Raw genomic sequence first — 184,529 nt, forward strand, 5'->3', positions numbered from 1 at the left:
GTGCCTTGGCCACTATGCATGATGTCGGCAGCGAGATGTTCCCAAAATCGGGCGATAAGACGCCAGCTTTTGGGCTAACCGCGCTAGCCATGCACAGTTTTGTGGCGTTAATGACCTAGTTCGTTCTCGGCAACGGCTTTTTGCCCGCGATTCGTATGTCGATGAGGCTGCGGCATGCCGGCTGAGAATGGCGACCCCGGCGTGATTCGAACACGCGACCATTCGCTTAGAAGGCGAATGCTCTATCCAACTGAGCTACGGGGCCCGCCGGCTCCTTTAACGGCGATTGCGCGGCGAAGGAACCGCGATAGGGTGTTTTTCGCGCGGGCAGCCTGGCTCGCGCGCCGAGCGGACGGGGTGAAGGGATGGAAGCGGATCGTCCGGTCGCGGTCGAGGCCGATACGCTGCAGGGCCGGCAGCTGCGCTATTTCGATTTCGTGATGGTCGCGTTCGTCGTCATCCTGCTGCTGTCCAACGTGCTCGGCGCCGGCAAGCGCGCGGTGGTCGATCTGCCGCTGGTCGGGCCGTGGCCGTTCGGGGCGGGACTGCTGTTCTTCCCGGTCAGCTATGTCATCGGCGATGTGATGACCGAGGTCTATGGCTATGCCCGGGCGCGCCGCTGCATCTGGGTGGGCACGGCGGCGCTGCTGTTCATGGTGGTGATGTCGTGGGTCGTGGTGGCGCTGCCGCCCGATGCCGGCTGGAGCGGGCAGGCCGCCTATGAGGCGGTATTCGGGCAGGTGCCCCGCATCGTGCTCGCCAGCATCTGTGCCTTCTGGGCGGGCGAGTTCGCCAACTCCTTCGTGCTCGCCCGGATGAAGCTGTGGACAAAGGGCCGCCTGCTGTGGACGCGCACGATCGGCAGCACCATCGTCGGCGAAGGGGTCGACAGCCTGATCTTCTATCCGATGGCCTTTTACGGCGCGCCGGATTGGCCGGTGCGTTCGATGCTGGCGGTGATGGTGAGCCAGTTCGTGCTGAAAGTGTCGTGGGAGGTGGTGCTGACACCCGCCACTTACGCCGCCGTCGGCTTCCTCAAGCGGCGGGAAGGCGTGGACGTCTATGACGCCCACACCGATTTCTCGCCGTTCCGGGTGAAAGCGTAAGCCCCCGAGCCGGTCGCGCGGGGGGCTGGATCAGGCGGCGACCCGCTCGAGCAGCGCTTCGAACATGCGGCGGCCGTCGGTGCCGCCATGGGCGGCTTCGATGCGGCGTTCCGGATGGGGCATCATGCCCAGCACATTGCCTGCCTCATTGACGATGCCGGCAATGGCGCGGGCCGAGCCGTTGATCGGGGCGGCATAGCGCAGCGCCACGCGGCCCTCGCCCTCCAGCCGGTCGAGCGTGTCCTCATCGGCGGCGTAGTTGCCGTCATGATGGGCGACCGGCAGCAGGATCGACTCGCCCTGGTCGTAGCGGCTGGTGAACAGGGTCTGCGCATTGTCGATGGTCAGCGGCACGTCGCGGCACACGAAGTTCAGCCCGGCATTACGCATCAGTGCGCCCGGCAGCAGCCCGGCCTCGGTGAGGATCTGGAAGCCATTGCACACGCCGAGCACCGGCACGCCGCGATCCGCCGCCTCGATCACCGCGCGCATCACCGGCGAGCGCGCCGCCATCGCGCCGGAGCGCAGATAATCGCCATAGGAGAAGCCGCCCGGCACCGCGATCAGGTCGAGCCCGTCCGGCAGCGTGGAGTCGCCGTGCCAGACCATGGCGGGCCTGGTACCGCCGACCTGCTCGATCGCCACGGCAAGATCGCGGTCGCAGTTGGAACCGGGGAAGACGAGGACGGCGGCCTTCATGCCCGCGCTCCCTTACAGCTTCTCGATGCGGTAATTCTCGATCACCGTATTGGCCAGCAGCCGCCGGCACATGGCGTCGAGGTCCGCATCGCTGGTGTCGTCGGCCAGGTCCAGCTCGATGAGCTTGCCGGCGCGCACGTCGTTGACGCCGCCGAAGCCGAGTCCCTCCAGCGCATGATGGATCGCCTTGCCCTGCGGATCGAGCACGCCGGGCTTCAGGGTGACATGGATGCGGGTCTTCATGGCCGCTCCTATGGCGCGGGCGGGCGGGCGGGGCAAGCCCGTCCCCACCCCGCCCCGCCGCTTACTTGCCGCGCTTCTTGCGGTGGGTTTCCATGTCGAGCACGGCGTTCTCCGCGCCTTCGGGCAGCAGGCCGAGCCGGCGGGCGATCTCCTGATACGCCTCGACCTCGCCGCCGAGATCCTGGCGGAAACGATCCTTGTCCAGCTTCTCGCCGGTGGTCATGTCCCACAGGCGGCAGCCGTCGGGGCTGATCTCGTCGGCGAGGATGATGCGGCTATAGTCATTGTCCCAGATGCGGCCGAACTCGAGCTTGAAGTCGACCAGACGGATGCCGATCCCTGCGAACAGGCCGGTGAGGAAGTCGTTCACCCGGATCGCCATGTCGGCGATGTCGTGCATCTCCTCCTGGCTCGCCCAGCCGAAGCAGGCGATATGCTCGTCGGCGACCATCGGATCGCCGAGCGCATCGTCCTTGTAATAATATTCGATGATCGTGCGGGGCAGCTGCGTGCCCTCCTCGATGCCGAGCCGCTTGGTCAGGCTGCCGGCCGCGACGTTGCGCACCACCACCTCGATCGGCACGATCTCGACCTGGCGGATGAGCTGCTCGCGCATGTTCAGGCGGCGGATGAAGTGAGTCGGCACGCCGATCGCCCCGAGCAGCGTGAAGACATGCTCGGAGATACGATTATTGAGCACGCCCTTGCCGTTGATCGTGCCCTTTTTCTGGGCATTGAAGGCGGTCGCGTCGTCCTTGAAATACTGGATCAGCGTGCCCGGCTCGGGGCCCTCGTAGAGGATCTTTGCCTTGCCTTCGTAGATCTGGCGGCGGCGGGCCATGACGGCGGCTCCTGCATGCGTTCAAAAAGCGTTTCGCCCCGGACGCGGCGTTCCCAAAAACGCGCGGGCGGGGCGGACAAAATCCCGATAGCCGAAAGCAGGGCGGCGCGCAATTGAGCGCGGGGCCGGCGGGAGCCGGCGCCCCACCCCGGGCGTTATGGGGGCTCGTCCCCCCCAGAAGCAGGAGCCACGGCGATGTTCGAGAAAGACCAGATTCGGGAGCATATGGAGGTGATCGGCGCCGACGGCACGCACCTCGGCACGGTCGATCATGTCGATGGCGACCGCATCAAGCTGACCCGGCAGGATTCGGGTGACGGCCGGCATCACTATATCTCGACCGGGCTCGTCGCCGAGATCGAGGGCGACACCGTGCGCCTGTCCGCGACGGGCGCCAACGCCGTGCTCCTCGAGGAAGAGGAAGAAGGATAAGCGAGGCGCGGGCGCGGCGGGAGCCGCGCCCGGCTCAGCCGATGCAGCCGGTGGCGCGGCCCGCGGTCTCGAACATGGTGAGGATCTCCCCGACCTGTTCGTCGCTGTGCGCCGCGCACAATGAGCAGCGCAGCAGAAACATGCCGGCCGGCGTCGCCGGCGGACGTGCCATGTTGACGTAAAGCCCCTGCTCCAGCAGCCCCTGCCACATCGCCACCGCCGTCTCCATGTCCGGCAGGATGATGGCGATGATCGCCGACTGGGCGGTCTGCGTGCCGAGCGTGAAACCCAGCTCCTTGAGGCCGGCATGCAGGCGGCGGCTGTTCTTCCAGAGATGGGCGCGCTTGTCGCCGGCATGCATCAGCTTGCGGATCGAGGTGGCGGCGGTCGCCACCACCGAAGGCGGCAGCGAGGCGGTGAACACATAGGGCCGGCAGACGAGACGCAGCACCTCGAACTTCGGATGGTTCGACACGCAGAAGCCGCCGACCGTGCCGACCGACTTGGAGAAGGTGCCGACGACGAAATCGACGTCGTCGGCGACTCCGGCTTCCTCGAACACGCCGCGGCCATGCTCGCCGAAAAAGCCCATGCCATGCGCCTCATCGACGAGGATCATCGCGCCATGCTTCCTGGCGACGGCGACCATTTCCTTGAGAGGAGCGATGTCGCCGAGCATCGAATAGACGCCCTCGAGGATGACGAGCTTGCCGGCCTCGGCAGGCAGCCGGCCGAGCCGCTTGTCGAGATCCTCGACCGAATTGTGGCGGAAACGCACGATCTCGGCATCGCCCAGCCAGCAGCCGTCATAGATGGAGGCGTGGCTGTCGGCGTCGAGGATGATGTAGTCGCCCTTGCCGGCAAGGGTCGAGATCATCCCCAGATTGGCCTGGTAGCCGGTGGAGAAGACCATGGCATGCTCGGTGCCGTAAAAGTCCTTCAGCGCCTCCTCGACTTCCTTGTGGCCCTGATAGGTGCCGTTGAGGACGCGGCTGCCGGTGGTGCCCGAGCCGAACTCGTCGAGCGCCTGCTTGCCGGCGGCGATGACGTCCGGATCGAACGTCATGCCCATGTAATTGTAGGTGCCGAGAAGGATGGTGCGCTTGCCGCGGATCACCGCCTCGGTCGGCGACAGCACCTGATCCATGACGATCGCGAACGGATCGCGCACGCCGGTGTCGAGCAGCGCCTCGCGCTCGGCGATCAGCGCATCGAACTTGGACAGCAGATCCTTGCGGCCGCTATTGTGGCCGAGGCGGACGTCTTCGGACGTGGCGCCGTCCTGCTTCATCGGGGCGTCGCTCATTTCGCAAGCTTGCCCACGGCGTCGACGAGCTGGCCGACCGTCTCGATCTCGGCCTGCATGTTCATGGTGATGAGGATGTCGAACTCATCCTCGATCGCCGCCACGAAATCCATCACGGTCAGGCTGTCCCATTCGAGATCGCCGGCGAAGGTGGTGGAGTCGGAAAGTGCCGCACCCTTCTTGTTGAAGGGCTCGATCAGTTCCGCCACCCGGGCGAAGATTGCGTCGCGATTGCTCATGGGGCCATGTCCCTAGTGGATTGGCGGCGGCTCTGCCAAGCGATTGCGGCGCAAGCTTGGCAAGGAGTGGGCGGGAAGCGGCTTCGCCAATCTCCACAGGCCGTGAGGCGGAACGGGTTTCAGGGTCCCGTCCTGCCCTGAGCTTGCCCAGGCGTCCGGCATGACGGCGGTTAAAGCCAGCCGGCCGCCTGGTACCAGTCGGCGGTGGCGCGCAGGCCGACCGGGGTCGGCGTGGCCGGGTGCCAGACGGACATTGGCGGGTGATGATCCGCGCGCGCCACCCAGTCGGGGTGACAGAAATAGCGGACGCGATCGGCGGTCAGCTTGGCGCCGTCGCGACGCAGCAGCCGGTCGATCCGGGCGCCGGCCTTGAGCAGCCCCGATGAAAGGCTGAGCGCGCGCACCCGCCGGCCAAACGCGGCGCCCAGCGCCTGGGCGAACTCCCGGTGGCTCCACCCGCCCGGCTGGCCGTCATCGGGCTCATAGGTCTCGCCGATCGTGCGCGGCGCGTCGATCAGGGCGAGAAGCAGGCGGCAGAGATCGCCGGCAGCGATCACCGACAGCCGCCCGCCCGGCGGCAGCGGCACCAACCCGCGCCGTGCCATGCGGAACAGCTCCAGCATCTCGCGATCACCGGGTCCGTAAACGGCGGGCGGGCGGACGATTGTCCAGTCCAGCCCGGAGGCAGCGACGACCCGCTCCGACCGGCGCTTGGAGCGGCCATAGTCGGACAAGTCCGGCTCGCGCGCGGCAAGCGAGGAGACGTGGATGAAGCGGCGGACCTGCTCGGCCCGCGCGGCGCGGATCATCGCCATCGTGCCGCGGACATTGCCGGCCTCGAAGCCGGCGCGATCCGTCGCGTTGATCGTGCCGGCGACGTGGATCACCGCATCGGCGCCGCGGCAGAGGCGTGCCAGCGCATCCGGATCGTCGAGCGAGCCCGGTATCCAGACGACGCCATCGCGCGGCACCTGCGGCCGGCGGGTCAAGGCGCGCACGGCGAAGCCCTTGCCGACCGCCAGCGGAATGAGGTTGCCGCCGACGAAGCCGGTACCGCCGGTGAGCGCGAGCGTCCTCACAGCAGCACGAGGTGGTCGCGATGGACGAGGCAGGCGCGCGGCGGCTGCCCCAGCACGTCGGCCAGCGCCGCGGTGCGCAGGCCGATGATCCGGGTGGCATCGTCCGCGTCATATTCGGCGAGGCCGCGCGCGACGAGCGCCCCGTCCGGCCCGGCAATGTCGATCACGTCGCCGCGCAGGAACCGGCCCTCGACGGCGGTAGCGCCGGCCGGCAGCAGGCTCTTGCCCTGGCCGAGCGCGGCGACAGCGCCGGCGTCGACGGCGATCCGCCCGCGCGCGGTGAGGCGGCCGGCGAGCCACGCCTTGCGCGCCCGCGCCGGACCGGCGGCGCGGAACACCGTGCCGTGGCCCGACTCGATGAAGCGCGCCAGCGGATGCGGCACGCGGCCCGAGGCGATGGCGAGGTGGGCGCCGGCCGACAGCGCGATGCGCGCCGCCTCCAGCTTCGACACCATGCCCCCCGATCCCATGCCCGACGCCGAGCCGCTGTCGGCCATGGCGCGAATGCGCGCGTCGAGCCGCGTCACTTCCGGGATCAGCGTAGCGTTGGGGTCGGTGCCCGGATTGGCGGTGTAGAGCCCGTCGACGTCGGAAAGCAGCAGCACCCCCTGCGCCCCCGCGGCCTGGCCGATGCGCGCGGCGAGGCGATCATTGTCGCCGAAGCGGATCTCGGCGGTGGCGACCGAATCATTCTCGTTGACCACCGGCACCACGCCCAGCGCCAGCAGCCGGTCCAGGGTCGCCGCGGCGTTCAGATAGCGGCGCCGGTCCTCGAGATCATCGAGCGTCACCAGCATCTGCGCGGCGGTGAGACCATGGCCGTGGAGCAGCTCCGCCCAGCAGCCGCTGAGGGCGATCTGGCCGGTCGCGGCGGCGGCCTGCGCATCCTCCAGGCTGGCGCGCCCGCCCGCCGGCAGCTTCAGCCGCCGCGCGCCCAGCGCGATGGCGCCGGAGGAGACGATGACGATGCGCTGGCCGGCCGCGATCGCGTCGGCGATGTCGGCGACGAGGCTGGCCAGCCATTCGCGGCGCACGTCGCCCGCCGGATCGACGAGCAGCGCGGAGCCGACCTTGACGACGAGGCGCGGGCAGGCGCCGGGGGAGAAGGGATGGGTCACGGAGGCTGTAATCGGTCCTGTTCCCACTGCTCCTCCGTTCGCCCTGAGAAATTTCGGGCCAGCCGAAATGCCTGTCCGGGGCGAACGGGTGATGCGATCTGTAAGAGGCGGGCTCTTAAAACAGGATCAGAGCGGGGACCATTCCCCTTCGCCGCTCTCGTGCGTCGCTTCGACGTTGGTCGCCGCCGGGCCGATGGCGGCGAGCAGCGCGTCGAGCACCGCGTCGAGCCCCTCGCCGGTTGCGCCGGATAGCGGCAGCACTGTCGCCCCCGATGCCTTTTCCAGCTTCCTGGTCAGGCTTTTCAGCGTCTTGGCGTCGATCGCGTCGACCTTGTTCAGCGCCAGTATCTCGGTCTTCTCGGTAAGGCCCGCGCCATAGGCGTCGAGCTCCTCGCGGACGATCTGATAGGCATCGAGCGGATCGTCGCCCGTCGCGTCGACGAGGTGCAGCAGCACGCGGCAACGCTCGATATGGCCGAGGAAGCGGTCGCCGATGCCGGCGCCGTCCGCCGCGCCTTCGATCAGGCCGGGGATATCGGCGACGACGAACTCACGCTGGTGATGGGTGACGACGCCGAGCTGGGGGCGCGTGGTGGTGAAGGGATAGTCGCCGACCTTGGCCTTGGCGTTGGAGACGGCGTTGATGAAGGTCGACTTGCCGGCATTGGGCAGACCGACCAGCCCGGCATCGGCGAGCAGCTTCAGGCGCAGCCACACCCACGCCTCATCGCCCGGCCAGCCCTGTCCGTGCTGGCGCGGCGCGCGGTTGGTCGAGGTCTTGTAGCTGAGGTTGCCGCGGCCGCCGTCACCGCCGCGCAGGAAGACGATGCGCTGGCCGGGGACGGTGAAGTCCGCCAGCACATGCTCCTTGTCCTCGGAAAGGATCTGGGTGCCGACCGGCACTTTGATGACGAGGTCGTTGCCGCCGGCCCCGGTCATGTTGCTGCCGGCGCCGCCCTTGCCGCGCGGCGCCTTGAAATGCTGGGTATAGCGGAAGTCGATCAGCGTGTTGAGGCCGGGCACGGCCTCGAACACGATGTCGCCGCCCTTGCCGCCATTGCCGCCGTCGGGACCGCCATATTCGATGAACTTCTCACGCCGGAAGGAGACGGCCCCGGGGCCGCCCGCGCCCGAGCGGACGAAGATTTTTGCCTGATCAAGAAAATGCATGGGCGCTGGCCCTTAGCGGAAACGCGGCGATCCGTCGAGGCGGCGCTGAAAAGACATGGCCCCGCCGGCGACGATGCGCCGGCGGGGCCGTTTCCCTCCCCGGCGGGGAGAAGCTCAGAAGGCGGCGGCGGCAGTCGGCCGGCGGCGGCGATTGCGCACGAGAAGGCCGACCAGGCCGAAGCCGAGCAGCATCGTCGCCCAGGTCGCTGGCTCCGGCACCGCGCCCGCTCCGCCGCCGGCGTCGGGGCGGCCGGCGGTGACGTTGGTGAACACGAAGGTCAGGTCGTTATAGTTGAGATCGCCGCCGCCGTTGAGGTCCTCGAAGCCGAGGAAGGTCCCGCCGGGCACGCCGATCCACGGCTCGCCGGCATAGGCCGAGGCGAAGATATGGTTGATGCCGTCGCCGTTCAGCGCGGCGTTGCTCGAAAAGATGTCGCCGGTGCTGGTGACGTTGACGAGGAACTCCAGCACGTCCCCGGCGCGGACATTGCCGAAATCGAGGCGCGTGAAGTTCGGCGTATTGTGGTTCTGGAAGACGCCGTCGGCGACGAGCTGGCCATTGACCTTCAGGCTCAGCGTCTCGTCATAGGACGCGGTCGAGCCCAGATAATAGCCGCTGAGCAGACCGTCGCTGGTCGCCGTGAAGCGATAAAGGTCGGCGTTCTGCGTCCCGGCCTTGCCGAGATCCGGATAGCGATAGACGACATCCGTCGCCGCGGCGGGCGCGGCATACAGGGCAAGGGCCGCCACGCAGGTGGCGAACAGGGCAGGCGTGCGCATGTGGCGTTGATCCAGCAAGGGGCCGTCGGATCAGGCCGGCGGCGACCGATTTCTATGCCAGATGCGCTACGCCCGCCCCCGTAAAGGGCGCAAGAAGTTTATTGGTTAACAATAGCTTGTTAACCCTGTAACCGCGGCGCAGAGCCATCTTCGTCACCTATCGGCAACAGATTTTCGACTTCACGCCGCAAGTCTTACGCACGGATTGTCTTCCTCCGACAAGTCCAGCGTAAATTCCGCACACTCCATCGGTCCGCCGCGACCGAGGCTGTGGCGCGGAACGACGCCGCCGGTCGGGCGGAAGCCGAGCTTGCGCAGCACGTTCCCCGACGCCGGATTGTCCAGCGCGTGGCTCGCGACCAGCCGCGGCAGGCGCAGCGAGCGGCGCGCCATGTCGATCACGGCGCGGCCGGCCTCGGTGGCGAAACCCAGCCCCCAGAAGCTGCGCGCCACCCAGTAGCCCAGCTCCGGCTCTCCTGCCTCGTCACGGTGCAGGCCGACGCCGCCGATCAGGCGCGGGGCCCCGGCGGTGCGCTGGAACATCAGCAGGCGCGGCAAATCGTCGGCCGGCTGGCTGAGGAAGGCGTCCGCCTCCTCCAGGCCATAGGGCCACGGCGCGCGCGCCAGGTTACGGATGACAGCTTCGTCGGCAATGGCCCGCGCCAGGGCGGGCGCATCCTCGCGCCAGCCGGGCCGCAGCAACAGCCGCTCAGTACGTGCGAACATCGTTATTAGCCTCTCCCTCGCGACGCGAGAACGCCCGTGACCGATGAAGGTTACCGGGGTGCGACAGTTTTTTTGAGGGAGATAGCAAGAAGGGAGGCGGGGGCGACCCGTCTCCCTCACGCCCCGCCGAAGCGGGGCCTCGGGTCGCCCACCGGACGACCCGAAATCAGGTTCGTCCGTTATTCGGCCGCGATCGCCATAATCGCGTCTACCGATACATATTTGCGGCCGAGACGGCCCTCGTGGAACACGACGCGGCCAGCCGCGGTCGCGAACAGGGTATGATCCTTGCCGATGCCGACATTGCGGCCCGGATAGACCTTCGTCCCGCGCTGGCGGATGATGATGTTGCCGCCGACCACTTCCTGGCCGCCGAACTTCTTCACGCCGAGGCGACGGCCTGCCGAATCGCGACCGTTGCGCGAGGAGCCGCCTGCTTTCTTATGTGCCATTTCCGTCTACTCCTTCGCGTACCCGTCAGGCTTCGGCGGCGGCCGGCGCTTCCGCCTTGGCAGCCTTCTTCGAAGCCTTCTGCTCGCCGCCGATCGACACGATCTTGAGGATCGTGTGCTGCTGGCGGTGGCCGTTGCGGCGCCGATAATTGTGACGGCGACGCTTCTTGAACACGATCACCTTCTCGCCCTTGGCCTGGGCGACGATCTCCGCGGCGACAGTCAGACCCTCGGTCGACTTCACGTCCCCGCCCTCACCGGCGAACAGCACGTCGGAAAGCGTCACGGACGCACCGGCCTCGCCGTCCAGCTTCTCGACGACGATCTTGTCTCCGGCGGCGACGCGATACTGCTTGCCGCCCGTGCGCACGATAGCGAACATGGCTCTCTTTCCAATCCGAATTCTGACCCGCACATGGAATCGGCCACGGCCGGCCCCCGCGCGGGAATGGGCCGCCTAGTTGATGGTCATTGAAGAGTCAATGTCGATCCGCCGGCGCCGTGGCGATGCCGGCCGGCCAATTGGCGAAGCCCAAGCCGACCCTAGTGCCGATGCTCGCGCCGCAAGCGGTAACGGCTGCCGTCGAAGCCGTCGAAGATGCCGGCGATGGCCGGATGGTCGACCGGCTCCAGCGTCTCGTCATGCTCGAGATTCTGCTGGCTGACATAGGCGACGTAGTTGCTCTCCGCATTCTCGGCGAGCAGGTGGTAGAAGGGCTGGTCCTTGCGGGGGCGGACTTCCTCCGGGATGGCCTGATACCATTCCTCGCTGTTGGCGAAGACGGGGTCGACGTCGAACACCACGCCGCGGAACGGAAACAGCCGGTGCCGCACCACGTCGCCGATGGCGAAACGGGCGTGCGCCACCGCCGGCGCGCCGAGGGCGTCCGCAGGGTCGACAGGGTGAGAGATACGGTCAGGAACCATAATTCACTATTTAGAACGCGGCTGTGGGTTGGCAAGCAAGATTGGACAGGTTAGGAGCGCCCTCCGACCGGCCCGGCGCATGCCGACGCGGCTTGAGCGCATCTTCTGGAGAGGTGGCAGAGAGGTCGAATGCGCCGCACTCGAAATGCGGTTTACGGGCAACCGTAACGTGGGTTCGAATCCCACCCTCTCCGCCAGCGCGCCGGCCATCAGATTAGCGTCGAACATCGCACCCTCCCGGCACAGTCTGTTTCATGACTTATAGATGAAAATCGCGCGACTGGTGTTGCCCGGTCAGGCAAGCGCGGCCAATTCGATCAGCGCCGCGACGACCGCCGGGATCAGCGCCACGCCGAGCCAGCGTCGCTCCCGCAGATCGCCGGCTGCGACCGCCAGCGCCATCATCGCGCCGAGCATCGTCCAGAAATTATAACGCATGTCCGGCGCGACGCTGGCAACGGCATAGGCGAGGCCGTAGAGCAGCACCGAGGCGCTGACCGCCGTCACGAAGCCGCGCGCGCCGCCGAGCCGGCCGGAAATCGCCAGCAGGCCGAGCGCCACCGCCATCCACGTCGCCGGGCGGCCGAGCGGGGTCGGCGCGACCATCCGGGCGGCGCGCAGCACGCCCCGCGTCACCGCATTGGCGCGGAAGTCGAGGCCGTAAGGGTTGGGCGTCGACATCATGTAGATGGCGTCGTCCGGCACGCCGGGCACCGCGAAGCGCAGGTTGCGATTGAGATGGGCCAGCCGATGCCGGAGATAGGGCAAGGGCGCGCGGGCGACGGCCTCCAGCCAGATCGACACCGCCGAGCGGCGATGCGCATGGGCATAATCCCGCAGCGCGCCCTCGACATCGTCGCAATCGGTGCGATCGGCCGGATTATAGAGCGAGGGCGTGTAGCAGAGCGCCGTCATCCGCGTCTCGGTGGCCTGATCGAGATTGGGATAGACATGCCGGCCGCCATGCGCGGCGATGCCGCCCAGGTCGAAATTGACCAGCGAATAGATCGGCTCGGAATTCTGCGGGTGCAGCGCCACCGCGTCGATCGCCCAGCCGCCGAGGCCGAGAAGCGCCGCCGACCCGGCAAGCGTCGCCAGCAGCCGCGCCGGCCCGCTCAGCCAGCGCCGCGGCGCCCAGCCGGCGAGCAGGGGCGCGGTGGCGGCGACCGCGTTGAAGCGGGTGGCGCTGGCGAACAGCAGCAGCGCCAGCGCGACGGCGAAGGCGAGCGGACGCAGGCTGTGCCGGCGGGAAGCGAGCAGCAGGCCGCTCGCCACCAGACAGCAGGCGCACAGCAGCGGATCCTTGAGGATCGCCCCCATCTGCCCGAACGGGATCGGCGACGCCGCGCACAGCAGGGCAAGGCCGGCCGCCCAGCGCTGGCGCTCGCGCCACAGCGTTGCGGCGATCAGCCACACCCCCGTCCAGTAGAGCGCGATGTCGAAGATCAGGATCGGGGCGGTACCCGGGCCGAGCCGGCTCAGCTGCCGCCACGCCCAGGTCGTGGCCGGCGGGTGCCAATTGTCGTAGCGGCCCGACACCACCTGGCTCCACTGGAAGATAGTGTCGGGGGTGATCACGCCCCAATGGAAAGCGTAGAGTTGCGCGCCCGCCAGCGCCGCAAGCAGCGCCAGCAGCCATCCTGCCTCCTTGCCGCGCGACGCGCGCCCTCCCCGCTTCATCCCGCGGCCATAGCCGGCCGATCAGCCCCCGTCATGCTGAACTTGGCTCGGCGCCATGGCCGTTGCCAACAGTCGGTTCGCACCCCGCCGGCAGAAGGATCGGCGGGGTGCGAGGCGGGAAGATATCAGTCCGGCTTGTAGGTTGCGGCGCTGCCCGCAACGCCTGCGAGGCGCCGCTCCGAGGCCCCGGCGAGCACCCGGGCGCGCTCGCCGGCGATCGCGGATCGCTGCGCGGCATGGCAGCGCCGGGCGGCCATTCTGGTTTCCGGCGCCGTGCTCGCCATGTCCGGGCAGACGCGGTCGATGGCGCCGGCGAGGCGCCGGTTCAGACGGTGGATATCGGACGGACGGGCGAGATTGAGGTCGCCATAGGGCACGCGTACGCGGGGCGCCGCCGCCGGCTCGGCCTGTGCCGGCGCGGAGAGGCCGAGGCACAGCGCGGCCATCAGCAGAAGCTGCTTCGACATGATTGAATCTCCGATGTTTTGAACCGCGCTCCTTGTCGCCCGGCATGGCCACGATGACCAACAAAGCGTTGCGGCGTGATCACAAGTCTGGCTTATATGAGCGATGCATCGCATCCCGCCGCTTGCCGCGATCCGCGTGTTTGAGGCGGCCGCCCGGCATGAGAATTTCAGCCGCGCCGCCGAGGAGCTGGCGATGACCCAGGCGGCGGTCAGCTACCAGATGAAGTTGCTCGAGGAGCGGCTCGGCGCGCCGCTGTTCGTGCGGCGCGGGCGGGGCATGGCGCTCACCGATCTCGGTCGCCGCGTCGCGCCGATGTGCACCGAGGCCTTCGCCACGCTCGGCAAGGCCTTTGCCGATGCCCGCGCCGAAAGCGACAGCGTGCTCGCCATCACCGCGCCACGCACCTTCGCCACCAACTGGCTGGCGGCGCGGCTCGGCGATTTCAACCTCGCCCATCCCGGCCTCGCCGTGCGGCTCGACGTCACCGACACGCTGGTCGATCTCGCGGCGAGCGAATTCGACGTCGGCATCCGCGGCATTCCCGGGCCGCAGCCGGACATGATCTGCCATTTCCTGATGCGCATGCCGGTGACGCCGCTGGCGAGCCCCGCCTTCCTCGCCCGCCACGCGCTGAACACGCCGGCCGACCTGCTCACCGCGCCGCGCCTTTCGCCGGACGACGACTGGTGGGATTTGTGGTTCGACTCGCTGGAGGATCTGAACTGCGACGGACGGCTGCACAGCGGCATCCGTTTCGAATCGCAGGTGCTCGACGGACATGCCGCGATCGCCGGCCATGGCGTCGCCATCCTCAGCCCGCCGATGTTCCAGCAGCAGATCGAGGCGGGGCTGCTCGTCCAGCCCTTCCGCCATTTCGCGACCTACCGGAACGGCTATTGGCTGGTCTACCCGGAGCGCAAGCGCAACCTGCCCAAGGTCCGCGCGCTGCGCGACTGGCTGCTCGACGCGGTGACGCGCGCCGCCGGGGACGATCCGTTCGGAATCCTCACCCCGCCCTAGGCCAGCGCCCTGAGCGCCGCGCGGAGGGAATCGAAATCGAGAGCGGCGTGTTCGCGCTCGATCTCCGCATGGGTCTGGCGCCACGCCGGCAGCGCCGCGAGCAGCGCCGCGTGCCCCTCGGCGGTGAGGCGCAGGCGGCGGCCACGGCGGTCCCGCGGATCGGGCTCGATGGCGAGGAGGCCGCGGCGCTCCAGCGGCTTCACGGCGGCGGTCAGCGTGGTGCGGTCGATGGCCAGCAGCTGGGCAACCGGCGCCATGGTCGGCGGCTCCGGGCGGTTGAGCGCCATCAGCAGCGAGAATTGCTGGTTGGTCAACCCGTGCGGCCTCAGCGCTACATCGAAACGCCGCGCCAGAGCGCGGGCGGCGCGCTGGGCATGCAGGCACAGGCAATGATCGCGGACCTCGAGGGTGGTGGCGAAAGGAACGGCATCGGGCATCGCGCCTCTGTGTTGATATCAACTGTTTGCGTCAAGCAGGCGTTGATGCGCGCGCCACCCGATCTATAGTCGCGGCATGGCCGAGAGAAGCAATGCGCCCGCGATCGGGCCGCGCCTTCAGCAACTGCGCAAGGAACGCGGCCTGACGCTGGACGAGCTGGCGGCGGCGTCGAGTGTGTCGCGGTCGATGCTCTCGCAGATCGAGCGCGGACAGGCCAATCCGACATTGGCCATCGTCTGGCATCTGTCGCAGGCGCTCGGCGTGGAGCTGTCGGAGTTTGTCGGCGGGCGACGGATCGAGCGGCGCGGCCGCATCGAAGTGACTGCCGCTTCCTTCGTTCCCGAGATCCGCACCGAGGACGGCAATTGCGTGATGCGCATCCTCAGCCCGGCGCAGGAGGTGGGCAAGACCGAGCTCTATCACCTCACCGTGGCGCCCGGCGGCGAGCTGGTCTCGGACGCGCATGCGCGCGGCAGCACCGAGCATCTCTCCGTGCTGGCGGGGGAACTGATCGTGACAAGCGGCGACACCAACGCCGCGGTCGGTACCGGCGCGATCGCGCGTTATCCGGTCGACGTGCCACATGCCATCCGCAATCATGGCGTCCTGCCGGCGCAGGCGTTGCTGGTGGTGATGTCCTGACACGCCCCCCCCCTGAGGAATCTGCCTGCGACAGGCAGGCAAATTCCTATTGACGGACCATCGCGTTGGTTTCGGTGAAATCGATGCGGATGCGCACCCACGCGCCGACCATCGGGCGGCCGCCGACGCGCGGCGGGCGCACCCGGAATTGCCACGCCGCCTGACGGACGGCGCGCGCGAGGCCCGAGCCCGGGGACTGGCCGAGCTCCTGACAATTATCGACGTGGAAGTCGGGGAAGGTCTGGCAGGCGATCATCCCCCAGCCGCTGCGCACGCCATTCTTGGGCAGGTAGAAGGCGAGCTCGGCATGGGTCGGCTCGCGATACCAGTCGGCGGCATAGAGCTTCTCGCCATTCGGCCCGGTCGCTCCATCGCTGTCGGCGTCGCCGTTGCCGGCGTTGTCGGCAAGGTCCGGGCCGGCGCGCGGGCCAGGCGCGCGGGAGGGCAGGCGTGAAATGTCGCCAGCCGCCATCTGGTCGCTGGTCAGCGGGATCAGCGCCAGCGGGGTGTTGTCCGGAACCGGGACCGGCGGCGGCGGCGGGGACGGCGCGGGCGCGGGCTCCGGCGCCGGCGTGCGCTTGCCCGAAGCGCCACCGGCCCGCTTGCTGCGCGCGCGCCGGGCGGGCTCGGGGGTGGCGGGCTGATCGGGCAGCAGGTCGACGGTGAGCGCCTTGCGGCCCATGTCGAGGAATTCCATCGCCGGCGTCAGGCTCAGCAGCATCAGCAGCATGAGCAGATGGACGACGACGACCAGGATGAGGGCCGCGGTGCGGCGCGGAAACAGGTCCGACGAAGGCAGGCGGATCGCCGAACGCATGGCGCGCCGGCCCTAGCGCCGCGCGCCCCCGCCCGCAACCTCGCCGGCGCGTGTTCGGCCGATCATTACGAGGATTTCATCCGGGGGCGGCGGTGGGCCCCCGCCGGATCAGGCCGGCTGCGCCTGGGTGACGGCGACGCGGCGCACCACACCCTTGCCGAGGGCTTCGTTGGCCGCATCCATGACGATGGAGCGGAACAGCTCGAGATCGGGCACCATGCCGTCCGGCCCGACCGCCATCGGCGAGCGATAGGTGCGCATGTTGATGGCATTGAGCAGCAGCGGCATGCGCTGGGTGACCTGGTCGACACGGGTCGCCGCCACCTGCAGCTGCACCTCGAACTGGGCGTAGCCGGACAGCTTGCCGTCTTCAGCCACCAGCGGCGCGAGAATAGTGCTGGTCGGCACGAACACCGGCTCGGGCTCGGCCGGCTTGTGCAGCGGCTTGCCGCCGAGCAGCTTGCTGGTGCCGAACGCGGCGCCGCCGCCAAGGCCGGTGCCGAGCAGCAGGGCCGCGATCGCGAGAAGGATCTTCTTCATCGTGGCCGCTCCATCAGAACTGGAAGCTGGCATCCTGCGGCAGCACCGCGGGATCCCCCTTGATGACGAGCGTGATGCGGCGGTTCTCCGGCCGCTCCGGCTGATCGGGATAGATGGGCTGGGTGCCGGCCTTGGCCACCACCTCGGAGAAATGATCGGGCGTCAGACCGGCGGCGACCATTGCCGAGCGCGCCGACAGTGCGCGCTCGCCCGACAGGCGCCAATTGGCGTCGCTCTGGCCGCCGGTGGCGTCGGTATGGCCTTCGATGGCGATCTGGGCACCGGTCTTGACCAGCTTCTGGGCGATGCGGGTAAGAAGCTCGCGCGCATAATCGTTGAGCTGCGCGGTCGGCCCGCGGAACATGGTGCGGTTGGCGGTGTCCATCAGGCTGACATGCACGCCGTCACGATCGGGCTCGATCTTGACGGATTGCTGGCCGTTGGAATCCGGCGACGTCTCCAGCGTGACGCGCATCTCGTTGGCGAGCTGGCGCAGCGCCGCCTCGGGGATGTCGGCGGTGCCGCCGCGCGCATTGCCCTTGCGGGCCGCCTCGGTGGTCGGCTCGCCGCGCGGCGTGGCGCTGTCCGCCTGGGCGCGGCGGCGATGGCCGCCCATGCCGGGCTCGTTGCCGGGCTCGTTGGTCATGGTCGCGGGCGTGCCCAGCGCGGGCGATGGCGAGAAATAGTCGGCGAGCCCCTTCAACTGGGCCTTGTCCGGGTTGGACAGCAGCCACAGCAGCATGAAGAACGCCATCATCGCCGTCACGAAGTCGGCATAGGCCACCTTCCACGCGCCGCCGTGATGGCCGTGCTTCTTGTGCTTGCGGACCTTGCGGATGACCACAGAGGGCGGGGCATTGTCGAACTGCGCCATGACCTAATTCCTCATGGCAGCCGGCGGCCGCCTTCCATGAACTGCCTTCACGCGGCCCACCCCGCGCATCCATGCCGGTGCGGATGCGCGCATGGCCTCAGGTGAGCTCGCCGAACACGCGCTCGATTTTTTCCTTCAGCGCGGCGGGCGCGAAGGGCTTCACGACGTAATTGTTGACGCCGAGCGCGGCCGCCTTCTGGACGATCTCCTTGTCCGACGAGCCGGTGAGCATGATGAACACCGTCTTGCCGATCACCGGATCGCCGCGCACCGCCTCCAGGAACTGCAGCCCGTCCATGTCGGGCATGTTGAAGTCCGAGATGACGAGATGGACGCGATCCTGGCGGATCGCCGACAGCGCCTCTACGGCGCCGGGCTTGTCCCGCACATCCTTGAAACCGAAATCCTGCAAGGCGCGACGGATCATCGCGCGCATGCTCGTCTGGTCGTCCACGACCATAACCTTGATTGCTGCTGCTGCCGGCATGACAGGTTCCCGCTTTCCTAACGCTTGCGCCACGCCGGGAATGCTGGCCCCGGCATAACAATTTGATTCGATGTCAGTCCCCCCATGCGCCACCTTGCAACCGCAAGGCCGGCATGCGCCCCACCCCCAAGCACAATATAGACGGCGGCGCGGCCGAACGGCGCGCCGCGGCAATTGCGATGTGTTGCCCGGACGCTCATGCCGCCATCCCCGTATCCGGGTGGCGCGCGCGCGCGTCGGCGACCATCGCCTCGATATCCAGGATCAGCGCGATCGCGTCGCCGTCGAGCACGGTGACGCCGGCCAGGCCGCGCACCGGGTGGAGATTCTCCTCCAGCGGTCGCAGCAGCACATCGCAGCGATTCTCGATCGTGTCGGCCATCAGCCCGAACAGGCCGGCGTGGTTCGTCTCCACGATGATGATGACGGATTCCTCGGCGGGCCGCATCGCGCCGGTGTCGATGCCGAGCAGGTCGGCGATGCGGCACACCGGCAGGTAACGGCCGCGCAGCTCGATCATGCCGGCGGCATCGGACAGCGGCCGGATCTGGTCCCGCTCGGGGCGCACGGTCTCGACCACGCTCGCCAGCGGCAGCACATAGCGCTGCGCCCCCAGGCGGACGATCATGCCGTCGACGGGCTCGTTCACGCGCAAGTCGGGCACAGGGCGAGCTCCTCAGGCGCGTCGACGAGACGCGCAATGTCGATGCGGGAATCGGGGGCGACGAAATCGAAACAGTCGCGGATCGCGGCGCCGTCGGTCGCTGCGGGCAGGACGATCGTCCACACGCAATAGCCATTTTCAGGGTCGAGATCGCGCAAGCCGGGCATCGCCGCAAAATCGGCCGCGATCACCCGTCCCCCCATATCCTCCAGCTCGCGGATGACGAGCAGCGGCTCGCCGCCATTGGCGAGAGCCGCGCGCGAGGGCGCGAACACCACCTGCCACGCTCCGGTCGCGTCGAGATCGAGGTCAAGCTCGGCGCCGACGGGCACGAAGCCGAACTCGTCGGCTTCGCCTGCCGACGCCGATGGCGACGCGGATGCCGGCACCGGCGCGGCACCGAGCACGGCGTTCAGCCCTGCCAGCACCGCCGCATCGGCGGGAAGAGCGCTTTGCCCGCGCGCCGCGGCGACATGATCGGCGAGCATTTCGAAAGCCTGACGCAGGATCCCCGTCACCGCCGCGTCCGGTTCGACGCGCCCGGAACGGATTTCGTCCAGCACCGCCTCGAAACGGTGGGCAAAGCCGCTCAGCGGCGCATGGCCGAACGCGCCGGCTCCGCCCTTGATCGAGTGGACGGCGCGGAACACCCCGCCGACGACCTCGGGGTTGGCGTCCCCGCCGGCCATCGCCGACAGGCCCCGTTCCGCGACGGACAGGCCTTCGGCGCATTCCTCGAAGAAGATCGCCTGGATCTCGTCCAGCGCGGCCGTGTCGGTCACGGGCATACGCGGCGGATCGCCGCGCCGAGCTTTTCGGGGTCGAACGGCTTGGTGATCCAGCCGGTGGCACCGGCGGCGCGCGCGCGGCCCTTCTTCTCGTCGGAGAATTCGGTCGAGAGGACGAGAATCGGCGTGCCGCGGAATTCCTCGATGCCGCGCACCGCCTCGATCAGCTGGAAACCGTCCATGTTCGGCATGTTGATATCGGTGATGAGCAGGTCCGGCTTCAGCGCCTGCATGCGGGCAAGGCCGTCGAGGCCGTCTTCGGCGCTCTCCACCGCGAACCCCTGCGCCGACAGCGCCGAGTTGAGCAGCGCGCGCATGCTGGGAGAATCATCGACCGTCAGGATCATCTTGCTCATGCTGCCTGCTCCAATCCCAGGGCGCCGCCGAGCCGGCAGCCGGCCACGCGATTCAGAAAGGCCGGGCTTGCCTTCACGAAGCGGAGCGTGCGCCCGGCGGATGCCGCCTCGGCGCGCGCCGCGACGAGCAGCTGCAACACGGCCTGGCCGACGCTGGCGACCTCGGCCGCGTCGACGAGCACATCGCCCGGCGGCCCGTCGATCTCGGCGACGAGGCGGCGGCGCAGGTCTGCCGCGGTGACGGTGGAGGCGTTGGCGGCGAGGCGCACGGCCCCGCCCTCGCCCGGGCCGGCCTCAGGCAGGCTTGGCATTGAGACGCTCCTTGGCCTCGTCGAGCGAGGTTTCGAGTTCGCTGAACGTCGGCGCATAGGCCGACGGCGTCATGCGGCGCGCCAGCTCCACGGCGACCTGCGTGGGCAGGCCCTGCGCGTAGGCGACGACCGCCGTCTTGACGAGCTGGAAGGGCTTGGAGTCGGCATCGACGATCTGCTGCAGCTTCGAGGCGATCGGCCCGACGAAGCAATAAGCGAGAAGCACGCCGAGGAAGGTGCCGACGAGGGCGCCGCCGATCATCGCGCCGAGGATTTCGGTCGGCTGATCGATCGAGGCCATCGTCTTGATGACGCCGAGCACGGCGGCGACGATGCCGAGCGCCGGCAGGCCGTCGGCCATCGTCTGGAGCGCCAGCTGCGGGGCGAGCTCCTCCTCGTGGTGGCGCTCGATATCGCCTTCCATCGCCTCGGCGAGCTGATGCGGATCCTCGAAGTTCACCGTCATCATGCGCAGATAGTCGCAGATGAAGTGAACCAGGTGATGATCCTTGAGCAGCCGCGGATAGGCGCTGAAGAAGGTGCTGGTCTCGGGCGATTCGATGTGCGGCTCGATCGCGGTCGCGCCGCCCTTGCGGAACGTTGCCAGCAGCGAGAAGAGCAGCGAGAGGAGATCGCGATAATCGCTCTCCTTCCAGTGCGGCCCCTTGAACACGCGCATGAAGCCGCCGCCGGCCTTCTTCACCGTGCCCATATTGTTGCTGAAGATGAATGCGCCGACCGCCGCGCCACCGATCGCCATCATCTCATGCGGAAGCGCATGGAAGATGACGGTGAGGTTGCCCCCCGACAGGATGAAGCTGCCGAAGACGCAGACGAGGATGACGACGACGCCGATTCCGTTGAGCATGACAGACCCGATAATCTGGAAGGCCAACAGGCCGGTTACTCTGATTATAGGAAGGATTCAGAGCAGCCGGCCCGCTGGAGACGCTTTTGCGCCGTGCAGCATTAAGATATCGGAAAAATCGCGCGATAATGCCGCTGGCCCTCCGCTTCATTCTAAAATGCTGGGAAATAGCCCAAGGAGCTGCAATGTCCGTCGATGCCTATCGGCGCGCACGCGCAATCATCGAATCCCCGCGAGGCACGGAATACCGGCTGATCAGCAACGTCACCGGCGAGATGATCCAGGCCCGCGACGCCGGCCTCGCCGGGACGGCGCTGATGCCGGCGCTGCACCGCAACCGTGCCGTCTGGGGGACGTTCTCGTCGATGTGCGCGGCGCCCGGCAACCAGCTTTCCGACGAGCTGCGCGCGGGAATCATCTCGCTCGCGCTGTGGGTCGATCGTCACACCACATTGGTGGTGCGCGGCCAGGACACGATCGACGAGCTGATCAGCGTCAACCGTACGCTGATGGACGGGCTGCAGCAGGAGAATTTCTCTCCGGAGGCGTGAGGGGGGCGGGCGTGCGCCCGCCCTGCCCTGTTCCGGTTCACCGCCAGTCGCCGCCGAGCCTTTCGTAGCGGCATGTCGAATGTCGCGCCGCTGCCGACACGGGCCTTCGACTTTCCTCATCCCCTGCCCAGTACGCCCGGGCGGATCGCTGCATCAAAAAAGCCCGCCCCCCAATCGCTGGGGAGCGGGCCTTTGATTGACGAGTGGAGGAAGCGAGCCTCAGTGGCTCATCGTCGACGGAGCCTCGAGCAGGCGCAGCTCGTTGGCCGGCACTTCGACCATCGTCGCCCAGGAGGCGATGTCGGCGGTCCAGGACGGCATCTCGGCGAGCGCGTGGCCCTCGACGAGGCGCTTGGTGACGGAGGGGACGGTGTGGAGCTGCTTCGGCGTCTCGACGACGCGCGGCTTGCGGGCACGCGGGGCGGCCATGCGGCGCTCACCGGCCATCAGCGCGAACCGGGGATCGCTCTCGGCAAGCTCGGCGATCGCCTTGGCGGCACGCTTGGTGATCTGGCGGACACGCTCCTTGGTGATGCCGGCGTCGTCGATCACCACTTCGGCAGTGGCGATGTCGAACAGGCGGCTCTCGACGATCTCGCGGTTGCGCTTGAGACGCTGGTCGAGCTTCTCCAGCTCCTCCGGATCGATGCCGTGGGTGGCGAAGCGCAGACGGGCGGCCATGGCGCCGTCCTCGCACGGCTGGACCGGCTTGCGGACGCGGGGGCGCTGCTTCTTCAGGCGGTTGATCGCGGTGGTGCGCAGGTGGCCGATATAGCTGTCGACCAGCGACTGCATCGCCGAATTGGCGAGGTAGCCCGAGGCGCCGGCCTCGGTCAGCGCCAGCGCGTCCTCGTCCTCGATCAGTGCGTCGAGGCTGGTCTCCTCGCCGTCCGGACCGTGGGTGACAGCGTTAAGGGACACGGTGGTCGCCTCGACCTTCTTGGCGGACGGCCGCTGGTCGGTCATCACGCGGAAGCGCAGGCTCTGCAGCTCGCCGCGGATCTGCCAGTTAACAAACGTGGTAAACTGCGCTTTCTCGGGCTCGTAAGCCTGGATCGCCCGATGAACGGCGATCGCGCAGACCTGCTCGGCATCGTCCCAATAATCAATGAGACCATATTGGCGGGTGAAATGACGAATGCGCGGCGCGATCAGCTTAAGAATTTGCGCAAAGGCACGATCGACTTCGGCGCGCTGACGAACGGTTTGCTTCGAGCCATCCTTAGGCGTGTTCTCGATTACTTTTGAGACCGCGGCTTCGAGCGCGAGCGTCGTCTTCGACATTTAGGTTCCTCCACTTCGGCTCGCGGCACTCATCGCGCCGTTCACCCTCCACGAGGCGGAGTTATCCCCATCGCCAGTTAATTAAGGGTTATTTCTCTCATGCAGAAACTGATGGGCGCGGGAAAACACTAGGCCGATCGGGCACTTACAGGATTTACCATCATCGCGAATCGCTCTGGTCGAACATTGCGGTCGATGTAACCGAGCAGCCAGGCACGGTGGGCGGCGCTGGCATCGCCATAGGCGGCGATCTTCCGATTCGCGGCTTCATGCCCGATCTGGGCATCGAGAAGGTGGCGGGCGCGGCCGGAGGCGATGCCGTCCTTGAGGAAGCGAATCGCGTCGCCGAGCCCGAGATGATGGCCGAGATAGGCGGCGCGCGCGGTGGTCTCGGCATTGCCATCCACCGCTACGCCGGCGGCGCGCAGCCGGTCGAGATTGTCGCGGGCGTAATCGGCGATGCCGTTGATCGCGGCCTGAGGATCATAGCGCAGCTCAAGCAGCGCCGAGCGCGAGCGACCGCGGACATGGCCGTGTTCGTTCAGCCAGCCATTCGCCTCGGCAAGCTGGTTGAGCCAGGTGCCGGGGCGCTCGGCCAGCGTCTCCCAGCTGCCGCTGAGGAACTGGCCGAGGCCGGCGGCGCTGGAGCGCGGATTGCGCGAGAAGATGCGCCAACGCCCATCGGCATCCTTGGCCGCCTCGGCATCGACGATCGAGGCGAGCACGGCGGAAGGGATGCCGGTGCGCTCGGCGGCGGCGGTGAGATGACGCGCGAGATCGACATTGGCGCCAAGTCCGTCGCGGCTGACTTCGCCGCCCGGCAGCCCCTCGGCAGGCGCGGGCGCCGCATCGGCCCGCTCGGCGGCCTTGGCCAGTTCGCGCGGGCGCGCCGCCTCGTCGGCCTGGCTGGTGAGCATCGCCAGCAGCGAATCCAGCGACATGCCCTGGACATTGCGTCCGCCCTGGGCACCGGCAGCGGTCGCCGCGCCACGGTCCACGCCCAGCGCCGCCTGCCACAGGCTGTTCGACAGATCGGCGCGCGCGGTGGCGAGGATCAGGTCGGCCTTCTGCGCGGCGGCGAGCTGGGTGGCATCGTAGCGGGCAATCACGATCAGGCGCTCCGCCGGAACAGGCTGGTCGCGGCGATGTCGTCGAGCATGGTCTGCTCGGCATTGGCGAGGATGCGCTCGGCCTCATGCCGATAATCGGCAGCGGCCGTCTCGATTGCCCGCAGCGCGCCATAAGCCTCGGCGGTCTGGTCGCGCAGCTGGGCGAGGCGGGCCTCGATCACCGGCTTCTCGGCGACGAGGCGCGCGCGCTCGGCGCGAAGCAGGTCCATATAGGCCTGGGCGGTGAGCGCGGGATCGTCGGCGGCCAGGCGCGCCTCGCGCACCAGCGCGGCGGCGATCGTCTCCAGCCTCTTGTCGATCTGGGCGAGGCGACCGCGCTCGGCGTCGATCAGCTTGCGCAGATCGTCGATCTCGCGCTGGCGGACGCGCGCGGCGGCGTCATAGGGCGTCTTCATGCGGCCTCCGCTTCGGCGACGTCGCCGTTCATCAATCGGTCGATCGCGGCAAAGGTCGCCACGGCGCTGCCGCGATCGTCCTTGCGCTGGTTGATCGCGTCCTCGATTCGCGGCGCCAGCGCCACGGCGCGGTCCACTTCCTCGCTCGATCCGGCCTTGTAAGCGCCGAGCCGCACCATCTCCTCCATGTCCCCATAGGTCGACAGCAGGCGGCGCGCGGCGAGGCGGGTGTCGTTCTGCGCTTCGCTGTGCGCTTGCGGCAAGGTGCGCGACACGGATTTGAGCACGTCGATCGCCGGATAGCGGCCGCGCTCGGCGATCTTGCGGGTGATGACGACGTGGCCGTCCAGGATGCCGCGCACGGCGTCGGCGACCGGTTCGTTATGATCGTCGCCATCCACCAGCACGGTGAACAGCCCGGTGATCGAGCCCTGCCCGGGCAGGCCGGGCCCGGCGCGCTCGAGAAGGCGGGGCAGCTCGGCGAAGACGGTCGGCGTATAGCCCTTGGTGGCCGGCGGCTCTCCGCTCGCCAGCCCGATCTCGCGCTGCGCCATGGCGAAACGCGTCACCGAATCCATCAGGCAGAGGACGTGCAGCCCCTGATCGCGAAAATGCTCGGCGACGGCGAGCGTGGTCCACGCCGCCTGCCGCCGCATCAGCGCCGGCTCGTCGGAGGTGGCAACGACGACGACGCTTCGTGCCAGGCCTTCCGGGCCGAGATCGTCCTCGACGAATTCCTGAACCTCGCGGCCACGCTCGCCGACCAGACCGATGACCGCGATGTCGCAATCCGTCCACCGGGCCAGCATCGACAGCAAGGTCGACTTGCCGACGCCGGAACCGGCGAACAGGCCGAGGCGCTGGCCAACGCAGAGCGGCGCGAACACGTCGAGCGCGCGCACCCCCGTCTCGATCTTGTGGCCGACGCGGGCGCGGCTCGAGGCCTGCGGCGGGCTCGCCTTGATCGGGCGCGGGACGGCGCCGGCGATCAGCGGTCCCTTGCCGTCCACCGGCCGGCCGAGGCCGTCGACGAGGCGGCCGAGCCAGCTTTCCGACGGGCGAATCGAGAATTGCCCGGCGGTCAGCTCCGCCTTGGCGCCGGAGGCGATGCCCTGCGGATCGCTGAACGGCAGGCAATGGGCGATGTGGCGGTCGAGCCCGGTCACCTCGGCATCGACCACGCCGGAAGGCGATGCGATGCGCAGGCGCGATCCGATCTGGGCGGCGCCGGCAAGCCCCTCCACCTCGATCAGGGCGCCGCGGACCGCGACGACCCGGCCGAAGCGCAGATCGGGCTCGAGGGCGCGCAAGCCCGATGCAGCTGAGGCCAGCGACAGCACGATAAGCGTCCTTTACTCTTACTCTGCGGCAGCCGGGATTCTTGCCATCGCCTCAGCTTCATAGGCGATCAGCCACCGGCAATCGGTAAGCGCGCCATAAAAATCGAGCAGCGCCGCCTTCTGGGCGAAGGCGATGCACACCCGCTTGGCCTCGGGCGATTCCAGCGCGCCCATCAGATCGCCGATGCGCGACACGATCGCGTCGCGATGGCGGGCGGCATTGTCCGGATCGATATAGGCCATCATGCACGCGAAATAGAGCAGCCGCGCCGGCGTGTTCGCCTCCTCGGCGGTCATCACGTCACGGCCGCGCAGGATGGTGGCGGTGTTTTCGACGCACAGGTTCACCCGGCCCGTCGCGCGCACCACGGCGCCGTTGACGACCATGCGCTCGCCATCGCGAAGGGAGATGCGGAGAGTCATGACAATTCCTCGGGGATCATAATCTGTTGTTCCCATTATAGGTGGCCGCGCCGTGCCGCGGACGCGCCGGCGATGCGGAAAATTTTGCCTATGTTTGGCGGCCATTCGCCGCCTCCTACAATGATCGTGGGAACCCGGCTGGCGCCACGCGCCCGTCGAACCACTATGCATGGAGACAGACGTGAGCCTCTATTCCGCGATGTACGCCGGCGTTTCGGGCCTGAATTCGGAAGCGGCCGCGATGGCGACGGTCGCCGACAACATCACCAACGTCAACACCATCGGCTACAAGTCCGCGCAGGCGAACTTCAGCACGATGGTGGCGGGCGGAACCACCAGCTCGACCTATGTCGCCGGCGGCGTGAAAGTGTCGCCGCAGTCGCTCATCTCCAAGGCCGGGTCGTTCCAGGCCGGCACGTCGAACACCGACATGGCGATCGACGGCAACGGCTTCTTCATCGTGCGCTCCGGCACCGCCGCCGACAGCCAGGTCGCCTATACCCGCGCCGGCAACTTCTCGCGCGACCAGGAAGGCAATCTCAAGAACGCGGCCGGCTACTACCTCCAGGGCTGGCCGCTCGATGACAGCGGCAATTTCGCCAATAATGGCGACCTCAACGCGCTGCAGCCGGTCAACCCGTACAAGGTGTCGGGCGCGGCCCAGCCGACGACGAAGTTCAACGTCAGCCTCAACCTCGAGTCCGACGCCGATGTCTCTCCGGGCGCCGCCGGCTATGCCGCCGGCGACATGGCGACCAACACGGTCCCGCCGCAATTCTCGCGCCCGTTCACCCTCTATGACGCGCAGGGCAACGCGCATCAGGTGACGATGGGCTTCATCAAGAGCGACGTGAACACCTGGAAGGTCGAGGTCTATGCCAATCCGGCGACCGACGTCACCCAGGCGAACGGCCTGCTCGCCAGCGGCGAAGTGAAGTTCAACGGCGACGGCACGCTCAACGCCAGCACGATGCCGGCGACGGCGACGCCGAGCTGGACCAACGGCGCCGGCTCGCAGCCGATCAGCCTCGGCCTCGGCACGCCGGGCAACCGCGACGGCCTGACCACCAGCTCCGAGCCGTCCAACCTGCGCAGCTCCACCGTGGACGGCGGCAGCCCGTCTGCCGTCGCCTCGGTGTCGATCTCCGACGACGGCGTGGTCAGCGCCGTGTTCGAGGACGGCACCATGCGCGCCGTCTATCAGCTGCCGATCGCCACCTTCAACAATCCGGACGGGCTCAAGGCGATGGGCGGCAATGCCTATCAGGTGTCGGCCAATTCCGGCACCGCGATCATCAACGCCGCCGCCACCCAGGGCTCGGGCAAGATCGCGGCCGGCCAGCTCGAGGGCTCGACCGCCGACCTCGGCAAGGAATTCACCAACATGATCCTCTTCCAGCGCGCCTACAGCGCGTCCTCGAAGATCATCACCACGGTGGACGACATGCTCCAGGAACTCAGCAACATGAAGCGCTGATCCCGGCCGCGCTGCCGCCCTTCCCTGACCCGCCCCGCAAAGGACCGGACCCGTGTCGCTCAACGATATTTTCCACACCGCCATCAGCGGGCTTTCCGCGTCCCAGTCCGGGCTGGGGACGGTGTCCAACAATATCGCGAACGCGAATGTGCCGGGCTATGCCCGCACCCGTGTCTCGGTCAGCACGGCAGCCTCGCAGGGGCAGGTTCAGGGCGTGGTCGTCGGCCAGCCGGAGCGGGTGGCGGATTCGTTCCTGGAAAACGCCGTCTATCGCAACGGCGGCGCGATGGGGCAGTCGGAGGTCACCTCTTCCTATCTCGACCGCCTGCAGGCGCTGCTCGGCGCGCCCGGCTCGGCCGGCGGCCTCGCCGAGCGGCTGAACGCCATCGCCAGCGCCGCCGGGGCGATGACCGGCGTGCAGGGTTCGCCGCAGACGGTGGGGGCGTTCACCGGCAACATCCAGGACGCGATCAACGCCATGGGCCAGGTCAGCGGCGACGTCGATGACCTGCGCCGCGATGTCGAGACCGAGGTCGGCCAGACGGTCAGCCGCGTCAACGTGCTGTTGAAGCAGATCCATAGCCTGAACGACGTCATCGCCCGCTCCAACCCGGTCGGCGGCGCCCCCGGCGCCGAGAGCAGCCGCGCGGCCGCGCTCGAGGAGCTGAGCGGGCTGATGCAGGTCAATGTCCGCAACCAGACCGACGGCCGCGTCGTCATCGAGACGTCGAGCGGGCAGACCCTGCTCGACAAGCGGCTGCGCCAGCTGAGCTATCCGGCCTCCGTGGACGCGGACGCTCAGGCGACCTACCCGCCGATCGACATCCGCTTCACCGACGACAAGGGCAATATTGCCGCATCGACCGGCGAGAGCATCGACTCCTCCTCGGTCGGCGGCAAGCTGGGCGGCCTGCTCGATCTGCGCGACCGTGCGCTGCCGCAGTTCAAGGAGCAGCTCGGCCAGCTCTTCTCCGGCATGGCGGATTCGCTCAACAAGGTCAGCAACGAGGGCACCACCCTGCCCCCGCCACCGGACCTCACCGGCCGCCCCAACGGGCTGGTCGGCGCTGACCGGCTCGGCTTCACCGGCAAGGCGACCTTCGCCGTGCTCGGCCAGGACGGCACGCTCGTCTCCAAGACGACGGTCGATTTCGACGCGCTCGGCCCGACTGCGACGATCGACGACGCCGTCGCTGCGATCAACGCCGGCCTCGGCAGCACCGCGACCGCCGCGATCGATGCGAAGGGCGTGCTCTCCATCACCGCCAACACCGCCGGCAACGGCATCGCCATCGCCCAGGACGCGACCGCGCCGAGCGATCGTGCCGGCATGGGCTTCTCCCAATTCTTCGGCATGAACGATGTCGTGCGCAGCGACAGCAGCGCGCTGGTGCCTTCGGGCCTCCAGGCCGGCGACCCGCACGGCTTCGCCGCCGGCCAGACCGCCGAGGTGGCGCTGCGCGATTCGAGCGGGCGGCTGGTCGCCAGCTACACGCTGTCGCCGGCCGCCGGCGGCAGCGTCGGCGACATGGTCAACAGCCTCAACGGCAGCGATGTCGGCAATTACGGCGTGTTCTCGCTGGATGGCGAGGGCCGCATCCGTTTCGCGCCCAACTCCAACTCGGCGGGCGCGACGATCACCGTGCCCGTCGATTCGACCAGCCGCGCCGGCACCGGCGTCACCTTCTCGTCGATGTTCGGGATGTCCGGCAACGCCAGCGGGCTCAACAGCGCGGCGGTGCGCGAGGACATCCTCAACAATCCGGGCCGCCTGCCGCTCGCCCGGCTCCAGCTCGACGTGCCGGTCGGCCAGAAGGCCGTCGGCCCCGGCGACATGCGCGGCGCCAACGCCTTTGTCGACCAGCTCCAGTCCGCCGCCGATTTCGGCAAGGACGGCATGACGACGATCGACGCCTTCTCCGCGCAGCTGCTCGGCCGGGCCGGCTCCGACGCGGCGATCGCGCAGACCAATTATGAGGATGCATCCAGCCGCCGCCTCGATGCGCAGACGCGGCGGGACAATTTCGGCGGGGTGAATATAGACGAGGAGCTGTCGCAGATGGTCATCTTGCAGAACAGCTACACCGCCGCTGCGCGTGTGGTTACCACCGCCAGCGAGATGTACCGCACCCTCGTCGAGATGGTGTAAAGGGAGTATAGACAATGAACCGCGTTGCCACCCTTCCTATTCAGTACACGATGTCGAACTCGATCCAGAACACGCAGGCGAAGCTTGCGAATAGCCTGGATCAGATGAACACGCAGAAGAAGGCGAACAGCTACGCCGAGCTCGGCCTCGACACCACGCGCGTGCTGTCGGCCCGCAACATGCTGGCCCGGCAGGCGGCACAGGACACGGTGACGTCGCAGGTCGGCACCACGCTCGACTATTACAACACCTCGCTCACCGCGGTCGACGGCGACATGTCCGACCTGCGCAAGGCGATGCTGGATGTGGTCGGCTCGGGCGACACCTACGGCCTGCAGACGACGATCGAGCAGACCTTCGCCAGCGTGCGCACCGCGCTCAACACCACCGTCGCCGGCCAGCCGATCTTCGCGGGCTCGATGACCGGGTCCACCCCGGTCAAGCCTGCGACGTTGCAGGACACGATCGGCCTGGATCCGAACGACGCCTTCAACAATGACCAGGTGAAGCTGTCCGCCCAGGTCTCCAACGACAACACGATGCAATATGGCGTCGTCGCCAGCGATGTCGGCAAGAATATCATCGCTGCGTTCCGCACCCTCGCCGAGGCCGGGCCGTTCGGCGAAAAGGCCACCGACGCGCAGATGGACGCGGTGAAGACCGCGATGAAGCAGATCGAGGACGGGCTTGCCGACGTCCGCACGGCCAATGCCAATAATGGCCGCCTCCAGGCCGAGGTCGACACCGTCACCGCGCGCGGCGAGGATCGCACCAAGATGCTGAAGACCGTCATCGGCAAGGCCGAGGACGCCGATCTCGGCCAGGTGGCGCTGGACATCACCAACGGCCAGACGATGCTGTCGGCGAGCTATTCGGTGTTCGCCAAGATCGCCAATCTGTCGCTGGCGAACTATCTGTAAACGCTGAGGGGCGGGCGGGCAGACCGCTCGCCTCGCGCGTTCCTTGCCGTTGGCGCACGAGCGACGGCGCTCGCGCAGGCATCGCCGGCGGCCGCGCGGCCCCGTCATGCTGGACTTGCTCCAGCATCCACTCTTCCACCTCCTCCGGAGCCCCGGTGGACCCCGAACCACGCGGTCAAGCTGTCGAAGGGTACGGGGGTGATCGCGAATTGCGGGCGGCCGGGCGCCAACCCGGTGCCGTCATGCCGGACCTGATCCGGCATCCACTCATCCACAAACGCGGCAGCCTGTCCCCGCCGGACCCTCGACCCAATCCAGCGCGACAAAAAAAGGGCGCTCCGGTCGATCCGGAGCGCCCTTTCCTTGTCACGCCTTCTTCTTGGTAACCGGCAGCGGCTGCGCGTCGATGAGCGCGGCGAGCTCGCCGACCGGGCTCGCCGTCGGCATCGCCGCCATGGCGCGGGCGAGCTTGTCGGGATCGACGGTGCCGATCGAGGTTGTCAGCATGTCGAACACCGGGCCGGTGGGCAGCTTGGCGAAGGCGATCGAATAGCGCTCGCGCAGATGGACGAGGCCGTCATCACGGCCGATCATCGCATAGGCGATGGCGTGACGCAGCACGATCGCCTGATCGACATCACTGAGCGCGGCGGCATTGGCCGGCAGCGCCGCGGTCTCGGCGGCGAGCCCCTGCCAGTCATGCCGTTTCCACAGGATCTCCGCCTTGAGCGAGCCGGCGTCGGGCAGGTCCTGGATCACCGCGAAGGCTTCCTGCACCTTGCCGAGCTGGCTCAGCGCCACGGCCTCGACACGCGCGCGCGACCGCAGCATGTCCGGCGTATAATCCTGCTGCGCCGAGCGGCGCAGCGCGATCACCGCGCGATCCGGCTGGCCGGCAAGGATGCGCAGCGAAGCGACCCGCACCGACAGCGGCCCACGCGACAGGTCGCGGGCGCGGTTGAACAACTGGTGCTCGAACAGGTCGGCGGCACGCCCGTAAAGGCCCGCCGTCTGCAGGCGATCGGCAAGCTTGGCGAGCAGCGCATCGCCCTCGGCGCCGCTCGGCGTCAGATCGCGATAATCCCAGAACAGCCCGGCCGCCTGATCGAGCGGCAGGCCATTGGCGGCATCGAGCGAGGCGAGCAGCTTTTCCTGCAGCCCCATGACGAAATCCGGCCCCTGGCGGGTCGGATCGTAGAAGCGGAACAGCGTCGCGCCGGCGGACAGCGCCTCGCGCAGGTCGCGGGTGTCGGAGGCGAGCTTGTAGCTCAGCCGCAGCGCCCGCTCCTCGATCGCGTCGCCACGCCACGCAAAGCGCAGTGCGTCGAGCTGACGCAGTGCCGCCGCGGGCTTCAGCGAACCCTCGGCGACGCTCGCCTCGATCTGGCTGAGCGCGGCCTCGGTGCTTTCCTGGCGGGTGCCGCTGCGCACGACGCGGGCGAAGCGCAGCCGCGCCTCCGCGGTCTTGCCGAGCGCGACATAGGCCTGGCCGCGACCGAGGTTGGCGGCGGCATCGCGATCCGGCAGCTGGGCGAGCAGGCGCAGGGCGACGTCGGGCTTGCCGGCCGCCACCGCGGCATGAGCGGCGTCGAGCAGGAACGGCGTGCCGCTCGCCAGCGGCCGCTTGACCAGCGCTTCCCGTGCGCAACGCAGCTCGCCGAGCGCCTGGGCGGCGAAGCCCTGCTGGGAAAGCGCACGCATCCGCCAGGCGCAGGCCTCGGGATTGGCGGCGAGGCCGGGGCGGCTGAGCGTCGCCAGCGCGTCCGGCAGGCGGTTCATCTGCACGAGGGTGACGGCGCGGGCGAGCTGGAAGCTGTCGACCATGGCGAGGTCGGGATCGTCCTGCTGCATGACGTCGAGCACGCCGATCGCCTCGGCGCCGCGATTGCGACCGATCAGGCTGCGCGCATAGGCCCAGCGCGCTTCCTGCCGGGCCTCGCCATGGGCGCGGGCCAGCACCTTCCACGAATCCTCGTCGGCGACCACCAGCCAGTCCGCCGGCCCGGCGATCGACGGGCGCTGGGCGAGATCGGCGGCGAAACCGGGGATACGCGCCTGGGCCGAAACCTGCGGCGACGGATCGGCGAACGCCACCGGCGTGGGCGCGGCGACCGGCGCGGCCGGCGCAGCGGGCAGCGGCGCCTGCCGGACGGCGGGGGTAGCGGCCAGAGCAGCCGAAGCGAGCAGCAGGGCGGTCTTCATGGGATCGGCATCTCGACAAGATTGAGGGCGACGCTCAGCGCGCCGCCACCGGCGGCGCCGAGCACGAAGAGGATGATCAGCAACAGGCTGCTCATCGATCCGGAGCCGCCCTCCTGCCCCTTGTAGCCGGCATCGGTGCGCCGGCGCTGCGGTGTCGAGCCGGCCGACGCGGGCGCGGCGCCGTCGCCCGCGGGAGCGGGCGCGGCGGCAGACCGGCTGCTGTCGGAATAGACCCGGACCTTGGCCGGCCTGCGGTCGCTCATATTTTGTTTACCTGTCGTTCAAGCTTTTACCCCATTATAGGACGTGATCGCTGCTGGACGCTTATCGGCGCCAGGATATTCGGTGGTGATCGAGTGCATGTTTACCCCCGGAGATTATCGATGCGTCTGCCTGTTCTGTTTGCCGCGCTGCTGGGCGGCGCCGTCACCAGCGGCAGCGTCGCGGCGTCCGGAGACCCGCTCGATTCGCCGGCGCCGGGCTTCATGCCGATCGCCGAGATCACCACCCCGATCGTCGACGCCAGCCGGCTCGACGGCGCGGTGAAGGTGCTGGCGACGATCGAGACGGCCGACCCGGCAACGATGGACCAGGTGCGTGCAGACATGCCCATGGTCCGCGCCGAAATGTACGCGGCGACGCTGGAATTCTCCCGCCTCTACGCCTCGGGCCTGCGCGCGGTGGACGCCAAACGCCTTGGCGAGCATCTTTCCGCTGCCGTGCGCAAGTCGCACCCGCAGGTGTCGCGCGTGCTGATCCTCAGGCTCCAGGCACAGCCCGCCTGACACATCTCCGCGCACCGGGCAGCCGTCTTCCTACGCCGTCAGACTGAGTTCGGTTCAGCATCCCCTCGGCCGCAGATGCCGGGGTTCCGCCCGGGCGGACCCGAAGTCCGGGGTGACGATGCCTGGACTGTTGCCGGGCGCCAGTTCCGCACCCCCCGTCATGCTGAACTGGGTTCAGCATCCACCCCGCCGCAAGCGCCCGGATCGGGGCTGCGCCGATCCTGGAACAGGTCAGGTGACGATGCGCCGGGGCGAGACGGGGCAGGCCCCGTGCCTGTCCCCGTCTCGCCCCGGCGCTCTTCCTTATGCCTTTGGCGGCGGCGGGGTGATCTCTTCCTTGGGCGCGCCGGCGCCCGCCTGCTTCGGCGCAGCGGCGCGCGTCAGCGGCGGGCGGGCCGCGGCGGTCTTGCCGCGCGGCTGGGCACGCTCGGGCTGGGCAACGGGCGCCGGCGCAGGCGCAGGCGCGGCGACCGGCTGCGGCGCGGCCTCCGGCGCCGGACCGATCGGCTTGCCAGCGAGCGCCATGCTGAGGCGCACCGCCGCCTGCGGGCTCATGCTCGACAGGATCATCGCGGTGTTGCGCTCGCGCATCCGCTTGGCGACCTGCATCTGAACATCGAGGTCGAGCCGCTCGAACACCGGCGCGGCGCGGGCGGGCTTCATCGTCTGATAAATGCGCGCGAGATCGTCATAGGGCTGGTCGACCGCGTCCGGCGTGCCGCTCTGGCCACCATTGGCGCCGCCGCCACGCGCGCCACCCGCCTGCGGCGCGGGCGCCTGACGCGCGGCAAGCTCTGCCTTCAGCCGTTGCTCGGCGGCGCGGGTCGCCTGCTCGCGCAGGTCAAGCGCGCGGCGCTGGCTGGCCATCACCTGATCATGGTCGGCGGCGCTCTGCGCAATCTGCACGCCGAGCCGCGTCGGGATCGGCGCGGCATCGGGCGCGGCCACCGCCGCCACCGCATTGGCGACCGCAGCGACGCCGGCGACGCCGATCATCGCGGTCAGCGGCGAGGGCCGGCGACGCATCACCCGCTCGAGCATGGGCACCGGCTTCGTCGTCCGGGCGGGCAACCCGGCGCCGCCCTTCTTCTGTGCGGCCATCTCAATATTTCTCCGCGGACATGGTCACCTTGTCATGCGCCGTGGCCAGCGCTTCCAGCTCGGCCATGAGGCCGATTGCGGGCTTGAACTCCTCCTCGTCGCCGGTGGCGCGCTTCGGCTGCAACCGGCCGCCGGCGGCGCGGCGGGCGCGCATCTGCTGCGACGGGCGGCCACGCTTCGCCGGGGCGGGAGCGGCCTCGGCCACCTCTTCCTTGGCGCGCTCGGCGCTGGACGCCTCGACGATGCGCTCGGCGATGGAATTGCCGATGCCGATCATCACCGACAGCTCCTCGCGCAGATCCTCGGCGGACTGGATGGTGCGGATGCTCGCCGCGCCATCGGTCGCGAGCATTTCCTTCAGCTCGCCGAGCACCTGCCGGGCCTGGCCGGTGGCGCGATCGAGCGACTTGACCATCTCGCCCAGATCACCCTTTTTGAGCGCGTTGAAGCGGCGGATCATCCGCACCGTCTGCACGATCACGGCGATGCACAGCACGCTGAGCAGCAGGTTGCTGAGGGCCACGAAGCTCATCGGGAAAAGCCTTTCGAAATGTCCGTCACCATGCGGATGGCGATGTTGCTGCAGCGCTGGCCGATATGGGCGCGGCCCAGCGGCACGCCGCCGCAATGCACTTCCAGCGCATCGTCGGGCCCGCGATTGACGCCGATCGTCTGGCCGACAGCCAGGTTCATGACGTCGTTGAGGCGCATCACCTTCTCGCCGAGCACCACGTCCATGATGATCTCGGTCTGCCACAGCTCGTTGGCCATGTGGGCTTCCCAGATGCGATCGCGGCCGAGCTTCTCGCCCATGAAGCGCTGCAACAGCTTGCCGCGCACGGGCTCGATGGTGGCGTGCGGCAGGACGACGGAGAATTTGCCGCCGCGCCCTTCCATGTCGACGCGGAAGGTGGCGACCGCGGCGATGTTGGAGGGGCCGGCGATCGCCGCGAAGCGGGGGCTCGTCTCGACGCGCTCCAGCTCGATGCCGATCGGCTCGATCGCCTCGAAGGAGGCGGCGAAATCGTTGAGCGCCAGCTGCACCATCCGCGACACCAGCGAGGTTTCGATGGTGGTGAAGGCGCGGCCGTCGATGCGCACCGGCTCATTGCCCTTGCGCCCGCCGAGCAGCGCATCGACGACGGCGTAGATCAGGCCGGAATCGACGGTGACGACGCCGTAATTCTCCCACTCGCGCACCTTGAACACGCCGAGCATGGCGGGCAGCGCGACGCGGTTCATGAACTCGCCGAAGCGCGTCGAGGTGACTTCCTCCAGATGGACGTCGATCGCGTCCGAAGTGAGGTTGCGCATGCTGGTGGCGAAGGTGCGCACCATCCGCTCGCACACCACCTCCAGCATCGGCAGGCGCTCATGGCTGATGACGTCGGACTCGATGACCGCCTTGAGGCCGCTCTTCTGCGCGGTCGGCGTGACCAGGTCGAAGCCGAACAGCGCGTCGATGCCGGCCTGATCGAAGGTCTCGCCGACCTCTGACGAGACCTTCGGCGGCTCCGGCAGCTCGAAATCGTCGAAATCGTCGCTCATTGCTGCACCAGATCCTGGATCAGAATGTCACGCACCATGCCCGGCCCGAGCGCCTCGGTGGCACGCACCATCATCTCTTCCTTGACGCGGAAGAGCGCGGCGGAGCCGTTGAGATCCTCGGGGCGAAGCTCGCGCAGGAAAGGCTGCAGCGCGTCGAGCACCGCCGGCAGCTTGGCCTTGAGGTCGGCGGCCTTCTTCGCATCGGTCGCGACGACGATGAAGCGCATCTTCAGGAAGCGCGCCTCCCCGTCCGCCGTGCGCAGGTTGACCAGCATCGTCGGCGCCTCGACATAGGCGTCCGCCGAGGCGCCCTCCTTGCCGTGGCCGCCCTCGGCCGCCGGCGCCTCCGCCCCATGCTCGGTATCGGCCTTCTTGCCGCCCAGCATCACATAGGCGCCGGCACCCGCCGCGATCAGCACCGCCACCACCGCGAGCGCGATGATGATCAGCTTCTTCTTCTTCGGCTGCGTGGCCTGCGCAGGAGCTTCGTCCTCCGCGGCCACATTGATGATCACGTCGCTCGACATTTTATCTCCACCGAGATCAGGAAAACACGGTCGCTTTCGTGTTCGGCTGCGACCCGTCCCGCCGTTTCTCTCCTATTATAGGATGGACACTGGGCAATATTTGCCTGGGCGTGAATTTTCCGAGGTGCTTCGAATGAGCGACGTCTCATCCTATGTGCTGCTGAGCCACGAGCAGGCGCTCCGGCGCCAGATGGACGTGACCGCCAACAACATGGCGAACAGCAGCACGGTCGGATACAAGCGCGAGCAGCCGCTGTTCCACGAATATGTGGAGCGGGTGAACGAAGCGCCGGTCAACGACGCCAGGAAGACATCGTTCGTGCTCGATTACGGCGCCGTGCACGATACCGCGCAGGGCTCCTTCCAGGCGACCGGCAACCCGCTCGACGTGATGATCGAGGGTCCCGGCTATCTCAATGTCGAGGCTCCGGGCGGCGGCGTCGCCTATACGCGCGCAGGGTTCATCAAGGTTCTGGAATCCGGCGACCTCGCCACCGCCGGCGGCCAGCGCCTGCTCGACACCAACGGCCGGCCGATCAACGTGCCGCCCGACCAGGCCAGCCGCATCTCCATCCAGTCGGACGGGTCGGTGATCGGCCCCGACGGCGGCCAGCTCGGCCGCATCGCCGTCACCGGCTTTCCCGACGAGATGGCGGTGAAGGTGCGCGGCGACGGGCTGCTCGATGGCAGCAACGGCCGCATCTACACGCAGCGCGAGGCGCGGCTGCGCTCCGGCGGGGTCGAGGCTTCCAACGTGGAGCCGATCGTCGAGACCACCCGCATGGTCGAGATCCTGCGCGCCTACCAGACCAGCATGTCCATGTCCCAGGACCTGGACAATATGCGCAAGAGCGCGATCAGCCGCCTCGGCGGCACCAACCACTGATCTTTGATGTAATCCGAAAGGACCGGACCCATGCGTTCCCTCTCGATCGCCGCCACCGGCATGCTTGCCCAGCAGACCAATGTCGACGTGATCTCAAACAACATCGCCAACATGAACACCACCGCGTTCAAGCGGCAGCGCGCCGAATTCCAGGACCTGCTGTACCAGCAGGTTTCGCGTCCGGGCACCGCAACGAGCCAGGATGGCACCAAGGTGCCGTCCGGCATCCAGATCGGCGCCGGTGTGCGCACCGGCGGCGTCTATCGCATCAACGAGGCGGGCGCGCTGACCAAGACCGACGGCCGCTATGACATGGCGATCGACGGCGAGGGCTTTTTCCAGGTGACGCTGCCGACCGGCGAGACGGGCTATACCCGCGCCGGCTCCTTCCAGGTGTCCGACCAGGGCGAGCTCGTCACCAGCGACGGCTATCGCGTCGAGCCGGCGATCACCGTGCCGCAGGGCGCGGTCGACGTGATGGTCTCGAAGACCGGCGAGGTCCAGATCAAGATGCAGGACCAGACCCAGATCCAGACGATCGGCCAGATCGAGCTTGCCACCTTCGTCAACCAGTCCGGCCTCGAGGCGATGGGCTCCAACCTGTTCCTGGAGACCGACGCGTCCGGCCAGCCGACCGTCTCGACGCCCGGCCAGCCGGGTTTCGGCACCATCAACCAGGGCTTCCTCGAAGCGTCCAACGTCAACCCGGTGTCCGAGATCACCTCGCTGATCACGGCGCAGCGCGCCTATGAGATGAACAGCCGGGTGGTGAAGACCGCCGACGAGATGCTGGCCACCTCCTCGCAGATGCACTGAGCCCGATGCGCGCGCTTCTCATCGCGACGCTGCTGCTGCCCGGCGCGGCGGCGGCGCAGCCTTCCTCTCCGCTCGCCGACACGCCGGTGCTGGCGCGCACCGTCGAGAAGGGCGAGCGGGTCACCGCCGGCGACTTCACCGTCGATCGCCGCCCGGCCAGCGTGGCGCGCGTCGCGCTCAAGCCGGCCGATGCCGATGGCATGGAGGCCGCCCGGCGGCTGATGGCCGGGGCGCCGCTGCGCGCCAGCGACCTCGTCCATGCCCAGCTCGTGCGGCGCGGCGAATCCGTGGTGATCACGGTGCGCGCCGGCACGCTGTCCATCTCGACGCCGGGCAAGGCGCTGACCGGCGGCGGCGCGGGCGAGGCGGTGCGCGTGCTGAGCATCAGCACCAACCGCACGCTCGATGCCGTCGTCGAATCCGGCGGCCATGTCCGCGTGACGACGCTTTAGGAGTGATTGTGATGAAGCGTATGGTTTCCGTTGTAGCGCTGGCCTGCCTGCTGTCCGGCTGCGGCGCGGTCGGGCGTCTGCAAGGCGTCGGCAAGGCGCCGAAGATGACGGCGATGGACGATCCCGTCGCGCCGGAGATCGAGCCCTCGCTCGGCCTGCAGGGTGCGGCCCATCGCAACGGCGCGACGGCGGCGCCTGCGCCCTCCGCCTCGCTGTTCCGCACCGGCGCGGGCGGCTTCCTGCGCGATCAGCGCGCCTCGAAGGTGGGCGATATCCTCACCATCCGCATCAACATCGCCGACAAGGCGTCGGTGGACAACACCACGTCGCGCACGCGCGCCGGCGGCGAGACGGGCGGCATCGCCGGCCTGCTCGGCCTGGAGACGCAGCTGCCCAAGATCCTGCCGGGCAAGCCGGATCCGTCGAAGCTGGTCGATTTCAATTCCAACTCGACCGCGACCGGCGCCGGCAACACGACCCGCAGCGAGCAGATCAACCTGACCATGGCGGCGATCGTCACCGGCGTGCTGCCCAACGGCAATCTGGTGATCCGCGGCCGGCAGGAGGTGCGCGTCAATTTCGAGCTGCGCGAGCTGATCGTCACCGGCATCGTCCGGCCCGAGGATATCGCCCGCGACAATACCATTGCCCACAGCCAGATCGCGGAAGCGCGCATCAGCTATGGCGGCCGCGGCCAGCTCACCGACGCGCAGCAGGCGCGCTGGGGCCAGCAGATCTACGACGCGCTGTTTCCGTTCTGACCGAACGCCGGGCGCCGCACTGGCTGCGCCCGGCCCGCCTCCGATCACCGGCCACGGCCGGGCGGGACGCGCGCCGTCCTGCCCGGCCGTTTCGCCGTTTGGCGTCGCTTCGCGGCGGGGAGCCCGGCCGGTCCAAATAAAAGCGGAGGCCCGGCGCGATCGCCGGACCTCCGCAGATTGTCCGTCAGGACGTGCCTGCCGGCGATCAGCCGGCGAGGAACGGGCGATAGGGGTTGAAGGCGAGCAGGCTGTCGATCGCGTCGGCATTGCGCGCGAAGATGCCGAGCTCGCGCACCCGGCCCGTGCCGATCGTCATGCGCAGCCGTCGATAGGCGCCGAAGCCGGTGTGCCTGTTCATGAAGTCGATCTCGCGGGCAATGTCCGATCCGGACTCCCAGAACAGGAAGTCGGACACATGATTGTCGATCTTCTTGGCGATCTTCACCGCCGTGTCGCCTCGGTCGAGGAAGTGATAGAGAACGGTCAGCACGATCGCCATGTCGAACACCTGACTCCCGAGGTCGACGGACTCGGCGGTATCCTGCCGGAAATCGCACTGCGTGTTGAACAGCTCGTTGAGGATCGAGGCGGTGGTGAAATGGGAATCCTGCGGCTCGACGCCGACCACTTGCGCGCCCAGGCGGCTGAAGTGACGCGAGAAATAGCCCGCGTTGCAGCCGATATCGAGCACGCTCGCCGGCCGGATATAGCCGAGCGTGTCGGCGATGCAGCCGAGCCGGTTAGGGAAGAAATTGTCACGATGGGCGAAGGGGATATGGAATTGCGGATGCTCGATCGGCGAATAGGGCTCCTTATAGCCGATCTGCTCGACATGCCGGCGTACGCGCGCGCCGATCGACGGCTCGAACAGCGACCCGAATGAGCGGGGCGACATGCGCACATTGGCCCAGCGCTGGCGCCGGCCGATCAGATAGCTGGCGCGGTGATGGCCGTCGCGCAGGATGAAGCGGCCGGTGGCCGCATCATATTCGCCGTCGAGCAGGAAGGCGTCGTCGTCTACGCCATTCTCGGCATAGCGGGCGTTGAGATGGTTGAAATAATCATAGCGCTCGAAGATCTGACGGGCGGCATCACGCGGCGGGGCGACGCCCATCGTGCGGTGGGTGGCATTCCACCAATTCTCATAATAGCCAACGTCCAGGCGCGAGGGATCGAAGAAACCCTCGAACAGCCGCACATGCGAGCGCAGGCTCAGGATCGACAGGCCGTCGGTGATGCCGTGCTGCTGATGCCAGAGCGGCGGCCGATCGGGATATTTCCCCGGGCCATGGATGAAATCATTGCTTTCGCAAAACAGCATCTCCACCGGAACCCGGCAGATATAGGTGTCACCAACGACCTTGAACGAGGTCTTCATTCCTCATCATCCCCTGAATGACTATCGACACCCGGCAGTCGCCGGTTTATTTCCGGTCGAACGCGAGGAACGTGATGCGGCTGTCCTTGCCGACATTCCAGGGCGCGCGATTATAGTGGGAATATTCGTGCTTCGCGTAGTCGGCGAGGCGGAAGCCAAGCTCGTTCATCAGATAGATGTAGAGTTCGGGATCGCGATTGAACACCGGCGGATTGCCGTCACGGCGCCACCGCTGGTCCATCAACTCGGCGATGACGACGCGCTGACGCCCCTTCACCGCCTCAACGAGCAGCGGCAGGATCGCCTCGTCGGCGACGTGCAGCAGAACGGTGTAGAAAAGCAGCGCCGGGGCCTCCGGATATTGATAGCCGTGATCATGGATGCGGAAGCTATGGCCCGGCAGATATTCGCGCGCCTGGCGCAGCGAATTCGGATTCACGTCGACGCCGGTATAGCCCTCCGGTGTGAACAGGGAGGCGATCCGGCCGATGCCGCAGCCGATCTCCAGTACCGGGAAAGTGCCGCCGAGCGCGCGACCGAGCGCGGCGCCGACATCGAACCCTTCGGGGAATTCATAGCCCTTGCCGGGGATGATGTGGTCGACGCCTTCCTGGATCCAGAACGCCTCCTCCGGCGTCCGCCACAGGCGGTTGTCGCGCCGGTCGCGCGCGCCCTGCTCGGTAATGCGGGCGGATTCATGCTCGACCTTGGCGCCAGTGGCCCTGGCGGCGCGCGACGCCTGCCAGTGGCGGATCACTGCCGGCTCGGCCCCGGGCGCACCGTCGATGTGGAGATAGGAGCGCGGCAGCCAGCTCGTCTTCAGCGGCTTGACGCTGCTGACGTCGCACCAGGCGGAGCTGAGATGGACCTGATCCCAGGTCAGCGGGTCGGCCTTGCAGCGCAGCACCCATTGTTTCAGCAGATCGCGCGCCAGCTCGGTCTTGCCGAAATAGAGCGTGCCGGAACAAAATTCCCAGCCACGGTCATGCTCGGCATGGTTCCACGTCCATTTGTGAAGCGCGACATCGGCCGCGAGCGCGGAGAACAGCTCCGGCAGTGCCTCGACGGTGGCATCGGCGTCGATCCACACGATCGGATGATCGGAAGCTTCCCACTGGGCGAGGATGAATTCGGCCTTGTAGGCGCAGACATGTTCCCAGCGCGCCGTCGCGTCGATCGGATGCAGCACATAGTCGAGGCCGAATTGATCGAGCGTCGCGCGCAGGCGCGCGGCATGCTCGGCATATTCGTTGTTGGCGGTGTAGAAAGACACGATCTTGAAGGGATGGGCGCCGGCTGCGACGACATCGCGCACCTCGCGCGGCTCGACCTTGCGCGCAAGATCACGACCGACAAAGCCCTTCACCTCATAGGCGCGGGTATTGCTCTCGCCAAAGACCGGAGCCGGAGCCAGCGCGGCGGCACTCTGAAAATTCATCACGATCATCCCATCGGCTAGGCCGCCGCTTCTTGAGATCTGGTCCATCAAGCGGTGACACGATCGCAACGGCGACGGGCGCCATTGCTCCTGTTCATTATAGGGCGGGATGCCGTCCGAGCGTGGCGGCGGCCGATGATTGTTTGCCTATTTCAGCTCTTGGCGAGCTGATCGAATTTCTGAAGCCTGGCCAGCAAGGCCGGCATGTCGGCGAGGCGGACCATGTTCGGCCCGTCGCTCGGCGCGCGCTCCGGCTGCTCATGGGTTTCCATGAAGATAGCCGCGACGCCGATCGCCAGCGCCGCACGCGCCAGCACCGGCACGAACTCGCGCTCGCCGCCGGAACTCGTCCCCTGCCCGCCCGGCTGCTGCACCGAATGGGTGGCGTCGAACACCACCGGGAAGCCGGTGCGCGCCATGATCGGCAGCGAACGCATGTCCGTCACCAGCGTGTTGTAGCCGAAGCTGGCGCCGCGCTCGCACAGCAGCACCTGATCATTGCCGGCGGAGACCAGCTTGGCGGCGACATTGCGCATGTCCCACGGCGCGAGGAACTGGCCCTTCTTGACGTTGACCGGCTTGCCCGTCTTCGCCGCGGCGACGAGCAGGTCGGTCTGGCGGCAGAGGAATGCGGGGATCTGCAACAGGTCGACCGCTTCTGCGACCGGCGCGCACTGTCCGGCGTCATGAACGTCGGTGACGACCGGGCAGCCATAAGTCTCGCGCACTTCGGCGAACACCTCCAGCGCCTTGTCGATGCCGATGCCGCGCGGTGCGTCGATCGAGGTGCGATTGCCCTTGTCGAATGAGGATTTGTAGATCAGCGGGATGCCGAGCTGCCCACATATCTCGGTAAGCGCGGCCGCCATTTCCAGCGCATGGGCGCGGCTTTCCATCGCGCACGGGCCGGCGATCAGGGTGAACGGCCGGTCATTGGCGATGGCGTGCGGTCCGACATGGACGGTGCGCGGGCTGTCGGGAGCGTCGGTCATCGAGGAACAGAGCCTTTCTCAAATCTCACGGGCGAAGCAGGTCGTAGCTCTGGATCATACCGCATAGCCGCCCGCCGTCATCCACCACCGGCACCACCGACAATGGCCGGCCGACCTGCTGGAGCAGCATCAGCACGTCGGCAACCACCGCGCTCTCGCGCACTGTAATCGGCTGGGCGCACATGATGTCGGCAGTGCGCTTCGAATAAATGTCGTGGCGGGATTCGATGAGGCGGCGGACATCCCCGTCCACCACCAGCCCGAGCAGGCGCGCGGCATGATCAACCACGCACACCGCACCCATGCGCTGGGCGGAGATCACGGTGATCATGTCGGCAACGCTGGCGTCCGGCCCGATCGTCGGCAGATCGGCCCCCTTGCGCATGAGATCGCGGATCGGGATCATGTGGCGGCCGAGCAGGCCGGCCGGGTGATGGCGCAGGAAATCGTCGCGGGTGAAGCCCCGCGCGCGGCTGACGGCGACCGCCAGCGCATCGCCGATCGCCATCTGCAGCGTGGTGCTGCAGGTCGGCGCCATGCCGATATGATCGGCCTCGCCGCGCACATTCATCAGCACGCAATGCTCGACGACCTGGGCAAGTGGCGATTCCGCCCTGCCGATGATTCCGATCAGGCGGCAGCGGCGCGCCTTGAGGATCGGCAGGATGCGCATGATCTCTTCGGTGGTACCGCTGTTTGAGAAGAGCAGCACGACATTCTCGGTCTGCACCGCGCCGAGATCGCCATGGGCCGCCTCGGCGGCGTTGAGGAAGAAGGCGGAGGTGCCGAGGCTCGAGAAGGTTGCCGCCACCTTGGCCGCGACCAGCCCCGACTTGCCGATGCCCAGGCACACGATCGGCCGCTCCTGCGCGGCGACCAGCGCGACGATCGCGGGAATGGCGTCATGCTCGGCGCCGAGGAATTGATCCAGTGCGTCGCGCTCGGCGGCGAGCACGTCGCGGAACCACAACCGGCTGAGCTCGTCGCCAGTGTCGGAAGCCTCAAGCGGCAGAAACGCATTGGCATTGTAGTTCAGCATTCGACAGCTCCAACCCCGCAGTGATCCTGCTCGTTTTTTCAGACCGTGCATGACGCGCTCCGCCTGGTGACGGAGCCCTGCCGGCGATCCCTTTCCTCACCTTATAGAGGGCTAATCGGGGCCTGCGATCACGCCGCCTGGCGCAGCCGCGTGTTGAGGCGCTGGGTCTCGCGCTGCAAGTCGCGCAGCCACGAACCCAGGCCGAAGCGACGCATGTCGATCTGGCGCCAGAACAGCCCCGGATCGCGGGCATAGAGGTCGATATGGGCGAGCGCGTTGGCGCATTGCGAGCCCATGTCGATCACCTCGGCCAGCTCGACCAGATAGAATGGCAGCGGCCGCTCCGTGTTGCCGAGCTGCTCGGCATGCGCTGCGGAAGCGGCGCGAAGCGACACGTCCATGCCGTGGCGGAAATAGGCGGTTGCCGCCTCGATATCGCCATTGGCGAGATGCAGCCGCGCCCCGAAAAAGGCGCCGCCCACCGCCTTGGTCGCCAGGATCGGCGAGAATTCCTGCCAATTGCCTTCAGCGGCCATGCGGAACCAGCTGATCGCCGCGGCGCGATCGCCGATCATCTCGCACAGCCGACCGGCGAGGAAGGACAGCGAGATCGTCCAGCGGCGGACATGCGGCGGCGCGTCCGTCCCCTCGACCGTCTGGAGATAATCGATGATGTTGCCGATCAGCGTCGCCACGCGCTGCCCGGCGCGCAACTCCAGCGCGCGATAGCCCAGCACGGTGAGCGCGGCGCCGCGATCGGCGGAATCCGGGCGCGACGTGGCGATGACCTGGCCGGCGAGCTGGGCCAGCTTGCCCTCGTCGCCCAGCCGCTCGCCCATCTGCACCATGCTGCGATAGAGCCAGGGATTGTCATAGGCGGCGCCGAAATCGGCGGCCACCGGATTGCCGGACGGCTCGAAGCCGGGATGCGAATAGAGATCGCGATGGGCGGCGCCCTGCAACGGGTCGACGATCGCCGAGACGATCATCCATTCCAGCGACAGCTGATTGTCGAGATCGACCTTGATGAGGGTGCGCGGCCCCTGCGGGTCGGGCGTGGTCGGCACCTGCGCATGGCGCTGCTCGGTGATGAATCGGCGGGCGACTTCGTCATGGAAGGCCTGCCAGCTGGTCGGGCGGGCATTGTCGCCCGGCGAGCCTTCGCGCAGGGCGAGGATCAGCCGGCCGTCGAACTTCAGCACGCGGGCATAATCGTCGAGCCGCGCCGAAAGGCCTTGCGGCATCGCCGGCTCGACGGCGACGATCATGTCGAGCGAATGGTCGGCAATGTCGCGCAGCGAGCCCTCGACGCCGTCCGCGCCTTCCGCGTCCGCCACGCGGCGGAAGCGGCTGCCGCGGCACGACGCGCCGAGGATGCGCACGCCATCGGCGGAGTCCGCCCCGTCAACCAGCACCGTGTCGCCGGCGCGCACCCGGGTGGCGGCGAAGGCGTAGCGCGCGATGATCGCGTCGGCCGCGACACCGCCGCGGGAGAGCGCGCCGCCGCGCCCATGCTCCGGCAGGCGCTGATAATAGGTGACGATGGGCAGCGTCTGCCCGCTCCAGTCCGAATAGTCGTTGGCGAACATGCCGGCAGGATGACGGCTGAGACCGGCCGCGAACAGGGTCGCTTCGATCGCCGCGCGATGGGCGCCGCGCGTCATGAGCACCAGCGTGTCGAGATGGATGAAGGGGCGGATCACCTCGGCCAGCGACTGGCTGCCGTCCTGGCGCGGCCATTCGACGAAGCCGACCCTCGGTCCGCTGCCGTCGGCGAGCGGGCCGTCCGGTGTGCCATAGACGTCGCAGCCCATAAGCGACAATTCATGCGCCAGTGCGACGTGATCGGACAGGTTCAGCGCGATGCGGCACGGGCCCAGGCGCGAGACGATTTTCGAGGCGAGGTCGATGTTCACGAGCAAGATCCTGTCCGGACAATGATAGGCCTGCCCTCCGCAACCGCACCGGCCGCCCGAGGGCATCGTAAATATGGCCATTACTATCTCTTATAGAGGGGTTTTCATGGACACCCCGCGCAGCAATAAAAAAGCGCATCGCGTCGGGCGGCAAAGCTTTCCCTCTATATTAACCGCGACGGCCAGATCTCTGCGCCACCCATGCCCCGAGGGACGAGATGACCCATAACGCCATTCGCGCCAATGCCCTTCACACGCTGCTGGACATGGTTCCCCCGAGCATCACCTGCCTGTCGCTCGACTGTTTCGACACGCTGATCTGGCGCAATCTCAACGCGCCGGTCGACGTTTTCCCCGATCTCGGCCTGCCCGGTGGCAGCATCGAGCGCCGCCGCATGGCCGAGGGCCAGGCGCGCGCCCTTGCCCCCCACCTGCGCAACCGCTCGGAAGTGACGCTCGAGGAAATCCACGCCGAACTCGTCCCGGACAATGTCGAGCATCAGCAGGCGCTGGTTCAGGCCGAGCTGGATGCGGAAGCGCGCCACTGCTTTGCCTTCGCGCCGGTCCGCGACCTGATCGTCGGCGCCAAGCAGCGCGGCATGAAGGTGGTGGTCGTTTCCGACACCTATCTGTCCGAGGCGCGGCTGCGCACGCTGATCGCCGATGTCGCCGGTGCCGACCTGCTCGCCATGATCGACCAGGTGTTCTGCTCGTGCGAATATGGCATCGGCAAGACGCGCGGCCTGTTCGCCCATGTCCTCAAGGAAACCGGGCTGAAGCCGAGCGAGATCCTGCACATCGGCGACAATCTGACCGCGGACGTCTCGGCGCCGGCCTTCTACAACATCAACGCCGTCCATCTCCAGCAGTTCAGCCTGGAGACGCTGCAGCGCCTGCGCATGGAAGCGGCGGCCGGCACGATGCTGGATTCGACGACGCGCAACACCCATCCGGCCTACCAGCCGCATCGCGCCCAGATCGCGCTGCGCGAGAATGACGACCCGGTCTACGCCTTCGGCCATGACGTGCTCGGGCCGGTGATGTCCGCGTTCGCGACGTGGTTGCACGACGAGGCGGAGGCGCTGGAGAAGGAAACGGGCAAGCCCGTGAAGCTGCTGTTCCTGCTGCGCGACGGCCATCTGCCGGCGCGCGCCTTCACCGCGCTCTATCCGCAATGGGCGGATCGCGTGAAGGAGGTTTCGATCAGCCGCTTCACCGCCGTCGCCTCCAGTTTCCGCGATAGCGAAACGATCAACCGCTACATGATGCCGTGGCTGGTCAAGAATATCCGCCGGCCGATCTCGAAGGCGACCTTCTTCACCCGCCAGCTGCTGTTCAGCGACGAGGAAGGCGCCGCGCTGACCGAAGGCAAGACGATGGGCGAATTCGGCGAGGACATTCTGAAGCCGGAGCATCAGCAGCTCATCGTCGATCGCTCCCGCGCTTTCTCCCGCCGGCTCGTCGCCCATCTGCACGGCGAGGGCATCGACGATGGCGACACGGTGATGATGATCGATCTCGGCTATGCCGGCACCGTGCAGGACGCCGTCGAGGCCGTGCTGCGCGAGGATATGGGGCTGACCGTCGCCGGCCGTTACCTGCTGCTGCGCGAGCAGCTTCGCCAGTCCAGCGACAAGAAGGGCTTTTTCGACACCCGCAATTATGACTATCGGGCAATCACCTCGATCTATGGGCCGATCTCGGTGCTGGAGCAGTTCTGCACCGTCGGCCTCGGCTCGGTGGTCGACTATGCGGCGGATGGCACGCCGATCCGCGACGAGCCGGGCGTGAAGGGCGCGCAGAGCGACATCCGCGAACAGGCCCAGCACGCCTGCATCGATTTCGTGCGCGAGACCGGCAAGGGCTTCGTCCGCCCGCCCCGTTCCGACAATCATGATGCGCGCCGCCGCGGCGCCGCCGGCATCCTCGCGCGCCTGCTGTACATGCCGATGGACAGCGAGATCGCCATGCTCGAAAATTTCGCGCACGACGTCAATTTCGGCACGGACGCGATGATCGAGATGTTCGACCCCGCCTCCGCCGATCGCAGCCTGCGCCGCCGCGGCATGTTCTACACCAAGAACGCGATGCGCATGTATCTGCCGGGCGAACTGCACAAGCACGGCCTGCCGATGAACATGACCTTGTTCGGCATGCGCCGCTTCGCGCTCGACTTTGCCAAGGACGAGTTCAACGTCGACGCCATGCAGCTGCCGATCCAGATCTTCGGCGGCGGCCAGTCGTCGGCCGAGACGGTCGGCGCGCACCGCACCGCGGACGGCTTCTACCGGGCGACCATTCCGGTCGGCAGGGGCGAGTTCACGGTCGGCATCTTCCTCGGCCGGCTGTTCGAATATGTCCAGTTCGACGAGATCAGTTTCCAGCCGGTCGACGAGCTGGTGCTGGAGGCGCAGACACCGGCCCACGCCATCATCGAGGGCATGGATGAGGTGGCCAAGGGGCTGTACCGCATCGAGGGGGCGGACGGCTTCATGGTCGTCCAGGCCGTGCCGGCCGAACAGCCGATGCTGCTCAACCTCGTCTTCCGCCCGATCGTGACCCGCGCCAAGCCGAAGCTCGAAAGCATCGAGCCCGCGCACGAGGCCGTCGATGAGGGCCGCAGGGCGGCTGCCTGACAATCGCGCCAGGCCGCGGCAATGGGCCGCGGCGCAGACTTGCCCAGCCCCCTTCCGGTCCGCCCGGAAGGGGGCTTTTTCTTGCCTGCGCCGGCCTCATGGCCAAAACCCGCCCGGCAAATATTTCCTAGGCAAGATTTGCCTATACTTGATCGTTTCGTAGTAAATGCAGTTTTACTACGATTTTTCTCGCACATCACTTTGCCGTGAGTGCATTCCTTCCCACAATGGATTTGTAAGCTCGTCAAAAAGGCTTTCCGAGGGTCGGCGTTTCCGGCCCAGGGTCAAAGAATTGACCCTTAAATCCTAGAAAGGAAAACACCATGGCACTTTCGCTCAACACCAACATCGGCGCGATGGCCGCGCTGCAGACCCTGAACGCCTCGAACCGTTCGATGGAGACGACCCAGAGCCGCATCAACACCGGCCTGAACGTCGCCAGCACGAAGGACGATTCCGCGAAGTTCACGATCGCCCAGCAGCTGCGCGGCGACGTTGGCGGTCTGGCTTCCGTTACCTCCTCGCTCAACAACGCGAAGAGCGTCTCGGACGTCGCCGTCTCGGGTACCGAGCAGATCTCGGACATCCTCAACAAGATGAAGGCGCTCGTCGCCCAGACCGAAGGCGCGGACTCCGAGTCCAAGGAGCGCATCGGCGAGGACTTCAAGGCCTATCAGTCGCAGATCAAGAACATCATCACCTCTTCGGCCTTCAACGGCGTGAACCTGCTCGCTGGCACCTCTGCCGGCGGTTCCAGCACCACGGCGCTGATCTCGCTGCAGGGTTCGGATGGTGACTCGACGACCTGGGATTTCGAGAAGCTGTCGCTCGACAACCAGGACCTGACCACGAAGCTCGCCACCATCACCGGTTCGGGCGAAGCGGTCACCGGTTCGGGCACGATGAGCGACCTCGAGGACGCGTTCGGCAGCGTGCAGGACGTGCTCAGCACGCTCGGCGCCAACGCCCGCCGCATCGAGGACCAGCTGGTGTTCACCAGCAAGCTGTCGGACACGATCACGAGCGGCATCGGCAACATGGTCGACGCTGACCTGGCCAAGGAATCGGCCAACCTCCAGTCGCTGCAGGTCAAGCAGCAGCTGGGCGTGCAGGCTCTCTCCATCGCCAATCAGGCGCCGCAGACCCTGCTGTCGCTGTTCCGTTAATCGATTAACGGAAGGAGGCTGCCACGCCCCCTTCCTCCACCCCCACACCCGGGGGCGTGACAGCCGACAAAGGAGGCCGGGATGGTTCGCCATCCCGGCCTTTCTTCTTGCGTGCGAAGCCGGCAGCCGATGATGAGCACGCGTGGAGCGGCCGGGCGCCCGGCGGGGCGGCCCGTGGCCATTTCCGCCGTCGCCATGCCGAACCCTTCGACAGGCTCAGGACAGGCTTGTTTCAGCGTCCAAGCCGCCACAGGCGCCGGCGCCCCGGGGAAACGGATGGGCCGCGGATCAAGTCCGGGACAGCGTTTTCTTGGGAGACCCCCCGGCAATATTTGCCGCCAGGCAATTTTTTCCTGTCTAGTTGGACAGTATAGCCCTGTTTTCAGGCGTTTTTCCTGCGTCCGATTTTGGCGGCGCATTTTTTCTTCCCAGAATAAGGGCACGGGACGCGCAAGCGACCTGCAGTGGCCAGGGACAATCCGGGTGCGAAGAATTCGGCCCGATATCCTAGAAGGGAAGTGAATATGCCTTCAGTCAACACCAATGTCGGCGCAATGGCCGCGCTGCAGGTCCTCAACGCCACCAACCGTTCGCTGGAAACGACCCAGAGCCGCATCAACACCGGCCTGAACGTCGCCAGCACCAAGGACGATTCCGCCAAGTACACCATCGCCCAGCAGCTGCGCGGCGATGTCGGCGGTCTGGCTTCCGTCACCTCTTCGCTCAACAACGCGAAGAGCGTCTCGGATGTCGCGGTGTCGGGAACCGAGCAGATCTCGGACATCCTCAACAAGATGAAGGCGCTCGTCGCCCAGTCGGAAGGCACGGATGCCGAATCCACGGCTCGCATCGGCAAGGACTTCCAGGCCTATCAGAACCAGATCGAGAACATCATCACCTCCTCCGGCTTCAACGGCATCAATCTTCTTGCCTCGCCGAACTCCACCGGTGGCGGTTCCAGCACCACGGCGCTGATCTCGCTGCAGGGTGGTGATGGTGACTCGACGACCTGGGACTTCGAGAAACTGTCGCTCGACAATGTCGATCTGTCCACGAAGCTCGCCTCCGTCCTCGGCGGAAGCGCAGAGTGGGCGGCGGCCGGCTCGGTGAAGATGGAGCATCTCGAGGATGCGTTTGGCGAAGTGCAGGACGTGCTCAGCACGCTCGGCGCCAATGCCCGTCGCATCGACGACCAGCTCGTCTTCACCAGCAAGCTGTCGGACACGATCACCAGCGGCATCGGCAATCTCGTCGATGCGGACCTGGCCAAGGAATCGGCGAGCCTCCAGGCGCTGCAGGTCAAGCAGCAGCTGGGCGTGCAGGCCCTCTCCATCGCCAACCAGGCGCCGCAGACCCTGCTGTCGCTGTTCCGTTAAGTCGATAACGGAAGGAGGCTGACGACGCCCCCTTCCTCCACCCCCACCGGGGGCGTGACAGCGACAAGAGGCCGGGATGGTTCGCCATCCCGGCCTTTTTTTGTGGACAGCGGGGCGGGTGCCAATGCCAAAGCCCGCCACGCGGGAACCCTTCGACAGGCTCGAGACAGGCTTGTGTCCGCAACCACCCGGCCACACACCCCTGCGCTTGCAAGGGCGTGGACCCTGAAACAAGTTCAGGGTGACGACGAGCGGTGGGGCGGCCGGGCCCCATTCCGCACCCCGTCATGCTGAACCTGTTTCAGCATCCACCCGGCCACACACCCGCCTGCGCTCGCAAAGGCGCGGTCCCGAAACTACGATGTCCCGGGCCTGTCGAGGCGCCCGGGGTGACGACAAGTGGTGACCGGCGGTCATCTCACGCCGACCCGACCGTCATTCACAATAAAAAACCCCTCCGGCGTGAGGCCGGAGGGGTTTCTCCCCGGATAGGTTATGACAGGTTCAGTCGCCGGCCTGCTGGGCTGCGGCAGGCGCCGAGACCGCGACCAGGCTCGCCAGCGGAAAGCGCAGGCCGTTGACGCTGAGCATGACGTTGGCGCCATCGGTGACGACTTCCTTGACGGTGCCGACCGAGTTGATCGTCGTCTTGACGGCGTTGTTGTTGGCATCGGTAGCCGCGATCGACAGCGTGTAGCCGCCATCGGCCGCGCGATCGCCGTTGGTCTTGATGCCGTCCCAGCTGAAGCGGCCCTGGGTGTCGGGCGTCAGATCCACCTTCTTGACGACCGCGCCGGACGAATCCTTGACGGTCGCGGTGACCGCGGCCGGCTTGGTGTCGAAGGCGTAGCTCCACGTCGCCGGCTTGCCGTCGGCGAGGCCCGAGGTGGCGGAATCAAAGCGGCCCTCCTGCCCGATATAGGAAGCGGACTGGGCCATATCCTGCGTCGACATGCGCGCCAGCATGTCCTTCAGCGTGCTGGTCTGCTGCATCGACTGCTCGACCTGCGAGAACTGGACGAGCTGCTGGGTATATTCCGACGTGTCCATCGGGTTGAGCGGATCCTGGTTCTGCATCTGCGTGGTGAGCAGCTTCAGGAACATGTTGAAATCGGGCGCGATCAGGCTCTTGCTGTCGGTGTCCGTCTTCTGCTGGGCGCCGGCCGAGGAGGCCGCGCTGCTGTCGGGGATGGTCGTCGCCATGGCGTGCCGTTCCTTATGCCATCATGTCGATACGGCCGCTCGTGCGGAGCTGCCGGTAAGCGGGTTCGTCCTCGGCGAGGCCATCGGCGCCGCCCGCCGCACTGCCGCGGCTGTTCGTTCCGTCCTGCTGGGCCTGGCGCCATTGCTGGCCGCCATCGCCACTGCGGCTATCGAAGCGGAAGGACTGGCTGTCGGAGCGCACGCCGGCATCGGACAGCGCGCGGACGAGATCGGCCGAGTCCCGCTTCAACAGGTCGAGCGCGCCGTGATTGTCGGCGGCGACGACGGCGCGAAGGCCGCCATCCTTGTCGAAGGACATGCGCACCTCGATGCGGCCCATCTCGGGCGGATCGAGGCGGACGAGGATTTCATGACGGCCGGCGGCAACGCTGCGCGCGATCTCCACGCCCATGTCGTGACCGATGCGGCCGGTCTGGGCGGCAACGGTGGCGTGGGCGGCCTCGGTGCTGGTCTGGGCGAGGTTGGCGGCATAGACCGTGCCGAAGCTCGCCGGCTTGGTGTCGGCGGGCACGCTCTGCGCCAGCAGGGTCGAGGAAAGCCCGCCCTGGGCGAGCTGGTGGGTCTGCACGGCGGGGCCGGCGTCGCGCGCCGCCGGCGCAGCGGCACCGGTATCGGCATCGGCAGTAGGAGAAGCAGCGACCTCGCCTTTGGCAGCCGTGCGCGACAATGCGCCGGACAGGCCGGGCAGCGCCGCGTCGGCGGGGGGGGCCTCGTCCTGCGCCACGGTGGCGGCGACGGCCTGCTGCGGCGCGACCACCGGCATCGGCAGGGCGGCGGCGGTGGCGGCGGCAGTCGCCTGCGCCGGATCGGCCTTGGTGTCGGCTTTGGGGGCGGCGGCGCTGTCCTGCTTCTTCGCCGGAGCGGCCGGCTTCGGCGCCGCAATCCCGGCGGTGGCGGCGGCGAGCGGCTGCTCGACGATCGCATCTGCGGCGGCGGCCTGCTGGGCGAGCGCGGGCGTCTGGATCGGTTTGGTCGCGGCAACGGGCGCCGGGGGCGTCGCCGGCAATGTCGGGTCGGCGGGCTTCACCGCATCGTCGGCAAGCGAGCCCGCAAGCGTGTTGGCCGCGTCGTCGCCCAGCGCCAGTTCGCCCGGCGTCGGCGCGATCGGATCGGCCTCGGCGGCGCCGGCCGGCAGGTCGGGGAGCGGCGGCGCCTCGACAGCGGGTTCGGCGACGGCCTGTTCGAGCGTTTCATTCGTGGCGTCGGCGGGCGCGGGCTTGTCGGCCTTCGCGGTCGCACCGGCGGGCCTGTCGGCGGCCGTCTTGTCGGCAGCCGGCTCCTGCTGCTGCGCCTGCTGGCTCGGGCGAACCGGGGCGGCGGCCGGCTTGTTGTCGTCGACCATCGCGCCAAACGCCGAGCCCGCCGCGGACGAGCCATTATCGGCGGGGCGCACCGGCGCCGGCGCGGGAGAGCGGGAGACGATCGACGGGATGCTCATCAGGCGTGCTTTCTGGGCGTATGGCGCCCCTTCATCCGTTATAGAGGGTTTCCCCGCGCTGCGGTCGCGACCGGCCGATCATTTCGCCCGTCAACCGATCGACCCGAGGCTGCGGATGCGGGCCCGCGCATGGATCTCGTTCTGGGAGAGCACCACCGTCGCCGGCCGGATGCGCTCGACGATCGAGCGCACGAACGGCCGGAGCGCCGGGCTGGTCATCAGGCAGGGGATCTCCCCCTTGCTGGCCAGCGTGTCGTAGGTCTCCTTCAGCGAATTGATGAACGCCTGCAGGCTGGACGGCGCCATGGCGAGCTGACGATCGTCGCCCTGGCCGATGATGCTTTCCGCGAATTGCTCGTCCCATTGCGGTGTCAGGGTGACGATCGGGATGGCGCCGTCGCGCATCTGCTGCGCCGAGATCTGGCGGGCAAGCCGGCTGCGGACATGTTCCGTCACCAGCGTGATGTTGGCGGTGTAGCCGGTGGCCTCGGCGATGCCCTCCAGGATCGACGGCAGGTCGCGGATCGACACGCCCTCGGCGAGCAGGTTCTGCAGGATGCGCTGGATGCCGGAGATGGAGATTTTGGACGGGATGATGTCGGCGATCAGCTTCTCCGAATCCTTGTGGCATTCGGACAGCAGCTTCTGCGTTTCCGAATAGGAGAGCAGATCGGCGATATTCTCCTTCACGATCTCGGTCAGGTGGGTGGTGATGATCGTGCCGCTGTTGACGACGGTGAGGCCGCGCAGGCCCGCCTCGTCGCGCAGCGATCGCTCGATCCACAGCGCCGGCAGGTTGAACACCGGCTCGCGCGTGTCCTCGCCCTTCAGGCCGACATTGCCGCCACCCGGATTGATGACCATCAGCTTGTCGATGCGGATCTGGCCGCGCGCCGCCTCGGTCTCCTTGACGTAGATGACATAGTCGTTGGGCTGGAGCGACATGTTGTCGAGGATGCGCACCGACGGCAGCACGAAGCCGAAATCGATCGCCATCTGGCGGCGCAGCGCGCGCACCTGATCGTCGAGCCGCGGCTCGGCGTTGCTGTCATTGATCAGCGGCAGCAGCGCATAGCCGAGCTCGATACGCACCGTGTCGATGGCGAGGGTACGCGCGATCGGCTCGTCGACCTGGGCCTCCTGCTGCTCGGCCATCGCCTTCTGCATGCGGGTCCGGGCGCGCTCCAGCTCAGCGGTCTTGGACATGCGCCAGGCGAGGAAGCCGCAGAACGCGCCGAACACCGCGAACGGCACGAACGGCAGGCCCGGCATCAGCGCGAGCATGCCCATCAGCACCCCGGCCATGCCGAACGCCTTGGGATAGCGGCCGAGCTGGGCGCTCAGCGCCTCGCCGGTCTTGCCCTCGACGCCACCCTTGGTGACGAGCAGGCCAGCCGCGGTCGACACGATCAGCGCCGGGATCTGGCTGACCAGGCCGTCACCGGCGGTCAGCACCGTATAGGTGTGGAAGGCCTCCCCGAACGGCACGCCATGAATGACCACGCCGATGATCAGGCCGACGAGGATGTTGATGCCGGTGATGACGAGGCCGGCGACCGCGTCGCCCTTCACGAACTTGGAGGCGCCGTCCATCGCGCCGTAGAAGCCGCTTTCCGCCTCGATCTCGCTGCGGCGCTCCTTGGCCTGCTGCTCATTGATCATGCCGGCGGACAGATCGGCGTCGATCGCCATCTGCTTGCCGGGCATCGAATCGAGGCTGAAGCGGGCCGCCACCTCGGCGATGCGGCCGGCGCCCTTGGTGATGACGACGAAGTTGATGACGACGAGGATCAGGAAGATGGTGAGGCCGATCACGGTCTCGCCACCCATCAGGAATTCACCGAATGCGCCGATCACCCCGCCGGCCGCCTGATGCCCCTCATGGCCGTGGCCGAGGATCAGGCGGGTCGAGGCGAGGTTGAGGCCCAGCCTGAGCATGGTGACGATGAGCAGGATGGTCGGGAAGCTCGACAGCTGCAGCGGCTTCTCGATGAACAGCGCCGTCATCAGGATGAGGACCGACGCCGTGATCGACAGCGACAAGCCGAAATCGAGCAGCCAGCCCGGCATCGGCAGGATCAGCATGGCGATGATCGCGATCACCGCGCCGGCGAGCGCGAGGTCGCGGCTGCCGGAGAACTGCTTCAGGATTTTCTCGACCTGGGGCGGCATCGGAAACGGGCTCCGGAAAGGGATCAGGACGCCGGCGAGACGGGCACGCCGTCCTCGATGAAGCTGCGCAGCTTGTTGCGCATCGTGCGCACCGAGATGCCGAGGATCGTCGCCGCCGAGGTGCGGTTGCCGCGGCAGCGCGCCAGCGTGCCGAGGATCAGCGCGCGCTCGACATCGGCGACGCTGCGGCCGACGAGCCCCTCGATCACCGCCGGGCCGGCGCCGAGGCGGGACAACACGTCCGACACGTCGATCGGCACGTCCACGGCGACGAGGCCGCCCTGGGCCCGTTCGCGCAGCCGATCCAGCATGCCGGCATCGGCCGGGCGGATGACGAGCGCTTCACGGCCGGCGCGTGCCAGCCCCGCGGCAACCTCGGCAGCCGCAAGCGGCTCGCCGACGAGGAGGATATGGGACGTTTCCTTGGGAGCCTGAACGTGAGCCATTAACGATCCTGCCTGACGATTTCGGTGAGGGTCACGCCGAGTGCGCTGTCGATCAGCACCACTTCGCCGCGGGCGATCAGCCGGTTGTTCACGAAAATGTCGACGGGCTCGCCGACACGGCGGTCCAGCTCGACGACATCACCATTTTTCAGGCGCATGAGCTGGCCGATGTCCATGCGCGAGCGGCCAAGTACGGCCTGCACCTTCACCGGCACGTCGAACACGGCGTGCAGGTCGGCGGAGGTGGGCGGCGCCGACGGGATCTCCGGGGCGTTGTCGATCTGATCGGTCTCGGTGGCATCCGAGCCGAAATGGGTCGGCGCGAGCTGACGCGGTTCGGAATTCTCGATCATGCTATCCTCGTTCATGCGTTCATCCACTGGCGAATGACCGAGACGGACTCCGCCGGGTTGGCGCTGATCGCGTCACCGATCTTGCGCAGCGCCGAGAGCCGGATGCGGCCGTCGACCTGGGCCAGCGCGATTTCCTGGTCGAGCAGGTCGGGATCGCCCTGCCCTTCGAGCATCGGGTTGCCATCGGCATCCACCAGCATCTCGCCTTCGCGGCCCTCCACCGTCAGCTCGCCCTCGCGGGTGCCGGGCTCGGCATCGGTGCCGCGACGACGCAACATGCGGACCGCGAACAGGCCGGCGGCGACGACGACGATCAGTTCGACGAGGTTGAGCAGGTTGCCGCCGGTCAGGCCGAAAGGCAGGGCGCTCTTCTCGCCGTCCATGCCGTCGACGGCGGCAAACGGCATGCTTTCCACGACCACGCTGTCACCGCGGTCGGCATCGAAGCCGACGGCATTCTCCACCAGCCGGGTGAGGCGCTGCACCTGGGGCGCAGGCAGGCCGGCGGTGCCGCCATCGACCATCACCGCGACGGTGAGGCGATTGATCTTGCCGGGGCCGCTGACGCTCACCGTATGGGTGCGGCTATTGTCGTAGGTCGTGTCTTCGGACGATTCGTTCTTGGCCGAGCGGCGGGAATTGCCGCCATTGCCGTTGACGTCGGCTTCCTTGTCGGGAAGCTGGGCGGCGACGGTCGCGCCCTGGGCACCGGCATCGGATTCATTGTTCTGGTCGTTCGATTCCACCGTCACCTGGTGCTGGATCACCTGCTTGTCGGGATCGAACATCTCGGCTTCCTGCCGGGTCTGGTCGCGGTTCAGCACCACGGCGACCTCGGCGCGCACCTTGCCCTGGCCGACGATCGGCTCGATCAGGGATTCGATCTCCTGACGCAGCCGGCCCTCGACGGCAGCCTGGCGTTCCTCGATCTCGGAGGCGGCGGCGCCGGCCTCGTCACCGGCCCGGGCGAGCAACGCTCCGGACTGATCGACGACCGATACGCTTTCCGGCGACAGTTCGGGCACCGAGGACGACACGAGATAGCGGATCGACTGGACCGCCTCGCTCGGCAGGCGGCCCTGCGTCTTCAGCGTGACGGCGGCGGTCGCCTTGCGCGCCTCGGCGGCGAACATCGCGCGCTCCGGCATGACGATGTGGACGCGCGCCTTGCTGACACGATCGAGGCTCTCGATCGACTTGGCGAGCTCGCCCTCGACGGCGCGCGTCTCGTTCATCTTGGCGCGCGAGGAGGATACGCCGAACGGCTCCTCGGCATCGAGCACCTCGTAGCCGATCTTGCCGCCCAGCTTCTCGGAGGCCATCGCCATCCGAAGCTCCGGCAGCTTGTCCACCGGCGCGGTGATCGCGGTGCCATCCGCCGACAGCTGGAACGGCACGTTCTGCGCCTTCAGCTTCTCGGAGATCGCGGCCGCGGCCGACGGATCAAGATCCGTGTAGAGAAAGCCCATCTCGGACGACGAGCCACTGCGCATGGCCAGCACGCCAATTCCGAGGAGCAGCGCCAGGGCGACGCCACCCATGATCATCAGCCGGCGTGGGCCAAGCTGGGTGATCAGATTCCGCAATCCGTTCAAGACAGCCTCGCAAATCTGGTAAGCAAAGGCCGTGCCCCTGCACAGGCATTATAGGAGGAGAATCGCTAGGCAATTCTTGCCGGATCGATTTCTTTCTCGATGGCCGGCTCCTCGGCGGAAACGCGCTCGGCCACCGGCATGCCGGCGAGCAGCGGCGCCATCTCGGCCATCACCGCCGCACGCCGCGCGGCGCTGTCGATCGCCAGGCTGCCTTCGTCCCAGGCGATCACGGCATCGCCATGGCTCATGTCGGGATCGGGCAGCACGGTGACGTAGAGCTTGCGGCGTTCCTTGCCCTGGCGCAGCGCGAACAGCCGCTCCACCTCGCCCACGATGCCGGGGCTGACGCGGATGACGAGCCGCGTGCCGCGCGCCACCTGCTGGAGCACGCGGCCGAGCGCTTCGTCGATGGCGCGGCCGGGATCCTGCGCGAGCGCATGGCCGGCCAGCGCCTCGCCGATCAGCAGCGCAACGTTGGCGGCATCGCGGGTCATGCCGTCGGCGGCCGCCACGAGCCGCTGGTCGACATCGTCGAAGGAGGCGTGGACCGCATCGAGCGCGGCGAGCACCGCCGCGTCGCGTTCGCCGCGGGCGTGGCGGAGCCCCGCCTCGAAACCGTCGGCGCGGGCGCGGGCCAGCTCGTCGCCATGATCGCGCGCCATGCGCGCCATGGCCTCGCGCAGCTCGCTCACGACCTCGTCTTCCTCGGCCTCCACCCCCATCTCGGCCTCGTTCCTGGGCTCGGTGGTGTGGAGGTTGCTGAACACGCGATCGAAGCGGAACGGCCGCACATCGGATGAAGCATGGTGGATCATCGAGAGTTCGCCCTTTCCGGGAAGATCAATAGATCACGGCCTCGTCGCCCTTGGGATCGGCGAGGATGATCTCGCCGCGATCGCCAAGCGTCTTGGCGAGCCGCACGAGATTGCCCTGCGCCTCCTCGCAGTCGCGCGCGCGCACCGGGCCCATCGCGGCCATGTCGTCGCGGAGCAGCTTGGCGGCGCGCTCGGTCATGCCGGACAGGAAGAGCGTCTTGATCTCCTCCGTCGCGCCCTTCAGCGCCAGCGCCAGCTCGCGCTTGTTGCAATTGCGCACGATGACCTGGATCGCCGTCGGCAGCAGCTTGCCGAGATCGTCGAAGGTGAACATCAGCGCGCGGATCTTCTCGGCCGATTCCGGCGCGCGCGCATCGAGCGCGGTCAGCATCGATTCCTCGGTGGTGCGATCCAGGGCGTTGAACATCTCGGCCATGGATTCATGCGGGTCGCGGCGCTGGGCGCGCGACAGGTTGCTCATGAACTCGCTCTTCAGCGTGTGCTCGACCTGCTGGATGACGTCCTTCTGCACCGTATCCATGCGCAGCATGCGCATCACCACGTCGGTGGCGAGATCGCGCGGCAGTTCGGAGAGCACGCGCGCGGCGTGATCGGAACGCAGCTTGTGGAGGATGACGGCGACGGTCTGGGGATATTCATTCTTCAGATAGGCGGCGAGCACCGTCTCGCTGACGTTGGACAGCTTGTCCCACATCGTCCGGCCGGACGGACCACGGATATCCTCCATGATCTCCTTGACGCGATCGTCCGGCAGCATGCCGGCGAGCAGCCGCTCGGTGGTCTCGAACGAGCCGTGCAGCGTCGACATGCTGGAGACTTCGCCCGAGAAGCTGATCAGCAGATGCTCGACCACCGCCGCCGGCACGCGACCGAGCTGGGCGATGGCGGAGGACAGCTCGCGGATCTCCTCGGTGGTCAGCTGCTGCCAGATCGGCGCGCCATGTTCCTGGCCGAGCGCCAGCATCAGGGCCGCGGCACGCTGCAGGCCGGAGAATTTCTTCAGCTCCGGCGGTTCGCCGATCTGCGTCATCGCGTTCATTGAAATCCCCAAAAAAACCCCCGATCCGCGACCGGACCGGCTTCCATCCATCTATCTTATAGGAGAAGCGCGGCCCGGCCGGCCCTCGGGGAGAAGATCGACGTGACAAATTTGTCGGGTGGACTGATCGGGCTCAGCATCCTGTCAGGAAGCGAAGCCGCCACCAATTTCATGAATTTCTCCAGCTCGCTGACGGCCAATGTCGACTCTGCCGCGGTGACCAAGGCCAAGGCCGCGTTCATCACCCCGGCGACGGTCGCGCCGTGGCAAAACGACACGCCGCTCACCAATCCGAGCTGGGCGCAACTCGAACAGATCATCGGCGCGCGCACGATCATCAGCCCGTCGAGCAACTCCGCTATCGCCGGGTTGCCCGACGTCCAGGCGACCTTCACCACCTACAAGGCGCTCGACCAGCTGCGCGTCCTCGCCGAGCAGGCGGCGAAGGCCGGCACCAGCCCGACCGATCGCGACAAGCTGCAGACCGCTTTCAACAAGGGTCTCGACCAGCTCAAGACCTATCTCGGCAGTGCCGTCACCGATCAGCTCCGGCTCGGCTTCAGCCAGCCCGCTACCCAGGTGAAGAGCATCGGCGTGCAGCCTGACGTGACGACCAAGGTCTCCGGCCGCGGCGTCGCCGACAATCGCGACGATCCGGTGGCCGGGCTCGCCGGCAACGAGGTGCTCCGTGTCAGCCTCTCCAAGGTCGGCGCCAGCACCTATGTCGATGTCGACCTGTCGACCGTCAATGGCGGCAATCCGCCGACGCTGGATCAGGTTGCCGCCGCGCTCAACAATGCGATCAGCCAGGATCCGCCGATCAACCAGGCCAACGGCCAGCCGCTGACAGGCGCCAACGGCCAGGTGCTGAGCGCGTTCAAATCGAAATTCACGGTGACGAAGGGCACCGACGGCGAGTGGGGCCTGACGCTCTCGCCCTATGGCGTCGAGACGATCGGCCTCGATGAGGCGAGCGCCCCGAACGCGGTGATGGCGACCAGCGGCCAGGCCTATTTCGCCAATACCGGCAAGGACGTCGACAAGACCAACACCCCGCAGCCGGTCTCGGTGATGCGCTTCGACAATCTCGACGGGTCGGCGGTGCGCACCGTCGTCGGCACGATCGGCGGCGTCGACGAGAACGCCACCGCCGTGGCGCGCAAGGAGGAGGCCGATGCCGCCGCCGCGCTCAAGACCGACAAGCCGGCCAGCTGGGACGACGAGGATGAGCATCAGATCACCCCGCCGACCATCTACAAGCAGACCACCGCCAACGCGATGGTGACGGACGCGGACGGCTTCACCTACGTCGTCGGCACCACCGCCGGCAAGGTCGGCGCCAACGTCTCCGACGGGCTCGACGACCTGTTCCTCACCAAGATGGACAGCGAGGGCAAGGTCGTCTGGCAGCATGCGCTGGGCGAGGTCGGCGATGCCAAGGGCGCGGCGATCAGCCTCGCCCCCAATGGCGACGTCGTCGTCGCGGGCACCGTCACCGGCGATCTCAAGGGCGGCACCAGCACCGACACCAACATGCTCGTCACCCGCTTCACCGCCAATGGCGAGCAGACCTTCACCACCTCCTTCGGCACGCTCGGCAACGACAGCGCCACGGCGGTGACGGTCGGCGCCGACGGCAGCATCTATGTCGGCGGCAAGACGGCGGCGGGCAATGGCAACGCCTATGTCGCCCGCGTCGACGGCACCGGCAAGGTGCTGGAGCGGACCTCGCTCGCCGACAGCGGCGGCAATGATTTCGTGAGCGGGCTCGCCGTCGACAATTCCGGCAATCTGCTGGTGCTGACCCGCGAGGGCAGCGGCTCGAAAATCCATCAGCTGAGCGGCGCGGCGCTGACCACCGAAACCGGCGTGATCGACCTCGGCAATGTCGATGCGCGCTCGATCGCGGTTTCCGCCAACGGCAAGATCGCGGTGGCCGGCTCGGCCTCCACCCCGGTCGCCGCCGGCACCCAGGCGAACGCGCTCTCCGGCGGCACCGACGGCTTCGTCACCCGCCTCGACGCCGGCCTCGCCAACGCCACCACCAGCTATGTCGGCACCGCCTCCAACGACCAGATCGACAGCATCGCCTTCATGGGCGACGATCTCTATGTCGGCGGGCGCACCCGCGGCCTGCTCAGCGGCCTCGCCGTGCGCGGCACCGTCGACGGCTTCGTCGGCAAGCTCGACGCCGGCGGCAGCTTCACCGTCACCGCCCAGTTCGGCCAGAGCGGCGTCACCACCGAGCCGGTGCGCGTCTCCGTGGCGCAGAATGGCGGCGGCAGCGCGGTGCGTTCGCTCGGCTTCAGCCGCGGCGCGATCAACCCGCCGACGGTGACGACGCTGGTCGCGCAGACCAATCTGCACCAGCCCGAATATACCAGCTACACCAACCCCGTCACCGGAAAGACCAGCAAGTTCCTGGTCGGCGGCGACAGCTTCGAGATCGCCGTCGACGGCAAGCAGCCGCGCTCGATCATGATCGACAAGACCGAGACCATGTCGACGCTCGCCGACAAGATCCGCAGCATCGTCGGCGACAGCGCATTCGTGTCGACGACGAAGAATGACGACGGCACGGTCAGCCTGCAAATCCTTGGCAAGGACGGACACCCGGTCGAGCTGATCGCCGGGCCCAAGGGTTCGGACGCGCTCGCCGCGCTCGGCATCACGCCGGGCAAGATCGACATCCCTGCCCAGCCCGGCAAGGATGATCCCAAGGTCCGCCCGGGCGGCACCTACGGCCTCAATCTCGACAACGCCTATGATCTGACCTCGTCGAAGACCGCTCAGGCGGCGGCGGCGGCGATCAACAAGGCGATCTCGATGATCCAGACCGCCTATCGCTCGCTCTACTGGAGCAGCACCGATGCCCAGATCGTCGACGGCACCAAGGGCGGCGGGGGCACCGCCTATCAGGCCGCCCAGCTCGCCAATTACAAAGCCGGGCTGGCGCGCCTGTCCGGCATCTCCGTCTGAGGACCCAGGATCATGGCTGACGGCCCCACCTCGCTGATCGGCGGCATCACCCGCTCGATGCACAACCTTGCCGATCGCCAGCGGGTGATCTCCGAGAATATCGCCAATAGCGAGACCCCCCATTTCAAGGCGCGCGACGTCGAGGCTCCGGATTTCTCCGCGATGCTGCGCGCGCAGGGCGGCAGCAAGGGCGCGCCGCGCGTGGCGCGCCCGCATATCACCATCACCAGCGGCATGACCGCGCTCGGCGCCCGACCGCCGGCCTCGGCGACCGACATCATCATGGATCGCAACACCACCGAGACCAAGCCCGACGGCAACAATGTCACACTGGAGGAACAGCTCCTCAAGATGGGCACCGTTCAGTCCGATTTCACGGCGATGACCAACCTCTATCGCAAGCAGATGGGCCTGCTGAAGACGGCGCTGGGCCGCTCGGCCAACTAGCGTCTCAACGGCGTCTGCCGGTCGGGCAGACGCCGCCCTGCCCCGCCCCCCCGCCCCCCGCCCACGTCGCCCCGACGTCGCTTCAGGGCCTGCCCTGCCGGCGGGCTCCGGGATGTCTGGTCGGATGGCAGCGGGCCCGCGTTCATCATGATGGACGCAGGCGAGTCCGGCGCTTGTGACATACCCGCCACAATCGTAAATTTCCTCGAAATGATATATTGTCACGTCCCTATGGAGGGGCTACCCAGCTCCCCGCCGTCGCCGTTTGCGCGCGGCATATCGTCTTGATGTTATCACATCACCATAAGGGGTGGCCCATGCGCCGTACGTTCCTGCTCTCCTCCTGCGCCATCCTGCTCGCCGCGATGCCCGCCACCGGCGCGCTCGCGGCGGATGACGCGGCAGCGGCCGCAGACGCGCCGGCCCAGGGCGATTTCCATGCCACGGCCCCGAACGAGATCATCGTCACCGCCCCTTTCGCGCGGGATCGTCAGGATCTGCTTTCCGGCGTCGCGGTGGTGCAGGGCGCCGAGCTTACCCAGGCCACCCGCCCGACGATCGGCGAGACGCTGAGCCGTACCCCCGGCGTGTCGGCGACCTCGTTTGGTCCGAACGCCTCGCGGCCGGTGCTCCGCGGCCTGCAGGGCGAGCGCGTGCGGGTGCTGACCGATGGCATCGGCTCGATCGACGTTTCCAACACCAGCGTCGATCACGCGGTGGTGGTCAATCCGCTGCTCGCCGAGCGTGTCGAGGTGCTGCGCGGGCCGGAATCGCTGCTCTATGGTTCGTCGGCGATCGGCGGCGTCGTCAACGTCATCGACAAGCGCATCCCGCGTGCGGTGCCGAGCGAGCCCGTCCATATCGACGCCATCGCCACCTATGGTTCGGCCGCCAATGAGCGCTCCGGCGGCGCGGCGGTGGACATGCCCGTCACCGACAAGATCGTCGTCCATGCCGACGCCAGCTACCTCAAGACCGGGGACCTCGAGATAGGCGGCCATGTCCTCTCGCCGAGCGCACGGGCGCAGGCGCTGGCCAATGCCGGCAAGGAGGATGACGACCAGGTCGCCGACGGCATCGACTTCGCCGCCAACGCCGCCCTGAAAGGCACGCTGCCCAATTCGGCGAGCAAGACATGGACAGTCGGCGCCGGCGCCGCGATCATCACCGACACCGGCAATTTCGGCCTCTCCTACAGCCATTATGACAGCCTCTACGGCGTGCCGATCCGCTTCGCCACCGCCCCGGGTCAGGAGCAGGAGGCGCCACGCATCAGCCTCGTCCAGAATCGCTGGGACGGACGCGCCGAGGTGCAGACCGGCGGCGACATCCTCCAGACGATCCGCGCCCGCGTCGGCTACGCCACCTATCGCCATTTCGAGCTGGAAGAGGACGGCTCGGTCGGCACCGCTTTCTACAACCAGGGCGCCGAGGGGCGGCTGGAGCTGGTGCAGGCCGATCACGGCGTGTGGAAGGGCGCCAGCGGCGTGCAATATTTCTCGCGCGACTTCGACGTGGTCGGCGACGAGGCGTTCCTGCCGGCGAACAGCACCGAGCAGCTTGGCCTGTTCACCTCCCAGCAGCTCGATTTCGGCGCGCTGAAAGTCGAGGGCGCGGCCCGTTTCGAGCATAGCAACGTGTCCGCATCGCCCCGGCCCGACCAGGATTTCTTCAAGGGCGAGCGCAGCTTCAACGCCTTCTCCTTCTCGGCCGGCGCCTCTTACGGCCTGAGCGGCACGTGGCGGCTCGGCGCGAACCTCATGCGCGCGGTGCGCGCGCCGTCCGCCGAGGAGCTGTTCGCCAATGGCCCGCATGCCGGCACCGAGGCGTTCGAGATCGGCAATCCCGATTTCAAGCTGGAGAAAAGCTGGGGGCTGGAGGCGGTGCTGCGCGGTGGCGGACCGGGTTACCACATCGAGCTGTCGGTCTATCACAACTGGTTCGACAACTATATTTTCGACACCCAGACCGGCGCGATCGAGGACGGGCTCCCCGTCTATCAGTCGAAGCAGGGCAAGGTGCGCTTCTACGGTTTCGAGGCGCAGGGCAATGTCACCCTTGCCGAGTTCGGCTCGGTGAAGCTGGTGGCCGACGGGCTGGCCGATTACGTCCACGCCAATATCAGCGACGTCGGCCCGGTGCCGCGCATCCCGCCGCTGCGCGTGCTCGGCGGCGTCGCCTTGCAGGGCACCAAGCTCGACGCCCGCGCCGAGGTGGAATGGTCCGACAAGCAGGACCGCATTCAGGCCTTTGAGACGCCGACCGACAGCTTCACCGTCGTCAATGCCGAGCTCAACATCCGCCCCTGGGGGGCGGAGCGGCCTCTGTCCTTCGCGCTGTCGGCGAACAACATCTTCGACGTGGTGGCCCGCCGCCACGCCTCCTTCCTCAAGGACTTCGCGCCTTTGGCCGGCCGCGACCTCCGCATTACGGCCAGGGCGGCGTTCTGAGACAGGGTGGCGGCTCCCGCGACAGGTGACTCCTGAGACCAGGTCAGGGTGACGGGTTCGTCCCGGGAAGGATCTGCCCTTTCAGCACCAGCGGCAGGCCGGCGGCGACGAACGTCACCTGATCGGCCGCCGCCGCGATCCGCTGGTTCATCGCGCCCGCGATGTCGCGGAACCGGCGGGCAAGCGCATTGTCCGGGACGATGCCGAGCCCCACCTCGTTGGCGACGAGGATCAGCGGCCGGCCGAGAGCCGCGCCGGCCGCCAGCAACGCCGCCGTCGCCTGATCCGCGTTGTGCTCGGCGAGCAGCAGGTTGCTCGCCCATAAGGTCAGGCAGTCGACCAGCACCGCTCCCTCGCCCTGCCCCCGGCAGCCGTCGAGCGCGGCGGCGAGGTCCAGCGGCGCCTCGATCGTCGTCCAGCGCGCGCCGCGGTCGGCGCGATGGCGGAGGATGCGCCCGGCCATCTCCCCGTCCAGCGCCTGCGCGGTGGCGACATAGACCGGATCGCCGGGCTCGGTCTCGGCCAGCGCCTGCGCATACCGGCTTTTTCCGGAGCGGGCGCCCCCGAGGATAAGATGGATATACGTCATGCCGTCGCTTTCCGGGGTTGCCGTGCGCGCGCTGATTGGCGAACGAGGGGCCTCCGGATCAAGCGTAAAGGGACGGACGGGCCGTGGACGGGCAGATTGGAACGGCGCCGATGGCGTCCGAGTGGATGATGCATGGCGGGCGCCTGGACCTTGCGAAGCTGCGTTTCCCCGACGCGCCGCAGCCCTGGCTGGATCTGTCGACGGGCATCAATCCGCTACGCTGGCCGGTGCCGGAGGGTCTGGCGACAGCCGATCTCGGCCCGCTCCCCGCCCCGTCGGCGCTGGCCGCGCTCGAGCGCGCGGCCGCCGGCGCCTTCGCCACCGATGCGGCGGTAACGGCGCTGCCGGGCTCCGAAATCGGCATCCGCATGTTGCAGGCGATCGGCTTTCCCGGGCCGCATCGCCATGTCGGCCCCGGCTATGCCAGCCACGCGGCCGCGTTCCACGACAGCCGCCGGATCCCGGTGACGGATATCGACGCGGCAGCGGCCGGCGGCGGGACCATCATCGTCGCCAATCCATCCAATCCCGAGGGCCACCGGGTGGACCCGGAGCATCTGCTTGCCGTCGCCCGGCGCCTCAAGCGGCGCGGCGGCTGGCTGATCGTCGACGAGGCCTTTGCCGACACGCTCCCCGAAGCGAGCGTGCTGCCCTATCGCACCGCCGAGGATCCGGTGCTGGTGTTCCGCTCCTTCGGCAAATTCTTCGGGCTGGCGGGCATCCGCCTCGGCTTCGCGGTCGGGCCGGAGCCGATGATCGAGCGCATTCGCGCGCGGCTGGGCAGCTGGCCGGTGTCCAGCCTCGCCATCGAAGTGGGTCGCGCCGCCTATGCGGATGCGGGCTGGATCGCCGCCACCCGTGCCCATCTCCATGATGAAGCGGCGGCGCTGGACAACGTGCTGACAGCGGCCGGCCACACGCCCCGCGGCGCATGCCCACTGTTCCGGCTGATCGAAACCGAGGATGCGCATGGCCTGTTCTTGCGCCTCGCGCGTGCCGGCATCCTCACCCGGCCGTTCGACACGGCGCCGCGCTGGCTGCGTCTCGGGCTTCCCGGCGGCGCAGGGCTCGCGCGGCTGGAGCGTGCGCTGGCGGATGGCTGAACCCATGGCGCTGGCGGCGCTGGCGATCGACGCCGCCCTCGGCTGGCCGCCAGCCCTCTATGCACGGATCGGCCACCCCGTCGGCCTGTTCGCGCGGGTGATCGGCTGGGGCGAGCGCCGATGGAACCGGGCGGACCTGCCGGATCGCGCGCGGCGGTTGCGCGGTATCGCCACGCTGGCGCTGGCCGCCGGCATCGCCGCGGCCGGCGGCTGGGCGATCGAGGCGATTTGCCGCGCGCTGCTCGGCGGCCATGCGTGGCTCGGCATCGCGTTTGCCGCGGCGCCCGGCCTCGCCCAGCGCAGCCTGTACGATCATGTCCTGCCGGTCTCGCGCGCGCTGGCGGCGGGCGATCTCTCTGCGGCACGCGCGGCGGTGGGCCGGATCGTCGGCCGCGACACCGCCGCGCTGGACGAGGCGGGTGTCGCCCGCGCCGCGATCGAAAGCCTCGCGGAAAGTTTTTGCGACGGCATTGCCGCGCCGCTGTTCTGGCTGCTGCTGCTCGGCCTGCCCGGCCTGTGGGCCTATAAGGCGATCAACACCGCCGACAGCCTGATCGGCCATTACGAGCCGCGCTGGCGCGCCTTCGGCTGGGCGGCGGCACGCACCGACGACGTCGCCAATTTCGTTCCGGCGCGCATCGCGGGCGCGACGATCTGCCTTGCCGGCCGGGGCGGGTGGCGGATCATGGCCCGCGATGCCGGCAACCATACCTCGCCCAATGCCGGCTGGCCGGAAGCGGCGATGGCGGGCGCCCTCGGGCTCAGCCTCGGTGGACCGGCGGCCTATGACGGCGCGGTGCTGGACAAGCCACGGATCGGCGACGGCTGCCGGCAGGCCGGCGCCGCCGACATCACCCGGGCGCTGCGTGTCTACCGGCGCTCGTGCCTGACGCTCTGGCTGGTGGCGGGAGGCATGGCGTGGGCGCTCTGATGCTGCAGGGCACGGGCTCGGACGTCGGCAAGTCGGTGCTGGTTGCCGGCCTGTGCCGGGCGCTCGCCAATCGCGGGCTGACGGTGCGCCCGTTCAAGCCGCAGAACATGTCCAACAACGCCGCCGTCACCGACGATGGTGGCGAGATCGGTCGCGCCCAGGCGACGCAGGCCATCGCCTGCCGCGCGCGGCCGAGCGTCGACATGAACCCGGTGTTGTTGAAGCCGCAGGCGGACCGCACGTCGCAGCTCATCGTCCACGGCCGGATGCGCGGCACGCTCACCACCGGCAATTGGCGGCAGGCGCGTGAGCCGCTGTTGCCCGAGGTGCTGGCGAGCTTCCGGCGACTGCAGGACCAGGCCGACATCGTCGTCGTCGAGGGCGCCGGCTCGCCCGCCGAGATCAACCTGCGCGGCGGCGATATCGCCAATATGGGCTTTGCGCGCGCAGCCGGCGTGCCGGTTGTGCTGGTCGGCGATATCGACCGCGGCGGGGTCATCGCCGCGATCATCGGCACGCGCGCGGTGATCGATGCCGATGATGCGGCGATGATCCGCGGCTTCCTGATCAACAAGTTCCGGGGCGATCCGGCGCTGTTCGCCGACGGCTATCGCGCCATCGAGGCGCGGGCCGGCTGGCGCGGTTTCGGCGTGGTGCCCTGGATCGCCGAGGCGGCGGGGCTGCCGAGCGAGGACGCGGTGGTGCTTGAACGGCACGCCCCGCAGGCGCAGGCGCGGCTGGTCGTCGCCTGCCCGATCACGCCGCGCATCTCCAATTTCGACGATCTCGATCCGTTGAAGCTGGAGCCCGGCGTGGAGGTGATGATGATCCCACCCGGCCGGGCGATCCCGGCCGAAGCGGCGCTGATCCTGCTCGCCGGCTCCAAATCGACGATCGCCGACCTCGCCTTCGTGCGCGCGCAGGGCTGGGACATCGACATCAAGGCCCATGTCCGACGGGGTCGTCCGGTGCTCGGCCTGTGCGGCGGCTATCAGATGCTCGGCCGGCGCATCGCCGATCCGCACGGCATCGAGGGGCCGGCCGGCAGCGTCGACGGGCTCGGCCTGCTCGACGTGGAGACGGTGCTGACCGGGGACAAGGCCTTGCGGCAGGTGACCGGCGAGGCGCGGGGCGCGCGCTTTGCCGGCTATGAGATGCACGTCGGGGAGACTAGCGGGCCCGACACCGCACGGCCGCTGGCCCGCTTCGAAGATGGCCGGCCAGATGGCGCGGCGCGCGCCGACGGGCTGGTCGCCGGCTGCTATGTCCACGGACTGTTCGGAATGGCGGAGCAGCGCGCGGCGTGGCTCGGCGTGGCCAGCAGCGGGCCGGATCACGCGCTTGCCGTCGACGCGGCGCTCAACGCGATCGCCGCCACTCTGGAGGCGCATGTCGATATCGACGGGCTGATCCGCCTCTCAGAACAGCAGTAGCGCCGCCAGCAGACCGGTCTCGACCAGTTCGATCCCGGCGCCGTGGCAGTCGCCGGTGATGCCGCCCACCCGCCAGCGGAGCCAGAGCGCCCAGCCCGGAATCAGCAGAAACGCCACCGCCAGCCCCGGCGCGACGATCGCCGCGCCCGCCGCCGCTAGCGCCCAGACACCGACATCGCGCCAGCGCGCCGCCTGCGCGATCGTCGCCCCCAGTCCCGGCTTGAGCGGCAGCAGCAGCCTCGCCCAGACCAACGGCCCGATCCGCGCCGCGAACGGCACCAGCAGCACGCGCCAATCACCGCCAAGGCCGTGGAGCAGCACCAGCTTGGCGATGAGCTGCAACGCGATCGCCGTCACCGCGAAGCTGCCGGCATGCGGATCCGCCATCACCGCGAGCATCCGATCCCGGTCGCGATGCGCGGCGCCCAGCCCGTCGGCGAGGTCGGCAAGCCCGTCGAGGTGGAGCGCGCCTGTCACCAGCACCCACGCCGCCAGCCCGGCGAGCGCGCCGACCCACGCATCGGCGAGCCCTCCGGCGCGGGCCGCCGCAATTACGATCGCACCGACGACCAGCCCCGCCAGCGGATAGAGGCGCAGCGCCGCGGCGAACTCCGCATCGTCCGCCACCACGCGCGGCATCGGCAGCCGCGTCAGGAATGCGACCGCGAGGATCAGCCGGCGCACGGGCGCAGCGCGATGATCTGCGCCGGGCTGCCCGGCCACAGGCGCAGGCTGATCACCGCCCCGCATGGCAGATCGAAGGCGCGCGCCTGCTCCAGCCCGAAGCCGGTCAGGTGCATCAACGCCGCCCGCATCGCCCCGCCATGGGTGACGATCAGCAGCGGGCCGCCGGGCCTGTCGGCCAGCGCCGCGGCGATACGGGCGGTCAGCGACGACCAGCGTTCCCCGCCGGGCGGCGGGCAGGCGTCGGGGTCGGCCCAGAAGCGGGCCAGCGCGCCGGCGTCCACCTCGGCGGCGCCAAGCCCCTCCCACGCGCCGAAATCAAGCTCGCGCCAGCGCGGATCGACCCGCACGGCAATGCCCTGCGCCCGGCCGATCGCGTCGGCACAAGCCTTGGCCCGGACCAGGTCGGAGGTGAGGATATGATCGAAGGCAAGCCCCGCCGCCTGCGCCACGCAGTCGGAAATACCCTCGGGCGTGGCCGGCCAGTCCGTCCGCCCCAGCATGCGGCCCGGCCGCGCTGTCGGCCCGTGGCGCATCAGGTGGATCATCAGCCGGCTGTCACTCCCGCTTCGGCGAAGGTCGCCATCTGCGCATGCGCGGCCAGCGCCGAGCGGACGATCTGCGCCGCCACCGCCGCCCCGCTGCCCTCGCCAAGCCGCATGTCGAGCCGAAGCAGCGGCGCGAGGCCGAGCCGCGCGAGCAGCCGGCCATGCCCGGGCTCGGCCGAGCAATGGCCGGCGAGGCAATGCCCCGTGATCGCCGGGCGGGCCGCGGCCAATGGCGCGACGCCGGCGCAACTGATGAACCCGTCGAGCAGCACCGGCACGCGCATCAGCCGCGCCGTCACCACCGCGCCGGCGATGGCCGCGATCTCACGTCCGCCGAGCCGGCGCAGCGTCTCGACCGGGGTGACGGCCGCGTCGGCGTGGGCGGCGAGGCCGGCTGCCACCACCGCCGCCTTGCGCGTCACCCCCTCCGCGTCGAGCCCGGTGCCGGGGCCTGTCCAGTCCGTCGCGGTGCCGCCGAAACTCCGTGCGCAGAGCGCCGCGGCGGCGGTGGAATTGCCAATGCCCATCTCGCCGAGGACGAGCAGGTCCATGCCCTCCGCCACGATCGCCGCGCCGCTGTTGAGCGCGGAGAGCAGCTCTTCAGCGGTCATCGCTGGTGCCACGGTGAAGTCGGCGGTCGGGTGGTCGAGATCGAGCGAGACCACCTTGAGGTCGAGCCCGGCGGCGCCGGCGAGCGCGTTGATCGCGGCGCCGCCATGGGCGAAGTTGCGCACCATCTCGGCCGTCACCTCGGGCGGGAAAGCGCTGACCCCGCGCGCCGCGACGCCGTGATTACCGGCGAAGATCGCCGCGCATGCCCGGTCGATCGCCGGCACGGCGCGGCCCTGCCAGCCGGCCATGAACAGTGCGATCTCCTCCAGCCGCCCGAGCGAACCGGCGGGCTTGGTGAGCTGCCCCTGCCGCGCCGCCGCCGCCGCGACGGCCGCCGCATCCGGCATCGGCAGATCGTCCAGCGCCGCCTCGAACGCGGCGAGCGATGCGAAACGATTCATGCCACGACGAAGCCGGCGGGTGGCGTGCGCGTCAGGAAATGTCCCTTCACGCCCTCCGGCCATTGGCGGTACGGTACCTGCCCCATCTCGCTCTCCGCATAGGCGACGGCATAATCGAGGATGGCGCGCGCCGCCGCCTCGCCGGGGACGAAGCGGCCAAGCACAAAGCCGACCTTGCCCGGCGCGCGCAGATGCACCGTGCAATGGTCGGCACACGCGAACAGGCACGGCATCTCCTGCACGGCGATGCCGGCATAGCACGGCTCGGCGGCGTGCGCCGCGCGCAGCGCCTCGATCAGCCGCGCCCCGCCGGAGACGCCATCGGCGTCATGCCGCGCGTCGTCGGCGTGGCGGCAGCTGTTGCAGGCGACCACCGCCGGCCCGTCCGCGACCGCGACCAGCACCTCAGGCCAGCGCCCGCCGCCCGGCCAGCGGGGCGCCGAGCGCCACGAGACCGTGGTAGAGCGCCGCCAGACCGATCAGGATCGCGGCGTTGCGCACGAACTGGGTGACCAGCACCGACCCGGAAAAGGCGGCGCCGATATGCCCCTCGATGCCCATGCCGAAGAACAGCACGACCAGCTTGAACGCCACGAACCCCGCGACATAGCCGAGCGCGAGGCCCGCCCGGTCGCCGCCCGCGCGCCGGGCGAAGCCGTCGGCCGCGATCACCGAGGCGATGCCGCCGAAGAGCAGCGAGGCCGCCCAGCCATAGGTCGCTGCCTCATGCGGAAAGCCCTGCAGGCAGAAGCCGACGGCCTGGCTCGCCGCCCAGACGAGCGCCATCAGCGCAAGGCCATCCCGCCGCCCCATATGCACGGCGGCCAGCGCCGCCAGCGCCGGGAAGGGCGTCGCGCATTTCAGGACCAGGCTGACGATCGCGCTCGTCGCGGTGAGCAGCAGGATCCAGAGCAGGGCGGCGCCGCGATCGGCGCCGGTACGATCATATCCCATCGTCCCATCTCCCTCAGAAACGGCCGCGAATGCCGGCGTAGACGCTCCGGCCGAGCGTGCCGTAACGGTAGACCGTCGTGTAATCCTCGTCGAACAGGTTTTCGACCCGTGCGAACAGACGCACCGTCTCGCTCAGCGCAAACTCCGCCCGCGCATCGACCAGCGTGTAGGAATCGAGCTGGCGAGCATTGGCGACATCATCGAAGCTCCGCCCCGACCAGCGCAGCGCAGCGCCGGTGGTGAGGCCGAAGCCCCAGTCATAGCTGACCGAGGCGTTGGCGACATGGCGCGGGCGACGCGGCAGCCATTTGCCGAAGCTGCTTCCCGGCGAACGATCCTCGGATTGCATCCAGCTGTAATTGCCGTCGAGGGTCAGGCCGCCGACCTTCGCCGCTGCCGTCGCCTCGATGCCCTTCGCCCCGGCGCGGGCGATATTGTCGTAATAGCCGAAGCGCGAGATCGTTGTCCCAGGCACCACGCACAGCGGATCGCTGGTCGGCGCGATGCAGCTTGCGAAGATGATCTGATCCTTCGTCCGCCGCTCGAACCATGTGGCGCCGAAGCTCAGCGCCCCGTCCAGCAGCCGCTGCTCGGCGCCGGCCTCCCAGCCATGGGCGCGCTCGGGCGACAGGGCGATGTTCCCGTAATCGGAGAACAGCTGATAGAGCGTCGGCGCCTTGAAGCCCTCGCCATAGCTGGCGCGAAGCACCGTGCCGGTCGGCAGCCTCCACGCCGCGCCGCCCGAAAACAGGGTGCGCGAACCGTAGCGACTGTGATCGTCGTTACGCGCGCCGCCGGTCAGGGTCAGCCCGGCAAACACTTCGCCGCTGACCTGCCCGTAAAAGCTGGTGATCTCCGCGCGCCCTCGCGCCGGCGCGGGCACCGGCGCCGCCAGCGATGCCGGCGGCGACACGCTGCGGAAGCGGGAGCGCTCATTCTCGACGCCGAACACCGCGTTCCATCCCTTGGCGATGGCGAGGCTGCCCTGATATTCGAGCCGTTCGTTGCGGCCGGCGGAATCGAAGGTCTGCGCGCGCTCGAGGGCGGGGTTATAATTGTCGCGATCGGTGTCGGTATAGCCATAGCCGATGCGGTTGCGCAGGCGCCCGCCGAACAGATCGACATTGAGGCCCGCATAGCCGACAAACTCGCGGTTCAGGCCATATTCGGGCGTATCGCCGCTGAACCCGTCGATCCCGGCACGGCCCCATCCATAATAGCCGCGCACGTCGGCGCTGACGCCATCGGCCAGCTCCAGCACGGCGCGGCCCGAGAGGTTGCGATTGGTGTAGCCGTCGCGCTCCTTGCCGCCGAATGCCGGCGCGATCGCCGAGATGCCGTCGGTGGTGAAGGCCTGCGCGCCCAACCGCCAGGCGAGTGGGCCGCTGCGCCCGCCAAGGCCGGCGCGCGCACTGACCGTCTCGCGCGAGCCGGTCTCGACGTCGAAGCTCGCCTCGAGCGGCTGGTCCGGCAGCGGGGTGACGATGTTGACGACGCCGCCGATCGCCTGGCTGCCCCACAGGATCGACTGCGGCCCGCGCAGCACCTCGATGCGGGCGGCGTCGCCGATCAGCAGATTGGCGAAATTGTAGCCGCCGCCGGCGGCCGAGGGATCATTGAGCTTGACGCCGTCGATCACCACCACCGTCTGATCCGTCTCGGCGCCGCGAATGCGCAGCGACGTCGCCGTCCCATAGCCGCCATTGCGGGTGACGCTGATGCCCGGCGTGCGCTGGAGGATTTCGGTGACGCCGATATCCTGGGCGCGATCGATCGCCGCCTTGTCGAGCACCGTCACCGAAGCGGCGACGCGATCGATCGAGGTCGGCGCGCGCGTCGCCGTGACGATGACGGCGCTGGCGTCCGGATCGGCCGCGGCATCCGGCCGCGGCGCCTCCTGCGCCAGCGCGGGCGCGGACGAAAGCAGAACGGAAACAAGAAGATAAGATCTGATCATGTAAAACCCCCGTGACAACGCACCCCCGCGCTCGCGCACGGAGGCAGCAGAAGTCGCCGCTCGGGTTCATACCCGTTCGACCGGAACACCCTGTCCGGACGAAGGACGACCGCGACGGGCAGGTCTCCTGGCTCGCGGGTCATTGCCGTCCGGGCCGCCTTCTCGGGATCGTAAACCCCAATGGCTGAGTGGCTCGGTGGCTCGCCGCTTACAGTTGCAGGGGCAGCCGGGGCGTCGAACCCCGTTCCCTTTTCATCCCCGTCACCGGGGAACCTGTCGCGATCGCCGCCCTACGCCGAGGCCGCGGCCGCGGTCAACTGCTGCGATGCAGCGGCACGAGGATCGGCTGGCCTTCCACCATCCCGGTCCAGGCGCGGATGCCGAATATGGCGGCGAGCCTCTCCGCCGTCAGCACGTCGGCCGGGGCGCCATCGGCGACGACGCGGCCCGCGTGCAGCAGCAGCAGCCGGTCGCACTGCCGCGCGGCAAGGCCGAGATCGTGCAGCACCGCGATGACCAGCGCCCCCTCTCCCGCCCGCGCCCGCAGCAGCGCCATCATGTCGAGCTGGTGACCGGGATCGAGCGCCGCCAGTGGCTCGTCGACGATCAGTACCGGCGCCTCCACCGCCAGCGCGCGGGCGAGGAGCACGCGGGCGCGCTCGCCCCCGGAAAGTTCGGTGGCGACGCGGTCGCGCAGATCGGTGACCTCGGTCAGCGCCATGGCGCGGTCGATGGCGGCGGCATCGCCCGCGCCGATGCGCTGGAACGGCGCCAGATGCGGCAGCCGGCCGAGCGCCACCAGCCGCGCTACGGACAGCGGCCAGTGCAGCGTCTGGCCCTGAGGCAGATAGGCGATGCGCCGCGCCATCTCGGCGCGCGGGATCGCCGCGACATCGCGACCGTCCAGCGTCGCCCGCCCCCGCGCCACCGGCAGCAGCCCGGCCAGCGCGCGGACAAGCGTCGACTTCCCGGCGCCGTTCGGCCCGACCACGCCGACCAGCCCGCCCGGCGCGAACGCCGCGCTCGCCGCGTCGAGCACGATGCGGCCGCCAAGAGTGACTGCAAGGCCCTCGCAGGCGAGCGTCACCATATCCGGCGCGCCCGCATCAGATGGGCGAGGAACACCGGCACGCCAAGAAAGGCGGTGACCACGCCGAGCTTGAGCTCATTGGCGGTCGGCACCAGCCGGACGGCGACATCCGCCACCGTCAGCAGCGCCGCCCCCGCCAGCGCTGACGGCAGCAGGATCGACGACGGGGCGCGATCGGTGAGCGGGCGGACGAGATGCGGCACGATCAGCCCGACGAACCCGATCGCCCCGGACACCGCCACCGCGCCGCCGACGCCGATTGCCACCCCGGCAAGCAGGCGCAGCCGCGTGGCGCCGAGATCCACGCCGAGCGCTGCGGCCCCCTCCTCGCCCAGCGTCAGCGCATCGAGCGCGCGGCCGTCCCACAGCAGCAGGCCGACGCCGATGGCGACGCAGGGCAGCGCCAGCAGCACATGATTGGCCGAGCGATCCTCCAGGGAGCCGAGCAGCCATGTGGCGATCTCCATCGCCGCGAACGGATTGGGCGACAGGTTCAGCGCGAGGCTGATCCCGGCCCCGGCGAGCGTCGCCATGGCGATGCCGGCGAGGATCAGGGTCAACGGGCTTTCCACGTCGCCGGCCAGCGCGAACAGCAGCGCGATCGCGGTCAGCGCGCCGATGATGGCGAGCAGCGGCAGCAGCGCCGGGTGCAGATTGGCGAGGCCGAAATAGAGCGCCACCACCGCGCCGAGCGCAGCGCCGTTGGACACGCCGAGCACCGCGGGCTCCGCCAGCGGATTGCGCAGGTAGCCCTGTAGCGCGGCCCCGGCGAGGCCGAGCATCGCCCCGACCCCGAGGCCGAGCAGTCCGCGCGGAAGCCGCAGATCGACGAGGATGACATGGGCGATGACATCGCGTCCCTCCACCGCGGCCAGCAGCCGCCCCGGCCCGAGCGCGACCGTGCCGATGCCGAGCGACAGCAGGAAGGCGAGCGCGGCCAGCCCGGCGAGGCCGATGATCAGGATCGGGCGGGGCAGCGCGGCAGTCACGAACGGCTCTTTCGCCGCGCGGCCCGCCCATGTCCACACCGTCACACCGAACTTGTTTCCCGGCCTGCTCCTCCCCGCGCGCCCGCGTTGCTGCCGGGGTGGGTGCCGGATCAGGGGGAGATGACTTTGCCGCGGGGCGCGGCGGACGACGCGGCTCCCCCCCTACGACGGGATTCGGCGTCGCCGTCTCTCTTGTGACATCGCCCGGCGGCATGCGAAGGCCGGGCGATGCGGCCCCGCCTGCTCATCCTGATCCTCGCGCTTGCCGCGACCTCCGGTGCAGCCGCGCCGCGGCGGATCGTGTCGCTCAATCTGTGCGCCGACCAATATCTGCTGGCGCTGGCCGATCCCGGGCAGATCGCCGCCCTCACCCAATATGCGCGCGATCCGGCGATGTCGGCCGAGCCCGGCAGGGCGGCGCGGTTGCCCTTCTCGCGCGGCTCCGCGGAGGAGGTGATGGCACTCGATCCCGACCTGATCCTCTCTACCCCCTATCGCCGGATGGACGCGCTGGCGGCGGCAGGGAGACATTATCCGACGATCACCCTCGATCCTGCCGACAGCTATGCGGCGATCCGCGATCAGGTGCGGCAGGTGGCCGGAGCCATCGGCCACCCGGAACGGGGCGAGGCGCTGGTGCGGCGGATGGATGCGGCGCTTGCCCGATTGCCGCGCAACGCCGGCGGCGGGCGGGTGGCGGCCTATTATCAGCGGCGCGGCTATCTCACCGGTCGCGGCACGCTGATCGACGATCTCATGGCGCGGGCCGGCCTCGTCAATCTCGCCGCCCGGCTCGGCCGGCCGGCCCTGTCGCGCCTGTCGCTGGAGCAGCTGGTTGCGGCGCGGCCCGATTTCCTGATCGTCGAAACGGACAGCGCCCATGTCGCCGACCAGGGCACGGAGATGCTCCAGCATCCGGCGCTACGCCATATCCCCCGTCTGTCCCTGCCGCAGGCGTGGACGGTGTGCGGCGGCCCGGCCTATGTGCTGGCGGCGGCGAGCCTCATCGGCCAGCTCGAACCTAGAATTCCACGCCCGCCTGCGCCTTCACGCCATCGCGGAACGGGTGCTTCACCTGGGCCATCTCGGTGACGAGGTCGGCCGCCTCGATCAATGCATCCGGGGCGTTGCGGCCGGTGATGACGACATGGGTCATCGCCGGCCTGGCGGCGAGCGCGGCCAGCACCTCGTCCACCGGCAGATAATCATAGCGCAGCACGATGTTGAGCTCGTCGGCGATGACCATGCCATAGGCGGGGTCGGCGATCATGCGCTTCACCTCGTTCCACGCTTCACGGGCGACGGCGATGTCGCGGGCGCGATCCTGCGTGTCCCAGGTGAAGCCCTCGCCCATCGGCTTGAACTCCACCTGATCCGCGAAGGCGGCGAACACGACGCTCTCGCCGGTCATCATCGCCCCCTTCACGAACTGGACGATGCCCACCTTCATGCCGTGGCCGATGGCGCGTGCGGCCATGCCGAACGCGGCGGTGCTCTTGCCCTTGCCCTTGCCGGTATGGACGATGACGAGGCCCTTCTCGGTCGTCTTGCCGGCCATCATCTTCGCGCGGGCGGCCTGGATGCGGCGCATCTGCGCGCTATGTTCTTCCTCGGTGCGCTCGGTCATTCCGGCGCCATAGAGGCTTCCGGCAAGCGGGTGAAGCGATAGCGATCGCGAATGCGGCGGTTGAAATAGCCGCCCCGCGATCCGGAGGCGGCCATCGCCCGCGCCACCGCCGGGGGCACGTCGTGATAGGCGTAGACGCGGCCGCTGACGAACTCGATGTCGAGCCGGCGGGCCGGTTCGTCATAAGCGAAGCTGCGGATCACGCTGGACGGCATGGGCGGCAAACGCACAGCCCATGCAATCAGGTTCAGCGCGTCGCGGTGCCGAAGGTGCGGCGCCCGAACACCGGCCGGCCGCCGACGGACCGGGCCGGCGGCGCGGGGGCGGCGCCGTCCTGCGCCAGCGCCGTCATCGTCTCGTCGAACAGACCGCGCAGCTTCCACACATCGGGCACGAGGATATCGGGCAACGCCTGGCTCTCGACGCAGCCGCGCGCCGTCAGCTCGATATGCTCGGCGAGCGTGGCCAGCGGGCCGGCGCCGAATTGCAGCGATTCGCCCTTCAGCGTGTGCGCCGGGATGATCAGCGCGGCGGCGCTGCGCTGGCGCATCCCCTCCTCGATCGCGGCAACGGACTTGATGCCGTCCTCGCGGAAATAGCCGAGAATGCGGGCGTAGCCGCTGCCGACCTCGCCCTGAAAGGCCCTGAGCGCCGCACGATCGACCAACTGCGGATCCGACACGGATACCGTCCCCTTCAACCCCGGATTGGCCGGCATCTAAGGCCCCGGGGTAAAGGAGCCGTTTAAAATTCCGCGCGAATGACGCGGAAGCCCTGTTCTGGCGGCGCCAGCGGCTCGGCGGTCCAGCCATGTTCGGCGGCGAGAGCGCCGACTTCGCGCGGCACGGCGGGATCGTCGGCGAGCAGCCGGACCACCCCCGCCTCGCGCATCGCCCTCGCCAGCCGCAAGGCCGGCCACGGGCAGCGCATGCCGCGCGCGTCGACCAGCAGCTCAGTCATCCCCGCCCTTGCGATCGCCCCATGGGTTTTTCGGCGCGCGCAACGTCAGCCGCACCGGCACCGCGCCGAAGCCGAGATCGCGGCGGATGCCGTTGACCAGATAGCGCTGGTAGCTCGCCGGCAGCTGATCGACCCGCGTGCCGAACAGCACGAAGCCCGGCGGCCGCGTCTTGGCCTGGGTGATGAAGCGCAGCTTGATGCGCTTGCCGCCGGGCGCGGGCGGCGGGTTCTTCTCCACCGCCCCCTCGAACCAGCGGTTGAGCTGGCCGGTGGTGACGCGACGGCTCCACGCATCGCGCGTTTCGAAGGCGACCTGGATGAGCATGTCCAGCCCCTTGCCGGTCTCCGCCGACACCGTCATCAGCGGCACGCCCTTCACCTGCGCCAGCCCCTCGTCCAGCGCGCCGCGCACGCCGTTGAACAGGCTCGACTGATTTTCGGCGACGTCCCATTTGTTGAGCGCGATGACCAGCGCACGGCCTTCCTGCAGCACCTGATCGGCGATGCGCAGGTCCTGCGCCTCCAGCCCGCGCGTCGCGTCGAGGAGCAGCACCACCACTTCGGCGAAGTCGATCGCGTGGCGGGTGTCGGCGGCGGACAGCCGCTCCAGCTTGTCGTCGACCTTGGCCTTCTTGCGCAGGCCGGCGGTATCGATCAGCCGGATCGGGCGCTGATTGCCCTCGCGATCCGTCCACTGCCAGTCGATCGCGATCGAATCGCGGGTGATGCCGGCCTCGGGGCCGGTGATCATGCGCTGCTCGCCGAGGATCTTGTTGACCAGGGTCGACTTGCCGGCATTGGGGCGGCCGACGATGGCGAGCTTGAGCGGGCCGTCCTCGGCGTCCTCCTCCTCGTCCTCTTCCTCGTCGGGCCGCTCGATATGGGGGAGCAGCGCATCGAACAGGTCGGCCAGCCCCTCGCCATGTTCAGCGGAGAACACCACCGGATCGCCGAAGCCCAGGGCCATGCTTTCATAGACGCCGGTATCGCCCGCGCGGCCCTCCGCCTTGTTGGCGACGAGGATCACCGGCGTATCGGAATTGCGCAGCCATTGGGCGATCTCCTCGTCCAGCGGCACGATGCCGGCGCGCGAATCGATCATGAACAGGGCGGCGTCGGCCTGATCGACCGCCGCCTGCGTCTGCGCGCGCATGCGCCCGGGCAGCGTCTGCGGGTCGTCGGTCTCGAAGCCGGCGGTATCCACGATGCGGAAATCGAGGCCGAGCAGATGCGCGTCCCCCTCCCGCCGATCGCGCGTGACGCCGGGGCGATCGTCGACCAGCGCCAGCTTCTTGCCGACGAGGCGATTGAACAGGGTCGACTTGCCGACATTGGGGCGGCCGACGATGGCGACGACTGGCAGCTTCGCCATGTCAGTAATTCTTCCGGATCATGGCGAGCGCCTTACCAGCCGCGGGCGCGGATAGACAGGGCGGGTTTTCCGGTTAGCGCCAGGCGGTGATCTTGCCCTTCTGATCCGTCACGTAGAGCACATTGTTGGCGACGATGGGGCGGAGATAGACGGCCTCGCCCAGCTTGTGGGTGGTCGTCACCTTGCCGTCGGCGGGCGAAACCTCGACCATCGCCCCGCGCGTCGAGGCGAGGATCAGCCGGCCACCGGCCAGCACGGGCGCCGTCCAGCCGATCGGATTGGTCTTCTTCTTCTCGTTGCGCCAATGCTCGAGCTGGGTCGCCCAGCGGATCTTGCCGGAGGTGCGCTGCACGCAGAGCAGCCGCGCATCATCGGTGACGACGAACACCCAGTCGCCCGCCACCCACGGCGTGGCGATGCCGGCAATGTTGAGTTCCCACAGGCGCTGGCCGGTGGTCAGCTCCATGGCGACCATGCGGCCGCCCTGGCCGACCGCGTAGACGCGGCCCTGGTCGATCACCGGGTCGGCATCAATGTCCGAAAGGCTCGCCACCGCCGTCGAGATGGAGGTGCGGCTGAGCGCGTCCTGCCACACGACGCGGCCATTTTCGTAGCGATAGGCGGTCAGCTCGCCGGAGGAGAAGCCGGCGACGATCGTGCCCTGTCCTGCCGCAGGCGCGGCGACGCCGAACACGCCGGCCGTCTCCAGCGTCGCGGCAACCTGCCAGTCGACCGCGCCGTCCTCCTGCTTCAGCGCGAACAGCTGGTTGTCCTGGGTCATCGCATAGATCTGGCCGTTGGCGATGGTCGGCGCGCCGCGCAGCGGGCCGGCGGGCGTCTTCTTCCAGATCACGGCGCCGGTCTTGGCGTCGAGCGCGGCGATGTCGCCGCTGCCCGTGGTGGCGTAGACGCGGCCATTCTCGTAGCTGACGCCGCCGCCGAACGCGGCGCGGGCGCCTTCCTTGCCCGGCCGGCGCAGCGAGGTGCTCCACAGCACCCGGCCGTTGCCGGCATCGATGGCGCGGACCATCGCATCGACATCGGTGACGTAGAGCTTGCCGTCGGCGACCACCGGCCCGGCCGCGAGACGCGCCTTGGAGCTGTTGCCGGCAATGCGCGTGCTCCAGGTCGGGCTGATGCTGGCGCCGAGCGCGAGCTGGCCGAGCGACTTGGAGGCGCTGCCGCCCGATTGCGCCCAGTCGGCGTTCACCTGCGGCGCCGGCAAGGTCACCGCCTGATCGGCAAGGCCCGGATCAGTGTCCGCGCCGCTTTCGTAGGTGAGCACCGGGATGCGCTCTCCCAGCACCGGCGTCTTGGGCTTGTTCGTGCCGCGGAACATGCCGCAACCGCTGAGCAGCGCCGTCGCCGCCAGGACCGCGATGGCCCGCTTACCAATCCTCATTATTTGCCTTGCGCCTCATTCTTGGCCGCGGCCGGGGCAGACGCCGCCGGCGCATTCACGCTCATGATCCCCGCCATCTGAACGGCACGCGAACGAACCGTCTGGGGCACGCGCTCATCCTTGGCGAGCTGATCGTAGAGCTTCGCCGCGCCGGCGCGATCGCCGGCTTTCAGCATTGCCACCGCGACCAGCTCGCCGGCGCTGCCGAACCAGGGATTGCCGGGCACCGCCAGCCCCTGCATCCGCGCCTTGACCGTGCCGAGCGGCAGCGTGTCGAATTCGGCAGTGGTCTGGCGGATCAGCGCGAGGTCGCGGAACGGCTGGGCGACGCTCTCGTCGGCGGCGATCTCGGACCAGATGCGCGCGGCGGTCTTGGTGTCGTCCTTCTGCATCGCGGCGGCGGCCAGCGTCAGCCGGGCGAGCACGGCGTAGCCGTCCTTCGAAGACTTGGCGAGGTCGTCGAGCGCGGCGCGGCCCCTGGCCTCGGTGGCGGGGCCGCCGGCAACGTCGGCAAGGGCCCGGTCGAGCGCCTCGGCCTGCTGGCCGGCCGCCGCCTGGCGCTGATTCTGCCACCACAGCCAGCCGCCGGTCGCGGCGAGGAACACGCCCACCGCGACGATGACGAGCATGCCATAGCGGCGGAAGAACTGTTCCGTGCGATCACGGCGCAGTTCGTCGTCGACTTCGCGGACGAATGCCTGGTTTGTCTCGGGTGCAACGGCCAAGTGTCGGATCTCCTGTGGCGGAGCCTGATAGCGATCAACCGGCCCGAGCGGAAGCCTCACCTATTTCGGTTGATAGGTCTGCTCGGGCGTGGGGAAGGCGCGGGCGCGCACATCGCGGGCATAATGTTCGGCGGCGGCGCCGATCGCCTGGCCGACCTCGCCGAAGCGCTTCACGAAACGCGGCACGCGCTCGAACATGCCGACCATGTCCTCGGTCACCAGCACCTGCCCGTCGCAGGCCGCCGACGCGCCGATGCCGATCGTCGGGCAGGCGGCGGCGCGGCTCATCTCGACCGCGATCGGCTCGACCACGCCTTCGATGACCAGCGAGAAGGCGCCCGCCTCGGCGATGGCGGCGGCGTCACGCACCAGCTTCTCCGCCTCGGCGGCATCGCGGCCGCGCGCGCCATAGCCGCCGAGCAGGTTCACCGCCTGCGGGGTGAGGCCGACATGGCCCATCACCGGAATGCCGCGCTCAGTGAGGAACCGCACGGTCGGCGCCATCGCCTCGCCGCCCTCCATCTTGACGGCGGCGGCGCCCGTTTCCTTGAGAACGCGCGCAGCCGAGGCGAACGCCTGTTCCGGGCTCGCCTCGTAGCTGCCGAACGGCATGTCGACGATGACGAGCGCGTGATAGCTGCCGCGCACCACCGCGGCGCCATGCGCGCACATCATCTCCAGGCTGACCGGCACCGTCGAAGGCAGGCCGTAAATCACCTGGCCGAGGCTGTCGCCGACCAGCAGCATGTCGCAGTGCGGATCGAGCAGCTGGGCGTGGCGCACGGTATAGGCGGTCAGCACCACCAGCGGCTCGCCGCCCTTGCGCGCGCGCACGCTGGGCACGGTGACCCGCTTCATCGGCGCGGGCGTCGGGGTGGCGCGGCTTGTCGCCGTGTCGATCGTGAAGGTAGACATGGATGGCTCGAATAAGCGCACCGGCGCGGACACGCAAATGCGCCGCTCAGCCGCCGTTCAGCCCGGCGGGACGAAACCGGTCGCCGACACGGTTTACATTGATGGAGTGGTCCATGCGTCGCCCGATTCTTCTTCTCGCTCTTGCCGCCAGCACGCTCGCCGCGCCCGCGCTGGCGCAGAGCCCCGCCGATCAGCAGCGCTGGGACGAGGCGCAGGCCCGGTTTCAGCGCGAGACCGCCATCTACGAGGCGGAGCAGCAGCGTTACGAGGCCTCGCGCGGGCAATATGGCGCCGGCCGCCCCTATGGCGATGGCCGCGACGGCTTCGCCACCAACTATGACGCCGCGCGCTATTATCGCGACGGGCCCGGCTATCAGGAGCGCCGGCTGAGCAGCAATGACGAGGTGTTCCGCGGCTCGGACGGCCGTTATTACTGCAAGCGCAATGACGGCACCACGGGCCTGATCATCGGCGGCGCGGCCGGCGGCATTCTCGGCAATGTCATCGACGGCGGGCGCCACCGCACCGGCGGCACCCTGATCGGCGGCGCGCTCGGCGCGCTGCTTGGCCGCTCGGTGGACCAGCAGAACACGGACGTGCGCTGCCGCTGAGACGAACCCTCCCTTTGCCCTGAGCAGCCGCTGAGCCTGTCGATCGCCCAGTGGCTGCTCAGGACGAACGGGGGTCCTCCGCCTATTTCCGCTCGGCCGCCGTCTTGTCGCGTGCCGCGCGGAATTCGCTGTCCGCCCCCCAGTTCGGCCAGACGCGGCTGCCCGCGAGATCGCGGCCGAGATTATAGACCAGGGCCAGATCCTCCGGCACGCCAGCCATGTCCCAGCTGTCGTCATACTGGTCGGCCGGCTGGTGATAGCGATCGCGGGTATAGGCCTCGGCGAGTTCCGTGCCGCGCGCCGTGCCGCCCTCCACCAGATCCAGTCCCGCGCTGTACGACAGCGCCGGCACGCCGCGCTTGGCGAAGGGGAAGTGATCCGAACGATAGAAGTGCCCCGCCTCGGGCGCGGCGTCTGGCGTGAAGCGGCGGCCCTGCTTCGCCCCTTCCGCCGAGAGCATGTCGAGCAGGTCCAGCCGGGCTACCCCGGAGATGGTGAAATCGCGCGTGCGGCCATGGCCGATCGGGCTGTCCATGTTGATCACGCCCACTGTCTTGGCCAGCGGGTAGAGCGGGTTGTCCGAATAATATTCGGAGCCGAGCAATCCCTTCTCCTCCGCCGTCACGGCGAGGAACAGCACCGAGCGATCCGGCCGGGGGCCGGCGGCGAAGGCGCGCGCCGCCTCCAGCATCATCGCCACGCCCGAGGCATTGTCCATCGCGCCATTGTTGATGCGATCGCCCTTCGCGTCCGGCGCGCTGATACCGATATGGTCCCAATGGGCGGAATAGATCACCGTCTCATCCGGGTGGCCCTGGCCGGGCAGGATGCCGGCGACGTTCTTCGACGTGATCACCTCCGGCTTCACGCGGAAATCGGCGCTGAACGTCGCCTTGAGCGGCATCGGGCGGAAATCGGCCTTCTGCGCGGCCTTCCTGGCGGCCTCGAAATCGAGCCCCGAGGCGGCGAAAATCTGTTGCGCCACGTCGCGCTGGATCCACGCCTCGACCGGGGTATGCGCGGCGGCGTCCTTCCGGACGATGTCGAACTGGGCAATCGTGTTCGAATTCCGGATGATCGCCCAGCCATAGGAGGCCGGCGCCGTCTCATGGACGATCATCACGCCGGCCGCGCCGAGGCGCGCGGCCTCCTCATATTTGTAGGTCCAGCGGCCATAATAGGTCATCAGCTTGCCGCCGAAATCGCCCTCGCCGCCCTCGAAATCGGGGTCGTTGACGAGCACGACGAGGATCTTTCCGCGCACGTCGACGCCCTTGAAATCATCCCATTTCCGTTCCGGCGCGCGCACGCCATAGCCGACGAAGATCAGCGGCGCGTCCTTCAACGTCACCTGGCTCTGGCCGGTGAGCGCGGCCCGCACCGCGATCTCCTCGCCCTGGCGCAGCGTGCCGGCCGTACCGGCATGGGCGAGCGTGAAACGGGGCGTGCCGGTGATCTCGGCCTTGAGCAGCGGCACGTCCTGCGTCCAGCCGCGCACCCCACGGGCGTCGGGGCTGCCGCCCGGCTGGAGTCCGGCGCCCTGCATCTGCCGGATGATATAATCGACCGTCCTCGCCTCGGCCGGCGTCGCCGGACCGCGGCCCTCGAAGGCGTCGCTCGACAGCGTCTTGATGTCGCGGATGACGCGCCCGGTGTCGAATGCGGGTGCCTGGGCGTGGCCAAGGGCGGGAAGCAACAGCGCCGCGCCGGCAAGCAGAAGGGATTTCATCTGTCATGTCTCCCGATCGAATATCGGCTGATGCCGTCCATGGCCGAAGATTACCAGTCGACTCGCGTTACAGGCCGGCGATCAGCCGCGCCGCCGCATCGGCCGCCGCTCGCGCCGCGCGTTCCAGATTGCGCGCGAAACTGGCGGCGCTGTCGGTGTCCGCCCCGTCGGTGGTGGCCTTGATCGCCGCCCAGGGCAGGCCGAGCAGTTCGGCGGCATGGGCGACGGCGGCCGTCTCCATGTCGATCAGGGCGGCGTCCAGCCGGTCGCTGACCCGCGCCCCGTGCACGCCGCATTCCACGAACAGATCGCTGGTGGCGATGCGCGCCGCCGGCAGGCCGAGCCCCTCGGGCGCCTGGCCGACGAAGCAGCGAAGCGTCGCGTCGCCGATCGGCATCGTCCCGGCGGTGTAGTGGGCGAGGCCGTCGGGGCGCTGCGCGCCATAATCGGCCTGCACCGCCTCGGTGAGCAGGAACAGGTCGCCGTCCGCCGCGCCGATCTTGCCGGCGGTGCCGATGACCAGCAGCAGCTCCACATCATGCCGCGCGGCGAGTGCCGTGGCGGCGGTGGCGGCGGCGACCTTGCCGATGCCGGCGCAGGCGAGAAACAATTGCTTGTCCTGCCAGTCGACCCGCGCCACCGGCGGCCGCCCGCCCAGCGCCACGCGCGGGCAGTCGGGCAGCAGCGCATCCAGCTCGTGGGCCACGCCCGTCACCACGCCGATCCGCTTCACATCTTTCATTCCTGCCGCACTCCGATTGTTCACCGTGGAGACATAGTGAGTTGCAATTCACCTGCCTTATCGCCGCGCCGCCAATGCCCATAATGGCCGGCAATGAGGTCTCGCGAAAGCGCGACCGGAGACAAAGGGCGCGCCGTCATGGCCTATCTCGATCGCAATCTCGCCGCCTATCGCGGCTCGCTCGAACTGCCGGTGGACCTGACCGGGCTCGGCCTCGCCGCGCCGGACGGGGGCCTCACCCCGCTCGAGCGCAGTGTCGTCCGGCTGTCGCTCCGTGACGCGCGTTCCAGCCTCTCGGCGGGACCGCGCTGGCTGGCGGCCGCACGACGCGTGTTCGGCGTGACTGCGGCCAACGCGCTCGCCGATCCGCGGCTGGAGGCGCTGCGCCGGTTCGCCGTGCTGCTCCGCCTGCGGGGCGAGTCCGCGCAGGCTGACTATGATGCGTTCCTCGCCGCGGGCTTCGAGCCGCTGCACGCCAATCAGGTTGCCGCAATGGTCGGCGGCGCCGGCCGCCGCGGCCGCAGGGACGGCATCGGCGCCGCCGGCTGGCTCGCCTCCCTGGGCGCGGCCGGCGGCCTGTTTGCGGCCTCCGTCAGCTATGTCGGAGACCCGCTGGTCGGCGTTGTCGCCTCGGCCCTTGGATTCGTGACGGTGGCGCCGATGATGGGGCGCAGCGGGCGGTAAACAGCGCAGGGCCGGCACCTCAACCCCCGCCGGTCGCGGGCGTGACGTGGATTCGCCCGGCCCGGCGACTGCCCGGACCTGCACGTGCGAACCGCCTCGGCGCCATCCGGGACGACTGCCGAATTGCGGCGGGGCAGCCCTAACTTTCGTGGACCAGCGGCAGCTCACCGGCAGCGAGCGCCCATTCATGCCGGCGCTCCTCGTAGACGGAGACGCGCGGCGGCGGGAAATGCGGATCGGCGAAGGCGCCGACCGCGACGCTGACAAAATCGGGCATCGTGTCCGGAAGCCAGTAAACCGTCGCCCCGCAGTGCGGGCAGAAGTGAAAGGTGGCGGTGCCGCCGCTGTCGCCGGTGCGCTCCCATGTCGAAGAGCGGCCGGCGACGGCCACCGCGGTACGCGGGAAGCGAGCCTGCGCGCCGAACACGCTGCCGGTGCGCCTCTGGCATTCGAGACAGTGGCAGATCGAGATACGCACCGGATCACCCGTGCAGGTCAGGCGGAGCCTGCCGCAGCTGCACGACGCGATCCGGCTCGTCATTTCACTCCCACTCGATCGTGCCGGGCGGCTTGGAGGTGATGTCGTAGGTGACGCGGTTGATGCCCTGCACCTCGTTGACGATGCGGGTGGCGACGCGATTGAGGAAGGCCGGGTCGAAAGGATAGGCCTCCGCCGTCATGCCGTCAGTCGAGGTGACGGCGCGGATCGCGCACACCGAATCATAGGTGCGGCCGTCGCCCATCACGCCGACCGTGCGCACCGGCAGCAGCACGGCGAACGCCTGCCAGATGGCGTCGTAAAGGCCGGCCCGGCGGATTTCCTCGAGGTAGATGGCGTCGGCCTTGCGCAATATGTCGCAGCGCTCGCGCGTCACCTCGCCGGGGATGCGGATGGCAAGGCCCGGGCCCGGGAAGGGATGGCGGGCGACGAAGATTTCCGGCAGGCCGAGCTCGCGGCCGAGCGCGCGCACCTCGTCCTTGAACAGCTCGCGCAACGGCTCGACGAGCTTCATGTTCATGCGCTCGGGCAGGCCGCCGACATTGTGGTGGCTCTTGATCGTCACGGACGGGCCGCCGGTGAAGGACACGCTCTCGATCACGTCGGGATAGAGCGTGCCCTGCGCCAGGAAATCAGCGCCGCCGATCTTGCGCGCCTCGTCCTCGAACACGTCGATGAAGGTCTTGCCGATGAACTTGCGCTTCGCCTCCGGATCGGTGACGCCGGCAAGCCCGCCGAGGAACAGCGTCTCGGCATTCACATGGACGAGCGGGATGCCGTAATGCTCGCGGAACAGGCCGACCACCTGATCCGCCTCGCCGGAGCGCATCAGGCCATGATCGACGAACACGCATGTCAGCTGGTCGCCGATCGCCTCGTGGATCAGCACCGCCGCCACCGCCGAGTCGACGCCGCCCGACAGGCCGCAGATCACCCGCCCCTTGCCCACCTGCGCCCTGATCTCGGCGATCTTGGTGGCGCGAAATTCGGCCATCGACCAATCCCCGGCCAGCCCGCAGACATGGCGCGCGAAATTGGCGATCAGCTTCGCGCCGTCCGGCGTGTGCACCACCTCGGGGTGGAATTGCACGCCGTAGAAGCGGCGCTGCTCGTCGGCGGTGATCGCATAGGGCGCGCCTTCGGAGACGGCGACGATGTCGAATCCGTCCGGCAGGCGGGCGACCTTGTCGCCATGGCTCATCCATACCTGATGGCGCTCGCCCTCCTGCCACAGACCGTCGAACAGATGGGAGCCGCGCCGCACCTCGACGAAGGCCCGGCCGAATTCGCCCTCACCCTGCCCGCCGACCACCTCGCCGCCCAGCTGCTGGCACATCACCTGCTGTCCGTAGCAAATGCCGAGGATCGGCACGCCTGCCTCGAACAGCGCCTGCGGCGCGCGCGGGCTGTTCGCGTCGGTGACGGAGGCGGGGCCGCCGGACAGGATGATGCCGGCCGGCTTCATCCGCTGGAACGCGGCCTCGGCGGCAGTGAACGGGGCGATCTCGCTATAGACTCCGGCTTCGCGCACGCGGCGCGCGATGAGCTGCGTCACCTGGCTGCCGAAATCGACGATGAGGATGCTGTCCTGGGCGGGGGCTTGGATCGTCATGGCCGGCGGTTAGGCAGATGCGCAGCGCCTGTCCAGCCGCCGCGCGTCCATAACGCCCCCGCAACATCGCTAAACAGGCCGTTTACCATTCGCCGCTATTCATGCGCCGAACGGGTGGGAGACACGGATGCCGCGCCGAATCCTCTCCCTTTTCGCGATGCTTCGCGAAGAGGTGCAGCTTTATGCGGGACGCAGCGCGGCGATCGCCGGGCGCACCAATCTGCTCGCGCTCAACGCGACGATCGAGGCGGCGCGCTCAGGCGAGGCCGGGCGCGGCTTCGCCATCGTCGCGCAGGAGGTGAAGGCCTTGGCGGCCCAGGCCCGCGCCAACGCCAATGACTTTCGCGCCGATGTGCTGGAGCGGCTGCACGAAGGCGCGCGGATCGCCGGGGAGCTGATCGCCGACATCGAGGGCGCCGGATTGGTCGAACGCGCCCAGGCGCTGATCCAGAATATCGGGCGCACCCTCTACGCCCGCTCGATCGACCTGCGCATGATCGCGACCGATCCGGCGATCGTGGCGGCGATCGGCACCGACGATCCCGCGCTGCTCGCCGCCGGAACGGCGCGACTCGGGCGGCTGGTAGGCCTGGCGCCGCATTTCCTGAACGCGCTGGTCGCCGACCCGCGGGGGAATATCGTCATGTCCGGGGTGCCGGGCGCGCGGGTGTGCGCCGTCAACATGGCTGAGGCGCTCCAGTTCAACCGCGCGATCCACGCCGGCGGGCCGGACGACTGGTTCACCGACGAGGTGTGGGCCAATCCCTGGTCGGACGACCGGCCGGTGCTGATCTTCGCCGCGCCGGTGTGGCGGGGCGGCACCGCGGCGGGCGTCGCCTATCTCGAATTCGACTGGAAGGGCGTGATCGACGGGCTGGTCAATGATCGCCACCTGTTCCGCGATCTCGGCGAGGGCGGCACCACCATCTCGATCCTCGACGAGCGCGGGCGTGTGGTGTCGACCTCCGGCGGGCGACGTTTCGGCGAGATCATGCCGCTCGAAAAGCTGGGCAGCGCGCCGATCCGCGTCGCCGACGGCGCGATCACCGCGCAGGCGCTGATCCAGCCGATCGCCGGCTTTGACGGCCTCGGCCTGCGTTGCGTGGTAGAACAGGCGCTGCCGGACGAGGCGGCGATCCACGCCACCTTTGCCCGGCAGCGCCGCAAGACCGCCTAGTTGGTCGGCACTGCGAGGCCGGACCAATGGGCGGCGAAAGCCCACAGGTCAGCGGTCTCGGCGATCGCCTTGTCGGTGGGCTTGCCTGAGCCATGGCCGGCGCGCGTCTCGATGCGGATGAGGTGCGGCTTGTCGCCGAGATCGGCGGCCTGAAGCGCCGCAGTGTATTTGAAGCTGTGGCCGGGAACGACGCGGTCATCCGTGTCGGCCGTCGTCACGAGGATCGGCGGATAGGCCACGCCCGGACGGATGTTGTGATAGGGTGAATAGGCGCGCAGCACCTTCCAGTCGGCCTCGCGGTCGGGGTAGCCATAATCGTCGACCCAGTAACGGCCGGCGGTGAAGCGATCGAAGCGCAGCATGTCCATCACGCCGACCGCCGGCAGCGCCGCCGCCCACAGGTCTGGCCGCTGATTGACCACCGCGCCGACCAGCAAGCCGCCATTGGAGCCGCCCTGCGCGACCAGCGCCGAAGCGATACCTTCGCGCTTCAGATATTCGCCGGCGGCGATGAAGTCGTCGAACACGTTCTGCTTGCGCGCGAGACGACCGGCGTCGTGCCAGGCATTGCCATATTCGCCGCCGCCACGCAGCGACGCCTGCGCATAGACGCCGCCCATCTCGAGCCAGGCGAGGATGCGCGGCGAGAAGGCCGGCGTCAGCGAGACGTTGAAGCCGCCATAGCCGTAGAGCAGCGTCGGCGCGCCTTTCGACAGGTCCAGCCCCTTGCGGTGGACGATGAACAGCGGCACCTGCGTGCCGTCCTTCGAGGGATAGAAGCGCTCCTCGACGACGTAATCGTCCGGCGAGAAGGCCACTTCCGGAGTGGTGAAGGTGGCCGTCGCCCCGCTCGTCATGTCGAGGCGCATGACGCGCGGGGGCATGTTGAAGCTGGAGAAGGCGAAGAACGCCTCGGGGTCGGTCTCGCGGCCGGTGACGGCACCGATGGTGCCGATGCCGGGCAGCTTGACGGTGCCGGCGGGCTTGCCGTCCAGCGCGAACAGCCGCGCCTCGCTGTGCGCGTCGACAAGATAGAGGCTGATCAGGCGGCCGCCGATCAGGCCGGCGCGCTCGAGCGTGGCCTTGTCCTGCCCGATGATCTCGACGGGCTTCGGTGCGGTCTGGTCGACATCGACCTCGACGATACGGCCGCGCGGCGCGGCGAGGTCGGTCTGGAACCAGAAGCGGTTGCCCTGCGAACCGACCAGGCTCCACTGGTTACTGATGCCGGTGAACAGATGGCGCGGCGCCGAGCCTGGCGCGGCGAGATCGATGAGGGTGATGTCGTTGCGCGGATCGGTGCCCTCGCTGGTCGAGATGACGAGCCAGCGGCCATCCTCGGTCACCTCGGGATAATGGCCCCAGGTGGGATGATCGGGGGTCTCGTAGACCAGCGTGTCGGCCGCCTGCGGCGTGCCGAGCCTGTGGAACCACAGCCGCGCGTTGAGGTTCACCGACTGGAACGCCTCGCCCGGGGCGGGCTCCGGGAAGCGGGTGTAATAGAAGCCCGATCCATCCTTCGCCCAGGTGGCGCCGGAGAATTTCGCCCAGCGCACCTCGTCGCCGGTCTCCTTGCCGGTGTCGACGTCAAGGACGCGGATGATGCGCCAGTCGGTGCCGCCGTCCTGCACCGCATAGGCGATACGGCGGCCATCCTCCGACGGCGTCCATTCGGCGAGCGCGGTGGCGCCGTCCCTGGCCCATTCGTTCGGGTCGACGAGCAGGCGGGCGGCGCCGTCCAGCCCTTCGCGGACGTAGAGCACGGACTGGTTCTGCAACCCGCTGTTATGCGCATAGAAATAGCGGCTGCCGCGCTTCACCGGCGTGCCGAACCGCTCATAATTCCACAGGCGGGTGAGCCGCGCGCGGATCGCGTCGCGCCCCGGCAGCGTGGCGAGATAGGCGTCGGTGACCTTGTTCTCGGCATCGACCCAGTCGCGCACCCGCGGATCGGTGCGCACGTCATTCTCGAGCCAGCGATAAGGATCAGCGACGCTCTGGCCGAAGGCCGTGTCGACGGTGTCGCCGCGGGCGGCCTGGGGATAGGCGAAGGGGGTGGCGGCAAGGGCCGGCGCGGCGGTCATCGTCAGGAGGCTCGCAAACAAGGGGAGGAAAGCACGGAACACGGCAGTCCCTTCAAGGATCCGCCCCGGCCCTAATCGCCGCGGCGCCGAAGCAGGATGATGGCATAGACCATCCCCCCGGTGAACAGCACAAGAACGATGGCCGCCCCGATCCAGATATGAGTGACGGTCTCGGCGAGGCCGTAGCGGCCGAAATAGTCGAGGCTGGCGAAATAATAGCGCAGCCGCGATGCGGCGATGCCGCCGATGCCGAGCAGGAACAGGTCGACGATGATGGTGATGGCGATGAGCCGGGCTGACGTGCGCAAGACGATCCCTCCGCTGATGCCCGGCGATGCGAGCAGGAGCGAAGGGCGGCCGCAACGGTCACGAAAGGCAGTTGACCGGCACGGACGGCAAAAGGGCCGCCCCCCGGGGGGACGGCCCTTTCAATTCTGCGGGTGGACGCCCGGCGCGGCTCAGGCCGCCTCGTCCAGCTCGTCATCGCCCTGCACCGGCCCGGAATCCTTGCCCTTGGCGGAGACGTCGCGGTCGACGAACTCAATGATCGCCATCGGCGCGGCATCGGAGGCGCGGATATTGGCCTTGATGATGCGGGTATAGCCGCCGTTGCGATCGGCGTAGCGGGTGGCCAGCACCTCGAACAGCTTCACCAGCTGGGCATCGTCCAGCAGGCGGGCGTGGGCGAGACGGCGATTGGCGAGGCCGCCCTTCTTGGCGAGCGTGATCAGCTTCTCCGTATAGGGGCGAAGCTCCTTGGCCTTGGCGAGCGTGGTGGTGATCTGCTCGTGCTTGATCAGCGCCGCCGCCATGTTGCGGAACAGGGCCGCGCGATGGGACGAGGTACGCTGCAGCTTACGGCCGCCGACGCGATGACGCATGATGATCTTCCTTCATGTTCGTCCGGGAGCCGTATCAGGCACTCCCGGCCAGGCGGCGGAAACGGGGCGCCGCCCAAACCCCTGTCCCCCCCCGAGACGAGCCCGGGGAGGATGGATCAGAATTCCTGTTCCAGCTTCTTGGCCATTTCCTCGATATTCTCGGGCGGCCAGCCGGGGATTTCCATGCCGAGGCGCAGGCCCATCGAGGCCAGCACTTCCTTGATCTCGTTCAGCGACTTGCGGCCGAAATTCGGGGTGCGGAGCATCTCCGCCTCCGTTTTCTGGACGAGATCGCCGATATAGATGATGTTGTCGTTCTTCAGGCAATTGGCCGAGCGGACCGACAGCTCCAGCTCGTCGACCTTCTTGAGAAGGTAGCGGTTGAGCTGGTTGGAATCGCCCTCCGGCTCGGCGCCGCCGGAACCCGGCGTAGCGGCAAGCCCGATCGGGGCGGAGGCCGCCGCGACGAGGCCGTCGTCGAAGTGGACGAACAGCTGCAGCTGGTCCTGGAGGATGCGCGCCGCATAAGCGAGGCCGTCCTCGGGGCTGACCGTGCCGTCGGTCTCGACGGTGATGGTCAGCTTGTCATAGTCCAGCTCCTGGCCGACGCGGGTGTTCTCCACCTTGTAGGCGACCTGGCGGACCGGCGAGTAGAGCGCGTCGACCGGGATCAGGCCGATCGGCGCGTCGGCCGGGCGGTTGGACGCGGCCGGGATGTAGCCTTTGCCGACATCGGCGGTCAGCTCCATGTTGAGCGTCGCCCCCTCGTCGAGGTGGCAGATCACCAGATCGGGGTTCATCACCTCGATATCGCCGGTGGTGGCGATCTGGCCGGCCTTGACCTCGGCCGGGCCGGTGGCGGACAGCTGGAGCCGCTTCGGCCCCTCGCCCTGCATGCGCAGCGCGATCTGCTTCACGTTGAGCACGATGTCGGTGACATCCTCGCGCACGCCGGCGAGCGAGGAGAATTCATGCAGCACGTTCTCGATCCTGATCGAGGTGACGGCAGCACCCTGGAGCGACGACAACAGCACGCGGCGCAGCGCGTTGCCGAGCGTCAGGCCGAAGCCACGCTCCAGCGGCTCGGCTACGAACGTGCCCTTGCGGCGGGCATCGCCGCCCGTCTTGCGCTCGAGCGCGACGGGCTTCTTCATTTCCTGCCAGTTCTTCGCGTTGACGGCCACGTGGGTCCCTCTGCGGTTGGGCGGGAGCGGGGGGCGCTCGCTCCGGCCGGTACTCGAAAATGCGGACGGGGCGGGCGGGCCGCCCCGTCACGAAACCGGATCAGACGCGACGGCGCTTGGACGGTCGCACGCCATTGTGCGGGATCGGGGTCACGTCGCGGATCGACGTGATCGAAAAGCCGACCGCCTGCAGCGCGCGCAGCGCCGACTCACGGCCCGAACCCGGGCCCTTCACCTCGACCTCGAGGGTGCGCACGCCATGCTCGGCGGCCTTCTTGCCGGCGTCCTCGGCGGCGACCTGGGCGGCATAGGGCGTCGACTTGCGGCTGCCCTTGAAGCCCATCATGCCGGCGGACGACCAGGCGATGGCGTTGCCCTGCGCGTCGGTGATGGTGATCATGGTGTTGTTGAAGCTGGCGTTCACATGGGCGACGCCGGCGGTGATGTTCTTGCGCTCGCGACGGCGGAGGCGCTGCGGTTCACGGGCCATTGGTAATTTCCCAACCTAATCTCGTTGCGTGACGCCGGAGAGGTTTCCCCTGGGCGGTGGAGCCTTCCCCTGAAAGGGCGGCTCCAGCCCGGACCTGCCTCCGGCGGAGTAAATCACACCCCGTGTGATTTACTTCTTCTTGCCGGCGATCGGCTTGGCCTTGCCCTTGCGGGTGCGCGCATTGGTGTGCGTGCGCTGGCCGCGGACCGGCAGGCCCTTGCGATGGCGCAGGCCGCGATAGCAGGCGAGGTCCATCAGCCGCTTGATGTTCATCGCCACTTCGCGGCGAAGATCACCCTCGACGGTATAGCCGGCGTCGATCGCCTCGCGGATCTGGAGCACTTCCTGATCCGAAAGGTCCTGCACGCGGCGCTCCGCGGCGATGCCGAGCTTGGCGGTGATTTCCTTGGCCTTGGACGGGCCGATGCCATGGATATAGGTCAGCGCGATCTCGACGCGCTTGTTGGTCGGGATGTTGACACCCGCGATACGTGCCACTGTATAATTCTCCTGCTCCACGGGGCGATTGGCCGTCGCCCCATCTCGACGCGTTGATCCCGTAACGCCGCCACGGCCGGCCGGCGCGATAAGGCACCTCCGGGAAGCCGGCATTGTCGGGAACGGTCGCAATTAAGGAACAGCGCCGGCAGAGTCAAGCGCCCGGCCCGGCGCATGCCGGGCGCAGTCGGTCGCACATCGCGCCGGCGGCGATGATAGCCGAAATGCGCGACGAAGTGGACCGGATTTATGGGCCCGCTCCCGCCGCCCGCCACGGCGGGCGCGCAAGCGCGCGGACGAGATGGTCGATGAGCAGCTCGACCCGCGCCGGCCGGGCGGCACCCGGCGGCATGAGGATATGGGCGGCGATGTCCGGCAGCCGCCATTCCGGCAGCACCTCCTCCAGCCGGCCGGCGGCGAGTTCCCGCCAGACCAGGAAGTCGGGGAAATAGGCGAGGCCCTCGCCGGCGAGCAGCAGCGGCAGCAGCACCTCGCCATTATTGGCCCGCGCCCGGCCGGGAACCCGCACCGCCGCCTCCCCGAGGCGCGGATGGCGGAAGCGCCACAGGTCGGGTTGGGGCAGATTGGTGTAGAGCAGGCCGAGATGGCGCTCCAGCTCGCGCGGATGCCCGGGCCGGCCGTGGCGGTCGAGATAGGCGGGGGCGGCGACGAGCGGCCGCTTCACCGCGCACAGCCGCCGCGCGCGCAGCGACGAGTCGGCGAGTTCGGCGATGCGGATCGCCAGGTCGAAGCCACCGCCGACGAGATCGACTCGCGCGTCCGAGAGATGCAGGTCGACCGTCACCTCCGGATAGCGCGCCGCGAAGGCGGGCAGCAGCGGCCCGACATGGGCGACGCCGAAGCTCATCGGCGCGGCGAGGCGGATCGGCCCGCGCGGGCTCGCCGAGCCGGCTGCCGCCTCGGCGTCGGCGGCTTCGCCCTCGTCCAGCATGCGGCGCGCGCGGGCAAGCGCGGCGCGCCCTGCCTCGCTCGGCGCGATGCGGCGCGAGGTCCGGTGGATCAGGGTCGTGCCGAGCCGGGCCTCCAGCCGCGCCACCGCCTTGGACACGGTCGCCCGCGACAGGCCGAGGGCGTCGGCGGCACCGGCGAAGGAACCCGCCTCGATCACCGCCACGAAGATCGCCCAGCCTTCGAAATCCGGCAGCGCCATCACTCGATCTGCTTAAAAATGGAAATGATAGTTTTCCATCATTTCCATTCCTGCCTCTGCCGGCAAGGCCTATCTGACGACACGCTGTCGTTCCCCAAACGGAGTTTGCCCGCATGAGCCGCGTCCTCGTCCTTTATTATTCCAGCTACGGCCATATCGAGACCATGGCCAACGCCGTCGCCGAGGGCGCACGCGAGGCTGGCGCCGCCGTCGACATCCGCCGCGTGCCCGAGACCGCGCCCGAGGAGGTCGCCCGCGCCGCCCATTTCAAGCTCGATCAGCAGGCGCCGGTGGCGAGGATCGACGAACTTGCCGATTATGACGCGATCATCTTCGGCACCGGCACCCGCTTCGGCCGCATCACCTCCCAGATGGCGGCGTTCCTCGATCAGGCCGGCGGCCTGTGGGCGTCGGGCGCGCTGGTCGGCAAGGTCGGCGCGGCGTTCACCGCCACCGCCACCCAGCATGGCGGGCAGGAGACGACGTTATTCTCGCTGATCACCAACATGCTGCACTTCGGCATGACCGTGGTCGGCCTCGATTATGGCTATGGCGCGCAGATGACGCTGGACGCGGTGCATGGCGGCTCGCCCTATGGCGCCACCACCATCACCGGCGGCGACGGCAGTCGCATGCCGTCCGACAACGAGCTGGACGCCGCCCGCTACCTCGGCCGGCGCGTGGCGACGACGGCGGCCAAGCTGTCCGGCTGAGCCGGGCGGGCGGGCGCGGAACGGCTTATTCCGCGGCCGGCAGGCGCAGGCGGACGAGCAGGCCGCCGAGATCCTCGCTCTCCTCAAGCGCGACGGTGCCGCCATAGATTTCGGCGACGTCGCGCACGATGGCGAGGCCGAGGCCGGTGCCGGGCTTGTCGGTGTCGAGCCGGGCACCGCGCTTGAACAGCGTGCCGCGCTGCTCCTCGGGGATGCCGGCGCCGTCATCCTCGATCAGGAACTGCACGAAGCCGGCCTCTTCGGAGACGGTGACGAACACCCGGCTGCCGCCATATTTGGCGGCGTTCTCGATGAGGTTGCCGAGCATCTCGTCGAGATCCTGTCGCTCGACATGCGCGACGGCGTGACGGACGCCGGCAAGGTCGATCGTCGTGTCGGGATAGAGGCGGGCGACGGCGCGCTCCACCGCCTCCAGCGACGGCCATACCTCGGCGCGGCTCTGCGCGCTGCCGCGCCTGCCGACGGCGCGGGCGCGGGCAAGGTGGTGATCGACCTGGCGCCGCATCGTCGTCGCCTCGCGGATGACGGTGGTGTTGAGGTCGGCCGAATTGGCGGTGGCCTCGTTCATGATCACGGTCAGCGGCGTCTTGAGCGCATGGGCGAGATTGCCGGCGTGGCGGCGCGCCTCCTCGGCCTGGGTCTCGTTATGGGCGAGGAGCGCGTTGAGCTCCTCGACGAGGGGCGTGATCTCCTGCGGAAACGTCTCGTCGAGACGCGCGGCGCGGCCGCTGCGGATGCGTGCGATGGCGATGCGCACCCGCCTGAGCGGCCACAGCCCGTAGGTCAGCTGCAGCACCGACATGAAGATCAGGCCGAGCCCGAGCAGCGCGAAGGAGCGGACCAGCGTGCGGCGAAGCACGGCGATCTGCTCGTCGAGGATGGTGCGGCCCTGCGCGACCTGGAAGCGCCAGACCACGGGCGACCCCGGCAGCATCACGTCGCGCTCCAGCACGCGCAGCGGCTCCTGCGAGAATTCGCGGCTGTCGAAGGTGTGGACCTCCATATCGCTATGGTTCGGACCGACCTCCAGCGCGCGATCCCAGAGCGAGCGCGACCGGAACGGCTCGTAGCCGCGGCCGCTGATCTGGTAATAGAGCCCGGAATAGGGCTCCAGAAACCGCTGGTCGGCGAGCGGGCGGTTGAAGCGCACCTCCCCGTCCGGGCCGATCTCCGAAGAGGCGATCATCGCCGTCAGCACATAATCGAGCGCGCTGTCGAAATTGCGGGTGATGGCGCTGGTCAGCACCCGGTCGAGCGCGACCCCGCCGCCGACCAGCAGCACGAGGATCCAGATCGCCGAGATGCCGAGCATACGCCGGGTGAGCGAGCCCGACCCCCGCCGACGCCGGCGGCGCAGGATGCGACGGGCCATGGCGACCGGCGCCGACCACCAGCGATCGGGCCGGTCGTCGTCCGGCCCGGGTTGCGCCTTACCCATCATGGCCGGCTCAGGCGTCGGGGTCCTCCAGCGAATAGCCGAGGCCGCGGATGGTGGTGATCACGTCCTGGCCGAGCTTCTTGCGGATGCGCGTCACAAACACCTCGATGGTGTTCGAGTCGCGATCGAAATCCTGATCGTAGATATGCTCGATCAGCTCCGTGCGGCTGACCACCTTGCCCTTGTGATGAAGCAGGTAGGAGAGCAGCTTGTACTCCTGCGCGGTAAGCTTCACCGGCTCGCCCGCCAGCGTCACCTTGCCGGAGCGGGTGTCGAGGCGGACATCGCCCGCCGTCAGCTCGGACGAGGCGTTGCCGGCGGCGCGGCGGATCAGCGCGCGCAGTCGCGCGATCAGCTCCTCGGTCTGGAACGGCTTGGCGAGATAATCGTCGGCGCCGGCATCGAGGCCGGCCACCTTGTCCGACCAGCTGTCGCGCGCGGTCAGCACCAGCACCGGCATGGTGCGGCCTTCCTTGCGCCAGCGATCGAGCACCGTCAGCCCGTCCACCTCCGGCAGGCCGAGATCCAGCACCACCGCGTCATAGGCCTCGGTCGAGCCGAGATAATGGCCGTCCTCGCCATCGGTGGCGAGGTCGATCGCATAGCCCGCCCCCTCCAGCGTGGCGCGGAGCTGGCGGCCGAGATTGGGCTCGTCCTCGACGATCAGAACGCGCATCGACACCCTTTCCTTTCAAGCTGGCCCGGCTTCTGCCGCAGGCGACATGAACGGCAAATAACCGCCCGACACAAGCCACGGGTCCACCGCTTCCCCATAAGTGGATGAAACCGTAAGGGGTGCCAAGCGCCCATCGAGGAGGAAGCCCCCATGAAGACCCGCGCCGCCGTCGCGTTCGAGGCCAGGAAGCCGCTGGAAATCGTCGAGCTGGACCTGGAAGGTCCGAAGGCCGGCGAAGTGCTGGTCGAGATCATGGCCACCGGCATCTGCCACACCGACGCCTATACGCTGGACGGGCTGGATTCGGAGGGCCTGTTTCCCTCGATCCTCGGCCATGAAGGGGCCGGCGTGGTGCGCGAGGTGGGCGCGGGCGTGACCAGCGTGAAGCCCGGCGATCACGTCATCCCGCTCTACACGCCGGAATGCCGCCAGTGCAAAAGCTGCCTGTCGGGCAAGACCAACCTGTGCACCGCGATCCGCGCCACGCAGGGCAAGGGCGTGATGCCCGACGGCACCACCCGCTTCAGCTACAAGGGCCAGCCGATCTTCCATTATATGGGCTGCTCGACCTTCTCCAATTTCACGGTGCTGCCGGAGATCGCGGTCGCGAAGATCCGCGAGGACGCGCCGTTCCAGACCAGCTGCTATATCGGCTGCGGCGTCACCACCGGCGTCGGCGCGGTGGTCAAGACCGCCAAGGTCGAGCCGGGGGCCAATTGCATCGTGTTCGGGCTCGGCGGCATCGGCCTCAATGTCATTCAGGGCCTGAAGCTGGTCGGCGCGGATCGGATCATCGGCGTCGACCTCAATGACGCCAAGGCGGAATGGGGCCGCCGCTTCGGCATGACCCATTTCGTCAATCCGGCGAAGGTTGAGGGCGATCTCGTCGCGCATCTCGTCGCGCTGACCGACGGCGGGGCGGACTATAGTTTCGACTGCACCGGCAACACCGACGTGATGCGCACCGCGCTGGAGGCGTGCCATCGCGGCTGGGGCGAGAGCATCATCATCGGCGTGGCCGAGGCCGGCAAGGAGATTGCCACCCGCCCCTTCCAGCTTGTCACCGGCCGCGTGTGGAAAGGCTCGGCGTTCGGCGGCGCCAAGGGCCGGACGGACGTACCGAAAATCGTCGACTGGTACATGGACGGCAAGATCGCCATCGATCCGATGATCACCCACATCCTCACCCTCGACCAGATCAATGACGGCTTCGACCTGATGCACCGCGGCGAGAGCATCCGTTCGGTGGTGGTCTATTGATGGCCGCCGCGGCATGCTGATGGAACAGGCCGGTGCCTTCATCCTCACCCTCACCTGCGCCGACCAGGTGGGCATCGTGGCGCGCGTCGCGGGCGCCCTGGCCGGGCTGGACGGCTTCATTCTCGACAGCCAGCAATATGCCGATCTGGAGACCAACCGCTTCTTCATGCGGGTCGTCTTCCGCGCAGGCGGGCCGCGCTTCCCGGATGCCGACGGCCTGCATGCCGCGCTGGCGCCCGTGGCGGACGCGCTGGAGCTGGACTGGGGCCTGGCCTCCGCCGAGGCGCGGCCGCGCATCCTGATCGCGGTGTCGAGGGGATCGCATTGCCTGAACGACCTGCTCTACCGCTGGCGCTCCGGTACGCTGCCGATCGACATTGCCGGCGTCGTCTCCAACCATCCCGACCTCGCCGAGCTGGTCCGCTGGCATGGCCTGCCCTGGCATCACCTGCCGGTCGGCGCCGACACAAGGCCGGCGCAGGAGGCGGCGATGCTGGCGTTGTTCGAGGAAGCGCGCGCCGACTATCTCGTGCTGGCCCGCTACATGCAGGTGCTGTCGGACGGTTTCGCCGGACAGCTGGCGGGGCGCTGCATCAACATCCACCACAGCTTCCTGCCCGGCTTCAAGGGCGCCAACCCCTATGCCCGCGCCCATGATCGCGGCGTCAAGCTGATCGGCGCCACCGCCCATTTCGTCACCGCCGAGCTGGACGAGGGACCGATCATCGAGCAGGCGGTGGAGCGGGTGGACCATCGCGCCACCGCCGCCGAACTCGCCCGCACCGGTCGCGATATCGAGGCGCAGGTGCTGGCGCGCGCGGTGCGCTGGGTGGCGGAACGACGGGTGTTCCTGAACGGCCAGCGCACCGTCATTTTTCGCTGAGGCAAATTCCTTTCGGGCCAAGGAGAATCCCTATGGAGACCGTCGCCACCTATCGCGCTCATGGCGGCACACAGGGTGTGTACCGCCACGCCTCGACCGAGACGCGGACCGACATGAGCTTTGCCGTCTTCGTGCCGCCGCACGCGGAGGGCGCGAGGCTGCCGGTGGTCTGGTATCTCTCCGGCCTCACCTGCACGCATGCCAATGTCATGGAGAAGGGCGAGTATCGGCGCGCCTGCGCGGAACTCGGCCTGATCCTCGTCGCGCCCGATACCTCGCCGCGGGGCGAGGGCGTGCCCGACGATGCGGAGGGCGCCTATGATTTCGGGCTCGGCGCCGGCTTCTACGTGGACGCCACCGAAGCGCCGTGGGCCGCCAACTACCGGATGTGGAGCTATGTCACCGCGGAGCTGCCTGCGCTGGTCGCCGCGCATTTCCCGGCGGACATGGCCCGCCAGTCGATCATGGGCCATTCGATGGGCGGCCATGGCGCGCTGACCATCGGCCTGAGCTTTCCCGAGCGGTATCGCGCGATCTCCGCCTTCGCGCCGATCGTCGCGCCGGCGCTGGTGCCATGGGGTCGCAAGGCGCTGGGCCGATATCTGGGCGAGGACAAGGCGGCGTGGCGGCGGCACGACGCTCTGGCGCTGATCGAGGACGGGGCGCGCCTGCCCGCGCTATTGGTGGATCAGGGCGAGGCCGACCAGTTCCTGCGTGAACAGCTGCGGCCCGAGCTGCTGGAGACGGTGTGCGCCTCGGCCGGCCAGCCGCTGACGCTGCGCATGCAGCCGGGCTACGACCACAGCTATTATTTCGTGTCGACCTTCATGGCCGATCAGCTCGCCTGGCACGCCGAACGGCTTGGATGAAGAACGGCCGCGGAGCCGCCGCGGCGCCACGGCGCGGGCGAGGACCGGCCTATCGACCCTCCAGCCAGGGCGGCACCTCCAGCCCCTTGGCGCGCAGCCAGGCCGGGTTGGAGAGGGTGGAGAGATAGCGCATCCCGGAATCGCACAGCATCGTCACGATGCGATGGCCCGGCCCCATATCGCGGGCCAGCGCCATCGCGCCGGCGACGTTGATGCCGGATGACAGGCCGACGCACAGTCCCTCGCGCAGCAGGGCGTGGACCTGGGCCAAGCCCTCCTCGTCCGAGATGCGATATTGGGTGTCGATCGGGGCGCTTTCGAGATTGGCGGTGATGCGGCTCTGGCCGATGCCCTCGGCCACCGACGAGCCCTCGGCCTTGAGCTCGCCATGGGCGTAATATTCGTAGAGCGCGGCGCCGTGCGGATCGGTGAGCGCGATGGTGATGTCGTCGCGATATTCCTTGAGGCCGAGCCCCGTGCCGGCCAGCGTGCCGCCGGTGCCCACCGCGCAGGTGAAACCGTCGATCCGGCCTTCCGTCTGCGCCCAGATTTCCGGCGCGGTGGTGCGGATATGGGCGAGGCGGTTGGCGATATTGTCGAACTGGTTGGACCACAGCGCGTTCGGCGTCTCCTCGGCGATGCGGCGCGAGGTGTGAACATAATGGGCCGGATTCGAATAGCTGGTCGGCGCGACCTCGATCAGCTCGGCGCCCAGCGCGCGCAGCGTGTCCTTCTTTTCCTGGCTCTGTGTCTCGGGGATGACGATGACGACCTTGTAGCCCTTGGCCTGGCCGACGAGCGCGAGGCCGATGCCGGTATTGCCGGCGGTGCCCTCGACGATCGTGCCGCCGGGAGAGAGATGCCCCTTCGCCTCGGCATCCTGGACGATGTAGAGCGCCGCGCGGTCCTTCACCGAGCCGCCGGGGTTCATGAACTCGCACTTGGCGAGAATCTCGCAGCCGGTCGCCTCGCTCGGTCCGCTGAGACGAACGAGAGGCGTGTTGCCGATGAGCGCGAGGGCGTGGGGCGCAAGGGGTACGGTCATGTCCATTGCCTAGCCCTCGCCGCCGCTGAGGCCAAGCGGCTTGGCCTTTCAAGGCGCGAACCGAATCTTGCCGGGCCCGATTGAGCGAAATGTCCCGAAGCTGGACAATCCGGCGTGGCGCGCATCAGATGAGAAGCCACGACGAACCGTTCATCGCAAAAAATGCCGACGGACATGGGTTGCAATGCACAAAGTTGCTTGACCTGTGGCCAACTAATCGCAGAAAAACGGGGCCCTATGCAGAACCGCGCCCTTTTCCGCTCCGCGTCAATCGCGGCCGTCCTCCTCCTGTCCGCTTGCGGCCAGCCTGAAACGATCACCGCCGATGAGGCGCCGGACGACATGAAGGCGGCGCTGAACGCAGCGAAGCCGGTCGAGCTGCCGCCGGCGATGACGGCCAGCAAGTCCTACCGTTGCAAGGACAACAGCCTGGTTTTCGTCGACTTCTTCGCGGGCGACAAGCAGGCGATCATCCATCCGGGCAAGAAGGATGCGACGCCGATCACGCTCAAGGCCGATGAGGCCGGCCAGCCGCTGACCGCCGACGGCTATACCGTCAAGGGCTCGGGCGCGACCATCCAGTATGCCGCCCCCGGCAAGGCGGAGCAGAGCTGCAAGGCCTGATCCGACGATCCAACCCATATCGGGGCCGGCGCGGGGATACCGCGCCGGCCCTTTTTCTTTGCGCGGCCGATTCGTCGCCCATCGCCGCCAGCCGCCGCTGAAGCTCGGCCTCCGACACGTCCTCGACATGGGTGGCGATGTTCCACTGATGGCCGAACGGGTCGACGATCATGCCGGATCGGTCGCCGTAGAACTGGTCGGTCACCGGCTGCACGACGGTGGCCCCGGCGGCCACGGCGCGTGCGAAGGCGCGGTCGACATCCGGCACATAGAGCATGAACATCGCGGTGCCGCCGCCGCGCGATGTGGGCGACAGGGTGTCGCGATCGGGCCATTCGTCGGTCATCATGATGTGCGAATCGCCGATGCGCATCTCGGCGTGGGCGATCTTGTCGCCCATCGGCATCCGCATCACCTCCTCGGCGCCGAACGCCTCGACATACCAGTCGAGCGCCTTGGCGGCGCCGTTGATGATCAGATAGGGCGTGACCGTGTGATAGCCATCAGGAATCGGCTGAACCATGTCGCTCTCCTCAGACGAATCGGGGCGCCCAGCATCCTCCCCTGCCGTGACACGCGCAATTCGGGCTGACATCAGGCCGTTGTCCGGTTACCGGCTTCGGCCATGACCCAGATCACGCCCGAAATCGTTGCCGAGCACGGCCTGAGCCCCGAGGAATATGCGCGCGTGCTGAACGCGCTCGGCCGCGAGCCCAATCTGACGGAGCTCGGCATCTTCTCGGTGATGTGGTCCGAGCATTGCTCCTACAAGTCGAGCCGCCTCCACCTCAAGACACTGCCGACCACCGGCCCCCAGGTCATCTGCGGCCCCGGCGAGAATGCCGGCGTGATCGATATCGGCGACGGCCAGGCCGCCATCTTCAAGATGGAGAGCCACAACCATCCGAGCTACATCGAGCCCTATCAGGGCGCCGCCACCGGCGTCGGCGGCATCCTGCGCGACGTGTTCACGATGGGCGCGCGGCCGGTGGCCAACATGAACGCGCTGCGCTTCGGCCGGCCGGATCATCCCAAGATGCGCCACCTGATCGCCGGCGTCGTCCATGGCATTGGCGGCTATGGCAATTGCGTGGGCGTGCCGACCGTCGGCGGCGAGGTGAACTTCCACCGCGCCTATGACGGCAACATCCTCGTCAACGCGATGACCGTGGGTGTCGCCGAGACCGCGAAGATCTTCTATTCGGCGGCGTCCGGCATCGGCAACCCGATCGTTTATGTCGGCTCCAAGACGGGCCGCGACGGCATCCACGGCGCGACCATGGCCTCAGCCGACTTCTCCGAGGATTCGGAGGAGAAGCGCCCGACCGTACAGGTCGGCGACCCGTTCACCGAGAAATTGCTGATCGAGGCCTGCCTGGAGCTGATGGCCTCCGACGCGATCGTCGCCATCCAGGACATGGGCGCCGCCGGCCTCACCTCTTCCTCGGTGGAGATGGCGTCGAAGGGTGGCGTCGGCATCCGGCTCGACATGGACAAGGTGCCCCAGCGCGAGGCGGGCATGACCGCCTACGAGATGATGCTCTCCGAATCGCAGGAGCGCATGCTGATGGTGCTGAAGCCCGGCCGCGAGGCCGAGGCCGAGGCGATCTTCCGCAAATGGGAGCTGGATTTCGCCGTGATCGGGGAGGTCACCGACACCGGCCGCATGGTGCTCGTCCATCAGGGCGAGACGGTGTGCGACATTCCGCTCGGGCCGCTCGCCGACGATGCTCCGCTTTATGATCGGCCGTGGGTGGAAACGCCGAAGCAGGCGCCGCTCGGCGACGTGCCGGCTTCGGCCGATATCGGCGCGGACCTGCTCCGGCTGATGGGCTCGCCGGACCTCGCCTCGCGCCGCTGGATCTGGGAGCAATATGATCACATGGTCGGGGCCGACACCGTGCAGCGTCCCGGCGGCGACGCGGCCGTGGTGCGCGTCCACGGCACGCAGAAGGGGCTGGCGATCACCACCGACTGTACGCCGCGCTATTGCTTCGCCGACCCCTATGAAGGCGGCAAGCAGGCGATCGCCGAGGCCTATCGCAACCTGTCGGCCGTCGGCGCCCTGCCGCTGGCGACCACCGATTGCATGAACTTCGGCAACCCGCAGCGGCCGGAGATCATGGGCCAGTTCGTCGGCTGCATCAAAGGGATGGGCGAGGCGTGCCGCGCGCTCGACTTCCCGATCGTGTCGGGCAATGTCTCGCTCTACAACGAGACGAAGAATGACGACGGCTCGGGCTCGGCGATCCTGCCGACGCCCGCGATCGGTGGCGTCGGCCTGCTCGCCGACTGGTCGAAATCGGCGACGATCGCGCTCAAGGCCGATGGCGATACGATCTGGCTGCTCGGCCGGCATGACGGCCATCTCGGCCAGTCGCTGTGGCTGCGCGAACTGCTCGGCCGCGAGGACGGCCCGCCGCCGCCGGTCGATCTCGCCGCCGAACGCGCCATCGGCGAGCAGGTCCGCACGCTCATCGCCGACGGCGTGGCGACCGCGGTGCATGATCTGTCCGACGGCGGGCTGATCGTGGCGCTGGCGGAGATGGCGCTGGCGGGAAATCGCGGCGTCGTGCTCGACATCGCGCTCGACGCCGCCACCGCGTTCGGCGAGGATCAGGGCTGCTACCTCGTCACCACTGCGGCGAATGCGGTCGTGCCCGGCGCACGACGCATCGGCACGGTCGGCGGCGACACGGTGGCGGGCGTAGCGCTCGCCGACCTGCGCACGGCGCACGAGGCGTTCTTCCCCGTGTTGATGGGCGCGGACGCGGCGCTGGCCTGAGGCGCAGGGCAACGGCGCTCGACCGCTCGGCCCGCGGATGTTAGCCATGCCGTCGCCGTGTGCTGGGCGGCCCTGTAGCGGAGCGGTTGCGGCATGACATCGTCCCTGATTGCCGCGATCTCCGCGGCGTGCGCCTGCCGCCCCGTCGCGGCGAGCGCCCTGCGCGGCTCCCTGGCGCCCGGCCTCGCCGCCATCGCCATTGCCGGGCCGGCGGTTGGGGCGCCGACGCTGGCGGGGGCCGACCTGTACGGCGGCGTGTGGCGGCGCCCCCGGTGGATGGCGGCGGCCGGCGCCTGAGCGCCCGCCCCTCACCGCTTCGATCGCTGATGCCCTGATGCCCGACAGACCAGCCCTTCCCACCGGCCGTATCGCCACCCTCGACGGGGTGCGCGGGATGGCCGTGATGGGCATCCTGCTGATGAACATCGCCGGCTTCGCGCTGCCGGAAGGGGCCTATTACAACCCCGCAGCCTATGGCTCGAGCGGCCCGCTCGATTATGCCCTGTGGGCGGTGATGTTCCTGCTGGTCGACGGCAAGATGCGGGCTCTGTTCTCGATGCTGTTCGGCGCTTCGCTGCTGCTCGTCGCGGAGCGTGCCGAGACCGCTGGCGGGAGCGCGCCGGGCGTGCATTACCGGCGGATGCTGACGCTGGCACTGTTCGGGGCGGCGCATCTCTACCTGATCTGGTGGGGCGATATCCTGCTGCACTATGCGCTGGTGGGCTGCCTTGCCTTCGCCTTTCGCGGCCAGACGGGGCCCGCGCTGCTGCGCGGAGCGATATTGTGCTTCGTGATCGAGGCGCTGATCGCCGCCATGCTCTACCTCAGCCTGCGCCAGATCGAGGTGGCGGGGACGACCCCCGGCGCGGCGGCGAGCGCGGTGAAGGGCTGGCTGGATACGCGCGCCGAGCTCGGCCTCTCCACGCCCGATCGGCTCGCCGCCGAGATCGCGCTCTATCGCGGGCCATGGTCCGGCATCGTCGCGGCGCTGACCGGGGAAAAGGCGCTGCTCCCCCTCTACCTCCTCTATGCCGGCGGGGCCGAGACGCTGGGGCTGATGCTGCTCGGCATGGCGGCGCTGCGGAGCGGCTTCCTCACCGGGCAATGGCCACGCCGGGCCTATTGGCGGGCGGCCGCGTGGGGCTACGGCATCGGCCTCGCCGGGACCGGCCTGCTGCTGCTGCTCTGCCTGCGCTCCCGCTATGATTCGCTCACCGTGTTCGGGGCGAGCATGGCCGGCGGCCTGCCGTTCCGCCCGTTGGTGGCGATCGGCCATGCGGCGCTTGGCGTGCTATGGCTGACGGCCGGGCGAAGTGGCTTGCGCGACCGCGTCATCGCGGCCGGGCGCGTCGCCTTCAGCAACTATCTCGGCACCAGCCTCGCGATGACGGCGCTTTTCTACGGCTGGGGATTCGGCCTGTTCGGGCGGCTGGATCGCACCGCGCTCTATCTGGTGGTGGTGGGGGCGTGGGCGGTGATGCTGCTCTGGTCGAAGCCGTGGCTCGACCATTTCCGCTACGGCCCGCTGGAATGGCTGTGGCGGACGCTCGCTAGGGGGCGCCCGCAGCCCTTGCGCCGCCGGACGTCCCCGCCGAACGCGGCGTGATGTCGGACAGCTCGTCGCCGCCGAGGCTGGTGTAGAGATCGACGAGGCTCGTCGCCCGCGACAGCCGCGCCGCGACCAAAGAGCGGCGCGCCGAGTAGAGCGTGCGTTGCGCAACCAGCGTGTCGAGGAACGGATCGATGCCCTGGCGATAGCGCGCCTCGCTCAGCGTCAGCGTATCACGCGCGGCGGCTTCCAGCCGCTCCTGCGCGGCGAACTCGGCGTCGATGGTCGAACGGCGGGCAAGCGCGTCGGCGACTTCGCGGAAGGCGGTCTGGATCGTCCGCTGATATTGGGCGAGGGCAAGATTGAAGCGGCCCCGTGCCGCCTCCAGATCGCCGCGACGCGCCCCGGCGTCGAAGATCGGCAGGCTGGCGGACGGGCCGGCGGACCAGGTGAAATTGCCGCTGTTGAACAGCGAGGACAGCGAAGTGCTGGCAAACCCGGCCACCGCCGTCAGGCTGATCGTCGGAAAAAAGGCAGCGCGCGCCGCGCCGATCTGGGCATTGCTGGCACGCAGCGCATATTCGGCCTGCAGCACGTCCGGCCGGCGCAGCAGGATGCGCGAATCGAGCCCGGCGGGAACGGCGGCGATCTGCGTGTCCACCGCCTCGATCGACACCGGCAGATCGGCGTCCGAGACGGGCGCGCCGACCAGCAGCTCCAGCGCGTTGCGATCCTGCACCACCTGCGCGATGAGGTTCTGGCGATCGGCCTCGGCCTGGGCGAGCACCGTTTCCGCCTGTCGCACGTCGGTGCGCGGCGCGACGCCGCCGTTGAGACGGGCGCGAGTGATCCTCAGCGACTGGCCGGCATTGTCGACGGTGTCCGCCGCGATGGCGAGCAGACTGCGATCGGTGGCCAGCGCCAGATAGGCGCTGGCGACGTCGGAGACGAGCGCCAGCCGCGCCGAACGAACCCCGGCCTCGGTGGCGAAATAGCTGTCGAGCGCGGCCGCCGACAGGCTGCGCAGCCGGCCGAACAGGTCGAGTACGAAGGAGGTGTCGCCGACCTGGGCCGTATAGTTGGTCTGGGTGCCGGCATTGCGCGCCGAAGTGCCGCTGCCCGCCCCACCGACATCGCGGGTGGTGGCGCCGGCGCTGACGTCGATCTGCGGGAATATATTGGCGCGCTGAACGCGATATTGCCCCCGCGCGATCGCGACATTCGCCATCGCCGCCTTGAGATCCTGGTTGTTGGCCAGTGCCTGCGCGATGATCCGTTGCAGCGCAGGGTCGCGAAACACGTCGACGTAGCGGACGACCGGCAGGCTCGCCTCATCCTGCTGCAGCACGGGCGACCCGGCCGGCCAGCCCTGAGGCACCGCGGGGGCGGGCCGCGCATAATGCGGCTCCATGGTGCAGGCCGGCAGCAACGCCGCCAGCGCAATCAGCGAAACGGCATTTTTCATTCGGCCGGCACCTCGCGCACCGCGGCCGCGCCATGGGGCGGGTTGCTCCGGTCACTGCCATGCTTGCTGCCGAACCAGCGGCGGACCAGCACGAAGAACAGGGGGACGAAGAAGATCGCGAGCGCCGTCGCCGTGATCATGCCGCCGAGCACCGACGTGCCGATGGCGACACGGCTCTTGGCGCCGGCGCCGGTCGAAACCGCGAGCGGCAGCACGCCGAAGATGAAGGCGAAGCTGGTCATCAGGATCGGACGCAGGCGCAGCCGCGCCGCCTCCAGCGCAGCCTCGAGCGGCGTGCTGCCGCGCTTCTCCGCCTGTTCGGCGAATTCGACGATGAGGATCGCATTCTTGGCGGACAGGCCCATGGTGGTGAGCAGGCCGACCTGGAAATACACGTCGTTCTCGATGCCGCGCAGCGCCACCGCCACCGCCGCGCCGAGCAGGCCGAGCGGGATCACCATCATCACCGAGAAGGGGATCGACCAGCTTTCGTACAGCGCGGCGAGACACAGGAACACCACCAGCATCGACAGCGCATAGAGCAACGGCGCCTGATTGCCGGCGGCGCGCTCCTGATAGGACAGGCCCGACCAGGCGATCGAGGTACCCGGCTGTTCCGCGGCAAGCTCCGCGATGCGCTTCATCGCGTCGCCCGAGCTGCGGCCTTCCGGCGCCTGGCCCTGGATGGAATAGTTGGCGACGCCGTTGAAACGGTTGAGGTTCGAGGCGGCGACACCCCATTTGGTGGTGGCGAAGGCCGAGAACGGCGCCATCTGCCCATTGGACGAACGGACATACCAGTTGCCGAGGTCTTCCGGGCGGCTGCGATAGGGCGCGTCGCCCTGGATATAGACGCGCTTCACCCGGCCGCGATCGACGAAGTCATTGACGTAGTTGCCGCCCCAGGCCGCGGACAGGGTGGAATCCACCTGCGTCTGCGACAGGCCGAGAGCGCCGATCTTCTCCTGATCCTCGACCACTTCCAGCGTCGGGCTGTCGTCCAGGCCCTGGAAGCGGACATTGGCGAGCGCCGGATCATTCTCCGCCGCCGCGATCAGCGCGTCACGACGCGCCTTGAACTCGGCACGCGACAAGCCGCCGGTGTTGAGCAGCTCCATGGAGAAGCCGGAGGACTGGCCGAGGCCGCGCACCGGCGCCGGGTTCAGCGCGAAGAAGCGCACGTCGCGCATCTGCCGGCTGAGCGCGCGGTTGGCGCGCTGCGTGATCCCCTGCACCGAATTGGCGAAGCCGGGCCGCTCGTCCCACGGCTGGAAGGCGATGAAGCCGCGACCGGTATTCTGGCCGTTGCCGCCCGCGCCCGTGCCGGTGATCGCGAAGATGATCGGGACGTTCTTCGGCTCGTTCTTCTGGAACCACTTCTCGATGGTGTAGACCGCCTGCAGCGTGCGCGGCTGGGTGGCGCCGGGCGGCAGCGTATAGTTGATCTGGGCGGTGCCCTGATCCTCGACCGGCAGGAAGCTGGTCGGCAGGCGCAGGAACACCACCGCAAGCGCGACCACGAGCAGGCCATAGACCAGCATTGCCAGCCCGCCGCGCGTGATCACCTTGCGCACCGTTTCCGTGTAACGATCGGCGGTGCGGTTGAACCAGTTGTTGAACTTGTCGCCATAGCGATGGAGGTAGCGGACCATCGGATTCTCATCCGCATGGCCATGCTCGCGACGCTTCAGCATGGAGGCGGCCAGCGCCGGCGACAGGATCAGCGCGACGAGCACCGACAGCACCATCGAGGAGACGATGGTGATCGAGAACTGGCGATAGATGACGCCGGTCGAGCCGCCGAAAAAGGCCATCGGCAGGAACACCGCCGACAACACCAGCGCAATGGCGATCAGCGCGATGTTGATCTCTTCCATCGACTTGATGGTCGCCTCGCGCGGGGTGATGTCGGGCTCTTCCTCCATCACGCGCTCGACATTCTCGACGACGACGATCGCGTCGTCGACGAGCAGGCCGATTGCCAGCACCATGCCGAACAAGGTGAGAGTGTTGATCGAATAACCGAAGATCGCCAGCACGCCGAACGTGCCGAGCAGCACCACCGGCACCGCGATCGCCGGGATCAACGTCGCCCGCCAGCTCTGCAGGAACACGAACATGACGATGACGACGAGGATGATCGCCTCGAACAGCGTCTTCACCACCTCTTCGATCGACAGCTTGATGAAAGCGGTCGTGTCCTGCGGAAAGGCGTATTTGAGGCCCGGCGGGAAACCCTTGGCGCGCTCGACGATGAACGAGCGGACAAGCTCGGCGGTGCGCATCGCGTCGGCGTTGGGCGCGAGGTTGATGGCGATGCCGGTGCCGGGATGGCCGTTGAGGCGGCTCACCGTGCCGGCATTTTCCGGCGCCAGTTCAACCCGCGCAATGTCCTTCAGCAGTACCTTGGAGCCGTCGGACTGGGTCTTGACGATGATCTGCCGGAACTGGTCCGGCGTGCTGAGACGCGAGCGCGCCGTGACGATCGCGGTCAGGCTCTGCCCCGGGACGGCCGGAAGATCGCCGAGCGAACCGGCCGCGACCTGGGTGTTCTGCGCCTGGATGGCCTGGCGGACATCGTCCGGGATCAGGCTGTACGAGGCGAGCTTGAAGGGATCGAGCCAGATCCGCATCGCGTAGGACGAGCCGAACACGTTGACGTCGCCGACGCCCTCGAGGCGGCCGATGGCGTCCTGCAGATTGGTGGCGAGGAAATCGCTGACGTCGCCGCTCGCCATGCGATCGGTCTCGTCATAGATCGCGATCACCATCAGGAAGTCCGGGTTGGACTTGGTGACGGTGAGGCCGCGCTGCTGCACCTGCTGCGGCAGGCGGGACAGGGCCTGCTGGACCTTGTTCTGCACCTGCACCTGGGCGATGTCCGGATCGACGCCCTTTTCGAACGTGCAGGTGATGCCTACCGAGCCCGAGGAACTCGAGCTCGAGGTGAAGTAGAGCAGCCCGTCAATGCCGGTGAGCTGCTGCTCGATGATCTGGGTGACGCTGGATTCCACCGTCTCGGCATTGGCGCCCGGATAGCTGGCGCGGATGTTCACCGATGGCGGCGCGATGTCGGGATATTGCTCGATCGGCAGCGACACGATCGCGCCGATGCCGAACAGCATGATGATGATCGCGATCACCCAGGCGAAAATCGGGCGATCGATGAAGATTTTCGAGATCATGGCGGATCAGCCCGCCGATCCGCCGGCGCGCTGGCCCCCGCCGCGATTGCCGCCGGCGCCATTGCCGGCGTCGCCGGCTCCCTGACGGCGGGGCGGCAGCGGCGGCGCGCCGGCCGGCACCGGACGGATCTTCGTTTCCGGCTGGATATTGAGCAGCCCCTCGACGATCACCTTGTCGCCGGGCTTCACGCCCGAGGTGGCGAGCCACTTGTCGCCAACCGTCTGCGTGACGGTGATCGGCTGCAGCTTCGCCTTGTTGTCGGGGCCGACCAGCATCACCGTGGCGCTGCCGCGCGGATCGCGCGCCACGCCCGCCTGCGGCACCAGGATCGCCTCGGTGGCGGTGGCCTGGCTCATATGCGCGCGAACGAACATGCCCGGCAGCAGCACGCCCTGCGGATTGGGGAAGCGGGCGCGCAGCGTCACCGTGCCGGTGGCCGGATCGACCAGCGCCTCGGCGAATTCGACATGGCCGGTGGGGCCATAGGCGCTGCCGTCTTCCAGCGTCAGCTTGACGTCGGCCGAGGAGCGGGTGAGGCCGTCGCGGCTCAGGGCGCGGCGCAGCGCCAGCAGGTCGGCGGCCGATTGCTGGATATCGACGAACATCGGATCGAGCCGTTGGATGCTCGTCATCGCCGTCGTCTGGCCGTTGGTGACGAGCGCGCCGGTGGTGACCAGCGAGCGGCCGACCCGGCCGGTGATCGGCGCCGGCACGCGCGTGAAACGCAGGTTGACATTGGCGGTGTCGAGCTGGGCCTGAGCCTGCTGCACCTGCGCGGCGGCCTGCTGCGCGGCGGCCTCCGCATCGGTATAGTCCTGCTGGGCGACCGCCTCCATCTCGACCAGCGGCTTGTAGCGATCGGCGCGGGCGCGCGCGGCCGACGCGGCGGCGCGGGCATTGGCGAGATTGGCCTTTGCCTGGGAAACGGCGGCCTCATAGAGGCTGGGATCGATCTGGTAGAGGGTCTGGCCCTGCTTGACGATCGAACCTTCCTCGAACAGCCGCGCCTTGATCACGCCCGATACCTGCGGACGCACGTCCGAGCTTTCGAAGGCGCTGGTACGGCCGGACAGCTCGATCGGCAGCGCGACGCTCTCGCGCTTCAACACCACGTATCCCGCCTCCGGCGTGCCGACAAAGGCGCCGCGACGCCCGCCGCCATTGCGTCCGCCGCCGCCACCGCCACCGCCGGCGCCGTCCTGCTGTTGCTGGGCGCCGCATGCGGCGAGCGCCAGCAGGAGCGCAAGCGTGGTGCAGCGCAGCGCGGAGCCAAGGTGCTGATGGGGCGTCATATGCCCGCCGGGCTAGGTGGCGCGCGATCCTGAGTCAATTGGCGCCGGAGGCACAACGGGCAGGAAAATGGTTTCAACTTTGACATGCTTGCGCCCCCTGTTTCACGACCGAAACGCGGACCCCCGGCCAGGCCCGTCCGCGACATTATGTTGCGGCGCCAAGCGGGCCAGCGCGCGGCGGTGACGCTAATCCCGGGCGGTGGGCGCCGCAGCATCGGGCTGCATCCAGCGCAGGTCGGCGAGGCCGAGACGGCGACCGTCCGCGGCGCGCACCTCGATCGGCGCGAGCGGGCGCCCGTCGCGCGCATCGACCAACACCGCGCAGGCCGGCCCCTGCGCATTCCAGCGCTCCCCCCATTGGCGCAGCGCGACCAGCGTCGGCAACAGCGCCTCGCCCTTTTCGGTCAGCCGGTATTCCACCTTGCGGCGATCGTCCGCGCAGGGTGTGCGCGCGAGGATGCCATGCTTGACCAGCCGGGCGAGGCGGTTGGCGAGGATGTTGCGGGCGATGCCGAGCGTGCTCTGGAATTGCTCGAAGTGGCACAGGCCGTTGAACGCGGCGCGCAGGATCAGGAAGGACCAGCGCTCCCCCATCGCCTCCAGCGCCACGGGCAGCGAACAGTTGACGACGGCGTCGCGCAGGGGATCGACAGGTTCGGGCACCCGATCGCGGTACGCCTTTTTACGCGACTGTTCAAAGCCCCTGCCGGGGCCGCCGCCGCCGCCGCCCGCCGATGCGGCGCCATGAGCGGAAAGCGCGAAAACTGTTGCGCAATTGGCACGTCATGGGGTTGCGCGCGCGTGCGCCCAAGCCCCATGTAAAGCTGTGCTGAGGCAATATGAACTTGTCGAGCGGGTCCGCCGCTACGACCCCGACGCCGACGAGGCGCTGCTCAATCGCGCCTATGTGTTTTCGATGCAGGCGCATGGCAATCAGAAGCGCGCGTCGGGCGATCCCTATTTCAGCCACCCGATCGAGGTGGCGGGCATCCTCACCGATCTGCGCCTTGACGACGAGACGATCGCCACCGCCATCCTCCACGACACGATCGAGGACACCGTCGCCACCCACGAGCAGATCGAGAAGCTGTTCGGCCCCAATGTCGCGCGCCTGGTCGACGGCGTCACCAAGCTGTCCAAGATCGAGGCGCAAACCGAGAACGAGCGCGCCGCCGAGAACCTGCGCAAGTTCCTGCTGGCGATGTCCGACGACATCCGCGTGCTGCTCGTCAAGCTCGCTGACCGGCTGCACAATATGCGCACGCTCCATCACATTCCCAATCCGGAGAAGCGCCGCCGCATCGCCCGCGAGACGATGGATATCTATGCCCCGCTCGCCGAACGGATCGGCATGTACGAGTTCATGAAGGAGATGCAGACGCTCGCCTTCCGCGAGCTTGAACCCGAAGCCTATGAATCGATCACCCGCCGGCTGGAGCAGATGAAGGCCGGCGGCGACCAGATCAGCCGCATCGCCAGCCATCTGCGCCTGCTGCTCGGCACCAACGGCATCACCGCCGAAGTGGCCGGCCGCGAGAAGCACCCCTATTCGATCTGGCGCAAGATGTCGGAACGGCACATCAGCTTCGAGCAGCTGTCCGACGTCATGGCCTTCCGCGTCATCGTCGAGGATGCCGCCGCCTGCTATCGCGCGCTGGGCATCATCCACCAGCGCTGGCCGATGGTGCCGGGCCGCTTCAAGGATTATATCTCGACGCCCAAGCGCAACGGCTACCAGTCGCTGCACACCACCGTCATCCACAACGACAATGCCCGCGTCGAGGTGCAGATCCGCAGCGAGGAGATGCACGCCCAGGCCGAATATGGCTTTGCCTCGCACTGGGCCTACAAGCAGGGCCGCGACCCCGACGCGGAGAGCAGCGGCCAGGCGCGCTGGATCCGCGACCTCGTCGAGATCCTCGATCATGCCGACAGCCCGGAGGAGCTGCTCGAACATACCCGCATGGCGATGTATCAGGACAAGATCTTCGCCTTCACCCCCAAGGGCGAGCTGATCCAGCTGCCGAAGGGGGCGACGCCGGTGGATTTCGCCTATGCGCTCCACTCCCGGCTCGGCGACCAGACGGTCGGCGCCAAGATCAACGGCCGCGTCGTGCCGCTGCGCACCCAGATCCAGAATGGCGATCAGGTGCAGATACTCAAATCCGCCGCCCAGCAACCGCAGCCCGGCTGGCTGAACTTCGTCGTCACCGGCAAGGCGCGCGCCGCGCTGCGCCGCTTCGTGCGCCAGAAGGAACGTGACGAGACCGTGGCGCTCGGCCGCAAATTCTTTGACGAGATCGTCGCCCGCCTCCCCGCCCCGCTCGGCGCCGAGGCGATCCCGCAGGCGCTGAAGCGCCTGTCGCTGGCGGACGAGACGGCGCTGATGATCGCCATTGCCCGCCAGACCATCGTCGACGCCGAGGTGATGGAGGCGCTGATGCCCGGCACCGGCGAGCGCGCCGACGCGCTGACCCGCGCCCGCCCGGCGCGCCATGCCATCTCGATCCGCGGGCTCACCCCTGGCGTCGCCTTCCACCTCGCCACCTGCTGCCACCCGCTCCCCGGCGACCGCATCGTCGGCCTGCGCCGACCGGGCGAAGGCGTCGACGTCCACACCATCGATTGCCCGACGCTGGCGCGCGCGCCCGACCTCGACTGGGTGGACCTGTCCTGGGGAAAGACGGACGGGGCTACGGCGCAGCTCCACGTCATCGTCAAGAACGAGCCGGGATCGCTCGGCGCCGTCGCCGGCATCTTCGGCACCCACGGCGCGAACATCCTCAACCTGCTGCTCATCCATCGCGACACGGCGTTCCACACGTTCCGCGTCGACCTCGAGGTGCGCGACGTCCAGCAGCTGGAACGCATCCTCGCCGCGCTGAGGGCGGCGGACGCGGTCGCCTCGGCCGAGCGGGTGCGCATCGACGAGGTCGAGGAAGCGGCGGCGGCCTAGGCTCCCCGCATTTCCCCGGTGATGCCCGGCCGGTCCGGAGTGAGCGGTGCGTCGACGGTGAAGCGGATTCAGGCTGCGGCGGCAGGCAGGCCGCGCGGCAGCTGGTGGCGACCCTCGACGAGCGGCATCGCCTCCGCCCACAGCAGGTCAGCCTTGGTCAGCGCCCCATAAAGATGGGGGAACAGCGCCCCGCCGCGCGACACCTCCCAGCGAATCGCCTCGCCAAGTGCGGCGATGTCCACCGCGGCGACGATCAGCCCATCCTGCCCGGCAAAGTGCTTCGCTGCCGTCTCGCCGAGCTGGGCGGCGGTGGAGAGGTGGATATAGCCGTCGGCGAGATCGACCGGCGCCCCCGCGAAGCGCCCGTCGAGATCCAGCGCCCGCCACTGATCGGCGGTGAGTATCTTGTAGGCGACGGCGTCGCTCATCGCACCGCCCTCACCGGCACCGGCACGTTGCAGATATCGACGCCACCGGCCGGCACCGCGAAGAAGCCGTCATGGCGGTTGGCGCGCAACCGCACATAATCGGCGAAGGCCGGCGCGGCGCTGTCCATCACCTCGAAGGCAGGACGCGCGGCGGCCGGCATGTCGCTGGCCAGCCGCACGCTGATGATCGGCAGCCGCTCGCCCGGCGTTCGATAAAGGCCAAGGTCGCCCGTGCCGCGCGGCAACGCCGACAGCGCCTCCATGCCGGCGACGATGCGGCCGACCAGCGCGATGTTGCGATCGAGCTGGCGCGGCGCATGGCCGATGACGGTGTAGAGCGCCGAGCCGCTCCCCGTATCCGGCGCCGGATCGCGGGCGACGCCGACCATCGCGTAGCAATGAGTGAGGCTGGCCCGCCCGTCGCGCACCGCCACCGGCCATCCTTCGACAAAGCCGGTACGCGGCGCATAGGCGTCCGGCGCATCCAGCGGACGGATCGCCAGGCCCTGTGCGTCGCGCTCATATTCGGCGGGCGGACGGGCGGCGACGCCGCCCGGCAGCGGTTTCTTGTCGGTAGGATCGCCCCATTGCACGACATAATTGTCCTGCACGCGATAGACGCTCTCGCCATCCCACCAGCGGGCGCGGGCGAGTGCGCGGATATTGGCGACATGGGCCGGCGCGAAGCCGGGCGCCAGCTGGATCACCACCCGCGCCCCGCCCATGAGCTCGATCACCAGCAGCGCGTCGTCGGCGATCCGCGTCCAGGCGCTGGCCGGCGCGGCGGCGATCACGTCATTGGGGGTGATGGGTGGCGCGGGCGCGGTGACGGCCTGGAATGCGAGAAAAGCGAGGGCGGCATGCATGGGATATGAGCATGGCAGGTTGCATGGCGGCGCGCCACCCGCTAGGTGCCCCGACCTTACGGAGCGGTGGCCGAGTGGTCGAAGGCGCACGCCTGGAAAGTGTGTAGGGGTTAACAGCCCCTCGAGGGTTCGAATCCCTCCCGCTCCGCCAGAACCTTCTGATTTTCCGTCAATTTGAGAAAATCAGCGCTCCCTGCCCACTTTCATGCCCACTTGCGGCAAGGCTTTAAGCGCTCGCCGGCGGACGAGCACGGCCACTCAAGCAGCTATTGCCCATTTGGGAGCGCCCTGACGCGTCCCAGCCTGAGCTAAAGGGCGAGCCCGGGCAACGGCACCTGGCAGCACGACAGGGTTGGTGGCTGCACCGGCATGGCGCTGGTGCTATCCACACAGCCGAGGAATATCATGTCCGGCCAGCCCCCTTGAGGGCTCGGCGTCCGGCCCCGTGCACGTGACGCGGCGCGTGGCGATCCACATGGGCGCTGAGCAATATCGTGATCCGCATCATGGGCGCACCGCCACATGTGCTGAGCCCCCCACTGGCAGCAGGGCGCTTGGCGCCGTCCCGATTCTCGCATCATGAAGCTGAAGGTCTGCATCCATGGATGACAAGGAACGGAATAGCTTTGCCCGCAGTCGAGCTCGCGCAGCCGAGCTGGACGGGCGCGCGTCAGCCATATCCATGTCCTCGGCGACACGCTTGAACTCCTCGCGCTTGCCGGCGTGCTTCGCGAAGCGGACCACCGCTGAAACCGGTTCATCCCGGAACCCCTTCCTGTTCCGCCTTCAGGGTCGGGAAGTCGGTATATCCCGCTTCGGGGCCCTTCGGCTGGTATCCGAAGTAGACGCTGTGGTCGGCTGTGTTGAACGGCGCATTCGCCACGACGTGATCGATGAAGTCGGGATTGGCAAGTATGTGTGCGCCGTAGGATTCAAGGTCGGCGAGGCCCGACGCGATGTCCTTGCCGATTTCGTCGCGCGGGCGCGCCGGGCGGTTGAGGATGATCGCCTGATGCCAGATTCTGCGGAAGTCGTGCAGGATGTCCTCGTCCCCATAATGGACGATGTGGATGTAGGCGAGGCCGAGCTTGTCCAGTTCACCGACCAGATAGCGGAACACGTCCGGTCCTTCCGGGCCGACGTCGAGGCCAAAGCCGGTGAAACCAGGCGAAAGCCGGATGCCGGTCCGGTCGGCGCCGATCTCTGCGACAATGGCCTGCGCCACCTCGATCGCGAAGCGGGCCCGGTTTTCAATCGATCCGCCGTAGCGGTCGGTGCGCTGGTTGGAGCTTTTAGCGAGGAACTGGTGGACAAGGTAGGCGACGCCATGGATTTCGACGCCATCGGCGCCGGACTCGATCGCGCGCCGTGCGGAGCAGGCATAGTCCTTGATCGTCGCCGCCACCTCGTCGGTGGTCAGCGCGCGGGGGACCGGGATGTTCTTCATACCGTCCAGCGTGTAGATTTGCTCGCCCGGCGCGATCGCGGACGGGGCGACGCCCTGCCGGTGATGCGGAGTGTTGTCAGGGTGCGACATGCGGCCTGCACGCATGAGCTGGTAGAACACATGGCCGCCGCGCGCATGGATCCCGTCATTCACCACGCGCCAGCCTGCGACATGGGCATTGGTGTAGATGCCGGGTGTCAGCGGATAGCCTTGCCCGTCGTCGGACGGTTGCGTTCCCTCCGTCACCGTGAGCCCGACGCTGGCGCGTTGGCCATAATATTCGGCGGCGAGCGGTCCGGGCGTGCCGTCGGGGTTGGCGCGAGCCCGCGTCATGGGGGCCATGACAAACCGGTTCTGCAACTGGATGCGGCCAAGCTGGAACGGGGAATAAATCGCATTCATAGATCGATGTCCGTTATTTCGTGACCCGCTGTGCGTGCGGGTGGGTGGCTGGCGCGAGCCGACGTCGCGAGTTGCGATTGGCGTACCCAGCGGCAGCGGCAAGGCGCCCCCGCCGGACCAGGCCTTACGGGAAGGAGTTGTCGATCTTCACGAGGTCGTGGGCGATGAGCGGACCACCGGGCGACTGGAACAGCCGGCTGCCATGCTCCACATCGCCAAGGTCGAGTCCGAAGAAACCGAGCTGATCGATAAGCTCCGCGACTTCGGCCTTCGCACCCTGGTCATCGCCGGCGTAGAACAGCACGCGCCGCCCGCCATCGGCGTCAGGAGCCTTCTCCAGATTCATGAAGACATGATGGTTGAATGCCTTCACCACGCGGGCGCCAGGTGCCCATTCCCGAACGATCGACGTGGACGCCCGACCCGCAATATCGATTGGCGGCAGAGGCGGCTTTTGCATGTTGTTATTGGTGTCGACGAGGATGCGGCCGTTCCAGTCCAGCCCGGCGAGCGCGCCTTGCAGCCTGGGCCAGTTCACGGACACGAACACGATGTCCTTGGCCGCCGCCTCCTCACGGGTGCCGGCGGTGATCGACGGACCGGCTTTCGCGACCAGCTCGGCGAGCGTTTCCGGGCCACGGCTGTTGGCGATCGTCGCCGGAATGCCCTTGGCGCCAAGACGCCGGGCGATGGCACCGCCAATCATTCCGGTGCCGATGATTCCGATAGAAGGCATGAGGAGTCTCCAAGTTCATTTGAAAAAGGGGGGGCAGCCGGGGCCGGTGGGCAGGCCCTGGCTGCGGTGTGGCTGAGGCGGGGGAGGCCTCGCTACCGAGGGAAGCGGGAGGGGTCAGCCCCGATAGATCGGCGTCGACCCGGAGGCCCGCTGGCGGTTGCCAAGCGAGAAGAGCTGGTCCCTGAGCACCTGGATGTTCCGCTCGCCCGTCACCAATCCTTCGGCTGTGGCGTGCACCGAATAATAGCCAAGGTGCAGCTCGTGCGGGGAAGGGATCGCCGAACCGAGCACGAATGTCGCGCCGTCCGGGCCGCCCTGGAGCGCGATCGTCCCGTCATGCTCGGAGAAGATGAGCAGCTCGCCGTTCGAGGCGGACGCGGGACCTGCAAGGCTGCCCTTGGACAGCGCGAGCCAACCGACCGTGTGGCCGGCGGGGGGAGTGTAGTCCCAGCGCTGGCCGGGCGCGAGGGTCACGAGCAGGTAGTTGATGCCCGCAGGCGCCCTGACCGGGCTGGTGACGCCGCCATGCGCCCCGACGATGATATAGGCCGGCCCGACCTGGTGCATGTCGGCCGCCTCGACATATTGGCTGTCGACCGGCGCCAGCTCCAGTTCCTCGGGCAGCGACAACCAGAGCTGGAAGCCGTGAATGCGCTCGGACTTGCCGGACGACAGTTCTTTGCCGTGCCACACGCCGCCACCGGCGCGCATCCATTCGACACCGCCGTAACCGATGTAGCCCGAGCCTGCCTCCGGGTCGTCGAAATGCACGTCGCCGCGGGTGAAGACGGTGACGGTGCCAATCCCGGAATGGGGATGCATCCCGCCTGCGGCCGCGAATTCGCTCATCACGCCGCCGAAGCTGTCGAGGAACACGAACGGCTTGAGCTGTTCACCCAGGTCGCTCGGGCTTATTAGGCGGAACACCTCGCCATGACCGCGACCATTGGTGCGATAGATGACGTCGCGGCCGACGGTGGGGGCAGTGGTAGCGCTCTTCGCTGCGCGGATGATGCTGATGGTGGGCACGAGTCTTCTCCTTCGGGAAGCAGCTGTCGGCGACCCGTCATGATGTTGCGGCAAGGTCGGGAAGTTGGGGCGCGGTCAGTCCGCTTGGGCGCGTCCGGCAGTCTCGGCGCGGGCGGCCATGGTGGCCTTTGCCCACCAGACCAGTTCGTCGAGCGCGGTCGCGGTAGGAATAAGGTTCTGCTCGATCGACTCGATCGGCTGATTGCCGACGGCCGGGAAGATCGTGAAGAAGTCGCTGCCGCCGATATGGACGGCCGCATGGGTCGAGACCATGTGCATCTCGATGCCGATCAGGCGCAGATGCTCGATGGCGCGGGCCGCGCCGACGCCGCCATAGCCGATCGCGGTAAAGGGCTTGTGGCTCCACTCCTTGTACGCGTGATCGAGCGCGTTCTTGAGCGCGCCAGTGAGCGAGTGGTTATATTCGGCGACGACGAAGATAAAGCCGTCGAAGCCAGCAAGGGTCTTCTGCCAACGGACCGCTTCGGGGCTCTGGCTCGGCACCCACGCGCTCGATGCGACCTCGTCGAAGAAGGGCAGGTTAAAGTCGCGCAGGTCGAGCAGCTCGACGTCCAGATCCTCGCGGGCCTGGGCCTGCTTGAGCATCCATTGCGCGGGCACGTCGGCAAAGCGCGCGGCGCGCGTCGAACCGATGATGAGGGCGATCTTGGGGTTGGCGGTGATGGTCGACATCAAATTTCCTTCGCTTCGTGGGGAGAGTGCCGGAGCAATCTCGGTCTTGCTGAAGCTAAGCTGGCGCAGCGGAAGGGCCGCCACTAGACAGCCAGATCGTTCTACGGGGTCGCATTTTGGGGAACACTTCGTTGTGGCGGGCGGGGCCCCAGAACGCAGCAAAGCCGGACACACGGTTCCGTGTGCCCGGCTCGAGGCGCCGATCGGTGGAGGCGATTACTGAGCGGTGGCAAGCCGGCTCGAGTAGGTGCGGCGATTGCTCAGATACTCGTCCAGGCTGAAGGCGCCGGCACCGAAACCGACGATCTGGAGCAGACCGCCCGTCATCATCACGTTCTTGAAGAAGTGAACGAAGGTGTTTTGGTCGGCGAGGTCGCTGTGGAAGTAGAAGGCCGTGACCATCGAGAAGAAGGCGAGCAGGGCGGCGACCGGACGCACCTTGTAGCCCGCGACGAGCAGCGAGCCACCAACGATCTCGAGCGTGATCGCGCCGAGCGCGGCAAGAGGAGGAACCGGAAGGCCGACTGCTCCGATCATGGCAGCAGTTGCGCCGAAGGTCGCCGCCTTACCTAGACCGAAAAGAATAAACGGAAGACCGATCAGAAGTCGGCCAGCGAGCGGGGCATAACGGACGTTATTCATAGGACATCTCCTGTTTGCAGCAGGATGATGGATCATCCGCTTGCCCTGGAAATGAGGCACTCCACGGCTCGCCACTAGACATCGAAGATGCTACGCGGTGTCGCGGTTGAAGGAACACTCGGCGCCGGGGAGAAGTGGCCGCAGCCGGCGGGAGACGGGCGTGGAAATCGAGGATCTGAGGATGTTCGTCGAAGTGGCCGACGCTGGCGGGATTAACTCCGCTGCGCGTCGACTTGGTCTGGCGAAGTCGATCGTAAGCCGCCGCTTGCTGCGGCTCGAGCAGGAACTGGGCGCGGAACTCCTCGCGCGCACGACCCGCGGCGCGGTGCTCACCGAAGCCGGTATATCGTTCCGTGATCAGGCGGCCGACATTTGCGCTAAGATCGACGCAGCACGCGAGGAAATGTCGCCCAATGGCGACCTTCGGGGATTGCTCCGCATCGCGGGGCCGGCGTCCGTCGGCACCTTTTTCGCCCCCGCGCTGGCCGACTTTGCCCGCAGGTATCCGGCACTCAACGTTCACACACGTTTCTCGGACCAATATGTCGATCTCGCCGCCGAAGGCTTCGATTGCGCCATCCGGGTCGGCTACATGCCGGATTCCAATCTCATTGCCCGCAAGATCGGCTCGTTGCCGATGCGGCTCTATGCGAGCCCTGATTACATCGTGGCGAATGGCGCCCCCGAATATCCTGGCGATATCCTGAAGCACTCGGCCGTCACGGCCGGCACCGCTAGTTGGGTGTTCAGCGATGGGGATCAGAGCTTCACGGTACATCCGCAAGGCAGGTTCAAGGCGGACAATGCCTATGTCCTTGCCGAGGCGGCAGCAGCCGGCCTCGGTGTGCTGGCGATGGGCGAGATGATCGCCGGCCCCTATGTCGACGCGGGCAAGCTGGTCCCCATCATGACAGGGTTCACCTTGCCCGACGTCGGGATTTTCGTCGTGCGTGCGCCAGGCCAACACGTCCCGCGAAAGGTCCGCGTGTTGATCGATCTGCTGACCGAGAAGTTCTCAAGCGGGCGCTGCTAGCACCGGCGTTGCCTGTCCCACTCTGCATCCTCGGGCTCCGCTCAAGCAGGTCCCACCGAGGGGGCTTGCATGGTGCAAGTCCTCAGGCTTGGGCGCAAAGGTGCCGGATCGTCTAGTTCGGCTAGTTCAGCAGCCGATTTTCGCGTAGCCGCGAAACCGCCAGGTCGACGAAAGCACGCACCTTGGCGGGGGCGTGACGACCCTCCGGGTAAAGGACATGGATCGGAAGCGGGGGTTCCTCATAATCTGCCAAAACGATCTGAAGATCGCCGGCGATCAGCGCCGGCCCGATTTGATAATGAACGACACGGGTAAGGCCCCAGCCTTCCTTCGCGACGGCGATCGCGGCCTCGTTGGTATTGCATTGAAGGATTGCGTCGATCGTCACGCGCTGATCCCCGGCGAAGCGCCATTCGGGCGATGCCCAGGCGCTCGTTGAGGCTGCAACCCGGTGTGCCTTCAGGTCCGCAGGCGTGGACGGAACGCCATGTTTCTCGAAATAGCCAGGCGAGCCGCAGACCACCCTGCGCACCGAACCGACCCTGATCGCGGTAAAGCCCGAATCCGGCAGATGCCCGATGCGGATCGCGACATCGACCCCTTCCTCGACGATGTTGACGGGGCGATCGACGAAAAACGTCCTACCGCCCATCGTCGGGTAGGTATCGAGATATTCGGTCATGACTGGAAGCACATACATCTGGCCGAACATTGCCGACGCGGTGACGGCGAGTGTGCCGGCAGGCGTCGCATAGGAGCCCGCGGCGGCGGCCTCGGCCTCCGCTATATCGGCGAGGATGCGCCGGCAGTCGTCGAAATAACGGGTGCCGGCCTCAGTCATCTTCACCGACCGGGTGGTGCGGACGAACAGGCGCGCGCCGATCAGATCCTCGAGCGATGCGACAATGCGGGTCACGGTGGGCGCGCTCATGTGCATGAGACGGGCCGTTTCGGCGAAGCTTTCCGTTTCTGCGACCTTTGCGAAGATCCGCATCGCTTGCCATCGATCCATCCGTAACCTCCGCTCGCACCGTATCTCAGATCATCTGCATCAAGGTCGTCGCGTCATCGGCCAGTCCCTCCCGCAGTATGTCACCGTAATAATCGGACTTCTGACTGCTTGACGTCAGCCTGTCGAGAAGCCGTGCAAGGGCGCCTGTAAGGGATCGCAGTATAGAGGCCTTTACCGGTCGGGCCGGGTGCCTGATCGCAACACTAGCCATGACCGTTCGCCTCCGCACTGGAAGCATGAGCAATCGCGATGCCTTCGATTTCGCGGCAAGCCTCGTCGTCGAAGCCGGCCCGGATCGCGCGTGATCGGACTTTGCGATAGTCGCTGCGCTTGACGGCCAGCGCTAGTTCCAGTGCTCGCGCACCGCGCACGTCAAAGCTCCGCCCTGCGCGCGCGGCGTCGATCTCCGCGCCGCACATGCCAATCCGTGCCGCGGCGTCGTCCTGCTGGCGGATCAGGGCGGCGGCGCCTCTGTCTCCCGCGAGTGCCATCTCGATCGACAGGCGTGTGCGCGGGTCGAGTTTAGAGATTTGCATGGTCAAATCCTCGGATGGGGAATGCCACGTGCCCAACCGGGCCCGCTAGAAACCGAAGTCGCTGAGGCCGGGGTGATCGTCGGGACGCCGGCCGAGCGGCCAGCGGAACTTGCGGTCCTCCTCGCGGATCGGATGCTCGTTGATGCTGGCGTGGCGGTGCGCCATCAGACCGTCCTCGGCGAACTCCCAATTCTCGTTGCCATAGGCGCGGAACCACTGGCCGCTATCGTCGCGATACTCGTAGGCGTAGCGCACGGCGATCCTGTTGCCGGTGAAGGCCCACAGCTCCTTAATGAGCCGGTATTCCAGCTCCTTGTCCCACTTGCGGGTGAGAAACGCCTGCGCTTCCTCGCGGTTGGTCGCGAACTCGGCGCGGTTACGCCAGCGTGTGTCAACCGTGTAGGCGAGCGCGACTTTGGCAGGATCGCGGCTGTTCCAGCCATCTTCGGCCAGGCGCACCTTCTCAACGGCGCTTTCGTGGGTGAACGGAGGTAGGGGCGGACGGCTCATGCGGGTCTCCTGTGGCGTGACATTGAGGAACAGAATGGGCGGGCGACCGGAGGGGCTTTTGGCCGCGCGCCGCTGCGTCAGGCTGCCAGGCGATCGACGCGGGGGAAGTCGATCTCGGTGCCAAGCGCTTCGTTGACGTAGTTGGTGAAGGTGTTGAGCGCGACGTGCGCGATGATCTCGAGGATTTCGGCGTCGCCATACCCTGCGGCGCGAACCTTCTCGATCTCGGCCGGAGCGACCGAACCGCGCGCTGCGGTCAGCGCCCGGGCGAACGCCACGGCCGCGGCGGCCTTGGGATCGCTCGATGTGCCGGCTCGCGCTGCCGCGATCTCGGCCTCATCGAGCTTTGCAAAGCGGCTGCCGGTATAGCTATGGGCCGACAGGCAATAATCACAGCCATTCGCTTGTGCCATCGTGAGCGCCAGACGCTCGCGGGTCGCAAGGGGCAGCTTGCCCTTGCCGAGCGCCCCTTGCAGGCCAGCCAGCGCATTGAGCGCAACCGGGCTGGTGGAGACGAGCCGGAAGATGTTCGGCACGGCGCCGAGCTGCTTCTGGACGGCTTCAAGGATGGGACGCGATGCCTCGGGAGCGTCGTCGATCGTGGCGGGGGTGGGGATCACAGACATGGTGTTCAACTCCGGGAGGGCTTGCACCGTGCAAGCCTGACGAGAGGAAGATGGCGGGTCAGGGGGCGCGACTGAATGTCGAAAAACCGGAAGGGATTGTTCCACTTGATGGATGCAAAGGGCTGTCACAGCTCCAGCTGGATACGGTCCTCGTCGGCCGGCCCCTGCTCTGCCGGCACCGCGCTGCAGATCAGCACTTCATCGTCGGCGAGGCTCACTCCCGGTTGGCGGATGTGGGTCACTGTCCCCCGCAGCAACTTGGTCCTGCAGGTTCCGCAGGTGCCTTCGCGGCAGCTAAATTCGGGCGACAGGCCCCGCGCTTCGGCAAGGTCAAGAAGCGTCCCGGATGCCGGCGTCCAGCGCGCCTCCTTGGCAGACGCCATGAAGGCCACGGGCACCGGCTTCGTCGAGGCAGGGCGCATCGGCGCTTGAGTGGAGGCCGCGACGTCGGGTGCGCGGACCAGGGAGGACGGCCCGAACGCTTCGGCGTGGATGCGTGCGTCGGCGATATTCAGCATGCGCAGGCCATCGTAGAGCGCCTGGGTGAAGGCAGCCGGACCGCAGAGGTAGAAATCATAGTCGTTGAACGGCAGGAAGCGGGTGAGCAGGGCCATGTCGATCCGCCCTGCGGCGTCGTAGTCGGCGCCTTCAGCGGCGTCGGTGGGATCGCTCAGCACCCGGATGACCTTCACGGCGCTGAAGGAGTTTTCGACCAGCTTCGCCAACTCCGCGGCGAATGGGCGCTCTGCCTTCGTCCGGGCGGCGTGGAAGAGGTAGGTCGGGCGGGTACGCTGTCTGCGCACGCCCTCATAGACGACATGGCGCAGCATCGCGAGCATAGGGGTGATGCCCACCCCGCCCGCTAGCAGGACTGCGGGGCGCGTCTCGCGGGCGTCGATGGTAAAGTCGCCGGCGGGCGCTCGCGCCTCGATCACATTGCCGACCCGGATGGAATCGTGAAGATGGCTCGAGACAGGCCCCTCGCGCTTGATGCTGATGCGATAGACCCCATCGGAGGGTGCGGCGGACAGCGTGTAGTTCCGGATGACGGGCTTGTCGTCGCCCGGAAGCATCACGCGGATCGGGAGATGCTGGCCCGCCTGGTGGAGCAGCAATCCGGCGCCGTCGTCGGGCAGGAGATGAAAGGAACGGATCGAGCTGCTCTCGTCGACGATCTTCGTCACCTTGAGCGGGCGCCATCGGGCCGACAGTTCGGCCGCGCGCAGGCGGTTGGCGGCTTCGTCCCAGTCGCCAGTCATCAGCGAACTCGGCGACCAGGGTTCCGCTTGCATATCCCAGCGCAAGGCGAGCGCGCCGCGTCGGCGCACGACCGTCTGCGCGGTAAACGTCCAAAGCCGCTCCGCGCCCTGGAAAGCGGCGATCTCGGGACTGTCGAAGATGACCTCGGCCGTGCCGGTTATCTGGAGCACGTCGCCGGTCGCGTAATCGACGAAGAGCAATCCGGCTTTGCCGTTGAGCAGGATGTTGCCGAGCGTATTGAAGAACAGGTTGCCGTCGAAATCGGGAATGGTGAGCGTGCCATTGTCGGCGACGCGGACGAACCCGGCCTTGCCGCCGCGGTGGGAGACGTCGACTTGCCGGCGATCTCCGCGATCGGCATAGGAGGCCACAAAGAAGCCGTCCGCCCCTCCGATCATTGTCCGGGCGGAGGCGTCGAGTGCGGCCAGGGCCTCGACGTCCCCGGCGTAGGGCATGCCGGGATCGCGCGCATAACGGAAGTTACGAAGCTGAATGTAGCGCGGGCAATTACCGAAGCTTTGATCGACATCGATCCGGAAACCGTGCGGGCCTTCGCGGACGACGCCGTTCATGCGATTCCGCCGGCGCGTGTGCATCTCTATGCCGAGCAGTCCGATAGGCTTGCACGGTGCAAGCCCCGAGGCGGCGGGGTCGGTCGGGTCCGCGCTGGCGTCAATCTCGAGCGTAGTAGCGTCGGGAGAGCTGATGAACCCCGAGCGTCCCTCCAAGAACGTCGCCCAAGGCGCGCCGGCCTCCTCGACGCTGCCAAGCACGATGAACGGGAGCTTCGCGTAAAACTCTCGGTGCTGATCGGGCATATAGTCGCGGATGACCCGCTGACCGACCGACGCCATGCGCTCTGCGACGCCCACCTTCTCCTGAATGAAGCGCTCGCCTTCATGCCAGACCGAGAGCTTGCTGAAGTTCGCCGTCATCGTTCTCTTGCCTTTGCTGGAGCCTGGCGCGCGCACGCTGGCGGGCGCTCGCTGTCGGCGGCACGATCAGGCCGCCAAGCCGACTGGCGTCTTCACGAAGGGCACGAAGCCCGGCAGCGCTTCGACCCGGCGAAGAAAGGCGTTCACGTTCGGATAACCCGAGAGGTCGACATTGCCCTCCGGCGCGCGTGCGACATAGCTGTAGATGGCGACGTCAGCTATTGTGGGTTGCGAGCCCACCAGCCAGTCAGCGTCCTCCAGACGGGCTTCCAGACGGCCGAGCAGGGTATGAGCGCGACCGATCACTTCGTCGGCATTGAACTTGGCGCCGAACACGGTGATGAGCCGGGCCGCGGCCGGGCCATAGGCGACCTCGCCGGCAGCGACCGACAACCAGCGCTGGACGGCTGCGGCGCCCTGCGGATCTTCGGGCAGCCAATCGGTGCGGCCGGCTTTCTTGGCGAGATAGACGAGGATCGCGTTCGAGTCCGCCACGACCACTCCGTCATCTTCCAGAACCGGCACCTGGCCGAACGGGTTGAGCGCAAGAAACTCGGGCCGCTTGTGTGCCCCGGCCTTGAGATCAACTTCGACCAGCTCATGGGGAACGTTGAGCAGCGACGCGAGCAGCGCGGCGCGGTGCGAGTGGCCCGACAGAGGATGGTGATGAAGCTTCATAGCGAAATCCTACGTGAAGGTCGGGTCCATTCCCGATCCGCAACGCCATTGTGCTTCGATACCGAAGAGGCGAGAATGACCCGTCTCGGCACTTCATTATTTCGCTCGATGTAACGGTGGCGAGAACATCGGTGCCCTGATTGATATGGGTCATAACCGTGCTGCTGACGGTTTGCTTGATGGCAGCTTTTGCGAAGAGCAGCCGTCTCGCAGGCGCGGTGCGACGACCAGCCTTGGTCGACGTCTGCCGCTTCGCCGTTGCTTCGAGGATCGCGGTTATGTCACCGCCAACCATTAGGGGCTATCCGCCGATCCAAGCGATCATGGCCGCTAGCGGCTTCGCATCCCGCAGGTTGCAAGGGTCCGATTTAGACTAGCAAGTAGCCGGGGCGGACCGGGGCTAAAGCTTGCCGATCTCGCGCCAGGACTTCTCGCTGATTTCGACCCCGTATTTTTTTGCCGCCGCCCTGATCCGCTTCCAGGCATCATCACGCTCGTCATCGCTGACATCCTTCACCTGGTTGAAGCGGGCGACGGCGTTGCGAACGTGTGCGGCGTTTTCGAGCGGCTCCTTCCGCTGCTTCGGAAATGCGAACGAGCCCTTGGAAAGGTCGTCCCGGTCTTCGGCACGGAGCTTGGTCATCGTTGCCTCCATCTATGGAAGCCCAACGATCAACGAGCCTGGGGGTTCGGCCCGCCCGCAGGCGCTCGCGCTTCAGGATCCGACAGGACGGCCTCAACGAAATCGGCGAACGCGCGCGCTTTCGCAGTTGCCAGCCTTCCCGTCGGATACACCGCCCACAAGTCGATCGGCGGGAGCGTCCACTCTGGCAGCACGCGCTCCACCGCGCCGTTGGCCAGTTCGGGACCGAACATCCAGTCGGACGCCACGGCCAAGCCCATGTCGGCCAGCACCGCCGCGCGAATTCCTTCTGCGGCGCTGAGCCGGAGCCGCCCGCGCACAGCGACCGACTCCTCTTTGCCGCGGCGCCGGAACGTCCAGTTGTCGCTTTGCTGGCTGTACGTCACCGCATGATGATGCAGGAGGTCGGCCGGCACCTTAGGCGTCCCGGCGCGGGCAAGATAAGCGGGGGTCGCGACTACCGACCGGTCACCCGTCGTAATCCTGCGCGCGACCGCCGTCGAATCCGTCATCCTCCCCATCCGCAGGGCGATGTCGATTCCTTCGGACACAAGATCTATCACCCGGTCGTCCAGGATCACGTCGATATCGAGCGAGGGGTTGGCCGCCAGAAATTTCGGGAGGTGCGGCACGATCATCAACCGGGCAAAGGTGGTCGCCGCGCAGACCCGCAACCGCCCTGAGAGGCGGGCCCCCGCACCACGCGCCTCGAGCTCGGCCTCCTCGACTTCGCGGATCGCGTCACGTGCACGCTCGTAGAATCGCAGCCCTGTGTCCGTCGGCGCAAGGCCATGTGTGGATCGGACCAACAGCCTGACTTGAAGCCACTCCTCGAGTTGAGCGATCGTTTTCGAGACCGCGGGCTGACCGACGCCGAGTTGCCGCGCAGCCCCCGTGAAGGATCCGGTCTCCACCACCCGCACGAAAGCGGCCATTGCCTGCAGCCGGTCCATCATTCCCCTCAGGAATAGATATTATCGCTATAGGCGGTCTTATCCGGCACGATGGGAATGGCAATACTCCTCATCACGAGCCGCCCATCCCGGACTGCTCATCAATTTGATCAAGGAGCACGTCATGTCTCATCTTGCAGGAAAAGTGGCCGTGATCACGGGCGGATCGAGCGGCATCGGTCTGGCAACGGCCAAGCGCCTTGCGGCGGAAGGTGCCCATGTCTTCATCACAGGTCGCCGCCAGCCCGAACTGGACAAGGCAAAGGTCGAGATCGGCGGTAAGGTGACGTCGGTCCAGGGCGACGTAACCAGCCTGGCCGATCTCGACCGGCTGTACGCGACGGTCAAAGCTGAGGCGGGTGTCGTCGACATCGTCGTAGCTAATGCCGGTTTCATCGAGCATGCGACGATCTTCGACCTGAGCGAAGCCCACTATGAGAAGACTATGGACATCAACGTCAAAGGCGTGGTGTTCTCGGTGCAGAAGGCCTTGCCGCTGATGACGCGCGGCGGCTCGATCGTCGTGGTGTCCTCCATCATCAACATGAAGGGCGTTCCTGCGCATGGCATCTATGCCGCAGCAAAGGCCGGCGTGCGCGCGTTGGTGCGCGTCTGGGCGCAGGAGTTGAAAGACAAGGGCATCCGCGTGAACTCGCTCAGCCCCGGCGCGACCGAGACCCCAATTATCCGCGCCCAGTTCGACAGCGACGAAGCATCTGATGCCGCCAAGGGCATGTTCGCATCGATCACGCCGCTCGGCCGGCTCGGCTTGCCGGAGGAAATTGCAGCCGGCGCTTATTTCCTGGCATCCGGCGAATCGAGCTACGTCACCGGCATCGACCTTCCAGTCGATGGTGGCTTGGCGCAGGTTTGATCTCCATCGATCGACGGCTCGTGCGCGCCGTTGGAAGGATCGCACGAGCCGGATCAGCCATCACAGATTGGCCGCGCTTTTTCGCCACGACCGGCGAGCGCAGCGCCGCCTCCCGACTAGATCAGGAAACAGCGATATGAGCGCCTATTTTGTCATGATCCGCGAAAAGACGACCGACGCTGCTGCGCTGGCCGAATATGGGCCACGCGCTTCCCTCGCCGCACAAGGTCACCCGCTAAAGCCGCTCGCTATCTATGGAACTCTCGATCAACTCGAAGGCGACCTTATCGAAGGAGCGGTCATTATCGAATTCCCGGACATGGCAACGGCCCGGGCCTGGTATGACAGCCCAGCTTATCAAGCTGCCGCCAAATTCCGTCACGCCGGATCGACGTCGAAGGCCTTTTTTATTCAAGGCGCGTAGGCGGCAGGGATGGCCGGCGGAGCTTTGAATGCCGCGGCCCGTTTCCTATCTCGTTATTTGAGGACGCGTGCGCGGAAGAGGACGAGATGGCCAATGGTTGGGCGCCCGATGGCGCCGTACAGGATCAGATTGACGACACCGTGAAGGACGCGGTCTTGCGCGCGCGCGTCATGATGTCGGTGGGTGAAGGCAGCGACGAATGCGACGATTGCGGGGAGGATATTCCCGCCGCGCGCCGCGCCGCTCTTCCGGGAACCCGGACCTGCGTTGCATGTCAGTCGAAGCGGGACGCGAGCATCCGCAGCGCGGGGATCAACCGGCGCGGCAGCAAGGATAGCCAATTGCGCTGACGCGTGGGCGGGTCGTTTCGCCCACTGATGGAGCCTGCTGGGTGTCAGACCGATACCACCAGCCGCGCGTGATGGCGGGGTGTTCGTCCGGTCACACGCTTTAACGCCGTCCGGAATGCGCTTTCTGATTTGTCAGCGTCTCAGACGCATCATCGAGGCATGATAAACGCTGCCATTGGCGGCTTCTGGCATGAGCAGTCGTTCCTGCTAACTGATCGGAACGCCGTTTGTTGGTTGGGAGCGGAATGGCGGCTTCTGGGCGGTCAGAGTCACAGAGCAGATATTCGACCAGAAAGCTGGAGCGTCGCCTCTGACCCAGGCGCGACGGTCCATGCGGCGGCCGCCAGCGTCGGCGTGGTTGGCCTCGTCCGTGATGAGATGGGCAAGGGCGTGGCGCCTATGGTGCGGCAAACGGAGCTGGCGCGCCGACAACGTCCCCTCGGCCGACCTGATCGCATTTGCGCGTGATCGCGGGTGCTTGCTCGGCCGCACCTGCGGCGGTGCAACTAGACGCGCGGAGGGCGATGCCCCCTGAGCCGCCGCGCGTGCAAAGTCCGCCCGATTGCGAGCGGTCGGCAAAGTTGAGCGCGGAATCCTCGAACACGGCCTTTGTCGGCTTATCGCCGAACAGACGCCGCATAACCCTCTGGCAATTCTTAACCGCGGGGTCAGCGGCGAAGACTGTGGGCGCGGACGACGGGATGCCCCGCCCGCGCCCCTGCCGTTGCAGGCGGCCGGATTAGCCGATGTCGGGCATTGGACTGATCTGGTTAGCAACGATGGCGAGCTGGTTGAGCCCGCCGACACCAAGCACCGTCACCGCCCCCTTGCCGGTAAGCGATACGGTGAGGTCGGCAACCCCGTCGCCATTCGTGTCGCCGACACTGCTCGACGTCACCGCCAAGCCAGTCGCCAGATAGAGGACGTCATGACCAACCGTATAGTCGGCGATGATGTCTCGGCCGTCGCCGCGGGCGAAGAAGAAGATGTCGTCGCCCGCCCCGCCGGCCAGCATGTCGCTGCCGACGCCGCCGACAATGACGTCCGCGCCTGCGTCGCCGGTGACGCTGTCGTTGCCCTGCCCGCCATGCAGCCTGTCGTCGCCATTGCCGCCGGCTAGCACGTCATTCCCCTGGCCGCCCCACAGGCTGTCATGGCCGGCAAGGCCGATCAGCGTGTCGGCGCCCGCATAGCCGTAGAGCCTATCGCCGACGCCCTGGCCGATGAGCTGGTCCGCCGCCGTGCCGCCTGTACGGATGACGCCGACGAGGAGCTGGTCGAGGCTGACCGTAGCACCGTCGCCGAAACGGAAGGTCTCGGCGTTGGCGACGGTGTCGGTGCCGTCGCGGTCGGCGAGGCCGTCGGCTACAATGATGCTGCCGGCCTCGCCGCGGGCGAAGCTGTAGTCGGTGCGCGGGCCGGTAAAGGCGACGATATCATTGTCGGGGCCGCCGTCGAGCCAGTCATTGCCGGCGCCGCCGGCCAGCGTGTCCGCGCCGCCTTCGCCCGACAGCGTGTCGTCGCCGCCAAAACCTTCGATCAGGTTCGCCGCGGCGTTTCCCGTCAGCGACTCGGCCAGCGTGCGGAAGTCGAACTGGGCGACCGCCGGGTCATGATCGGAGATGGCCGGGTTCACCGCGCCGTTGCGCTGATTATAGCCGGTGTTGATGTGGACGATATCGTAGCTCGCCACCGAATTGAGCGTGTGATCGACGAGGATATGGTCGATCGCCTGAGATCGCCCGTCAAAGTCGTAGGTATAGCGCTCCGCCTCCGGCAGCTTGGTGATGGTGAGGTTGTCGAAGCTGGTGCGGTCCGTGGCGGGCGTGCCGTCGGGCTTCACATAGCCGGCGGCGACCTCCAGCGGCCGGTAGAAGTAGAAGTCGTTATAGTCGCCGCCGGAGATGATGCGGGCATCGCCATCTCCTTGCGCTATCCTGTTCAGTATGGCGTTGAGAGCATCGGCGGCGGCGACGCGCTGCGCCCAGTCGCTGTTCTCGGGCTGGCCGCTGGGAAGGTCCTGCGTCATCTGGTAGAAATTGTCGCTGCCCCCGCTCTTCGACGGGAAGTGGTTGGCGGTGACGTAGACGGTGTTGCCGTTGAAGGCGAACTCGCCGAGCAGCGACTTGCGCGTGGCCTCGTAATCGACCGGGTTGATCTCGCTGGCGATCATCGAATCGTCGAAGGCGATGTTGTCGTCGGCATCGCGCACACCGTCGCCGATGCGGTCGGTATATTCGCGCCGCTCGGTCAGGCTCGCATCCGCCGCCAGATCGCCGAGCTGCACCCGATCGGTGTCGTAGAGGAACCCGACGCGGATATTGCCGTTGGGCTCGCCGCCCTCGGCGCCGTTGACCGGGTCCTGATCGACATATTGGTAATGCTTGCCGGTCGCTGCATTGAGCGCATCGACGAGCTGCTGCCACGTTTGGGAGGCATCCGTGCCGCCGGCGCCCGAGCCGTTATTGTCCTGGATCTCCTCGACGGAGATGATGTCGGGCGCCTTCAGGTTGGAGGCGATCGTCTCTGCGATCTGAGTAAAGCGGGCCGACCCGTCGGTCGGATCGAGATTCTCGACGTTGAAGGTCGCGACCCTGAGGGAGCGGGCATCGTCCGCCAGCGTCAGTGTCTCCTGCACGGGCTGTGTATCGGTGAGCGTCACCGGATCGGTAACATAGACTTTCAGATTGCCGAAGTCGAAATCGACCACGCCCGACACGCCGCCTAGCTTGTCGCCCATGGTAAGCTGCTGATCGAAGCCGGAGGTGCCGCCGCGGCCGGCATTGCTGAAGTCGAGCTCGACGATATCGGGATTCACGTCGCCGTCATGGAGATATTTGCCGCCCTCGTGGGTGGCGTCGTCCGGATTGGCGGTGTCGGGCGGCGAGAAGGGGGGATCGCCGGCGATGGTGTAGCCGCCGCGGCTGTTGATCTGCTCGGGATTGGCATGATCCAGCGAATAGGCCTTGAAGTAGACGGCATTGTCCGAGCCGCCGGCAAAGCCGTCCGCCACCACCATGTTCGGGATGGTGACGCGCATGCCCTCGACCGTCTCGAAGAAATCGAGCGCGTCATTCTGCGGATCAAACGTGTCGTTCGGATCGTCATGCGCATCGAGATAATCGGGCACCTCGTCGGTGAGGATGGCGTTGGGGATGTGCCGCCCCACGCTACCGTCCAGCACATTGGTGGGCAGTTCGCTGATCTCGGCGGACTGGCTGACGATCGTCGCATCCGTCAGCATGGTGCGCGGCAGATTGTAGAACGACTGATATTCCATGACGTGCGCCTGCACCGTCAGCGTCTGGCCGACCTGCAGGCCGGGCGCGGCAGCGGCGACGGTCTGGCCGACATTGGCGTCGTTGCGGGTCATCACGAAGATACCCTCGGACGTCAGCGCGCTGTCGTCCCAGTCCCCCTGCTGCTCCATCAGATAATAGCCCTGGAGCCGGCCTTCGTCGTCGATGGCGGTGACGACGGCGTTCACCGCTACCGTGTCGGCCGACTGGACGTTGAAGCTGTGGATACCGGCATCGACGAGTATGGGGCTGAAATTGGCGTCACCCTGGATCTGGCTTATGCGGGTGAAGTCACTGTCGAGGATCGTGCCGACGCCGGTCGTGTCGGTGATGCCGACATTGCCCGTGGCATTGGCGAGGTTGACGGAGAAGCTCTCCGCGCCCTCTCCGGCATGATCCCCCTGGACGGCGACGGTGATCGTCTTGACGGTCTCGTCGGCGGCGAAGCTCAGCGTGCCGTTCCTGGCGACATAGTCGCTGCCGGCATGCGCGGTGCCATCGGCCGTCGCGAAATCGACAGAGAAGGGCACGGCATCGCCCGTGCGCGTGACGGTGAAGGTGGCGAAGGTCTGGCCGTCATCGCCTTCGGTGACGGCCGTGTCGCTGATCGCGACATTGGTGGCGGCCTGATCGTCATTGACGATTACGCCCTGCGCCCGAGCCTGAGCGATGGTGGCGCCGCCGGTGGCGTTGCCGAGGCTGATGACGAAGCTCTCGTCTGGCTCGACCACCGTGTCGCCGGTGATCGCCACCAGCACATGCGCCTCGGTCTGGCCGGCGGCGAAGATGAGCGTGCCGGCGGTGGCGACATAGTCGCTGCCGGCATGGGCGGAGCCGTCAGCGGTCGCGTAATCGACCGAAAACGCGCCAGCGCCGCCGCTGCGCGTGACGGTGAAGGTGATCGTGCTATCGCCGGTGTCGCCCTCGGCGACCGGGGCGGCATCGTCCACCTTGATTTTGATCGGCGTCGCGCCACCGGCGAAGCTCTGGCCAGCATTGATGCTGCCATGGCTGCTGGTGGAGACCGCCCAGCTGAAATCGCCGGCCTCGCTGCCCGTGCCGGTGCGGGCGACAGAGGTGCCGTTGGCCGTGCCCGTCTCCGCAACGCCGACATCGGTGCTGGTCAGTCCATTGGCCGCGCCGTTGGTCGCCTTGAAGCTGCCTTCATAGCTCAGGAACTCGACGACATTGTTGTTGCCGTCGACGAGCGCGATACCGTCCGGCGAGCCGTTCTGGATCGTGCCCTGGGCGGTGTCCGGATAGGCGAACGAGACGGCGCCGAAGCCGTTTTGCTGATCTGCAATGACCCCGCTCAGGCTGAGCGTGTTATAGGACTGGCCGTTCGAACCATTGTAAAGGAGGAGCTTGTAGCCGCTGAGATCGGTGCCGGCGATCTCGACGAGCTCGCCGACGTCGCCGCCGGCATTGTCATAATGGAACTCGTTGATGAAGATCGACATGGTCGTCGGTCCCTATGCTGTCATCCACGGCGGCGGGCGCGCCGAGGCGCGTCGTCTGTCGGTGGCGCGTGCGAGATTCAGGCGGCGAGAGCGGCAGCCGTGCGGCGCCGCAGCGCCGCGCCGGTCAAGCCGAAGCCGGTGATCATCATCGCCCAGGCAGCAGGCTCGGGCACCGCATCCGGCTCGATCGCCACCGACAAGCTGTCGATCATGCCGAGCGAGGTGCGCGCTGTGCCGGAGGCTGCGCCCGCCGCATCAATGACGCTCATGCTGTCTGTGACATAGAAATCGAGACCGATGGCGCTCGCGAATTCGGGCAGGCGGATGCCGCCGACGAGGATATCCCCGACAAAGTCGCCGCCGAAGGAGAAGCTCGAGCTGATGTTGATGACATTGCCGCCGGCATCGACGGACTGTCCGGCGACCCAAGTCTTGTCGATCGAGCCATAGCCGCCGAAGCTGCCGGCGAGCGCATCCGTGCGATAGACATCGCCGCCGAGCATTGGCGCGATGCCGCCGCTGAAGCTCAGGCTGACGGCGAGGAATTGCGCGTCGTCGCGGAACCAGCTGAAATCGGGATCGGCGGCGCCATTCGCGCCGAGCAGCGCCGTGTCGATGCGTATCGTGCCGGCCAAGCTCTGCGCGCCGCCATCTACGGTGGCGCCGGTGGCGAGATCCTGCACATACTTCTTATCGACCGTGCCGGTGAAGGAAATGACCAGGACCGCCGCCGGCGCCTGGCTGGCCGCTGCCAACGCGACGGCAGCGATGAGTCCGCGGTTCACCAAGCTGAACATAACTACCCCCTGTAGAAGACGGGTTCGTTCAACTACCTTGACCATCTCCAAGTCAAGAAAGTAAGAATCAGTTAGTGTCTTATTAATGTCACCATACGCAGGCATGGAGCACAATGTGCGTTGGGTCGTGGAACTGTTATTTCCACGAATCGAGTATCTCGTCATTGTTCTATAATGATATGCTTGCGCTACGGGGACGAGTCTGCGCTGCTCGCGCGCAGTCATCGCTCGGCAGGTGTCTCAGCAGCGGGCCGCGGCCAATATCCTTCAGCGAGAAGCGCAGCAGAAAGGGGTAGCCGATCCTATGGATGGTTCGCGATTGAGAACGGCGCCGCTGCCTTCCGGTGTGTTGCCATTGGCAAAAGATCGATTTGGGTGGCTCCGATGCCCGTCGCTATGCCGCTCATTGTCTTACTGGGAGCTCTTCGGGTCGCTGCTTCTGAAGCAATCGCCTTTGGATTTTCGATGGTAGGCACTCCCATGGCATGGGCCAACGTTAATGTATATTCCTGCCGTTCCGCTTGTCGCATCCGTCCATGCTCCACTTCCGCCAGATAACGGATCATCAAAATCTACTATTTTGAACTTCATATTCGAAATATCATTAAATAACTGGAGAGCAATTATCGAGTGCCCGTTACCTATGTCGATCCTATAGAAAGGATCATCAGCAGCGAATTTATAGAGTTCATTAAGAACCTCGTGGGTTCTGGAATATTAACCATCTGACAGTGCGCCACTCGCATGCTTCTCTATTCGTGAGCTTGCCCACACACTTGCGTGAGTGTTCAGGTAAATTGGATTCTGCTTTGACGGACTTCCTGGGCTCACGACAGTTCCGGGCGCCTCTCCCGGTGGCGTTGGGCCGGGTGGGACCGTGCCCGTGACTACAATTGGCCCCGTCTGCGTGCCGATTGCAGGCGACAACTTACGGACTTCAGAAAGCGATAGAGGACGCCTATTCTCTCCGATGCTAGGTCTGAGTTGATTTCATATAGAAGAAGGCCAAACTCGAATCTTATCGGGCGGGCAACCAAAGGAGGATTTTCTCTCTCGGCAGGCATCCTCTTTCGATCACGATTTGCGTGAACCGGAATTGTCGGATCTTTTCAGCTCAGTATCGCGATAAGCATCGCTGATTCTTCGGCCGCGGCGTGTACAGTGTGAGGGTTGCGTGCGCACTCTGCACGTTCCCTCACGGTTCGGTGGGATGAAGCAGAACCGCATCCTCGCCGTAGAGGGCGGCGACCAGGGTTTTGCCGTCAGGAAGGAAGCGCAGGTCGCGCGGGAAGGCGCCGACCCTGATCGTGCTGGCGAGCTTGGCCTCGCCAGCTATGGCCGGCGTGACCAGCGCCAGCGCCCCGCCGCCATTGGCGAAGCGATCGGAATCGGCGATCCAGAGCTGTTGCCCATCAGGACGGATCGCCAGCCCAACCGGCGACTTTCCGACCTCGATCCGCGTCACTCGCGCGCCACCGGAGGCGAGCGAAGAGGGATCGATGCCGAGCACTCGCCCGTCGCCGCGCTCGCTCACCCAAAGGCTGTGGCCGTCGGCGGTAACTGCCACGCGCACCGGATTGCAGCCAAGCTTCGCCATGCCGACGACTGCGTGGCGCAGATCGGTCGCTGCCTTGGCGACGTCGATGGAAAGCAGCGCGCCCTTGGCATGTGGTCGGCCACCGCCCTGTTCCGGCATGCATTCGGCAGAGATGCCCGCGATCTGGCTGGTCGAGAACAGTCGGCTGCCATCGGGTGACAGCGCGAGTCCCACTGGCGCCTGGCCGGTGGCGATGCGCCCGACGACCGCCTTGCTGCCTTGGCCCTGGCGAAGTGCCGCCACGTTCAGTACGGCGATGCTGGCGCTGTCCTCCTCACTGACGAAGAGCAGGGCGTCGTCCTTGGAGAATTGCGTGTAGACGGCCCCGTGGCTCCCTTCGGGTACCGTGGCAATGAGCGGATCCTCATCCGCCGTCACCAGCTTCTCTGCATCCAGGAGGACGAGCGCCTCGCCCGTCGAAACCGCCAGCATGCTGCCGTCATGCGACAGTGCCAGCCCTGCGCCGGATCCACGCGGCAGACGCACGCTGCGCGTGACGCCGAAGCTGCCCTTTTCGTTGGTCAGCACCGCGACGGCGCCGCTGGCTGGCCCTTGGGATAGAGAAGCAAAGAGATGGCAATTGTCGCTCGTCGCCTCGGCGGCAAAGGGATGGCCGGGCACCGCGACGGTCTGATCTGCGGCGGGCGAGGGACAAGCGGCATGACCCTGCCCGGTCAGGAGGAGCGCCGCGATCGCGCAGAAACATCCGGGCCAAACCCTCATATATATATCCTCCGCACACGCCGCCGGCGGCTTCGCACTACCCCGACTACGAACGTGGAATAAAGAGAGGGAATGTCGAGGACGAATGTCCCTATTCGTCCGATCTGGACCTTCTGTGAATGCCGAGCCCGATCAGCCCGGTTCCCATTGATAATGGCCGATGTTCGAGCGCCGATGCACCGCGCCGGTGCAATCGTGCCGATGGTCACGCCGCCACCCCGCTTAGGGCCCGCATATACTTATGCACTATCAAAGATTAAGGCCCGCATGAGAGGCAGGATTCAGCAGCGCTTGCGTGCGCCGCGGCCACATATGGGGCCTTGGTCGGCTCTCAGTCCTACTCCTTTGGCTCATTGCCATTTCTATGCCCACTTTCAACGTGGCAGCTGGCAGCCAACGGCAAATATTGGCGAAGCCGCAGTGGCAAATTCTCCCTAAAAAACTACCTTTCAAACCATAAAACTAGAAACACTGGCGTACGGCGGCGGCCGAATAGTTATAATCCCTCCCCTCAGCCAGAACACTATAATCAGACGTCCGTGCGCAGAGCCCTATTGATTGCGGGCTTCGAGTGCTCCTGTTCTGATGGGCAGGTCGCACGTTTCGAGGACACATGGCGTTGGAGCGCCGGTCGCGGGTTCCGCGCCGTGGGCGGACGATGATGCCGTGGCGTTGCTGGTGCGCGATAACGGCCCCGGCATCCCGCTCGGCGATCGCGAGGGTGTGTTCGAACCACTCTTCACCAGCCGCCACATGTTGGGCAGCACGCGGCTTGGCCTGAACCCGCGTCTATGCTCACCGCAGCACACGCGCTGGTCGATGCCGAAACTGGGCTGCGGTGGCCGGGTGGCGGCTGGCATCAGCGTGCGGGAAGCCCGCCAGATCACGCTCCGCCCCCCCCGGGCGACAGCGCCCGCGCTCCTTGGGATGGTCGACGATCGCGTCCCGGACCTAGGCCGCCGCCGGCGTGGGCCGCCATGCCGTTCCGGACGCCGGTGCCTGGACTGGCACCGCCTGCGCCGCCCGTCAGCGCCGTGCGCTGGCGGCCGTCAAGGTGCGATGTCGCCGCCGCCGCTTCTCACGCGCAGCGCCCGACCGGCCTTGAAGCCGAGCGCCGCGCCGACGCGATCATCCCATCCATAAGGATCGTTGCGCACGATCGGCTCGCCGGATTGGTCGAACAGCACCGTCTGGTAGAGCATCCTCACCGGAATGCGGCGCGGCAGCTTGACGAAGCTTTCCTCGCCGCTCGCCTGCGCCTCGTTCCACTCCTCCTCGACGCCCTCGTCGCGGGCGAGCATGGCGGCGAAGCCCAGGGCATCCTCCACCCGGACGCAGCCATGACTGCGCTGGCGCTGCACCATGCCGAACAAGGCCTTGGCCGGCGTGTCGTGCAGGTAGATCGCCTGGTCATTCTGCATGTCGAACTTGACGAGACCGAGGGAATTTTTCGGTCCGGAGCGCTGCACGATCCAGCCGTCCTTCCACTCCATGTCATTGGCCTCGAGATAGCCGGGCCCCTTCTGCGCGATCTCGTTGTTCTGCACCGACCGGGGCACCGTCCAGGTCGGATTGGCGACGAGGCGGAAGATCGGCGAGCCGAGCTGGGGCGTCTGCTTGTCCGGCTCGCCGACCACGACATTGCGCCTGTCGGCAATGCGCCCGTCGCGCCAATAGGTGAGCCGTGCCGCCGCCACGTTGACATCGATGCGGGTCGGCGGCGGGGTCCGCTCCAGCCACCGCATCCGCTCCATCGCCACGGCGATGGCGCGCCGCCGGTCAAGGTCGGACATGTTGAGGATCGCCAGCGCCTCGCTGCCGATCACCCCGTCGGGCTTCATCCCGTAGTCGGCCTGCATCCTCTTCACCGCGGCGACCATCGCCGGCGTGTAGCGCGTGCCCTGCGCGGCGCGAACGTCAATATAGTCGAGGTTGACGAGTTGCTGCGCGATGATCGGCATGCGCGGATCGCTCATCCCCGGCCTGATCATCTCCCCTGCGGCCGGCACATTGGCGGGCGGCGACATGGGCTGGGCGGCGAGCTTGAGATAGGCTTGCGAAAGGCGCCGATATTCGTCGGTCCGGGGCGCCAGGCTGTCGAGCCAGGCGGTGACATTGCCGGTGCGCAGTGCGTCGGCGAGCCCGGCCTTGAGGTCCGGCGCAGGCCGCGGCACGGTATAGAGATCGTAGAGCTTCGCGGGATCGGTGGCGCCGCGCGCCAGCGCCGAGGCATAGGCAAGCGCAACGCGGGTGAGCTCCGCATCCCCTTCCCCGGCGAGGGCGAACGGCATCTGGTCGAGCCCATGGGCGGCGCGGCGCCCGATCGCCTGCCGCAACTGGCCGGCCGCCTGCGTGCTCCAGCGCGGCCGCTGGGCGGTCTCGCTCCCGGCGGTTGCCTTGTCTGCCTGGGGTTGTTGGATATCGCACCCTGCCAAAGCCAGCATGAGCGCTGCCGACCGCAGCAAGGCTGAACGCACGCATTACTCCTTCAGATGAAATCGGCAGGTCGAGCGCCGGGCGGACAAGAGACCGCCCCGGCGCACGCCCGTTTAGTAGGTGGTCTCGCGGCGGTAGCTCGCCCGCTCGCGCTCGATCTCGTCCTCGGAATAGGGGGCCGCGGTCTCGTCGAACCGGGTCCAGCCCGAGCGACGGTAATCGGCGCCGCGCGTCGCCGCATCGACGCCGCGATGGCTGTTCAGGGCCGCTTCCGCCTCGCCGACCAAGCCGTCCGGCACGCGGGCGCTGACGAGGGTGCCGCCGCGCCGCACGCCTTCGGAATAGACATTCGCCTCATCCTCGCTGTGGCCGGCATTCTTCAGCGCGCCGACGATGCTGCCGGTGGCCGCGCCGCCGACACCGCCAATCGCCGCGCCTGCCGCCGTCGAGGCGAGCCAGCCGGCAGCCACGATCGGGCCGAGGCCGGGTATCGCCAGCAAGCCGAGGCCGGCGAGCAGACCGCCGACGCCGCCGAGCACCGCGCCGGTCGAGGCGCCGCGGGTGACGTCGCCATGGTCGTTGACATCGCTGACGTCATGGTCCCCATGGGCGTTGTTGGCGACGATGCTGAGATCGTGGTGCGGCACGCCAATCCGCTCAAGCTCATGCACGGCGGCCTTGGCATCGGAATAATCGTCGAACAGCCGGCTAATGGTCCTGCTCATCATCGGTCTCCTCAGTATGGGGATCAGCGCGCGGTGACATTGCCCTTGTAATCGAGCGTGACGGTGACAGCCTGGCTGCCCTTCATGGCCTTGCCCTGCCATGCTCCGTCATCGGTCTTGGCGAGGCCGGAGACATCGGTGTACCCCGCCTTCGCCAGCCGGCCCTTCGCCTGGTCCTCGGTGAAGGAGCTGTGCCCCTTCGCCGGGGCTGCGACATGATGCACCTTGCTGTCCTTGGTGGCGGGATTGTGCGAGCCGGACTGGGGCGCCTGGGCAGACGCGCCCGTCGCTGCCACGATCACCGCGGCAGCGCACAGAAATTGGGTCCTCAACATCCTCGGTCTCCTCCTGATCGCTCCGGCAGGTCGCCGCGCGCAGTCAGGCAGGCTCAACCGCCCATTCCCCTATAGGTTCATTGCGGATCGTCTTCTGTGGCCATAATGGCAGTCTCACTGCCGTAACGACTGTCGATCGACCGCTCGTGCCAGTGTGGCAGAGCTGGAGGACGTTGACGTTCCGAGCGCCGTGAATAGCCTCGCGTGCGTGAGGCTCGGGGGCCAGGTTTGCGCATTGCCATCATTGACGACAGCGGACTGCGCGCCACGATCCTGGAGGAGGGATTGCGCGACGCGGGCTTCGACGAAATCGAAGTCGTGCCCGCGCATGGCGCGTTCGTGGCCCGTCTCGAGCGGATGGCGCCCGATGTGGTGTTGATCAACCTGGGCAACGCCAACCGCGATTCGCTCGAGGAAATGCTGGCGGTGAGCCGCGCGCTCGCCCGGCCGATCGCGATGTTCGTGGACCAGTCCGACGACGGCATGATCGGCGCCGCGATCGACGCCGGGGTCTCCGCCTATGTCGTCGACGGGCTGCGCAAGGACCGGGTGAAGCCGGTGCTCGAGCTTGCGATCCGCCGCTTCAATGCCTTTTCGAAGCTGCAGACCGAGCTCGCGGCGGCGCGCACTGAACTCGCAGAACGCAAGACGCTCGATCGGGCGAAGGCGATCCTGATGCGCAACCGCGGGCTCGCCGAGCCCGAAGCCTATGCGCTGCTGCGCACCACCGCGATGAAGCAGGGGCGGCGTATCGTCGAGGTCGCGGAGGCCCTGATCACCGCTGCCGACCTGTTTGGAGACGAGCGATGACGCCGCTTTCGATTGCCTTCCTCCCGCTCACCGACAGCGCGCCGCTGATCGTGGCGCGCGAACGAGGCTTTGCCGAAGCGGAGGACATCGCCCTCAGCCTGATGCGCGACACCAGCTGGGCCACCGCGCGCGACCGGCTCGTCTATGGCCAGGTGCAGTGCGCGCACATGCTGGCGCCGCTCGCAGTGGCGGTCACGCTGGGGCTGAGCCAGGCCTCCTGCCCGATCGCCGCCCCGTTCAAGCTCAACGACAATGGCAACGCGCTCACTTTGTCCGCCGAACTCGCCGCCGCGCTCGATCCGGACCGGCGCGCGCGCGTGCAGGACCCGATCGCCACCGCCCATGATTTCGCCGCGGCGATCGGACTGCACCGCCGCAAGCCGATTATCGGCATTGTTCATCGCTTCTCCAGCCACGCGCTGATGCTGCGCTACTGGCTGGCTTACGCGGGTGTCGACCCCGACCGCGACGTGACGTTGCGCGTGCTGCCGCCCTCGCTGATGGTGCAGGCACTCAGCCTCGGGGAGATCGACGGCTTCATCGCCGGCGAGCCGTGGAGCAGCGTCGCCGTCGCCGAGGGCATCGGCGAGATCGCCGCCGCCGGCGTCAATATCTGGCAGCGCGGCGTCGAGAAGGTGCTCGCCACCCGCGCCGATTGGGCGGAGGCGAATGGAGAGACGCTCGGCCGCCTGCTGCGCGCGCTCGATCGCGCCGCGGCCTGGTGCGACGATCCGGCCAATCATGAGGAACTGGCGGCCTTGCTCGCTCGCCCGGACCATGTCGGGCAGCCGGCGGAACTGATCCTGCACGCCCTGTCCGGCCGCATGCCGCTGACACAAGGCGGCGAGATCGCGGCGTTGCCGAACTTCCTCCTCTTCCACCACGGTGCCGCCAATTTCCCGTGGCGTAGCCAGGCGCTGTGGATCTACTCGCAGTTCGTGCGCTGGCGGATGGTGGCGCCAGGTCCGGAAAACGAACGCGCGGCGGCGGGCGTGTTCCGCTCGGACCTTTACCGCAGCGCGCTGGCCGGGCGCGGCGTGGCGATGCCCGGCGCGAGCATGAAGGTGGAGGGGGCGCTCGCCACTCCCCTCGCCGCCGCCTCGCACGAAGGCAGCCTGACGCTGGCGCCAGACCGATTCTTCGACGGACTCGCCTTCGATCCGCAGGATGTGGAGGGCTATTTGCGCGGACTGCACGCGACTTGAGAATTTTGCACTTGCGAGATGTCGCCGGAGGAGTCAGCTTGAACATGTCGCTCGAAAGACCGGGCGGCGCACATCGGAAGTCCACGGCGACGTAGGCGCGGGCATCCATCGAAGACAGCAAAGCCGCTGTCCGATCACCGCATCAGGCGGGGGGTCGGAAGCGGCTTTTTTTGTGCCTGCGGCACGGAAGGCAATGCGGATGAAAGTCGCAGACCTGTTGCGCGAAGGTTTCGAGGCGATCGGCGGGGGAGCCGATATCGATCCCCGGCCGCCGCGCGTGACCAGATCAGCCTTCTGGAGCAGCGGCCACGCCCCGACGCTGATCGCCGCCTTCCTCTATTTCGACATGGCGTTCATGGTCTGGGTGCTGCTCGGTCCGCTTGCCCCCGAGATCGCCCGCGACCTGGCGCTGAGCCCCGCCCAGAAGGGGCTGATGGTGGCAACGCCGACACTGGCGGGGGCGGTGCTGCGCCTGCTCGTCGGCCTGCTCGCCGACCGCATCGGAGCGAAGCGCACCGGCGTGATCGGCCAGGTCGTCGTCATCGCCGGGCTGCTCGCCGCCTGGACCCTCGGCGTACGGAGCTTCGCCGGCACGCTTGCCCTCGGCGGCGTGCTCGGCTTTGCCGGGGCGAGCTTCGCGGTTGCGCTGCCGCTCGCCAGCCGCTGGTACCCGCCCGAGCATCAGGGCAAGGCGATGGGCATCGCCGGCATGGGCAATTCGGGCACGGTGCTCGCGGCCCTGTTCGCGCCGGCGCTGGCCGGAGCGCTCGGCTGGAACGCGGTGCTCGGGCTGGTGTGCGTGCCGCTGTCGGTCGTCCTGGTCGTCTACATCCTCCTCGCCAGGGACGCTCCGGGCCGACCGGCACCGCGCCGCCTTGCGGCTTATCTCGATCCGCTGCGCACGGCGGACGCCTGGTGGCTGATGCTGTTCTACGGCGTGACCTTTGGCGGATTTTCCGGCCTCGCGTCCTCGCTCACCATCTATTTCACCGACCAGTTCGAGCTGAGCCCCGTCACCGCCGGCTATTGCACCGCCGCCAGCGTGTTCGCCGGCTCGCTGGTCCGCCCTGTTGGCGGTGCGCTCGCCGACCGTATCGGCGGGGCGACGACGCTGACCGGCGTCTATGCCGCAGCCGCGCTTGCGCTGCTCGGCGTCGCCGCCACGCCAGCCGATCCGGGCGTGGCCCTGTCGCTGTTCATCATCGCCATGCTCGCCTTCGGCATCGGCAACGGCGCGGTGTTCCAGCTGGTGCCGCAACGGTTCGGCGGCGAGATCGGCATTCTCACCGGGCTGGTCGGCATGGCCGGCGGCGTCGGCGGCTTCTATCTCGCCTCCTCGCTCGGCCTCGCCCGCCAGATCACCGGCGGGTTCGGTCCGGGTTTCCTGATCTTCGCGTTGCTCTCGCTCTGCGCGCTCGCCGGGCTGGCCTTCGTCAAGGGCCGCTGGCGGATGCACTGGCCAGCGGGGGTGCGGATCTGATGAGCCCCCTCCTTTCCCCCGATCGAGAGACCGCCGCCATGATCGATCACGTCGAACGCCTGCATCTCGTCGTCATCGGCAACGGCATGGCCGGATGCCGCGCCGTGGAAGAACTGCTCGCACGCGACGCGCGCCGCTACCGGGTGACGATCTTCGGCGCCGAGCGCCACGTGAACTACAACCGGATCATGCTCTCGCCCGTGCTGGCGGGAGAGAAGAGCTTTGACGACATCGTCATCAACGACGCCGACTGGTATCGCGCCAACGATATCGCGCTGATCGCCGGGGATCCGGTCACCGCCATCGACCGCGCCAGCCGGACGGTGATGTCGCGCGGCGGGCGCGTCGTCCATTATGACAAGCTGCTGATCGCGACGGGCTCGGATCCCTTCATCATTCCGGTCCCCGGCGCGGCGCTGCCCGGCGTGGTCGGCTTTCGTGACATGAGCGACGTCGATGCCATGCTCGCGGCGGCGGAGCGGGGCGGCGACGCGGTGGTGATCGGCGGCGGCCTGCTCGGGCTGGAGGCGGCGCACGGGCTTTCGCTGCGCGGCATGAAGGTCACGGTGCTGCATCTGATGCCAACGCTGATGGAGCGCCAACTCGACGAGGCCGCCGGGTGGCTGCTCAAATCCGCACTCGAGGCACGCGGCCAGACCATCCTCACCGGCGCCGACACCGCCGAGATCATCGGCGCAGACGCCGTCGAGGGCGTGCGGCTCAAGGATGGACGGGTCATCCCGGCGCAACTGGTGGTGATGGCGGCCGGCATCCGCCCAAACACCGCCCTCGCTCGCGAGGCGGGGCTGGCGGTCGACCGTGGCATCAAGGTCGACGATCATCTGGTGACGAGCGATCCCGATGTGCTCGCGGTCGGCGAATGCGTCGAGCATGACGGTCAGGTCTACGGCCTCGTCGCGCCACTCTGGGAGATGTGCCGCGCGCTCGCTGACGGCCTCGTCGGCCAGCCGAGCGGCTATCGCGGTTCGGTCACCTCCACAAAGCTGAAGGTCTCCGGCATCGACGTCTTTTCGGCCGGTGACTTCGCCGGCGGCGACGGCGCCGAGGACATCGTGCTGCGTGACGCCAGCCGCGGCGTCTACAAGCGGGTGGTGGTGCGCGACGATCGCCTCGTCGGCGCGGTGCTCTATGGCGACACCGCCGACGGCGCCTGGTATTTCGATCTGCTCCGCAAGCAGGAGGATATCGCCGGCCTGCGCGATGTGCTGATCTTCGGCCAGGCATTCGCCCAGGGAGGTGGGCAGGCGGACCCTAGGGCAGCCGTTGCAGCGCTCCCGGACGATACCGAGATTTGCGGCTGCAACGGCGTCAGCAAGGGACAGGTGATCGCCTGTATCGGGAACGGCGCGGCGAGCCTCGATGCGGTACGCGCCGGCTGCAAGGCCTCGGCGAGCTGCGGCTCGTGCACGACGCTTGTCGGACAGTTGCTCGACCTTACCCTTGGCGAGGCGGTCGAGGCTGGCCCGAAGACGATGTGCAAATGTACCAGCTTCGGCCATGACGATGTCCGGCGCGAGATCGTCGCGCAGGAAATGCGGTCCATCCCGGAGGTGATGCACAAGCTGCATTGGTCCACCCCGGATGGCTGCTCATCCTGTCGGCCGGCGCTCAATTACTATCTGCTCTGTGCATTGCCGGGCGATTATCGCGACGACCAGCAGAGCCGTTTCGTCAACGAGCGCATGCACGCCAACATCCAGAAGGACGGCACCTATTCCGTGGTGCCGCGCATGTGGGGCGGGATCACGACACCGGGAGAACTGCGCGCGATCGCCGATGTGGTCGAGAAATACAACGCGCCGATGGTCAAGGTCACCGGCGGGCAGCGGCTCGACATCTTCGGCATCCGCAAGGAGGATTTGCCGGCGGTCTGGGCGGACCTCAACGCCGCCGGCATGGTCTCGGGCCATGCTTATGGCAAGGCGCTGCGCACGGTGAAGACCTGCGTCGGTGCCGAATGGTGCCGCTTCGGTACCCAGGATTCGACCGGGCTCGGCGTGAAGCTGGAACGCGGCTTCTGGGGGTCGTGGATGCCGCACAAGTTCAAGATGGCGGTCTCGGGCTGTCCGCGTAACTGCGCCGAGGCGACGATCAAGGACTTCGGCGTGATCTGCGTCGATTCCGGTTATGAGCTTCACGTCGGGGGGAATGGCGGCATCCATATCCGCGCGACCGACTTGCTCGTGAAGGTGGCGACCGAGACGGAGGCGATCCATTACGCCGCCGCCTTCGTCCAGCTTTATCGTGAGGAGGCGCGCTATCTGGAACGCACCGCGCCCTGGATCGAGCGCGTCGGCCTCGCCCATGTAAAAGACCGCATCGTCGAGGACGCCGCTGGTCGCGACGCACTCGCGGCGCGATTCTGGCACGCCCAGACATTCAGCCAGGACGATCCCTGGGCGGAGCGCGCCGTCGGCAAGGCCCGCGAGCAGCATGCTCACATGGCCGCCTTCAATCCCATCCGCGTGGAGGAAATCGCATGACTGGCGAATGGCTCGATATTGGCTGGCTGGAGGAGATCCCGGTACGCGGCAGCCGCACCGTCCCGGTCGACGGGGGCGAGGAAATCGCGCTGTTCCGCACCGGTGACGACAAGGTGTTCGCACTGGTCAATCGCTGTCCGCACAAGGGCGGGCCGCTGAGCCAGGGCATCGTTCACGGCCATAGTGTCGCCTGCCCGCTGCACAATTGGACGATCGCGCTGGCCACCGGCGAGGCGCAGGGCGGCGACCGCGGCTGCACGCCGATCATCCCGGTGAAGATAAGCGGCGGCCGCGTGCTGATCTGCCGGGCGAGCACGCTCCGGGCGGCGGCCTGAGATGGCCGGCACCCGCACCACCTGCGCCTATTGCGGCGTCGGCTGCGGGATCGTGGCGACACCGACCGGCGCGCGCGCAGCCGAGATCAGGGGCGATCCCGGGCACCCGGCCAACCATGGTCGGCTCTGCTCCAAGGGCACGCACCTCGGCGAGACGATCGGGCTTGAGGGGCGGCTGCTGCACCCGATGATCGGCCGGCGCCGCGCAAGCTGGGACAAGGCGCTCGATCTGGTAGCCAGACGCTTCCGCCAGACGGTGGCCGAGCACGGCGCCGACAGTGTCGCCTTTTATGTTTCAGGCCAGTTGCTGACCGAGGATTATTACGTCGCCAACAAGCTGATGAAGGGCTTCATCGGCTCGGGTAATATCGACACCAATTCGCGCCTGTGCATGTCGAGCGCGGTGGCCGGGCATATCCGCGCCTTTGGCGAGGACATCGTGCCCGCCAGTTATCAGGACCTCGATGCCGCCGACCTGTTCGTGCTGGTCGGGTCGAACGCCGCCTGGTGCCATCCGGTCGTCTATCAACGCATTCGTGCCCGCTGCGACGCCGGCGCCCGGCTGGTCGTCATCGATCCGCGGCGCACGGAGACCTGCGAGGGCGCCGACCTCCATCTTGCCATCCGGCCGGGCAGCGACGTCGCCTTGATGAACGGGCTGCTCGCCCATTGCCGTGCGGCGGGGCTGGTCGACGAGCGGTATCTCGCGGCGAGCGTGGCGGTACCCGATCGCTTCTGGGACACGCTCGAACAGGGCTGCGACCTCTGGTCCGTGGCGCGGACATGCGAGGTGGAGGCCGCCGACCTCCGGCGCTTCTACGAATTGTTCGCCCAGCATCCACGCACCGTCACCCTGTTCAGCCAGGGCATCAACCAGTCGCTGCGCGGCACCGATCAGGTGAACGCGATCCTCAACCTGCATCTCGCGACCGGGCGGATTGGCAGGCGGGGCGCGGCGCCTTTCTCGATCACCGGCCAGCCCAACGCCATGGGCGGGCGCGAAGTTGGCGGGCTCGCCTCGAGCCTCGCCGCGCACATGGATTTCGCGCCGGAGAACTGCGCAAACGTTAAGCGCTTCTGGGGCTCGCCGACCATCGCCCGGAAGCCCGGGCTCAAGGCGGTCGACCTGTTCCGCGCCATCGACGAAGGTCGGATCAAGGCGTTGTGGATCATGGCGACCAACCCGGCGGTGTCGATGCCGGATGCCGGCGCGGTCCGCGCCGCCCTCGCGCGCTGCCCGTTCGTGGCGATCTCCGAGGTGATGGCCGAGACCGATTGCACGCCGTTTGCCCATGTCCGCCTGCCCGCGACCGGGTGGGGCGAGAAGGACGGCACCGTCACCAACTCGGAAAGGCGCATCAGCCGCCAGCGCGCGATCTTTCCCGCGCCCGGCGAGGCGCGACACGACTGGTGGATCATCAAGGAAGTCGGCCGGCGCATGGGCTGGGCAGACGAATTCGCCTATTCCCGGCCCGCGGACATCTTCCGCGAGCATGCCCGCCTTTCGACTTACCAGAATGACGGGCAGCGATTGTTCGACCTCGCCAGCCACGTCGCGATCGGCAATGCCGAGTATGAGGCGATGTCGCCGTTTCGCTGGGGGGGCGACGCTTTTGCCGATGGCCGCTTTCCGACACCTGACGGGCGGGCACGGCTGGTCCCGGTCAGCCAGATGCCGTTGCAAGCGCCGCTCGCCAGATGGCCGCTGACGCTCAACACCGGTCGCTATCGCGATCAGTGGCACAGCATGAGCCGCACCGGCCTCAGCCCACGACTCTCCCGGCACCGCGAGGAGCCGCTGGTCGAGGTTCATCCCGAGGACGCGGCGGCCTTTGGCCTGACCGACGGCGGGCTGGCCCGCGTCTCGACGCCGCAGGGCGCAAGCCTGTTTCGCGTGGCATTGGCCACGGGCCAGCGTCGAGGCGAAGTGTTCACGCCGATCCACTGGACCGATCGCCAGTCCACCGGGGGGCGCACGGGGCTGCTGCCGCGTTCGCTGGTCGATCCGCATTCAGGCCAGCCCGGGTTCAAGTCGACCCCGGCCGCCCTCGAACCGGTGACACCGGATTGGCGCGGCTTCCTGATCACCGCCGAGGCGATGGATCGCCCCGCCTGCCTGTGGGCGACGCGCGTCGCGGTGCCGGGTGGAACTCTGTACGAATTGGCCGGCAACGGTGGTGCGCAGCTGATCGACGCGCGACTTCCGCGCGGCGAGCGGATCGAGAGCGTGGACCGCGCGCGCGGCTCGCACCGCGTCGCGGTACTTCGCGGCGGCCGGCTGGTCGCCGTCCTGTTCCGCACCGAGCGGGGGGAGCTGCCCCCGCGCGACTGGCTGATCGGCCAGCTCGGTGCGGAAGGCAGCGCCGCGCTGCTCGCCGGTGCCCCGCCCGGTCGGCATGAAGACCGCGGACCGATCATCTGCCTGTGCTTCGACGTCGGGCTGAAGATGATCCTCGCCGCCGTCGGCAGCCAGCAACTCACCACTGTCGAGGCGGTCGGCGCCGCCCTGTCTGCAGGCACCAATTGCGGCTCATGCCGTCCCGCGATCCGCCGAATTCTCGACGAGAACAGGAATGCGGCTCATGGATGAGGTGATCCTCGCGGGTCATGTCTGGCTGGTCGGCGCCGGCCCGGGCGATCCGGACCTGCTCACCCGCAAGGCCGAGCGGCTTTTGCGGGCGGCGACGGTGGTGTTCCACGACGCTCTGGTCGGCCCCGGCATATTGGCGTTGATCCCTCCTGCCGCCCGCCTCGTCGGCGTCGGAAAGCGCGCGGGGCGACATTCCAGAAATCAGGACGCGATCAACGCGCTGCTCGTCGAGGCCGCCCTGGCCGGTGAGCGCGTCGTGCGACTGAAGGGCGGCGACCCGTCGTTGTTCGGTCGCTCGATGGAGGAAATGGCGGCGCTCGAGGCAGCCGGCATCGCCGCCCATATCTGCCCCGGCGTCACAGCCGCCAGCGCCGCCGCCGCCTCGGCACGGGTTTCCCTGTCGCTGCGCGGTCGTGCGCGCCGCGTCCAGTTCGTCACCGCGCACCTCTGCACCGGTTCGCCACCGGCGCAGGACTGGCGCGCGCTCGCCGACCCGACCGCTACCACCGTCTTCTACATGAGCCGCGGCGCGGCCGGCGAGATCAGCCGGCGGCTGATCGCAGCAGGGTTGAGCGGCGCGACGCCAGCCCTGATCGCGTGCGACATCAGCCTTCCGCGCGAACGGGTGTTCCGCACCAGGCTCGATCTGCTGCCGATCGCGGCAACCGCCATCGGCGGTGACGGCCCGACACTGATCCTCGTCGGGGAGGCGACTGCCGGCGGCGGGATTCCACTGGGCGCGCTCGTGGAGGAGCAATGCCGATGAAGCACGTCAGAATAGCCACCAAGATTGACGCGCCCTGCCCTGCCACTCTCGGCTTCGACGCCGCCCAGGCGATCATAGCCAGGCTGGCCCAGCCTCTCGGCACCGAGAGCGTCAGGCTCGCCAAGGCCGGCAGGCGCGTGCTTGCCGAGCCAGTGCATGCGGCGATCGACATACCCTGTCAGGATCTCGCCGCGATGGACGGCTTCGCGGTGCGCGACGGCGATCTCGCCGCCGGGCTGCGCCGCTTCGCGGTGATCGGCGCCGCCTATCCCGGCGCGCCCTGTCCACGGGCGATCGGGGCCGGACAGGCCGTGCGTATCATGACCGGCGCGCCGATCCCGGCCGGGGCCGACAGGGTGCTGGTTCGCGAATTGCTCTGCCTGACCGGCGACACGGTCGCGCTCACCGGCCGCATCCCCGCGAGGCTGCATGTCCGCAAGCGGGGCTCCGATACCCGGGCAGGCGCGGAAGTGCTCAGGGCTGGCAAGTCTGTCGATGCGCGTGCGCTGGTCGTCGCCTCCGCCGCCGATGCGGCACGACTGACGGTCTGGCGTCGGCCGAGAGTGCGCGTGATCGCCAGCGGGGACGAGCTTGTGCCGGCCGGGGAAGCGCGCGCGCGTGGCGGCGTCCCAGACAGCCTTTCCGATGCGCTGCTGCTGATGGCGCGGCAATGGGGCGCAGCGCCTGTGGGCGCGACGCTGGTCCGCGATGACGAGGCGCTGCTCCGCGCGGCCGCCGCGACAGCGCTGGCTGATGCCGACCTGCTCATACTGTGCGGGGGCGCCTCTCGCGGCGACCGTGATTTCGCCAAATCGGCTCTTACCCCTCTCGGCCTCGACATCGCGTTCGCCGATGTCGCGATCAAGCCGGGCAAGCCGGTATGGTGCGGTCGGGTCGGCGACAAGCTGGTGCTCGGGCTGCCGGGCAATCCCATGGCTGCGATGACCGTGGCGCGCCTGTTTCTCGCGCCGCTGCTCGCGGGGCTGGGCGGTCGCGGCGCGCTTTCGGCGCTGCGCTGGGAAGCGACGCCGCTCGTCGCCGGTTGCAGCGGCGGCGAGCGCGAGACGTTCCTGTGCGCCGGGCTTGGGCCGGAGGGCGCGCTCGTCCTCCCCGGCCAATCCGCCTCCGCGCAATGCTTGCTTGCCAGCGCGGATGCGCTCGTCCGCCTCCCCGCCGGTGCCGGCGATCTGCCGGCGGGGAGCATGATCGACATGCTGCGCTTCTGATGCGCCTGCTTGGCGCCGTGTTGGCCGGTGGCAAGTCGCGTCGCTTCGGCAGCGACAAGGCGCTCGCGATTGTGGACGGCAGGGCGCTGATTGAACATGCCGTCGCCGCGCTTTCTGCCCATGCTGCGCTGGTCATCTGCTGCGGTCGGCCATGGCCGGGCCTCGGCTGGCTTCCCGACCGGCCGGCGCCGGGTGGAGGCCCGCTGGGCGGCCTGAGCGCAGCGCTTCATTTCGCAGGCAACAACGGGTTTGATGCCGTGCTTTCGGCTCCGGTTGACGTCCATCCGCTGATCGAGGCGCTTCCACTCCTCGCCGAGAGGCAGTGTGCGGCACTGGGAAGCCAATGGACCATCGGTGTGTGGCCTGCCAGCATGGCCTCCATGCTCGACGCGCATCTATTTTCTGGGGCGACGTCAATCAAAAGCTGGCTCGATGTCGCTAAGCCAGTCTTGATCGATGACTGCCATCTTTCGCTTCGGAACATCAACTATCGGCACGATCTGAGCGGCGCCAAGGTCGAGCATGCCGAAGTCTGCCCGCTTCAGGGCGACTAATAACCTCGGACAGCCAACTCCCCCCGCCCGTCCCCTCGCGCTGGCAATGTTCGCGATGAACGCATGCAGGTCTGCGCGAATATTCGGGCGGGTCAGGCGCTGAGTGATCGCCCACACACGAGATCCATGCAAGCGGCTCAATCGCCACGCGCCCGCTGTCTCTTGCGGTGCGCCGCGACCTTGGCGCGGTTGCCGCACACGCTCATGGTGCACCAGCGCCGCGCCCTGGTGCGCGTATGATCGGCGAAGACGAGCGTGCAACCATGTCCCTCGCACGCCTTCACATGCCTGAAATCCTCATCGACGACGAGGCGCGCGAGCGCCTCTCCGATCGGGATGAGCAAGGATTCCGGCGAGCGCCAGCGCCGCGTCGTCTCCAGCGCCAGGCGCCCTCCGGCATGAAGCACGAGGCGCTGATAGGCCTCGTCACGCTCCAACAGGCGGCTGAGCGGCGTAAGCTCGCCGAGCGCCCGGCCGTCGAGCGGCGCACCCCGGTGTGCGTTCACGAAACCGCGAAACCACTCACGCAGATCGCGGGCCTGATCGGCGACGCGATCCAGCTCGCCCGGCATGGCTCGTTCCGCGAGGTCTGCCAGCTCCGCCTCCGGCACCATGCCGGCCTGGGCCAGCCAGCCGACAAGCCCCGCACCGTCGGCGATCCAGTCGATGGGCGCGTCGACGGGAGTCGCCACGGAGTTCAGGAAGTCGAGGCCGCGCGCATCGGCGATGAACATGGCAGGCAGGTCAACGGGCACCAGCATCCTCCAGTAGCGGCGAGATGACGATGTAACCATCAAACCCGCTGTTGACAAGTTACGCGGGACTGCCTAACCGTCTACCAGACGCCAAGGAGGTTTCACACCGCATGATGTGGTGTCGTGGCGCGGGACAGCGCAGCGATCGGGTCGACCGCTGCGCCCCCTGCCGCCGGGACCTTGGACAGGGAGATGCCAGATGCGACAGCGACTAGCCGAACCCGACCGGATGAGCGCATTTTCAGACGCGGTGATCGCGGTCGTGATCACGATCATGGTGCTCGAACTGAAGCCGCCGGTGAACGCGGAGCTGAAGGCGCTCCTGCCGCTGTGGCCGATCGCGATCAGCTATGCGGTCAGCTATCTTTTCATCGCGATCATCTGGATGAACCACCATCATCTCCTGCGGTTCGTCCGCCAGGCGAGCCCGCCCCTGCTCTGGTTGAACTTCGCGCATCTATTCGCCGTCTCGCTGCTCCCATTCGCCACCAGCTGGATGGCCGACTCGCATCTCGCGGCAACCCCGGTCGCTGTCTATGCCGGCCTCTTCGTGGTCGTGAACCTGATCTTCCTCGCCTTCGAGCGCGAAGTGATCCGGCAGGCCGACCCCTCCCGCTTTCCGCCACGCGCGCAGCGTCTGGCGGGCCGGCGCTCCGTGACCACGGTAGCGATCTTCGTGGCGGCAACAGCACTTGCCGCGCTCGCGCCGGGGGCGAGCTTTGCCCTGATCTGCGCAGCGCTGCTGCTCTACCTGCGGCCGGAGGCTCCCGGCAGCATGCTAACCTTCTTCAAGCAATAATCCAAGTTACAAGGAGACTGATGATGAGCCCGATCCGCTATCGCACCACCATGGTCGACGGCATGACCATCTTCTATCGGGAGGCCGGGACGACCGGACTACCCAAGCTGCTGCTACTGCACGGCTTCCCGACCTCCAGCCATATGTTCCGGGATCTGATCCCACTGCTCGCCGACCGCTTCCATATCGTGGCGCCGGATCTGCCGGGATTCGGCCGATCGGACGACCCCAAAGCCAATAGTTTCGATTCGATCGCGGACACGATCGAGCTGTTCACGGAGATTGTCGGCTTCGATCGCTACCTCATCTATGTGTTCGATTATGGCGCGCCGACCGGCTTCCGCCTTGCGCTCCGCCACCCTGAACGGATTGCCGGGATCATCTCCCAGAACGGGAATGCCTATATCGAGGGGCTGAGCGACGGGTGGAACCCGATACGCGCCTATTGGAACGACGGATCGGCGGCGAACCGCAATGCGCTGCGCACCATGCTCGCGCCGGAGACAACTTACTGGCAATATACCCACGGCGTCGCGGATATCGCGGCGGTCTCGCCGGACGGCTATACGCTCGACGACCATTATCTCGCCCGACCCGGCGCCGAGGACGTGCAGCTCGACCTGTTCCTCGATTATAAGAGCAACATCGCCCTGTACCCGGTGTTCCAGCATTATTTCCGGACGCACCAGCCGCCATTCCTGGCCGTGTGGGGAAGGAACGACCCCTTCTTCCTGCCCGGCGGAGCTGATGCGTTCGCGCGTGACATGCGGGACGCGCGGGTGAGATTGCTCGACACCGGCCATTTCGCGCTGGAGACCCACGCGGCCGAAATCGCGCAGGAAATCCGCGCCCATTTCGCCTGAAGCCGAGCGAGGGGCGCGCCGTGCTTCCGCCCCCCCCAGCAGGCACCCAGTATATTCTAGGAGACGATCATGCGTGCGATCGTGCTTGACGGCTTCGGCGGTCTCGAAGCCCTGACCTACCGCGATATCCCCGAACCCGAGCCGATTGACGGCCACGTCGTCATCGACATCAAGGCATTCGGCATCAACCACGCCGAAATCCACATGCGCAAGGGCGAGTGGGCCGAGGCCGCGCCCGTGTCCGGCATCGAGTGCGTCGGCATCGTCAAATCTTGCCGCGGCGGGGAGTTTCCGGTGGGCGCGAAAGTGGCGGCACTGATGGGCGGGCTGGGGCGCACGATCAACGGCAGCTATGCGGAAGTGACCAGGGTTCCTGTGTCCAACGTGGCCCTGATCGACGCCGACCTGCCCTGGGCGCAGCTTGCCGCCATCCCCGAATCCTACGCTACTGCATGGACCACATTGTTCCGGAACCTCGAACTCGCGGCGGGGGAGTTGATCGTGATCCGGGGCGCCACCTCCGCCCTCGGCCAGGCGGCGGTCAAGCTGGCGGTGAATGCGGGCGCGCGTGTGATCGCGACGACGCGTCAGCGCGGGCGCTTTGCGGCGCTGGAAGCGATGGGCGTCGAGCGCTGCGAGATCGAGCGGCCCGATCTTGCGGCGCACATCGCCGAGCGCGGCCGGATCGACGCCGTGCTGAACCTGGTCGGCAACACCGTGGTGCTGGATTCCCTGCGGATGCTTCGCCGGGGCGGCCGCTCTTGCCTCGCTGGCTGGCTGGGTGGCCTTGATGCCATTCCGGATTTCAATCCGCTCCTGCAGATGCCGAGCGGGGTCTGTCTCACCTTCTTCGGCAGCTTCGTGTTCGGAACGCCCGGCTTTCCCCTGTCGGATGTGCCGCTGGCCCAGATCGCCCAGGATGCGGCCTCGGGCCGGCTCGATATCCAGCCGGCCCGCATATTCCGCTTCGACGAGGTGCCCGAGGCGCATCGCCTCGTCGAGGCGAATGAGGCGGGCGGCAAGCTCGTCGTCGTCCACTGATCGCACGCGCGAAGGAAGTGGCCATGCCTCGCTCCGTCGCCATCGTCACTGGCGCAAGCCAGGGCATCGGCCGCGCGACCGCCGTCCGCCTCGCGCGGGATTTCGACGCCATCGTCCTCGTCGCGCGCAGCCGCGCCCCGCTCGAAGCAGTCGCAGAGCAGATCCGCGCGCCGGGAACGGAGGTGCTCGTCATAGGGGCCGATCTTGCAGACCCGCCGGCCCCTGCCCAGCTCGTCGAGACGGTCGTCGCCCGCTTCGGCCGCATCGACGCGCTGCTCAATATCGCCGGCGCGGTGCCGCCGGACGATTTGTTTGCGATGACGGACGAGCAATGGGACGCCGGCCTTGCGCTCAAGCTCCACGGCGCGCGCCGCCTGACCATCGCCGCATGGCCGGCGCTGAGGAAGAGCCGGGGCTCCGTCGTGTTGATTGCCGGCAATTCCGCTGAGATGCCGAAGGCCAAGCAGGCGGCGGTGGGCACGATCAACGCCGCCATCGTCGCACTCGCCAAGGCCTTTGCCGGCCGCGGGCTTGAGGATGGTGTGCAGGTCAACAGCGTGCTGCCCGGCGCCGTGATGACCAGTCGCCGGCGAGCCCTGCTCGAACAATGGGCGCTGCTGCATGATGTCTCGATTGAGGAGGCGGACGCCCAGTTCCCCAGACGGGCCGGCATCGACCGTTACGGCAGGCCCGAGGAAATCGCCGAGCTCATGGCGTTCCTCGTGTCGCCGTCCGCCAGTTGGCTGACGGGCTCCGCGCTTCGCATGGACGGCGGCGAGATAAAGGCCGTCTAGCGCCCGCCCGCCGCCCGCCCTGTCTTTCTGAACTGCGCGGGCGTCGTGCCGACAGTCTTCTTGAAGGCGCGCTGGAACGCGGCTTCGGACTGATAGCCGACCGTCTCCGCGATCGCCCCCGCCGTTGCGTTCGACGCCCGAAGCTCACGGGCGGCGATCGTCATGCGGATGTCGGTCAGCAGCTCGGCGGCGGAACGGCGCAGCCGCTGCTGGAACTGCCTCACGAAGGTCGCACGCGACATCCCGCAGAGCGACGCGAGGTCCGGCAGCGTCCACGCCCGTGCGGGATGCCTGAACAGGGCGGACAAGGCCGGCGCCAGCCGCGGATGCCCGGCGAGCGCGAGCAGGCCCTGGGGCGCCTCCGCGGATTCGCTCGCCAGCCGCAATGCCAGCGTGAAGAGCGCGGTCGACAGGCCGTTCAGCATGGCATGACCGCCGAGATTCTCCTGCGAGGACTCAACCCGCATCAGCGCGACAAGGGCGGCGAGCTGGGCCCGGGTTCCGCCGGAGGCGGAGCGGGCAATGGCGGCCTGCGGCCGAGCCACGAAACGCTCGGGAAAATAAGTGCGCAACAATTGCTCGTGCGTCGGCGACAGCAGAAAGCGACCGCACAGCATGTCCAGCCGATCACCGGCCCCATCATTCTCGTCGATCGGGACCGATGATCCCAGCCGTTGCCGCATCGGCCCGGGCGTCATGCCGCTCCCGTCATGAAGACTGTGGGCGGCGCCGCGCGGCAGGATCAGGATGTCGCCCGCCGACAAATGCACCGGCGCGCCGCCATCCGGATCATCGAGGATGGCGCTGCCGGCGAGCACGATATGATAGGGGATTTCGCCCGCCGCCGACCGCTCCAGCTCCAGCCGCCAGGGTGCGCCAAAGAGGCAGTGATGCTCGACCTGCCCGCTCACCGGCACGAGATCGAGAAGGTGGCTGAGCCAATCGGCGGATTCGAGCATCATCACCCCGTGTTTGATACTTTCGAGCATGATATTGAGCATAACCAGAATTAGCAAGCTCACCAGCCCGTCCTAAACCGACCTCACCGGCAAGCCAGCCGGGAACGGAAAGGAAGGTTACCATGTCCCGCATCGCCACCCCCGCCCTCGCCACTGCGACGGGCGCATCCGCCGAGCTCTTCGGCCAGATCAGAAAGGCTGTCGGCAGCGTTCCCAACACCTATGCCGCGATCGGCTTCGCCAGTCCTGCCGCGTTGAAGGCGGTGCTCGCGGCCGATGCCGTCCTCGCGGCGGGCTCCTTGTCAAAGGACGACCAGGAGACGATCAAGCTGCTGGTGAGCGTGTCGGCCGGATGCGACTATTGCGTCGCCGCCCACAGCCTGCTCGGCGAGCTTGCCGGCCTGTCCCCCGAAGCACTCCGCCACATCCGCGCCGGCGAGCCCACCGGCCAGGCCCAGCGCGACGCGCTGATCCGTTTCGTCGGCCTGCTGGCCAACAGCAGCGGTACGATCGAGGACCGCGAGTTCGCGGCGATCCGTGACGCCGGCTACACCGACCAGCAGCTCGTCGAGATCAGCCTCGCCATCGCCACCACCACCTTCACCAACGTCTTCAATCGCATCAACGACACCGCCATCGACTTCCCGCCGGTGAACTGAGGCGCCGGGCGCATCCGGGCGCCCGCTCCTCGGATCGGCTTCACACAGATGGGAGCGGGCGGCCGCGACGCACGGCCACGGCTCCGACATGGAGGACATTATGGATTTCATCGCCAACCTGCTGGGCCGCGCGGGCTTCCTGAAGCGCGACCTCGACTATCATCTGCTGCGCGCAGCGATGGTCTTCATCTTCGCCTGGTTCGGCTACGACAAGTGGTTCGAGGCGGAGATCACAGGACTGCTGCCCATCATCACGCACGGCCCATTCATTTCATGGACGATCCCGGTGCTCGGCATCCACGGCACGGCGATCTTCCTCGGAACGTCCGAGTGGACCTTCGGCAGCCTGCTGCTCCTCGGCTTCTGGAACAAGCGGATCGGCATGCTGGGCGCAATCGGTTCGACGGCCACGTTCATCGCGACCTTCACCGTCATGCCCTTCGTCCCCGATGCGTGGAACGCGGCGGCCGGCGGCTTTCCGGCGATGACGATGAACACCGCCTTCCTGCTTAAGGATCTCGTGCTGCTCGCCGTCTCGCTCTACCTGCTCCACCAGGACGCTACCCGGGTGCTCGAGGCCCGGAAGGCAGGTTGACGAGGGCTGAAACGGGTGCGCCTCTTCGCGACCGGGCAGATCCCCTGCGGCTGGGCGAAGGCGACCAAGTGATCGTGCCTGTTGGCCGCCCGGTTCGACGCGCTGGCCTCACGGCGCCGCCCCCGCTCCTGTCGCCTGAATCGGCCGTTGACAGGAAAATCTACTTACGTTGAGAAGGCGTATGGGCCGCAATCGCCGACCATCGAAGCAAATGCTGATCCTCCTGGAGGCGCTGTCTGCGCGCAGCCAGCAGTGGCGTCACGGCTATGATCTGATGAAGGAAACCGGCCTCTTGTCCGGCACCCTCTATCCGTTGCTGATGCGGATGACTGAGCAAGGGCTAGTCGAAGCGGAATGGCGCGAGCCCGCGCAAATCGGACGACCTGCCCGCCACGCCTACCGGCTGACCGCCGCAGGCGTGGCGTTGGCGCGCGAGGCTGCCAGCGCTCGACCCGCGTCCTTTTCAACGGCAGCCCTTGCATGATCATCGCCCTGTCAAAGGCGTTGATGACGCTGGCGACGAACAGCCTCGGCGAAAGCCGCAGCGACTGGGCCCAGGCGATGGCATGCGAGTTCGAGGTAGCGACCGCAGATGGGAAGCCGCTCAGCTTTGCCGCGGGCTGCCTGATCGCCGCGTGTTGCGAGATACCTCGACACAGCGAAGGGAGGCTTGCCCTCACCAATTATGCGCTCGCGCTGGGCCTGCTCATCCCGATGGCGGCGTTACAGGTCGCGCAGATGACCGGCCTGCCATTGTTGCTTACCGGCAGCGCCGACGGGATTCCGACCGCGGGCGTCAACTCCAGCCCCTATTTGATTCTGTCACGGCTCAGCGCGGCGCCGATCCTGCTGGCCCTCTGGCTGTCGCTCGGGGTCGCGCATCTGTGTCTGGCGTGGGCGGTGGTCGAACGGAACGGGCCGCGCGTGGTCAAGGCCGCGGCATTGATGGGGGCGGCGGTGCTCACGCTGTTCCTGCTGATGGGCGTGCTGCTCATTAATATGGCGTCGCTCGCCGGCCACGTCGCTGCCATGGCCGCCGAACTCGCCCTTGTTGCGATCGTCGCGCGATTGCACGCGCGTCTTCATTCAAGCGCCGCCGCTGATCTGATCGCCTGAGCACCGCTGCCCGCCCGAAGCTACGCCACGGCGCTCGGGGTGCGGCTTCAGATGCGGGTCATCGCCTGCCCGGGCGTTGCGCCTGCCTTACGAATATATAAGGGCTCAATCCCTGGTAGAGCATGATCTTGGTGGGCACGGGCATCCTGTCCAGTCGCAGCTTGCGGACGGAGCGCGTGCCATCGACGTCGAAACCCCAGTCCGGAACCGCCCCGACGAAGGTGCGTGGAAGCACATAGGCCCCCTCCGCGTCCTTGCCGACAATATAGCGGACCGCTTGTCCGCCATTGAGCAGCATCTTGCCGTCGACCAGTTCTACGGTGCCGCAACAATCATTCGCGAAGATGCCGTTCTCCCCTGCCTTTAAGGACGGCTGGCGGGAGAAGAGGCCAGGCATCGCCAACACCAAAGCCGCCGCCACAACAGCGCCGGCGATCATCCATCGCCACATGATCCCACCCTTCCCTCAACACGACGCCCCGCGGCCTTTTGGCGGCGGGGCCGGCCGGTCGCTCATGGATCCAGCCTCAGCCTGCGCCTAATGCGCTATTCCTATATATGTAGACATATCCAGATCCTGTCGGCGTGAGTCGGCCACGCAGCCGTGCATAGCGGATGGGCGAGAACCCCTACTTCCCCGGCGGATGAGGCATGAACCCTGTCGTGGCCAGCACGCGCCCGTCAGGATCGACGGCGATCCCGATCCCCGCCGCGCCGTTGTCGAATGTCGCGACGTACATGTCCGCGCCCATCCTCACCTCGCGAAATGTGAGCGACTTGAGTTCGCCATAGCGCATCCGCTGCGCCAGCATGAACGGCAGGGCCCGGCGTGCCTCCTCAATGGCGTCGGGAGCAAACAGCGTGTCGTCCATCTTGCCAGTCGCGTACATGGCGATGACGCGTCGCAGCACCGCGTCGCTGCCCGGCACCGGCGTGCTGCGTGGCGTAAACAGCTGCTCGCGCGAAGCGGCGTTGATATCGGCGACCGGCTCCTCGCCAAGCGCTTTCAGCGCGGCGCCGAGTGCTTCCGCCTCCGGCACCCTGACGTCGGGCTCCACGCCAACACCCTCCCAGTTGGTTTTGGTGATCGGGCTTTCGGGGCGGCCACCGGGCATCGCAACCAGCAGGTCATAGCCCAGGCTGACCGGCCCGACGGGGTTGGCACCGCCGCCAGTCACCTCGCCAACAAGGGTCGCGCGCTTCATCGTCTTGAGGTCGTAGGCGAACTCCTCCCCGCCGGAGAAGGTGGCTTTACTGGTCAGGACGTAGATGGGCACACCGCCAAAGCTGAACGGCGTCGGGCTGGTTATGGTACGATCGCGCTTGAACTCGCGGGTTCCCGGCGTCCGGCCAATGAACTCGATGATCGTCACCGGCTCTCCGGGCGGTAGCAGGTAGCTGACGAGGTAGGCGACCGATTGCGGCACGCCGCCGCCGTTGCGCCGATCGTCGATGATCAGTGCGCGGCTTCCTTTCAGCTTGGCCAGGGCACGATCAAGCACCGGCTTGAACACCGGCGGCGGCGGAAACCCCGAAACCTCGATGTAGCCGATATCGTTCGCGAGTTTGTCGGCGCGGACGATCCCTGCCTCGTCGCGTGGGGCGGGACGGGCCCCGGCCGGCGGCGGCGGCGGTGGGGACGCTTGCGAGATGACGCGCAGGTGCTTGTCATGGGCGACGGCGGCGAGATCGGCGGTCAGCCGTGCGGCAAGGGCGGCCGGATCGCTCAGGGCGTTGTAGTCACCCCGCGCGAGCGCGGCGGTCAGGGCGGCTGCGGCCTGCTCACCGATTTCGGGAAAGACATATTGGTCGCGCATCGACTGGGCGAGCTTCTCAACCACCGCCTGTCGCCCGGCCGGATCGATTGCCTTGGCCGGCGCGGCTACGGGCTGCGGGCCTGCCTGCGCAGCAGCGGGCGCGGCAGATGCCGCCAGCAAGGGGAGGACTGAGGCGCAGGCGGCGAAGCAAAGGCGAAGGATCATGACGAGTCTCCTCTCTCAATCCGGGCGCCAGCGCCTGCTTTCCGTCATACCCACCATTCCGCATCCCGGATCAGCGGAGAATGTGGCGTGACAGTTCGGCGGATAGAGCCGTTCGGGATATACAACTTATGTAGAGTTATGAGTCAAGTGAACTGAGCCGGTACGCGCCGCTCAGGTCGCCTGCCGGCCTTTCCGAGCATCCGGAACCTGCTGGCCGTTGATGATCCCGATCGTGACGCCCGAGGGCCTCGGCGACACCAGGATCGGGAACAACGTGGGCTACTGACGTGGAAGTAGACGACGCTCGCGAACCGCCAGCCCCCTCCAGGTCGATCCTCTTGCGAGGTGGTCGATCGTTAAGGTCGAGCAGAAATAACGGCTCTTGCGGCAAAGAAGTCGGAACGAATATTCGTTAGAGGTTCGTAACTAGTTGATATCCTCATCGGAAATTAACCATTGGCGCCTTACTGGAACACCTCCTTCCGGGTGAGACAATGCTATGCGGGCGCCTCGCGACGACCAGGCCTTCAGTTCTCGATTTCGTACTCGGGTCTTGATTCCGGTCGCCTTCGTGTTTCTCAGCGTCGCGGCACTCGCCGCGTTCGGACTCCATCATTTCTCGACGAAGAGCGATCAGATATCGATCGATCGTCAGTCACGGGAAGCCGCCAGGGCCATCGACGGCAGTCTCGATGAATTGATCCAGACCCAGCAGGGCGCCGCCGTCTGGGATGATCTTATCCTGAAACTGAGGGAACCCAGGCTCGACACCGTTTGGCTGAACGAAAATCTCGGGGAGTGGCTGTGGCGATTTTTCCGCCACGATCAGACCTATGTGCTGAACGCGGAGGATAACGCCATTTATGGCATGTCCAGCGGCCGACCGATCGCGCCCGGGAGCTACGCCACCGTGTTCCCGGACCTGAGGACGCTGGTTGAGGCGGTCCGGCGGCAATCGCGCCCCGGAATGCTCGCCCGGCCGGACGCGATCGTCCATGTCGGAGACCTTCTTCTGGTGCAAGGGCGGCCGGCGGCGGTGAGCGTGATGCGCATCGTGCCGTTCACCAACCGGGTCCGTCAGACGCCCGGCAGGGAATATCTGCTGATCAGCGTCCGCTTTCTGGACGGGAGCTTCCTGAAGGGTCTTTCGGAAGCCAACCTCATCGCCACGCCCCGTTTTTCAAGGTCGGAGCAGGTGGCAGCGGACGAACTGGCAATGCCGATCAGATCCAGCAGCGGCTCGCCGGTCGGCTTCTTCATCTGGCGGCCGGAGCTGCCCGGAAGCGAGCTGTGGCGGTCGATGATTCCGTTCGGCGCGACGGAGCTCGCGATCCTCGGGCTCGTCATGGTCTTGCTGGCCTATCGTGTTCGCAAGCTGATGCGTCGCGAGGACCGCATCATCAAGAAGCTCCAGGCCGCTCAGGTGGAGCTAAGGGCGAGCGAGGCTCAGGCCAGTCATCTCGCCTTTCACGACGCCCTGACCGGGCTGCCGAACCGGGCCTTGTTCAACAACTGCATCGAACAGGCGCTCGGCGATGCGCGCAAGGGCCGGCCTTTCGCCGTCCTGCTGCTCGATCTCGATCGCTTCAAGCAGGTGAACGACACGCTCGGCCATCTCGCCGGAGACGCGCTGATCCAGGAGTTCGCCCGCCGCCTGAACGGTCTGGTTGAAGCCGACGAAACGGTAGCCCGTCTGGGAGGAGATGAGTTCGCCGTGCTGGCGATCGCCTCGGCCAACCGGATCGAGGAACTTGCCGGCAAGATCCTGGACGAGGCGAGCAGGCCTTTCGAGGTGCTCGGCAATCGCGTGTATGTGGGCGTCAGCGTCGGTATCGCGGGGATGCCCGAATGCGGCCTGGACCGCACCGAGATCATGCGCAAGGCCGACATCGCGCTCTATCGCGCCAAGGAGCAGGAGGGGAGCTGCTACCGCCTGTTCACCACGAACATGGATGAGGCGGTCCGGCTGCGCGCCAGCCTTGAGGAAGATTTGCGCGCCGCGCTTGCCGCCGGCACGGGCCTGGAGGTTTACTATCAGCCTCAGGTAGCTGGCGACGGCAGCACCATCATCGGCCTCGAGGCGCTCGCCCGGTGGCATCACCCGACCCGCGGTTTCATTACCCCCCAGCTTTTCGTGCCCATCGCGGAGGAAACCGGCCTCATCCTCGAACTGGGTGATTGGGTTCTCGCGGAGGCATGTCGTGCCGCCGCCCACTGGCCCACGCTCTCGATCGCGGTGAACCTCTCGCCCGTGCAGTTCCGCACATTGGGCTTTGTCGAACGCGTTCGCGCGATCGTGGCGGAGGCCGGCGTCGACCCGCGGCAGATCGAGCTTGAGATCACCGAGGGCCTGCTGATCAATGACGACCAGGCCGTGCTGAACTCGCTTCGCGAGCTTCGATCCGCCGGCTTCAGGATCGCGCTCGACGATTTCGGTACCGGCTATTCGAGCCTCAGCTACCTGCGGAAATTCGAGGTCGACAAGATCAAGATCGATCGCAGCTTCGTGCAGAATCTTGGGCTGACCCTCGACTCCTCGGCGATCATCACCGCAGTGGTGACGCTGGGCCACGCGATGGGGTTATCCGTGACCGCGGAAGGGGTGGAGACCGCTGAGCAGGGAGCGATGCTCTCGGCAATCGGCTGCAACGAGTTGCAGGGGTACCTCTATTCCCAGGCGCTTCCGGAGGGGGAGATCGCCCAGCTGCTGAGCGCGGCCGAACTCCTGGGCGAGCACGCGCTTCCGACCCGCTCGCGAAAAATGTCAGCCCGAAGGTAGATCGCGTACGGAATGATCGCGGCGCCGCTCTCGGTGTTCCGCATCGGGGTGGCGTCCGCTCCGGACTGGGAAGCGGACCGTCCCGACTGGAACAGTCCTGGCCGCCCGTTTCGGCTCCTCCGAGCCTGGCCGGGCGATCCGCGTCCATCCGCTGTATCGACAATTCCCGATTGATGTTGACCCCCACCTGACTCATCGATATTTTCCGATGAATGGACACCGAAACCGCTCTGGCGGCGCTGGCCGCGCTCGCCCATCCGACGCGGCTGGAAGCTTTTCGCGAGCTGGTCCGGCACGAGCCTGCCGGCCTGTCGACGGGCGCGCTCGTCGCGGCGAGCGGGCTTAGCCAGAGCACGTTCTCCACCCACCTCGCCGTCCTTGCCAGAGCCGGACTGGTGACGGCGGAGAAGCGCGGGCGCCAGCAAATCCAGCGCGCCTCCATCGACACGCTGGGCCGCCTGATGACTTTCCTTGCCAGGGATTGCTGTCAGGGGCGTGCCGAGCTTTGCGGGCCGCTTGTCGCCGACCTTGCCGCCTGTTGCTGAAGGGGCGATCGTGACCGACATCGTCATCTATCACAATCCGGCGTGCGGCACGTCGCGCAACGTCCTCGCGTTGATCCGCAATTCCGGCGTCGAGCCGCATGTCGTCGACTATCTGAAGACGCCGCCCGCGCGCGCCCTTCTGATCGAGATGATCGCCCGCGCCGGCATCACGCCCCGCGCCCTGCTGCGGGAAAAGGGCACGCCCTATGGGGAACTGGGCCTCGATGACCCGTCATTGACCGACGACGTGCTCGTCGACGCGATGATGGCGCATCCAATCCTGATCAACCGGCCCCTGGTGGTGACGCCGCTGGGCGTGCGGCTGTGCCGGCCGTCCGAGGCGGTGCTCGATATCCTGCCTGATGCCCAGCGCGGCGCCTTCGTGAAAGAGAATGGGGAGCCGGTGGTCGACGCAGCCGGCAATCGCGTCTCCGCAACGTGACCCGGCGGGCCGTCCTGGGCGAGGCGCTCGGCAGTCTGTTGCTGTTGGCGACGGTGGTCGGTTCGGGGATCATGGCAGAGCGGTTCGCGGGCGGGAACGTCGCCATCGCCCTCCTCGGCAATACGCTGGCGACGGGCGCGATGCTGTTCGTGCTGGTGACGATGCTCGCGCCCGTGTCCGGGGCGCACCTCAATCCGGCCGTCACCCTCGTCATGCGTCTCAGGGGACAGATCCGGACGGATGCGGCCATCGCCTATGGCGCGGCCCAGCTCGGCGGCGGCATCATCGGCGTGTGGCTCGCGCACCTGATGTTCGGCCTGCCCGTCCTCCAGCTCTCGGACACCGGCCGCAGCGGCCCGGGCCAGTGGCTGGGCGAGGCGGTCGCCACCTTCGGCCTGATACTGACGATCCTTGGAACGAGGCCCGGCTGCGTGCCCGCCAGCGTCGCCCTCTACATTGCCGCCGCCTATTGGTTCACCTCCTCGACCAGCTTCGCGAACCCGGCGATCACGATCGCCCGATCGCTGAGCGACAGCTTCGCCGGCATCGCGCCGGCCTGCGTGCCCGCCTTCGTCGCCGCGCAGCTCGCCGGCGCGCTGGCCGCGCATGGCCTGAGCGGGCTCGTCTTTCCCGACACCACCAAGGAACCCGCATGAGCCGTCTCCGCGTCCTCGCCGATCCCGACTATCTCCCCGCCCTCGATCCGGCCTTTGTGATCCGCCGGCCGGCCAGCGGCCTTGGCGATGATCAGCCGCCGCCGCGCATCCTCCTGCTCTACGGTTCACTGCGGGAGCGCTCGTTCTCGCGCCTCGCCGTCGAGGAAGCGGCGCGGCTGCTCCGGTTGTTCGGTGCGGAGCCGCGCATCTTCGATCCGTCCGATCTGCCGCTGCCCGATCAGATCGCCGGGTGACGATCACCCCGCCGTCCATGAGCTGCGCGAGCTGTCCGTGTGGTCCGAAGGCCAGGTCTGGTGCAGCCCGGAGCGCCACGGCGCGATCTCCGGTATCATGAAGGCCCAGATCGATCACCTGCCGCTCGAGATGAAGGGCATGCGCCCGACCCAGGGCCGCACGCTGGCGGTCATGCAGGTGTCGGGCGGCTCCCAGTCCTTCAACGCGGTCAACACGCTACGCTTGCTCGGGCGCTGGATGCGGATGTTCACGATTCCCAACCAGTCGTCGGTCGCGATGGCCTACAAGGAGTTTGACGACGCCGGCCGGATGAAGCCGTCCAGCTATTATGATCGCATCGTGGACGTGATGGAGGAGCTGGTGCGGATCACGGTGTTGATGCGTCCGCATGACCGGCAGCTGGTCGATCGCTATTCGGAGCGTAAGGCAGCCGGGGCGCGGACGGCCGAAGAAGATCATTCGGCCATAGCGATCGGTCGCCGCTGACACATGGGCAGGCGTCGGCGGCCCGGGGTGGCGGGCTGCCATCTCGACCGATGGGGAGCGAAGGCGGCTCTGGCGTCGAGCGCGGCCGGTCCGTCGCCGGCAAGCCGCGAGCCGATTAAGTGGAAGCTGGGGGGACGGGCAGGTTTTTGGCGTGCGAACGTCCCGGGCGCGTCAACGAGGGGTTGGCGCGTAGCGCGCGATCGTCTCGCCATAATAGGCGCCGATCCACAGGGCCGGCCCGGCCAAGGTCGCGCCGGTCGCGCCGCCGAAGCGCTGGTCGCCACCTTGCGCGAGCAGGCGCAGGCGCAGGCTCTTCGGGTCCATCTCGACCACCTTGAATCCCTGCGGACAGGGGGTGCCACGCCCCTTGCAGGTCATCACGCCTCGCGGATCACCCGCCTGCCCGGCGACAAGGATCGTGCCCCTGTCCGTGAGGCGCAAATTGTCCGGAAGAAAATCCACTGCCACACTCTTCGGCGCCGAGCGGTCGCGCAGGGGAAAGCGCCAAAGCTTGCGGGCGGACCATTCGGCCACGAACAGCCACCTTCCGTCCGCGGACACCGCCACGCCATTGGCGCCGGAAAAATCCTGCTTCAGCGCATTCGACCAGCCCTTGCCCGGTTTCCACATGAGGACATTGCCCGTCGACTGCCCATTGACCATCTTGTCGAGGAAGTCCGGGTCAGCCTTGTCCAGAAACTTGCTGACAATGATGCTGCCGTCAGGCAGCGCGACAACACCGTTCCCGCTCGCGCCCGCGGGCAGCACGATACAGCCCGTCCAGCGGGCCTGCGGGCCTTCATCGCCCAGCGTGACGTCGAACGCCTCGATGGATTCCCGGCCGCCATGATTGACGACGAGCAGTTCGAAACTGCCGTCGGCCCGCCGCGACAGCCCGATACCGTGCGGCGTGAACCGGCTGTCGTCGAGGGGGCCGGGACAATCGCCGAAGCGCGCCCGGTTCAGGCTCGCGGCGGAGGCCGAGGGATAAAGCGCGCGCGGCGCCGGCGCCGGAGCCGTCGCGTCGAAGGCATAGAGGTGGCCGGGCCTCTCCCGGGTGCGCATCGAGCCGGCGATGACCCAGCTGGTGCCGGGAATGGTCAGCAGATCCTCCGGCTGGGGAATGCTGGTGACCGGCGATCCCGCCGGTACATAGGCAGGCGCCCCCGCCGCCGCCATCAGGAGCGGCGACGACAAAGCGAAGGCTGCGCTCGCGAACTTTACAGCAATTCCGTGCATGAAAATCACGTCCCGTGTCGGAGATCGGCGACTATTCCCGCATCCGGCATGCAAGGAAGCCAAGATTGATCTTGAACAAATCGTCCCACGTTGGATAGGTGTTTATTGTCTATAAATATTTTTATAGCTGAATGAGAAAACGTCCGCCTTCCTGGCGCATGGCGGCCGCGATAGCAGGTGCGGCGTGAGCAGCTTTTCGAAGATCGGGCGTCGCACCTTCCTGGCCGGGGCGGCAGCCGCTCTGTCCGCGGGCGCGTCGCAGACCGATGCCGCCGGCGTGTGGGACGATGTCCCGATCATCGACGCCCATATCCACCTGTTCGACGGCACCCGGCCGCAGGGCGCGCCCTATGTCGGCTCGCCTGCCTATGCCGCCATATCGAAGGTCTCGCTGCCCTCCGGCTATCGTCCGCTGGCGCGTCCCGCCGGCATCGTCGGCGCGGTGGTGGTGGAAACGAGCCCGTGGATCGAGGACAATCTCTGGCTGCTCGAAACCGCCCAGAGCGATCCGATGATCGTCGCGGTGTCCGGCTATCTCGATCCATTCAAGGCGGATTTCGGCGAGTATCTCGATCGATTCCGCAAGAACCGGCTCTACCGCGCGATCCGCTACAGCCGTTTCTATACGGACGATGGCGGCCGCATCGCGTTGGCGCCGGCCGCGATCGATAATATGAGAAGGCTCGCCGCAGCCGATCTCGCGCTCGACACGGCCAACCCAAGCATGGGTCTGTTGCGGGCCAATGCGCTGCTTGCCGAGGCGGTGCCCGACCTGCGCGTGATCGTCGATCATCTGCCCTCATTCGATCCGACGCCCGACAACCAGGCCGCCTATGATGCCGTCATTCGTGACCTTGCCGCATTGCCCAATGTGTTCGTGAAGCTCAGTCAGGTTTATCATCGACGGCGCGACCATCAGATCATCACCGAATTCGCGCAGCTCCGCGAACGTCTCGACAATCTGTTCGCGGCCTTTGGTGAGGATCGGCTGATGTTCGGCAGCGATTATCCGAACAGCTACGGGACCGCGACCATCGCCGAGACGGTCGCGCTGATGCGTCGGTTCTACGCCGGCAAGTCGCGCACGGCGGCGGAGAAATATTTCTGGCGTAACGCGGCGCGCGTTTACAAATGGACTCGCCGCGCCCCCGATCAGCCGATGCCGGGCTGAGCGGCCTCGCTCATCGCAGCGTTCCGGGCAGCGCGAAGGCAACCAGCTGGTCGCCGACACGCGGCGCGAGCAGGCCGTTGCCGCCCGCGGCGAACAGCACATATTGACGGCCCTTGTAGGTGTAGATCGCCGGCGTCGCCACCGCCGGCGCATCCACCCGCTGCTTCCACAATATCTTGCCGGTCCATAGATCGACGGCGCGCACCCGGCTGTCCATCGAGGCGCCGATAAAGATCAGGCCGGAAGCGGTAATCGCCGGCCCGCCGATCGTCACCGAGCCCCAGGATTCGGGCATGTAGAAGCCCCAATGCTGCACCTGGCCGAATGGCCGCTGCCACAGTCGCCTCCCGGTCTTCAGATCATAGGCCGACATCGTGCCATAGGGCGGGTTCCAGCACGGCATGCCCCAGCGATTGAAGAAGGTGGCGATGCGCACCCCATAGGGAGAGCCATAGCCGGGCGCCCGCCAGCCGGCGTCCGGGCGAGGGCCGCGCCGCGCCGCCTCCGCCGCCTGGCCCGCCACCTCGGCACGGGGAATCAGCTGATAGATCTGCGCCACGTTGGAGCTGTTGACGACATAGATCTGGTGGGCGGGATCGACCGCGCCGCCGCCCCATTCGACGCCGCCGACGGTGGCCGGCGCGGTGATCGTGCCGCGAAGGGACGGCGGTTTGAACAAGCCGCCTTCGACGTAGCGGCGGCGATCGCGGCTGCACTGGCCGAGGCTCGCCCAATCGGCGAGGCGGGAGATGCCGGTGAAGCGATCGGGGATCGTCGGCTGCGGCCAGGGGACGAAAGGCTGGGTCGGCGAGGCGTGCTCGCCGGGCACGTCGGATGGCGGCACCGGCCGCTCGACAATCGGATAGACCGGCTCGCCGGTCAGCCGGTTCAGCACATAGAGGAAGCCCTGTTTCGACGACTGGACCAGCGCCGGCACCGTCTGCCCATTGCGATTGACATCGACCAGCGTCGGCGCGGAATTGGTGTCGTAATCCCAGATGTCGTGATGGACGAGCTGGCGCGACCATGCCACCGTACCGGTATCGGCATGAAGCGCGGTTATCGAGGTCGCGTAGGGGATGTCGGCACGTCGATCGCCGCCATAATAATTGTTCTCGGGCGAACTAACCGGCAGATAGACCAGCCCCGCTTTGGCATCGACGGACATCGATGCCCAGACATTGGCCGTACCGATGCGATGACGCATTGCTTCAGGAATCGTCTGGAATTCCCATTTCCGGGCACCGGTGCGGGCGTCGATGCCGAACACCGTGCCCGGCGGGGAATCCTGATAGGTCCAGTCCACGCCTGCCCAGCCGACGACCAGCGTATCACGATAGACCGCGACCGACTGGTTCAGCTCGAGCGGGAATTTGGGATTGATGACGTTCCACTGGTTGACGTCGAGAACACCCTGCTGGCCGAAATCCTGGCATCGCCGGCCGGTGTCCGCATCGACGGCGTGAAGCAGGCCATCCACCGTGCCGATGTAAAGGCGCTTCTGGCAGGGCTGGCCGGGTATCGGAGCGGACGACGCCCAATATGTGATGCCGCGATTCTTGCCGTGAAACTTCGACGCGTGCGCCGGGCGCGCATCGTAGATCCAGCGGACATGGCCGCTGTCTGGCTCCACCGCGAAGATGCGGTAGAAGGGCGTCGACACATAGACCAAGTTGTTGGCGAACAGAGGAGTGGATTGCCACGCCGTCTTCGGGTCATCACGCCCCCGGCCGGGGGAGACGTCACCGGTATGCAGGCTCCACGCGACGCGCAGGCCCGCCACGTTGGCTGGCGTGATCTGGGTGGCGGCGGAAAATTTCTGCGCCATGCGATCGCCGTTGAAATCGTCCCACGGCGCGGTCGGGCCGGCCGGCGTCAGCACGCCGCCCCCGCCGCTGCGGGCGGGCAGCATGATGCCGGCAGCGATCGCCGCCACCCCGACGAGCGCGCCGCCGACCAGCATGGCCCCGCGTCCGGCGGGCACCGCCGGCAAGCCCGGACGGAATAGCCGCCACAACCAGCCGACCGCCGCAACCGCCATCGCCGCCACGATCGCGCCGCTTTCCATGAACCATGCCGCGACCGACGTACCGACGATGTCGAGCAGCAGCAGGGCGAGCAACAGCCACGCGGCGCCCCGCCGGGGCTGACGCAGCAGCAGGATCGCGCCGAGCATCATCAGCAGGCCCGAGCCAAGCACCAGCAGCGCGCCCCCGGTGCCATTGAGCCCGGTCTCGACCAGCCTGTAGTCCAGCAGCGCGGTGCCGGCGGCGATCGCGCCTCCCGCGAGGATCGTCAGGCTGCCCAGCTGCGCGCCGGTAGCGGCGATGCGCATCGTCCTTCTCCCTTATTGGTCGGGGGGTGGACCGGCCTCCGATCGGGCAGCGCTGCGCGGCATGCCGACCGGCCAGCGGTCCGGGCCGTAATGCGGCAGCGGCGCGCCGAATTCATAGGCGCCGAGATCGGGCGCGCGGCCGGCGAACCCGTCGGTGATGCCCGGCAATTCGACGCCGCGGTCGATCGCGCGCGAACGAGGCCTCAGCCGGAAATCCATATCCTCGGGCTTGTAGAGGATACGCGGATCCGACGTATCCACCGCCGCGACCTTCACGAAATCCTGAAGCGTGACGATAGCGCTATGGCGATCCTGCCCCGTCCCCTTCTGATACTCGGCGAGCGTGGCGAAAGCACGGGCGACCAGCGGACCGTCATAGTCCGCGGCGACCCCGGCAGGGGGAGAATTCCAGCCGAAATTCTTGTCCACGCCCGGGCTCGGCCCAAATCCATTATAATCGGAGGTCGAATAGTTGGTGAAAGTGCGCATCTGGAACAGCGGCTTGGCCCACCCGTCGCTTACGAACAGGTTGTTGCGCAGGTGGACATTGGACAAGGCGCCGAGCGCCCCGGCCAGCCCGATGAAGCTGTTCTGGTAGATCAGCACGCCGGCAGGATTGTCGAGCAGCTTGAGCGCGCCGGTGGACGGAGCGTTATAGAGCAGGTTTCGATAGATATAGGCCGGCCCGCCAAAAATCGGTTGGGTGCTGTAAGCGAGGTTCGACGCGTTGACGCACCGATTTTCATACGCCCGGACATTGTGGACGCCGCCGTCAAGCTCGACGCAATTGTCCGCTTGATTGAACATGTCGTTGCGATAGACGTCGATCGAGCTCGCCTGCTCCCCAGGGTTGTCGCTGGGGCTGCCATAGGTAGCGATGTCGATCGCGTCGTGGAAGTTGGCGACATAGTTGCGTGCGATGACATGGCCACGGCCATAGACCTTCACCGCGTATTCGGATGTGATCGGCGCGGGATATTCGCCGTACTTTGCCCAGACCTCATCGTGGATCCAGCTAGTCATCCGGGTCGGATTGTGGCGGCCGAGGAAAACATTGTCGGCGATGTAGAAATCGCGCGAACCCGCCCACTCGTCCTGCACCACACGACCGACGTCATAGACCAGAGAATGTTTCAGTGTGAAACCGCTGGCGCCGACGATCCGCTTCATGCCGAGCAAGAAGGCGACGTTGGTGTTGCGGACGGTGATGCCCTCGAAGTAATTGTAGCTGGCGGCTTCGAGATTGAACAGATTGTGCGCGCCGTCCCCGTCGAAGACGACCTCGCCATCGCCAGCGGCCTTGATGACGATCGGCTTGTCGGGCGTGCCGCTGGCCGTGAGATAATAGGTGCCGTCAAACGGCGTACCATAGGCCGGGTCCTTCAATGTCCCGACAATGCCGCCATAGATGAACCGCGCGTCCTTATAAACACCGGCATGGATCAGGATCGTATCCCCGGGCTGCACCCTCGGATCGAACAGATTATAATGATCCGATTCGTCCGAGCCGAGATAATAAGCCGTCATCAGACCGATGAAACCGGGCTGCTGCATCTCGCCCTTATAGCCGAACGGATAGACGTGGTAGACATGCCCGCCGCTCGCCGGCATCGGCTCCTTGCGGGTATGGACCGTCACGACTTGCTCGGAGGTGCCGACGACGCCGTCAGGGTCGGTCAGAATGAAGCGGCATTCATAATCGGTGTCCGGGTCGAGGCCGAGGATGCTGCCGGCGAACATGTTGGGGACACGATAGTTGAAATAATTGCGGTCGCCATATTCAGGCTTCGGCCCGCGCACAAATTCGCCGTCCAGCCGCAGCATCGGCAGGCCCTTGCGCCATTCGCCGGAGCCGGCCTTGCGATAGCTCACCGTCACCATGCTGTTGCGATTGGCGTCGCCCTTGATATTCCATTCGAAGCCCAGCGACTGAAGGGTGGGCAATTCGACGAGGAAGCTGCCGGCCTGGACTGTCACGTCGCCGGCGCCCGGCGCCGCCGGGGCCGCCGAGCCCAGCCCGAGCAGCAGCAGCGCCCCGAGTGACGGCAATGGCCTGCGTGCAATCGAACGGATCATGTCGCCCCTCATTGGCGGGGCCGCCCCCGCCGGGTAAAAATGGGGCTGCGCGCGGCACGGGCGCAGCCCCAGGGGAGGATCGTTGCCGGCATGCGGTCACATACCGTCGGCATCGCGGATCAGAGGCTGCCCTTGAAGCCGATCGTGAAGTATCGACCCATCGAGTTTCCGAAATTGTTGGGCGCCGGGTAGAACAACCCCGGATTCTGGGAGTTGGTCGGGTAGAGAGGATATTGCTTGTTCGCCACGTTCTGGACAGCGAGGTAGATGTTGGCCGTGGTACCTTCGATCTTGATCGACTTGTTGATCGTCACGTCGAGCGTGTTGAAGGAGGGAACGCGGGGTTGCTCGAACACCTGGCCGGGCAAGGTTTTCTTGTTGAAGCTGCTCAGCCAGCTGTCCTGCAGATTGAAGCTCCAGGTGCCGATCTCATAACCAACGAACAGCGTGACCCGGTAATTGGGGAAGGGCGCGAGGTTCTGCGGTGCCCCCGGATAATTCACGGTCTTGATCGTCGGCTGATAGGTTCCGAAGCCGCGCAGGTCGAGCCGGCCCGGCAGCTTCTCGGACAGCTGGGCCAGGTCGAAGCGATAGCTCGCCTCGATATCGACGCCCTGGGTGCGCACCGAAGCGCTGTTCAGGCTCTGCGACACGATCGCGGTCGGGAAGTTGGCGGCCGAGGTGTCGGTGATCGGATTCGGACGGATGGCCAGCGCGCAATAAGGCGAGGTTCCGCCGGACGCGATGCAGAGTTGCTGCACGGCCTGGGTCGAATAGTTGATGTTGGTGATGCCGTCCTTGACCGTAATCTTGTAATAGTCGGCCGAGAAACTCATTCCGGGGATCGGGCGGAGCACCATGCCGATCGTGTAGGTGTGCGCCTTCTCCGGCTTGAGGTCAGGATTGCCCTGGCTGTTCAGCGGGATGCTGGCGGTCTGATTGGTGAGGAGATCGGTGAAACCGGTCGTCGACGATTGCAACGGCGAGAACAGATCGTTGAGCGTCGGCGCGCGGATGTCCACCGACATCGTGCCGCGGAAGCGCAGGATGTCGTTGACGTGGTGGTCGAAGCCGACCTTCCACGTCTCGACCGAACCGGAGGTGCTGTAATGCGTGAACCGGCCGGCGACGTTGACGTCGAAGCTCTGGATGAAGGGGATATCCTTCAGCAGCGGCAGGTTGGCCTCGCCGGCGAACTCATAGACATTGTTCCTCGCCGCAACGTCCGCGACGACATTCTGCACCCACACCGGCGACGACGGGCTGCACAGGCGCAGGCCGGTGCAATTCACGGTCTCCGTCGGCGATGCGCTGCTGTCGACGCTGTAGCGGTTCCACCGTGCCTCACCGGACAGCGCCACGCGCACCGGGCCCGCCGGAAGGTTGAACAGCTCTCCCGAGATAGTGCCGCCGACATTGTCCATGATATTGCGCATGACATATTGGGTGCGCTGCGAAACATAATCGAACTGCGACGCGGTCACCGAGCTGCCGCCAAAAGGATTGATCGGCACGCAGCCCGGATAAAGGCTGGCAGACGGCGTCGTCGAGACATAGCAGACGGGATGACCCGCCGAATCCAGCACCGCGTCCTCGGCAGCGTAAAGCCGCTGGTTATTGGTGTTGTTCGGATTGTACTGGAGCAGGCGGCTGTCGCCGTGGCTGTAATAAAGATCCCAGTCAAAACGATCGAGCAGCTTGCCGTTGATCCCGGTGAGCACCGAGAGATAGCGCTGGTTCGCAACAGTTGCGTAGACCCGATCCTGATCGCCGGCGTCGGTGCCGCCGATATTGTTGATGAACGAGGCGAGCACGAACTTGCCCGACGGATTGGCCAGCATGGCGCGCGCCTGCGGGGTGAGGAACGCGTTGTCGACGAAGAATGTATTCGGACGGTTTGCGTTGGCGCCCGGCGACAGGTTCATCGGGTACCAGGTCGCATAGTTACGCGACTTGGCCGCCGTGGCCTGCACATAGAAAGTGGTGTCGTCGGTCAGGTCGTAGCTGAACCGCGAGAAGGCATCGAACGAGCGCAGGGCCGCCTGATAGGTGCCGTACAGATCATAGCCGCCGTCGCCACCGCTGCTGAGATTGCCCGTGCCCGTGGCGGTGCCCGGATTATAAGGGCCGATCACGCCGTTCTGAGTGAACTGCATGCCGTTGGCGGCGCAGCCGGCGCAGGTTATCAGACCGTTTGGCGCCTGGTTGCTGAGCCGGGAGAAGGGCGTGTTGCGATAGGGGTTGGCGGCAGTGCCGGCACCCGACTGCTCCCAGGCCTGACCGTTGAAGCCATAGGGGCGTGCGGTGATCGGGATCGCGTCCTGGTGGAAGATGCGCAGCGAGCCTTCGATATGGCCGCGACCGCCGAACAGGCTGGTGCCGGCGGCAACCGACGCCTGGTAGGACGCGCCGTCGCCATATTTGGACACACCGCCGTTGAAGTCATACTTCAGCCCGTTGAAATTCTTGTTGAGCACGAAGTTGACGACGCCGGTAACCGCGTCCGAGCCATAAACCGCAGAGGCGCCGCCGGTGACGACGTCGACCCGGCTCATCAGCGCGAGCGGCAGCACGTCGGCGTCGACGGTGCCGTTGGCGTTCGAAGGCGCGATGCGATGGCCGTCCAGCAGCACCAGCGTGCGCTGGACGCCGAAGTTACGCAGGTTCAGCACGTTGCCGGCGGCATTGCTGCCCGCATTGCTGGTGCTGCGCCCGGACTGGGAACCGAGGAACACCGGCAGCTTGCTCAGCGCCTCCGGGATGTTGGTCGGCGTGGTCGCGAGCAGCTGCTGGGTCGACACCACAGTCAGCGGCGTCGGCGAGTTGGCGGCGTCCGAAATGACGCGCGAGCCGGTGACGACGATCTCGCCGGCGCTCGGGGTAGCAGCGTCGCCGCTGGCGGCGACCGCAGCCGGGGGCACGGGATCCTGAGCGAGCGCGGCGCTCATGGGCAACAAGGCGGCGCTACCGATCAGCAACGCGTGGATATGATTATAGCGACCAGTGCGCATTCACTCACCCCTCGATAAATGCCGGAAAACTGGCGTTATATGCCGCTCGGCCAAGTTTATTTTTGTCAGGGTGGGACTATTGTTGATTCGGCTACACCACAATTCACAAAAGATTTCTGTCTGCTAGAAATGTTTTTTATAGGGGCGTCCGGGTCGTCGGCTAACGGCCGATTGGCGCTAGTCTGAGTAATTGCCCATCATTACTGTCGGTCAGCACCCACAGCGCGCCGTCCGGCCCTTCCACGACATCGCGGATGCGCTGGCGCCGGTCCTGTAGCAGCCGCTCCTCGCCGACGACGTGGCCGTTGCGCATGACCAGTCGCGCCAGATGCTGGCCGGCAAGCGCGCCAACGAACAGGTTACCGCTCCATTCGGGGATCAGCTTGCCACTGTAAAAAGTGATCCCGCTGGGCGCGATGGTCGGGTCCCAATAATAGACGGGCTGGTCGGTGCCGGGCCAGCTGCTCCGGCCATTGTTGATGAGCTTGCCGCTATATTCTGTGCCATAGCCGACGACTGGCCATCCATAATTGTGCCCGGGCTCGATACGGTCGATCTCGTCCCCGGTCTGCGGTCCGATATCGGATGCCCAGACAGCGCCGCGGGAGTCCCGGACGAGGCCTTCGATGTTGCGCACTCCGAGCGCCCAGATCGCGCCCTCCGCCGCGCGCACCTGCGCAAATGGGTTGTCGGCGGGTATCGACCCGTCAAAATTGATCCGTACGATCTTGCCGAGGGTGGAATCGAGGTCCTGCGCCTTGATGCGTAGCTGCGGCAGAAAATGATCGCCGACCGTGACGAGCAGCGTTCGATCCGGCTGGACAAGAATGCGCCCGCCATAATGGCCGACATTATTGTGGGCCGGTGCCGAGAAGATGATCCGGACATCCTGCATCATCGTCTCGTCCGGCGACAGCGTCGCCGTCGCCACGGTCAGGCCGTTGCCGTCTTTCCGATATTCGACATAGGAGAAGAAAATCCGCCGGGTGCGCGCGAAATCGGGATCGAGCGCGAGGTCGAAAAAGCCGGCGTCCGAATAGTTCAGCACCTCCGGCACGCCGCCGAGCGGCTCGCCGATCTTCCCGTCCGGGGTGACGATGCGGATGCGGCCCGACTTCTCGGTGACGAACATGCGCCCGTCCGGCCGGAACACGATCTTCCACGCCCGCTGGAAGCCATGGGCGACGACGGTGGCGGCGATCGCCGTCTTCGTCTTCACGGCGACCGCGCGGGTCTGCTCCCTGAAGGCCGGCTTGGCGACAGGATTGAGCGGCGGCCGGGTTTCGAGCACCGCCCCCGCCGGACGCGGTTCGTCGGGCGCGCGTGCGCCGGCATTCCCTTCGCCAGGCCCCATGTTGGGCTCAAGGTTGAGCGCACGAATGCGGGCATAATCGATCGGCTGTGCCAATGCGCCGCAGCCGGCCGCGAGCGCGAGCAGGGCAGCGCCCGCGGACATTACAATCCTGTTTTTCACCTTGTCCTCACCCTCACTGGCGGGTCAGCCGCCCCCGCCCCCGCCACCCCGGATCGGACGGCTGAGCGCATTCTGGCAATCGTCGGAAATCTTGGTCCAATGCTGCACGAGGCATTCGGCCTTGAGTGAAGCTCGGGTGCAGAATTTTTGCAGGTCGAGGCGGCAGGAATCCGCCGTCGCCGGGTTCGCCCCGGCCTGCGGCGGGACCGGGCTCTGCTTCTGTGCCGAGACGGCGGCGGGCATCAGCGCCACCAGCAGCAGGGCGTGGCTCGTCCGCATCATGCTGCGGTCCTCAGCGCGCGTCGTGCTTCGTCGCGGGCGGCGCGGAGGAGGCCTTCGATATAGCCATAGGAGAAGGCGAAGGCCTGGAGCTTCTTGGGGTCGTCGGGATGGCGTGGGTTGTGATCGGGCAGCAGCGTGCCCT

The 184,529-nt window shown here is 67.5% G+C and carries 177 protein-coding genes, 3 tRNA genes, 2 pseudogenes and 1 riboswitch; of the genes and pseudogenes, 64 read left to right on the forward strand and 118 right to left on the reverse strand.

Annotated features, from left to right (window positions below):
- Positions 1-188: 188 nt before the first annotated feature.
- Positions 189-265 (reverse strand) — tRNA-Arg (locus KOF26_RS12130).
- Between the two features lie 100 nt (positions 266-365).
- On the opposite strand from KOF26_RS12130, the gene KOF26_RS12135 reads away from it, so the two are divergent.
- Positions 366-1,106, forward strand: a complete 741-nt coding sequence (locus tag KOF26_RS12135) for a queuosine precursor transporter (protein ID WP_216325144.1) — start codon at positions 366-368, stop codon at positions 1,104-1,106.
- A 30-nt stretch (positions 1,107-1,136) separates the two neighbouring features.
- Here KOF26_RS12135 and purQ read toward each other — a convergent pair whose 3' ends face one another.
- From purQ to purC, 3 genes are all read right to left on the reverse strand, one after another.
- Positions 1,137-1,805, reverse strand: coding sequence for a phosphoribosylformylglycinamidine synthase subunit PurQ (gene purQ, locus KOF26_RS12140; RefSeq protein ID WP_216325146.1), 669 nt, complete (start codon positions 1,803-1,805; stop codon positions 1,137-1,139).
- Positions 1,806-1,817: 12 nt separating this feature from the next.
- Positions 1,818-2,048, reverse strand: a complete 231-nt coding sequence (gene purS, locus KOF26_RS12145) for a phosphoribosylformylglycinamidine synthase subunit PurS (RefSeq protein WP_216325148.1) — start codon at positions 2,046-2,048, stop codon at positions 1,818-1,820.
- Between the two features lie 61 nt (positions 2,049-2,109).
- Complete coding sequence (purC, locus tag KOF26_RS12150) at positions 2,110-2,889, reverse strand: phosphoribosylaminoimidazolesuccinocarboxamide synthase (protein WP_216325151.1); 780 nt, start codon at positions 2,887-2,889, stop codon at positions 2,110-2,112.
- A gap of 195 nt (positions 2,890-3,084) precedes the next feature.
- On the opposite strand from purC, the gene KOF26_RS12155 reads away from it, so the two are divergent.
- Positions 3,085-3,321 carry a DUF2171 domain-containing protein gene (locus tag KOF26_RS12155; RefSeq protein WP_216325154.1) on the forward strand — a complete coding sequence of 79 codons (237 nt, stop codon included), beginning with the start codon at positions 3,085-3,087 and terminating at the stop codon, positions 3,319-3,321.
- A 34-nt stretch (positions 3,322-3,355) separates the two neighbouring features.
- Here the strand turns inward: KOF26_RS12155 and spt are convergent, their stop codons facing one another.
- The 10 genes from spt to hspQ form a co-directional block, all read right to left on the reverse strand.
- Positions 3,356-4,612 carry a serine palmitoyltransferase gene (spt, locus tag KOF26_RS12160; protein ID WP_216325609.1) on the reverse strand — a complete coding sequence of 419 codons (1,257 nt, stop codon included), beginning with the start codon at positions 4,610-4,612 and terminating at the stop codon, positions 3,356-3,358.
- Between the two features lie 11 nt (positions 4,613-4,623).
- On the reverse strand, positions 4,624-4,866 hold the full coding sequence (locus KOF26_RS12165; protein ID WP_216325156.1) for an acyl carrier protein: 243 nt from the start codon (positions 4,864-4,866) through the stop codon (positions 4,624-4,626).
- A gap of 170 nt (positions 4,867-5,036) precedes the next feature.
- On the reverse strand, positions 5,037-5,945 hold the full coding sequence (locus tag KOF26_RS12170) for an SDR family oxidoreductase (RefSeq protein WP_216325159.1): 909 nt from the start codon (positions 5,943-5,945) through the stop codon (positions 5,037-5,039).
- Positions 5,942-7,063: a glutamate 5-kinase gene (gene proB / locus KOF26_RS12175; RefSeq protein ID WP_363182241.1), complete on the reverse strand. Its 1,122-nt coding sequence runs from the start codon at positions 7,061-7,063 to the stop codon at positions 5,942-5,944. Before proB ends, KOF26_RS12170 begins: the two co-directional genes overlap by 4 nt.
- Before the next feature lie 126 nt (positions 7,064-7,189).
- Positions 7,190-8,233: a GTPase ObgE gene (gene obgE, locus KOF26_RS12180; protein ID WP_216325163.1), complete on the reverse strand. Its 1,044-nt coding sequence runs from the start codon at positions 8,231-8,233 to the stop codon at positions 7,190-7,192.
- Between the two features lie 114 nt (positions 8,234-8,347).
- Positions 8,348-9,013: a DUF4114 domain-containing protein gene (locus KOF26_RS17180; RefSeq protein ID WP_253201388.1), complete on the reverse strand. Its 666-nt coding sequence runs from the start codon at positions 9,011-9,013 to the stop codon at positions 8,348-8,350.
- Positions 9,014-9,193: 180 nt separating this feature from the next.
- Positions 9,194-9,739 carry a GNAT family N-acetyltransferase gene (locus tag KOF26_RS12190; protein WP_216325166.1) on the reverse strand — a complete coding sequence of 182 codons (546 nt, stop codon included), beginning with the start codon at positions 9,737-9,739 and terminating at the stop codon, positions 9,194-9,196.
- Positions 9,740-9,918: 179 nt separating this feature from the next.
- On the reverse strand, positions 9,919-10,191 hold the full coding sequence (gene rpmA, locus KOF26_RS12195; protein ID WP_216325169.1) for a 50S ribosomal protein L27: 273 nt from the start codon (positions 10,189-10,191) through the stop codon (positions 9,919-9,921).
- A 25-nt stretch (positions 10,192-10,216) separates the two neighbouring features.
- Complete coding sequence (gene rplU, locus KOF26_RS12200) at positions 10,217-10,573, reverse strand: 50S ribosomal protein L21 (RefSeq protein WP_216325172.1); 357 nt, start codon at positions 10,571-10,573, stop codon at positions 10,217-10,219.
- A 161-nt stretch (positions 10,574-10,734) separates the two neighbouring features.
- The gene (gene hspQ, locus KOF26_RS12205) at positions 10,735-11,118 is read right to left on the reverse strand and encodes a heat shock protein HspQ (RefSeq protein ID WP_216325174.1); all 384 of its coding nucleotides are present in this window, start codon (positions 11,116-11,118) and stop codon (positions 10,735-10,737) included.
- 107 nt (positions 11,119-11,225) lie between these two features.
- Here hspQ and KOF26_RS12210 point away from each other — a divergent pair.
- Positions 11,226-11,315: transfer RNA gene (locus KOF26_RS12210), tRNA-Ser, on the forward strand.
- Positions 11,316-11,412: 97 nt separating this feature from the next.
- Here KOF26_RS12210 and KOF26_RS12215 read toward each other — a convergent pair.
- A complete protein-coding gene (locus tag KOF26_RS12215) occupies positions 11,413-12,798 on the reverse strand; it encodes a hypothetical protein (RefSeq protein ID WP_216325177.1) in 1,386 nt (461 codons plus the stop codon).
- A 125-nt stretch (positions 12,799-12,923) separates the two neighbouring features.
- On the reverse strand, positions 12,924-13,265 hold the full coding sequence (locus KOF26_RS12220) for a UrcA family protein (protein ID WP_216325181.1): 342 nt from the start codon (positions 13,263-13,265) through the stop codon (positions 12,924-12,926).
- Between the two features lie 103 nt (positions 13,266-13,368).
- Here KOF26_RS12220 and KOF26_RS12225 point away from each other — a divergent pair, with 103 nt between their 5' ends.
- Positions 13,369-14,286 carry a LysR substrate-binding domain-containing protein gene (locus KOF26_RS12225; RefSeq protein WP_216325184.1) on the forward strand — a complete coding sequence of 306 codons (918 nt, stop codon included), beginning with the start codon at positions 13,369-13,371 and terminating at the stop codon, positions 14,284-14,286.
- On the opposite strand, the gene KOF26_RS12230 is transcribed toward KOF26_RS12225, so the two are convergent.
- The gene (locus tag KOF26_RS12230) at positions 14,283-14,723 is read right to left on the reverse strand and encodes a MarR family winged helix-turn-helix transcriptional regulator (protein WP_216325188.1); all 441 of its coding nucleotides are present in this window, start codon (positions 14,721-14,723) and stop codon (positions 14,283-14,285) included. The two genes, KOF26_RS12225 and KOF26_RS12230, sit on opposite strands and share 4 nt — an antisense overlap.
- Positions 14,724-14,799: 76 nt before the next feature.
- Here KOF26_RS12230 and KOF26_RS12235 point away from each other — a divergent pair, with 76 nt between their 5' ends.
- A complete protein-coding gene (locus KOF26_RS12235; protein WP_216325191.1) occupies positions 14,800-15,366 on the forward strand; it encodes a helix-turn-helix domain-containing protein in 567 nt (188 codons plus the stop codon).
- 46 nt (positions 15,367-15,412) lie between these two features.
- On the opposite strand, the gene KOF26_RS12240 is transcribed toward KOF26_RS12235, so the two are convergent.
- The 9 genes from KOF26_RS12240 to motA form a co-directional block, all read right to left on the reverse strand.
- On the reverse strand, positions 15,413-16,183 hold the full coding sequence (locus KOF26_RS12240) for an energy transducer TonB (protein WP_216325195.1): 771 nt from the start codon (positions 16,181-16,183) through the stop codon (positions 15,413-15,415).
- 108 nt (positions 16,184-16,291) lie between these two features.
- Positions 16,292-16,723, reverse strand: coding sequence for a hypothetical protein (locus KOF26_RS12245; RefSeq protein WP_216325198.1), 432 nt, complete (start codon positions 16,721-16,723; stop codon positions 16,292-16,294).
- A gap of 13 nt (positions 16,724-16,736) precedes the next feature.
- Positions 16,737-17,597 (reverse strand): flagellar motor protein MotB, encoded by an 861-nt coding sequence (locus KOF26_RS12250; protein ID WP_216325201.1) that lies wholly within the window; start codon positions 17,595-17,597, stop codon positions 16,737-16,739.
- A 97-nt stretch (positions 17,598-17,694) separates the two neighbouring features.
- Complete coding sequence (locus KOF26_RS12255) at positions 17,695-18,084, reverse strand: response regulator (protein ID WP_216325204.1); 390 nt, start codon at positions 18,082-18,084, stop codon at positions 17,695-17,697.
- Positions 18,085-18,280: 196 nt separating this feature from the next.
- A complete protein-coding gene (locus KOF26_RS17425) occupies positions 18,281-18,748 on the reverse strand; it encodes a chemotaxis protein CheW (protein WP_363182242.1) in 468 nt (155 codons plus the stop codon).
- Positions 18,730-19,530, reverse strand: coding sequence for an Hpt domain-containing protein (locus KOF26_RS17430; protein ID WP_363182243.1), 801 nt, complete (start codon positions 19,528-19,530; stop codon positions 18,730-18,732). The genes KOF26_RS17425 and KOF26_RS17430 overlap by 19 nt, the downstream gene beginning before the upstream one ends.
- Positions 19,527-19,892, reverse strand: coding sequence for a response regulator (locus KOF26_RS12265; protein ID WP_216325208.1), 366 nt, complete (start codon positions 19,890-19,892; stop codon positions 19,527-19,529). Before KOF26_RS12265 ends, KOF26_RS17430 begins: the two co-directional genes overlap by 4 nt.
- On the reverse strand, positions 19,889-20,203 hold the full coding sequence (locus KOF26_RS12270) for an STAS domain-containing protein (RefSeq protein ID WP_216325211.1): 315 nt from the start codon (positions 20,201-20,203) through the stop codon (positions 19,889-19,891). Before KOF26_RS12270 ends, KOF26_RS12265 begins: the two co-directional genes overlap by 4 nt.
- Positions 20,187-21,071, reverse strand: coding sequence for a flagellar motor stator protein MotA (gene motA / locus KOF26_RS12275; protein WP_216325214.1), 885 nt, complete (start codon positions 21,069-21,071; stop codon positions 20,187-20,189). The genes KOF26_RS12270 and motA overlap by 17 nt, the downstream gene beginning before the upstream one ends.
- Before the next feature lie 185 nt (positions 21,072-21,256).
- On the opposite strand from motA, the gene flaF reads away from it, so the two are divergent.
- A complete protein-coding gene (flaF, locus tag KOF26_RS12280) occupies positions 21,257-21,622 on the forward strand; it encodes a flagellar biosynthesis regulator FlaF (RefSeq protein WP_216325218.1) in 366 nt (121 codons plus the stop codon).
- A 219-nt stretch (positions 21,623-21,841) separates the two neighbouring features.
- On the opposite strand, the gene KOF26_RS12285 is transcribed toward flaF, so the two are convergent.
- The 5 genes from KOF26_RS12285 to KOF26_RS12305 all read right to left on the reverse strand — a co-directional run bounded on the left by KOF26_RS12285 (position 21,842) and on the right by KOF26_RS12305 (position 26,194).
- The gene (locus KOF26_RS12285; protein ID WP_253201389.1) at positions 21,842-22,906 is read right to left on the reverse strand and encodes a sigma-70 family RNA polymerase sigma factor; all 1,065 of its coding nucleotides are present in this window, start codon (positions 22,904-22,906) and stop codon (positions 21,842-21,844) included.
- A gap of 128 nt (positions 22,907-23,034) precedes the next feature.
- Positions 23,035-24,015 carry a peptidoglycan-binding protein gene (locus KOF26_RS12290; RefSeq protein WP_216325221.1) on the reverse strand — a complete coding sequence of 327 codons (981 nt, stop codon included), beginning with the start codon at positions 24,013-24,015 and terminating at the stop codon, positions 23,035-23,037.
- A gap of 2 nt (positions 24,016-24,017) precedes the next feature.
- Positions 24,018-24,431 (reverse strand): C20orf96 family protein, encoded by a 414-nt coding sequence (locus KOF26_RS12295; protein WP_216325223.1) that lies wholly within the window; start codon positions 24,429-24,431, stop codon positions 24,018-24,020.
- Positions 24,428-25,771, reverse strand: a complete 1,344-nt coding sequence (gene fliI / locus KOF26_RS12300; protein ID WP_216325227.1) for a flagellar protein export ATPase FliI — start codon at positions 25,769-25,771, stop codon at positions 24,428-24,430. The genes KOF26_RS12295 and fliI overlap by 4 nt, the downstream gene beginning before the upstream one ends.
- 18 nt (positions 25,772-25,789) lie before the next feature.
- Entirely contained in the window at positions 25,790-26,194 is a 405-nt protein-coding gene (locus tag KOF26_RS12305) for a flagellar biosynthesis repressor FlbT (RefSeq protein WP_216325229.1), read from the reverse strand.
- Between the two features lie 181 nt (positions 26,195-26,375).
- On the opposite strand from KOF26_RS12305, the gene KOF26_RS12310 reads away from it, so the two are divergent.
- Genes KOF26_RS12310 through KOF26_RS12320 form a run of 3 tightly spaced genes read left to right on the forward strand, consistent with a single transcriptional unit; the run spans position 26,376 to position 30,740 of the window.
- Positions 26,376-27,671, forward strand: coding sequence for a flagellar hook protein FlgE (locus KOF26_RS12310; protein ID WP_216325231.1), 1,296 nt, complete (start codon positions 26,376-26,378; stop codon positions 27,669-27,671).
- 52 nt (positions 27,672-27,723) lie between these two features.
- Positions 27,724-29,820 (forward strand): FlgK family flagellar hook-associated protein, encoded by a 2,097-nt coding sequence (locus KOF26_RS12315; RefSeq protein ID WP_216325233.1) that lies wholly within the window; start codon positions 27,724-27,726, stop codon positions 29,818-29,820.
- 14 nt (positions 29,821-29,834) lie between these two features.
- Positions 29,835-30,740: a flagellin gene (locus KOF26_RS12320; protein ID WP_253201390.1), complete on the forward strand. Its 906-nt coding sequence runs from the start codon at positions 29,835-29,837 to the stop codon at positions 30,738-30,740.
- Between the two features lie 366 nt (positions 30,741-31,106).
- On the opposite strand, the gene KOF26_RS12325 is transcribed toward KOF26_RS12320, so the two are convergent.
- Together KOF26_RS12325 and KOF26_RS12330 are read right to left on the reverse strand one after the other, a co-directional pair.
- Entirely contained in the window at positions 31,107-32,942 is a 1,836-nt protein-coding gene (locus KOF26_RS12325; RefSeq protein WP_216325235.1) for a hypothetical protein, read from the reverse strand.
- Complete coding sequence (locus tag KOF26_RS12330) at positions 32,939-33,205, reverse strand: hypothetical protein (protein WP_216325237.1); 267 nt, start codon at positions 33,203-33,205, stop codon at positions 32,939-32,941. Before KOF26_RS12330 ends, KOF26_RS12325 begins: the two co-directional genes overlap by 4 nt.
- A 120-nt stretch (positions 33,206-33,325) precedes the next feature.
- Between KOF26_RS12330 and KOF26_RS12335 the strand changes: the two genes are divergently transcribed.
- A complete protein-coding gene (locus KOF26_RS12335; RefSeq protein ID WP_216325239.1) occupies positions 33,326-33,727 on the forward strand; it encodes a hypothetical protein in 402 nt (133 codons plus the stop codon).
- 303 nt (positions 33,728-34,030) lie between these two features.
- Here KOF26_RS12335 and KOF26_RS12340 read toward each other — a convergent pair whose 3' ends face one another.
- The 4 genes from KOF26_RS12340 to KOF26_RS12355 are packed head-to-tail and all read right to left on the reverse strand — an operon-like array spanning position 34,031 to position 36,903.
- On the reverse strand, positions 34,031-34,828 hold the full coding sequence (locus KOF26_RS12340; RefSeq protein WP_253201391.1) for a MotE family protein: 798 nt from the start codon (positions 34,826-34,828) through the stop codon (positions 34,031-34,033).
- 1 nt (position 34,829) lies between these two features.
- Positions 34,830-35,360: a DUF6468 domain-containing protein gene (locus KOF26_RS12345; RefSeq protein ID WP_216325241.1), complete on the reverse strand. Its 531-nt coding sequence runs from the start codon at positions 35,358-35,360 to the stop codon at positions 34,830-34,832.
- A complete protein-coding gene (fliM, locus tag KOF26_RS12350; protein ID WP_216325244.1) occupies positions 35,357-36,376 on the reverse strand; it encodes a flagellar motor switch protein FliM in 1,020 nt (339 codons plus the stop codon). The genes KOF26_RS12345 and fliM overlap by 4 nt, the downstream gene beginning before the upstream one ends.
- Entirely contained in the window at positions 36,373-36,903 is a 531-nt protein-coding gene (locus tag KOF26_RS12355; RefSeq protein WP_216325246.1) for a flagellar basal body-associated FliL family protein, read from the reverse strand. Before KOF26_RS12355 ends, fliM begins: the two co-directional genes overlap by 4 nt.
- A 133-nt stretch (positions 36,904-37,036) precedes the next feature.
- On the opposite strand from KOF26_RS12355, the gene KOF26_RS12360 reads away from it, so the two are divergent.
- The 4 genes from KOF26_RS12360 to flgH are packed head-to-tail and all read left to right on the forward strand — an operon-like array spanning position 37,037 to position 39,818.
- On the forward strand, positions 37,037-37,789 hold the full coding sequence (locus KOF26_RS12360; RefSeq protein WP_216325248.1) for a flagellar hook-basal body complex protein: 753 nt from the start codon (positions 37,037-37,039) through the stop codon (positions 37,787-37,789).
- Between the two features lie 30 nt (positions 37,790-37,819).
- Entirely contained in the window at positions 37,820-38,605 is a 786-nt protein-coding gene (gene flgG / locus KOF26_RS12365) for a flagellar basal-body rod protein FlgG (RefSeq protein WP_216325250.1), read from the forward strand.
- Positions 38,606-38,610: 5 nt separating this feature from the next.
- Complete coding sequence (flgA, locus tag KOF26_RS12370) at positions 38,611-39,057, forward strand: flagellar basal body P-ring formation chaperone FlgA (RefSeq protein ID WP_216325252.1); 447 nt, start codon at positions 38,611-38,613, stop codon at positions 39,055-39,057.
- A gap of 11 nt (positions 39,058-39,068) precedes the next feature.
- On the forward strand, positions 39,069-39,818 hold the full coding sequence (gene flgH, locus KOF26_RS12375; RefSeq protein WP_216325254.1) for a flagellar basal body L-ring protein FlgH: 750 nt from the start codon (positions 39,069-39,071) through the stop codon (positions 39,816-39,818).
- Positions 39,819-40,023: 205 nt separating this feature from the next.
- Here flgH and KOF26_RS12380 read toward each other — a convergent pair whose 3' ends face one another.
- The 5 genes from KOF26_RS12380 to KOF26_RS12400 form a co-directional block, all read right to left on the reverse strand.
- A complete protein-coding gene (locus tag KOF26_RS12380; RefSeq protein ID WP_216325256.1) occupies positions 40,024-41,196 on the reverse strand; it encodes a class I SAM-dependent methyltransferase in 1,173 nt (390 codons plus the stop codon).
- A 46-nt stretch (positions 41,197-41,242) separates the two neighbouring features.
- On the reverse strand, positions 41,243-42,634 hold the full coding sequence (locus KOF26_RS12385) for a class I SAM-dependent methyltransferase (RefSeq protein ID WP_216325257.1): 1,392 nt from the start codon (positions 42,632-42,634) through the stop codon (positions 41,243-41,245).
- A gap of 152 nt (positions 42,635-42,786) precedes the next feature.
- Entirely contained in the window at positions 42,787-43,626 is an 840-nt protein-coding gene (kdsA, locus tag KOF26_RS12390) for a 3-deoxy-8-phosphooctulonate synthase (RefSeq protein WP_216325259.1), read from the reverse strand.
- A 25-nt stretch (positions 43,627-43,651) separates the two neighbouring features.
- A complete protein-coding gene (locus tag KOF26_RS12395; protein WP_216325261.1) occupies positions 43,652-44,665 on the reverse strand; it encodes a KpsF/GutQ family sugar-phosphate isomerase in 1,014 nt (337 codons plus the stop codon).
- A gap of 128 nt (positions 44,666-44,793) precedes the next feature.
- Positions 44,794-46,581 carry a hypothetical protein gene (locus tag KOF26_RS12400; protein WP_216325263.1) on the reverse strand — a complete coding sequence of 596 codons (1,788 nt, stop codon included), beginning with the start codon at positions 46,579-46,581 and terminating at the stop codon, positions 44,794-44,796.
- A 218-nt stretch (positions 46,582-46,799) separates the two neighbouring features.
- Here KOF26_RS12400 and KOF26_RS12405 point away from each other — a divergent pair, with 218 nt between their 5' ends.
- From KOF26_RS12405 to KOF26_RS12415, 3 genes are all read left to right on the forward strand, one after another.
- Positions 46,800-49,217 (forward strand): HAD family hydrolase, encoded by a 2,418-nt coding sequence (locus KOF26_RS12405; RefSeq protein WP_216325265.1) that lies wholly within the window; start codon positions 46,800-46,802, stop codon positions 49,215-49,217.
- A 323-nt stretch (positions 49,218-49,540) separates the two neighbouring features.
- Complete coding sequence (locus KOF26_RS12410) at positions 49,541-50,383, forward strand: flagellin (RefSeq protein WP_216325267.1); 843 nt, start codon at positions 49,541-49,543, stop codon at positions 50,381-50,383.
- Positions 50,384-50,907: 524 nt separating this feature from the next.
- Positions 50,908-51,759 (forward strand): flagellin N-terminal helical domain-containing protein, encoded by an 852-nt coding sequence (locus KOF26_RS12415; RefSeq protein WP_216325269.1) that lies wholly within the window; start codon positions 50,908-50,910, stop codon positions 51,757-51,759.
- Between the two features lie 504 nt (positions 51,760-52,263).
- Here KOF26_RS12415 and KOF26_RS12420 read toward each other — a convergent pair.
- From KOF26_RS12420 to fliG, 8 genes are all read right to left on the reverse strand, one after another.
- Positions 52,264-52,962, reverse strand: coding sequence for a flagellar hook assembly protein FlgD (locus KOF26_RS12420; RefSeq protein WP_216325272.1), 699 nt, complete (start codon positions 52,960-52,962; stop codon positions 52,264-52,266).
- A gap of 13 nt (positions 52,963-52,975) precedes the next feature.
- Positions 52,976-54,421, reverse strand: coding sequence for a flagellar hook-length control protein FliK (locus KOF26_RS12425; RefSeq protein ID WP_216325275.1), 1,446 nt, complete (start codon positions 54,419-54,421; stop codon positions 52,976-52,978).
- A 90-nt stretch (positions 54,422-54,511) separates the two neighbouring features.
- On the reverse strand, positions 54,512-56,593 hold the full coding sequence (flhA, locus tag KOF26_RS12430) for a flagellar biosynthesis protein FlhA (RefSeq protein ID WP_216325277.1): 2,082 nt from the start codon (positions 56,591-56,593) through the stop codon (positions 54,512-54,514).
- A 23-nt stretch (positions 56,594-56,616) separates the two neighbouring features.
- Positions 56,617-57,039, reverse strand: a complete 423-nt coding sequence (locus KOF26_RS12435; protein WP_216325278.1) for a helix-turn-helix domain-containing protein — start codon at positions 57,037-57,039, stop codon at positions 56,617-56,619.
- Positions 57,039-57,407, reverse strand: coding sequence for a flagellar motor switch protein FliN (gene fliN / locus KOF26_RS12440; protein WP_216325281.1), 369 nt, complete (start codon positions 57,405-57,407; stop codon positions 57,039-57,041). Before fliN ends, KOF26_RS12435 begins: the two co-directional genes overlap by 1 nt.
- Positions 57,404-58,939 (reverse strand): flagellar basal-body MS-ring/collar protein FliF, encoded by a 1,536-nt coding sequence (gene fliF, locus KOF26_RS12445; protein ID WP_216325623.1) that lies wholly within the window; start codon positions 58,937-58,939, stop codon positions 57,404-57,406. Before fliF ends, fliN begins: the two co-directional genes overlap by 4 nt.
- Before the next feature lie 113 nt (positions 58,940-59,052).
- The gene (locus KOF26_RS12450; RefSeq protein WP_253201392.1) at positions 59,053-59,802 is read right to left on the reverse strand and encodes a FliH/SctL family protein; all 750 of its coding nucleotides are present in this window, start codon (positions 59,800-59,802) and stop codon (positions 59,053-59,055) included.
- 25 nt (positions 59,803-59,827) lie between these two features.
- Positions 59,828-60,862, reverse strand: coding sequence for a flagellar motor switch protein FliG (fliG, locus tag KOF26_RS12455; protein WP_216325284.1), 1,035 nt, complete (start codon positions 60,860-60,862; stop codon positions 59,828-59,830).
- A 102-nt stretch (positions 60,863-60,964) separates the two neighbouring features.
- Between fliG and KOF26_RS12460 the strand changes: the two genes are divergently transcribed.
- The 3 genes from KOF26_RS12460 (at position 60,965) to KOF26_RS12470 (ending at position 66,738) form a co-directional block, all read left to right on the forward strand.
- Positions 60,965-63,841, forward strand: coding sequence for an NHL repeat-containing protein (locus tag KOF26_RS12460; RefSeq protein WP_216325286.1), 2,877 nt, complete (start codon positions 60,965-60,967; stop codon positions 63,839-63,841).
- 12 nt (positions 63,842-63,853) lie between these two features.
- Complete coding sequence (locus KOF26_RS12465) at positions 63,854-64,288, forward strand: flagellar biosynthesis protein FlgB (protein ID WP_216325289.1); 435 nt, start codon at positions 63,854-63,856, stop codon at positions 64,286-64,288.
- A 317-nt stretch (positions 64,289-64,605) separates the two neighbouring features.
- Complete coding sequence (locus KOF26_RS12470) at positions 64,606-66,738, forward strand: TonB-dependent receptor domain-containing protein (RefSeq protein WP_216325292.1); 2,133 nt, start codon at positions 64,606-64,608, stop codon at positions 66,736-66,738.
- Between the two features lie 43 nt (positions 66,739-66,781).
- Here the strand turns inward: KOF26_RS12470 and cobU are convergent, their stop codons facing one another.
- The gene (cobU, locus tag KOF26_RS12475; RefSeq protein WP_216325295.1) at positions 66,782-67,327 is read right to left on the reverse strand and encodes a bifunctional adenosylcobinamide kinase/adenosylcobinamide-phosphate guanylyltransferase; all 546 of its coding nucleotides are present in this window, start codon (positions 67,325-67,327) and stop codon (positions 66,782-66,784) included.
- An 83-nt stretch (positions 67,328-67,410) separates the two neighbouring features.
- Between cobU and KOF26_RS12480 the strand changes: the two genes are divergently transcribed.
- From KOF26_RS12480 to KOF26_RS12490, 3 genes are read left to right on the forward strand one after another with little or no spacing between them, the layout of a single operon-like run.
- The gene (locus KOF26_RS12480) at positions 67,411-68,430 is read left to right on the forward strand and encodes a threonine-phosphate decarboxylase (protein WP_363182244.1); all 1,020 of its coding nucleotides are present in this window, start codon (positions 67,411-67,413) and stop codon (positions 68,428-68,430) included.
- Positions 68,423-69,361 carry an adenosylcobinamide-phosphate synthase CbiB gene (gene cbiB / locus KOF26_RS12485; protein ID WP_216325298.1) on the forward strand — a complete coding sequence of 313 codons (939 nt, stop codon included), beginning with the start codon at positions 68,423-68,425 and terminating at the stop codon, positions 69,359-69,361. Before KOF26_RS12480 ends, cbiB begins: the two co-directional genes overlap by 8 nt.
- Positions 69,349-70,794 carry a cobyric acid synthase gene (locus KOF26_RS12490; protein ID WP_216325301.1) on the forward strand — a complete coding sequence of 482 codons (1,446 nt, stop codon included), beginning with the start codon at positions 69,349-69,351 and terminating at the stop codon, positions 70,792-70,794. Before cbiB ends, KOF26_RS12490 begins: the two co-directional genes overlap by 13 nt.
- On the opposite strand, the gene KOF26_RS12495 is transcribed toward KOF26_RS12490, so the two are convergent.
- The 8 genes from KOF26_RS12495 to KOF26_RS12530 form a co-directional block, all read right to left on the reverse strand.
- Entirely contained in the window at positions 70,780-71,478 is a 699-nt protein-coding gene (locus KOF26_RS12495) for an adenosylcobinamide-GDP ribazoletransferase (RefSeq protein WP_216325304.1), read from the reverse strand. The two genes, KOF26_RS12490 and KOF26_RS12495, sit on opposite strands and share 15 nt — an antisense overlap.
- Positions 71,466-72,026, reverse strand: a complete 561-nt coding sequence (locus KOF26_RS12500; RefSeq protein WP_216325307.1) for a histidine phosphatase family protein — start codon at positions 72,024-72,026, stop codon at positions 71,466-71,468. Before KOF26_RS12500 ends, KOF26_RS12495 begins: the two co-directional genes overlap by 13 nt.
- Positions 72,026-73,039, reverse strand: coding sequence for a nicotinate-nucleotide--dimethylbenzimidazole phosphoribosyltransferase (gene cobT / locus KOF26_RS12505; protein WP_216325310.1), 1,014 nt, complete (start codon positions 73,037-73,039; stop codon positions 72,026-72,028). The genes KOF26_RS12500 and cobT overlap by 1 nt, the downstream gene beginning before the upstream one ends.
- Positions 73,036-73,443 carry a DUF1636 domain-containing protein gene (locus KOF26_RS12510; RefSeq protein ID WP_216325313.1) on the reverse strand — a complete coding sequence of 136 codons (408 nt, stop codon included), beginning with the start codon at positions 73,441-73,443 and terminating at the stop codon, positions 73,036-73,038. Before KOF26_RS12510 ends, cobT begins: the two co-directional genes overlap by 4 nt.
- A gap of 1 nt (position 73,444) precedes the next feature.
- The gene (locus KOF26_RS12515; RefSeq protein WP_216325316.1) at positions 73,445-73,993 is read right to left on the reverse strand and encodes a hypothetical protein; all 549 of its coding nucleotides are present in this window, start codon (positions 73,991-73,993) and stop codon (positions 73,445-73,447) included.
- A 13-nt stretch (positions 73,994-74,006) separates the two neighbouring features.
- Positions 74,007-75,950, reverse strand: coding sequence for a TonB-dependent receptor plug domain-containing protein (locus tag KOF26_RS12520; RefSeq protein WP_216325319.1), 1,944 nt, complete (start codon positions 75,948-75,950; stop codon positions 74,007-74,009).
- Positions 75,951-76,050: 100 nt separating this feature from the next.
- Positions 76,051-76,242, reverse strand: a riboswitch (cobalamin riboswitch).
- Positions 76,243-76,263: 21 nt separating this feature from the next.
- Positions 76,264-77,040, reverse strand: a complete 777-nt coding sequence (locus tag KOF26_RS12525) for an ABC transporter ATP-binding protein (RefSeq protein ID WP_216325322.1) — start codon at positions 77,038-77,040, stop codon at positions 76,264-76,266.
- Complete coding sequence (locus tag KOF26_RS12530; RefSeq protein ID WP_363182245.1) at positions 77,034-78,029, reverse strand: FecCD family ABC transporter permease; 996 nt, start codon at positions 78,027-78,029, stop codon at positions 77,034-77,036. Before KOF26_RS12530 ends, KOF26_RS12525 begins: the two co-directional genes overlap by 7 nt.
- Before the next feature lie 228 nt (positions 78,030-78,257).
- On the opposite strand from KOF26_RS12530, the gene KOF26_RS12535 reads away from it, so the two are divergent.
- A complete protein-coding gene (locus KOF26_RS12535) occupies positions 78,258-79,121 on the forward strand; it encodes an ABC transporter substrate-binding protein (RefSeq protein WP_216325325.1) in 864 nt (287 codons plus the stop codon).
- On the opposite strand, the gene cobO is transcribed toward KOF26_RS12535, so the two are convergent.
- From cobO to panB, 8 genes are all read right to left on the reverse strand, one after another.
- Positions 79,051-79,656, reverse strand: coding sequence for a cob(I)yrinic acid a,c-diamide adenosyltransferase (gene cobO, locus KOF26_RS12540; protein WP_216325327.1), 606 nt, complete (start codon positions 79,654-79,656; stop codon positions 79,051-79,053). The genes KOF26_RS12535 and cobO overlap by 71 nt on opposite strands.
- Positions 79,653-79,886: a KTSC domain-containing protein gene (locus KOF26_RS12545; protein WP_363182246.1), complete on the reverse strand. Its 234-nt coding sequence runs from the start codon at positions 79,884-79,886 to the stop codon at positions 79,653-79,655. Before KOF26_RS12545 ends, cobO begins: the two co-directional genes overlap by 4 nt.
- A 17-nt stretch (positions 79,887-79,903) precedes the next feature.
- Positions 79,904-80,338, reverse strand: coding sequence for an Hpt domain-containing protein (locus KOF26_RS12550; protein WP_363182247.1), 435 nt, complete (start codon positions 80,336-80,338; stop codon positions 79,904-79,906).
- A 62-nt stretch (positions 80,339-80,400) separates the two neighbouring features.
- Complete coding sequence (locus KOF26_RS12555) at positions 80,401-80,616, reverse strand: sulfurtransferase TusA family protein (protein ID WP_216325333.1); 216 nt, start codon at positions 80,614-80,616, stop codon at positions 80,401-80,403.
- Positions 80,609-81,988, reverse strand: a complete 1,380-nt coding sequence (gene der, locus KOF26_RS12560; protein ID WP_216325336.1) for a ribosome biogenesis GTPase Der — start codon at positions 81,986-81,988, stop codon at positions 80,609-80,611. Before der ends, KOF26_RS12555 begins: the two co-directional genes overlap by 8 nt.
- Positions 81,989-82,061: 73 nt before the next feature.
- The gene (locus KOF26_RS12565; protein WP_216325339.1) at positions 82,062-83,390 is read right to left on the reverse strand and encodes a PQQ-like beta-propeller repeat protein; all 1,329 of its coding nucleotides are present in this window, start codon (positions 83,388-83,390) and stop codon (positions 82,062-82,064) included.
- On the reverse strand, positions 83,390-84,115 hold the full coding sequence (locus KOF26_RS12570; RefSeq protein WP_216325340.1) for a tetratricopeptide repeat protein: 726 nt from the start codon (positions 84,113-84,115) through the stop codon (positions 83,390-83,392). The genes KOF26_RS12565 and KOF26_RS12570 overlap by 1 nt, the downstream gene beginning before the upstream one ends.
- Before the next feature lie 60 nt (positions 84,116-84,175).
- A complete protein-coding gene (panB, locus tag KOF26_RS12575) occupies positions 84,176-85,030 on the reverse strand; it encodes a 3-methyl-2-oxobutanoate hydroxymethyltransferase (protein WP_216325344.1) in 855 nt (284 codons plus the stop codon).
- A gap of 113 nt (positions 85,031-85,143) precedes the next feature.
- Between panB and KOF26_RS12580 the strand changes: the two genes are divergently transcribed.
- Complete coding sequence (locus tag KOF26_RS12580; protein WP_216325347.1) at positions 85,144-85,641, forward strand: glycine zipper 2TM domain-containing protein; 498 nt, start codon at positions 85,144-85,146, stop codon at positions 85,639-85,641.
- A gap of 82 nt (positions 85,642-85,723) precedes the next feature.
- Here KOF26_RS12580 and KOF26_RS12585 read toward each other — a convergent pair whose 3' ends face one another.
- Positions 85,724-87,370, reverse strand: a complete 1,647-nt coding sequence (locus tag KOF26_RS12585) for a M28 family metallopeptidase (protein WP_216325350.1) — start codon at positions 87,368-87,370, stop codon at positions 85,724-85,726.
- A gap of 67 nt (positions 87,371-87,437) precedes the next feature.
- Positions 87,438-88,103: a 5'-methylthioadenosine/S-adenosylhomocysteine nucleosidase family protein gene (locus tag KOF26_RS12590; RefSeq protein WP_216325353.1), complete on the reverse strand. Its 666-nt coding sequence runs from the start codon at positions 88,101-88,103 to the stop codon at positions 87,438-87,440.
- Between the two features lie 147 nt (positions 88,104-88,250).
- Here KOF26_RS12590 and KOF26_RS12595 point away from each other — a divergent pair, with 147 nt between their 5' ends.
- A complete protein-coding gene (locus KOF26_RS12595; protein WP_216325357.1) occupies positions 88,251-88,796 on the forward strand; it encodes a hypothetical protein in 546 nt (181 codons plus the stop codon).
- Positions 88,797-88,935: 139 nt separating this feature from the next.
- Here KOF26_RS12595 and KOF26_RS12600 read toward each other — a convergent pair whose 3' ends face one another.
- On the reverse strand, positions 88,936-89,337 hold the full coding sequence (locus KOF26_RS12600) for a GFA family protein (RefSeq protein ID WP_216325360.1): 402 nt from the start codon (positions 89,335-89,337) through the stop codon (positions 88,936-88,938).
- A 1-nt stretch (position 89,338) separates the two neighbouring features.
- The gene (gene guaA / locus KOF26_RS12605; RefSeq protein WP_216325363.1) at positions 89,339-90,907 is read right to left on the reverse strand and encodes a glutamine-hydrolyzing GMP synthase; all 1,569 of its coding nucleotides are present in this window, start codon (positions 90,905-90,907) and stop codon (positions 89,339-89,341) included.
- Positions 90,908-91,109: 202 nt separating this feature from the next.
- On the opposite strand from guaA, the pseudogene KOF26_RS12610 reads away from it, so the two are divergent.
- A pseudogene (locus KOF26_RS12610) lies at positions 91,110-92,084 on the forward strand (methyl-accepting chemotaxis protein); the annotation flags it as partial.
- Here KOF26_RS12610 and KOF26_RS12615 read toward each other — a convergent pair.
- From KOF26_RS12615 to KOF26_RS12645, 7 genes are all read right to left on the reverse strand, one after another.
- Positions 92,081-94,168 carry a prolyl oligopeptidase family serine peptidase gene (locus KOF26_RS12615; RefSeq protein ID WP_216325638.1) on the reverse strand — a complete coding sequence of 696 codons (2,088 nt, stop codon included), beginning with the start codon at positions 94,166-94,168 and terminating at the stop codon, positions 92,081-92,083. The pseudogene KOF26_RS12610 and the gene KOF26_RS12615 overlap by 4 nt on opposite strands.
- 71 nt (positions 94,169-94,239) lie before the next feature.
- Positions 94,240-94,476 (reverse strand): hypothetical protein, encoded by a 237-nt coding sequence (locus KOF26_RS12620; RefSeq protein ID WP_216325369.1) that lies wholly within the window; start codon positions 94,474-94,476, stop codon positions 94,240-94,242.
- Positions 94,477-94,626: 150 nt separating this feature from the next.
- On the reverse strand, positions 94,627-95,049 hold the full coding sequence (gene rplQ, locus KOF26_RS12625) for a 50S ribosomal protein L17 (protein ID WP_216325371.1): 423 nt from the start codon (positions 95,047-95,049) through the stop codon (positions 94,627-94,629).
- A gap of 116 nt (positions 95,050-95,165) precedes the next feature.
- Positions 95,166-96,233: a DNA-directed RNA polymerase subunit alpha gene (locus KOF26_RS12630; protein ID WP_216325374.1), complete on the reverse strand. Its 1,068-nt coding sequence runs from the start codon at positions 96,231-96,233 to the stop codon at positions 95,166-95,168.
- Between the two features lie 100 nt (positions 96,234-96,333).
- Positions 96,334-96,723, reverse strand: coding sequence for a 30S ribosomal protein S11 (gene rpsK / locus KOF26_RS12635; RefSeq protein ID WP_216325377.1), 390 nt, complete (start codon positions 96,721-96,723; stop codon positions 96,334-96,336).
- Positions 96,724-96,852: 129 nt separating this feature from the next.
- Positions 96,853-97,221, reverse strand: coding sequence for a 30S ribosomal protein S13 (gene rpsM, locus KOF26_RS12640; RefSeq protein ID WP_216325381.1), 369 nt, complete (start codon positions 97,219-97,221; stop codon positions 96,853-96,855).
- 247 nt (positions 97,222-97,468) lie between these two features.
- On the reverse strand, positions 97,469-98,392 hold the full coding sequence (locus KOF26_RS12645) for a LysR family transcriptional regulator (RefSeq protein WP_216325384.1): 924 nt from the start codon (positions 98,390-98,392) through the stop codon (positions 97,469-97,471).
- A gap of 113 nt (positions 98,393-98,505) precedes the next feature.
- On the opposite strand from KOF26_RS12645, the gene wrbA reads away from it, so the two are divergent.
- Positions 98,506-99,105: an NAD(P)H:quinone oxidoreductase gene (gene wrbA, locus KOF26_RS12650; protein WP_216325387.1), complete on the forward strand. Its 600-nt coding sequence runs from the start codon at positions 98,506-98,508 to the stop codon at positions 99,103-99,105.
- A gap of 25 nt (positions 99,106-99,130) precedes the next feature.
- Here the strand turns inward: wrbA and KOF26_RS12655 are convergent, their stop codons facing one another.
- Both KOF26_RS12655 and KOF26_RS12660 read right to left on the reverse strand, forming a co-directional pair.
- Entirely contained in the window at positions 99,131-100,498 is a 1,368-nt protein-coding gene (locus tag KOF26_RS12655) for a sensor histidine kinase (protein WP_253201423.1), read from the reverse strand.
- Positions 100,499-100,574: 76 nt separating this feature from the next.
- Positions 100,575-101,240: a response regulator transcription factor gene (locus tag KOF26_RS12660; RefSeq protein WP_216325390.1), complete on the reverse strand. Its 666-nt coding sequence runs from the start codon at positions 101,238-101,240 to the stop codon at positions 100,575-100,577.
- A gap of 150 nt (positions 101,241-101,390) precedes the next feature.
- Between KOF26_RS12660 and KOF26_RS12665 the strand changes: the two genes are divergently transcribed.
- Genes KOF26_RS12665 through fghA form a run of 3 tightly spaced genes read left to right on the forward strand, consistent with a single transcriptional unit; the run spans position 101,391 to position 104,252 of the window.
- Positions 101,391-102,500, forward strand: coding sequence for an S-(hydroxymethyl)glutathione dehydrogenase/class III alcohol dehydrogenase (locus tag KOF26_RS12665; RefSeq protein WP_216325393.1), 1,110 nt, complete (start codon positions 101,391-101,393; stop codon positions 102,498-102,500).
- A gap of 13 nt (positions 102,501-102,513) precedes the next feature.
- Positions 102,514-103,383 (forward strand): formyltetrahydrofolate deformylase, encoded by an 870-nt coding sequence (purU, locus tag KOF26_RS12670; RefSeq protein WP_216325396.1) that lies wholly within the window; start codon positions 102,514-102,516, stop codon positions 103,381-103,383.
- 32 nt (positions 103,384-103,415) lie between these two features.
- Positions 103,416-104,252: an S-formylglutathione hydrolase gene (gene fghA, locus KOF26_RS12675; RefSeq protein WP_216325399.1), complete on the forward strand. Its 837-nt coding sequence runs from the start codon at positions 103,416-103,418 to the stop codon at positions 104,250-104,252.
- Between the two features lie 49 nt (positions 104,253-104,301).
- On the opposite strand, the gene KOF26_RS12680 is transcribed toward fghA, so the two are convergent.
- Positions 104,302-105,297, reverse strand: a complete 996-nt coding sequence (locus KOF26_RS12680; protein WP_216325402.1) for a cysteine synthase A — start codon at positions 105,295-105,297, stop codon at positions 104,302-104,304.
- Positions 105,298-105,534: 237 nt separating this feature from the next.
- Between KOF26_RS12680 and KOF26_RS12685 the strand changes: the two genes are divergently transcribed.
- Positions 105,535-105,921: a hypothetical protein gene (locus KOF26_RS12685; RefSeq protein ID WP_216325405.1), complete on the forward strand. Its 387-nt coding sequence runs from the start codon at positions 105,535-105,537 to the stop codon at positions 105,919-105,921.
- Here the strand turns inward: KOF26_RS12685 and KOF26_RS12690 are convergent.
- Positions 105,854-106,444 (reverse strand): VOC family protein, encoded by a 591-nt coding sequence (locus KOF26_RS12690; protein WP_216325409.1) that lies wholly within the window; start codon positions 106,442-106,444, stop codon positions 105,854-105,856. The two genes, KOF26_RS12685 and KOF26_RS12690, sit on opposite strands and share 68 nt — an antisense overlap.
- Before the next feature lie 102 nt (positions 106,445-106,546).
- Between KOF26_RS12690 and purL the strand changes: the two genes are divergently transcribed.
- The 3 genes from purL to KOF26_RS12705 all read left to right on the forward strand — a co-directional run bounded on the left by purL (position 106,547) and on the right by KOF26_RS12705 (position 110,312).
- Entirely contained in the window at positions 106,547-108,706 is a 2,160-nt protein-coding gene (gene purL, locus KOF26_RS12695; RefSeq protein ID WP_216325412.1) for a phosphoribosylformylglycinamidine synthase subunit PurL, read from the forward strand.
- Positions 108,707-108,799: 93 nt separating this feature from the next.
- Positions 108,800-109,003, forward strand: a complete 204-nt coding sequence (locus KOF26_RS12700; RefSeq protein WP_216325415.1) for a hypothetical protein — start codon at positions 108,800-108,802, stop codon at positions 109,001-109,003.
- A 37-nt stretch (positions 109,004-109,040) separates the two neighbouring features.
- A complete protein-coding gene (locus tag KOF26_RS12705; protein WP_216325419.1) occupies positions 109,041-110,312 on the forward strand; it encodes a DUF418 domain-containing protein in 1,272 nt (423 codons plus the stop codon).
- Here KOF26_RS12705 and KOF26_RS12710 read toward each other — a convergent pair.
- From KOF26_RS12710 to KOF26_RS12725, 4 genes are all read right to left on the reverse strand, one after another.
- Positions 110,257-111,720, reverse strand: a complete 1,464-nt coding sequence (locus KOF26_RS12710; protein ID WP_216325421.1) for an efflux transporter outer membrane subunit — start codon at positions 111,718-111,720, stop codon at positions 110,257-110,259. The two genes, KOF26_RS12705 and KOF26_RS12710, sit on opposite strands and share 56 nt — an antisense overlap.
- On the reverse strand, positions 111,717-114,905 hold the full coding sequence (locus KOF26_RS12715; RefSeq protein WP_253201395.1) for an efflux RND transporter permease subunit: 3,189 nt from the start codon (positions 114,903-114,905) through the stop codon (positions 111,717-111,719). Before KOF26_RS12715 ends, KOF26_RS12710 begins: the two co-directional genes overlap by 4 nt.
- Before the next feature lie 6 nt (positions 114,906-114,911).
- A complete protein-coding gene (locus KOF26_RS12720; RefSeq protein ID WP_216325423.1) occupies positions 114,912-116,198 on the reverse strand; it encodes an efflux RND transporter periplasmic adaptor subunit in 1,287 nt (428 codons plus the stop codon).
- Positions 116,199-116,384: 186 nt separating this feature from the next.
- Positions 116,385-116,792, reverse strand: a complete 408-nt coding sequence (locus KOF26_RS12725; protein ID WP_216325647.1) for a winged helix-turn-helix transcriptional regulator — start codon at positions 116,790-116,792, stop codon at positions 116,385-116,387.
- Positions 116,793-117,024: 232 nt separating this feature from the next.
- Here KOF26_RS12725 and KOF26_RS12730 point away from each other — a divergent pair, with 232 nt between their 5' ends.
- The gene (locus KOF26_RS12730) at positions 117,025-119,154 is read left to right on the forward strand and encodes a RelA/SpoT family protein (RefSeq protein WP_216325425.1); all 2,130 of its coding nucleotides are present in this window, start codon (positions 117,025-117,027) and stop codon (positions 119,152-119,154) included.
- Positions 119,155-119,222: 68 nt separating this feature from the next.
- Here the strand turns inward: KOF26_RS12730 and KOF26_RS12735 are convergent, their stop codons facing one another.
- The gene (locus KOF26_RS12735) at positions 119,223-119,582 is read right to left on the reverse strand and encodes a DUF952 domain-containing protein (protein ID WP_216325427.1); all 360 of its coding nucleotides are present in this window, start codon (positions 119,580-119,582) and stop codon (positions 119,223-119,225) included.
- The gene (locus KOF26_RS12740; protein ID WP_216325429.1) at positions 119,579-120,448 is read right to left on the reverse strand and encodes a peptidylprolyl isomerase; all 870 of its coding nucleotides are present in this window, start codon (positions 120,446-120,448) and stop codon (positions 119,579-119,581) included. The genes KOF26_RS12735 and KOF26_RS12740 overlap by 4 nt, the downstream gene beginning before the upstream one ends.
- Before the next feature lie 60 nt (positions 120,449-120,508).
- On the opposite strand from KOF26_RS12740, the gene KOF26_RS12745 reads away from it, so the two are divergent.
- A tRNA-Ser gene (locus KOF26_RS12745) sits at positions 120,509-120,599 on the forward strand.
- Between the two features lie 606 nt (positions 120,600-121,205).
- On the opposite strand, the gene KOF26_RS12750 is transcribed toward KOF26_RS12745, so the two are convergent.
- The 5 genes from KOF26_RS12750 to KOF26_RS12770 all read right to left on the reverse strand — a co-directional run bounded on the left by KOF26_RS12750 (position 121,206) and on the right by KOF26_RS12770 (position 125,397).
- Positions 121,206-122,399 carry an alkene reductase gene (locus tag KOF26_RS12750; protein ID WP_253201396.1) on the reverse strand — a complete coding sequence of 398 codons (1,194 nt, stop codon included), beginning with the start codon at positions 122,397-122,399 and terminating at the stop codon, positions 121,206-121,208.
- A gap of 22 nt (positions 122,400-122,421) precedes the next feature.
- Positions 122,422-123,033, reverse strand: a complete 612-nt coding sequence (locus KOF26_RS12755; protein WP_216325431.1) for an NADPH-dependent F420 reductase — start codon at positions 123,031-123,033, stop codon at positions 122,422-122,424.
- 114 nt (positions 123,034-123,147) lie between these two features.
- Positions 123,148-124,062, reverse strand: coding sequence for a pirin family protein (locus KOF26_RS12760; protein WP_216325433.1), 915 nt, complete (start codon positions 124,060-124,062; stop codon positions 123,148-123,150).
- 75 nt (positions 124,063-124,137) lie between these two features.
- Positions 124,138-124,755 carry an NADPH-dependent FMN reductase gene (locus tag KOF26_RS12765; protein WP_216325436.1) on the reverse strand — a complete coding sequence of 206 codons (618 nt, stop codon included), beginning with the start codon at positions 124,753-124,755 and terminating at the stop codon, positions 124,138-124,140.
- Between the two features lie 216 nt (positions 124,756-124,971).
- Positions 124,972-125,397: a DoxX family protein gene (locus tag KOF26_RS12770; protein ID WP_216325440.1), complete on the reverse strand. Its 426-nt coding sequence runs from the start codon at positions 125,395-125,397 to the stop codon at positions 124,972-124,974.
- A gap of 160 nt (positions 125,398-125,557) precedes the next feature.
- Here KOF26_RS12770 and KOF26_RS12775 point away from each other — a divergent pair, with 160 nt between their 5' ends.
- Positions 125,558-126,430, forward strand: coding sequence for a LysR family transcriptional regulator (locus KOF26_RS12775; protein WP_216325443.1), 873 nt, complete (start codon positions 125,558-125,560; stop codon positions 126,428-126,430).
- Positions 126,431-126,551: 121 nt separating this feature from the next.
- On the opposite strand, the gene KOF26_RS12780 is transcribed toward KOF26_RS12775, so the two are convergent.
- From KOF26_RS12780 to KOF26_RS12815, 8 genes are all read right to left on the reverse strand, one after another.
- Positions 126,552-127,424: a LysR family transcriptional regulator gene (locus KOF26_RS12780; protein WP_253201397.1), complete on the reverse strand. Its 873-nt coding sequence runs from the start codon at positions 127,422-127,424 to the stop codon at positions 126,552-126,554.
- A gap of 221 nt (positions 127,425-127,645) precedes the next feature.
- Positions 127,646-127,978, reverse strand: a complete 333-nt coding sequence (locus tag KOF26_RS12785) for a hypothetical protein (RefSeq protein ID WP_216325449.1) — start codon at positions 127,976-127,978, stop codon at positions 127,646-127,648.
- Positions 127,979-128,023: 45 nt separating this feature from the next.
- A complete protein-coding gene (locus KOF26_RS12790; protein ID WP_216325453.1) occupies positions 128,024-128,488 on the reverse strand; it encodes a nuclear transport factor 2 family protein in 465 nt (154 codons plus the stop codon).
- Positions 128,489-128,565: 77 nt separating this feature from the next.
- The gene (locus KOF26_RS12795; protein WP_216325456.1) at positions 128,566-129,114 is read right to left on the reverse strand and encodes a carboxymuconolactone decarboxylase family protein; all 549 of its coding nucleotides are present in this window, start codon (positions 129,112-129,114) and stop codon (positions 128,566-128,568) included.
- 125 nt (positions 129,115-129,239) lie between these two features.
- Complete coding sequence (locus KOF26_RS12800) at positions 129,240-131,309, reverse strand: 2Fe-2S iron-sulfur cluster-binding protein (RefSeq protein WP_216325460.1); 2,070 nt, start codon at positions 131,307-131,309, stop codon at positions 129,240-129,242.
- Positions 131,310-131,375: 66 nt separating this feature from the next.
- The gene (locus tag KOF26_RS12805; protein WP_216325463.1) at positions 131,376-131,987 is read right to left on the reverse strand and encodes a glutathione S-transferase family protein; all 612 of its coding nucleotides are present in this window, start codon (positions 131,985-131,987) and stop codon (positions 131,376-131,378) included.
- 400 nt (positions 131,988-132,387) lie between these two features.
- Positions 132,388-132,630 (reverse strand): DUF6582 domain-containing protein, encoded by a 243-nt coding sequence (locus tag KOF26_RS12810; RefSeq protein WP_216325466.1) that lies wholly within the window; start codon positions 132,628-132,630, stop codon positions 132,388-132,390.
- 29 nt (positions 132,631-132,659) lie between these two features.
- On the reverse strand, positions 132,660-133,583 hold the full coding sequence (locus KOF26_RS12815; protein WP_253201398.1) for a LysR family transcriptional regulator: 924 nt from the start codon (positions 133,581-133,583) through the stop codon (positions 132,660-132,662).
- A 124-nt stretch (positions 133,584-133,707) separates the two neighbouring features.
- On the opposite strand from KOF26_RS12815, the gene KOF26_RS12820 reads away from it, so the two are divergent.
- The 3 genes from KOF26_RS12820 (at position 133,708) to KOF26_RS12830 (ending at position 135,231) form a co-directional block, all read left to right on the forward strand.
- Entirely contained in the window at positions 133,708-134,457 is a 750-nt protein-coding gene (locus KOF26_RS12820) for an SDR family NAD(P)-dependent oxidoreductase (RefSeq protein ID WP_216325469.1), read from the forward strand.
- Positions 134,458-134,593: 136 nt separating this feature from the next.
- Entirely contained in the window at positions 134,594-134,881 is a 288-nt protein-coding gene (locus KOF26_RS12825) for a DUF1330 domain-containing protein (protein WP_216325472.1), read from the forward strand.
- Between the two features lie 86 nt (positions 134,882-134,967).
- Entirely contained in the window at positions 134,968-135,231 is a 264-nt protein-coding gene (locus KOF26_RS12830; protein ID WP_216325474.1) for a DksA/TraR family C4-type zinc finger protein, read from the forward strand.
- A 739-nt stretch (positions 135,232-135,970) separates the two neighbouring features.
- On the opposite strand, the gene KOF26_RS12835 is transcribed toward KOF26_RS12830, so the two are convergent.
- From KOF26_RS12835 to KOF26_RS12865, 7 genes are all read right to left on the reverse strand, one after another.
- Positions 135,971-139,990, reverse strand: a complete 4,020-nt coding sequence (locus KOF26_RS12835; protein WP_216325476.1) for a Calx-beta domain-containing protein — start codon at positions 139,988-139,990, stop codon at positions 135,971-135,973.
- 77 nt (positions 139,991-140,067) lie between these two features.
- Positions 140,068-140,952: a PEPxxWA-CTERM sorting domain-containing protein gene (locus tag KOF26_RS12840; protein WP_253201399.1), complete on the reverse strand. Its 885-nt coding sequence runs from the start codon at positions 140,950-140,952 to the stop codon at positions 140,068-140,070.
- 137 nt (positions 140,953-141,089) lie between these two features.
- Positions 141,090-141,353, reverse strand: a complete 264-nt coding sequence (locus tag KOF26_RS12845) for a hypothetical protein (protein WP_216325477.1) — start codon at positions 141,351-141,353, stop codon at positions 141,090-141,092.
- Between the two features lie 629 nt (positions 141,354-141,982).
- Positions 141,983-143,107 carry a YncE family protein gene (locus KOF26_RS12850; protein WP_216325479.1) on the reverse strand — a complete coding sequence of 375 codons (1,125 nt, stop codon included), beginning with the start codon at positions 143,105-143,107 and terminating at the stop codon, positions 141,983-141,985.
- A gap of 1,049 nt (positions 143,108-144,156) precedes the next feature.
- On the reverse strand, positions 144,157-145,584 hold the full coding sequence (locus tag KOF26_RS12855; RefSeq protein ID WP_363182248.1) for a L,D-transpeptidase family protein: 1,428 nt from the start codon (positions 145,582-145,584) through the stop codon (positions 144,157-144,159).
- 72 nt (positions 145,585-145,656) lie between these two features.
- Complete coding sequence (locus KOF26_RS12860; RefSeq protein WP_216325481.1) at positions 145,657-146,268, reverse strand: general stress protein; 612 nt, start codon at positions 146,266-146,268, stop codon at positions 145,657-145,659.
- 23 nt (positions 146,269-146,291) lie between these two features.
- Positions 146,292-146,603, reverse strand: coding sequence for a hypothetical protein (locus KOF26_RS12865; RefSeq protein WP_216325483.1), 312 nt, complete (start codon positions 146,601-146,603; stop codon positions 146,292-146,294).
- A gap of 228 nt (positions 146,604-146,831) precedes the next feature.
- Between KOF26_RS12865 and KOF26_RS12870 the strand changes: the two genes are divergently transcribed.
- The 9 genes from KOF26_RS12870 to mobA all read left to right on the forward strand — a co-directional run bounded on the left by KOF26_RS12870 (position 146,832) and on the right by mobA (position 158,073).
- The gene (locus tag KOF26_RS12870) at positions 146,832-147,413 is read left to right on the forward strand and encodes an ANTAR domain-containing response regulator (protein ID WP_216325486.1); all 582 of its coding nucleotides are present in this window, start codon (positions 146,832-146,834) and stop codon (positions 147,411-147,413) included.
- Positions 147,410-148,618, forward strand: a complete 1,209-nt coding sequence (locus tag KOF26_RS12875) for a CmpA/NrtA family ABC transporter substrate-binding protein (RefSeq protein WP_216325489.1) — start codon at positions 147,410-147,412, stop codon at positions 148,616-148,618. The genes KOF26_RS12870 and KOF26_RS12875 overlap by 4 nt, the downstream gene beginning before the upstream one ends.
- Positions 148,619-148,817: 199 nt before the next feature.
- Positions 148,818-150,098: a nitrate/nitrite transporter gene (locus KOF26_RS12880; RefSeq protein WP_216325492.1), complete on the forward strand. Its 1,281-nt coding sequence runs from the start codon at positions 148,818-148,820 to the stop codon at positions 150,096-150,098.
- 38 nt (positions 150,099-150,136) lie between these two features.
- Complete coding sequence (gene nirB / locus KOF26_RS12885; protein ID WP_253201400.1) at positions 150,137-152,602, forward strand: nitrite reductase large subunit NirB; 2,466 nt, start codon at positions 150,137-150,139, stop codon at positions 152,600-152,602.
- Positions 152,599-152,937 carry a nitrite reductase small subunit NirD gene (nirD, locus tag KOF26_RS12890; RefSeq protein WP_216325497.1) on the forward strand — a complete coding sequence of 113 codons (339 nt, stop codon included), beginning with the start codon at positions 152,599-152,601 and terminating at the stop codon, positions 152,935-152,937. Before nirB ends, nirD begins: the two co-directional genes overlap by 4 nt.
- Before the next feature lies 1 nt (position 152,938).
- On the forward strand, positions 152,939-155,527 hold the full coding sequence (locus tag KOF26_RS12895) for a nitrate reductase (protein ID WP_216325500.1): 2,589 nt from the start codon (positions 152,939-152,941) through the stop codon (positions 155,525-155,527).
- Positions 155,520-156,293 (forward strand): uroporphyrinogen-III C-methyltransferase, encoded by a 774-nt coding sequence (gene cobA / locus KOF26_RS12900; RefSeq protein ID WP_216325503.1) that lies wholly within the window; start codon positions 155,520-155,522, stop codon positions 156,291-156,293. Before KOF26_RS12895 ends, cobA begins: the two co-directional genes overlap by 8 nt.
- Positions 156,290-157,519: a molybdopterin molybdotransferase MoeA gene (locus KOF26_RS12905; RefSeq protein ID WP_216325506.1), complete on the forward strand. Its 1,230-nt coding sequence runs from the start codon at positions 156,290-156,292 to the stop codon at positions 157,517-157,519. The genes cobA and KOF26_RS12905 overlap by 4 nt, the downstream gene beginning before the upstream one ends.
- A complete protein-coding gene (gene mobA, locus KOF26_RS12910; RefSeq protein WP_216325509.1) occupies positions 157,519-158,073 on the forward strand; it encodes a molybdenum cofactor guanylyltransferase in 555 nt (184 codons plus the stop codon). The genes KOF26_RS12905 and mobA overlap by 1 nt, the downstream gene beginning before the upstream one ends.
- 137 nt (positions 158,074-158,210) lie before the next feature.
- Here mobA and KOF26_RS12915 read toward each other — a convergent pair whose 3' ends face one another.
- Positions 158,211-158,834, reverse strand: a complete 624-nt coding sequence (locus KOF26_RS12915; RefSeq protein ID WP_253201401.1) for a CGNR zinc finger domain-containing protein — start codon at positions 158,832-158,834, stop codon at positions 158,211-158,213.
- A gap of 223 nt (positions 158,835-159,057) precedes the next feature.
- Between KOF26_RS12915 and KOF26_RS12920 the strand changes: the two genes are divergently transcribed.
- From KOF26_RS12920 to KOF26_RS12935, 4 genes are all read left to right on the forward strand, one after another.
- Positions 159,058-159,627 carry a TMEM175 family protein gene (locus KOF26_RS12920; protein ID WP_301183138.1) on the forward strand — a complete coding sequence of 190 codons (570 nt, stop codon included), beginning with the start codon at positions 159,058-159,060 and terminating at the stop codon, positions 159,625-159,627.
- 20 nt (positions 159,628-159,647) lie between these two features.
- Positions 159,648-160,490 carry an alpha/beta fold hydrolase gene (locus KOF26_RS12925; protein ID WP_253201402.1) on the forward strand — a complete coding sequence of 281 codons (843 nt, stop codon included), beginning with the start codon at positions 159,648-159,650 and terminating at the stop codon, positions 160,488-160,490.
- A gap of 69 nt (positions 160,491-160,559) precedes the next feature.
- Positions 160,560-161,531 (forward strand): zinc-binding dehydrogenase, encoded by a 972-nt coding sequence (locus KOF26_RS12930; protein WP_216325515.1) that lies wholly within the window; start codon positions 160,560-160,562, stop codon positions 161,529-161,531.
- A gap of 23 nt (positions 161,532-161,554) precedes the next feature.
- Positions 161,555-162,325, forward strand: a complete 771-nt coding sequence (locus KOF26_RS12935; RefSeq protein ID WP_216325519.1) for an SDR family oxidoreductase — start codon at positions 161,555-161,557, stop codon at positions 162,323-162,325.
- On the opposite strand, the gene KOF26_RS12940 is transcribed toward KOF26_RS12935, so the two are convergent.
- On the reverse strand, positions 162,322-163,284 hold the full coding sequence (locus KOF26_RS12940; RefSeq protein WP_216325522.1) for an AraC family transcriptional regulator: 963 nt from the start codon (positions 163,282-163,284) through the stop codon (positions 162,322-162,324). The genes KOF26_RS12935 and KOF26_RS12940 overlap by 4 nt on opposite strands.
- 122 nt (positions 163,285-163,406) lie before the next feature.
- Here KOF26_RS12940 and KOF26_RS12945 point away from each other — a divergent pair, with 122 nt between their 5' ends.
- From KOF26_RS12945 to KOF26_RS12960, 4 genes are all read left to right on the forward strand, one after another.
- Positions 163,407-163,943 carry a carboxymuconolactone decarboxylase family protein gene (locus KOF26_RS12945; RefSeq protein ID WP_216325525.1) on the forward strand — a complete coding sequence of 179 codons (537 nt, stop codon included), beginning with the start codon at positions 163,407-163,409 and terminating at the stop codon, positions 163,941-163,943.
- Positions 163,944-164,043: 100 nt separating this feature from the next.
- Positions 164,044-164,538, forward strand: a complete 495-nt coding sequence (locus KOF26_RS12950) for a YkgB family protein (RefSeq protein WP_216325528.1) — start codon at positions 164,044-164,046, stop codon at positions 164,536-164,538.
- A gap of 211 nt (positions 164,539-164,749) precedes the next feature.
- Positions 164,750-165,022, forward strand: a complete 273-nt coding sequence (locus KOF26_RS12955; RefSeq protein WP_216325531.1) for a PadR family transcriptional regulator — start codon at positions 164,750-164,752, stop codon at positions 165,020-165,022.
- Complete coding sequence (locus KOF26_RS12960) at positions 165,019-165,654, forward strand: hypothetical protein (protein WP_216325534.1); 636 nt, start codon at positions 165,019-165,021, stop codon at positions 165,652-165,654. The genes KOF26_RS12955 and KOF26_RS12960 overlap by 4 nt, the downstream gene beginning before the upstream one ends.
- 58 nt (positions 165,655-165,712) lie before the next feature.
- Here the strand turns inward: KOF26_RS12960 and KOF26_RS12965 are convergent, their stop codons facing one another.
- Together KOF26_RS12965 and KOF26_RS12970 are read right to left on the reverse strand one after the other, a co-directional pair.
- Positions 165,713-166,105, reverse strand: a complete 393-nt coding sequence (locus KOF26_RS12965) for a hypothetical protein (protein ID WP_216325537.1) — start codon at positions 166,103-166,105, stop codon at positions 165,713-165,715.
- Positions 166,106-166,283: 178 nt separating this feature from the next.
- Entirely contained in the window at positions 166,284-167,636 is a 1,353-nt protein-coding gene (locus KOF26_RS12970) for a S41 family peptidase (protein ID WP_216325541.1), read from the reverse strand.
- Positions 167,637-168,189: 553 nt separating this feature from the next.
- Between KOF26_RS12970 and KOF26_RS12975 the strand changes: the two genes are divergently transcribed.
- The 5 genes and pseudogenes from KOF26_RS12975 to arsH all read left to right on the forward strand — a co-directional run bounded on the left by KOF26_RS12975 (position 168,190) and on the right by arsH (position 172,799).
- Positions 168,190-170,415 (forward strand): putative bifunctional diguanylate cyclase/phosphodiesterase, encoded by a 2,226-nt coding sequence (locus tag KOF26_RS12975; RefSeq protein WP_216325543.1) that lies wholly within the window; start codon positions 168,190-168,192, stop codon positions 170,413-170,415.
- Positions 170,416-170,627: 212 nt separating this feature from the next.
- Entirely contained in the window at positions 170,628-170,960 is a 333-nt protein-coding gene (locus tag KOF26_RS12980; RefSeq protein ID WP_216325546.1) for an ArsR/SmtB family transcription factor, read from the forward strand.
- A gap of 10 nt (positions 170,961-170,970) precedes the next feature.
- Positions 170,971-171,402, forward strand: coding sequence for an arsenate reductase (glutaredoxin) (arsC, locus tag KOF26_RS12985; protein WP_216325549.1), 432 nt, complete (start codon positions 170,971-170,973; stop codon positions 171,400-171,402).
- Positions 171,399-172,058, forward strand: a complete 660-nt coding sequence (locus KOF26_RS12990) for an aquaporin (RefSeq protein WP_216325552.1) — start codon at positions 171,399-171,401, stop codon at positions 172,056-172,058. The genes arsC and KOF26_RS12990 overlap by 4 nt, the downstream gene beginning before the upstream one ends.
- Positions 172,055-172,799 (forward strand): annotated as a pseudogene (arsH, locus tag KOF26_RS12995) (arsenical resistance protein ArsH). The gene KOF26_RS12990 and the pseudogene arsH overlap by 4 nt, the downstream one beginning before the upstream one ends.
- Positions 172,800-172,970: 171 nt before the next feature.
- Here the strand turns inward: arsH and KOF26_RS13000 are convergent.
- On the reverse strand, positions 172,971-174,092 hold the full coding sequence (locus tag KOF26_RS13000; protein WP_216325555.1) for an SMP-30/gluconolactonase/LRE family protein: 1,122 nt from the start codon (positions 174,090-174,092) through the stop codon (positions 172,971-172,973).
- A gap of 130 nt (positions 174,093-174,222) precedes the next feature.
- Between KOF26_RS13000 and KOF26_RS13005 the strand changes: the two genes are divergently transcribed.
- Positions 174,223-175,209: an amidohydrolase family protein gene (locus tag KOF26_RS13005; RefSeq protein WP_216325558.1), complete on the forward strand. Its 987-nt coding sequence runs from the start codon at positions 174,223-174,225 to the stop codon at positions 175,207-175,209.
- Between the two features lie 10 nt (positions 175,210-175,219).
- Here KOF26_RS13005 and KOF26_RS13010 read toward each other — a convergent pair whose 3' ends face one another.
- The 5 genes from KOF26_RS13010 to KOF26_RS13030 all read right to left on the reverse strand — a co-directional run bounded on the left by KOF26_RS13010 (position 175,220) and on the right by KOF26_RS13030 (position 184,387).
- The gene (locus tag KOF26_RS13010) at positions 175,220-177,544 is read right to left on the reverse strand and encodes a pyrroloquinoline quinone-dependent dehydrogenase (protein ID WP_216325561.1); all 2,325 of its coding nucleotides are present in this window, start codon (positions 177,542-177,544) and stop codon (positions 175,220-175,222) included.
- Positions 177,545-177,556: 12 nt separating this feature from the next.
- Positions 177,557-179,620, reverse strand: coding sequence for a polysaccharide lyase domain-containing protein (locus KOF26_RS13015; protein WP_216325564.1), 2,064 nt, complete (start codon positions 179,618-179,620; stop codon positions 177,557-177,559).
- A gap of 119 nt (positions 179,621-179,739) precedes the next feature.
- Positions 179,740-182,631 carry a TonB-dependent receptor domain-containing protein gene (locus tag KOF26_RS13020; protein WP_216325567.1) on the reverse strand — a complete coding sequence of 964 codons (2,892 nt, stop codon included), beginning with the start codon at positions 182,629-182,631 and terminating at the stop codon, positions 179,740-179,742.
- 160 nt (positions 182,632-182,791) lie between these two features.
- Complete coding sequence (locus KOF26_RS13025; RefSeq protein WP_216325571.1) at positions 182,792-184,087, reverse strand: PQQ-dependent sugar dehydrogenase; 1,296 nt, start codon at positions 184,085-184,087, stop codon at positions 182,792-182,794.
- Between the two features lie 42 nt (positions 184,088-184,129).
- Positions 184,130-184,387 carry a hypothetical protein gene (locus KOF26_RS13030; protein WP_216325575.1) on the reverse strand — a complete coding sequence of 86 codons (258 nt, stop codon included), beginning with the start codon at positions 184,385-184,387 and terminating at the stop codon, positions 184,130-184,132.
- Between the last annotated feature and the right edge of the window lie 142 nt (positions 184,388-184,529).

The sequence above is a fragment of the Sphingomonas quercus genome (assembly GCF_018863195.1).
GTDB lineage: Bacteria > Pseudomonadota > Alphaproteobacteria > Sphingomonadales > Sphingomonadaceae > Solisphingomonas > Solisphingomonas quercus.

Bases quoted from the DNA above. Each gene is read 5' to 3' on its own strand.
- KOF26_RS12135 (WP_216325144.1), top strand. From the start codon at position 366: ATGGAAGCGGATCGTCCGGTCGCGGTCGAGGCCGATACGCTGCAGGGC.
- purQ (WP_216325146.1), bottom strand. From the start codon at position 1,805: ATGAAGGCCGCCGTCCTCGTCTTCCCCGGTTCCAACTGCGACCGCGAT.
- purS (WP_216325148.1), bottom strand. From the start codon at position 2,048: ATGAAGACCCGCATCCATGTCACCCTGAAGCCCGGCGTGCTCGATCCG.
- purC (WP_216325151.1), bottom strand. From the start codon at position 2,889: ATGGCCCGCCGCCGCCAGATCTACGAAGGCAAGGCAAAGATCCTCTAC.
- KOF26_RS12155 (WP_216325154.1), top strand. From the start codon at position 3,085: ATGTTCGAGAAAGACCAGATTCGGGAGCATATGGAGGTGATCGGCGCC.
- spt (WP_216325609.1), bottom strand. From the start codon at position 4,612: ATGAAGCAGGACGGCGCCACGTCCGAAGACGTCCGCCTCGGCCACAAT.
- KOF26_RS12165 (WP_216325156.1), bottom strand. From the start codon at position 4,866: ATGAGCAATCGCGACGCAATCTTCGCCCGGGTGGCGGAACTGATCGAG.
- obgE (WP_216325163.1), bottom strand. From the start codon at position 8,233: ATGCATTTTCTTGATCAGGCAAAAATCTTCGTCCGCTCGGGCGCGGGC.
- KOF26_RS17180 (WP_253201388.1), bottom strand. From the start codon at position 9,013: ATGCGCACGCCTGCCCTGTTCGCCACCTGCGTGGCGGCCCTTGCCCTG.
- KOF26_RS12190 (WP_216325166.1), bottom strand. From the start codon at position 9,739: ATGTTCGCACGTACTGAGCGGCTGTTGCTGCGGCCCGGCTGGCGCGAG.
- rpmA (WP_216325169.1), bottom strand. From the start codon at position 10,191: ATGGCACATAAGAAAGCAGGCGGCTCCTCGCGCAACGGTCGCGATTCG.
- rplU (WP_216325172.1), bottom strand. From the start codon at position 10,573: ATGTTCGCTATCGTGCGCACGGGCGGCAAGCAGTATCGCGTCGCCGCC.
- hspQ (WP_216325174.1), bottom strand. From the start codon at position 11,118: ATGGTTCCTGACCGTATCTCTCACCCTGTCGACCCTGCGGACGCCCTC.
- KOF26_RS12215 (WP_216325177.1), bottom strand. From the start codon at position 12,798: ATGAAGCGGGGAGGGCGCGCGTCGCGCGGCAAGGAGGCAGGATGGCTG.
- KOF26_RS12220 (WP_216325181.1), bottom strand. From the start codon at position 13,265: ATGTCGAAGCAGCTTCTGCTGATGGCCGCGCTGTGCCTCGGCCTCTCC.
- KOF26_RS12225 (WP_216325184.1), top strand. From the start codon at position 13,369: ATGCATCGCATCCCGCCGCTTGCCGCGATCCGCGTGTTTGAGGCGGCC.
- KOF26_RS12230 (WP_216325188.1), bottom strand. From the start codon at position 14,723: ATGCCCGATGCCGTTCCTTTCGCCACCACCCTCGAGGTCCGCGATCAT.
- KOF26_RS12235 (WP_216325191.1), top strand. From the start codon at position 14,800: ATGGCCGAGAGAAGCAATGCGCCCGCGATCGGGCCGCGCCTTCAGCAA.
- KOF26_RS12240 (WP_216325195.1), bottom strand. From the start codon at position 16,183: ATGCGTTCGGCGATCCGCCTGCCTTCGTCGGACCTGTTTCCGCGCCGC.
- KOF26_RS12245 (WP_216325198.1), bottom strand. From the start codon at position 16,723: ATGAAGAAGATCCTTCTCGCGATCGCGGCCCTGCTGCTCGGCACCGGC.
- KOF26_RS12250 (WP_216325201.1), bottom strand. From the start codon at position 17,597: ATGGCGCAGTTCGACAATGCCCCGCCCTCTGTGGTCATCCGCAAGGTC.
- KOF26_RS12255 (WP_216325204.1), bottom strand. From the start codon at position 18,084: ATGCCGGCAGCAGCAGCAATCAAGGTTATGGTCGTGGACGACCAGACG.
- KOF26_RS12265 (WP_216325208.1), bottom strand. From the start codon at position 19,892: ATGAGCAAGATGATCCTGACGGTCGATGATTCTCCCAGCATGCGCGCG.
- KOF26_RS12270 (WP_216325211.1), bottom strand. From the start codon at position 20,203: ATGCCAAGCCTGCCTGAGGCCGGCCCGGGCGAGGGCGGGGCCGTGCGC.
- motA (WP_216325214.1), bottom strand. From the start codon at position 21,071: ATGCTCAACGGAATCGGCGTCGTCGTCATCCTCGTCTGCGTCTTCGGC.
- flaF (WP_216325218.1), top strand. From the start codon at position 21,257: ATGTCCGTCGATGCCTATCGGCGCGCACGCGCAATCATCGAATCCCCG.
- KOF26_RS12285 (WP_253201389.1), bottom strand. From the start codon at position 22,906: ATGTCGAAGACGACGCTCGCGCTCGAAGCCGCGGTCTCAAAAGTAATC.
- KOF26_RS12295 (WP_216325223.1), bottom strand. From the start codon at position 24,431: ATGAAGACGCCCTATGACGCCGCCGCGCGCGTCCGCCAGCGCGAGATC.
- KOF26_RS12305 (WP_216325229.1), bottom strand. From the start codon at position 26,194: ATGACTCTCCGCATCTCCCTTCGCGATGGCGAGCGCATGGTCGTCAAC.
- KOF26_RS12320 (WP_253201390.1), top strand. From the start codon at position 29,835: ATGAACCGCGTTGCCACCCTTCCTATTCAGTACACGATGTCGAACTCG.
- KOF26_RS12325 (WP_216325235.1), bottom strand. From the start codon at position 32,942: ATGAAGACCGCCCTGCTGCTCGCTTCGGCTGCTCTGGCCGCTACCCCC.
- KOF26_RS12330 (WP_216325237.1), bottom strand. From the start codon at position 33,205: ATGAGCGACCGCAGGCCGGCCAAGGTCCGGGTCTATTCCGACAGCAGC.
- KOF26_RS12335 (WP_216325239.1), top strand. From the start codon at position 33,326: ATGCGTCTGCCTGTTCTGTTTGCCGCGCTGCTGGGCGGCGCCGTCACC.
- KOF26_RS12340 (WP_253201391.1), bottom strand. From the start codon at position 34,828: ATGGCCGCACAGAAGAAGGGCGGCGCCGGGTTGCCCGCCCGGACGACG.
- KOF26_RS12345 (WP_216325241.1), bottom strand. From the start codon at position 35,360: ATGAGCTTCGTGGCCCTCAGCAACCTGCTGCTCAGCGTGCTGTGCATC.
- fliM (WP_216325244.1), bottom strand. From the start codon at position 36,376: ATGAGCGACGATTTCGACGATTTCGAGCTGCCGGAGCCGCCGAAGGTC.
- KOF26_RS12355 (WP_216325246.1), bottom strand. From the start codon at position 36,903: ATGTCGAGCGACGTGATCATCAATGTGGCCGCGGAGGACGAAGCTCCT.
- KOF26_RS12360 (WP_216325248.1), top strand. From the start codon at position 37,037: ATGAGCGACGTCTCATCCTATGTGCTGCTGAGCCACGAGCAGGCGCTC.
- flgG (WP_216325250.1), top strand. From the start codon at position 37,820: ATGCGTTCCCTCTCGATCGCCGCCACCGGCATGCTTGCCCAGCAGACC.
- flgA (WP_216325252.1), top strand. From the start codon at position 38,611: ATGCGCGCGCTTCTCATCGCGACGCTGCTGCTGCCCGGCGCGGCGGCG.
- flgH (WP_216325254.1), top strand. From the start codon at position 39,069: ATGAAGCGTATGGTTTCCGTTGTAGCGCTGGCCTGCCTGCTGTCCGGC.
- KOF26_RS12380 (WP_216325256.1), bottom strand. From the start codon at position 41,196: ATGAAGACCTCGTTCAAGGTCGTTGGTGACACCTATATCTGCCGGGTT.
- KOF26_RS12385 (WP_216325257.1), bottom strand. From the start codon at position 42,634: ATGAATTTTCAGAGTGCCGCCGCGCTGGCTCCGGCTCCGGTCTTTGGC.
- kdsA (WP_216325259.1), bottom strand. From the start codon at position 43,626: ATGACCGACGCTCCCGACAGCCCGCGCACCGTCCATGTCGGACCGCAC.
- KOF26_RS12395 (WP_216325261.1), bottom strand. From the start codon at position 44,665: ATGCTGAACTACAATGCCAATGCGTTTCTGCCGCTTGAGGCTTCCGAC.
- KOF26_RS12405 (WP_216325265.1), top strand. From the start codon at position 46,800: ATGACCCATAACGCCATTCGCGCCAATGCCCTTCACACGCTGCTGGAC.
- KOF26_RS12410 (WP_216325267.1), top strand. From the start codon at position 49,541: ATGGCACTTTCGCTCAACACCAACATCGGCGCGATGGCCGCGCTGCAG.
- KOF26_RS12415 (WP_216325269.1), top strand. From the start codon at position 50,908: ATGCCTTCAGTCAACACCAATGTCGGCGCAATGGCCGCGCTGCAGGTC.
- KOF26_RS12420 (WP_216325272.1), bottom strand. From the start codon at position 52,962: ATGGCGACGACCATCCCCGACAGCAGCGCGGCCTCCTCGGCCGGCGCC.
- KOF26_RS12425 (WP_216325275.1), bottom strand. From the start codon at position 54,421: ATGAGCATCCCGTCGATCGTCTCCCGCTCTCCCGCGCCGGCGCCGGTG.
- flhA (WP_216325277.1), bottom strand. From the start codon at position 56,593: ATGCCGCCCCAGGTCGAGAAAATCCTGAAGCAGTTCTCCGGCAGCCGC.
- KOF26_RS12435 (WP_216325278.1), bottom strand. From the start codon at position 57,039: ATGGCTCACGTTCAGGCTCCCAAGGAAACGTCCCATATCCTCCTCGTC.
- fliN (WP_216325281.1), bottom strand. From the start codon at position 57,407: ATGAACGAGGATAGCATGATCGAGAATTCCGAACCGCGTCAGCTCGCG.
- fliF (WP_216325623.1), bottom strand. From the start codon at position 58,939: ATGATCATGGGTGGCGTCGCCCTGGCGCTGCTCCTCGGAATTGGCGTG.
- KOF26_RS12450 (WP_253201392.1), bottom strand. From the start codon at position 59,802: ATGATCCACCATGCTTCATCCGATGTGCGGCCGTTCCGCTTCGATCGC.
- fliG (WP_216325284.1), bottom strand. From the start codon at position 60,862: ATGAACGCGATGACGCAGATCGGCGAACCGCCGGAGCTGAAGAAATTC.
- KOF26_RS12465 (WP_216325289.1), top strand. From the start codon at position 63,854: ATGGCTGACGGCCCCACCTCGCTGATCGGCGGCATCACCCGCTCGATG.
- KOF26_RS12470 (WP_216325292.1), top strand. From the start codon at position 64,606: ATGCGCCGTACGTTCCTGCTCTCCTCCTGCGCCATCCTGCTCGCCGCG.
- cobU (WP_216325295.1), bottom strand. From the start codon at position 67,327: ATGACGTATATCCATCTTATCCTCGGGGGCGCCCGCTCCGGAAAAAGC.
- cbiB (WP_216325298.1), top strand. From the start codon at position 68,423: ATGGCTGAACCCATGGCGCTGGCGGCGCTGGCGATCGACGCCGCCCTC.
- KOF26_RS12500 (WP_216325307.1), bottom strand. From the start codon at position 72,026: ATGATCCACCTGATGCGCCACGGGCCGACAGCGCGGCCGGGCCGCATG.
- cobT (WP_216325310.1), bottom strand. From the start codon at position 73,039: ATGAATCGTTTCGCATCGCTCGCCGCGTTCGAGGCGGCGCTGGACGAT.
- KOF26_RS12515 (WP_216325316.1), bottom strand. From the start codon at position 73,993: ATGGGATATGATCGTACCGGCGCCGATCGCGGCGCCGCCCTGCTCTGG.
- KOF26_RS12520 (WP_216325319.1), bottom strand. From the start codon at position 75,950: ATGATCAGATCTTATCTTCTTGTTTCCGTTCTGCTTTCGTCCGCGCCC.
- KOF26_RS12525 (WP_216325322.1), bottom strand. From the start codon at position 77,040: ATGGTGACGCTCGCCTGCGAGGGCCTTGCAGTCACTCTTGGCGGCCGC.
- KOF26_RS12535 (WP_216325325.1), top strand. From the start codon at position 78,258: ATGCGGCCCCGCCTGCTCATCCTGATCCTCGCGCTTGCCGCGACCTCC.
- cobO (WP_216325327.1), bottom strand. From the start codon at position 79,656: ATGACCGAGCGCACCGAGGAAGAACATAGCGCGCAGATGCGCCGCATC.
- KOF26_RS12555 (WP_216325333.1), bottom strand. From the start codon at position 80,616: ATGACTGAGCTGCTGGTCGACGCGCGCGGCATGCGCTGCCCGTGGCCG.
- der (WP_216325336.1), bottom strand. From the start codon at position 81,988: ATGGCGAAGCTGCCAGTCGTCGCCATCGTCGGCCGCCCCAATGTCGGC.
- KOF26_RS12565 (WP_216325339.1), bottom strand. From the start codon at position 83,390: ATGAGGATTGGTAAGCGGGCCATCGCGGTCCTGGCGGCGACGGCGCTG.
- panB (WP_216325344.1), bottom strand. From the start codon at position 85,030: ATGTCTACCTTCACGATCGACACGGCGACAAGCCGCGCCACCCCGACG.
- KOF26_RS12580 (WP_216325347.1), top strand. From the start codon at position 85,144: ATGCGTCGCCCGATTCTTCTTCTCGCTCTTGCCGCCAGCACGCTCGCC.
- KOF26_RS12585 (WP_216325350.1), bottom strand. From the start codon at position 87,370: ATGAAATCCCTTCTGCTTGCCGGCGCGGCGCTGTTGCTTCCCGCCCTT.
- KOF26_RS12595 (WP_216325357.1), top strand. From the start codon at position 88,251: ATGGCCTATCTCGATCGCAATCTCGCCGCCTATCGCGGCTCGCTCGAA.
- KOF26_RS12600 (WP_216325360.1), bottom strand. From the start codon at position 89,337: ATGACGAGCCGGATCGCGTCGTGCAGCTGCGGCAGGCTCCGCCTGACC.
- guaA (WP_216325363.1), bottom strand. From the start codon at position 90,907: ATGACGATCCAAGCCCCCGCCCAGGACAGCATCCTCATCGTCGATTTC.
- KOF26_RS12615 (WP_216325638.1), bottom strand. From the start codon at position 94,168: ATGACCGCCGCGCCGGCCCTTGCCGCCACCCCCTTCGCCTATCCCCAG.
- rplQ (WP_216325371.1), bottom strand. From the start codon at position 95,049: ATGCGTCATCGCGTCGGCGGCCGTAAGCTGCAGCGTACCTCGTCCCAT.
- rpsK (WP_216325377.1), bottom strand. From the start codon at position 96,723: ATGGCCCGTGAACCGCAGCGCCTCCGCCGTCGCGAGCGCAAGAACATC.
- KOF26_RS12645 (WP_216325384.1), bottom strand. From the start codon at position 98,392: ATGGCGCTGCCGGATTTCGAAGGCTGGGCGATCTTCGTGGCGGTGATC.
- wrbA (WP_216325387.1), top strand. From the start codon at position 98,506: ATGAGCCGCGTCCTCGTCCTTTATTATTCCAGCTACGGCCATATCGAG.
- KOF26_RS12655 (WP_253201423.1), bottom strand. From the start codon at position 100,498: ATGGCCCGTCGCATCCTGCGCCGCCGGCGTCGGCGGGGGTCGGGCTCG.
- KOF26_RS12660 (WP_216325390.1), bottom strand. From the start codon at position 101,240: ATGCGCGTTCTGATCGTCGAGGACGAGCCCAATCTCGGCCGCCAGCTC.
- KOF26_RS12665 (WP_216325393.1), top strand. From the start codon at position 101,391: ATGAAGACCCGCGCCGCCGTCGCGTTCGAGGCCAGGAAGCCGCTGGAA.
- purU (WP_216325396.1), top strand. From the start codon at position 102,514: ATGCTGATGGAACAGGCCGGTGCCTTCATCCTCACCCTCACCTGCGCC.
- fghA (WP_216325399.1), top strand. From the start codon at position 103,416: ATGGAGACCGTCGCCACCTATCGCGCTCATGGCGGCACACAGGGTGTG.
- KOF26_RS12680 (WP_216325402.1), bottom strand. From the start codon at position 105,297: ATGACCGTACCCCTTGCGCCCCACGCCCTCGCGCTCATCGGCAACACG.
- KOF26_RS12685 (WP_216325405.1), top strand. From the start codon at position 105,535: ATGCAGAACCGCGCCCTTTTCCGCTCCGCGTCAATCGCGGCCGTCCTC.
- KOF26_RS12690 (WP_216325409.1), bottom strand. From the start codon at position 106,444: ATGGTTCAGCCGATTCCTGATGGCTATCACACGGTCACGCCCTATCTG.
- purL (WP_216325412.1), top strand. From the start codon at position 106,547: ATGACCCAGATCACGCCCGAAATCGTTGCCGAGCACGGCCTGAGCCCC.
- KOF26_RS12700 (WP_216325415.1), top strand. From the start codon at position 108,800: ATGACATCGTCCCTGATTGCCGCGATCTCCGCGGCGTGCGCCTGCCGC.
- KOF26_RS12705 (WP_216325419.1), top strand. From the start codon at position 109,041: ATGCCCGACAGACCAGCCCTTCCCACCGGCCGTATCGCCACCCTCGAC.
- KOF26_RS12710 (WP_216325421.1), bottom strand. From the start codon at position 111,720: ATGAAAAATGCCGTTTCGCTGATTGCGCTGGCGGCGTTGCTGCCGGCC.
- KOF26_RS12715 (WP_253201395.1), bottom strand. From the start codon at position 114,905: ATGATCTCGAAAATCTTCATCGATCGCCCGATTTTCGCCTGGGTGATC.
- KOF26_RS12720 (WP_216325423.1), bottom strand. From the start codon at position 116,198: ATGACGCCCCATCAGCACCTTGGCTCCGCGCTGCGCTGCACCACGCTT.
- KOF26_RS12725 (WP_216325647.1), bottom strand. From the start codon at position 116,792: ATGGGGGAGCGCTGGTCCTTCCTGATCCTGCGCGCCGCGTTCAACGGC.
- KOF26_RS12735 (WP_216325427.1), bottom strand. From the start codon at position 119,582: ATGAGCGACGCCGTCGCCTACAAGATACTCACCGCCGATCAGTGGCGG.
- KOF26_RS12740 (WP_216325429.1), bottom strand. From the start codon at position 120,448: ATGCATGCCGCCCTCGCTTTTCTCGCATTCCAGGCCGTCACCGCGCCC.
- KOF26_RS12755 (WP_216325431.1), bottom strand. From the start codon at position 123,033: ATGCCTTCTATCGGAATCATCGGCACCGGAATGATTGGCGGTGCCATC.
- KOF26_RS12765 (WP_216325436.1), bottom strand. From the start codon at position 124,755: ATGTCGACCATCACCGCCAACCCCAAGATCGCCCTCATCATCGGTTCG.
- KOF26_RS12770 (WP_216325440.1), bottom strand. From the start codon at position 125,397: ATGAATAACGTCCGTTATGCCCCGCTCGCTGGCCGACTTCTGATCGGT.
- KOF26_RS12780 (WP_253201397.1), bottom strand. From the start codon at position 127,424: ATGCGGATCTTCGCAAAGGTCGCAGAAACGGAAAGCTTCGCCGAAACG.
- KOF26_RS12785 (WP_216325449.1), bottom strand. From the start codon at position 127,978: ATGCAAATCTCTAAACTCGACCCGCGCACACGCCTGTCGATCGAGATG.
- KOF26_RS12790 (WP_216325453.1), bottom strand. From the start codon at position 128,488: ATGAGCCGTCCGCCCCTACCTCCGTTCACCCACGAAAGCGCCGTTGAG.
- KOF26_RS12795 (WP_216325456.1), bottom strand. From the start codon at position 129,114: ATGTCTGTGATCCCCACCCCCGCCACGATCGACGACGCTCCCGAGGCA.
- KOF26_RS12800 (WP_216325460.1), bottom strand. From the start codon at position 131,309: ATGACGGCGAACTTCAGCAAGCTCTCGGTCTGGCATGAAGGCGAGCGC.
- KOF26_RS12805 (WP_216325463.1), bottom strand. From the start codon at position 131,987: ATGAAGCTTCATCACCATCCTCTGTCGGGCCACTCGCACCGCGCCGCG.
- KOF26_RS12810 (WP_216325466.1), bottom strand. From the start codon at position 132,630: ATGACCAAGCTCCGTGCCGAAGACCGGGACGACCTTTCCAAGGGCTCG.
- KOF26_RS12815 (WP_253201398.1), bottom strand. From the start codon at position 133,583: ATGGACCGGCTGCAGGCAATGGCCGCTTTCGTGCGGGTGGTGGAGACC.
- KOF26_RS12820 (WP_216325469.1), top strand. From the start codon at position 133,708: ATGTCTCATCTTGCAGGAAAAGTGGCCGTGATCACGGGCGGATCGAGC.
- KOF26_RS12825 (WP_216325472.1), top strand. From the start codon at position 134,594: ATGAGCGCCTATTTTGTCATGATCCGCGAAAAGACGACCGACGCTGCT.
- KOF26_RS12830 (WP_216325474.1), top strand. From the start codon at position 134,968: ATGGCCAATGGTTGGGCGCCCGATGGCGCCGTACAGGATCAGATTGAC.
- KOF26_RS12835 (WP_216325476.1), bottom strand. From the start codon at position 139,990: ATGTCGATCTTCATCAACGAGTTCCATTATGACAATGCCGGCGGCGAC.
- KOF26_RS12840 (WP_253201399.1), bottom strand. From the start codon at position 140,952: ATGACGAGATACTCGATTCGTGGAAATAACAGTTCCACGACCCAACGC.
- KOF26_RS12845 (WP_216325477.1), bottom strand. From the start codon at position 141,353: ATGATCCGTTATCTGGCGGAAGTGGAGCATGGACGGATGCGACAAGCG.
- KOF26_RS12850 (WP_216325479.1), bottom strand. From the start codon at position 143,107: ATGAGGGTTTGGCCCGGATGTTTCTGCGCGATCGCGGCGCTCCTCCTG.
- KOF26_RS12860 (WP_216325481.1), bottom strand. From the start codon at position 146,268: ATGAGCAGGACCATTAGCCGGCTGTTCGACGATTATTCCGATGCCAAG.
- KOF26_RS12865 (WP_216325483.1), bottom strand. From the start codon at position 146,603: ATGTTGAGGACCCAATTTCTGTGCGCTGCCGCGGTGATCGTGGCAGCG.
- KOF26_RS12875 (WP_216325489.1), top strand. From the start codon at position 147,410: ATGACGCCGCTTTCGATTGCCTTCCTCCCGCTCACCGACAGCGCGCCG.
- KOF26_RS12880 (WP_216325492.1), top strand. From the start codon at position 148,818: ATGAAAGTCGCAGACCTGTTGCGCGAAGGTTTCGAGGCGATCGGCGGG.
- nirB (WP_253201400.1), top strand. From the start codon at position 150,137: ATGATCGATCACGTCGAACGCCTGCATCTCGTCGTCATCGGCAACGGC.
- nirD (WP_216325497.1), top strand. From the start codon at position 152,599: ATGACTGGCGAATGGCTCGATATTGGCTGGCTGGAGGAGATCCCGGTA.
- KOF26_RS12895 (WP_216325500.1), top strand. From the start codon at position 152,939: ATGGCCGGCACCCGCACCACCTGCGCCTATTGCGGCGTCGGCTGCGGG.
- cobA (WP_216325503.1), top strand. From the start codon at position 155,520: ATGGATGAGGTGATCCTCGCGGGTCATGTCTGGCTGGTCGGCGCCGGC.
- KOF26_RS12905 (WP_216325506.1), top strand. From the start codon at position 156,290: ATGAAGCACGTCAGAATAGCCACCAAGATTGACGCGCCCTGCCCTGCC.
- mobA (WP_216325509.1), top strand. From the start codon at position 157,519: ATGCGCCTGCTTGGCGCCGTGTTGGCCGGTGGCAAGTCGCGTCGCTTC.
- KOF26_RS12915 (WP_253201401.1), bottom strand. From the start codon at position 158,834: ATGCTGGTGCCCGTTGACCTGCCTGCCATGTTCATCGCCGATGCGCGC.
- KOF26_RS12920 (WP_301183138.1), top strand. From the start codon at position 159,058: ATGAGCGCATTTTCAGACGCGGTGATCGCGGTCGTGATCACGATCATG.
- KOF26_RS12925 (WP_253201402.1), top strand. From the start codon at position 159,648: ATGATGAGCCCGATCCGCTATCGCACCACCATGGTCGACGGCATGACC.
- KOF26_RS12930 (WP_216325515.1), top strand. From the start codon at position 160,560: ATGCGTGCGATCGTGCTTGACGGCTTCGGCGGTCTCGAAGCCCTGACC.
- KOF26_RS12935 (WP_216325519.1), top strand. From the start codon at position 161,555: ATGCCTCGCTCCGTCGCCATCGTCACTGGCGCAAGCCAGGGCATCGGC.
- KOF26_RS12940 (WP_216325522.1), bottom strand. From the start codon at position 163,284: ATGCTCGAATCCGCCGATTGGCTCAGCCACCTTCTCGATCTCGTGCCG.
- KOF26_RS12945 (WP_216325525.1), top strand. From the start codon at position 163,407: ATGTCCCGCATCGCCACCCCCGCCCTCGCCACTGCGACGGGCGCATCC.
- KOF26_RS12950 (WP_216325528.1), top strand. From the start codon at position 164,044: ATGGATTTCATCGCCAACCTGCTGGGCCGCGCGGGCTTCCTGAAGCGC.
- KOF26_RS12955 (WP_216325531.1), top strand. From the start codon at position 164,750: ATGCTGATCCTCCTGGAGGCGCTGTCTGCGCGCAGCCAGCAGTGGCGT.
- KOF26_RS12960 (WP_216325534.1), top strand. From the start codon at position 165,019: ATGATCATCGCCCTGTCAAAGGCGTTGATGACGCTGGCGACGAACAGC.
- KOF26_RS12965 (WP_216325537.1), bottom strand. From the start codon at position 166,105: ATGTGGCGATGGATGATCGCCGGCGCTGTTGTGGCGGCGGCTTTGGTG.
- KOF26_RS12970 (WP_216325541.1), bottom strand. From the start codon at position 167,636: ATGATCCTTCGCCTTTGCTTCGCCGCCTGCGCCTCAGTCCTCCCCTTG.
- KOF26_RS12980 (WP_216325546.1), top strand. From the start codon at position 170,628: ATGGACACCGAAACCGCTCTGGCGGCGCTGGCCGCGCTCGCCCATCCG.
- KOF26_RS13010 (WP_216325561.1), bottom strand. From the start codon at position 177,544: ATGCGCATCGCCGCTACCGGCGCGCAGCTGGGCAGCCTGACGATCCTC.
- KOF26_RS13015 (WP_216325564.1), bottom strand. From the start codon at position 179,620: ATGATCCGTTCGATTGCACGCAGGCCATTGCCGTCACTCGGGGCGCTG.
- KOF26_RS13020 (WP_216325567.1), bottom strand. From the start codon at position 182,631: ATGCGCACTGGTCGCTATAATCATATCCACGCGTTGCTGATCGGTAGC.
- KOF26_RS13025 (WP_216325571.1), bottom strand. From the start codon at position 184,087: ATGTCCGCGGGCGCTGCCCTGCTCGCGCTCGCGGCCGGCTGCGGCGCA.
- KOF26_RS13030 (WP_216325575.1), bottom strand. From the start codon at position 184,387: ATGATGCGGACGAGCCACGCCCTGCTGCTGGTGGCGCTGATGCCCGCC.